Source organism: Hymenobacter sedentarius (genome assembly GCF_001507645.1).
Taxonomy (GTDB): domain Bacteria; phylum Bacteroidota; class Bacteroidia; order Cytophagales; family Hymenobacteraceae; genus Hymenobacter; species Hymenobacter sedentarius.
Genome location: NZ_CP013909.1, coordinates 4,419,873 through 4,650,558, shown reverse-complemented (window position 1 = coordinate 4,650,558; position 230,686 = coordinate 4,419,873). Strand labels below are relative to the sequence as shown.

184 protein-coding genes, 2 tRNA genes, 1 pseudogene and 1 riboswitch (1 of these 188 running past the window's edge) are annotated in these 230,686 nt (G+C 62.7%); of the genes and pseudogenes, 112 read left to right on the top strand and 75 right to left on the bottom strand.

The genetic code is table 11. The annotated features are described in order from the left end of the window. Positions 1 to 29: 29 nt before the first annotated feature. Complete coding sequence (locus tag AUC43_RS18960) at positions 30 to 932, bottom strand: histone deacetylase family protein (RefSeq protein ID WP_068198992.1); 903 nt, start codon at positions 930 to 932, stop codon at positions 30 to 32. A gap of 647 nt (positions 933 to 1,579) precedes the next feature. Here AUC43_RS18960 and AUC43_RS18955 point away from each other — a divergent pair. After that, on the top strand, positions 1,580 to 2,980 hold the full coding sequence (locus AUC43_RS18955; protein ID WP_068197446.1) for an RtcB family protein: 1,401 nt from the start codon (positions 1,580 to 1,582) through the stop codon (positions 2,978 to 2,980). Positions 2,981 to 3,265: 285 nt separating this feature from the next. On the opposite strand, the gene AUC43_RS18950 is transcribed toward AUC43_RS18955, so the two are convergent. The 3 genes from AUC43_RS18950 to AUC43_RS18940 form a co-directional block, all read right to left on the bottom strand. After that, positions 3,266 to 8,035, bottom strand: a complete 4,770-nt coding sequence (locus tag AUC43_RS18950; RefSeq protein ID WP_082685219.1) for a DUF4394 domain-containing protein — start codon at positions 8,033 to 8,035, stop codon at positions 3,266 to 3,268. A gap of 189 nt (positions 8,036 to 8,224) precedes the next feature. Next, complete coding sequence (locus AUC43_RS18945) at positions 8,225 to 8,740, bottom strand: MOSC domain-containing protein (RefSeq protein WP_068197440.1); 516 nt, start codon at positions 8,738 to 8,740, stop codon at positions 8,225 to 8,227. 28 nt (positions 8,741 to 8,768) lie between these two features. Beyond that, the gene (locus AUC43_RS18940) at positions 8,769 to 9,233 is read right to left on the bottom strand and encodes a hypothetical protein (RefSeq protein WP_068197437.1); all 465 of its coding nucleotides are present in this window, start codon (positions 9,231 to 9,233) and stop codon (positions 8,769 to 8,771) included. A gap of 373 nt (positions 9,234 to 9,606) precedes the next feature. Between AUC43_RS18940 and AUC43_RS18935 the strand changes: the two genes are divergently transcribed. The 4 genes from AUC43_RS18935 (at position 9,607) to AUC43_RS18920 (ending at position 13,203) form a co-directional block, all read left to right on the top strand. Further along, positions 9,607 to 10,560, top strand: a complete 954-nt coding sequence (locus AUC43_RS18935; protein WP_068197434.1) for a M48 family metalloprotease — start codon at positions 9,607 to 9,609, stop codon at positions 10,558 to 10,560. Between the two features lie 119 nt (positions 10,561 to 10,679). Then, positions 10,680 to 11,594 (top strand): PhzF family phenazine biosynthesis protein, encoded by a 915-nt coding sequence (locus AUC43_RS18930; protein ID WP_068197432.1) that lies wholly within the window; start codon positions 10,680 to 10,682, stop codon positions 11,592 to 11,594. 252 nt (positions 11,595 to 11,846) lie between these two features. Beyond that, complete coding sequence (locus AUC43_RS18925; RefSeq protein WP_068197430.1) at positions 11,847 to 12,680, top strand: Fpg/Nei family DNA glycosylase; 834 nt, start codon at positions 11,847 to 11,849, stop codon at positions 12,678 to 12,680. A gap of 295 nt (positions 12,681 to 12,975) precedes the next feature. Next, positions 12,976 to 13,203, top strand: a complete 228-nt coding sequence (locus tag AUC43_RS18920) for a hypothetical protein (protein ID WP_068197427.1) — start codon at positions 12,976 to 12,978, stop codon at positions 13,201 to 13,203. 87 nt (positions 13,204 to 13,290) lie between these two features. Here the strand turns inward: AUC43_RS18920 and AUC43_RS18915 are convergent, their stop codons facing one another. Beyond that, on the bottom strand, positions 13,291 to 14,334 hold the full coding sequence (locus AUC43_RS18915) for an SDR family NAD(P)-dependent oxidoreductase (protein ID WP_068197424.1): 1,044 nt from the start codon (positions 14,332 to 14,334) through the stop codon (positions 13,291 to 13,293). 189 nt (positions 14,335 to 14,523) lie between these two features. Here AUC43_RS18915 and AUC43_RS18910 point away from each other — a divergent pair, with 189 nt between their 5' ends. Together AUC43_RS18910 and AUC43_RS18905 are read left to right on the top strand one after the other, a co-directional pair. Further along, positions 14,524 to 15,033, top strand: coding sequence for a hypothetical protein (locus AUC43_RS18910; protein ID WP_068197420.1), 510 nt, complete (start codon positions 14,524 to 14,526; stop codon positions 15,031 to 15,033). 146 nt (positions 15,034 to 15,179) lie between these two features. Next, complete coding sequence (locus tag AUC43_RS18905; RefSeq protein WP_068197417.1) at positions 15,180 to 16,223, top strand: bile acid:sodium symporter family protein; 1,044 nt, start codon at positions 15,180 to 15,182, stop codon at positions 16,221 to 16,223. A 186-nt stretch (positions 16,224 to 16,409) separates the two neighbouring features. Here AUC43_RS18905 and AUC43_RS18900 read toward each other — a convergent pair whose 3' ends face one another. Then, positions 16,410 to 17,123, bottom strand: coding sequence for a dienelactone hydrolase family protein (locus AUC43_RS18900; RefSeq protein ID WP_068197414.1), 714 nt, complete (start codon positions 17,121 to 17,123; stop codon positions 16,410 to 16,412). Positions 17,124 to 17,266: 143 nt separating this feature from the next. Between AUC43_RS18900 and AUC43_RS18895 the strand changes: the two genes are divergently transcribed. The 5 genes from AUC43_RS18895 (at position 17,267) to AUC43_RS18875 (ending at position 24,706) form a co-directional block, all read left to right on the top strand. After that, positions 17,267 to 18,325: an LLM class flavin-dependent oxidoreductase gene (locus AUC43_RS18895; RefSeq protein ID WP_068197411.1), complete on the top strand. Its 1,059-nt coding sequence runs from the start codon at positions 17,267 to 17,269 to the stop codon at positions 18,323 to 18,325. Positions 18,326 to 18,492: 167 nt separating this feature from the next. Then, entirely contained in the window at positions 18,493 to 19,662 is a 1,170-nt protein-coding gene (locus AUC43_RS18890) for a DUF4856 domain-containing protein (RefSeq protein WP_071885976.1), read from the top strand. A 139-nt stretch (positions 19,663 to 19,801) separates the two neighbouring features. Continuing rightward, complete coding sequence (locus AUC43_RS18885) at positions 19,802 to 20,923, top strand: imelysin family protein (RefSeq protein WP_068197406.1); 1,122 nt, start codon at positions 19,802 to 19,804, stop codon at positions 20,921 to 20,923. Continuing rightward, a complete protein-coding gene (locus AUC43_RS18880; RefSeq protein ID WP_068197404.1) occupies positions 20,923 to 22,278 on the top strand; it encodes an HTTM domain-containing protein in 1,356 nt (451 codons plus the stop codon). Before AUC43_RS18885 ends, AUC43_RS18880 begins: the two co-directional genes overlap by 1 nt. Further along, entirely contained in the window at positions 22,259 to 24,706 is a 2,448-nt protein-coding gene (locus AUC43_RS18875) for a TonB-dependent receptor (RefSeq protein ID WP_068197400.1), read from the top strand. Before AUC43_RS18880 ends, AUC43_RS18875 begins: the two co-directional genes overlap by 20 nt. Before the next feature lie 204 nt (positions 24,707 to 24,910). Here AUC43_RS18875 and AUC43_RS18870 read toward each other — a convergent pair whose 3' ends face one another. Both AUC43_RS18870 and dnaB read right to left on the bottom strand, forming a co-directional pair. Beyond that, positions 24,911 to 25,681, bottom strand: a complete 771-nt coding sequence (locus tag AUC43_RS18870; protein ID WP_068197397.1) for a sulfite exporter TauE/SafE family protein — start codon at positions 25,679 to 25,681, stop codon at positions 24,911 to 24,913. 93 nt (positions 25,682 to 25,774) lie between these two features. After that, positions 25,775 to 27,385: a replicative DNA helicase gene (gene dnaB, locus AUC43_RS18865; protein WP_199243481.1), complete on the bottom strand. Its 1,611-nt coding sequence runs from the start codon at positions 27,383 to 27,385 to the stop codon at positions 25,775 to 25,777. Between the two features lie 275 nt (positions 27,386 to 27,660). Between dnaB and AUC43_RS18860 the strand changes: the two genes are divergently transcribed. Further along, on the top strand, positions 27,661 to 29,052 hold the full coding sequence (locus AUC43_RS18860) for a UDP-N-acetylmuramate--L-alanine ligase (RefSeq protein WP_071885975.1): 1,392 nt from the start codon (positions 27,661 to 27,663) through the stop codon (positions 29,050 to 29,052). A gap of 191 nt (positions 29,053 to 29,243) precedes the next feature. On the opposite strand, the gene AUC43_RS18855 is transcribed toward AUC43_RS18860, so the two are convergent. Together AUC43_RS18855 and AUC43_RS18850 are read right to left on the bottom strand one after the other, a co-directional pair. Beyond that, a complete protein-coding gene (locus AUC43_RS18855) occupies positions 29,244 to 29,801 on the bottom strand; it encodes a hypothetical protein (RefSeq protein ID WP_157781179.1) in 558 nt (185 codons plus the stop codon). A 44-nt stretch (positions 29,802 to 29,845) separates the two neighbouring features. Then, positions 29,846 to 30,640, bottom strand: coding sequence for a M48 family metallopeptidase (locus AUC43_RS18850; protein ID WP_068197390.1), 795 nt, complete (start codon positions 30,638 to 30,640; stop codon positions 29,846 to 29,848). Positions 30,641 to 30,857: 217 nt separating this feature from the next. Between AUC43_RS18850 and AUC43_RS18845 the strand changes: the two genes are divergently transcribed. From AUC43_RS18845 to AUC43_RS18810, 8 genes are all read left to right on the top strand, one after another. Further along, entirely contained in the window at positions 30,858 to 31,472 is a 615-nt protein-coding gene (locus tag AUC43_RS18845; protein ID WP_068197387.1) for a fumarylacetoacetate hydrolase family protein, read from the top strand. A gap of 84 nt (positions 31,473 to 31,556) precedes the next feature. Then, positions 31,557 to 33,548 (top strand): M23 family metallopeptidase, encoded by a 1,992-nt coding sequence (locus AUC43_RS18840; protein ID WP_157781178.1) that lies wholly within the window; start codon positions 31,557 to 31,559, stop codon positions 33,546 to 33,548. 244 nt (positions 33,549 to 33,792) lie between these two features. Next, the gene (gene bcp / locus AUC43_RS18835; protein ID WP_068197381.1) at positions 33,793 to 34,239 is read left to right on the top strand and encodes a thioredoxin-dependent thiol peroxidase; all 447 of its coding nucleotides are present in this window, start codon (positions 33,793 to 33,795) and stop codon (positions 34,237 to 34,239) included. A gap of 240 nt (positions 34,240 to 34,479) precedes the next feature. Then, positions 34,480 to 35,343: a transketolase gene (locus AUC43_RS18830; protein ID WP_068197378.1), complete on the top strand. Its 864-nt coding sequence runs from the start codon at positions 34,480 to 34,482 to the stop codon at positions 35,341 to 35,343. A 222-nt stretch (positions 35,344 to 35,565) separates the two neighbouring features. Further along, positions 35,566 to 36,855, top strand: a complete 1,290-nt coding sequence (locus tag AUC43_RS18825) for a vWA domain-containing protein (protein ID WP_233254057.1) — start codon at positions 35,566 to 35,568, stop codon at positions 36,853 to 36,855. Between the two features lie 104 nt (positions 36,856 to 36,959). Further along, entirely contained in the window at positions 36,960 to 37,325 is a 366-nt protein-coding gene (locus AUC43_RS20245) for an endonuclease domain-containing protein (RefSeq protein ID WP_071885974.1), read from the top strand. 111 nt (positions 37,326 to 37,436) lie between these two features. Continuing rightward, entirely contained in the window at positions 37,437 to 38,393 is a 957-nt protein-coding gene (locus tag AUC43_RS18815; RefSeq protein ID WP_068197370.1) for a transketolase family protein, read from the top strand. Between the two features lie 143 nt (positions 38,394 to 38,536). Next, on the top strand, positions 38,537 to 38,974 hold the full coding sequence (locus AUC43_RS18810) for an ASCH domain-containing protein (RefSeq protein ID WP_068197367.1): 438 nt from the start codon (positions 38,537 to 38,539) through the stop codon (positions 38,972 to 38,974). Positions 38,975 to 39,037: 63 nt separating this feature from the next. Here the strand turns inward: AUC43_RS18810 and AUC43_RS18805 are convergent, their stop codons facing one another. After that, on the bottom strand, positions 39,038 to 40,756 hold the full coding sequence (locus tag AUC43_RS18805) for a tetratricopeptide repeat protein (protein ID WP_068198984.1): 1,719 nt from the start codon (positions 40,754 to 40,756) through the stop codon (positions 39,038 to 39,040). A 171-nt stretch (positions 40,757 to 40,927) separates the two neighbouring features. On the opposite strand from AUC43_RS18805, the gene AUC43_RS18800 reads away from it, so the two are divergent. From AUC43_RS18800 to AUC43_RS18785, 4 genes are all read left to right on the top strand, one after another. After that, positions 40,928 to 41,476 carry an RNA polymerase sigma factor gene (locus AUC43_RS18800; RefSeq protein WP_068197364.1) on the top strand — a complete coding sequence of 183 codons (549 nt, stop codon included), beginning with the start codon at positions 40,928 to 40,930 and terminating at the stop codon, positions 41,474 to 41,476. Positions 41,477 to 41,539: 63 nt separating this feature from the next. Further along, a complete protein-coding gene (locus tag AUC43_RS18795) occupies positions 41,540 to 42,007 on the top strand; it encodes a hypothetical protein (RefSeq protein WP_068197361.1) in 468 nt (155 codons plus the stop codon). Between the two features lie 14 nt (positions 42,008 to 42,021). Beyond that, positions 42,022 to 42,501: a hypothetical protein gene (locus AUC43_RS18790; RefSeq protein ID WP_071885973.1), complete on the top strand. Its 480-nt coding sequence runs from the start codon at positions 42,022 to 42,024 to the stop codon at positions 42,499 to 42,501. Positions 42,502 to 42,825: 324 nt separating this feature from the next. Continuing rightward, the gene (locus AUC43_RS18785; protein WP_068198975.1) at positions 42,826 to 44,037 is read left to right on the top strand and encodes an aspartate aminotransferase family protein; all 1,212 of its coding nucleotides are present in this window, start codon (positions 42,826 to 42,828) and stop codon (positions 44,035 to 44,037) included. A gap of 76 nt (positions 44,038 to 44,113) precedes the next feature. Here the strand turns inward: AUC43_RS18785 and AUC43_RS18780 are convergent, their stop codons facing one another. After that, a complete protein-coding gene (locus AUC43_RS18780; protein WP_068197355.1) occupies positions 44,114 to 44,572 on the bottom strand; it encodes a tellurite resistance TerB family protein in 459 nt (152 codons plus the stop codon). 233 nt (positions 44,573 to 44,805) lie between these two features. On the opposite strand from AUC43_RS18780, the gene pfkA reads away from it, so the two are divergent. Next, complete coding sequence (pfkA, locus tag AUC43_RS18775; protein ID WP_068197353.1) at positions 44,806 to 45,777, top strand: 6-phosphofructokinase; 972 nt, start codon at positions 44,806 to 44,808, stop codon at positions 45,775 to 45,777. Between the two features lie 203 nt (positions 45,778 to 45,980). Here pfkA and miaA read toward each other — a convergent pair whose 3' ends face one another. The 3 genes from miaA to AUC43_RS18760 all read right to left on the bottom strand — a co-directional run bounded on the left by miaA (position 45,981) and on the right by AUC43_RS18760 (position 50,025). Then, complete coding sequence (gene miaA, locus AUC43_RS18770) at positions 45,981 to 46,895, bottom strand: tRNA (adenosine(37)-N6)-dimethylallyltransferase MiaA (RefSeq protein WP_233254056.1); 915 nt, start codon at positions 46,893 to 46,895, stop codon at positions 45,981 to 45,983. A 273-nt stretch (positions 46,896 to 47,168) separates the two neighbouring features. Further along, complete coding sequence (locus AUC43_RS18765) at positions 47,169 to 48,845, bottom strand: amidase (protein ID WP_068197350.1); 1,677 nt, start codon at positions 48,843 to 48,845, stop codon at positions 47,169 to 47,171. 31 nt (positions 48,846 to 48,876) lie between these two features. Next, on the bottom strand, positions 48,877 to 50,025 hold the full coding sequence (locus tag AUC43_RS18760) for a glycosyltransferase (protein ID WP_068197347.1): 1,149 nt from the start codon (positions 50,023 to 50,025) through the stop codon (positions 48,877 to 48,879). Positions 50,026 to 50,158: 133 nt separating this feature from the next. Between AUC43_RS18760 and AUC43_RS18755 the strand changes: the two genes are divergently transcribed. The 5 genes from AUC43_RS18755 to AUC43_RS18735 all read left to right on the top strand — a co-directional run bounded on the left by AUC43_RS18755 (position 50,159) and on the right by AUC43_RS18735 (position 57,226). Next, positions 50,159 to 53,875, top strand: coding sequence for a PAS domain S-box protein (locus AUC43_RS18755; protein ID WP_071885972.1), 3,717 nt, complete (start codon positions 50,159 to 50,161; stop codon positions 53,873 to 53,875). Between the two features lie 58 nt (positions 53,876 to 53,933). Then, the gene (locus AUC43_RS18750; protein WP_068197341.1) at positions 53,934 to 54,320 is read left to right on the top strand and encodes a response regulator; all 387 of its coding nucleotides are present in this window, start codon (positions 53,934 to 53,936) and stop codon (positions 54,318 to 54,320) included. 121 nt (positions 54,321 to 54,441) lie between these two features. Next, the gene (locus tag AUC43_RS18745; protein ID WP_068197339.1) at positions 54,442 to 55,212 is read left to right on the top strand and encodes an MBL fold metallo-hydrolase; all 771 of its coding nucleotides are present in this window, start codon (positions 54,442 to 54,444) and stop codon (positions 55,210 to 55,212) included. Positions 55,213 to 55,294: 82 nt separating this feature from the next. Then, positions 55,295 to 55,654: a cupin domain-containing protein gene (locus AUC43_RS18740; protein WP_068197336.1), complete on the top strand. Its 360-nt coding sequence runs from the start codon at positions 55,295 to 55,297 to the stop codon at positions 55,652 to 55,654. Positions 55,655 to 55,663: 9 nt separating this feature from the next. Next, a complete protein-coding gene (locus AUC43_RS18735) occupies positions 55,664 to 57,226 on the top strand; it encodes an NFACT RNA binding domain-containing protein (RefSeq protein WP_068197333.1) in 1,563 nt (520 codons plus the stop codon). Between the two features lie 233 nt (positions 57,227 to 57,459). Here AUC43_RS18735 and AUC43_RS18730 read toward each other — a convergent pair. Then, positions 57,460 to 57,541 (bottom strand) — tRNA-Leu (locus AUC43_RS18730). A 198-nt stretch (positions 57,542 to 57,739) separates the two neighbouring features. Here AUC43_RS18730 and AUC43_RS18725 point away from each other — a divergent pair. Then, positions 57,740 to 58,204 (top strand): low affinity iron permease family protein, encoded by a 465-nt coding sequence (locus tag AUC43_RS18725; RefSeq protein ID WP_068197330.1) that lies wholly within the window; start codon positions 57,740 to 57,742, stop codon positions 58,202 to 58,204. 115 nt (positions 58,205 to 58,319) lie between these two features. Here the strand turns inward: AUC43_RS18725 and AUC43_RS18720 are convergent, their stop codons facing one another. Then, on the bottom strand, positions 58,320 to 59,036 hold the full coding sequence (locus AUC43_RS18720; RefSeq protein WP_099092910.1) for a Dps family protein: 717 nt from the start codon (positions 59,034 to 59,036) through the stop codon (positions 58,320 to 58,322). A gap of 116 nt (positions 59,037 to 59,152) precedes the next feature. On the opposite strand from AUC43_RS18720, the gene AUC43_RS18715 reads away from it, so the two are divergent. Beyond that, positions 59,153 to 59,875, top strand: a complete 723-nt coding sequence (locus tag AUC43_RS18715) for a VIT1/CCC1 transporter family protein (protein ID WP_068197327.1) — start codon at positions 59,153 to 59,155, stop codon at positions 59,873 to 59,875. Positions 59,876 to 59,930: 55 nt separating this feature from the next. Then, positions 59,931 to 60,761, top strand: coding sequence for a polyphosphate kinase 2 family protein (locus tag AUC43_RS18710; protein ID WP_068197324.1), 831 nt, complete (start codon positions 59,931 to 59,933; stop codon positions 60,759 to 60,761). Between the two features lie 193 nt (positions 60,762 to 60,954). Here AUC43_RS18710 and AUC43_RS18705 read toward each other — a convergent pair whose 3' ends face one another. The 3 genes from AUC43_RS18705 to AUC43_RS20715 all read right to left on the bottom strand — a co-directional run bounded on the left by AUC43_RS18705 (position 60,955) and on the right by AUC43_RS20715 (position 63,654). Next, entirely contained in the window at positions 60,955 to 62,739 is a 1,785-nt protein-coding gene (locus AUC43_RS18705; RefSeq protein ID WP_068197321.1) for an ABC transporter ATP-binding protein, read from the bottom strand. 130 nt (positions 62,740 to 62,869) lie between these two features. Beyond that, entirely contained in the window at positions 62,870 to 63,238 is a 369-nt protein-coding gene (locus AUC43_RS18700; protein WP_068197319.1) for a DoxX family protein, read from the bottom strand. Between the two features lie 242 nt (positions 63,239 to 63,480). Continuing rightward, entirely contained in the window at positions 63,481 to 63,654 is a 174-nt protein-coding gene (locus tag AUC43_RS20715) for a KGG domain-containing protein (protein ID WP_099092909.1), read from the bottom strand. 397 nt (positions 63,655 to 64,051) lie between these two features. On the opposite strand from AUC43_RS20715, the gene AUC43_RS18695 reads away from it, so the two are divergent. Continuing rightward, entirely contained in the window at positions 64,052 to 64,405 is a 354-nt protein-coding gene (locus AUC43_RS18695; protein ID WP_157781177.1) for a hypothetical protein, read from the top strand. A 59-nt stretch (positions 64,406 to 64,464) separates the two neighbouring features. After that, positions 64,465 to 64,731 (top strand): antitoxin VbhA family protein, encoded by a 267-nt coding sequence (locus tag AUC43_RS18690; protein WP_068197313.1) that lies wholly within the window; start codon positions 64,465 to 64,467, stop codon positions 64,729 to 64,731. A gap of 230 nt (positions 64,732 to 64,961) precedes the next feature. On the opposite strand, the gene AUC43_RS18685 is transcribed toward AUC43_RS18690, so the two are convergent. Next, the gene (locus AUC43_RS18685; RefSeq protein ID WP_071885971.1) at positions 64,962 to 66,002 is read right to left on the bottom strand and encodes a chemotaxis protein CheB; all 1,041 of its coding nucleotides are present in this window, start codon (positions 66,000 to 66,002) and stop codon (positions 64,962 to 64,964) included. Between the two features lie 296 nt (positions 66,003 to 66,298). On the opposite strand from AUC43_RS18685, the gene AUC43_RS18680 reads away from it, so the two are divergent. The 6 genes from AUC43_RS18680 to AUC43_RS18655 all read left to right on the top strand — a co-directional run bounded on the left by AUC43_RS18680 (position 66,299) and on the right by AUC43_RS18655 (position 75,367). Beyond that, positions 66,299 to 69,337, top strand: a complete 3,039-nt coding sequence (locus AUC43_RS18680) for a CheR family methyltransferase (protein ID WP_068197306.1) — start codon at positions 66,299 to 66,301, stop codon at positions 69,335 to 69,337. A 479-nt stretch (positions 69,338 to 69,816) separates the two neighbouring features. Next, a complete protein-coding gene (locus tag AUC43_RS18675; protein WP_068197303.1) occupies positions 69,817 to 72,507 on the top strand; it encodes a PAS domain-containing sensor histidine kinase in 2,691 nt (896 codons plus the stop codon). A gap of 188 nt (positions 72,508 to 72,695) precedes the next feature. Next, positions 72,696 to 73,472, top strand: coding sequence for an MbnP family protein (locus AUC43_RS18670; RefSeq protein ID WP_068197300.1), 777 nt, complete (start codon positions 72,696 to 72,698; stop codon positions 73,470 to 73,472). Between the two features lie 18 nt (positions 73,473 to 73,490). Further along, entirely contained in the window at positions 73,491 to 74,588 is a 1,098-nt protein-coding gene (locus tag AUC43_RS18665) for a cytochrome-c peroxidase (protein ID WP_068197298.1), read from the top strand. Positions 74,589 to 74,751: 163 nt separating this feature from the next. Continuing rightward, positions 74,752 to 74,988, top strand: coding sequence for a heavy metal-binding domain-containing protein (locus AUC43_RS18660; protein ID WP_157781175.1), 237 nt, complete (start codon positions 74,752 to 74,754; stop codon positions 74,986 to 74,988). 163 nt (positions 74,989 to 75,151) lie between these two features. Then, complete coding sequence (locus tag AUC43_RS18655) at positions 75,152 to 75,367, top strand: heavy-metal-associated domain-containing protein (protein ID WP_068197293.1); 216 nt, start codon at positions 75,152 to 75,154, stop codon at positions 75,365 to 75,367. An 84-nt stretch (positions 75,368 to 75,451) separates the two neighbouring features. On the opposite strand, the gene AUC43_RS18650 is transcribed toward AUC43_RS18655, so the two are convergent. Further along, a complete protein-coding gene (locus AUC43_RS18650) occupies positions 75,452 to 77,839 on the bottom strand; it encodes a glycoside hydrolase family 2 protein (RefSeq protein ID WP_233254054.1) in 2,388 nt (795 codons plus the stop codon). A gap of 138 nt (positions 77,840 to 77,977) precedes the next feature. Continuing rightward, on the bottom strand, positions 77,978 to 80,515 hold the full coding sequence (locus tag AUC43_RS18645) for a cellulase family glycosylhydrolase (protein WP_157781174.1): 2,538 nt from the start codon (positions 80,513 to 80,515) through the stop codon (positions 77,978 to 77,980). Between the two features lie 400 nt (positions 80,516 to 80,915). Between AUC43_RS18645 and galK the strand changes: the two genes are divergently transcribed. The 6 genes from galK (at position 80,916) to AUC43_RS18615 (ending at position 90,212) form a co-directional block, all read left to right on the top strand. Then, entirely contained in the window at positions 80,916 to 82,091 is a 1,176-nt protein-coding gene (gene galK, locus AUC43_RS18640) for a galactokinase (protein ID WP_068197284.1), read from the top strand. A 253-nt stretch (positions 82,092 to 82,344) separates the two neighbouring features. After that, positions 82,345 to 83,388, top strand: a complete 1,044-nt coding sequence (locus AUC43_RS18635; protein WP_068197280.1) for a UDP-glucose--hexose-1-phosphate uridylyltransferase — start codon at positions 82,345 to 82,347, stop codon at positions 83,386 to 83,388. A 277-nt stretch (positions 83,389 to 83,665) separates the two neighbouring features. Next, positions 83,666 to 84,391: a 3'-5' exonuclease gene (locus AUC43_RS18630; RefSeq protein WP_068197277.1), complete on the top strand. Its 726-nt coding sequence runs from the start codon at positions 83,666 to 83,668 to the stop codon at positions 84,389 to 84,391. A 229-nt stretch (positions 84,392 to 84,620) separates the two neighbouring features. Beyond that, complete coding sequence (locus tag AUC43_RS18625) at positions 84,621 to 86,528, top strand: DUF294 nucleotidyltransferase-like domain-containing protein (RefSeq protein WP_068197274.1); 1,908 nt, start codon at positions 84,621 to 84,623, stop codon at positions 86,526 to 86,528. 171 nt (positions 86,529 to 86,699) lie between these two features. Then, a complete protein-coding gene (locus AUC43_RS18620) occupies positions 86,700 to 87,557 on the top strand; it encodes a hypothetical protein (RefSeq protein ID WP_068197270.1) in 858 nt (285 codons plus the stop codon). 444 nt (positions 87,558 to 88,001) lie between these two features. Continuing rightward, complete coding sequence (locus AUC43_RS18615; RefSeq protein ID WP_068197267.1) at positions 88,002 to 90,212, top strand: bifunctional alpha,alpha-trehalose-phosphate synthase (UDP-forming)/trehalose-phosphatase; 2,211 nt, start codon at positions 88,002 to 88,004, stop codon at positions 90,210 to 90,212. 195 nt (positions 90,213 to 90,407) lie between these two features. Here AUC43_RS18615 and AUC43_RS18610 read toward each other — a convergent pair whose 3' ends face one another. The 4 genes from AUC43_RS18610 to AUC43_RS18595 all read right to left on the bottom strand — a co-directional run bounded on the left by AUC43_RS18610 (position 90,408) and on the right by AUC43_RS18595 (position 96,233). Further along, positions 90,408 to 90,665 (bottom strand): hypothetical protein, encoded by a 258-nt coding sequence (locus AUC43_RS18610; RefSeq protein WP_068197263.1) that lies wholly within the window; start codon positions 90,663 to 90,665, stop codon positions 90,408 to 90,410. 88 nt (positions 90,666 to 90,753) lie between these two features. After that, on the bottom strand, positions 90,754 to 93,318 hold the full coding sequence (locus AUC43_RS20625; protein ID WP_068197258.1) for a PAS domain-containing sensor histidine kinase: 2,565 nt from the start codon (positions 93,316 to 93,318) through the stop codon (positions 90,754 to 90,756). A gap of 300 nt (positions 93,319 to 93,618) precedes the next feature. Further along, on the bottom strand, positions 93,619 to 94,932 hold the full coding sequence (locus AUC43_RS18600; RefSeq protein WP_335340904.1) for a voltage-gated chloride channel family protein: 1,314 nt from the start codon (positions 94,930 to 94,932) through the stop codon (positions 93,619 to 93,621). A 53-nt stretch (positions 94,933 to 94,985) separates the two neighbouring features. Continuing rightward, positions 94,986 to 95,061, bottom strand: a riboswitch (Fluoride riboswitch). A 161-nt stretch (positions 95,062 to 95,222) separates the two neighbouring features. Beyond that, positions 95,223 to 96,233 (bottom strand): YihY/virulence factor BrkB family protein, encoded by a 1,011-nt coding sequence (locus tag AUC43_RS18595; RefSeq protein ID WP_068197254.1) that lies wholly within the window; start codon positions 96,231 to 96,233, stop codon positions 95,223 to 95,225. Between the two features lie 160 nt (positions 96,234 to 96,393). Here AUC43_RS18595 and AUC43_RS18590 point away from each other — a divergent pair, with 160 nt between their 5' ends. The 4 genes from AUC43_RS18590 (at position 96,394) to AUC43_RS20620 (ending at position 103,007) form a co-directional block, all read left to right on the top strand. Continuing rightward, positions 96,394 to 97,689: a metal-dependent hydrolase family protein gene (locus AUC43_RS18590; protein ID WP_068197251.1), complete on the top strand. Its 1,296-nt coding sequence runs from the start codon at positions 96,394 to 96,396 to the stop codon at positions 97,687 to 97,689. Positions 97,690 to 97,809: 120 nt separating this feature from the next. Further along, the gene (locus AUC43_RS18585; protein ID WP_068197249.1) at positions 97,810 to 99,879 is read left to right on the top strand and encodes a S9 family peptidase; all 2,070 of its coding nucleotides are present in this window, start codon (positions 97,810 to 97,812) and stop codon (positions 99,877 to 99,879) included. Positions 99,880 to 100,216: 337 nt separating this feature from the next. After that, the gene (locus tag AUC43_RS18580; protein ID WP_068197246.1) at positions 100,217 to 102,520 is read left to right on the top strand and encodes a molybdopterin oxidoreductase family protein; all 2,304 of its coding nucleotides are present in this window, start codon (positions 100,217 to 100,219) and stop codon (positions 102,518 to 102,520) included. A gap of 31 nt (positions 102,521 to 102,551) precedes the next feature. Beyond that, the gene (locus tag AUC43_RS20620) at positions 102,552 to 103,007 is read left to right on the top strand and encodes a molybdopterin oxidoreductase (protein ID WP_068197244.1); all 456 of its coding nucleotides are present in this window, start codon (positions 102,552 to 102,554) and stop codon (positions 103,005 to 103,007) included. A 20-nt stretch (positions 103,008 to 103,027) separates the two neighbouring features. Here the strand turns inward: AUC43_RS20620 and AUC43_RS18570 are convergent, their stop codons facing one another. Then, positions 103,028 to 104,059, bottom strand: coding sequence for a tellurite resistance/C4-dicarboxylate transporter family protein (locus tag AUC43_RS18570; protein WP_068197239.1), 1,032 nt, complete (start codon positions 104,057 to 104,059; stop codon positions 103,028 to 103,030). Positions 104,060 to 104,708: 649 nt separating this feature from the next. Between AUC43_RS18570 and AUC43_RS18565 the strand changes: the two genes are divergently transcribed. Further along, positions 104,709 to 105,125: a hypothetical protein gene (locus AUC43_RS18565; protein ID WP_068197237.1), complete on the top strand. Its 417-nt coding sequence runs from the start codon at positions 104,709 to 104,711 to the stop codon at positions 105,123 to 105,125. A 142-nt stretch (positions 105,126 to 105,267) separates the two neighbouring features. On the opposite strand, the gene AUC43_RS18560 is transcribed toward AUC43_RS18565, so the two are convergent. Then, positions 105,268 to 105,696, bottom strand: a complete 429-nt coding sequence (locus AUC43_RS18560) for a hypothetical protein (RefSeq protein WP_068197233.1) — start codon at positions 105,694 to 105,696, stop codon at positions 105,268 to 105,270. Between the two features lie 463 nt (positions 105,697 to 106,159). Between AUC43_RS18560 and AUC43_RS18555 the strand changes: the two genes are divergently transcribed. From AUC43_RS18555 to AUC43_RS18535, 5 genes are all read left to right on the top strand, one after another. Beyond that, positions 106,160 to 107,344 carry a PAS domain-containing sensor histidine kinase gene (locus AUC43_RS18555; RefSeq protein ID WP_068197230.1) on the top strand — a complete coding sequence of 395 codons (1,185 nt, stop codon included), beginning with the start codon at positions 106,160 to 106,162 and terminating at the stop codon, positions 107,342 to 107,344. Between the two features lie 90 nt (positions 107,345 to 107,434). After that, positions 107,435 to 107,857, top strand: a complete 423-nt coding sequence (locus tag AUC43_RS18550; protein WP_068197227.1) for a response regulator — start codon at positions 107,435 to 107,437, stop codon at positions 107,855 to 107,857. 257 nt (positions 107,858 to 108,114) lie between these two features. Further along, positions 108,115 to 111,021: a PAS domain-containing protein gene (locus AUC43_RS18545; protein ID WP_068197224.1), complete on the top strand. Its 2,907-nt coding sequence runs from the start codon at positions 108,115 to 108,117 to the stop codon at positions 111,019 to 111,021. A gap of 22 nt (positions 111,022 to 111,043) precedes the next feature. Continuing rightward, positions 111,044 to 111,469 carry a response regulator gene (locus tag AUC43_RS18540; RefSeq protein WP_068197222.1) on the top strand — a complete coding sequence of 142 codons (426 nt, stop codon included), beginning with the start codon at positions 111,044 to 111,046 and terminating at the stop codon, positions 111,467 to 111,469. 85 nt (positions 111,470 to 111,554) lie between these two features. After that, on the top strand, positions 111,555 to 111,995 hold the full coding sequence (locus AUC43_RS18535; protein WP_068197218.1) for a hypothetical protein: 441 nt from the start codon (positions 111,555 to 111,557) through the stop codon (positions 111,993 to 111,995). A 55-nt stretch (positions 111,996 to 112,050) separates the two neighbouring features. On the opposite strand, the gene AUC43_RS18530 is transcribed toward AUC43_RS18535, so the two are convergent. Next, positions 112,051 to 112,614 (bottom strand): GAF domain-containing protein, encoded by a 564-nt coding sequence (locus tag AUC43_RS18530; RefSeq protein WP_233254053.1) that lies wholly within the window; start codon positions 112,612 to 112,614, stop codon positions 112,051 to 112,053. Between the two features lie 386 nt (positions 112,615 to 113,000). Here AUC43_RS18530 and AUC43_RS18525 point away from each other — a divergent pair, with 386 nt between their 5' ends. Then, positions 113,001 to 113,729, top strand: a complete 729-nt coding sequence (locus AUC43_RS18525) for a GAF domain-containing protein (protein WP_068197213.1) — start codon at positions 113,001 to 113,003, stop codon at positions 113,727 to 113,729. Positions 113,730 to 113,900: 171 nt separating this feature from the next. Here AUC43_RS18525 and AUC43_RS18520 read toward each other — a convergent pair whose 3' ends face one another. From AUC43_RS18520 to AUC43_RS18500, 5 genes are all read right to left on the bottom strand, one after another. Further along, positions 113,901 to 115,685, bottom strand: a complete 1,785-nt coding sequence (locus tag AUC43_RS18520; RefSeq protein WP_068197210.1) for a peptidoglycan D,D-transpeptidase FtsI family protein — start codon at positions 115,683 to 115,685, stop codon at positions 113,901 to 113,903. Between the two features lie 318 nt (positions 115,686 to 116,003). Continuing rightward, positions 116,004 to 116,375 carry a CZB domain-containing protein gene (locus AUC43_RS18515; RefSeq protein WP_068197207.1) on the bottom strand — a complete coding sequence of 124 codons (372 nt, stop codon included), beginning with the start codon at positions 116,373 to 116,375 and terminating at the stop codon, positions 116,004 to 116,006. 41 nt (positions 116,376 to 116,416) lie between these two features. Then, positions 116,417 to 117,730 (bottom strand): PAS domain-containing protein, encoded by a 1,314-nt coding sequence (locus AUC43_RS18510; protein ID WP_082685208.1) that lies wholly within the window; start codon positions 117,728 to 117,730, stop codon positions 116,417 to 116,419. Between the two features lie 36 nt (positions 117,731 to 117,766). Then, positions 117,767 to 118,165: a hypothetical protein gene (locus AUC43_RS18505; protein WP_157781173.1), complete on the bottom strand. Its 399-nt coding sequence runs from the start codon at positions 118,163 to 118,165 to the stop codon at positions 117,767 to 117,769. 468 nt (positions 118,166 to 118,633) lie between these two features. Then, positions 118,634 to 119,368 (bottom strand): S24 family peptidase, encoded by a 735-nt coding sequence (locus AUC43_RS18500; protein WP_233254052.1) that lies wholly within the window; start codon positions 119,366 to 119,368, stop codon positions 118,634 to 118,636. Positions 119,369 to 119,575: 207 nt separating this feature from the next. Between AUC43_RS18500 and AUC43_RS21145 the strand changes: the two genes are divergently transcribed. The 8 genes from AUC43_RS21145 (at position 119,576) to AUC43_RS21750 (ending at position 124,337) form a co-directional block, all read left to right on the top strand. Next, the gene (locus tag AUC43_RS21145) at positions 119,576 to 119,836 is read left to right on the top strand and encodes a hypothetical protein (RefSeq protein ID WP_157781172.1); all 261 of its coding nucleotides are present in this window, start codon (positions 119,576 to 119,578) and stop codon (positions 119,834 to 119,836) included. 2 nt (positions 119,837 to 119,838) lie between these two features. Then, positions 119,839 to 120,132, top strand: a complete 294-nt coding sequence (locus AUC43_RS18495) for a hypothetical protein (RefSeq protein WP_068197194.1) — start codon at positions 119,839 to 119,841, stop codon at positions 120,130 to 120,132. An 11-nt stretch (positions 120,133 to 120,143) separates the two neighbouring features. Further along, positions 120,144 to 121,160 (top strand): hypothetical protein, encoded by a 1,017-nt coding sequence (locus AUC43_RS18490; RefSeq protein ID WP_068197190.1) that lies wholly within the window; start codon positions 120,144 to 120,146, stop codon positions 121,158 to 121,160. Next, a complete protein-coding gene (locus AUC43_RS21790; protein ID WP_261340397.1) occupies positions 121,096 to 121,896 on the top strand; it encodes a hypothetical protein in 801 nt (266 codons plus the stop codon). Before AUC43_RS18490 ends, AUC43_RS21790 begins: the two co-directional genes overlap by 65 nt. A gap of 6 nt (positions 121,897 to 121,902) precedes the next feature. Continuing rightward, positions 121,903 to 122,292 (top strand): VRR-NUC domain-containing protein, encoded by a 390-nt coding sequence (locus AUC43_RS18480; protein ID WP_068197183.1) that lies wholly within the window; start codon positions 121,903 to 121,905, stop codon positions 122,290 to 122,292. 35 nt (positions 122,293 to 122,327) lie between these two features. Then, a complete protein-coding gene (locus tag AUC43_RS18475; protein ID WP_068197181.1) occupies positions 122,328 to 123,608 on the top strand; it encodes a sodium/calcium exchanger protein in 1,281 nt (426 codons plus the stop codon). Positions 123,609 to 123,920: 312 nt separating this feature from the next. Beyond that, positions 123,921 to 124,160 carry a hypothetical protein gene (locus AUC43_RS18470; RefSeq protein ID WP_068197179.1) on the top strand — a complete coding sequence of 80 codons (240 nt, stop codon included), beginning with the start codon at positions 123,921 to 123,923 and terminating at the stop codon, positions 124,158 to 124,160. A 48-nt stretch (positions 124,161 to 124,208) separates the two neighbouring features. Next, positions 124,209 to 124,337, top strand: coding sequence for a hypothetical protein (locus AUC43_RS21750; RefSeq protein WP_257721712.1), 129 nt, complete (start codon positions 124,209 to 124,211; stop codon positions 124,335 to 124,337). A gap of 10 nt (positions 124,338 to 124,347) precedes the next feature. Here AUC43_RS21750 and AUC43_RS18465 read toward each other — a convergent pair whose 3' ends face one another. The 4 genes from AUC43_RS18465 to AUC43_RS18450 all read right to left on the bottom strand — a co-directional run bounded on the left by AUC43_RS18465 (position 124,348) and on the right by AUC43_RS18450 (position 131,743). Then, complete coding sequence (locus AUC43_RS18465; protein WP_068197175.1) at positions 124,348 to 127,695, bottom strand: class I SAM-dependent DNA methyltransferase; 3,348 nt, start codon at positions 127,693 to 127,695, stop codon at positions 124,348 to 124,350. Between the two features lie 355 nt (positions 127,696 to 128,050). After that, entirely contained in the window at positions 128,051 to 128,611 is a 561-nt protein-coding gene (locus AUC43_RS18460) for an RNA polymerase sigma factor (RefSeq protein WP_068197172.1), read from the bottom strand. Between the two features lie 303 nt (positions 128,612 to 128,914). Next, positions 128,915 to 130,525 (bottom strand): hypothetical protein, encoded by a 1,611-nt coding sequence (locus AUC43_RS18455; RefSeq protein WP_233254051.1) that lies wholly within the window; start codon positions 130,523 to 130,525, stop codon positions 128,915 to 128,917. A gap of 285 nt (positions 130,526 to 130,810) precedes the next feature. Then, positions 130,811 to 131,743, bottom strand: a complete 933-nt coding sequence (locus tag AUC43_RS18450) for an alpha/beta fold hydrolase (protein WP_068197170.1) — start codon at positions 131,741 to 131,743, stop codon at positions 130,811 to 130,813. 242 nt (positions 131,744 to 131,985) lie between these two features. Here AUC43_RS18450 and AUC43_RS18445 point away from each other — a divergent pair, with 242 nt between their 5' ends. From AUC43_RS18445 to AUC43_RS18415, 6 genes are all read left to right on the top strand, one after another. After that, entirely contained in the window at positions 131,986 to 135,252 is a 3,267-nt protein-coding gene (locus tag AUC43_RS18445) for a PAS domain-containing protein (RefSeq protein ID WP_068197166.1), read from the top strand. 21 nt (positions 135,253 to 135,273) lie between these two features. Then, entirely contained in the window at positions 135,274 to 135,705 is a 432-nt protein-coding gene (locus AUC43_RS18440) for a response regulator (protein ID WP_068197161.1), read from the top strand. Between the two features lie 148 nt (positions 135,706 to 135,853). Continuing rightward, the gene (locus AUC43_RS18435) at positions 135,854 to 136,306 is read left to right on the top strand and encodes a BLUF domain-containing protein (RefSeq protein WP_068197156.1); all 453 of its coding nucleotides are present in this window, start codon (positions 135,854 to 135,856) and stop codon (positions 136,304 to 136,306) included. Continuing rightward, on the top strand, positions 136,299 to 138,164 hold the full coding sequence (locus AUC43_RS18430; RefSeq protein WP_068197154.1) for a PAS domain-containing sensor histidine kinase: 1,866 nt from the start codon (positions 136,299 to 136,301) through the stop codon (positions 138,162 to 138,164). The genes AUC43_RS18435 and AUC43_RS18430 overlap by 8 nt, the downstream gene beginning before the upstream one ends. A gap of 7 nt (positions 138,165 to 138,171) precedes the next feature. Further along, positions 138,172 to 138,885: a GAF domain-containing protein gene (locus AUC43_RS18425; RefSeq protein WP_082685206.1), complete on the top strand. Its 714-nt coding sequence runs from the start codon at positions 138,172 to 138,174 to the stop codon at positions 138,883 to 138,885. A gap of 987 nt (positions 138,886 to 139,872) precedes the next feature. After that, positions 139,873 to 140,133, top strand: coding sequence for a hypothetical protein (locus AUC43_RS18415; protein WP_068197148.1), 261 nt, complete (start codon positions 139,873 to 139,875; stop codon positions 140,131 to 140,133). Positions 140,134 to 140,321: 188 nt separating this feature from the next. Here the strand turns inward: AUC43_RS18415 and AUC43_RS18410 are convergent, their stop codons facing one another. From AUC43_RS18410 to AUC43_RS18395, 4 genes are all read right to left on the bottom strand, one after another. Next, complete coding sequence (locus AUC43_RS18410; RefSeq protein ID WP_068197145.1) at positions 140,322 to 140,645, bottom strand: PKD domain-containing protein; 324 nt, start codon at positions 140,643 to 140,645, stop codon at positions 140,322 to 140,324. Between the two features lie 274 nt (positions 140,646 to 140,919). Further along, complete coding sequence (locus AUC43_RS21670; protein ID WP_233254050.1) at positions 140,920 to 141,204, bottom strand: M15 family metallopeptidase; 285 nt, start codon at positions 141,202 to 141,204, stop codon at positions 140,920 to 140,922. Between the two features lie 175 nt (positions 141,205 to 141,379). Next, positions 141,380 to 141,682: a hypothetical protein gene (locus AUC43_RS18400; protein ID WP_068197140.1), complete on the bottom strand. Its 303-nt coding sequence runs from the start codon at positions 141,680 to 141,682 to the stop codon at positions 141,380 to 141,382. Between the two features lie 1,109 nt (positions 141,683 to 142,791). Continuing rightward, complete coding sequence (locus tag AUC43_RS18395) at positions 142,792 to 143,199, bottom strand: SLOG family protein (protein ID WP_068197137.1); 408 nt, start codon at positions 143,197 to 143,199, stop codon at positions 142,792 to 142,794. A 193-nt stretch (positions 143,200 to 143,392) separates the two neighbouring features. Here AUC43_RS18395 and AUC43_RS18390 point away from each other — a divergent pair, with 193 nt between their 5' ends. The 7 genes from AUC43_RS18390 to AUC43_RS18360 all read left to right on the top strand — a co-directional run bounded on the left by AUC43_RS18390 (position 143,393) and on the right by AUC43_RS18360 (position 146,652). Then, the gene (locus AUC43_RS18390) at positions 143,393 to 143,851 is read left to right on the top strand and encodes a hypothetical protein (RefSeq protein ID WP_068197135.1); all 459 of its coding nucleotides are present in this window, start codon (positions 143,393 to 143,395) and stop codon (positions 143,849 to 143,851) included. Next, positions 143,844 to 144,164: a hypothetical protein gene (locus tag AUC43_RS18385; RefSeq protein ID WP_157781171.1), complete on the top strand. Its 321-nt coding sequence runs from the start codon at positions 143,844 to 143,846 to the stop codon at positions 144,162 to 144,164. The genes AUC43_RS18390 and AUC43_RS18385 overlap by 8 nt, the downstream gene beginning before the upstream one ends. A 43-nt stretch (positions 144,165 to 144,207) precedes the next feature. After that, positions 144,208 to 144,465, top strand: a complete 258-nt coding sequence (locus AUC43_RS18380) for a hypothetical protein (RefSeq protein ID WP_068197128.1) — start codon at positions 144,208 to 144,210, stop codon at positions 144,463 to 144,465. A gap of 32 nt (positions 144,466 to 144,497) precedes the next feature. Then, positions 144,498 to 144,812, top strand: a complete 315-nt coding sequence (locus AUC43_RS18375) for a DUF3846 domain-containing protein (protein ID WP_082685204.1) — start codon at positions 144,498 to 144,500, stop codon at positions 144,810 to 144,812. Between the two features lie 68 nt (positions 144,813 to 144,880). Next, entirely contained in the window at positions 144,881 to 145,576 is a 696-nt protein-coding gene (locus AUC43_RS18370; protein ID WP_068197117.1) for a hypothetical protein, read from the top strand. A 124-nt stretch (positions 145,577 to 145,700) separates the two neighbouring features. Further along, positions 145,701 to 145,949: a hypothetical protein gene (locus AUC43_RS18365; RefSeq protein ID WP_068197114.1), complete on the top strand. Its 249-nt coding sequence runs from the start codon at positions 145,701 to 145,703 to the stop codon at positions 145,947 to 145,949. Positions 145,950 to 145,989: 40 nt separating this feature from the next. After that, entirely contained in the window at positions 145,990 to 146,652 is a 663-nt protein-coding gene (locus AUC43_RS18360) for a PD-(D/E)XK nuclease-like domain-containing protein (protein ID WP_068197111.1), read from the top strand. Positions 146,653 to 146,776: 124 nt separating this feature from the next. Here the strand turns inward: AUC43_RS18360 and AUC43_RS20230 are convergent, their stop codons facing one another. From AUC43_RS20230 to AUC43_RS18320, 8 genes are all read right to left on the bottom strand, one after another. Then, positions 146,777 to 147,289, bottom strand: coding sequence for a toll/interleukin-1 receptor domain-containing protein (locus tag AUC43_RS20230; RefSeq protein WP_233254049.1), 513 nt, complete (start codon positions 147,287 to 147,289; stop codon positions 146,777 to 146,779). 564 nt (positions 147,290 to 147,853) lie between these two features. Further along, positions 147,854 to 148,126 (bottom strand): hypothetical protein, encoded by a 273-nt coding sequence (locus AUC43_RS18350; protein WP_068197108.1) that lies wholly within the window; start codon positions 148,124 to 148,126, stop codon positions 147,854 to 147,856. A 53-nt stretch (positions 148,127 to 148,179) separates the two neighbouring features. Continuing rightward, complete coding sequence (locus tag AUC43_RS18345; protein WP_068197103.1) at positions 148,180 to 149,508, bottom strand: Y-family DNA polymerase; 1,329 nt, start codon at positions 149,506 to 149,508, stop codon at positions 148,180 to 148,182. Between the two features lie 2 nt (positions 149,509 to 149,510). Next, a complete protein-coding gene (locus AUC43_RS18340; RefSeq protein ID WP_068197100.1) occupies positions 149,511 to 149,978 on the bottom strand; it encodes a LexA family protein in 468 nt (155 codons plus the stop codon). A 553-nt stretch (positions 149,979 to 150,531) separates the two neighbouring features. Further along, positions 150,532 to 151,218, bottom strand: a complete 687-nt coding sequence (locus AUC43_RS21140) for a hypothetical protein (RefSeq protein ID WP_157781170.1) — start codon at positions 151,216 to 151,218, stop codon at positions 150,532 to 150,534. Between the two features lie 265 nt (positions 151,219 to 151,483). Further along, positions 151,484 to 152,221 (bottom strand): hypothetical protein, encoded by a 738-nt coding sequence (locus AUC43_RS21345; protein WP_068197094.1) that lies wholly within the window; start codon positions 152,219 to 152,221, stop codon positions 151,484 to 151,486. 102 nt (positions 152,222 to 152,323) lie between these two features. Further along, positions 152,324 to 153,070, bottom strand: coding sequence for a hypothetical protein (locus tag AUC43_RS18325; protein ID WP_068197091.1), 747 nt, complete (start codon positions 153,068 to 153,070; stop codon positions 152,324 to 152,326). Between the two features lie 58 nt (positions 153,071 to 153,128). Then, on the bottom strand, positions 153,129 to 153,734 hold the full coding sequence (locus AUC43_RS18320) for a thermonuclease family protein (RefSeq protein ID WP_082685203.1): 606 nt from the start codon (positions 153,732 to 153,734) through the stop codon (positions 153,129 to 153,131). A 70-nt stretch (positions 153,735 to 153,804) separates the two neighbouring features. Here AUC43_RS18320 and AUC43_RS18315 point away from each other — a divergent pair, with 70 nt between their 5' ends. Then, on the top strand, positions 153,805 to 153,999 hold the full coding sequence (locus AUC43_RS18315; protein ID WP_068197083.1) for a hypothetical protein: 195 nt from the start codon (positions 153,805 to 153,807) through the stop codon (positions 153,997 to 153,999). A gap of 63 nt (positions 154,000 to 154,062) precedes the next feature. Here the strand turns inward: AUC43_RS18315 and AUC43_RS18310 are convergent, their stop codons facing one another. Next, positions 154,063 to 155,376, bottom strand: coding sequence for a tyrosine-type recombinase/integrase (locus tag AUC43_RS18310; RefSeq protein ID WP_068197080.1), 1,314 nt, complete (start codon positions 155,374 to 155,376; stop codon positions 154,063 to 154,065). A gap of 149 nt (positions 155,377 to 155,525) precedes the next feature. After that, positions 155,526 to 155,597, bottom strand: a tRNA-Glu gene (locus AUC43_RS18305). Between the two features lie 314 nt (positions 155,598 to 155,911). On the opposite strand from AUC43_RS18305, the gene gap reads away from it, so the two are divergent. From gap to AUC43_RS18285, 4 genes are all read left to right on the top strand, one after another. Beyond that, positions 155,912 to 156,919: a type I glyceraldehyde-3-phosphate dehydrogenase gene (gene gap / locus AUC43_RS18300; protein ID WP_068197077.1), complete on the top strand. Its 1,008-nt coding sequence runs from the start codon at positions 155,912 to 155,914 to the stop codon at positions 156,917 to 156,919. Positions 156,920 to 157,057: 138 nt separating this feature from the next. Continuing rightward, positions 157,058 to 157,927 carry a diacylglycerol/lipid kinase family protein gene (locus AUC43_RS18295; protein ID WP_068197074.1) on the top strand — a complete coding sequence of 290 codons (870 nt, stop codon included), beginning with the start codon at positions 157,058 to 157,060 and terminating at the stop codon, positions 157,925 to 157,927. Positions 157,928 to 157,964: 37 nt separating this feature from the next. After that, positions 157,965 to 158,309 (top strand): translation initiation factor, encoded by a 345-nt coding sequence (locus tag AUC43_RS18290; RefSeq protein WP_068197071.1) that lies wholly within the window; start codon positions 157,965 to 157,967, stop codon positions 158,307 to 158,309. Positions 158,310 to 158,388: 79 nt separating this feature from the next. Beyond that, entirely contained in the window at positions 158,389 to 158,817 is a 429-nt protein-coding gene (locus AUC43_RS18285; protein ID WP_071885968.1) for a DUF1622 domain-containing protein, read from the top strand. On the opposite strand, the gene kdsB is transcribed toward AUC43_RS18285, so the two are convergent. Continuing rightward, positions 158,814 to 159,566 (bottom strand): 3-deoxy-manno-octulosonate cytidylyltransferase, encoded by a 753-nt coding sequence (gene kdsB, locus AUC43_RS18280; RefSeq protein WP_068197068.1) that lies wholly within the window; start codon positions 159,564 to 159,566, stop codon positions 158,814 to 158,816. The genes AUC43_RS18285 and kdsB overlap by 4 nt on opposite strands. 354 nt (positions 159,567 to 159,920) lie before the next feature. Between kdsB and AUC43_RS18275 the strand changes: the two genes are divergently transcribed. The 5 genes from AUC43_RS18275 (at position 159,921) to AUC43_RS21135 (ending at position 165,410) form a co-directional block, all read left to right on the top strand. After that, on the top strand, positions 159,921 to 160,916 hold the full coding sequence (locus AUC43_RS18275; RefSeq protein WP_082685202.1) for a DPBB and LysM peptidoglycan-binding domain-containing protein: 996 nt from the start codon (positions 159,921 to 159,923) through the stop codon (positions 160,914 to 160,916). Positions 160,917 to 161,031: 115 nt separating this feature from the next. Next, positions 161,032 to 161,856 (top strand): TIGR02757 family protein, encoded by an 825-nt coding sequence (locus tag AUC43_RS18270; RefSeq protein ID WP_082685201.1) that lies wholly within the window; start codon positions 161,032 to 161,034, stop codon positions 161,854 to 161,856. Between the two features lie 5 nt (positions 161,857 to 161,861). Continuing rightward, positions 161,862 to 162,536 (top strand): hypothetical protein, encoded by a 675-nt coding sequence (locus AUC43_RS18265; RefSeq protein ID WP_157781169.1) that lies wholly within the window; start codon positions 161,862 to 161,864, stop codon positions 162,534 to 162,536. A gap of 126 nt (positions 162,537 to 162,662) precedes the next feature. After that, positions 162,663 to 165,104: an endonuclease MutS2 gene (locus AUC43_RS18260; RefSeq protein ID WP_068197058.1), complete on the top strand. Its 2,442-nt coding sequence runs from the start codon at positions 162,663 to 162,665 to the stop codon at positions 165,102 to 165,104. Between the two features lie 3 nt (positions 165,105 to 165,107). Continuing rightward, positions 165,108 to 165,410 (top strand): hypothetical protein, encoded by a 303-nt coding sequence (locus AUC43_RS21135; RefSeq protein ID WP_157781168.1) that lies wholly within the window; start codon positions 165,108 to 165,110, stop codon positions 165,408 to 165,410. Between the two features lie 135 nt (positions 165,411 to 165,545). On the opposite strand, the gene AUC43_RS18255 is transcribed toward AUC43_RS21135, so the two are convergent. Both AUC43_RS18255 and murB read right to left on the bottom strand, forming a co-directional pair. Beyond that, the gene (locus AUC43_RS18255; protein WP_068197055.1) at positions 165,546 to 167,903 is read right to left on the bottom strand and encodes a phospholipase D-like domain-containing protein; all 2,358 of its coding nucleotides are present in this window, start codon (positions 167,901 to 167,903) and stop codon (positions 165,546 to 165,548) included. A 440-nt stretch (positions 167,904 to 168,343) separates the two neighbouring features. Further along, positions 168,344 to 169,399 (bottom strand): UDP-N-acetylmuramate dehydrogenase, encoded by a 1,056-nt coding sequence (gene murB, locus AUC43_RS18250; protein ID WP_335340903.1) that lies wholly within the window; start codon positions 169,397 to 169,399, stop codon positions 168,344 to 168,346. A gap of 71 nt (positions 169,400 to 169,470) precedes the next feature. Here murB and AUC43_RS18245 point away from each other — a divergent pair, with 71 nt between their 5' ends. Beyond that, positions 169,471 to 170,016, top strand: a complete 546-nt coding sequence (locus AUC43_RS18245) for an RNA 2'-phosphotransferase (RefSeq protein WP_068197052.1) — start codon at positions 169,471 to 169,473, stop codon at positions 170,014 to 170,016. 255 nt (positions 170,017 to 170,271) lie between these two features. Here AUC43_RS18245 and AUC43_RS18240 read toward each other — a convergent pair whose 3' ends face one another. After that, positions 170,272 to 171,690: a sugar MFS transporter gene (locus AUC43_RS18240; protein WP_068197049.1), complete on the bottom strand. Its 1,419-nt coding sequence runs from the start codon at positions 171,688 to 171,690 to the stop codon at positions 170,272 to 170,274. A 71-nt stretch (positions 171,691 to 171,761) separates the two neighbouring features. On the opposite strand from AUC43_RS18240, the gene AUC43_RS18235 reads away from it, so the two are divergent. The 4 genes from AUC43_RS18235 to AUC43_RS18220 all read left to right on the top strand — a co-directional run bounded on the left by AUC43_RS18235 (position 171,762) and on the right by AUC43_RS18220 (position 177,723). Beyond that, positions 171,762 to 172,922: a THUMP domain-containing class I SAM-dependent RNA methyltransferase gene (locus tag AUC43_RS18235; RefSeq protein ID WP_068197046.1), complete on the top strand. Its 1,161-nt coding sequence runs from the start codon at positions 171,762 to 171,764 to the stop codon at positions 172,920 to 172,922. A 144-nt stretch (positions 172,923 to 173,066) separates the two neighbouring features. Beyond that, complete coding sequence (gene recQ, locus AUC43_RS18230; protein WP_082685200.1) at positions 173,067 to 175,796, top strand: DNA helicase RecQ; 2,730 nt, start codon at positions 173,067 to 173,069, stop codon at positions 175,794 to 175,796. A gap of 247 nt (positions 175,797 to 176,043) precedes the next feature. Then, entirely contained in the window at positions 176,044 to 176,874 is an 831-nt protein-coding gene (locus AUC43_RS18225) for a LexA family transcriptional regulator (protein ID WP_068197045.1), read from the top strand. 126 nt (positions 176,875 to 177,000) lie between these two features. Further along, positions 177,001 to 177,723 (top strand): pirin family protein, encoded by a 723-nt coding sequence (locus AUC43_RS18220; RefSeq protein ID WP_068198881.1) that lies wholly within the window; start codon positions 177,001 to 177,003, stop codon positions 177,721 to 177,723. Positions 177,724 to 177,793: 70 nt separating this feature from the next. Here AUC43_RS18220 and AUC43_RS18215 read toward each other — a convergent pair whose 3' ends face one another. Next, positions 177,794 to 178,699, bottom strand: a complete 906-nt coding sequence (locus AUC43_RS18215; RefSeq protein WP_071885967.1) for a hypothetical protein — start codon at positions 178,697 to 178,699, stop codon at positions 177,794 to 177,796. Positions 178,700 to 178,946: 247 nt separating this feature from the next. On the opposite strand from AUC43_RS18215, the gene AUC43_RS18210 reads away from it, so the two are divergent. Beyond that, entirely contained in the window at positions 178,947 to 179,906 is a 960-nt protein-coding gene (locus AUC43_RS18210; protein WP_233254048.1) for a fasciclin domain-containing protein, read from the top strand. A gap of 83 nt (positions 179,907 to 179,989) precedes the next feature. Further along, complete coding sequence (locus AUC43_RS18205) at positions 179,990 to 181,228, top strand: alpha/beta hydrolase (protein WP_068197037.1); 1,239 nt, start codon at positions 179,990 to 179,992, stop codon at positions 181,226 to 181,228. A gap of 235 nt (positions 181,229 to 181,463) precedes the next feature. Here AUC43_RS18205 and AUC43_RS18200 read toward each other — a convergent pair whose 3' ends face one another. Further along, complete coding sequence (locus AUC43_RS18200; protein ID WP_068197034.1) at positions 181,464 to 183,311, bottom strand: M2 family metallopeptidase; 1,848 nt, start codon at positions 183,309 to 183,311, stop codon at positions 181,464 to 181,466. Between the two features lie 166 nt (positions 183,312 to 183,477). Between AUC43_RS18200 and AUC43_RS21130 the strand changes: the two genes are divergently transcribed. Continuing rightward, a complete protein-coding gene (locus tag AUC43_RS21130) occupies positions 183,478 to 183,792 on the top strand; it encodes a hypothetical protein (RefSeq protein WP_157781167.1) in 315 nt (104 codons plus the stop codon). 77 nt (positions 183,793 to 183,869) lie between these two features. Here AUC43_RS21130 and AUC43_RS18190 read toward each other — a convergent pair whose 3' ends face one another. Beyond that, on the bottom strand, positions 183,870 to 184,817 hold the full coding sequence (locus AUC43_RS18190; protein WP_233254047.1) for a M90 family metallopeptidase: 948 nt from the start codon (positions 184,815 to 184,817) through the stop codon (positions 183,870 to 183,872). 66 nt (positions 184,818 to 184,883) lie between these two features. Here AUC43_RS18190 and AUC43_RS20220 point away from each other — a divergent pair. Beyond that, positions 184,884 to 185,672: pseudogene (locus AUC43_RS20220) on the top strand (IS5 family transposase); the annotation flags it as partial. Between the two features lie 9 nt (positions 185,673 to 185,681). On the opposite strand, the gene AUC43_RS18175 reads toward AUC43_RS20220, so the two are convergent. The 3 genes from AUC43_RS18175 to AUC43_RS18165 all read right to left on the bottom strand — a co-directional run bounded on the left by AUC43_RS18175 (position 185,682) and on the right by AUC43_RS18165 (position 189,691). After that, positions 185,682 to 186,968, bottom strand: a complete 1,287-nt coding sequence (locus AUC43_RS18175) for a hypothetical protein (RefSeq protein ID WP_157781166.1) — start codon at positions 186,966 to 186,968, stop codon at positions 185,682 to 185,684. A gap of 160 nt (positions 186,969 to 187,128) precedes the next feature. Next, on the bottom strand, positions 187,129 to 188,580 hold the full coding sequence (locus AUC43_RS18170; RefSeq protein WP_068197025.1) for a DEAD/DEAH box helicase: 1,452 nt from the start codon (positions 188,578 to 188,580) through the stop codon (positions 187,129 to 187,131). A 160-nt stretch (positions 188,581 to 188,740) separates the two neighbouring features. Beyond that, complete coding sequence (locus AUC43_RS18165; protein WP_157781165.1) at positions 188,741 to 189,691, bottom strand: YihY/virulence factor BrkB family protein; 951 nt, start codon at positions 189,689 to 189,691, stop codon at positions 188,741 to 188,743. A gap of 103 nt (positions 189,692 to 189,794) precedes the next feature. Here AUC43_RS18165 and AUC43_RS20605 point away from each other — a divergent pair, with 103 nt between their 5' ends. Next, positions 189,795 to 190,340 carry a DUF2062 domain-containing protein gene (locus AUC43_RS20605; RefSeq protein WP_068197018.1) on the top strand — a complete coding sequence of 182 codons (546 nt, stop codon included), beginning with the start codon at positions 189,795 to 189,797 and terminating at the stop codon, positions 190,338 to 190,340. Here the strand turns inward: AUC43_RS20605 and AUC43_RS18155 are convergent. Both AUC43_RS18155 and AUC43_RS18150 read right to left on the bottom strand, forming a co-directional pair. Beyond that, on the bottom strand, positions 190,337 to 190,864 hold the full coding sequence (locus tag AUC43_RS18155; RefSeq protein WP_068197015.1) for an NADPH-dependent FMN reductase: 528 nt from the start codon (positions 190,862 to 190,864) through the stop codon (positions 190,337 to 190,339). The two genes, AUC43_RS20605 and AUC43_RS18155, sit on opposite strands and share 4 nt — an antisense overlap. A gap of 75 nt (positions 190,865 to 190,939) precedes the next feature. Continuing rightward, positions 190,940 to 192,172 (bottom strand): MFS transporter, encoded by a 1,233-nt coding sequence (locus AUC43_RS18150; protein ID WP_068197011.1) that lies wholly within the window; start codon positions 192,170 to 192,172, stop codon positions 190,940 to 190,942. Positions 192,173 to 192,400: 228 nt separating this feature from the next. On the opposite strand from AUC43_RS18150, the gene AUC43_RS18145 reads away from it, so the two are divergent. Next, complete coding sequence (locus AUC43_RS18145) at positions 192,401 to 193,558, top strand: MFS transporter (RefSeq protein ID WP_068198862.1); 1,158 nt, start codon at positions 192,401 to 192,403, stop codon at positions 193,556 to 193,558. Positions 193,559 to 193,934: 376 nt separating this feature from the next. Here the strand turns inward: AUC43_RS18145 and AUC43_RS18140 are convergent, their stop codons facing one another. The 3 genes from AUC43_RS18140 to AUC43_RS18130 all read right to left on the bottom strand — a co-directional run bounded on the left by AUC43_RS18140 (position 193,935) and on the right by AUC43_RS18130 (position 197,636). After that, positions 193,935 to 194,690 (bottom strand): succinate dehydrogenase/fumarate reductase iron-sulfur subunit, encoded by a 756-nt coding sequence (locus AUC43_RS18140; protein ID WP_068198857.1) that lies wholly within the window; start codon positions 194,688 to 194,690, stop codon positions 193,935 to 193,937. A 156-nt stretch (positions 194,691 to 194,846) separates the two neighbouring features. After that, positions 194,847 to 196,781 (bottom strand): fumarate reductase/succinate dehydrogenase flavoprotein subunit, encoded by a 1,935-nt coding sequence (locus AUC43_RS18135; RefSeq protein ID WP_068197007.1) that lies wholly within the window; start codon positions 196,779 to 196,781, stop codon positions 194,847 to 194,849. Positions 196,782 to 196,883: 102 nt separating this feature from the next. Then, positions 196,884 to 197,636: a succinate dehydrogenase cytochrome b subunit gene (locus AUC43_RS18130; RefSeq protein ID WP_071885966.1), complete on the bottom strand. Its 753-nt coding sequence runs from the start codon at positions 197,634 to 197,636 to the stop codon at positions 196,884 to 196,886. Positions 197,637 to 197,952: 316 nt separating this feature from the next. On the opposite strand from AUC43_RS18130, the gene AUC43_RS18125 reads away from it, so the two are divergent. From AUC43_RS18125 to AUC43_RS18110, 4 genes are all read left to right on the top strand, one after another. After that, entirely contained in the window at positions 197,953 to 200,919 is a 2,967-nt protein-coding gene (locus AUC43_RS18125; RefSeq protein ID WP_099092908.1) for a T9SS type B sorting domain-containing protein, read from the top strand. Between the two features lie 260 nt (positions 200,920 to 201,179). Beyond that, complete coding sequence (locus AUC43_RS18120; protein ID WP_082685198.1) at positions 201,180 to 204,128, top strand: T9SS type B sorting domain-containing protein; 2,949 nt, start codon at positions 201,180 to 201,182, stop codon at positions 204,126 to 204,128. Positions 204,129 to 204,328: 200 nt separating this feature from the next. Further along, positions 204,329 to 205,207 (top strand): ACP S-malonyltransferase, encoded by an 879-nt coding sequence (fabD, locus tag AUC43_RS18115; RefSeq protein ID WP_071886131.1) that lies wholly within the window; start codon positions 204,329 to 204,331, stop codon positions 205,205 to 205,207. A 2-nt stretch (positions 205,208 to 205,209) separates the two neighbouring features. Beyond that, positions 205,210 to 206,454 (top strand): hypothetical protein, encoded by a 1,245-nt coding sequence (locus AUC43_RS18110; protein ID WP_157781164.1) that lies wholly within the window; start codon positions 205,210 to 205,212, stop codon positions 206,452 to 206,454. A 21-nt stretch (positions 206,455 to 206,475) separates the two neighbouring features. Here AUC43_RS18110 and AUC43_RS18105 read toward each other — a convergent pair whose 3' ends face one another. From AUC43_RS18105 to AUC43_RS18090, 4 genes are all read right to left on the bottom strand, one after another. Then, positions 206,476 to 207,447 carry a PorP/SprF family type IX secretion system membrane protein gene (locus tag AUC43_RS18105; protein WP_071885965.1) on the bottom strand — a complete coding sequence of 324 codons (972 nt, stop codon included), beginning with the start codon at positions 207,445 to 207,447 and terminating at the stop codon, positions 206,476 to 206,478. A 275-nt stretch (positions 207,448 to 207,722) separates the two neighbouring features. Then, positions 207,723 to 212,612, bottom strand: a complete 4,890-nt coding sequence (locus AUC43_RS18100) for a T9SS type B sorting domain-containing protein (protein WP_068196991.1) — start codon at positions 212,610 to 212,612, stop codon at positions 207,723 to 207,725. Between the two features lie 288 nt (positions 212,613 to 212,900). Further along, a complete protein-coding gene (gene folK / locus AUC43_RS18095) occupies positions 212,901 to 213,401 on the bottom strand; it encodes a 2-amino-4-hydroxy-6-hydroxymethyldihydropteridine diphosphokinase (protein ID WP_068196988.1) in 501 nt (166 codons plus the stop codon). Beyond that, positions 213,398 to 214,258 (bottom strand): alpha/beta hydrolase family protein, encoded by an 861-nt coding sequence (locus AUC43_RS18090; protein WP_068196984.1) that lies wholly within the window; start codon positions 214,256 to 214,258, stop codon positions 213,398 to 213,400. Before AUC43_RS18090 ends, folK begins: the two co-directional genes overlap by 4 nt. A gap of 126 nt (positions 214,259 to 214,384) precedes the next feature. On the opposite strand from AUC43_RS18090, the gene AUC43_RS18085 reads away from it, so the two are divergent. Then, positions 214,385 to 215,392, top strand: coding sequence for a polyprenyl synthetase family protein (locus tag AUC43_RS18085; protein WP_068196981.1), 1,008 nt, complete (start codon positions 214,385 to 214,387; stop codon positions 215,390 to 215,392). A 189-nt stretch (positions 215,393 to 215,581) separates the two neighbouring features. Here the strand turns inward: AUC43_RS18085 and AUC43_RS18080 are convergent, their stop codons facing one another. Beyond that, positions 215,582 to 215,878 (bottom strand): hypothetical protein, encoded by a 297-nt coding sequence (locus AUC43_RS18080; RefSeq protein WP_157781163.1) that lies wholly within the window; start codon positions 215,876 to 215,878, stop codon positions 215,582 to 215,584. Positions 215,879 to 216,022: 144 nt separating this feature from the next. Between AUC43_RS18080 and AUC43_RS18075 the strand changes: the two genes are divergently transcribed. Then, complete coding sequence (locus AUC43_RS18075) at positions 216,023 to 217,432, top strand: cytochrome P450 (protein WP_068196975.1); 1,410 nt, start codon at positions 216,023 to 216,025, stop codon at positions 217,430 to 217,432. Between the two features lie 39 nt (positions 217,433 to 217,471). Here AUC43_RS18075 and AUC43_RS18070 read toward each other — a convergent pair whose 3' ends face one another. Both AUC43_RS18070 and AUC43_RS18065 read right to left on the bottom strand, forming a co-directional pair. Further along, positions 217,472 to 218,329, bottom strand: coding sequence for a universal stress protein (locus AUC43_RS18070; protein WP_068196972.1), 858 nt, complete (start codon positions 218,327 to 218,329; stop codon positions 217,472 to 217,474). 136 nt (positions 218,330 to 218,465) lie between these two features. Further along, a complete protein-coding gene (locus tag AUC43_RS18065) occupies positions 218,466 to 219,767 on the bottom strand; it encodes a TlpA disulfide reductase family protein (protein ID WP_071885964.1) in 1,302 nt (433 codons plus the stop codon). Between the two features lie 262 nt (positions 219,768 to 220,029). On the opposite strand from AUC43_RS18065, the gene AUC43_RS18060 reads away from it, so the two are divergent. The 5 genes from AUC43_RS18060 to AUC43_RS18040 form a co-directional block, all read left to right on the top strand. Then, a complete protein-coding gene (locus AUC43_RS18060) occupies positions 220,030 to 222,321 on the top strand; it encodes an aconitate hydratase (RefSeq protein WP_068196969.1) in 2,292 nt (763 codons plus the stop codon). A 329-nt stretch (positions 222,322 to 222,650) separates the two neighbouring features. After that, positions 222,651 to 225,734, top strand: coding sequence for a SusC/RagA family TonB-linked outer membrane protein (locus AUC43_RS18055; protein ID WP_068196966.1), 3,084 nt, complete (start codon positions 222,651 to 222,653; stop codon positions 225,732 to 225,734). 20 nt (positions 225,735 to 225,754) lie between these two features. Beyond that, positions 225,755 to 227,392, top strand: coding sequence for a RagB/SusD family nutrient uptake outer membrane protein (locus AUC43_RS18050; RefSeq protein WP_068198849.1), 1,638 nt, complete (start codon positions 225,755 to 225,757; stop codon positions 227,390 to 227,392). 194 nt (positions 227,393 to 227,586) lie between these two features. Further along, on the top strand, positions 227,587 to 228,768 hold the full coding sequence (locus AUC43_RS18045; protein WP_199243479.1) for a YdcF family protein: 1,182 nt from the start codon (positions 227,587 to 227,589) through the stop codon (positions 228,766 to 228,768). A gap of 288 nt (positions 228,769 to 229,056) precedes the next feature. Continuing rightward, positions 229,057 to 230,686 carry the 5' portion of a glycoside hydrolase domain-containing protein gene (locus AUC43_RS18040; RefSeq protein ID WP_068198846.1) on the top strand. 437 nt of this gene lie beyond the right edge of the window, so 1,630 of the gene's 2,067 nt are visible here — the first part of the coding sequence; the start codon lies at positions 229,057 to 229,059; the stop codon falls past the right edge of the window.

Below are 230,686 nucleotides of genomic sequence, written 5' to 3'. Positions count from 1 at the left end.
TCGACGGTAGAACGCGCCAAGGCACGTTCCTACGGCCATAGTTCAAAGGCCACCCGAAACGTATTGCAGTGGGCATCCACAATGTCGGCCAGCCGCTCAGAATAGCCCCCGCCCATGCTCACCGCCACCGGCAGCTGATGGGTGCGGCACAGGCCCAGCACAAATTCATCGCGCTGCCGGCAGCCAGCGGGCGTGAGGGCCAGCTTGCCGAGCTTGTCGGTGGCCAGCACGTCGACGCCGGCTTGGTAAAAGATGAAATCCGGCTGCACCTGGGCCAGCAGCGCGGGCAGGGTTTCCTGCAGCTGCCGCAAGTAGACCTCATCGCCGGTGCCCAGTTCCAGTGCCACGTCCAGGTCCGAGTGTTCTTTGCGCAGCGGGTAATTGGCGCCGGCATGCATCGAAAACGTGAACACGCGCGACTCCTGCCCGAAAATGCTGGCCGTGCCATCGCCCTGGTGCACGTCCAAATCCACGATTAACACCTGCTTGGTCAGCCCGTGGGCCAGCAAATGCGCCGCCGCAATGGCCTGGTCGTTGAGCACGCAGAAGCCTTCGCCGCGGTCGGCAAAGGCGTGGTGGGTGCCGCCGGCCAAATTCAGCCCTACGCCATCCTGCAGGGCGTGCAAGGCCGATTGCAGCGTGCCGGCGCTGCTGCTCAACGACCGCCGCACCAGCTGCGGGCTTTGGGGCAGGCCCAGGCGCCGCACTTCCGCGGGGCTGAGGGCCAGGTCGCGCACTTTGTGCCAGTACTCGGCGGTGTGCACGCGCAGCACGTCGGCTTCGGCGCACAGCCCGGGCTCGTAGAAGTCGGCCGCGGCGGCGATGCCTTGCCAGAGCAGCTGCTCCCGTATCAAGGCGTATTTGGCAATGGGGAAGCGATGACCTTCGGGTAAATCGAGGGTGTAATGGTCGGAAGTAGCAAGGCGGGGCATGGGCTGGGTGTACTGCGAAGTCTGGGCGCCGGTTGGCAAGCGGGCAGCTGGGCAACCGGCGCGATGGGTTTTAGCTCATAATTGGGTGAGTCCGCGGCAGCGTTCACGTACCGCATGGGTTAATTGGGCTGGTCAAATCTTCTCGCGAAAAGCTCGTTTCTTGGATTGCCGGGCCATTATAATTGCTTGGCTCAATAATTTTTTTAGGCCCCGCTGGCCCTAAACTATTACGGCTTCTTTCGTTTTGAAATCGAGTGTATTTGCTCACAACATAAGCTACCTCGTCAGGGCCAATGCCGACGGCCAGTGCTGTGGTTGTTAATGGTTTATTGTTAGCAATTAAACTAAAAGTGATAGAAAAGCCGTTAAAAGGTACACTCGAAGTGTACTTCGAAAGATGAGGAGAACGGCTGTCCACCCAGGGCAGTCGTCGGCCGGGGCGGCACCACTCGGCGTGCCGTCCCAAACCGGCCGAAGCCTCCGGGCCGATAAACTGAACTGTAGGCAGGGCATCACTCTTGGATGTTCCTGGTTAACAAACCTAAAAGCCTCTACTGCTACAGTAGAGGCTTTTCTGTGGCCTTCGCTTGCGAAAACATCACACGGGGCGGCTCGTACACCAATTCCTTCACTATCTAAACTCCGCTATGGCCAACCAGCTCCGGGGCAACGACCTCCGCAAAATCGGCTTTCCCGAAGGCCCCGCCATTGGCCGCGCCCTCGACGTGCTTGCCCAAAAGGACTTTCGCAAAATGGACAAAGGCAGCGCCCTGGCCTTGCTCAAGCAAATCAAGGACGACCCGTTTAAGTATGTGCGCGACGAAAACTGGCGGCCCGTGGCCGAGCTGCTGGTGCCCCAGCCCTCGCGCAATGTGGCCCTGAATCCCGAAATAAAAGACTATCGCCGCTACGGCAACGACTTCATCGAAGATGGCGCCCGCCGGCAAATGGACGTGGCCATGCAGCTGCCCATCACCCTCGACGGTGCCCTCATGCCCGACGCCCACCAGGGCTACGGCCTGCCCATTGGCGGCGTGCTGGCCACCGACAACGCCGTGATTCCCTACGGCGTGGGCATGGACATTGGCTGCCGCATGGCCCTATCGGTGTTTGAGCTGCCGCCCGCCTACCTCGAGCAGCGCCGCCAGGAGCTGCGCAAGCTGCTGCTGCACAACACCAAGTTTGGAAACAAAGAGGTGTTCAGCAAGGTGAACACCGACGACCCCATCTTCGAGCGGCCCGAGTTCCGGGAGATTGCCGTGGCCCGCCAGAAGCTGGATTCGGCGGTGAAGCAGCTGGGTTCGTCGGGCTCCGGCAACCACTTCGTGGAGTTCGGGATGGTCGACATCACCGACCCCACCAACGACCTGCACCTGCCCGTGGGCCAGTACCTGGGCGTGCTCTCGCACAGCGGCTCGCGGGGGCTGGGGGCGGCCATTGCGCAGCACTACACCAAAGTGGCCATGGACAAATGCCCCCTGCCGCCCGAAGCCCGCCACCTGGCCTGGCTCTCGCTCGACTCGCAGGAGGGGCAGGAGTACTGGGCGGCCATGAACCTGGCCGGCGACTACGCCTCGGCCTGCCACCACGACATTCACAAGCGCATCAGCAAAGCCCTGGGCGAAAAGCCCCTGGCCCAGGTCGAGAACCACCACAACTTCGCCTGGAAGGAGGTGCTGGCCGACGGGCGCACCGCCATTGTGCACCGCAAAGGGGCCACGCCCGCGGGCCAGGGCGTGCTCGGCATCATTCCCGGCTCCATGACGGCCCCCGGCTTCATCGTGCGGGGCCGCGGCGAGCGGGATTCACTCAGCTCGGCCTCGCACGGCGCGGGCCGGCGCCTCTCGCGCACGCAGGCCAAGGCCAAGATTACCGAAGGCGAACTGCGCCGCGAACTGCGCGACCACGGGGTTGAGCTGATGGGCGGCGGCCTCGACGAAGCCCCCGCCGCCTACAAAGACATCCGCCAGGTAATGGCCCACCAGCGCGACCTGGTGGACGTGTTGGGCTCGTTTACTCCGAAAATAGTGCGCATGGACGGCGCTTAATGCCGTGGCTGGCTGCAGTGCGGCGGGCTCTCCAGCAGCAGCGAGGTCGGTACCTATGGCGAAGCCACACAAATCGTCGCCGTCGGCAATCCGATAGCTGAGCAGCCCGCGTAGGTCCGGCTATGTCCAATAGGACAGTTGTTTTCATAGCTCAGAAAGCCTCTCGCCCTTGGCGAGGGGTTTTTTATTGCCCGCACCGGAAGCAGCCACTCAAAAAGAAAGCCCCGCCTGATGCAGGCGGGGCTTTCTCAATACCAGTCAGGAATGCTTTCCTGGTTGCAGCTTTTACTGCACTACCAAGCGTTTGGCTACGAGGCCAGCGGCGGTACGGGCCAGCACGGAATACACGCCGGGGGCCAGGCCCGTTACGGGCAGCTCCAGCGTTTCGCCAGCGCCGGCAGCCAGTGTGCGGGTCAGCATCACGCGGCCTACATTGTCCACCACCGCTACCACCGTGGCCTGATTGCCGCGGAGCGACAAGGGCAGGAGCAGGGTAGCCGCGCTGTGAGCCGGGTTGGGGTAAACATTGGCCAGTTGAGCCAAGGCAGCCGGAGCCGTGGCCAGCACGCGGGCCTGCGTGGTGAAGAGCACGGCGTAGCGACCGCCGGCGGCACCATTCGCCGTCAGATTTAGGCTCAACGAATTGGCGGTGGCCAGGTCGGTGAAGGTGCCGGTCAGGGCGTCGCGCAGATAGGCGTGGTAGTTGCCGGGCAGGTTGGCTAGGTTGTCAACCGTCAGCGTGTAGGTGCCGGCCGTGAGGGCGGCCACGCGCAGGGGCAGCAGCACGTCGGCGTTGGTGAGGGCGGGCAGGCCGTTGATGGCGAGTGGCTCTGCGGCAGCGGTCTCGGTGGCAAGGGTCAGGCCATTGGGCGCGGGCAGGGCAACGGCATCAAACGCGCCGTCGAAGCTGGCGGTGGCGCCTTGCTCAAAGTACATGGTCGCCTGGGTGCGGGCCGTGGCGTTGCCCAAGGCCAGCGTAAGCTGGGGCCGGGTGTCAGCGGTGCCGCGCTGGAAGGGCGTATTGTCGAACGTGGTCAGGCGCTCGGCGTTGGTGAAGGCAATGCTGCCGACTAATCCCGGGCTGGTGCGAACAAAGAAGCCCTGCGCCACGGGCAGCACGTTGGAGCCCCCGTTGTTGCGCACGCCGTTGATGTAACTGGCATAAGAACCGGTGTACTGGCCGCTGCTCTTGAACACGTACAGCGCCTGTTCCATATTGACGAGGCGGTTGTTGCTAATCATCTTGTTCCAGTCGAGGGGCGCGGGGTAGGGGTTGCCGCGCAGGTGCCAGCCGCTCTGGGTTTGGGGGCCGCGGGTCAGGCCGATGGTGGGGTTCAGGTCGTCGCTGGCAGTGCTCAGCGGGCCGTTGTTGAGGGTGCCCACAAAATCTACCACGGCCTGGGCCGAGATGTTCACCGTGTAGCCACGGGTCACCCGCAGAGGGTCAGCAGTCGAGTTCGGCGAGAAAAAGCCTTTGTCAAAGTCGATGGAGCCGGCACTGCCACTCGTGGTCACGCGGGCTTCGTTGTAGCCGTACACGTTGGGGAAAGGCGTGACAGTATTGCCATCAGTATTGTAAGCCGGATTCACAACCGGCGTGAAAACACCTGGTACCGCCAGGTCGGCCACCGTGCTGTTGGCCACCGGCGAGCTGTAGTGGCGGTAGCCCAGGCCGGTGTTGCGGCTGGGGTCGATGTAGCGCTGCACCGTGGCAGTACCAATCACAAGGCCGCCGGTGTTATCTACCAGCGCCGTGCCGCCGATGGAAGACAGCAGGGTAAACGCATGGTTACTGGTAATCAGGTTGCCGAGTTGCAGCCGTACCACCTGCATGACGCCCACTGGCTGGCTCAACGTAACGCCCGCTACATTAAGCACGGCCAGGTTAAGCACCTGGCTGGGCAGGCCCGAACCCGTTACTTGAGCTAAAGTGCCGTTGTAGAGGTAGCTGGCGGCGGGGCTAAAGAAGCGGGAGCCGCTTACCTGCACCGCCCCCACCGCACCGGTGGTGGCAATACCGGCCGGGTCGCAGATGGCGAGGGCTGCGCTGGCTTCCAGCACAAAGTTGCCGGGTCCGGTTATCGGCTGGCAGTTTTGCAGCAGCGAACCGCCTGATTGCACGGTGAGGGTACCCGCTACGTTGAGCTGGCCCACTAGCGTGGCCACGCCGGTTTTGGTGATGGTTACGTTGTTGTAGCTGCCCGAAATGTTGCGGGTGTTGTCCACTACGAGGTCGGTCAAAGCCGGCGCCGTACCCTGGCCGCTCAGGTTGATAACGTAGGGGTTGTTGGTCTGGCTGTTGTTGGGAATGCTCAGCGTCCCCGAGTTCGTACCAGTTGAAGCAGGGGTAAACGTGAGGCTGAACGTAGCGGAGCTGTTGGGCGCCACGCTCGTAGGCGGGGTTCCGCTGAGGGCAAATGGGCCGGTCAGGGCGAAGGTGCCGAGGGTGAGGTTATCGGTGGCGCTGCCGTTCGTAATCGTGAAAGTCACCGGGGCCGAGGAGCTGCCCTGCGTGGTGCTGGCAAAGCCGCTGAAGCTGCCGCCGTTGCCAATCGCATTGCCGCCCTGGCTTACGGCAATTAGGGGATTGGGAGTAGCCACCTGGCCATTACCGCTGAGGTTAACTGTATATACAGCGGCGTTGGAAGCGTTGGAATTAATCACCAACGTCCCGGTGCGCGCGCCCGATGCAGTAGGCGTAAACGTCACACTCACCGTCGCTGAACTGCCGGCAGCCACCGTGGTGGGAGCGGTGCCACTCACGGCAAAGTTGCCGGTGGTAGTGATGCTGCTAATCGTGAGCGGGTCGGCGCTGGTGTTGGTAAGCGTGAAAGCCACCGGCGCGCTGGTCGTGCCCACCAGTTGGTTGCCAAAGTTATAGGCAGTGCCATTGTTGGGGTAGCTGGTGCTGCCCTGCGTAACGGCCAGCGTAGGCGCTGGCACCGGCATGGCATTTACCGTGAACGTAGCCGCGGCCGACGTGCCCCCGCCGGGAGCAGGATTGGTAACGGTAACCGGGTAAGCGCCGGGCGTAGCCTGGTCGGCAGCCGATAGTGCAATAGTGAGCTGGGTAGCCGAAACGAACGTGGTAGTGCGCGCCGTGCTGCTGAAGTTGACCACCGAAGAGGCCAGGAAGTTGGTGCCATTCACCGTCAGCGTTTGTGCGGCGGTGCCGGCCGTCACCGTCGAGGGGGAAAGGCTGGTAATGGTCGGGGCAGGGTTATTCACCACCGGTGCATTTACCGTGAATGTGGCCGGTGCCGACGTGCCACCGCCGGGAGCAGCATTGGTAACCGTCACACCATAAGTGCCAGCGGTCGCAATATCAGAAGCCAGAATGGCGGCCGTTACTTGAGTGGCCGATACAAAAGTGGTGGTACGAGCTACGCCGTTGAAGCTCACCGTCGAGCCGCTGATGAAGCCGGTGCCATTGACCGTGAGGGTAAATCCAGGGTCACCAGCCGTAGCCGAGTTGGGCGATAGGCTGGTAATAGTCGGGGCTGGGTTGGGAGTAGCAGCCGTGGTAAAACTGGTAGTAGCGGCCGCCGAGGTAGCTCCGCCCGCGCAGTTGCTCACAATGCTCACGGCGTAAGTCGTGTTGGGCGTGAGGCCCGTCAGGTTTACGGGCGAGGCACTAACGGTTTGGGTGCTGGCCGTACCGCCCGCTGGCGTTAGGGTAAAAGTGTAATCCGTGGCCGTAGCGCTGGCCGTGAAGCTCACGGTGGCCGAATTGCTGGTCACGTTGCTGGCCGCCGCGTTGGTAGGTGCGTCGCACGGCGTAGGCGTGGTTCCCGTAGTGCTAAAAGTGGTGCTAACGGCGCTGGAGGTGAGAACTCCATTGAAGCAGTTGCTCACGATGCTCACCGTATAGCTAGTGCCTGGCGTCAGGCCCGTCAAGGCTACCGGCGAAGAAGTTGCCGTTTGGGTAGTGGCGGTGCCGCCGGCGGGCGTCACGCTCACGGTGTAGTTGGTGGCCGAGGTACTGGCCGTGAAGCTCACCGAGGCCGAGGTATTGGTAATGCTGCCCGCAACGGGGTTGGTCGGGGCATTGCACACGGGCGGAGTGAGGGGGACGGCTAGGTCAAAGACATTAAAACCCGACGAAGAACCAGCTGGTATGAGGGTCCTTTTGTTAGTGACTACTCCTGATTGAAGGTCTACGTCGAATAAGTTAGTGGCCGAAAGGCCGGTGGATGGGGTTCGGGGGAATTCTACCTGAATCAGGTACCCCATGGTAGAGTTGTTGGCGATGTCCAACCCATAAGCCAAAGAAGAGCTAAGGTTATCGATGCCAGCTAACAAAAGCTGAGGCTGATTTCTGGTGAGCGTCCCGGCATCGGGCGGGGACTGAATTGTTAGAATGCTGCCGTTAAGCTTGTCAATGTCGTAGAGCGTGGTGCTGGTGCTGCCAATAGTGGAGTTGGAGTACGCGGCCGTGGCTACGCCAGGGGTGGCAGGAGTGCCGGCTGAATAAGTAAGGTCGCCGCCTCTGAGAATCACTGACCCGTCGTTCGGGTTGAGGCTGTAGTTAGCGCGATTGCTGCTGACTACTTGGATGAGGTCAGTTACCGGGTTGAAATCAAACCCGATATTGTCGACCGTAGGGCCTAGCAAAAGGTCAATGGCCGAGCCCACTCGCGTAACCGCTCCACTGGTGGTATTCACCGTGTACAACTGGGCGTTAGCCGTCGTTTTGGAAGGGTCATAGCCCAATCCATATACTAAACCGTTCAAAGGGCGCGAATCAATTCCCACAAGCTTCTGCCTGGCAGTTACCCCCGAAATCTTTACAGGAAAGGCGGACGGATTCGCGCCGCCCTGGCCGTTAGGTGCAGTGAAGAAAAAGACAAGGCCCTGGTCGCCAATAGATGCACCGGGCGGAAAAAACAGGTTTCCTGGATCTACTTTCTGGGTAGCCGTACCCAAACCATAAATGAATGACACCGTGGCTGGGGCTTGTGCCTGTGTTGCTGCGCTAATCAGCAGTAGGGCCGCGGCGAGCACATAACGAAAGCGCCTACGCAGGGCCGACAGCGGAAGTAGGTGTGTTAACATAGAATGAAGTAAGGGTTAAGTAGAAAATTAAGCAGAACTAGCCATAGCCGCATATAGCGACGCCTGTGGCGTCAGGTACGTTAGTTATTAGAATTACGGATGAGTATTGTTTAAAAAAGTCATAAGCGCACGATACAGCTTGCCTTCGGTGCACGCAAGCCGGTGTCTAACATACGGAAAACAAACTGCTTATTCAATGACTCGTATGGTGTCTCCCACCCGAATGACGCCGCCCTGGGTGATGTGCGCCGTGAGGCCGCCGTAGCCCCGCATGGCGTTGTAGCCGCCGGGGCCCAGCTCTTCCTCCATGCGCGAGCAGGGGTGGCACTCGCCGGTGATGTCCAGAATTACCTCGTCGCCGATTCGGATTTGGCGGTTTTTCAAAGCCAGCAGGTTCAGGCCGCTTACGGCCAGATTCCGGCGCAGGCGGCCGGGCTCAATCGGCGCATCCAGCCCAAGGAATTGGGCTACCGATGCCAGGGATTCGTGCTGAATAAGTGTGATTTGGCGCTTGCCGCCGGGCTTGGGCCGGGCGTGGTCGCCGAGCATGTGCGAATCGGTTTTCAGCTCAACTTCCTGCACCGACACTAGGGGCTCGCGCCGCAGGGGCCGCTGGCCTATCCATTCCAGCCGGCCGGTTTGGGGCAGGGTGGCCAGCAGCTTCGCCACCACCGATTTATCGTCGCCAAAGAAAGGGAATGCCATAGGAGCGTTTAGGTAGAAGGGGTAAGGGTTAGAGTTCGTCGGGGGTGCCGAAACCTTCGCGAATTTCGGTGTGCCGGATTAGTCCGCCAAGGTTGCCGGCCCGGGCCAGCAGCCCGAAGCTGAGCCCCGTGGCCAGCAGCGCCAGCAGGGCCAGCAGCCGGGCCCGCGGCGAGGCATTTTTCAGCAGGAGTAGGGCAAACAGCGCCAGTGCCCCCGCGCCTTCCAGCACCCAAAATCCCTGCTCAGCCGCCGCGGCGTGGGCCTGAATGAGGGCCCGGCTGACGCGGGGCATATCCTGCACAATTTTGGCGGCCCCCTCGCCGGTAAGCTGCGCCGGCAGGCAGAGCAGGCCAGCCGCCAGCACTGCCACCAGCCCAGCCCGCGTCAGGCTGGTGTTATTTTGCCCCAAGCCGGCCGCCAGTAGCACAAATGCGAACAGGCTGCCCACTATCGGCACGTGGTTAAAAATGAGGTGAATATGGGCTTGGCTCATGCGGGAAGTTAGAAAATAAGCCGAGCGGTAGTAGTCGGGCGGGCAAAGCTACCTCGGTGCCGCTTGGGCCGGAGCGCAACGCAACCGTTGACGGCTCGCCGCGACTCTTGTTTAATGAACTGCTACCAACCACAAATCGTTATTCACCTACTTCCGAATGTCTCCAGGCAAGCTGCTTCGCCGGGCTACTGCGCAATGAAAACCCAGCGGGGTCGTTGCTTGCTTGAGCCATCGTTTTGTTGAGCCAATTCCTTGTAGCACTGCTGAGTTCCCTGGTTCAATTAGGGGCTTAGCGGCTGGGCCTCACGAGGGATATCTGGCACTTCGCTTGCCATAGTCTGGTCAATAGTCATTCACTTTCTGCCTTCTTGCTATGACTTCCCTCCCTCGTTTTATTAGCCGCCTTGCCGCCCCGCTGCTCCTGGCCCTCCCGTTGGCTTTTGCGGCGCCCGCTGCGGCCCAAACCGCTCCGGCGCCGACCGACGTAATCCGCGAAATCACCGATGCTGTGGGCCTCAAGGCGCGCTTTGAGCTGCGCGCCACCCGCGACATCGACAACGCCGCCGCCGTGGTGTACGACGGCAAACGGTACCTGCTGTACAACCCCGATTTTTTGAGTGCTGTAAACCGCGCCGGCCATACCGATTGGGCGGGCATCAGCATTCTGGCGCACGAAATGGGCCACCACCTCAACGGCCACACCCTGCGCCCCGGTGGTTCGCAGCCGGCCGATGAGCTGGAAGCGGATGAGTTTTCGGGCTTTGTGCTGCGCAAGCTAGGGGCCAGCCTGGCCCAGGCCCAGGCGGCCATGGCTACAGTGTCGGATGACGAGGGCTCGGCAACGCACCCGGGCCGCGCCCCGCGCCTTACCGCTATCAGCCAAGGGTGGCAGCGCGCCAATGGGCAGATTGTGGCCAGCACCAAGGCAGCCGCGCCCTCCGCGGCGCCGGCCGTGGTGGCCAGCATCCCCCGGCCGCGGGAAGCCCGCAGCACCGCATCTGTGCGCCCATACCCAGCCACCCGCGGCGATGACACCGATGAACTAGTCGCCATCAGCCAGACAACCGGCGATGCGGTGCGCCTGGTGGGCCAGCTCACTTTCCGCAGCGACCCCAGCCAGCGCTACTACCTCACCAATGCCCTGAAAGTAGTACGCGTAGACGATGACGACAATGCCGAAGTGGTGGGCCGCATCGTCCGCACTACCAACAGTACCTTCCCCTACGTGCTTACAGACAGCCAGCAGCGCCGCCTCTTCATCACGGCGCGCGGCGATGTGTACGACAAAGAAGGCCAGCGCGTAGCCAAGCTGCACGACCCCTCGTAAGGCCCGGAAAGTCTTCGTGAGAAAGCAGAAGCCGACTGGTTAAGTACCGGTCGGCTTTTTTGTGTTGAGCTGGCCCGTTGTTCCTTCGTGGCGGTATTCACGTTGTTTTCCTGCTGCTCATGTCCCAATTGCCGTTTCTGCTTATCGATGCCTTCACTACCCAGCCGCTGCGCGGCAACCCCTGTGCAGTGGTGCTCGATGCCGATGCCCTTTCGCCTGCTACACGCCAGGTCCTGGCCCGCGAGTTCAACCAGTCAGAAACAGCGTTTATCAACCAGTCGGCGCCGGGCAGCACCGAATTCACGGTGCGCTTTTTTACGCCCGCCGAGGAGATTCCGCTGGCTGGGCACCCCACCATTGCCACGGTAGCAGCCTTGCTGCACACGGGCCGGGTGGCCTTGCCAGCCGACGGCTCTTCGTTGGGCTTGACGCTGAACCTGCTGCACGGGCCCATTCGGGTCGATGTGCTGCCCGGTGCTGCAGGCGAGCTGCCGCTGATTTGGATGACCCAGCGCCGGCCCGTTTTTGGGGCCGTGCATGCGCCTGAAAAAGTGCTGCCGCTCTTCGGCCTCACACCCGATGACCTGCTGCCCGGCGCGCCCATCCAGACCGTGAGCACCGGCACGCCCCAGCTCATGGTGCTGCTGCGCGACCAGGCCGCCCTACGCCGCGCCCACGTGGCCGATGCCGCCGGCCTGGGCCGCTACCGCGCCGAAAGCGACTTTTTCAGCCCGCACCTGTTTTGCCTGGGCGGGGCCACGCCGGCCGGCGACACCTTCGCCCGGCACTTCGGTACGCCGCCCGATGTATCGGAAGACCCCGTCACGGGTTCCGCCACGGGTGGCATGGCAGCGTATCTGTGGCACCATGGCTACCTGAATTCGCCCAATTTCCTGGCCGAACAGGGCCACGACATGGGCCGCGCCGGCTCGGTGCAAGTCCGCGTGAGCGGCCCACCTGAGGCCATCGAAGCCGTGCAGATTGGGGGCACGGGCGTGGTGGTGCTGGAAGGAAGCCTGCGGGGTGATTTGTAGGGCCGGGCTGCAACCAGGGACGAATTCGGGTTGTTATGGTTAGCAGTTGAATGTCATGCCGAACGCTGCGCTGCATCTCGCCCGCGCCGTCTGTCATGCTGAGCCTGTGAAGCATCTTATCCCCGCTGAACGACGCAAGCGTGAGAAAATGCTTCCTTCGTCAGCATGACAGACGGTTTGCATCGAAGCGGTAGAGATGCTGCGCTCTGCATGACGCTCAACTACTAAATTTTATAACCTACCTCCTCATTCGTGCCCGAATTACCCGAAGTCGAAACCTATCGCCGCTTTATTGACGAACTGGCCGTGGGCCAAACCATTACCGCCCTGCAGGTGAACGATGCGCACGTGCTGGCCACGCCTGAGGACCAACTCCGGGCCGGCCTCGTGGGCCGTACTATTACGGGCACAAGCCGCTTGGGCAAAAACTGCTTTCTGGAGCTGGACAACGGCAAAGTGCTGGTGCTGCACTTTGGCATGACCGGCGACGTGGGCGCCTACCGCGACGAGCCCGACGCCCCGCGCTTCACCCGCGTGGCGCTGCACCTCGAAGACTCTGGCCTGCGCCTGGCTTTTATCGACCCGCGCAAATTTGGCCGCATCCGCCTAGCCGATAGTGCCGCCGCGCATCAAAAAGCTAAGAAGATAGGCCCCGATGCGCTCGACATCACCGCCATTGAGCTGCACCAGAAACTTGCCCGTCGCAAAACCCTGCTCAAGCCCCTGCTGCTCGACCAAAGCATCACGGCCGGCCTCGGCAACTGGATTGTGGACGAAGTGCTGTTCCAGGCCAAAATCCACCCCGAGCGCATTGGCGCTACGCTTACCGAAAAGGAGGGCCGGGCCCTGCACGCCGCCGTGCAGCTGGTGCTCACCACGGCCATCAACCAAGAGGCCAATTATCGGCATTTCCCGGCCTCATTTCTCATCCACGCCCGGGAGTGGGACACCAGCGCCACGCCCAGCAGCGACGATGCGCACACCTTCTGCCCGCGCCACCCCAAGGTGAAGATTGATAAGTACTACGTGGGCGGCCGGGCCACCTACACCTGCGCGAAGTGCCAGCCCAAGCCAGCGGCTGCGTGAAATTGAGCTACCGGTAGTGCCCAGGTTTTCGCCTTGCTCGGGAGCAGGGGTAGCTGTTGTGGCGGCGGTGTTTGGGGGAATTTAAGGCTAAAAGAAGGCTATTGCCTTTTCAACTTGGCACTCAATTTGAGTTGTGGGTGCAAAAGGACCGGTTCGTCGTGTTTCAGAACCAATTGGTCGAAAGCGCGGGTTGGTGGCACATTATTTAACCTGATGTATGTGTTCATTTGCCAGCGACAAAAGGCTGCCAATGGCGCTGTTGGTCATCATCCTGCCACCTTATTCACTTCCACTTATGTTGCGCTCCTTCTTTCTGTTCGCTTGCCTGCTCGGCTTATTCACCACCGCAGAAGCAGTTGCTGCACCTGCTCGCAAAATCCTGCCCGGCAACCACCGCCCAAACTATCGGCTGTATGGCCACCATGGCTTGTTCGAGAAGGGCTTGTTTGGCGGATTCCACCGCAAGGCCACGGCCCGGCCTTCCAACACGCACTTTGCCAAGAAGCACCGCGGTACCCTCTAGAGACTTGTAGATACGCCACAACGCAACGCCGCGCCAACGAGCCGCCTTCGAGCAGCTGGTTGGCGCGGTTCTGTTTTATGCCGGTTTCTAGGCCTCGTTGTTTTTGGCGGCCGCCTTGCGGCTAAGGGTGGTGAGGGGCGACTGCGAAAGCGCGCTCTCGCTGTTGTAGCCGGTGCGGCGCACGTTGGCGGCGGGGCTTTCGCCGGTGGCGGGCAGGGCGCGGTTGAGCCAGCTCAACACGTCGGTGGTGGTGCCGGGCAGCAGGCCGTGGAAGGCTGAGAGCAGCTTGGCCGGCAGCGAAAGAATGATTTCGCCGTCGCCACGGCGGCAGGCGTTCCAGATTTGGCGGGCGGCTTGCTCGGCGCTCATCGTGAGGCCGGGCATAGAGTCGGCGATGCTGAACCAGGCAAACTCTTTCTGCTGCTGGCCCTTCACTAGGGCATGGCCGGGGCTGCCGGTGCGCAGCAGGCCGGGACACACCGTGGTTACGCTGATGCCGTGCTGCCGCAGCTCGGCCCGGAAACCTTCGGACAGCCCCACCAGGGCAAACTTGCTGGCGCTGTACGGCGCCATGTGGGGCAGGGCTACCTTGCCACCGAGCGAGGAGATGTTGACAATGCGGCCCTCGCCGCGCTGGCGCATGCCCGGCAGCACGGCCTGCATGGCGTGTAGCGGAGCCCAGAAATGAATGGCCATCGAGTCTTCGTAGTCGCGCGAGTCCATGTTGTCGAGCGGGCCACCCACGATGATGCCGGCATTGTTGATGAGCACATCCACGGCGCCCAGTTGGCTTTCGACCTCGGCCACCATGGTGCGTACTTCTGCTTCGTTGGTAATGTCGCGGGCCAGGGTGAGCACGTCGGCTTCGGCGGCACCGGTCAGCAGCAGGTCCTGGCGGGCGCGGGCCAGCTCGGCTTCGTCGCGGGCGCAAATGGCCACCCGTGCCCCCTCGGCTACAGCCTGGCGGGCCAGCACCAGGCCCAGCCCGCGCGAGCCGCCCGTGATGAGCACCACGCGCCGGCTCAGGTCGTAGGAGCCACGGCGATTGCCCCAGAGGGTGGCGGCCAGGGCCGCGGCGCCGATGCCGGCGGCCAGCAGCCAGTTCTTGTTGGTGCGGTGGTCGTTTTTCATAGGGGGTTGTATGCCAAAAGGCGGGGAAAGGTTGCACGGAGGAGGTGCGCGGGCGGCTTTTTCGGCGGGCTCTGGCACGAAACGTGGACGGTACCGCGTTGGGCCCGGTAGCGGATTGGGTTTTCGCCCGATATTTACCCCACTCTTTCGACCTGCCTTTCTGTGCTTTTGATTCCTTATCCCCGTTCCATGAAACTGTTGTTGCTTTCGTCGTTGCTGGCCCTGGCGGCCGCGCCTGCCGTGCGGGCACAAGCCCCGGCCACGGCCACTGTCAAAACCAAGGTGAAGCCCGCGGGCCAGCCTAGCATCAAAACCAGAACCACGCATGCTGCCGAACCAGCGGCCGTGGTTGACGGGCCCTCTGATGCCGTGATTGATGCCAAAGCCAACGCCCTCACGGCCAACATGCAGAAAAACCTGGGCCTCTCGCCCCAGCAAACCGAAAAAATCCGCGTCATCAACCGCCGCGGCGTCGACAATGTGGAGACGGCACGCCTCCGCTACCGCACCGACCCCCGCAAACTCGCGGGCGTTATCGAAAGCATTGGCAGCTCCCGGCTTTCCGCCATCAAAGACGTGCTCACTCCGGCTCAATTTGAAAAATACCAGCGCAAGCGCGAGGAGAAAATGGGCGTGCCCAACGTGCAAGGCGTGCAGGGAACGCCGCCTCCCGGCCTGGGCGGCGGTAGCGACCAATAAGATATGCTACGCAGGCGCTGGTCAGTTATTGGCTTCCCGGCGTTGTAAATTTGTTCTGCAGCGGCGCCAGGCTCCCCAGAGTCTGGCGCTTTTGTATTATCCACTAGCCTCCTGCCGGCCCGGCTTGCCTCGGCGCCCTTTGCTTCATGATACCACAACCCCAGGCTCCCACGTCCGCGCCCAACCGAATTGCCGAACTGCTGGCCCGCGCCGGGCTCGATTGGTTTTTGCTGGCGCTCATCGGCGTGGTGGCGCTGGCTTATTTCCAGCCCAACCTGGGCAGCAAGGCCAGCCCCGTGCCGTGGAAGCTGATTACGACGGCGGGGGTGGCCCTGGTTTTCTTCTTTTATGGGCTGAAGCTGAGCTTTGAGAAGCTGCGCGCCGGCATGCGCAACTGGCGGCTGCATGCCTTGGTGCAAGCGGCCACGTTTGTGCTATTTCCCGCGCTGGCGCTGCTGGCCCGGCCCTTCTTCGGGCCCGAAAAGGGCGAAATGCTTTGGCAGAGCATCTTCTTTCTGTGTGCGCTGCCCAGCACCGTTTCCACCTCGGTGGTGATGGTGAGCATTGCGGGCGGCAACCTGCCCGCGGCTATTTTCAACGCCAGCATTTCCAGCCTGTTGGGCATCCTGCTCACGCCGCTGCTGGCCAGCCTGTTTCTGCACACCAGCGCCGATAGCAGCCAGCTCTGGGGCCTGGCCTTGCAGCTGCTGTGGCAAGTGGTGCTGCCGGTAGGAGCGGGGGTGTTGCTCAATTCCCGGTTCCACGCCTTCGCGGAGCGGCACAAGGCGGGCCTGCGCATTTTCGACCAGGTTACCATCCTGCTCATCGTTTTCACGGCTTTCTGCGATTCGTTTGCTGAAGGCATTTTCAGCCGCTACCGTCCCGCCGATGTCTTCAAGCTGGGCGCGGGCATGGTGGGGCTGTACTTGCTGGTGTTCGTCCTCATCTGGAGCCTGAGCCGGGCGCTCCATTTCTCGCGCGCCGACCAGATTGTGGCTGTGTTCTGCGGCTCCAAAAAGTCATTGGTCCACGGCAGCGTAATGGCCAGCCTACTATTCCCGGCCAGCGCCGCCACTGGGTTGATTTTACTTCCGTTGATGCTGTACCATGCCCTGCAGATTGTGCTGGCCAGCAGCATGGCGCAATGGCTGGGCCGGCAAACCGTGGTTGAGCCGGTGGCCGCGGTGTAAGGTGGAAATGGACTCGTAGCGCGGGCACCTCACCCCCGGCCCCTCTCCATAAGAGAGGGGAGCCACGGCACAAGCTTTAGCTCAATTCCTATATTAAAAGACCCGGCTCAATATTGGGCCGGGTCTTCTTTTTTGGTTTGCGTCAGGCTCCCCTCTCTTTTGGAGAGGGGCCGGGGGTGAGGTGCCCTAAGCCCCCAGCTTCTCTCCGAAGAAAGCCAGCGTAAGTGCCCAGGCTTCGGCAGCGGCTTCAGCATTGTAGCTCGGCCGCTCGTCGCAGTTGAAACCGTGGTCGGCGTAGGAGATGACGGTGTTGATATAGGGTTTGCCCGCCGCATCTACTGCGTCGGTTACCTCGGCAATGTGCTCTTTGGTGATGTGCGCATCCAGCCCGCCCCAGAAAAACAGGTGCGGCCCGTGCAGGTCGGCAGCCTGGTTTTTGATGGTGTGCGTGCCCCCGCCGTAGTACGACACGGCGGCGGCCAGCGGCAGCACGGCATTGGCCAGAAACGACACCCGGCCGCCCATGCAAAAGCCAATGCTGCCAATCTTATCGGAGTTTACCTGGTCCTGGGTTTGCAGCCATTCGTAGGAGGCTTGCAGGTCCGCGGCCAGGTCTTTGTTGTTGATGGCGTTGTAGTGAGGCATCGCGCCTTTGGCGAAGTCCGAATACGCAATTTCCAGCCCGGGCTTGGCCGTGCGGTGAAACAGCTCCGGCGCCACTACGGCATAGCCGGCCTTGGCCAGGCGGTCGGCCACGCTGCGGATGTGGTGGTTTACGCCAAAGGCTTCCTGCAGCAGAATAATGCCGGGCACCGGGCCGTTAGTGCTGGGGAAGGCCGTGTAGGCGCGCATTTTGGTGCCATCGGCTACCGTGAGGGTAACAAAATTCTGGTCGCTCATTCAGGAAGAGAGTTATATAGTTTGGGTGCGTAACAATTGAGCTGGCATTTGTTCATAGCCCCGCGCTTCGGTTGCCGGAACCCGCGGCTCGAACCGGAAGGCCCCGTTCGTGGTTCTGCACCTCTATACCCTTCCTATTGCTAATGATAACCACCCCCAAAATTCGCCTCAATGTACTCGACCAGTCGCCCATTCGCCCGGGGGCCACGGCGCGGCAGGCCGTGCTCGAAACCATGGAGCTGGCCCAACTGGCCGACCGCCTGGGCTACTCGCGCTTCTGGGTATCGGAGCACCACAACACCAACACGCTGGCCGGCTCCACGCCGGAGGTGCTCATTGCTCACTTGGGCAGCCAGACCCAGCGCATCCGCCTGGGCTCGGGCGGCGTGATGCTGCCCCACTACAGCGCCCTGAAAGTGGCCGAGAACTTCCGCATGCTCGAAACCCTGTTTCCCGGCCGCATCGACCTGGGCATGGGCCGCGCCCCGGGCGGCGACCGTCTCACGGCCCACGCCCTCAACCCCAGCAATACCTTCAGCGAGCAGGACTTTGTGGAGCAGCTGATGGACCTGCAGGCCTACCTGCGCGACGACAAAGTGCCCGATACCATCCATGAGCGGGTAATGGCCATACCAGAGGCCCCTGGCGTACCCGAGCTGTGGCTGCTGAGCTCCAGCGGCCAAAGCGGCTTGTTTGCGGCGCACCTGGGCATGGCGTTTTCGTTTGCCCAGTTTATCAATGCCAATGGCGGCCCGCAGGCCATGCGCGCCTACCGCCAGCGGTTTCGGCCCTCGGCCGAGCTGGCCGCCCCGCTGGCCAATGTGGCCGTGTTTGTGCTGTGCGCCGATACCGAGGAAAAGGCCCATGAGCTGCGCGCGGCAATGGACATTCAGCTGCTGCGCTTCGGCAAAGGCGAGTTCCGCACGTTTCCTACCAAAGAAGAGGTCCTCAGCTACCAGTTCGCGGCCCAAGACCAGGCCCACCTGGTGCAGAACCGCGGCCGGGTAGTGAGCGGCACGCCCGCGCAGGTACACGCGCAGCTCAGCCAAATTGCCGCCGAGTATGAGGTAGATGAAATAACCGCCGTTACCATCACCGCCGATTTTCAGGACCGGCTCCGTTCCTACGAGCTGCTGGCCGAGGTATTTGTACTGGCACCCAACCCGGAAGGGGTTTATAAGCAAGAGGTTGCTGTGCAATAGCTGGATATGGCGCCGGCCTGGGCAGTGGGAAAAGAAAGGAAGTTGAGCTTTTATTTGGAACGATTCTAAATAGGCCCTACTTTTGTCAAAGTTTAGAACGATTCTAAACAAGGCCGGCTCTCACCTCACCCTCGAACCGGTTGGCTGCCTATCTCTTTCTCATTTTTATGACCACCTTTAGCCGTACCGCTTCCCTTGCGTTGTTTGTTGCCGCCCTTGGCTTGGCTTCCTGCAGCAAAGACGATGTAGCAACTCCTTCGACGCCCCAGCTGCGTGCGAAAATGGATTACGCCACCCTCAGCGGCACGACTCCTTATACTACCTCGTTCAAGGACGCTGCGGGTACTTCTACCGTGGACCTGGGCGCCGCTGCGGCCCGGCTCGACATGTTCACCGAGCTAAACAGCTACATGGCGACGGTGGCCGTGGCCGCACCCGCCACTCCCGCCACGCTGGATTTGGCCAAGCTGCGCAACCTCTACGCCGGCACCAATGCTCCGTTCTCGACGGCAACCCTGAACGCCTCGGCGGCCGCCGGCGTGCAGCTGCGCGATAAAACGGCCGCCTCCTTCCCCGACGCTGCCGCCACCACCGTGCGTACCTACCTGGACACCAAGCTCGCCGAGCTGGCCACCGCCAGCCAGAGCGTCAACCAAGTGGCCACCCCCGGCAACGCCGGCCGCCTGGGCCGCTACCTGGTCGATGGCAAAGGCTTCGAAGTCAATCAGATTATCCAAAAAGCCCTGCTCGGGGCCCTGCTGCTCGACCAGATTGGCAACGTGCTGCTCACGCCCGCTTCGCTGGCCGCCACCAACAGCAAAGTGGCCGATGGCAAGCTCTACACCGAGCGCGAGCACAACTGGGACATGGCCTACGGCTACCTCACCAGCAACGCCATCATGACCACCGACTATAACCTCACGCCCCGTGAGCGGTTTTTGGCCGGCTACCTCAACGAGAAAAACGGCGCCGCTTCGCCCGGCGTGTACCTGGCCTTCCTGAAAGGACGGGCGGCCATCGTGAACAACGACGACGCCACGCTGAAAGCCCAGGCCGACCTCATCCGCACGGAGCTGGAAAAAACCCTCGCCAAGTCGGCCGTCTCCTACCTCACCAGCTGGAAGGCTGCCGCGGCTCTGGACACCAAGGCGCATGCCCTGGGCGAAGGTATCGGCTTTGTGTACGCGCTGCGCTTCTGCACCAAGTACGGCGTGGACACGGCCTGGGCTGATTCGGTACTCAATGGCATGACCTCGGGCAGCCAGGGTGCCTGGGGCCTGACCAACGCCCAGGCCGATGCAGCAATTTCCGCCATCAATGCCAAGTTCTCACTCTAGCGCATCGGGGCGCAACTTATTGCGCCTATTTCTTCTTTAGCTCGTCGGGTTGGGCTACGCGAAACACCTGCTTCGCGTAGCCTAACCCGATTACTGGTTTATCCCTTGCCCGGTCCGGCAGCCCCTTTTCCTTTGCCTTATGAAGAAGTCGATTCTGCTTTTTTCCTTGTCGGTGGTGCTGGCCGCAGGCGGTATTTCCAGCTGCAAGGACAGCAACGGCGATTCGGGTTCTCCCACCACGGGCACCGCGGAGCTCGACCGCAAAGCCCTGCTCACGCAGTGGGCCGATTCGTTGGTGAAGCCCAGCTACCAGCGCTTTGGCACCAAGCTTACGGCCCTGAAAACCCAGACCACCGCCTTCACCGCCGCGCCCACGGCCACGGGGCTGCAGTCGGTGCGCCAGTCCTGGCGCGAGGCGTACCTGGAGTGGCAGAAAGTGGAAGTGTATGAGTTTGGCCCGGCGGCCGACGTGTCGCTCGTGAACCACTTCAATATTTACCCCACCGACGCGGCCGGCATCCGCCAGAACATTGCGTCGGGCACCTACAATTTTGAGCTGGCCACGGCCATTCCGCAGCAAGGCTTTCCGGCCCTCGATTACTTGCTAAACGGCATCGCGGCCGACGACAACGCCATCGTGCAGTCGTACGTGGCCACGGCCAACCAGCGCCGCTACCTCACCGACGTGGTGGCCAAGATGGACCAGCTCTTCGGCGGCGTGCAGGCGCAGTGGAACGGCGCCTACCGCTCCACCTTCATCAACAACACCGGCACCAACGCGGGCAGCTCGCTCTCGCTGCTCGTGAACGCCTACTCGCGCTACTACGAGCACTTCCTGCGCACCGGCAAAATCGGCATTCCGGCGGGCGTGATGTCGGGCGTTGCCGCTCCGGAAAAGATTGAGGCCTACTACCACCGCGGCGCGTTGCCGCTGCAGCTGGCCCAGGCAGCCCACGCCACGGTGCAAAGCGTGTTCAACGGCCGCGCTGGCCAGCCTTCGCTGAAATCATACGTGGACGCCCTGGGCGCCAAGGACAGCCGCTCCGGCCAGCCGCTCACCAAGATTATCAACGACCAGTTTGCCGTATCGGCCCAACAGCTGGCTTCGCTGGGGCCCGATTTGTACGTCACCATGCAATCGCGCAACGCAGCGGCCGTGCAGGCTTACACCGAAATGCAAAAGGCCGTGCGCCTGATTAAGGTGGACATGACCTCGGCCATGAGCGTGAGCGTAACCTACGTCGACAACGACGGCGACTAGTGCGCGCCCGCTACTTCCAGACGTATATCTCCGCCGCGCCGCTGGCCGTATTCCGCATTGCCTTCGGCCTGCTGATACTGGCCAGCGTCGTTCGTTTTTGGGCCAAGGGATGGATTGCCGAGCTCTACCTGCAGCCCAAGTTCTTCTTCCCGTACTACGGGCTTGAGTTCATCCGGCCGCTGGGCCCGTACACCTACGCGCTGTTTGCGGTGTGCGGGGCATGCGCGCTGCTCGTGGCCCTGGGCTGGCACTACCGGCTGGCGGCGGTGGGGTTGTTCCTCAGCTTCACTTACATCGAGCTGATGGACAAAAGTACCTACCTCAACCACTACTACTTTGTGAGCCTGGCAGCGCTGCTGCTCGCGGTGCTGCCGGCCGGCGCCTACTGCTCCCTGGACGCTGCCCGCCGCCCCGACCGTTGGCACGACCAAGTGCCGCGCTGGACCCTCGACGCTCTGCGCCTGCTCGTGGGCATCGTGTACATGTACGCCGGGTTGGCCAAGCTCAACTCCGACTGGCTGCTGGCGGCCCAGCCGCTGCGCATCTGGCTGCCAGCCAAGAACGACCTGCCCGTGGTGGGCTTCCTGTTCAATTACCCGGCCACGGCCTACGCGTTCAGCTGGTTTGGGGCGGTGTACGACCTCACGGTGCCGTTCTTTTTGCTCAGCCGCGTCACCCGGCCCTATGCCTACGCGGCAGTGGTGGTATTCCACGTGCTCACGGCCATCCTGTTTCCCATCGGCATGTTTCCGTACGTGATGATAGTGGCGGCCCTGGTGTTTTTCCCGCCCGCGTTCCACCAGCGGCTGCTGGACCGAGCGCGCTGGCTGCTGCGACTGCCTGCTGCCGCGGTCCGGCCGGCCTCGCCGCTGGTATATAGGCCGCGTGTGCGGCTGGCGCTGCTTACGGGGCTGGCCCTGTTCTTTGCGGTGCAGCTGCTCGTGCCGTTGCGCTACTGGCTGTACCCGCACGAGCTGTTCTGGACCGAAGAGGGCTACCGCTTCTCCTGGCGCGTGATGCTGATGGAGAAGATGGGCCAGGTCGAGTTCAAAGTGGTGGACTCGGCCACCGGCCAGACCCGGCGCGTGAACAACTCCGACCACCTGAGCGTGCTGCAAGAGAAGATGATGGCTACCCAGGCCGACATGATTCTGCAGTTTGCCCACTACCTGCGCGACTACTACGCCCGCCAAGGCGTACACCAGCCCCAAGTTTACGCCGACACCTACGTGAGCCTCAACGGCCGCCTGGGCAAGGCTTACATAGACCCCACCGTGGACCTGGCCCGCCAAGCCGAAAGCTTTGCGCCCAAGCCCTGGATTTTGCCCTTCGAAGATGAGATTTCTGGTTTATAAACCCCTGCTGTTGGTGGCAGTACTGCTGCTGGCCTTTGATGCCCGGGCGCAGGAAACCCTGCGGGGCCGGGTAGTGGCCGCGGGCACGGGCCAGCCCGTAGCCGGTGCCGAAGTGTACGTGAAGAGCCTGGCCCGCGCCGTGCTCACCGACAGCACCGGGCGCCTGGAGGTAACCGGGCTGGCCGCCGGGCCGCAGCAGGTGCGGGTGTCGGCGTTGGGCTACCTGCCGTTCGCCCTCGAAGTCACCTTGCCAGCCGATGGCTTCACCTTTGAGCTCACCAGCCGCGACCGGACCCTGGGCGAAGTGGTGGTGGCCGCGCCCCAAACCACGTTTGGCCAGACGCGGCTGCGCGAGGTGGAAGGCACGGCCATCTTCGCGGCCAAGAAGTCGGAAGTCATCGTGCCCGAAAACCTGGTGGCCAACCTCGCCACCAACAACGCCCGCCAGGTGTACGCCCGGGTGCCCGGCCTCAACATCTGGGAGAGCGACGGCGGCGGCCTGCAGCTGAGCATCGGCGGGCGCGGCCTCGACCCCAACCGCACCAGCAACTTCAACGTGCGGCAGAACAACTACGACATCTCGGCCGACGCCCTGGGCTACCCCGAGAGTTATTACACCCCGCCCACGGAGGCCGTGAAGCGCATTCAGCTGGTGCGCGGGGCGGCCTCGCTGCAGTACGGCACCCAGTTTGGCGGCCTGCTCAACTTTGAGATGCGCGGACCCGACCCCGACCACAAGGCGGCCGTGACCTCGCGCCAGACGGTGGGCTCGTTCGGTTTTTTCAACTCCTTCAACAGCGTAGCCGGCACGGTGGGCAAGTTGAGCTACTACACCTTTGCCCAGTACAAGCGCGGCGACGGCTGGCGGCCCAATTCGCACTTCGACAGCAAAACCGCCTACGCCGACGTGCGCTACCAGTTCACCGAAAACCTGAAGGTGGGCGCCCAGGTCACGCACATGGACTACCTGGCCCAGCAGCCCGGCGGCCTCGACGACGAGCAGTTTCGGCTGAACCCGCGGCAGTCGAACCGAGAGCGCAACTGGTTTGCCGTCGACTGGAACCTGTTCAACCTAAACGCCGACTGGAAGCTCAGCGCCAAGGCCAACATCAACCTGATTGGCTTTGGGCTGGTGGCTTCGCGGAAATCGTTGGGGTATCGGCCCAATCGCGTCAGAACCCCCGATAACGACATCTACGGCCGCGACCTGATTACCGGCGACTTTCGCAACTACGGCCTGGAGGCCCGCTACCTGAACCGCTACCAGCTGGCCGGCAAAGACGGCGTGCTGCTGGTGGGCACGCGCCTGTACAAGGGCTACAACCACAGCATTCAGGGATTCGGGCCCGCGGGGCGCGGGGCCGATTTCCGCTTTGTGGCGGCCGATGCCCAGTCCCTGAATAACTTCTCGGATTACACCTTCCCGAACTTCAACGCGGCCGGCTTTGTCGAGAACATTTTTTACCTCACCGACAAGCTGTCCGTGACGCCGGGCCTGCGCTACGAATACATCCGGACCCAGGCCAACGGCTTTTATGGCGAAGTGCAGGACCGCGACCTGGCGGGCAATCCGGCCACCATCCGGCAGCGGAACGAGCAGCTCAACCGGCCCCGGGGCTTCCTGCTCGGCGGCATCGGCGTCAGCTACAAGCCGCAGGAGCAACTCGAGGTCTACGGCAATATCTCGCAGAACTACCGCTCCATTACCTTCAGCGACATTCGCATCGCCAACCCCTCGGCCGTCATTGACCCCAACCTAGTCGACGAGCGGGGCTACTCGGCTGACCTCGGCGCGCGGGGCGAAAAGACCGGCGTGCTGACTTACGACGTAAGTGCGTTTGCGCTCAACTATAATAACCGCATCGGCGAGGTGCTCACCTTTGACGCCAACGGCCGGGACGTTCGCAAACGTACCAACGTGGGCCGGGCTCTGATTTTGGGCGTGGAAGCGTACGGGGAACTGGAGCTGCTGAGCTTCTTGCCGGCTGACGCCGACCGCCGCTGGCAGTGGTCCGTCTTTGGCAACACGGCCTTCATCCGAGGCCGGTACCTGAAAAGCGCCTTGCCGAACGTGGAAGGCCGGCGTGTCGAGTTTGTGCCCGACGTAAACCTGAAGCTGGGCACCCGGGCCGGCTACGGCCCCTTCAAGGCCTCGCTGCAATACCTGTACCTGTCCAATCAGTTTTCTGACGCTACGAACGTGAACGCGAAGGAAGTAGGCCCATCGGCCGTTATCGGCCCCATACCGGCTTATCAAATTCTGGATGCTTCGCTATCGTGGGAGCACCGCTGGCTCAAGCTTGAAGGCAGCATCAACAACCTGACCGACGCCCGCTATTTCACGCGCCGCGCCACGGGATACCCCGGCCCGGGCATTCTGCCCTCGGATGGGCGCAGTTACTTCCTTACGGTAGGGGTGAAGCTGTAATTGATTACAAAAACGGTCATGCGTTGATTAAAACAACGGTCATGCTGAGCGCAGTCGAAGCATCTCGCGTGTGGTAGTAATCCTTCCGATTGAACGATTGGGTTACTACCACACGCGAGATGCTTCGACTGTGCTCAGCATGACCGTTTTTGTTGGCAGTCTATAGCAAAGCATGGTATTACTACAAGCCGAGCCTGCCTCAAGTTACGCGAACGTATCCCAGCCCAACTTGAGAATAAAGGCGCTTACCACGCCCAAAAACAGCACCCGCACGAAGCCGGTGCCGTGCCGCTGCGCCATGCGCGCGCCCAGCGTGGAGCCCAGCATGTTGCAGGCCGCCATGGGCAGGGCCACTTTGTAGAGCACCTGCCCGGTAGTAGCGAAGTAAAACAAGCTGGCCACGTTCGTCGCCACGTTCACCAGCTTGGCCGAGGCCGAGGCCGCAATAAAGTCGTAGCCGAATAAGCCCACGAAGGCAAATAGGAGCAAGCTACCGGTGCCCGGCCCAAAAAAGCCGTCGTAGAAACCAATCGAGGCACCCAGCACCACGCCAATCAGCACTTCGCGGTAGCCGCTTAGCCGGGGCGCGTGCAGGCTGCCAAAATCCTTGCGCCAGAAGGTGTAGATGGCCATTACCACTAGCATGCCCATCACCAGTGGCCGCACCGCTTCCTTGTGCAAGTGGCTCACCGCCCGCGAGCCCAGCAGCGCAAACCCGCCCGCCACCAGTGCCGTGAGGGCCACCGTGCGCCAGCGAATCTCCAGCTTTTCAGGCCCGCTCAGGTAGCGGCGCAGCGCGGCCACTGTGCCCGATAGGCTCGACACCTTGCCCGTGCCAAATACGGTGGGCACCGGCACGCCCGGCAGCAGCAGCAGCATAGCCGGCAGCTGAATCAGGCCGCCCCCGCCCACTATGGAATCAATAAACCCCGCCAGAAAAGCGAACAGGCACAGCAGCAGTAGGGTAACGGTCATCAATAATGAAGAATGAGGAATGAAAAATGAGAAATGAAGAAGTAGCCAACGACCAATTCTTCATTCCTCATTCTTCATTCCTCATTTGAAATTTTAAAACGGCGGGTCTTCGTGCTTGTTCAGGTTCCCTTTCGGGAAGGGCACCGGCGACTCGTTGATTTTCGAACCCAGGCGAATGGTGTTTGGCGCGAAGCTGCTGGGCTCGCTGTCGAAATTACTGGCGGGCAGGCCCATGGGCTGGTAGCCGCTGGTGTCGAAGCCGCCCACGCCGTCGAGGTCGGCGAACTTGGTGTACTTGCCGATGAACTTGAGCTGCACGGTTTCGAGCGAGCCGTTTCGGTGCTTGGCAATGATGACCTCGCCCACGCCCTGCGTCGAGTTGCCTTCGGCGTCCTGGTCGAGGCCGTAATATTCGGGGCGGTAAAGGAAGATTACCATGTCGGCATCCTGCTCGATGGAGCCGGATTCGCGAAGGTCACTCAGCTGGGGCTTCTTGTCGCCGCCGCGGGTTTCTACCGAGCGCGAGAGCTGCGACAGCGCCAGCACGGGCACGTTCAGCTCCTTGGCAATGCCCTTGAGGGCCCGCGAGATGCTGGCGATTTCCTGTTCACGGTTGCCGCCGCGGCCGTCGGTGTTGCCACTCATCAGCTGCAGGTAGTCGACGATAATCATCTGCACGTCCTTCTGCGAGCGCAGGCGGCGGCATTTGGTGCGCAGCTCGCGGATGCTCAGGCCCGGCGTGTCGTCGATGTAAATTGGAGCGGCCGAAAGAGCCGTGATTTTGTGGTTCAGCTGCTGCCACTCGTGGTCGGCGAGGCTGCCTTTCTTGATTTTTTCGGAGTCCAGCTCAGCCTCGGCCGAAATCAGACGATTGACCAGCTGCAGCGAGGACATTTCCAGCGAGAAAATGGCCACGGCTTTTTTGAAGTCCACGGCCGCGTTACGCATGGCCGACACCACAAAAGCCGTTTTGCCCATGCCCGGCCTGGCTGCAATAATCACAAGGTCAGATGGTTGCCAGCCGCTCGTGACGCGGTCCAGGGCGGTGAAGCCGGTGGGAACCCCCGTTAGGCCGTCGCTCTGGTTCTTCTTTTCCTCCAGCTCCTTGATGGCCTTGCCCATCAGGCTGCGCATGTCGTCGAAGTTCTTGCGGATGTTCGACTCTGATACTTCAAACAGCGCCGACTCGGTGTCGTCGAGCAGCTTGAACACGTCGGTAGTGTCCTCGAAGGCGTCCTTCTGAATCTCGCTCGAAATGCGAATCAGCTCGCGCTTGATGGCCGTTTCGGTGATGATACGGGCGTGGTATTCCACGTTGGCCGCCGAGTTCACTTTCAGCGTGAGGTTGGCCACGTAGAACGGGCCGCCGCAGGCTTCGAGCTCGCCCATTTCGCGCAGCTCGTGCACCACGGTGAGCTGGTCGATGGGCTCGGATTTGTCAAAAAGCCGGATGACGGCGCGGTAGATGCGCTGGTGCGAGTCCTTGTAGAAGCTCTCGGGCTTGAGCAGGTCGATAACCGACGTGAGGGCGTCTTTTTCCAGCATCAAGGCGCCGAGCACGGCCATTTCCAGCTCGGGCGCCTGGGGTGGCAGCTTGCCGGCGGCGCCGGTATTTATGGGGACCACTGCGCCGCCCCGGGTGCTCCAGGCCGCTTTGGCTCGGGCAGCGGATTGTTTCAGGCGGTCGTCCATCTGGTCTTGCATAGAATAACTAGTAGGTAGTAGGGCAGCAAAGAGAAATTGAGCGGGCAGCCGAATCGAAGCTGCACGCTAGCTACACAAAGCTAACCCCTGAGCCGGGGAAAAGATAGAATGTGAAGTCGATTCTTTTGGCTATGGAATGCCCCGGTAGCGTTGAGGTTGTACTTTCGCAGTCCTTTCCTCAGGGTACAAGTGTTGGGTGTCAGTTGTCGGTTGCTGCATCAATAATCAACGGGAAGCGGACAACCGACAACCACCAACTGACAATCACCCACGCATTGGCACCAGAAACGAGAAACGAGCGCCCCGAAAAGATTCACTTGATTGCGGTGGGCGGCAGCATCATGCACAATCTGGCGCTGGCCCTGCACCGGCGCGGCGCCCAGGTAACGGGTTCCGACGACGAAATATTTGAGCCCGCCAAGGGCCGCCTCGCCGCGGCCGGCCTGCTGCCCGCCCAGGAAGGCTGGGACGCCGCCAGCATTACGCCCGACCTCGACGCCGTGATTGTGGGCATGCACGCCCGCCCCGACAACCCCGAGCTGCTCCAAGCTCAGGCCTTGGGCCTGAAAATCTATTCTTTCCCCGAGTACATCTACGAGGCCAGCCGCGACAAGCAGCGCATCGTCATCGGCGGCTCGCACGGCAAAACCAGCATCACGGCCTGCATCCTGCACGTGCTGCGCTACCACGGCCGCAAGTTCGACTACGCCGTAGGGGCCCAGCTGGCCGGTTTCGATTTGATGGTGCAGCTCACCGACGACGCGCCCATCATCATCATCGAAGGCGACGAATACCTGTCCTCTCCCGTCGACCGCCGGCCCAAGTTCCACCTGTATCAGCACCACATCGGCGTGATTTCGGGCATCAGCTGGGACCACATCAACGTGTTTCCGACCGAGGAAAACTACCGCGAGCAGTTCCGCATCTTCGCCGACATGACGCCCAAGGCCGGCGTGCTCATCTACGACAAGGACGACGAGCAAACCCAGCTCATCGCCGTGCCCACTAACCCCGACGTGACCTACATCGGCTACGGCCCGCACGAAAACGTTATCCGCGACGGCCGCACGTTTCTGGTTACCAAAAAAGACGAGGAGGTGCCCATTCAGGTGTTTGGCGAGCACAACCTGCGCAATATTTCGGCGGCCAAGGAAGTGTGCAAGCAGTTGGGCATCAAAGGCAAGGACTTCTTCAAGGCTGTGGCCTCGTTCCCCGGCGCGGCGCGGCGGCTGGAGCTGGTGAAGGAAGGCGCCACCTCGGTGGTGTACAAGGACTTTGCCCACGCCCCCAGCAAGCTCAAGGCCACGGCCACGGCGCTCAAGAAGCAGTTTCCGCAGCGCCGCTTGGTGGCGTGCCTGGAGCTGCACACCTTCAGCAGCCTCAACCCGGCGTTTTTGCCGCAGTACGCGCACTGCTTCGATGCGCCCGACGTAGCCGTGGTGTACTTCAACCCCCACGTGCTGGAGCACAAGCGCCTGCCGCCGCTGGCCGCCGCCACCGTGGCCGAGGCCTTCCAGCGCCCCGACATCAAGGTGATTACCGACAGCGCCGAGCTGGCCGCGTTCCTGCGCGCGCAAAATTGGGCTAACGCCAACCTGCTGCTCATGTCCTCCGGCACGTTCGATGGCCTGGACCTTACCGCCCTCGCCTCTGAAATCACGGGCTGAAACTTTAGGGACAATGCAGCTCAAGTTGAGCTAAAACTGAACGCTCCAAGTTACTAAAAAGAAAAAGCCCGCTTATGCAGCGGGCTTTTTTGGTGTTGACGGGGTCGGCCGGCGGGGCCGGTTGGTATCGGTAGGGATTAGCAGCGCCAGGGCCGTAAGGGCGGCGCGTAAAAGCCATTTGCCGGTGGTGCTCATCTCGCTGCAAATAGGGTGTTGTTCGTTTCTACCTTGAGGTCGCAGTGGCTGCCGGCCGAGTTTTCGGAACAGGTGGTGCCCACAATGCGGCCATTCTCAAAGTTGAAAAAGCACGCGGCACAGCCCACGCTGGTGATGGTGTAGCGCTCGGCCGCGGGCCGCAGGTAATAGGTATTGTCGCCGCCGCCGGTGAGGGGCAGGGCCATGGCCCGGAACATGCCGTTGCGCAGCCCCATGCCAATGAGAAAATAACTGGCGGGAGCGTCGGCGTCGGCAGGGGCTTTGCGCACCTGCACTTTGTCGATTACGGTGCCGTCGCCAAACTGCTTGATGAAGGCGCGGGCCAGGTCGCTCCGCGACGTTTTGTACTCGGCGGTGCTGTCGGTAAAGTGCACAATCTGACGGCTGTCGGGCTTGGCAATGGCCTCGCCTTTTATGCGGTTGGGGCTGCCAAACTCGCTGCTCGCAGCCGGCTTGCTCGACTCGCACGACATCATCAAAAACACCAGCAGGCTTAACAAGCCCAAGCCAAGCAAACGTGGTAGGAAGCTCATGGCGCAGAAAAAGGAACGGAGGAAAGTGGAATTACAATATACAACTAACGCGGCTTATAATACTTACGCGCCTCGGGCAATTCGCGTTGGATGTCGGCAATGCGGGTGCCGCTGGACGGGTGAGTGGACAGGAATTCGGGCGGCGAGGCCTGGTTTTCGCGCGCTTCCATGCGCTGCCAGAACGTGATGGCGCCGTCGGGATTGTAGCCGGCCATGGCCATAAAAATCAGGCCCAGGTGGTCGGCCTCCGATTCCTGGTTGCGGCCGTACTTGAGCAAGCCGATGGACGAGCCCACGCCAAACGCCTGCAGCGCCAGCTGCTGGGTAGCCGGCGCATTGGTGGAGAGCGCGGCCGACAGCGCCTGGCCCCCGAGCTGCTGCACCAGGCCCTGGCTCATGCGCTCGGAGCCGTGCTTGGCCACGGCGTGCGCAATTTCGTGGGCCATTACCACGGCCAGGCCGTTTTCGTCCTGCGTGATGGGCAAAATGCCGGTATACACGGCCACCTTGCCGCCGGGCATGCACCAGGCATTTTGCTGCTTGTCCTCAATCACGTTGAACTCCCACTGGTAGCCCGCCAGCTGGTCAGACGCGTTTTGCTGGCGGAAATACTCTTCCACGGCGTGCTGAATGCGTTGGCCTACGCGCCGCACCATACCCACGTACTCGGGGTTGGTAGAAAGCGGGCCTTTGGCAATAACCTCGCGGTATTGGGTGGCGGCCAGGGTATTGATTTCGCTGTCGCTCACCAGGCTGAGCTGGCGGCGGCCCGTGATGGGCACCGTGGTACAGGCCGCCATAAAGGTCAGGCTGGCCAGAAGGGCTAGTTTCTTGAACATGGGGATGAAAAAGTAGAAAGAAAAACTGAGGTAACCGCGGGTGCTGTTAGCACGTTTTGGGCCAAAACCCGGGCCGAGGTTGCCGCCTATACGGCAGCCGGCCGGGTAAATGTTTAGCGGCAGCGGGCGCTAAGGCAGAAAGCCGGTGAGCGGGTTGCCGGGACCCCATGCTCGGCCGTAGTTTTGAGCTTATTCTGTTCCGCCCCCGAGTCCCTCTATGAAAATCATCTGCATCGGCCGCAACTACGCCGACCACATTGCCGAGCTGCACAACGAAGTGCCCGCGGCCCCGGTCATTTTCCTCAAGCCCGAAACGGCCCTGCTGCAGCGCGGGCAGCCCTTCTTCATCCCCGAGTTTTCGCAGGACATCCACCACGAGCTGGAGCTGGTGCTGCGCGTGAGCAAGAACGGCCGGCACATCGACGAGCAGTTTGCGCACACCTATTTCGACGCCGTTGGGCTGGGCATCGATTTCACGGCCCGCGACCTGCAAACCGAGCTCAAGAAGAAGGGCCTGCCCTGGGAGCTGGCCAAGGCCTTCGATGGCTCGGCGCCCATTTCCGCAACCTTCAAACCGGTAACGGAAATCGCCGAGCTGGGCAACATTAATTTCCACCTGGAGGTAAACGGCGAGACCCGCCAGACCGGCAACTCCGGCCTGATGCTGCACCCGTTTGCCAAAATCATCAGTTTTGTATCGAAATTCATTTCGCTGAAAATGGGGGATTTGATATTTACCGGAACCCCCGCCGGGGTTGGGCCGGTTAAAATGGGCGACCAATTGCAGGGCTTTCTGGAAAGCGAAAAATTATTGGAGCTGAGCGTGCGGTAAGGGCGCCCAGGAGCTAGGTTATCTGGATTGAAGTATAGTACTGTGCAAAAGCGAAAGTTGGACGTGGCGTTTTTTAGAAACAAAGTGAAGTGGGTGTTTGGGTTGGCGGTGGCCATGATGGCCTGCAGCCCCGAATCGGTGGGGGGGCAGGAAGCCGACTCGAGCGACCACGAGCACAGCATCGGTGAAATGCTGGGCGGAGGCAGCAAACCCACCGTGCCGGCGGGGTATTTCCAGTTTCCCATTGCCCCAGGCAAGCCGGGCTTTCTGGCCGGCAGTATGGGCGAGCTGCGCCCCAACCACTTCCACGGCGGGCTCGACATCAAGACCGGCGGCGGGGTAAACCAACCGGTGTACGCGGCGGCCGACGGCTACATTTCGCGCCTCAAGCAGTCGTCGTTTGGCTACGGCAACGTGCTCTACATCACGCACCCCAACGGCCTGACCACGGTGTACGGCCACCTCAACGAATTCCGGGGCCCCGTGGCGGCCGAGCTGCAGCGCCGCCAGTACGAGAAGCAGAGCTTCGAGCTGGAGCTCTTCTTCGAGAAAGACCGGTTTCCGGTGAAGCGCGGCGAGCTGGTGGCCCTGTCGGGCAACACCGGCGGCTCGGCGGGCCCCCACCTGCACTGGGAAGTGCGCGACGCCCAGGACCGGCAGTACAACCCCCTGCAGTGGGGCGGCTTTGCCGAAATCCAGGACCACGTGGCCCCCACGCTGCAAGCCTTTGCCCTGGAGCCGCTCAGCATAGAGGCGCGGGTGAAAAAGGTGTTTGCCAAAGCATTGTTTGCGCCCAAAGTGCAGCCGGGGCCGGGCGTGGCCACCACCTGGCCCGATACCATTAGCTGCTTTGGCACGGTGGGGCTGCTGGTGCAGGGCTTCGATCGGTTTGACAATGCCTGGAACCGCAACGGCATTCAGCGCGTGACGGTGAAGGTAAACGGCCAGCCGTTTTACCAGCACATGATTGATGCCGTGCCGTTCCCGACGGGTACCCGGCAGGTGGGCAACTTCGTTGATTTCCTGTACCAGCAAACCCAGGGCCGCACCCTGCAAAAGCTGTGGGTAGACGAAGGCAACGACCTGAGCATGTACAGCACCGGCGCCACCAAAGGCCGCCTGACCGTGGAAGCCGGCAAAGTATATAGCATCGACATCACCCTGGCCGACTCCTACAACAACCAGACGCCCGTGCACCTGGTGTTGCGCGGCGAGCAGCCGGCGTATTTCAAAACCCGCTCGGCCGCTGCCAAGCGCCCCGCCCTGCGCTATGAGGTGACGCGCAACCTGCTCAAAGCCGTGGCCACCGACCCCAGTGCCGATTCCGTGGCGGCCAACCTGGTGCTGCTGCGCGGCAACCGGCGGCTGGAAATCCGGCCCAGCTACACCCAAAATAGCGAAAACGTGTACCTGTACGACCTGCGCGCCGGCCTGCCCGATTCGCTGCAGTTTGGCAGCATCACCAAGAAATTCGACCGCCAGGTGCTGGTGCCGGCGCACAAGGAATCCACCTATTCCACCGCCAACCTCAACCTGATATTCGGGCCCGAAACGCTCTTCGACAACCTGTACCTGAACACGCTTTACCGGCCCGAGCCCACGGGCAGCGGCTTCTGGACGGTGGGCAGCCCCCTGCTGCCGCTCTACAAAACGGCCTTGCTCACCCTCAAGCCGGCCACGCCGCCCACCGACCCGCAGCGCACCGCCATCTACGCCGCCACGCTGAAAGGGGGGAAGGCTTATGTGGGCGGCAAATGGGACGCCAACGGCCAGATTACGGCCGCCATTCGGCAGTTTGGGTCCTACCGCATTCTTACCGATACCATTGCGCCCAAAGGCAGCCTCATTGGGCGGCCCGGTGGCCAGCTGCTTTTCCGGGTAGGCGACGACCTTTCGGGGCTGGCCAGCTACCGCTTGCTGGTGGGAGGCAAATTCCGCCTGCTGCGCTTCGAGCATAAAAATTCTACCCTCTTCACCGTAGCCGGCGACACGCTGGGCCCGCGGCTGCGCGGCCCCGCCGAGCTGCACCTGACCGACCAGGCCGGCAATGAACGGGTGGTGAGCTTGAATTTGTAGCCAATTAGATTACCCCACAAAAAAGCCCTTTCTTCAAACGAGAGGGCTTTTTTGTGGGGCATTGCACGGGCAATAAGTGGTGAGGGATAGAATTGAGCGGAACTGGGACTATAAAAATTTATCTATTTCCTAAGGTCAACTATTTCTTCAAGTTAATAACCACCTCACTTTTGGATATGCCGGCTTGACAAAGAGCGTATTTTGTCGTTATTGCAAGCCCATCCTCCATACCTTACCACCTACCATGACACTTGAACCCGGACAGGTTGCCCCAGATTTCACTGCTACCGACCAGGATGGCAACACCATCCGCCTTTCGGACCTGCGTGGGCAACGCGTGGCGCTTTATTTCTACCCCAAAGACGATACCCCCGGCTGTACGGCCCAAGCCTGCAACCTGCGCGACCACCAAGAGGAGCTCACGGCCCAGAACATCAAGGTAATAGGCGTGAGCACCGACAACGAAGTCGCGCACAAGAAATTTGCCCTGAAATACGACCTCCCATTTCCGCTGCTGGTGGACACCGAGAAAAAGATTGTGCAGGACTACGGCGTGTGGCAGGAGAAAAAGAACTACGGCAAAACCTACATGGGCACTGTGCGCACCACGTTTTTGATTGATGAAAACGGCCTGGTTGATAAAATTATCAAGAAGGTGGATACCAAAGAACACGCCGCCCAGCTACTGTAATCGGCGCGACACCCAAGTTGCATTGCTCACCTGCCGCCCGCCGGCTTCTGGCGCTTTTGCCTTTGCAGAAGCTCCGGAGGCCGGCGGGCTTTTGCTTGGCATTCGCATTAATTTTCTGGGACGAATGATAGCGAATAAGTATTTGTACTGTTACTTTACACAATCGATTGTGTAATGTTTGGTTACGGTACTTCCTTTACTGCGCTTACCTTTACCCAACCAACAATTTCCCTTACTGATATGCCCCAGACTGCCGAAATAGCTACTGCCGACCTCAAAGAAATTGCTGCCCAGGTGCGGCGCGACATCGTGCGCATGGTGCACGCCGTGAACTCGGGCCATCCCGGCGGCTCGTTGGGCTGCACTGATTTGCTGGTGGCGCTCTACTTCAAGGTGATGAAGCACAACCCCCAGCCCTTCAGCATGGACGGGGCAGGGGAGGACCTGTTTTTCCTGTCGAACGGGCACATTTCGGCCACGCTGTACTCGGTACTGGCCCGTTCGGGCTACTTCCCGGTGAGCGAGCTGGCCACGTTCCGCAAGCTCAACTCGCGGCTGCAGGGCCACCCCACCACCCACGAGGGTTTGCCGGGCATCCGCATTGCCTCGGGCTCGTTGGGCCAGGGCCTCAGCGTGGCCTGCGGCGCCGCCCAAGCCAAAAAGCTGAACGGTGACGACCGCCGCGTGTTCGTGCTCATGGGCGACGGCGAGCTGGAAGAGGGGCAGAACTGGGAGGCCATCATGTACGCCGCCCACCACAAAATCGACAACCTCATCGGGGTTATCGACCACAACGGCCAGCAGATTGACGGCTCCACCGCCGATATCGGCGGCCTCGGCGACTTGCGCTCGAAGTTCGAAGCTTTTGGCTGGCACGTGCTGCAGGCCGATGGCAACGACTACGCCACCCTCTTGCCGGCCCTCGAAGCTGCTCAAGCCGCCACTGGCCAGGGCAAGCCCGTCATGTTCATCATGGACACCCGCATGGGCTTCGGCGTCGACTTTATGATGGAAGGCCACAAGTGGCACGGCGTAGCACCCAACGACGCCCAACTGGCCACCGCCCTCGAGCAGCTGACCGTGGGTACCGTAGCCGACTACTAAGCGCTAATGCGGACTTGCCTCGAACCTCACCCCCCGACCCCCTCTCCAAAAAAGAGGGGGAGCCTAACGAATGCAGGCGTCTGCAGACGACTGGCTTCCCCTCTCTTTTGGAGAGGGGGGCGGGGGGTGAGGTCCTTTTGGGCGATATTTCTGCTACTGCTTTTCAGCTTCTCGGCCCAGGCCCAAAATGCTCCGGCCGAGAAACCCAAAGTCACCCGCATTTTGTTTCTGCTCGATGCTTCGGGCTCGATGCTGGCGCCCTGGGAGGGGCAGCCCCGCTGGAACGTGGCCAAGCGTATGCTCAGTAAAATGGTGGATTCGCTCAATGCCTACCCCAACCTGGAGCTGGGCCTGCGCGTGTACGGCCACCAGTTTCCCAATGCCGATAAAAACTGCCAGGACTCGCGCCTGGAAGTACCCTTTGCGCCCAAAAACGCCAAGGCCATCAAGGACAAGCTCACCACGCTCAAGGCGCAGGGCAACACGCCCATCACGTATTCGCTGCTGCAATCGGCCAACGACTTTCCCACCGATAAGTCGTCGCGCAATGTGCTGTTGCTGATTACTGACGGCCTGGAGTCGTGCAACGCCGACCCCTGCGCCGCCTCGGTAGCTTTGCAGCGCAAGCACGTGTTTTTGAAGCCATTCGTCATCGGCATTGGAGCGGAAAAGGAATTTGGGAAGCAGCTCGAATGCCTGGGCCAGTACTACAATGCGGCCGAAATCAAGACCTTTCGCACGGTGATGAACGACGTCATTGCCCAGACCCTGAGCAAAACCACCGTCGCTGTGAACCTCACCGACGCCGACGGCCGCCCCGTGGAAAGCAACGTGAACATGACGTTTGTGAACAACGTGACCGAGCAGCCCGAGTACAACTACGTGCACTACCGCGATGCCCAGGGCAAGGCCGACGTGCTCGCTATTGATGCCCTGCAGAGCTACGACTTGGTGATAAACACGGTGCCGCCCGTGCGCCAGTCCAACCTCGCCATCAAGCCCGGCAAGGCCAACGTTCTTACTTTCAAAACGCCACAGGGAGTGCTCTGGCTCCAAAATCCGCAGCTCGCGCCCAACCCCTATGGCACGGTGCAGGCCGTGGTGCGCGACCCGCAGAAGAACACCGTGGCCAGCTTCCCCTTCGGCACCAAACAAAAGCTGCTGGCCGGCAACTACGAAGTTGAGCTGCTCACGCTGCCGCGCATCACCCGCCGCGTCACCGTCAAGCAGGGGCAGGAGCTGGAAGTTACCTACCCCGCCCCCGGCACCCTCAACATCACCACCGACCTGAAAGGCTACGGCAGCATCTACAAGCTCAACAACGACGAGTCCCAAACCTGGATTTACAACTTGCCCGATGGCGGCAGCAGCAAGCTCAACCTGCCCATGCAGCCCGGCGCCTACCGCTTGGTTTTTCGCACCAAGACCAGCACCGGTAGTAAGTTTACCGACGTGCGGAATTTTAGTATTCGCAGTGGGCAAACGACTTCGGTAGCCATTTTTGGTAAATGAAATAGAACGAGAAAACTCCCCTTCTTACCAAGGAGGGGACATTTTTGCAATGCAAAAATTGGGGTGGTTGTAGGCGTTGAACTTCCCCATAGAACAACAAGCCTATGACCAGCCTGAATAACCTTCCTCACAAAAAAGATCAGCGCCGCGCCCTCCGCAATAATCTCACGCCTGCCGAAGCCAAATTGTGGAGCGTGCTAAAAAGCGGCCAGCTTGCTGGCCGTAAATTCCGCCGCCAGCACAGCATTGGTGAGTTTATTCTTGATTTTTACTGTCCGCAGGAAAAGCTTGCGGTAGAATTGGATGGTGCCAGCCATTTTACTGCTTCCGGTAATTTGCACGATGCGGCGCGTACTGTTTACCTGAATGCGGCGGGCATTCACGTAATCCGGTTCGAGAATAAGCTGATTTGGTCTGCTTTAGATAGCGTTTTGCATACAATTGAATTTGCCTTTCACGAACGCAGGTGAAGTCCACATTTCTGTTCAACGCCCACAACCACCCCCGTCCGCGCTAAAGCGCGAACATCCCCTCCTTGGTAAGGAGGGGAGTTTGATGTTCTCACTCTCCCTTACATACCCATGAAAGACTTCCCCTACACCGAATCCAAAGACACCCGCAGCGGCTTCGGCGCCGGCCTGCACGAGCTGGGCAAAACCAACCCCAACGTAGTAGCCCTCTGCGCCGACCTCACCGGCTCGCTCAAGATGGACGCCTTCAAGAAGGACTTCCCCGAGCGGTTTTTCCAGGTGGGCATCGCCGAGGCCAACATGATGGGCGTGGCCGCGGGCATGACCATTGGCGGTAAAATCCCCTTCACGGGCACGTTTGCCAACTTCAGCACCGGCCGCGTCTACGACCAGATTCGCCAGAGCATTGCCTATTCGGATAAGAACGTAAAAATCTGTGCTTCGCACGCCGGCCTCACGCTGGGCGAAGACGGCGCCACCCACCAGATTCTGGAAGACCTGGGCATGATGAAAATGCTGCCCGGCATGACCGTTATCAACCCCTGCGACTACAACCAGACCAAGGCGGCTACCATCGCCATTGCCGAGCACGAAGGCCCCGTGTACCTGCGGTTTGGCCGCCCCGTGGTGCCCAACTTCACGCCCGCCGACCAGAAGTTTGAAATCGGCAAGGCCTGGATGCTGAACGAAGGCACCGACGTGAGCATCTTCGCCACCGGCCACCTCGTGTGGAAAGCCGTGCTCGCCGGCAAGCTGCTGGCCGAGAAGGGCATCAACGCCGAAATCATCAACATCCACACCATCAAGCCGCTCGACAAGGAAGCCATCCTGGCCTCGGCCCGCAAAACGCGCTGCGTGGTGACCGCCGAAGAGCACCAGATGAACGGCGGCCTCGGCGACAGCATCGCCCAGCTGCTGGCCCGCGAAGAGCCGCTGCCCCTGGAAATGGTGGCTGTGAACGACAGCTTCGGCGAAAGCGCCACGCCCGACCAGCTGATGGAGAAATACAAGCTTAACGAAGCCGCCATCGTGGCCGCTGTGGAAGCGGTGATGAAGCGCCGAAAGTAGCTTTTGCAGCTGGATTTATAGCAAAAGTTCCCGCAACTTTAGTAGTTGCGGGAACTTTTGCATTTCAGGCAACGGATGACGCTTAATAACGCGGTGCAATGCAATTGATTCGGCTCAATCCCAGGTTTGTTAACACTCCTTATATGGCTTCTACTAACAAGACTTTCAAGGCTTTGATTTTAAATGATTACGCGGGTGCGCCGTATGCAGATTGGATAAAGAGTGGAGCAAAAACGATAGAAACCCGGCATAGGTCGTTCAATTACCGCGGTGATATCATCATTTGCTGTGGGAAGACAAACTCAGTTGGCAAAAACGCAGGGAAAGCTTTGTGCATAGTTGAGCTGTGGAAAATCAGGCCAATGAGAAAGTCAGACGAAAAGGCTTCTGGTGTCAGCTACAACCCGGAAATAAAATCCTTTCTACTTCGAAACTGGCGGCACTTTAGTCGCGACTTTGAATTCTCTCCGCAAAGGGTGTCAGGAGCATGGCAGAGTCTCTTTGATATTACCATCCCGGAGGATGTACAGATAATTCCACGGCCAGATATTAAGGCGTTTGAAGAAAAAGAGAGTCTTTAAATTTAAAGACGTGACCCATGTTTTTGCTTTTACACCGGCATGAATCATGCTTGCTAGCCAGGCCTATATTTCGTGTGATGCTACAGCTACATTAAACTTATGCGCCGTCAAAAATTGCCTAATTGTTTTTAGCTCGGTTCTGTCGGAATTTGCAGCGTTCGCGACCATGATTAATTGCTGGTAGTAGAGCGCTGCGCTATCTGGGAGCCCTGCCCGTTCAGCGGCCAACCCTGCATTGTAAAGCCCATTAAACCGATTGGGGTGTTTTCGAAGGCTTGCCGAATAAGCTGCTAACGCCTGCTTGGGCTGGTTCAATTGCAGCAGCATATCGCCAAGCAGTTCGCGGGCGGGAATAACCTCCGAAGGCGTGACCGGATGTTTTTCGGTTTGGTCTTCCAGGTCAGCGGCCTGGTTCATGAGTGCCAATGCTTCGATATTTCGGCCGGCCAGGAGGTGAATCCAAGCTTCGGCTGCACGTAACTGAATTTCTACCTGCTTGGCCTTGTAGGCATCTTTTTGCTTGACCAATAGGCTATGAATTCCTTTAAGCTGTGCAAGTTCGGCTGTGGCCGCAGCCATTTGGCCAGTATGAACCGAGCCCAGCACCCGAGCAAAATGGATAATAGCCTTTTGCCATGGAAAATCTTTCCACGGGACGACTGTGCTATCAATTGGGAAGCTGGCAGCTTCCGGCCAACGCTTATTTTCCAGCGAGTACCGGGCCGGAATTGCGGCAAAAGCATACGCAACTTTGAAATTGAGCGGGCTAACCTCTTTAATCGATTTTAAATAATCCAATTGCTGTTTGGCAAGCCCGTTTTGGCCTCTTTGCAGGTATGCGTAAACCAGATAATCCATGCCGTGCAGTTCTTCGTCCCAATGCCCTTTGATGCCGGCTTCCTTCGCATAGCATTGGGCTGAGGCCACGGAGGTTAAATTAGAATTTATGCATTCTTCCCAGAGCCCCAAGCGCGTAAAAATATGCGAAGGCATATGCAGGGCGTGCGCTGACGACGGCGCCACTGCCGCATATCTTCTAGCTGCCGGCAGGGCTAATACAGCTAGCTCTGGGTAATCATAGGTGTGAATGATATAATGGATGATGCCCGGGTGATTGGGCTCGTTGGGGTACAGTGCCTCGAGTAGTCGGCCGGCCTTCCGTTGATTTATAAACTGCTTATCGGCTGGGTCAGCCGCGGCAGTTAGTGCTAAGGCGTAAAAAATGGTAGCCTCAGAATCAGTGGGGTACTTTGAATGAACCAATTCCATTGCTTTCTCAAAGGCTATGCACCGGCTGCGATGGTCCACCCGTTCCCAGTCGTGGTAATAGGCCGCAATGGCGGCAATGTAAGCGGCCTCTCTGGGTGACTTTTTCGCAATTGATTGGGCTATAGAAATTGCTTTCACACCCTTCTTCAATTCGAGTTCCGAAGGTGGGGTCCAGAGGGGGTGAAAATTAGCCATCGCTACCCCCCAATAGGCCATTGCACACGCCGGGTTTTTATTAATAACTGTTGCAAATGCTTTTTCGGCCTCATCGTATTCAAATGAGTGCAGCAGCTGCAGAGCCAAGTTGAAGCTTTCTTGAGTTGCGACGCCGCATGAGGTATTAAATTCGACAGCGCCCAATTTTCTGTCGGTAGCGCCGCAGGTAATAATTTGACCCCGCTTGAGACTTAGCGCAGTAATTGCTGCTTGCGATGGGGTAGAACTTTCCTGCCTGCACGATAGAAGCAGCACCAATGGGGCAATAAACGCCCGGTGAAATAATGCGTGTTTCATGCCGGCGTTGCTTAAAAGCCAATGCATTATCGCCTTGAGGTTTGGGAAGTTAGTAAATGTTGTTGGCTTTGCCCCAGCAAATGGAGGTAGGGCGCCAACTTTGTTGGTGGCGCATTAAACCCGTCGCTGGGTGTAGGTTCTAAACCGTACTTTGCCGCTACTGCCTGCTGTTTGGAAGACCACGACATCCTGCTCAAGTTTCAAGACCCGGCTTCGCGCAACCTGGCGTTCAACCAGCTCGTGCGCAAGTACCAGAGCAAAGTGTACTGGCACGTGCGCAAGATGGTAATCGACCACGACGATGCCGACGACCTCACCCAGGACGTTTTTATCAAGGTGTGGAAGCACCTTGAGAACTTCCGGCAAGACGCCGCCCTGTTTACCTGGATTTACCGCATTGCCACCAACGAGTGCCTGAACTTCTTGAGCAGCAAGCGGCGCAGGTTTCTGCTGCCACTCACAGACGTAGGCGCCGAACTGGCCGCCAAAATTGAAGCCGACCCCGCCTTGGCCGGCGACGAAGTTGAGCTAAAACTGCAACAAGCCATCCTGCGGCTGCCCGACAAGCAGCGCCTCGTCTTCAACCTGCGCTACTACGACGAGATGCCGTACGAGCAGATGGCCGAAGTAACGGGCACCAGCGTGGGCGCGCTGAAGGCCAGCTACCACCACGCCGTGAAAAAAGTGGAAGAATACGTAACCCGCAACACGGCCGATTAACCCCGCAATACAAATTTTTACCGGCTGATTTAAACGCCGGCCCCGCTTCTTCATCCAACTGCCATGAAACCTTCCTTTAAGCTTGACGAGCACCCTCGGCGGCCCCGTCCGCTGCTGAGCGAGCCGCCCGTGGGCTACTTCGACCAATTGCCCATGCGGGTAATGGCCCGGCTGCCCCAGGCCGAGGCCCGCGAAGCCGCCACCGGCTGGGGCTGGCTGGCCCGGCTATCGCCGGCGTTGCGCACGGGCCTGGCCTCAGTGGCCGTATTGGGGGGCTTTGCGGCCTCTTTCTACCTGAGCGGCCCCCAGGCCGCTGGCCCGGCCGGGGTGGCTGCTACCTCGCTCGATGCCGTGCCGCGCACCGAGCTGGTGGGCTACTTGCTCACGAGCGGCGCCCGCGTCGAAAACTCCGACCTAGTGGTGCTGACGGCAGCCGACCCCAACCTCACCAATGGCTTTCTGCATGCGTCGGAAGCCGAGCTGACCGAGGCCCTCGACGCCCAGCCGTCCGAAGACCTTACTTATTTATAACCTCCTAGCGTATCATGTCTATCCTTTCAACTACGTTTCGTGTGCTGAGCCTCGCGGCGCTATTGCTGACGCTGGCGCCGGCGGCCCATGCCCAGGGCGGGCGGCGCGGTGGCCAGCGGCTGGCTCAACTCGAAAACGCTAAAATTGCCTTCATCACCAACCGCGTAGCCCTTACCCAGGACCAGGCCCAGAAGTTCTGGCCGCTCTACAACGAGTTTTCGGACCGCCGCCGCGAGCTCAACCGCAACGGCCGCCTGCTGCGCCGCGACGTGACCGATGGCATGACTGATCAACAAATTCGCGAGAACTTCAACCAGTCGTTCGCCCTGCGCCAGCAGGAGCTGAACCTGGAGAAAGAGTACTTCGAGAAGTTCCAGAAAGTCATTTCCCTGCGGCAGGTGGCGCAGCTGTTTATGGCTGAGCGCGACTTCACCCGCGAAGTCATCAAGCGCGTGGCCGGGGCGCCGGGCCAGCCCGGTTTGGATAACGACTAAGTCACGCTCCCCGCATCCAACTTTCAGCTCAATTCAACGAGGCCGCTGCCCCCGCAGCGGCCTCGTTATTTTTGTGGGGAAATCGAAACGTGACTGCAGCGGTTTAAGGAAGGTGTTGCCTTTTGAATTCCGCCTGTCATGCAGAGCGTAGCGAAGCATCTTCTCACGCCTCAACGAGTCGTTCAGCGGAGATAAGATGCTTCGCTACGCTCTGCATGACAAGAGGCGCGGAAAAGCCGAAGCCCGTCACGACACGACAGGCACGAGGCAAGGCAAGCCTAACTAAACCGCTCCAACCCGCTTAAATCCGAAAAATCTGTGGTCCTGACTTCCCGCCAATTATTCCTGCGCCACCAGGCCCAAACTTCCGATTTCCCGCTGCTGCTGGAAATTGAGCGGGCCGAGGGCGTGTACATGTACGGCCCCGATGGCCGCCGCTACCTCGACCTGATTTCGGGCATCGGCGTAAGCAACGTGGGGCATCGGCACCCGCGCGTGCTGGCCGGCATTCAGGCCCAGCTCGATAAATACCTGCACCTGATGGTGTACGGTGAGCTGGTGCAGGCCGTGCCCGCCCAGCTGGCCGAGGCCATTCACCGGACCTTGCCGGCTCACCTCGACTCGGTGTTTTTCACCAACTCCGGCGCCGAGGCCATCGAAGGCGCGCTGAAGCTTGCCAAGCGCCACACCGGTCGTACCGAGCTGATTTCCTGCTTCAATGCCTACCACGGCTCCACGCACGGGGCCTTGTCCATCACCGGCTCCGAGGATTTTAAGAACAGCTTCCGGCCCTTGCTGCCCGACGTGCGCCACATCCGGCACAACGAACTGGCCGACCTCACCCTGATAACCGAGCGCACCGCCGCCGTGGTCATCGAGACGGTGCAGGGCGAGGCCGGGGTACGCGTGCCACTGCCCGGCTACCTGCCGGCCCTGCGGGCGCGCTGCTCGGAGGTAGGGGCCCTGCTTATTCTCGATGAAATTCAGTGCGGCTACGGGCGTACGGGCAGCATGTGGGCCTTCGAGCAGTTCGGCATAAGCCCGGATATTCTGGTGTGCGCCAAAGGCATGGGCGGCGGCATGCCCATCGGCGCCTTTATTTCCTCCACGGAAATCATGAGCGGCTTCAAAACCAACCCCATACTGGGCCACTGCACCACCTTCGGGGGCCACCCGGTGAGCTGCGCAGCGGCGCTGGCCACGCTGCAGGTTATTCAGGACGAGCAGCTGGTGGCGGGCGTGGCGGCCAAGGCGGCGCGGTTTCGGGCGCAGCTGCGGCACCCGGCCATCCGGGCGGTGCGCGGCAGTGGGCTGCTGATGGCGGTGGAGTTTGAATCCTTCGCGGTGCTCAAGCCCATTATCGACCATGCGCTGGCGCACGAAGGCATTCTGACCGACTGGTTTCTGTTTTGCGACAATTCCCTTCGGCTGGCACCGCCACTCATCATCACCGATGAAGAAATTGACGAAGCCTGCGCCGCGCTGCTCCGAGCCATTGAGCACGTTACCAGTGCCGAAGCGGTCAGCTCAAGTTGAACGAAAACAAGCGGGCCCTTTGGAGCCACCCGCCCGGATGGCTCCAAAGGGCCCGTATATATCGTTTTGATTGCGGCTAAGCCACAATGTTGGGCCGGGGCAGCTCGTTATAGTTCAAAAAAGAATTGCTTTCTTCCTTAATCCGCTCGCGCGGGAGGCCGTCTTTTACGCCTTGCGAAATCTTGCGGACCAGCACGCCCACTATGGCCTTGCGGAAGCCCAGCTTCTCGGCCATCATGATGCAGAAATCCATCTCGGTTTCGTCTACCACGCCGTCGGCGAGCATCATGTCGACAAGGTCGAAAATCTGGTCGAAGCGTTCAGAATCGTTCGTGGGCAGGTCGGCGCTCGTGCCCTTGGCTCCCGATACCAGCTCCTGTACATCGTTGGAATTGAGACCGTTCTTCTTCCCGACTGCCAAAATGAAGTTCATTTCCCGCGCATCGATGTGGCCGTCGGCTTTGGCCAGGGCCGCAAGGTTTAGCAAGTGACCTTTAATTTTTTTGGCCTGCTCATTTTCGAAAAAACCGAACATAATACGTGGGAATTAGGTGAGAAGGAAGTGATTATAAGCCGGTGAGCCGAATGGAGAGGTAAGGTAAGGGCAAAAACGGTGTCTTGCTACTTCCATCTACGCCAAATACAAAAAAAAGATAACCACGCCTTTGCGGAAATAACGGTGCGGAATTAGAGGGTTTGCATTCGTTTCGCCAACTTTGCGGGGTTTGGGCGCCATTTGCGCGCCCTGTTGCATTATAGAAAGGTCAGATGAAGAGAATAGGAGTGTTTACCAGCGGTGGCGATTCGCCGGGCATGAACGCGGCAATCCGGGCAGTAGTGCGCACCGCTACGTACCACGGCATTGAGGTATACGGCATTATGCGGGGCTATAGCGGCATGATTAAGGGCGAGTTTGTGCGGTTGGACTCGGCCTCGGTTTCGAACACAGTACAGAAGGGTGGCACCATTTTGAAATCGGCCCGCAGCCAGAAATTCATGACCAAGGAAGGCCGGCAACAGGCCTTCGACCAGCTGGTGAACAACGGCATCGAGGGCCTGGTGGCCATCGGCGGCAACGGTACCTTCACGGGCGCCATGATTTTTGAGGAAGAATTCGGCATCCCCACCGTGGGCGCGCCCGGCACCATCGACAACGACCTCTACGGCACCGATTACACCATTGGCTACGACACGGCCGTGAACACGGCGCTGGACTGCATCGACAAAATCCGCGACACGGCTGACTCGCACGACCGCTGCTTCTTTGTGGAGGTGATGGGCCGCGACTCGGGCTACATCGCCATTCCGTGCGCCATCGGCGGCGGGGCTGAAATCGTGATGATTCCGGAAACCCAGATGAGCGTGGATGTGGTGATTGACACCCTGCAATCGGGCTGGCAGCGCTCCAAAACGTCTTTTATCGTCATTGTGGCCGAGGGCGACGAGGAAGGCAACGCCACCAGCGTAGCGTCGCGCGTGAAAGAAGCCATCCCGCAACTGGACACCCGCGTCACGGTCATCGGCCACATTCAGCGCGGCGGCTCCCCCACGGCGGCCGACCGCCTGTTGGGCTCCCAAATCGGCATCGCCGCCGTGGAGGGCCTCATGAACGGCATGCGGAACGTAATGGCCGGAATTGTAGACAAAAAGCTGGTTTACACGCCGTTCACCGATACTATCAATAAGAAGAAGCTTATCAACCAGAGCTTCATGCGAATGGTGGAAATCCTGAGCGTGTAGGTCCCTAATGTCATTGCGAGCGCAGCGCGGCAATCCGTCCTGTTCTCAGCGATTAGCCTTATAATGTGAAAAGCCCCGGCACTGCGCAGTGCCGGGGCTTTTTGCTTTAAAAGTGCTTGTCACAACTCGGCCTTGGTCGCACACAGAGGACGGATTGCCGCGCTGCGCTCGCAATGACAGACGTGTGCTGGCTTCTCGCGATGTTATTTCAGCTCAACCCACTGGTAGGCGGGGTCGCGGCGCAGCCAAGTAAGCTGACGCTTAGCGTAGCGGCGCGTGTTGCGCTGTAGCAGGCGCACGGCTTCTGCCCAATCGTACTCGCCGTCGTGGTAGCCGAATATTTCCTGGTAACCCACGGTTTGCAGGGCGTGGTGGTGGCGGTAGGGGAGTAGGCCGCGCACTTCGTCGAGCAGGCCGGCAGCCAGCATGTGCTCCACCCGCAGGTTGATGCGCTGGTAGAGGGCCTCGCGCTCGCGGGTGAGGGCCACTTTTACGTTGCGAAACAGCGGGTTTTCGACGGGCGGGCTCTGGGTGTGGAAGCTGGAAAAGGGCCGGCCGGTGGCCCGCGTGATTTCCAGGGCCCGCACCACGCGCTGCGGGTTTTGTTGGTCAATGCGGGCGTGCGCCACGGGGTCGGTTTCGGCCAGCTCGGCTACCAGGTAGGGCAGGCCGTGAGCCGCCAGCTCGGCGTGGAGCTGGGCGCGGATTTCGGGCGGCACGGTGGGCAGCTCGTCCAGTCCATCGGTCACGGCTTGCACATAGAGGCCCGAGCCGCCGGTGAGGATAACCAGCGGATGCTTCTGAAACAGTTCAATTAGCACGGCCTGGCAATCGGTGGCGAAGCGGCCGGCGCTGTAGTCTTCGCTGATGCTGTGGCTGTCGATGAAATGATGCGGCACGCCCTGCATCTCATCCGGCGTAGGCTTGGCCGTGCCGATGCTCAGCTCCCGAAAAAACTGGCGCGAATCGGCCGACACGATTTCGGTGTTGAAATGTTGGGCCAGCTGCACGCACAGGGCCGTTTTGCCCACGGCCGTGGGGCCGGCAATGGTGAGCAGCACCGGCCGTGGGTCGGCGGCCGTGGGCGCCAGTTGGGCTAAAATGGAGGGAGGGAGCAAGGACGCTGCGCTTAATGAAGAATGAGGAGTGAGGAATAGGCGAACAACTCCCCTCCTTAATTAAGGAGGGGATGTTCGAGCCAAGGGCGAGAACGGGGGTGGTTGAATCGTTGCACGACACCCGAACGATGCCAGCCCAACCCGTTCTGCTATCGTGCGCCCATCGTTCAACGCCCACAACCACCCCAGCTCAACTTGGCAGTTGAGCGTCCCCTCCTTAGCTAAGGAGGGGAGTTGTCCGCCCATTCCGCATTCTTCATTCCCAATTCCTCATTATAAAGTAGGGTGTTTTTCGTCGAATTCGGTGGCGTCCTGGTAGGCTTTGGCCAAGGCCAGGAGTTTACCTTCTTCGAAGAGTTGGCCCATGAAGGTGATGGTGGTGGGCAGGCCCGCGGCTGTGAAGCCGTTGGGGATGGCGATGGCGGGCTGGCCGGTGAGGTTGGTCAGCGTCAGGTTGGCGCTGAAGGAAGGGGCGATGTAGGCGTCGAGGCCCTTGAGCTGGGTGTCCATCTGCTCAATGAGCAGGCTGCGCACGCGCTGGGCCTGAATGTATTCAACAGCTGGAATGAAGCGCGACGACCGGAAGGTATTGGGCCAGGCCGAGCGGTTTTGGAGCACCATCTGGGCGTCGCGGCCCGAGCGGGTGAGGTCGTCGAAGGCGGCGGCACCTTCGGCGGTGAGCACGAAGCGCAAGGCGCCCGGTGAAATGGCGGGCAGCTCAATGGGCACCAGCTCCACGCCCAGCTTGCGCAATACCTCCAGCGAGGCCTGGTCGTTGGCTTTGGTGGGGTAGTTCTGGTCGAAAGCGGCTTTCACGTAGCCCACGCGCAGCTTCTTGATGTTGGCATCGAAGGCGTAGTGGAAGGCGTTGGGGGCCATCAGGGTGGCGGGGTCGCGGGCATCGGGGCCGGCGGCAGTGAGGGCAGCCAGCACCATGGCGCAGTCCTCGGCCGAGCGGGCAATGGGGCCGGCTTTGTCCATGCTCCAGCTCAGGGCCATGGCGCCGGCGCGGCTCACGCGGCCGTAGGTAGGGCGCAGCCCGGTTACGCCGCAGGCCGTGCTGGGGCTCACGATGGAGCCCAGTGTTTCGGTACCGATGGCAAAGGGCAGCAGGCCCGCGGCCACGGCCGATGCCGAGCCGGCCGATGAGCCACTCGAGCCCTTGGTCACGTCCCAGGGGGTGCGGGTTTTCTCGCCAAACCACACGTCGCCCTGGGCCAGCTCGCCCAGTGTCAGCTTGGCCACCAGCACGCCGCCGGCCGCGCGCAGCCGCTCCACCACGGCGGCGTCTTCGTCGAGGGTTTGCTCTTTGTAGGGCACCGAGCCCCAGGTGGTCTTGTAGCCCTTGGCGCTGAACAAGTCCTTCACGCCGAAGGGGATGCCATGCAGCGGGCCCCGGTACTTGCCGGCTTTGATTTCCTGGTCGGCCTGCCGCGCTTGCTGCAGGGCCAGGTCCTCGGTGAGGGTGATGACGCAATGCAGCTTGGGGTCGTACTTTTTGAGCCGGGCCAGGAAGAATTGGGTCAGCTCTTCCGAAGATACTTGCTTGGTGCGCAGCAGCTCGCCGAGCTGGCGCACGGTGTAAAAGGCCAGCTCGTCGCGGTAGCCGGGCAGCTTTACCTTGGGGGCCTGGGGCAGCTTGCCGGCGTCGGCTTTGGTGGCGGCCAGCATGGCCTGGCGCATGCGTAGGGGGCGCGCGTCGAACACCATGGCTGGGGCCACGCTGTTGGGCAACGATATTTTGCGCAAGGCCTCGTAGCTCTCGCGGTAGCCCGTAAGGTTGCGGCGCGTGGAGTCGAGCTGTGCGTCGTTGAAATTCAGCCCAAATACCTGCTGGGCGGCGCGCAGCATGGGCACCGTGATTTCATCGGGGGCGGTGGGCCGGGCCACGAAGGCTCCGGCTGCGAAGCAAGCACCGCCAAGCAGCAGCGCGGGTAGTATTTTTTTCATGGGGAGAAGAAACTGAAGCGACTAAGCAAAGCTACTGCGGCAATGGCCGCAATTTTACAAGGGGAACCAACTCATTGTACAAGTGCAGTAAGACTTGTTCTTCATGCTGCCAGCTTAGCTGCGGGGCAGCGCGGCGGCAGTTTTCGGCCAGGTGCTGGTAGCGCGCGGGCTCGTCGCGCAGCAGGCGGTTGAGGGCCCGGGCCAGCGTTTCGGGGCGCAGGTCCTGCACCAGCTCGGCCACGTCGAACTGCTCGTTGAGGGCGCGGTATTCGGGGAAGTCAATCAGCACCTGCGGAATGCCGGCGTGCACGTAGTCGAAGAACTTGTTGGCCAGCGAATAGTAATAGCTCAACCCAATGTTTTCTAGCAGCATAATGCCCACCGCCGCGTGGCGCGTGACCTCGCGTAGGGCTTCGGGCAGCACAAACCCGCGAAACTCTACCTTGCCGGAAGCCAGCAGGCCGAGCTTAGCGGCCCGGGCGCGCAGGGAAGCTGATAGGTCGCCTTCGCCGCAGATGACCAGCCGGCCCGCCACCTGCGGCATGGCGTCGAGCAGGCCTTCCAGGCCGCGGCCCACGTTGAGGGCGCCTTGGTAGAGGATGTAGCCGGTGGGCGGCGCGGGGTGGGGCAGGGGCTCGTCGGTGCGCAGGCGGCTCACGTTGCGCACCACGGCAAAGGGCCGGCCGTAGCGCTGCTCGAATACCCGCGCCAGGGCCGGGCCCACCGTGTAGGCCAGCCGGGCGCGCGGCACCACAAAGCCTTCTACCCAGCGCCAGAGGCGCTGCACAGTGGGCCGGGCCACCACCTCGGGCACCTCGGTGAACAGCTCGTGGGCATCGTACACGAAGGGCTGGCCGCCGAGCCGGGCGCGCAGCCACACGGGCAGGGCCGTGTCGAGGTCGGCGGCGCACCAGGCGGCGGCTCGCTGGCTCAATAAGTAAAAAAACAGCCGCAGGTTGTACTCCAGGTAAAACAGCTTGCCCCGCTGAAACCAGCCCCGCAGCCGGTGCTGCCCGTAGGGCTGGGGCGTGAGCGGGGGCGAGGCCGGCCGCTGCCAGCCCACCAGCTGTACGCGGTAGCCGGCGGCGGCTAGGCTGCCGCAGATGCGCTGCATCCGCTGGTCGAAGCACAGGTCGGTGGTGACGGCGAAAAGCAGCAGCGGCGCGGGTGGGGACGGCAAGGGGCGGGAAACGGAACGCGCCAGAAGGGGTGGGCGTTAGGGCAGGCGTTATATTTTGGCCAAATTTACACTCGGGCTTGCCGGTCTGGTGGCTATCTTAGCAGGAATTATTCGCAGGCATTAGTATCGGTTCATGACTTCATTTCCGGTTGTTTCCCCGCCTCGGCCCGATGCGCCGCCCCTGGGCGTGCTGCTCGACCAGCTGGGGCAGGTGTATGTGCTGCTCGATGTACAGGGCACCATCACGGACGTCAACGAAGCCTTTCTGGCCATGGCGGGCTACACCCGCGAGCACGTGATGGGGAAGCGTTTCTATGAAATGTTTACGCCCCCCAGCGACCGCCCAGCCCAACGCCGCGAATACCTCGACAGCATTGCCTCCCAAACCGTGGGTCCCAGCTACGAGCGCACCCTGCTCACGCGCGGCGGCCACCCCCGCCAGATACTCTGGCGCCTGGGCTTCACGCGCGATGCCACCAATTCCATAACGGGCGTGTGGATGGCCGGCACCGAGCCCGACGAGCGCCGCCTGGCCACGCCTACTCTGGCCGGCAGCAGCACCCACCTGCAGGACTTTCTCGACAACGCCCAGGACCTGGTGCAGCACCTCGGGGCCGACAATAGCTTCCTGTTTGTGAACAAGGCCTGGAAAGAGAAACTGGGCTACACCGACGCCGAGCTGGCCACCCGCACCCTGGCCGACGTGGTGCACCCGTACTACAAGGCCAAGCTGCTCTACCAGCTGCGCAACCTCTACGACGGCGAGCCCGTGAACAAGGTCGAAACCGTGTTTCTGACCAGCGTGGGCAAGCCCGTGCACCTCATTGGGAGCATGAGCGTGGTGCGCGAGGAAGGCCAGCCGGCCAGTAGCCGCGCCATCCTGCACGACATCACCGACCGCATCAAGGCCGAGCGGCTGCAGAAAGTATACTACAGCATCGCCAACCTGGCCATCTCGGCCAAGGACTTGCCCAGCCTCTACGGCGCCATCCACCGCGAGCTGAGCAAGATTATCGAGACCAGCAACCTGTTTATTGCCCTCTGCGACGATGCCCGCACGCAGCTGCAGTTTGCTTACCACGTCGACCAGCACCCCCAGCACCGGCCGCACGGGCCCATGCCGTTTGCTTCGGGCGTGTCGGAGTACATCATTGCCGGCGGGCAGCCCCGCTACCTCACCCACACCGATTACCAGCAGCTCATCCGCAACGGCACCATCACGGCCTATGGGCTGGTGCCCGAGGTGATGCTGGCCTCGCCGCTGAGCATCGGCGACCGCATCATCGGGGTGCTGGCCGTGCAGGACTACACCCGCGCCGATGCCTACACGCCCGCCGACCTCGACGTGCTGCACTTCATCTCCAACCAGGTGGCCCTGGCCATTGAGCGCAAGCGCAACGAAGAGCAGATTGGCCGGCAAACCGCCCGCCTGAATGCCATCTTCGAAAGTGGCTCGCACGTGATGTGGACCGTGGACACCCGCGCCCGCCTCATGAACTACAACCGCAACTACGCGGCCCTGTTTCTGCGGCGCAACGGCACCTACCCCGTGCGCGGCCTCGACCTGTGGGAAGCCGACCTGGCGCACATGCCCAAGGACGAGCGCGACACCTTTGTGCGGCACTACGAAGCCGCGGCCAAAGGGCAGCCGCAGCGCTTCGAGATGGGCCTGCGCGATGGCCGCGGCCACGAGGTCTGGACCGATATTTACCTCAACCCCATTTACCTGGGCGATGGCTCGTTTGAGGAAATCTCGGCCATTGCCCACGACATTACGGAGCAGAAACGCGCCCAGCTGGCCCTGGAGGCGCAGGAAGAAAAGTTCCGCTCCATCTTCGAGTCGTTCCAGGACATTTACTACCGCACCGACGAACAAGGCCTGCTCACCATCGTGAGCCCCTCGGTCCGGGAGGTGTTGGGCTACGAGCCCGAAGAGGTAATTGGCCAGCCCGTGGCGAGCTACTACGTGGAGCCCGACGACCAGCCCAGGGCCCGGGCAGAGATTGAGCGCAACGGCGGGCTGCGCAACTTCGAAACCCAGCTGTGGCACAAGGACGGCTACCCCGTGAGCGTGCTCGTGAACGCCCGCGTGGTAAACGGCGACGAATTCAGTACCGAGGGCATTGCCCGCGACGTAACCGAAATCCGGCAGATGCAGGACGACCTGCGCCAGGCCAAAGAAGCTGCCGAAGCCGCCCTGGAAGCAAAAACTCAGTTCCTGGCCAACATGAGCCACGAGCTGCGCACGCCCATGAACGGCATCATCGGCATGATTGACCTGCTCGACCAGACCGTGGAAACCGACGAGCAGCTTGACTACGTGGACACGCTGCGCAAAAGCTCCGACGCCCTGCTCACCATCCTGAACGACATTCTGGACCTATCAAAAATCCAGGCCGGCAAGCTGCAGGTGCACGAAAGCGCGCTGGAGCTGCGCGCCGTGATGGAGCGCATCCGGGCCCTGTTTATCTACCGGGCCGAGCAGAAGCACATCCGCTTCACCTACCACATCACGCCGCACACGCCGCAGTACGTGATGACGGACGAAGTGCGGCTCCTGCAAATCCTGTCCAACCTGGTGGCCAACGCCATCAAGTTTACCAACGAAGGCACGGTGGCCATCATCGTCTCGAGCGTGAGCACCGACGGCGACCAACACACGCTGCGCTTTGCGGTGCAGGACTCGGGCATCGGCATTTCGAGCGACAACGCCAGCCTGCTCTTCACCAACTTCACGCAGCTCGACACCACGCCCAGCAAAGCCTACGGCGGCACGGGCCTGGGCCTGAGCATCAGCCGGCAGCTGTCGGAGCTGCTGGGCGGAGAAATCGGCGTGCTGTCGGACGAGGGCGAGGGCAGCGTGTTCTGGTTCACCATCAGCGCCCGCGAGGCCCGCGTAGAGGACCTGCCGGTGGCCGCGCCCCTGCGCGAGGCCGTGTTCCAGCCCTTTGAGGCCACTCCGCGGGTGCTGCTGGTCGACGACAACGCCATCAACCAGAAGGTGGGCATGCGCCTGCTCACCAAGTTGGGCTGCGACGTGGACGTGGCCGGCAGCGGCCCCGAAGCCATTGCCCTGGCTACGGCCCCCAATGCCGGCTACAACATCATTTTCATGGACATCCAGATGCCGGACATGGACGGCGTGGCGGCCACGGCCGAAATCCGCCGGGTGCTGGGTTCCGCCTGCCCCCCCGTGGTGGCCATGACGGCCTATTCCATGCAGGAAGACGCCGGCCGCTTCATGCGCCAGGGCCTCGACGACTACGTGGGCAAGCCCGTGAAAAGCCGCCACCTCTACGAAGTGTTGCACCGCTGGCTGCGCCCGCGCACGGCCCGGACGGCGGCCGAGGAGGCCCTGGCCCTCTTCGGTACTGCTCCGGCTGATACTGCTAATGCTGCTGCTACCGATACTGGTGTGGCTGCTGCTCCTGCTGCTCCCGCCAATACTGCTATAAGTGCCCAGGCGGCTGCGGCCGAAGAGTCCGATGAGCCCACCCTCGACGAGGCCATTGTGCAGCAGCTGGTGGAGCTGGGCGGCCCCGACTTCACGGCCGAGCTCTACCAGGAATTTGAGCAGGAAGCCGGCGATTTGTTGCGCGAAGCGGCCCCGGTGGCCGCTGCCGCCAACTTCCCGGAGCTGCTGCCCATGCTGCACCAGCTCAAAGGCACGGCGGCTACGCTGGGCGGCGTGGCCCTGGCGGCCCAGGCCAAGCACCTTGAGCAGCAGTTCAAGGCGGGGCATACCGCCGGGGGAGCCGAGGGTTTTCAACTTCTGGAACATTACTTTGTACGGTTCGTTGCCGAATATCCCCGCGCCGTCGAACGCGCCACCAACGCATCGGCCGTCTGATTGGCCGGCTGTCCACGCTTCTCTTCTACCCTACGAAACAACTACAACCCCCAAGCCCATGTCCGTTGATTCCCCCACTAAAACCATCCTAATTGCTGAGGACAGCTCGGTAATCCTTAACCTCACCCGAAAAATCCTGGAGCTGCAGAAGTATAAAATTGTGCTGGCAAAGAACGGGGGCGAAGTCCTGAAACAGATTGAAAACACGCCCATCGACTGCGTGTTGATGGACATCAATATTCCGGTGAAAGACGGCATGCAGTGCACCCGCGAAATCCGGGCCCACGCCGACCCCAAAATCAACAAGCTGCCCATTATTGCCATCACCGGCAACGCCAACAACTATTCGATGGACCAGTTCCGCGAAGCCGGCGTGACGGATTACCTGCCCAAACCGCTCGATTTCGACGCCCTGGTGCGTGTGGTGAAGCAGTACGTGGGCTAGGTAATTATGAGTTTTGAATTATGAGTTATGAGTTAAAAGTGGGTGATGCTTTGCGTTTCGCTAAGGCTTTGCCTATGGAGCAACTCCTAATTCAAAACGCATAATTCATAATTTAAACGCAGTGCAAGTAACGTTCCTCGGCACCGGTACCTCATCCGGGGTGCCCATGATAGGCTGCACCTGCGAAGTGTGCCGCTCGCTGGACCACCGCGACCAACGCCTGCGGGTGTCGGTGCACGTGGCCATTGAGGGCCGCAGCCTGGTCATCGATTCCGGCCCGGACTTCCGGCAGCAGATGCTGCGCGCCCGCATCACGCACCTCGACGCGCTGCTCTTTACCCACGAGCACAAAGACCACACCGCCGGCCTCGACGACATTCGGGCGTTTAACTTCCGGCAGCAGCAGGACATGCCCTTGTTTGGCGAGCCGCGCGTGCTGCGCCAGCTGCAGCAGGAGTTTTCCTACATTTTTGCCGAGCACAAGTACCCCGGCGTGCCCCGCGTCAGCCTGCACCCCATCGAGCAGGACCACGCCCCGTTTGATGTGCTGGGCCTGCCGGTGCAGCCCCTGCGGGCCCTGCACCACAAGCTGCCGGTGCTGGGCTTCCGCATCGGCGGCTTCTGCTACCTCACCGACGCCAACCACATCGGCCCCGAAACCATGGCCCTGCTGCACGACGCCGACGTGATTGTGCTCAATGCCCTGCGCCGGGAGCAGCACATCTCGCACTTCACCCTGGCCCAGGCCATTGAAATACTGGAAGTGGTGAAGCCCAAGCGCGCCTACCTCACGCACATCAGCCACCAGCTGGGCCGCCACCAGGATGTGGAAGCCGAGCTGCCCCCGTGGCTCCGCTTGGCGTATGACGGCCTGAAGGTGGAAGTGGCTTAGTTATCCGTTGCCGTAAACTACCGTACTGCGTTAAGCGCAGGCCGGTGCTTGCGCAGGGTGCTCTATTAAATTCTGCTTCACCATGCCCGTTATCAATCTGGAAGAAAAATTCAGCAAGTTCACCGACCATTGGCACCCGCACGTGGTGGCCGACCTGAACGACCAGCATATCAAGCTGGCAAAGGTGGAGGGAGAATTTGTCTGGCATAGCCACGAGCTAGAGGACGAGTTATTTGTCGTGGTAAAAGGGCAGCTGCACATCGACTTCCGCGACCATACTGCCACCATCAATCCGGGCGAGATGCTGGTGGTGCCGCGCGGCGTAGAGCACCGTCCCCATGCCAATGAAGAAACCTGGATTATGCTGGTGGAGCCCCAGGCTACCCGCCATACAGGCACGGTGGAGCACACCCTTACCCGCCACGAGTTGCCCCGGATTTAACTTTCTACTTTGCATACCAACTATTATTTCCTGCGCCAGCTGGCCCCCGCGCTCACCGAACGGCTGCAGGGCTACCGCGTGGCCGCCTGCTTCTCGCAGGAGAAAGACGAGCTGGTGGTTGGCCTCACGAACGGCACGGCTGAGTTCTGGCTGAAAGCGCAGCTGGGCGCCAATTTTCCCGCCCTGGCGCTGCCCGAAACCTTCCAGCGGGCCCGCGCCAACTCCGTGGACTTGTTTTCGGAGCTGCTCGGCCAGCAGGTCGAAACCGTGGTGCCCTGGCCCCAGGACCGGGTGGTGCAAGTGAATTTCCGGAGCGGTGCTCGGCTGGTGTTTAAGCTCTACGGCCCCCGGCCGAACGCCATTTTTCGCCCGCGGCCCGAAGCACCAGCCCAACTTTTCCAGCAGCGGCTGCTGGCCGATGCGGACCTGCGCCCCCAGCCCAATGCCGCGCCGCCCGCACCCGGCAAGCTCCCACCGCCGCTGGCCGACCTGCCCGCCCGCTACCTGCGCGAGCACGGCTACGACCCGGCCCCGCCAGAAACCAAAACCCGCCTGGTAAACCAAGTGCTGGCCCAATTGGAAAAGCCAGCCCACTACTACCTCATCCAGCTCGACGGGCGCACCCGCCTGAGTCTGCTGCCGCTGGGCGAGATTATTGAGCCATTGCCCGGCGATGACCCCATCAGGGCGTTGCGCCGCTTTGTGCCCATGGCTCTGGGCCGCCGTGCCCTGGAGAATGAAACCAAGCAGCTGCGCCAGCTGCTGGAGCGCCGCGCCGACGAGGCCAGCACCGCGGCGGCCCACGCCCGCCAGCGCCTCCACGCCCTGGCCCACGAAGCCGGCTACCGCCATACCGCCGACCTGATAATGGCGAATCTGCACGACATCCCAGCTGGTGCCACGCAGGTTGAAGTCGTGGATTTCTATACCAATCAGCCCCGGCTCATCAAGCTGAAGCGCACCGAAAAGCCCCAGCTCACCGCCGAAAATCTCTACCGCAAGGGCAAAAACCAACAAATCGAAGAACGCCAGCTCACCGAGCGTATTGCCCGGCGCGAAGCCGAAGCCCTCACGGCCCTGGAGCGCCTTGAAGAACTGGACACCCAGCCCAACTTGGCCGAGCTGCGTGGCCTGCGCATCTGGCGCAAGCAGCACGGCCTCGACCCCACGCCCGCCGCGGCCAAAGCCGCCACGGAGCTGCCGTTTAAAGTGTTCGAAGACCGCGGCTTCACCATCCTGGTGGGGCGCAACGCGGCGAACAACGACCTGCTGACGCAGAAATACGCGCACAAAGACGACCTCTGGCTGCATGCCAAGGACGTGACGGGTTCCCACGTGGTCATTCGGCACCGCGCCGGCCAGCCCGTACCCGAACCCGTGGTAGAGCACGCTGCCCAGCTGGCCGGGTGGTACTCCCGCCGCCAGCACGACACGCTGTGCCCCGTGACGGTGACGCCCAAAAAATTTGTGCGCAAGCCCAAAGGGGCCCTGCCGGGGCAGGTAGTGGTAGAGCGCGAGCGGGTGGTGCTAGTGAAACCCGGTAATCCGTTCGATGGGGGTGATGCTTTGTAGAGCTAGCCGCTGCAGTGAATAAGAACGTCATGTAGAGCGCAGCGAAGCATCTCGCGCTGTGAAACCTCACCCCCGGCCCCCTCCCGCGGAGAGGGGAGCCAATTGTCATTGCGAGTGGAGCGCAGCAGAACGCGGCAATCCGTCCTATCGCTGCGACCAATTCCGCTTTGTGACAAGCCCTTCTCAAAGCAAAAAGCCCGTTCCAATTGCTTGGAACGGGCTTTGCATTTGCGTGCGCGCGGGGAGATTCGAACTCCCACACCCGAAGGCACCACCCCCTCAAGATGGCGTGTCTACCAGTTTCACCACGTGCGCAAATTAAGCAACTAAACGGGCAATTCGGCCGAAACCGGCTTCGCTGAGGCGGCGAAGCGGGTGCAAAGATAGCCGGCACATTTCGGCCACACAACACTCAAGCTGGGTTTTTCATCAAACCTCCATGGCTCAGCCATTTACTTTCCATATTCGTAAAACTTTACGGGGCTAATTGTTCACCTTAACTGGCTTCCTCCCATGAATTCTAATGCAAATCCCTCTTCAGGTTCCTTTTTTGGGCGTTTGGCCGGAAGCATTACCGCGTTTTCGGGGTCTACCATGGCGTTTATGATAGCGGCGGGCATTGTCATTGTCTGGGCTGCGACGGGACCAATTTTTCATTACTCCGAGACCTGGCAACTCGTTATCAATACCGGCACCACCATCATTACCTTTCTGATGGTTTTTCTTATCCAACGGGCTCAGAATAAGGATTCGCTGGTGCTGCACCTCAAGCTCAACGAGCTGATTGCGGCCACCAAAGGCGCCAGCAACCGCCTCATTAACGCCCAGGACTTTACGGAAGAAGAAATCCAGACCCTGCACGATTTCTATTGCGCCCTGGCCGAGCTCGCCAAAAAGGACAACGACCTGGGCAAAACCCACTCCGTGGAGGAAGCCGAGGACAACCACAACCAGAAGGTAACGGCTCACTTGGGCTAGGCCCTAAAGAAACCACACTGGCTAGTGCCTCATTGTGCCTTAGGTACTACATAGCAAAAGGGCCGCTGCAGATTCTGCAGCGGCCCTTTTGCTGGGGTAATAAAACCAGAGCCGTTTATTCGGCTTGGGTCAGGGGCGAGTCAACTACGTGCTCGGCCACGAACCACACCTGCATTTCGTTGGTGCGAACCAGCTGGCTCACGATGAGGTCGTTGGTGCCGTCGTCGCCGGCTTCGTCGGCTTTGTCGGCGTAGTCGTGGCAGTTCTTCAGGATGCGCTGGTGGCCGTCGAGCAAGCGCGACACTTGCACGGGGGCTTCTTCGCGGTCGCGGGGCACGCGCGGAATGCTGCTTAGCTCGGCCACGTCGTGGGCCATGGCCACGGCCACGCCGCCCAGAATCTGGATGCGCTCGGCAATGGCATCCACCAGCACCGCCTGCTCCTCGTAGTGCTTGTCAAACAGCAGGTGCAGCTGGTAGAAAGTGGGGCCCACCACCTGCCAGTGGTGCTTCTTGTACATGTCGCGCAGCGTGATGGTGTCGGCCAGGAGCTGGTTGAGCATGGTCACGCTGTCGCGGCGGGTGGGCTCGCTTAGGCCAATGGGCAGGCGCTGGCTCACGGTGCCGTAGCGCTGAGTGGGGGAGGGCGCGTTCTGCTGCTGGTTCAGGCGGGGCTGGATGTCGACGGCGGCGTTACTGCCGGCGCCTTTGCCGGCATTGGCGCCGGCGGTGCTTTTGCCGTTGCCGCCGGCGGTGGATTTCTTAGCAGCGGGGGCTGCCGCTTTTGGGGTGGCCGTGCTCTTGGGGGCAGCGGCTTTGGCAGAAGAAGCCATAATTTTGAAAACGAGTGAGGTGAAAGAAAGTAGCCGAAACAATTCGGGCGATAAAAATCTATTCTTTCGTACGTAAAGCACACCCCCGAGTTGATTTTTTCCGCCGATTCGCCTTTATGACCGACTACCTCGCCTCCGTCCGCGTGCACGACCCGCACCCCGAAGACCACCTCACCAGCTCGGCCATGCTGCAGGATGTGGTCATAGGCTTATCCGATGGCCTTACGGTGCCCTTTGCCCTGGCGGCGGGCCTGAGCGGGGCCGTGGCCTCGTCGGGCTTGGTGATAACGGCGGGCCTGGCCGAAATCGTGGCCGGCAGCATTGCTATGGGCCTGGGCGGCTACCTAGCCGGCCGTACCGAAGTAGAGCACTACGCCGCCGAGCTGGCCCGGGAGCACCGCGAAGTAGTGGAGGTGCCCGACCGGGAGCGCGCCGAAGTAGACGAGCTACTGGCCGAAATGGGCCTTTCTGACAGCATCCGCCGCCAAGCCGTGTCCGAGCTCACGGCCGACCCCGAGCAGTGGGTGCGCTTCATGATGAAGTACGAGCTGGGCCTGGAGGAACCCGACCCCCGGCAAGCACCCAAAAGTGCCTTCACCATCAGCGCGGCCTATGCCGTGGGCGGATTGATTCCACTCAGCGCCTATTTTTTTACCGCCACGCCCACGCAGGGGCTGGTGTGGTCGGCGGCCATTACGCTGGTGTGCCTGCTGGTGTTTGGCTTTTTTAAAAGCCGCCTGACCGGGCAGCCGGCCGTGGCCGGGGCCATCAAAATGGCCGTGGTGGGGGCATTGGCGGCCGCGGCGGCCTTTGGCGTGGCGCGGTTCGTGAGCCGCTAAGCGCCGCGGGGCTGCTTTGCGTACAAGCCGGAGCCACCCATTTAGCTCAAGCCCAATGAACTTCAAAACGCCCAAAACTCCTGCCGTCTACGTCAAGGACAAGTCCTTCCGCCTCGCGGCGGTGGACCCCGACGACATCACGCCCTTCAAGTACGGCCCCGACGACAAGCAGGAGGCCAGCCCGCGTCTGCTGGTGCTGCGCAAGCGGCTCAGCGAACTGCAGGAGCTGCTGTATGCCGAGCACACCCGCAGCCTGCTCATTGTGCTGCAGGCCATGGACACGGGCGGCAAAGACGGCGCCATCGGCAACTTGCTCACGGGCGTGAACCCCGCGGGGGTGCGGGTGGCGTCTTTCAAGGCGCCGTCGGTAACAGAGCTGAACCATGATTTTCTTTGGCGCGTGCACCCGCAAGTGCCCGAGAAGGGCCACATTGGGGTGTTCAACCGCTCACACTACGAGGACGTGGTGATTACCCGCGTGCACGGCCTCATCGACGAGAGAACCTGCAAGCAGCGCTACCGCGACATCAACAACTTTGAGGAAATGCTAACGAACAACGGCACCACCGTGCTCAAGTTCTTTCTGCACATCTCCAAAGAAGAGCAAGCCGAGCGCCTGCAGGCCCGGCTCGACGACCCCAGCAAAACCTGGAAGTTTGACCCCAACGACCTCAAGGAGCGGGCGCACTGGGCCGAGTACCAGCAGGCCTACGAAGAAGCATTTCAGCACTGCTCGTCCGGCGATGCGCCGTGGTTTGTGATACCGGCCAACCAAAAGTGGGCCCGGGATTTGGCCATCACGGAGATTGTAGTAGCCGCGCTGGAAGACATGAACCCCAAGCCCCCAAAGGTGAAGTTTGACCCGAAGAAGATTGTGATTGAGTAAAGCGCGGCAGGATATTCTCGCGAACTGTCATTGCGAGCGCAGCGAAGCAATCCGTCCTGTCAAAGCCAGATACTTTCTTAAGCGAAAAGCCCCGGTACTGCGCAGTACCGGGGCTTTTTCACAATATTGGGCTGGGCGCTGAGACCAGGACGGATTGCTTCGTCGTGCCTCCTCGCAATGACAGGCGTTTTGCTTACACTGGGACGGCGGCAGCCACCTCTTTGCGCTCGCCAATCTGCTGGCGCCACATGGCGTAGTAGAGACCTTTTTGCTGCAGCAGTTCTTCGTGGCGGCCCTGCTCGGCGATGTGGCCGCGCTCGAGCACAAAGATGCGGTCGGCGTGGAGGATGGTGCTGAGGCGGTGGGCAATGAGGATGGTCATATGCTGGCGCGAGCCCGAGAGCTCCCGCACGGTCTTGCCGATTTCCTCTTCCGTGAGCGAGTCGAGCGCCGAGGTGGCTTCGTCGAACACCATGAGGGTGGGCTTGCGGAGCAGGGCGCGGGCGATGCTCAGGCGCTGCTTTTCGCCGCCCGAAACTTTCACGCCGCCTTCGCCAATCACGGTGTCGAGGCCGAGGGGAGCGCGGGCCAGCAGGTTGTCGGCCGCGGCCTGGCGCAGGGCCAGCAGGCATTCCTCGTCGGTGGCCTGGGGCGCCACAAAGCGCAGGTTTTCGCGGATGGTGCCAGCGAAGAGCTGCGTATCCTGGGTTACGAAGCCGATTTGCTCGCGCAGCTCGTCGAGGTCAATTTCGGAGCCGGGGATGCCGTTGTAGAGAATCTGGCCGGAGAGGGGCGGGTAGAGGCCCACCAGCAGCTTCACGAGCGTGGTTTTGCCCGAGCCCGAGGGGCCCACGAAGGCAATGGTTTCGCCGAGCTTGGTGGTGAAGGTGATGCCCGAGAGCGCCGCGCCTTTGGCTGTGAGGTGCTTGAAGGTGACGTGGTCGAAGGCCAGGTTCTCGATGTGGGCCACCGACTTGGGGTGGGCCGGCTTCACGTCTTTGGGCGTGTCGAGAATCTGTTGGAAGTTGCCCAGCGAAATCTCGGTTTCGCGGTACACGCCGATGATGTTGCCCAACTCCTGCAGCGGGCCGAAGATGGAGAACGAGTAGATGAAGAACGAGAAAAACTCGCCCAGGCTGATGTGATTCTGCACCCGCAGATACAGCAACAGCAGGATAATGACGTTGCGCAGCAGGTTCACGAACGTGCCCTGCACGAAGGAGAGCGAGCGCAGGTAGCGCACCTTGCGAAGCTCCAGCTTCAGGATTTTTTCGGTGGTGGCGTTCAGGCGCTGGGTTTCCTGCTGAGCCAGGCCCAGGCTTTTTATCAGCTCAATGTTGCGCAGGCTCTCGGTGGTGGAGCCGGCCAGGGCCGTGGTTTCGGCTACGATGGTCTTCTGAATCACCTTGATGCGCTTGCTGAGCACAAAGCTCAGAATGCCCAGCAGCGGGATGGTGAGGAAGTAGCCCAACGCAATGGGCCAGTACACCGTGATGGCGTACCACATCACGAAGATAATGCCCACCAAAGCCGTAAACAGCACGTTGACAAAGCTCTGGATGAGCTTCTCCACGTCGATGCGCACCTTCTGGAGCTTGCCCAGGGTTTCGCCCGAGCGCTGGTCTTCAAACACCTGGTAGGGCAGCTCCAGCGAGTGGCGCAGGCCGTCGGAATACATTTTGGCGCCCAGCCGCTGGGTGATGACGTTGACGTAGTAATCCTGGAAGTTCTTGGCGATGCGCGACACCATGGCCACGCCCAGCATCATGCCGATGTAGGGGATGGCTTCCCGGAAAAACGGCCCGAACGGCACCAGCCGCAGCCCGCTCACGCCGCCGTTTTTGGGCACGAAATGGTCGACCAGCTTGCGAAACAGGTAAGGGTCGAGCAGCGAGAAGATTTGGTTGACGGCCGCCAGCACCAAGGCCAGCACCAATAGGGGCCAGTAGTTGCGGAGGTAACTATACAGTATTTTCATGGAACAGAATAAAGCCGGCACTGCCCGCTACACGCGCAAGCAACCCGCCCGGGCGGCAATGGTTCGGGCCCGGCAACAGGAGCGCCGGGCCCGCTTCCTTCTGGAAGACACCAAAAATACGCCGCCGAGCTTAGGCCAGCCGCCGCGTGGGCCAGCGCAGTGCCTCCACTATCAGGAGGCCCACCAGCAGGGCAATGGCAAACGCGCCCCCGCCGATGCCACCGGGAATCTTGCTGGCGTGCATAACGATGGCGCCCAGCATGATAATGATGAGCCCCGCCGCGGCCAGGCGCACGGTGCGCGGCCACAGCAGGCCCAGGCCCCCCAGCAGCTCGCCCGCGCCCACGACGTAGGCCGTCCAGCCCGGCAGGCCCAGGCCCATAAACATCTTCACGGTTTGGGGGATGTGGCTCAGCTTTTGGAAGCCGGCGTTGATGAAGGCAAGCGCAATGAGCACTTGCAGAATCCAGGCGATGATGTTGCGTACAGAAGGACTCATGGGACGGGGAAGGAATAGTTAGGTAATGGAAGAAAAGCCGCCAGCCACCTGGCGGGCCGACTAAGGCGGACGCCTTGGCAATGAATATACTTTAAAACCTCTATACTTTATAGGGAAGCTCCAGTTGGGCTGGCGCCGGTGCTGCAAACGGGCGCTTTCCGGCTGCGCGTACGGGTATGCCGCAACAAACGCAGCCCCGGCCACAGGGTGGCCGGGGCTGCGTTTGTTGCAGGGCGCCGGGGCTATTTGTGGCTGCCCTGGCTAGATTGCCCGCCTTTGCGGCCGGCTTCGCGGTTTTGTTCGTTGTTGTTGCCGCTGTTGGTATTGCTACCGCCACGGTTGGCCTGGCCGCCTTTCTTACCGGCTTCGGACTGCTGCTCCGTGCTGGTGCCGTGCTTTCTTTCCTTGTTAGCCATGATTGAAAAGTAAATAGAAAGTGAATGGATAAAACACTGGATAATAACGGGTAAAAATTTAACAGGTAGGCGGCTAGAGGGCGATAAGGCCGGTTTTTAAGACAAAATACCAGCATGTACGGATGGCAACTACGGGTTTGTTGGTAGGCCAAGCCAAAGCGTTGGTTTTTAACTTAGTAAAAGCAAAAAGGTGTAAAAAACCACGGGGAGGAGGGGATTTAATACGGAGGTGTTTTTAGGGGGTTTACTTAGACTAAATCCGTACTTCTGCCCTGGGTTAGGCCAATTAGTAGGTCGAACTTTGTAGGCCAATCTAGCAGGGAGATTTTACCTCCTTCTCCGAACCAGGAAGTGCTAGCGTCTTGAATTCAGCTGTTTGCAATAGTTATTTCTTGTTATGACGACAGTGTATCACGAATTGCTGCCCGAGAGCTACTTGCTGCTCTTAACCCCGGGGCCGCCCAAGGACCCCGAAAGCGCCCTCGATTTTTCGTTGGGCTGCGCGTACCGCAGCGGCAAACCCGCCGTGTGGGTTGATTGCGAGCTGGTCAACGCCCTCTCCACCGAATCGACCCGGGCCCTGTGGAGCTACCACCGCAAGCTGCAGGAGGAGCACAAGCAGCTGGTGGTGGTGCACGCCTCCGACGAGCTAAAGCAAAACCTGCTCCACTGGCAGACGGGCCCCAACCTCTGCTTTGCGCCCACCTTAATCGACGCTGCCTGGCACAGCGGCCTGCGCCTGGTGGCGTGAAGGCGCCGGGGCGCTTCCCATCACTGGTTAGTTAGGAACTGCTTAGATACCAACCCATCATGAATACTTCCCACTTCAACCACATGCCACAGTCTCTGAACGACAACCAGCGCCAAGACTGGTTGCGCCGCCAGCGCACGGCCGAAAATACGCTCGCCATTCAAGCCATGGGAGGAACGGAGGCCAACGAAGAAACCCTCCACCACTTCCAGCGCTACGTGACTGGCGAAATCACCCTGGCCCAGGCCATTGCGCAGGTGCGCGAGCAAATGGCCCAGGAGCACGCCGCCTTCCGGCAGTACCTCAACCGCAGCAGCCTGACCTGAGCGCCTGGCCCCACGGCCGCGCCCCGCTGGCTGCCCGCCCCGGCCGGAGCAATGCCGACTGGGCCGGAAACACTATTTCTGCAAGCAAGTACCCAACCCTTCCTTACCGAAAGCCCCCGCGGGGCCGCCCCTGTCTGACGAGGGCCGCCCGGCGGGGGCTTTTGACGTCCGGGCCGCAGGGCTGGCGGCAGTTCAGCTCAACCCGAGCTCCATTCAAAGCAAGGACAAATTCAGTCGTAATCGTCGTCTTGCTGGGCCGAATCCGCGTTGGCGTTGGCGTTCGTGACGCTGCCGTTGAGCAGGAATTCGCGCAGGCGGTTTACGTGCTTTTTCAGCTCCTCCAGCCGCTCGGTCTGCTGCCCGGCGTAGGGGCTGGGCTCGCGGGTAGAGATGGTACTGAGCAGGTTGCGCCGCTCCTCCATCATGCGCAGGGCCACCCACAGCGTTTCTTCCAGGCTGTGTTGCGACTCGCGCAGCAGCACATCGCCCGTGAAAGCGTGGCCGGTGTGGCAGCGGTAGCGCAGCACCTGGCCGTGCTCCATTTCCCAGAGGTTGCCGCCGCAGTCGGGGCAGGTGAGGGGCACCAGGTGCCCAAGTTTAGCAACGTCGTCGGTGGTTCCCACAACTCTTTCCGCAATAGCGGCCTCGTGTTTAAGGTCTTCGGGAATGCTGGGGGCGGGGTCGGGCGCCGCGCCCTGGATAATTTCTTCGAGCACCGTACCCATCTGGCTTAGGGGCACGGCGTAGTCCACGGCCACGTTGCGCAGGGCCGTTTCGGGCATGCTGGCAAATTCGGCATCGCGGGGGTCCTGCACCACGGCCCGGCCGCCGCAGCGCTTGATAAACTCCAGGCCCGCGGTGCCATCGTGCAGCATGCCCGTGAGCACCACGCCCGCCACGGCAGGCCCGTACGTGACGGCGGCCGAGCGGAACAACGCATCGATGGCGGGGCGGTAGTTGTTTTCGCGCGGGCCTTTGGTCACGAGGACATACGGTGCCTGGCGGTCTTTCACCAGCAGGTGGCGGTCGGGCGGGGCCAGGTACACGGTGCCGGCCTCAATGGGCTGGCTGCTGCTGGCCAGCCGGCACCGCAGCTCGGTGTGGCGGGCCAGCCGGTTTACCAGGTGCTGGCCGTCGGCATCGGGCGAGAAGTGCTGCACCACCAGCACGGCGGCGGGGAGCGAAGCGGGCAGCTGGGCCACTAGCTGCACCAGGGCCGGCATGCCGCCGGCCGAAGTGCCGATAACAATGAGGTGGGACGGTGGAGGCACGGAACTAGCAAAAAACGGGTTTGCTTCTAATTTACGATTTGGAACGGCAGTGGGCTGAATTTGAGTGGCACTTTTCGTTTAATTTTGGGCGTACTGCCGGGCTGTTTTCAAGGCTTTCGCGCGGGACCTGGTCCGTTTGGCTGCGGGCGGGGCCGGCCCGGGCAAGTTGCCGGTTACGTAAACTCATAAGGCCGCCGGTGGTGTTCTGGGGTGGTGGCTTCCCACTACCTACCGTCTACTTTGTGCCGGGCCGAACCCTTCGGTTGTGCTAGCCCGCTGGCTTTTAGCTTCTCCCCATGACTCCTCACCCGCCGCTCCCCGCCGATGACGAACCGACCATCGCTGAAGTTCCCCAGCAGGACTTGCCGCTGGAGGTGCCCGCCACGCCGGCCCAAATGCGCATGGCCCAGCGCCAAAACGGCTCCGACGACACGTTTCCCCTGGTGGCCCTCGGCGGCTCGGCCGGCTCTCTGAAGGCCTTCGAGCAGTTTTTCCGGCACATGCGCCCCGACAGCGGCATGGCCTTCGTGGTAATTACCCACCTCTCGCCCAACCAGGAATCGGAAATGGCGGCGGTGCTGCAGCACTTCACCAGCATGCCGGTGCAGGAAGCCACCGACGGCCTGAAGGTGCAGCCCAACCACGTGTACGTGATTCCGCCGAACCGCGACATGAGCATCCTGCACGGCACGCTGCTGCTGTTTGCGCCCACGCAGCACGAGAGCCGCCGCATGCCCATCGACTACTTTTTCCAGAGCATGGCCAAGGACGCGCGCGAGCGTGCCGTGTGCATCATCTGCTCCGGCATGGGCTCCGATGGCACCATTGGGCTGAAAATGGTGATGGAGAACTTCGGCATGGTGATGGTGCAATCGCCCGAAACGGCCGAGTACGACTCGATGCCGCGCTCGGCCATCGCCACCGAGTTTGTGGACTACGTGCTGCCCGCCGACCAGCTCCCCGACAAGCTGCTCGAGTACGTGGCCCAGCCGCTGCTGGCCCGGCCCCGCCGCGAAGTGGCCGAGTCGAACTCCAAGCCGGCCCACGCGCTGCAAAAAATCTTTAGCCTCATCCGGACCCAGACCGGGCACGACTTCTCCTTCTACAAGCGCAACACCGTGTTCCGGCGCATCGAGCGCCGCATGAATTCCCACCAGATTCGGGAGTTTACGCAGTACGTGCGCTTTTTGCAGGAAAACCCCGCCGAGGTCGATGCCCTGTTCAAGGAGCTGCTGATTGGCGTGACCAAGTTTTTTCGCGACCAGGAAGCGTTCGACAACCTCAAAGCCCGGCTGATGCCCCTGCTGCGCGACAAGCCCGTGGATAGCGTGATTCGGGTGTGGGCGCCCGGCTGCTCCACCGGCGAAGAGGCCTACTCGCTGGCCATGTGCCTGTTCGAATGCCTCGAGGCGATAGAGGAAAACCGGTACCTGAAAATTCAGATTTTCGCCACCGACATCAACAAGGAAGGCATTGACTTTGCCCGCGTCGGAATCTACCCCGATTCCATTGCCGCCGACGTGAGCCCCGAGCGCCTCAACCGCTTTTTTACTTCCCTCGACGGCCACTACCAGATAAAGAAGGAAGTGCGCGACGTGGTGATTTTTGCCCTGCACAACCTCACCAAGGACGCCCCGTTTACCAAGCTCGACCTGCTGGTGTGCCGCAACCTGCTGATTTACTTATCGGCCGAGCTGCAAAAGAGCATTCTGCCCGTCTTTCACTACGCCCTCAACCCGGGCGGCCTCCTGTTTCTGGGCCCGAGCGAAAACCTCAACGGCTTTCAGGACCTGTTTAGCCCGCTCGACGTGAAATGGAAGATTCTGCGCCGCCTCGAAGGGCCGTCCGTGCTCAGCCGCATTTTAGGCTTCCCGTTCTCCATGACCCAGCAACCGGCCACCCACGCCCCCGCCACCGATTCTATGCTTTCGAATTCCATCCGCAAAGACGGGACCTTTGCCACGCTGGTGCAGCGGGTGCTGCTGCGCCAGTACACCCCGCCGGCCGTGGTGATAAACCCCGTCGGCGAAATCCTGTACGTGAACGGCCGCACCGGCCGCTACCTCGAGCCGGCCCCGGGCCTGAGCGGCATGAACATCTTTGAGATGGCCCGCGAGGAGCTGAACTACGAGTTGAGCGCGGCGGTGCACAAGGCGGCCTCGTCGCGGCAGGACGTGGTGGCCGAAAACGTGAAGGTGAAAACCGACCTGGGGGTGCAGCTGCTGCGCGTGACGGTGAAGTGCCTGCAAGAGCCCGACCAGCTGGCCGGCCTGCTGCTGGTGGTGTTTGAGGAGCAGCCCACGCCCCGCAAGGTGCGGCTGGGCCACGCCGCGCTGGGCACCGAGCTGAGCCGCGACGCCGTGGTGGCCCAGCTCGAAAAAGAGCTGCAGTACACCAAGCACCGCCTTCAAACCACCATTGAGGAGATGGAAAGCAGCGTGGAGGAGCTGAAAAGCACCAACGAAGAGCTGCAAAGCGCCAACGAGGAGCTGCAAAGCACCAACGAGGAGGCCATGACCAACAAGGAGGAGATGCAGAGCCTGAACGAAGAGCTGATGACCCTCAACATGCAGTACCTCAGCAAAACCGAGGAGCTGAGCCTGGCGGCCAACGACATGAAAAACCTGCTCGACGCCACCGAAATTGCCACCATCTTCCTCGACAACGACATGGTAATAAAGCGCTTTACGCCCCGCGTAAACCGCATTATCTCGCTGATGCCGAGCGACGTGGGCCGGCCCATCACGCACTTTGCCAGCACGCTGCGCCACGAAAACCTGGCCCAGGACGTGAAGCGGGTGCTCGACCGCCTGGTGAGCTCGGAAACCAACATCCAGACCACCACCGGCGAGTGGTACGCCATGCGCATCCTGCCCTACCGCACCCTCGACAACTACATCAGCGGCGCTGTCATCACCTTCACCGACATCACCGGCCTCAAAAACCTGGAAGCCCAGCTCCAGGAAAGCAGCCGCCTGGCCGAGACCGTGGTGGAAACCGTGCGCGAGCCCCTGCTCGTGCTCGACTACCAGCTGCGCGTGCTGGCCATGAGCCAGTCGTTTGGCGAGATGTTTGGCCTGAACACCGCCGGGGCCAAGGGCCGCCCCCTGGCCGAGCTCGACAACGGAACCTGGCAGCAGCCCGAGCTGCGCGAGCGCCTCGAGGCCATCCTCAAAGCCCCCGGCACCTCCTTCGACGACTTGCGTTTCAGGGCCACCTTCCCCAACGCCGGCCCCCGCGAGCTGCTGATGTACGGCCGCTGCATTGGCGGCGAGCAAGCCACCAGCACCAAGCTCCTGCTCGGGCTGCGCGACGTGACTGCGGGCGTAGAGTAGTCGGGCCCGCCGCAAGGCTAAACCAACGAGCCCACCGGTGCTAAAAAAATAAGGTGTGCAACCAGCTCAAAGTGGTGCCCCCGCTTCCGATGGGAAGCGGGGGCACCACTTTGGAGTTTATAGCCTTCACGCTTTGCTAGCTCGACCTTGACCGAAAACGGCAGGCGTACCCTGGGGTTTCAATTGTGGTTAAAAGCATACTCATTGCTATTATGATAATAATTAACGTCAAATGAATAGGGCGTTTGTCTAGGTAGCGGTTCAGCTTGCATGCTTACTGTTCAGCTAATGAGCCGATTGCTGCTGTCGGGATTAACTTATTATCCCTTAAATTGCGTAGTAGGATTCCCTTTTGATGCTCCCCAAGGCTGCTAACCGCAGCTCTGCTGGAGGAGTCAAGCATGCTATTCTCTATGAGCACGGACCCAAGTAATAGTGAGCCATTGCACGAAGTTGAGCCCGATGATATACGGCTTGGTTTGGACGCCGCCCTGGGGTCGCTGCGTAGCCGCGCCGAACGGCAGCGCTACCTGGTAACGCAGGCCGTGGAAAATCAAACCCCCCAGGAAATCCAGCGGATGATTCAGGAGCTGCAGGTCCACCAGATTGAGCTGGAAATGCAGAACGAGGAGCTGCTCCGCGCGCAGGCCGAGGTCCAGACCGCCCGCGAGCAGTACGTGGACTTGTACGATTTTGCCCCGGTGGGCTATTTTACCCTCACGGCCGCGGGCCTCATCGAGCAGCTCAATCTGTGCGCCAGCCGGCTGCTGGGCAGCGTGCGCCAGCGCCTGGCGGGGCGGCGCTTCGAGGTCTTCGTAGCCCCCAGCAACCGCCTCGAATTTGGGCAATTTCTGACCCGTGTGCTGAACACCACCCGCACCCTAAGCTGCGAGATAGTGCTGCAGCGCGAAGACGGCAGCCTCTTCTACGCCCAGCTGGAGGGCCTGCGCATGGAGCACACGCTGGCCAACAGCCCCGCCCAGCAGCAGTGCCGCCTGGCCGTGCTCGACACCACGGCCCGCCGCGTGGCCACCGCCGCCCTGGCCACCAGCGAGGCCCGCTTCCGCCGGCTGTTCAACGACAGCCGCGATGCCGTGGTGCTGCTGCAGGGCCACATGTACATCGACTGCAACAACGCCGCCCTGGCCCTGCTCGGGGCCACGCGCAAGGACCAGATAGTGGGGCACAACGCCTGGGCGCATTGCCCCAGCCACCAGCCCGACGGGCGCCGCACCATAGACATGCTGCGCGAATCGGTAGACGAGGCCCTGCGCACGGGCTCCAAGCGCTGCGATGCGCGCATGAACAAGGCGACGGGCGAAGAAATCTGGGTCGAGGCCGTGCTCACGCCCATTGAGGAGGGAGCCGGCAAGCCCCCGGTGATACACATGCTCTGGCGCGACGTAACCGCCGAGCGCGCGGCCGCCGCGCAGGTGCGCGAAAGCGAATCGCGGCTCAGCCTGGCCCTGGAAGCGTCGGAAACCGGCGTCTTTACCTGGGACATTGCCAGCAACCGGCTGGAGTGGGACCAGCGGGCCCAGACCATCTTCGGCTACGAGTACAACCCGCGCCTGGTGCCGATTGAGATGCTGGGCAAGCGGTTTCATGCCGACGACTCGGGCCGGGTGTGGGAGGCCATTGAGGCCGCCATTGCGGCGCAGTCGCCGATGGCGCTCGATTTCCGGGTGGTGTGGCCCGATGGCTCGCTGCACCACGTATCGGCGGCGGGCCGGGCCGTGACCGATGAGCTGGGAAAGACCCGCGGCTTTGCCGGCGTGGTGCGCGACGTGACCTCCATCTACGCCGCCGAGGAAGAGCTGCACTACAAGAGCCTGGTGATGGCCAGCGTGCTCGACCACCTGCCCGTGGTGCTGACCCGGGTAGCGGCCGACGGCACCATCCTGGAGCGCACGGGCTCGGGGCTCGTTACGTTGGGCCTGCCTTCGGAAGCCATTGTGGGCCACAACGTGCGCAACGTGTTTCCGCACCTGCTGCCTGAGATAGAAACGGTGCTAAGCGGCCAGCGGCTCGAATTTATGACCTGGGCCAAGGGCAAGGGCCGGCAGCTGACCATCCGCAACTATGCCTTCTTCGACGAGCAGCAACAGCAGGCCATTGTGCTCGGGTTTGACGAAACGGAGGTAGAGGATAAGAAAAAGCAGCTGCAAGCCGAAAAGGAATTCACCGAAAGCCTGCTGGAAAACAGCGTGGACGGCATTGTGGCTTTCGACCGCGAAGGCACCATCACGGCCTGGAACGTGAAAGCGGCCACCTACTTCTGCCAGGAAGCGGCCGACGTGCTGGGCCAGCCCATCTTTGAGGTGTTGCCCCACCTCGACTCCGAGGAGAGCCGGCAAATTGTGGAGCGGGTGCTGGCCGGCGAGCAGGTGCTGCTGCCGGGCCAGGCCTTTGAGCACCGCGCCGGGCACTACGATGTGTACCACGTGCCCCTGCGCCAGGAAAACGAAATCACGGGCATCCTGGCCATCTTCCGGGACGTGACCGAGCGCGACCGGCTGGCCGAAGAAGCCACCCAGCTGCGCCTGCGCCAGCAGCAGGAGGTACTGTCGGCCATCCTCACCACCCAGGAAACCGAGCGCAAGCGCATTGCCGAAGCCCTGCACAACGGCCTGGGTCAGCTCCTGTACGCCGCCAAGCTCAGCCTGGAAGGCCGGGCCGGTTCACCCTCGTCGCCGCGCGCCTCGCTGAAGCTGCTGCACGAAGCCATCCGGACCACGCGCACCATTTCCTTTGAGCTCACGCCGGGCATTCTGGAAGACTTTGGCCTGCGCACCGCCCTGGAGGAGCTCAGCAAGCGCATTACACCCACCGGCCTGCCCGTGCACCTGCACCTCACCAACCTGGAGCAGCGCCTGCGCCCCACGGTGGAGATTGCGGTGTACCGCATTGTGCAGGAGCTGCTCAACAACATCATGAAGCACTCGCAGGCCACCGAAGTGGAGGTGCACGTGGCCCGCGAAAAAGGGCACGTGGCGGTGAGCGTGGAAGACAACGGCCGCGGCTTCGAGCCCGATGCGCTGACCACGCTGCCGCTGGCCGGCATGGGCCTGTCGGGGGTGCGCAACCGCGTGGCCCTGCTTGGGGGCGAGCTATCCATCAAGTCCCAGCTCGGCCGGGGCACCATCATCAGCTTTGAGCTGGACGACTAGGAGCCAGGTTGAGCTAGCCAGAACGATGTAGAGACGCACTACTTTGCGTCTCTACATCGTTCTGGCTTTAAGGAAGGCTCCCGGGCGTCTTCATGAATAAGGGCTGGAGAAGGAGTAACTTCGCAGAACGGCTATCCCTCGCTTGTCGCTGCTCAACCTCACCGGCTGTTGCCCCATACTTATTCCAGATGAAGCCTTTTTCTGTGTCTGTGCTGCTGGTGTCCCTGCCGCTGGCCACGGCGGTTTTTGCGGGTTGCGGCAGCAAGACCAGCGACCCGGCCGCGGGTACCACCGGCAGCATCGCCATTGAGATGGAGCCCGTGGTGGGCACCACTCCGCTCACGCTTAATGCCCAGTCGTACACCAAAGCCGACGGCCAGACCTTCACGGTTTCCAAGTTCAAGTTTCTAGTATCGAACCTGAAGCTGACCAAGGCCGACGGCAGCAGCTACGCCGTGCCCGACAGCTACTACCTCATCGACGCGGCCACCGCCGGCTCGTCGCACTTCGTGGTGGATAAGGTGCCCGTGGGCGACTACACCGGCATGAGCTTCGTGCTGGGCGTGGACGCCGCGCACAACAACGCCGCCTTCCAGAGCGGCCCCCTCAACCACAGCAACGACCTGTACTGGGAGTGGAGCCAGGAGTACGTGTTTCTGAAAATGGCCGGCACCTCGCCGCAGGCGTCCACTGGCCGCTCGCTCACCTTCGACATTGGCGGGGCCAACTGCGCCCGTACCATCACGCTGGCTTTCCACGGCAGCACCCTGCCCGTGAAAGACGGCCACGTGCCCGAGGTGCATATGTACGCCAACGTGCGGGCCATGTTTGAGAGCAGCACGCCGGCCAAGAACGTCAACTTTGGCACCACCTACTCGGTGGAGAGCGGCAGCACCTGGGCGCCCATCGTGGCCGATAATTACGCCGCGGGCATGTTCACCGTGGAGCACATTCACAACAACTAAGTGCCCGGCGGGCCAGGTATGAGAGCGACGTTTGTCGGACTGGGGCTGCTGCTGGGCCTGGCTAGCTGCCAGCAAACCCCCGTGGAGCCCGACGCCCCGGCGGTGACGCCGCCTACGGCCTACAACCTTGCCATTCCCAGCAACTTCCCGCCCGCCCCGGCCCAACCCGCCGACAACGCCCTCACGGTGGAAGGCGTGGCGCTGGGCCGGCAGCTGTTTTATGAAACGGCGCTGTCGGTGAGCAGTACGGTTTCGTGCGGTTCGTGTCATCGCCAGGAGCTGGCCTTCACCGATGGGCGGGCCCACGCCGTGGGTGTGAACCAGGCCGTGTCGGCGCGCAGCTCCATGTCGCTCGCCAACCTGCTCTGGGAGCCCCGGCTGACCTGGGACGGCGCCGCCAGCACCCTGGAGGCCCAGGCCCGCATCCCCATCGAGAAGCCGGTGGAGATGCACCAGTCGCTGGCCGCAGGCGTGGCGCGCCTGCAGCAGCTGCCGCTGTACCAGGACTTGTTCCGCAAGGCCTTTGGCAGCAGCACCATCACCGAAGCCAACACGCTCAAGGCCCTGGCTCAATTTGAGCGCACCCTTATTTCGAGCAACTCGCGCTTCGACCGGTTCCGGCGTGGCGACCGCACCGCCCTGAGCGCCTACGAGCAGCAGGGCCTGGTGCTGTTCAGCACGCACCCCAACGGCACGCTGCGCGGTGGCAACTGCGGCGACTGCCACAGCGGCGACCTGCAAACCAACCATACCTTCAGCAACAATGGCCTCGACGTGAGCCCCGCCGACCTGGGCCTGGGCGCCCTCACCGGCCTGCCCACCGACAACGGCAAGTTCCGGGTGCCCTCGCTGCGCAACATTGCCCTGACGGCGCCCTACATGCACGACGGCCGCTTCACGACCCTGGAGCAGGTGGTGGACCACTACAACGAGCACGTGGCCCTGAACAGCCCCAACATTGACCCGCTGCTGCTCAACACCACCAACGACCCGCGCCAGCAAAGCTTCACCCTGGACCTGACGGCCGACGAAAAGGCGAAAATCGTGGCCTTCATGCGCACCCTCACGGACTCCACCTTTATCAAGGACCCGCGCTTTTCCCGGCCCCAGCCGTAAGTGCCGGGCAACAAGACTACGCAAGAACACCCCGACAGGGCCGGCGGCGGCAGTGAGTAGCCCGCGCTTCAGCAGCCGGAACGTTGTGCCGTAAATTTGCTGTTCGACGCTTCGCCACGCAGCCCCGCTTTGGAAGCTGCCAGCCAGCCCAATTTTACTCACCATGTCGCTTACTTTTCGCTCCCTTCTTTTCCCTGCCTTATTGATGGGCGCCCTGCTGGCTAGCAGCTGCGAGCACCAGAAGCCCGCCGCCACCGCCACTCCGGCGTCTCCTGCCAAGCCCGGCGCTACGCCGGCCGTGGAGGCGCGCTACGAGTGCCCCATGGGCTGCGCCGGCAGCCAAAGCACCAAGCCCGGCAAGTGCCCTGTCTGCGAAATGGAGCTGGTGAAAAAGTCCTAAGCCACTGCCGCAGCCGGAGTGGCCGCGGCAAAATTATGCAGGTTTGCAGGGTAATTCTGTGCCAGGCCGCGGTGTTGTAGTTGGTAGCTTTACCGGGGCTATTCCGGCAGCCATTTTTTTCACCAGCTGCCGGGGTTTACCCATACTTATTAACTTCCCGATTATGTCCACGCTTCGTTTTAAAACCAACATCAATTGCGGCAGCTGCATCAAGGCCGTAACCCCCAGCCTAAACCAGGAAGTGGGCGCCAATAACTGGCAGGTAGACACTGCTAATGCCGATAAAATCCTGACCGTGAGCGGTACGGAAGCTACGCCTAATCAGGTAGTGAAGGCCGTGGAAGCCGCCGGGTTCGACATCCAGCCGCTGGCGTCCTAATCGGGCGCGTCAGCTCCAGAAAACAGCCCAACAAAAAAGAGGCGGTTCCGCAAGGGGCCGCCCCTTTTTTGTTGGGCTGTTTTTTTACCGAATGGTAAGCTTGAGCGAGGCGCTGGGCAAGCCGTCGGCGGTGGCCGTGAGTTGCACCGCGCCGCTGCCCAGGCCGGTTTTCAGCAGCACGGTAGCCATGCCGGCTTCGGCCCGCACGGGGTTGTCGCCCACCAGCTCGGCATGGCCTTGCGCGGCGAAGCGGATGGCGGCGGTGGCCTCCGGCAGCACCGTGCCGTTGACATCGACCACGGCGGCGTACACGAATACCACGTCCTGCTGGCCGGCGTCGCGGCCGCTGCGGTCGTAGCTGAGCTGCAGGTGGTGGGCCGCGCCGGGCGTGCGCCGCTCGGCGGTGGCGGCCGGCTTGCCGTTGCGGTAGGCCACGGCCCGCAGCGTGCCCGGCGCGAACGCCGGCACCTTGAACGTGAACGGCGCGCGGGCCAACCGGTCGGAGAAGGCGGTGGCGTCGGGCCGCTGGCGCGCCACGGCCTTGCCGTTGAGCTGCAGCTCCACCTCGTCGCAGTTGCTGTACACCACTACCTGCGTTGCCGAGGTGGGCTGCCAGTAGTTGGCAATGAAAGCCATGGGCTTGCCGAAGCCGTTGCGGTCGGCCACGGGCCCGTACTGGCTCTGGTAGAAGTAGTAGGCGAACTTGGGCAGCCGGAAAATGTCGCCGACGCCCGACGACTCGATATCCGGCGCGTAGCCGCGCTTGTAGTCAAACATCAGCCAGTTGGCGTCGCCCACGGCCGGGCCGCGGAAGTTGTCGTTGTGCGCTTCCTGGAAGTTGAGCGCCTGCTGGGCCAGCGCCCGCTCGCCCTGCCCGCGCAGCTGCCGCGAGGTGCGCTCCGATTCCTTCAGGCCCGAAAAGGCGGTTTGATTGAAGCCGGCGTTGTGGGCGTAGTATTCCCAGTCGCCGTACTCGCACAGAAACAGGGGCTTGTCCTTGGCGTACTTGTTAAAGTAGTCGGGCGCCTTGAGGTGCTGGCGGGCCGGAATAAAGACGTCGTAGGCGTAGTCGAGCCAGCCGCAGGTGTACACGTTTTCAGTGAAGGGCAGCTCTTCGTGCACGGCGCGGTGGGCGGCGTCCATGAAGGGCTTGGGCATGTCGGTTTCGTTCAGGGCGGCCTCCCACAGCACAATGCTGGGGTGGTTGCGGTCGCGCCGCACCATGTCGCGGATGTTCTGCATGCTGTTTTTGGCAAACTCTTCGTTGCCAAAAAACTGCCAGCCCGGCGTCGAGTCCATCACCAGCAGGCCCAGCTCGTCGCAGGCCTGCAGGAAGGCCGGGGAGGGCGGGTAGTGCGAGCAGCGCACGAAATTGAAGCCGGCGTCCTTGATTTTCCAGGCGTCGCGGTACTGGGCATTGTCCGAGATGGCGTAGCCCAGGTAGGGGTATTCCTGGTGGCGGTTGGTGCCGCGCAGGCGCAGCGGTTGGCCGTTGAGGGTGAGGGTTTTGGCCGCGAACTTGATGCTGCGCACGCCGGTGGTGGTTTGCTGGCGGTCGATGACTTTGCCGTCGCGTAGCACTTCGACCACCACGCGGTAGAGGTAGGGCTGCTCCGGCGACCACAGCTGCGGCTGGGCAATGGTGAGCTGATGCTTTACCTGCCCGAAAGCGGCAGGGGCCATGCTGATGGCCTCGCTCAGGCCCCGGGCCACTTCCTTACCCTTTTCGTTGAACAGCACCGTGCGCACCTGGGCGTTCTGATCCTCAGACGTGTTGTTTTGCACCTCGGTTTGCACATGCAGCGTGGCGCTCTCAGAACTGATGTTTTCGTAGTGCAGCAGCAGGCCGCCGCCCGCCGCGTGGCCCGCCTGCACAGCATCGGAAATGTACAGCGGGTTGCAAAGCCTCAATTTGACGGTCCGGTACAGGCCGCCGTAGAAATTGAAGTCGAGGCCCTTCAGGGGCTTGCCGGGTGGTACCACCGGGTTGTCGCGGTTGTCGAGGCGCACCACGAGGCAGTTTTCTTCGCTGTATTTCACCTGCTTTGAAATGTCGACGGTGAAGGGTAGGTAGCCGCCCATGTGCCGCTGCAGCCGCTGGCCGTTGAGGTACACATCAGCCGTATGCATGGCGGCGCCGAACTCAACGGTTACCCGCGGGTACGGCCCATCCGAGGGCACGCGGAAAAACTTGCGGTAGAAGCTCACGCCCTGCCACTGCTGCTGGTCGGTTACTACCGGCTCAATCCGCGGCGTGTGCGGCAGCGAAACCGTGGCCCACTGACCCGGCCCGCCGGTTTTGGCAAAGAGCGCAGCCGTCACGGTCGTGTCGACATCCTTAACAAACTGCCAGTCCTGGTTGAAATTGGTAATAACCGCCGGAGCCTTGGTTCTGTGCCCCGACGTGCCGGGTTGGCCGGCGCATTGGCCCAGGGCCGCCAGTAGAAAAATACCGCCACAGGAGCGTAGCACAGCAGTAGATAGCTGGGAGGGAACAGGCATACTTAATGGTGATGCTCAGAAAAACAGATGAGCGGTTGTTATTAAAAGTGCTGTAGAGACACACGTGGTTACGTCCCTTTAGCTAAATATTGAGCGGGCCGAATAAGCTTAGCGGCGTAGAAAAACCCACTCGATGTCGACGTTAACCGGGGTGCCCGTGGCAGGAGCCGCGTCCCATACTACTTGCAGTACTTCGGCATTGGCAAGCTTGAAGGGGGGCTGGCTGGCGGCCTGGAACGTGAGGGGCAGGAAGCCAGGGTAGGGGCGCGGCACCAGCAGCAGCGGGGCGGGCTGAAAGGCACTCAGCGGAATGCGCACTTCCTGCATTTCGGCGCCCAGCGGCAGCGAGGCAGAGTAAGCGTGGGCGTCTTTGGTGGCCAGAGTCACGGTGACGCGGGCGTTGGGCTGGCTGCTGCGGGCCCGCACCACCAGCTCCTTGAGGTTGGTTAGGTCGGGCTGGCGGGTAGCCATTCTATCGCCGAAGTACACGCGCAGGCTGGCGGCGGGGCCGGTGGGGGCTGGCTGCCCGGGGCGCGGCGGGCCTTGCAGCAGGCGCAGGGCTAGGGCGCCGTCGGGCATGGTCACGTAGTCAGTCCAGGTATTGGGCGCAATGCCTTGGGCCTCGATGCGGTCCTGGTCCTGGTTGGCCTGGAAGAGCGGCAGCGGCGTGCCGGGCCCCACAATGGGCACTTCGTAGTGCTCGGGGTGGGTGTAGTCCCAGTCGCGGGGCTGGCCGCTGAAACCGCCGGGGAAAGTGAGGGCCTGGGCGCCTTTTCGCAACACTATCCAGTAGCGGAGCTGGCCGGCGTAGAGCAGGTCGGCGGGCACGGTGGTTTCCACGGTGGCGTAGGCGGTGCTGGTCATGGGCAGCGTGCGGGTGCGGCCGTAGTAATGTTGAGCTACCAGAAACACGCTGTCGGTGGGAGCCAGGCCGGTGAGGGTGGCAGCGATGCGCAGCGGCTGGCCGGTCATGGCCTGGGCGGGCGCGGTGTGCCGCACCTGGGGGCCCAGCGCGCTGGGGGCCGGCGCCACAAATTCGCCTAGCTTGAGGTGGTGGAAGGCGGTTTGTGCGGTGAAGGCAGTAGTGGACTTGCCGGCGGCGGCCAGTAAGTACACGCCGGGCCGCACGGTGGTGCTGCCCGCGGTGGCCTGGGTTTGGGCGGTGTTGCCTTCGTTCAGGCCTTTCAAGGAGAAGTTTTGGCCCAGGTCACTTAGCTCAATTTGCAGTGGCTGCTCGTTCCACAGTATCTGCGTGACGGGCTTGCTGAGCGAGGCTCTCTCAAACGGGTCGCGGATGGCCACGGCGTCGGGCATCACCTCGAGGCGCCACACACCAGAGGCCAGCTTGTCGAGGAAGTAGGCGCCCGTGCCGCTGTAGCGCACAACTGCCGATGAGCCCACGCCGGCCACGTGCTGCAGCTTGGCCGCTTGCGCAGGGGCCGTGGCCGTGTTGGCGGTGTAGTAGAATTCCTCCGGCGTGTTCATCTCGCTCAGGCCCCGGCGGTAGCTCACATGGAAGCCGTTGAAGACGGAATCCTGCGGGTAGCGCCCGAAGGTCTGCCCGCGCTTCACGTTCCGGAACACTTTGCCCGCAATCAGCAAACTCAGGGCCTTGGCCGGCGTGTAGGCCAGGTTGAGGTAGTGGGTCTGGTATTCGGTGTTGGCGTAGGCAATGGCCAGGGGGTCGTAGGCAAACTGCGTGGCCCACTGAAAGCCGGCCTCGCGTAAGCTGCGCGCCATAAACGGGTACATCACCGGCTGGATAATGTCGGCCGACTCGAACTCGTACACCATCTTGGCCTTGGAGGTGAAGCGCGCATCCTGGCGGTAGGGGATGGGGTACTGGTCCACAAACGGCAGGAAGTTGCCGCGCAGCGTGTGGTTGCTCACCAGCCCCTGCGGGTACCACTGAAACGTGAGGCCGTCGACCTTGGCGTTGAGCACGGCCTCGTACACGTCGGGGTTTTCCGACACGTTGTAGAACACCGGCTTGCGGCAGCCCGTGGCCCGAATGGCCTGGGCCATGCGGTCGGCAAAGCTGGTGATTTCGGCTTCGGGCTTGTGGTACTTGGGCTCGTTGCACACCTCAAAGGCGATGATGTTCGGGTCGGCGCGGTTGAGCTGCTGGGTGTAGGGGTTGCGGTGGTTGAGAAACTGCGTGAGGTAGCGCTCCTGGGCCGCGATGGCGTGCGGGTTGGTGTAGGCCTGGCTCTTGGAATAGATGCTGGAAAAGCCCGTGCCGGTGTCCTTCTCGGGGTAGCCGTTGTTCCAGTAAGCAATGGGCGTAAGGATGATTTTTATGCCGCGCTGCTTGAGCTGATTCACCAGGAAGTCGAGCAGGCGCAGGTGCTCGTTCTCCAGCAAGTTGCCGGTGGTGTCCGTGATTTCCACGTCCCACACGTGCACCCGAAACGCATCGACGCCCAGCCGCGCCAGGTGGTACACGTCCTGCGCAATGGCCTGCTCGTGGGGCACGCCCAGCTTCTGGTGGGCCCGGTAGGAGTAGGCAAACGGCGTGGTGTAGTTAACGCCAAACAAAGCCACTTCCTGCTTGCCTTTCTGCCAGCGCAGCACGCCTTTCTTATCCACGAAGACATCGCCGCTGGGCTCCCGTTCGCCCCCTAGGACTTGGGCTACGACTGGCACAATCGTTTGATAAAGCAGCGCAAGAAAAAACAGATAACGACTGCCAGCAAGCATATACCGAAGCGGGCGAAGGGGTAGGGCGGGTATCGTCATGCGGGGGTGGCCAACGCGGGCGGCAGAAGGTGAACAATGAGCTGGTTAGGCCCGGAAAGCGGTATTGGGGCTCCGGCAGGGCCGGCCGCACCGGGCCGCCCTAGCGTACGTGGGCGAGCCAGCGCCCGTGGGCCGGGCCAGAGCCAGCGGTTCCCGTTGCCAACACAAAGGTTGGTGTATATACTGGAATTGCGCACTACTTTTCGGGTGTCGCGCGCTATTGGCCGCTTTTAAAGTCCCAAGTTGCGTACGCTTTTACGCCATTCGGCTCAATTTCCTCCTTTTGCCTTCATTCCCGCTTTCGCTTATGCCAGCACCTCTTGCCCAAGCCGTTCTCGCCGAATTCAAACAGCATTTTGGCTATGAGCCCATGCTGGTGCGGGCGCCCGGCCGCGTCAACCTCATCGGCGAGCACACCGACTACAACGGCGGCTACGTGCTGCCGGCGGCCATCGACAAGGAGGCAATTTTTGCGGTGGGCCTGAACGGAGGCACTGAAATCCGGCTCATCTCCCACGACTTGGGCGAGACCTTCACGCTGGCCAATGTGGCCGAAGTAAGCCCCAGCGAAACCCATTGGGCCAACTACCTGCTGGGCGTGGTGGCCCAGCTCCAGGAGCGCGGCGTGGTGGTGCCGGGGTTCGACTGCGTGTTTGGGGCCAACATTCCGGTGGGAGCGGGCATGTCGTCGTCGGCGGCGTTGGAGTGCGGGCTGGCCTTTGCGCTCAACCACCTGCTGCACGCCAACATTGGGCTAATGGAGCTGGCCCACGTGGCCCAGAAGGCCGAGCACACCTACGCCGGGGTGCAGTGCGGCCTCATGGACCAGTTTGCCAGCCTGTTTGGGCGCGCGGGGCAGGTGGTGCGGCTCGATTGCCGCTCGCTCGAGTACGCGTACTTTCCTTTCGATACCACGGCCAGCCGCATTGTGCTCTGCAACTCGGGCGTGAAGCACAGCTTGGCCACCTCGGCCTACAACACCCGCCGCGAGGAGTGCGAGCGCGGCGTGGCCGTACTGCAGCAATACTATCCCGCCGTGCAAAGCCTGCGCGACGCCACCGTGGCCCAGCTCGACGCCCACCGCGACGAGCTGGGCGACACCGTGTACCGCCGCTGCGCCTACGTGGTGAAGGAAAATGGCCGCGTCGAAACCGGCTGCCGCCACCTCGAAGCCGGCGACCTCGCCGCCTTTGGGCAGGACATGTACGCCTCCCACGCCGGCCTGCGCGACGACTACGAAGTGAGCTGCGTGGAGCTGGATGCGCTGGTGGAAGCGGCCCGCGGCGTGCCCGGCGTATATGGCTCCCGCATGATGGGCGGCGGTTTTGGCGGCTGCACCATCAACCTTGTCGCGCCCGAGCACGTCGACGAATTCATTGCGCACGTTAGCGCGGCGTATCAGCAACAGTTCGGCCGCGTGCCCGAAACCTACCAGACGACCATTGTGGCCGGGGTAAGTTCGCTAGCCGCGGCGGCCCAATAACCCAAGAAGGTCATGCTGAGCGGGCGTCTGCGCAGCCGAAGCATCTCTACATCAATACTAATTATAATCGCCTGTCATGCAGAGCGCAGCGAAGCATCTTATCGCCGCGGAACGACTCGTTCGAACCTGATAAGATGCTTCGCCAGCTCAGCATGACAGACGGTTGGTTTAACTGCTGCACGCGAGATGCTTCGGCTGCACGAACGCCCGATAAGCATGACCGTTGCTATTAAGACTAAAAAAACCTCAATCTATGGCTTCTTTCGATAGCACCGAACACCCGCACCGTCGCTTCAATGCCTTATCCGGCGAATGGGTGCTGGTGTCGCCGCACCGCTCCCGGCGCCCCTGGCAGGGCCAGCAGGAGGAGGCCGAAACCGAGCAGCGCCCCGCCTACGACCCCACCTGCTACCTCTGCCCCGGCAACAGCCGCGTGGGCGGCGAAATAAACCCGCCCTACGCCAGCACGTTCGTGTTCAACAATGACTTCGGCGCGCTGCAGGCCGAGGTGCCCACCGGCAGCATCAACCAGGGCGGCCTGCTGCTGGCCGAGGCCGAGTCGGGCGTGTGCCGGGTAATCTGCTTCTCGCCGCGCCACGACCTGACGCTGCCCGAAATGACGGTGCCCGCCATCCGGCAGGTGGTGGACTTATGGGTGGAGGAATTCCAGACCCTCAGCACCCGCCCCGACATCAACTACGTGCAGATTTTCGAGAACAAGGGCGCCATGATGGGCTGCTCCAACCCGCACCCGCACGGCCAGATTTGGGCCCAGCGCACCGTGCCCGGCGAGCCCGCTAAGGAAAGCGTGCAGCAGCTGGCCTACTTTCAGGAACACGGCCGCACGCTGCTGAGCGACTACCTGGCCATTGAGCTGGAAAAGAAGGAACGGATAGTGCTCGAAAACGAGCATTTTGTGGTGTTGGTGCCGTTCTGGGCCGTGTGGCCCTTCGAAACCCTGCTGGTGGCCCGCCGGCCCGTTCAGGACATCACCCAGCTCACTGCCCCCGAGCGCGACGCGCTGGCTGACGCCCTGCGCCGCCTCACCATCCGCTACGACAACCTGTTCAACATCTCCTTCCCGTACTCAGCCGGCCTGCACCAGCGCCCCACCGACGGGCAGGAGCATCCCGAGTGGCACTTGCACATGCATTTCTACCCGCCACTGCTGCGCTCGGCCACCGTGCGTAAGTTTATGGTTGGATACGAAATGCTCGGCGACCCGCAGCGCGATGTTACCCCCGAATTCAGCGCTGGGCGGCTGCGCGAGCAATCGGAAGTGCATTATAAGAGTTAAGAATGAGGAATGAAGAATGGACGGACGACTCCCCTCCTTTGATAAGGAGGGGATGTTTTCGCGCAGCGAAAACGGGGGTGGTTGGATTCGTGGCACGACACCCGAACGATTCCAGCCCAACTCGTTCGCCCATCGTGCTTTCATCGTTCAACGATTTAACCACCCCAGCTCAACTTGGCAGTTGAGCGTCCCCTCCTTACCAAGGAGGGGAGTTGTTCGTCACTCCTCACTCCTCACTCCTCATTCTTAATTCTTCATTAAGCGAAGCGTCAGCCTTGTGAGAGAATACCTCCTGTTCGTCGATACCGAAACCTCGGGCATTCCGCGCGACTGGAGCAAGCCGTATTCCAGCCGCGACAACTGGCCGCACATCGTGCAGCTGGCCTGGGTGGTGTACACCCGCGACGGCCAGGAAGTGAAGGCCGAAAACCACTACATTCAGCCCAACGACTACGACATGAGCCCGGCGTCGGGTAGCATCCACGGCCTGACGCTGGACTTTCTGCGCGCAAACGGCAAGCCCCGGCACACCGTGATGCACCGCCTGCACCGCGACCTGCTGCGCTACCACCCGCTGGTGGTAGCCCACTTCATGCAGCTCGATTACCACATGGTGAGCGTGGGATTTTACCGCGCGGGCCTGCAAAATCCGCTCGAACACCTGCCTACCTTCTGTACCATGCGCGCCACCGGCGAGCTAGTGCGCTACACCAACCGCCGCTTTCTGCGCCTCGGTGAGCTATATCAGCGCCTGTTTCAGGAGCCCATGCCCCAGCAGCACGACGCCCTGGCCGATGCCTATGCCACGGCCCGCTGCTTCTTTGAGCTGGAGCGGCAAGGCGCCGTCACCTCCGAAACCATTGCCCAGCAAGGCCCCATGGGCCTGGCCAATCCTCTAAATGCCGGCAAACCCAAGCGCCGGTTCAAAGTGGGCGTAGCCGCGTGGCTGCTGATAAGCGGGCTGGCGTTGGTAGTGCTGGCTTTTTTACTGATTGCGCGATAAAATCGAGTTTATGAGTACCACTAAACGTCATGCTGAGCTTGCCGAAGCATCTCTACCGCGCAAGTAAACTCAATCGTCTGTCATGCAGAGCGCAGCGAAACATCTTATCACGTCTCAACGACTTCGTTCAGCGGAGATAAGATGCTTCGCTGCGCTCTGCATGACAGACGGTAAAGCTGCTCCGCTCCGCATGACGTTCTAATTTTACCCGCCAAATACCCTTTCCGGCATGAGCGCACGACTCGACTTTCTTAGAACTGTAAAACCCTTCGACTTGCTGCCCGAGGAGGTGCTGGCCGAGGTGGCCGAGGCCCTGGAAGAAGTGCGCCACCCGCGCGAGGCCATCATCTACTACCAGGACGTGTCGAAGATGCGCGGGCTCGACATCATCGTGGAAGGCGAGTACGAGACGTTTTTCTACGACAGCCAGCAAAACCGGCGCGTGATAGAGTACAGCCGCCCGGGCAACTGCTACGGCGGCATCTCGGTGCTGCTCAACAAAAAACGGTCGCTGCGCACGGTGCTGGCCAAGAAAGACACCCGCGTATATTTCCTGCACCGCCGCGAGTTCCGGTCCTTGTGCCAGGCCTACGAGGAGTTCTTCCACTTCTTCACGGCGCGCTACGGCCAGCGCATGCTCAACGAGGAGTACGCCAACTTTGTGCGCCCCGCCAGCAGCGCCGGCGAAAACTACCTGGCCTCCGACCAGCTCTTTTCGCGCCGCATCGAAACGCTGGAGCTGCGCCCCGTGGCGGCCTGCCCGGCCAGCACGCCCATTCACGAAGTGGCCCGGCGCATGGCCGCGGCTCGCACCAGCTGCTACTTCATCCACAATGACGACGGGGGCGACATCAGCGGCTACGTCACTGACATTACCCTGCGCGACAAGGTAGTGGCGGGCCTGGCCGATGCCCGGCAGCCGGTGGGCGCCATCATGGATGCGCCGGTGGTGAGCATCAGCACCAAGGCCTTTGTGCACGAGGCCATTCTGCTCATGTTCCGGACCAAAACCCGCTACCTGCTGGTGGAACGGGACGGCGAGTACGTGGGCTCTTTGAGCCGCAACAAGCTCCTGACCGACGACCAGGCCCAGTCGCCGTTCATCTTCATTCAGTCGGTGAAGCAGGCCCAGGCGGTGCCCGAGCTTAAGCGCCGCTGGGAGCAGGTGCCCGAGATGGTGTTTCAGCTGCTTAACCGCGGCGTGAAGCCCGAAATTGTGAACCAGGTCATCACCACCGTATCCGATACCATTGCCCTGAAGGTGATTGAGGACACCATCGCCGAGCTAGGCCCGCCGCCGGCCAAGTTCGTGTACATGGTGCTGGGCAGCGAGGGCCGCAAAGAGCAAACCCTGCTCACCGACCAGGACAACGCCATTATCTACGAAGACAAGGCCAACGAGCAGCGCGAAACCGTGCGGGCGTACTTTCTCAAGTTTGCCGAAATCGTGTCGGACCGGCTCAACGACATTGGCTTCAGCTTCTGCGAGGGCGGGTTTATGGCCAAAAACCCCAAGTGGACCCATTCGCTCTCGCACTGGAAGCGCAACTACCTGGCGTGGATGTCCGACTCGAACCCCGAAACGGGCATGCAGTTCGCGGCGTCCTTCGACTGCCGCTACCTCTACGGCGACGCCACCATTATGCAGGAGCTGCACGAGTTTCTGGACGTGGAGCTGCAGAAGCCCATCGACCGGTTCTTCCACTACATGGCCGTGAATGCCTTGCAGTACGAGCCGCCGCTCACCTTCTTCCGCAACATCCGCACGTTTGCTGTGGGCTCGCAGCAGGTTTTCAACCTTAAGAAAACCATGTCGCCCATCGTGGATTTGGTGCGCATGTACGCCCTGAAGCACCGCATCTTCGCCACCAACACCGGCGAGCGGCTGGAGGCCCTGCGCGCGCAGGGCGTATTCACCGAGCCCGAGGTGCAGGAGCTGCTGCAGTCCTACTACTACCTCATGGGCGTGCGGCTCAAGAAGCAGGCCGTGCAGATTATGAAGGACAAAGTAGCACCCGACAACTACCTCGACCCCAAAACCCTCACCAAAGTGGAGCAGGTGACGCTAAAGGAAATATTCAAAGTCATTGCCGATTTTCAGCTCAAGATTAAGGTCGGGTTCACGAAGTCATTGTAGAAGGTAGGAGGGGCCGCCCTTCGGCCCCGGCTTTGTCCGGAATGCGTAGAGCAGTTTCGGAATCGTTGGGCAGTAGCGCGGACTTTTAGTCCGCGAGGCAGTTGGCTCTACTCACCTGCGGACTAAAAGTCCGCGCTACTGCACAGCCGTACCCTCACGCCAAACCGCTCTATGCTGTACCTACTGCGCGACATCCTATTTCCCGTGGTGGTGTTCCTGCACGCGGTGCTGATTGGGGCGCCGGCCAACCACGGGCGCGGGCCCTTCCGGCACGCGGCGTACCGCGTGCGCCGGGCCGGGCGGCTGCCCCACTCGCTGCGCGAAAGCTCGGGCCTGGCCCGGGCCGATTCGCTGCGCGGTCTGTGGACCCAGGGCGATGGCGGCACCCCGCCCGTGCTCACCCTGGTGGCGCTGCCCGACACCATCCTGCGCGCGCTCGACCTGGCCCCGCTGCCTAACCGCGACTGGGAAGACCTGGCCCAGGACCCGGCCAGCCGCCTCTACATCGGCGACTTTGGCAACAACGACAACCAGCGCCGGGACCTGGCCATCTACCGCGTCGACCCGCACCAGGCCCGCCCCGTGGTTGATACCATTGCCTTTCGCTACCCCGACCAGCGCGCGTTTCCGCCGCCCCGCGGCCGGCGTAACTTCGACTGCGAAGCCTTCTTCTGGTACCGCGACACGCTGCACCTGTTCAGCAAAGACCGCAGCCGGCGGCAGTGGACGAAGCATTACGTGGTGCCGGCCCGGCCCGGGCGCTACGTGGCCACGCTGCGCGACAGTATTCAGCTCAACCGCCCCATCACGGCCGCCGACATCAGTCCCGACGGGCGCACGGTGGCGCTGCTGGGCTACGGCGGCGTCTTTCTGTTTGGGGGCCCGCCCGGCCCGCACCTCTTCGATGGGCCCAAGCACTTCCGCGCCCTGCCCACCAGCGGCCAGGCCGAGGGCCTGGTGTTCCTCGACGATTCCACCTTTGTGGTGAGCAACGAGAAGGGCCGCCTCTACCGGGCCGCGCCGCGGTAGGCGCTTCAGTGGCCAGCCTGCGCTGCCGAGTTATGAGCAAGCGGGGGCTGGATACGTAGAGCAATTACGGGTTAGCCGAAAGCCCGATTCCGTATTTCGGGCACGCCCAGGCCTGTTTTTGCGCCGTAAATTTAAGTGAGCTATTTGTTACGGCATCTTCGGCGTAGCGATGAGCTGGGGAATACCGGTCAGTGAGATTGCACACTGCTATTGCCGCCCCAAACTACCAACACAGGCGCTCCCGCTCGTACCCAGCCGTGGGAACGTCTGTGCTGGATAGGCCACCTGCTGATTATCAGGGGTACTAGGCGGGCCCACGGCTGCGCTTGCCGTTAACTATTGGGCAAATAAAGGGACTTGAATGGGCTGTTGCCGTATAGGGAGCAGGGGATGCCCGCGTCCCAAAACCGGCTTTAGCATGGCCTTAGGCTTATATTTTACTTGATGTCCAGAACGATAATTGTTTCCAATCGCCTTCCCACCAAAGTGCAGCGCTCGGCCGAGGGCCTGACTTTCCAGCCCAGCGAAGGGGGGTTGGCCACGGGGCTGGGCTCCATTTACAAGGCCGATGGCAACGTGTGGGTGGGTTGGCCCGGCCTCTTCGTGGAAGACCCCAACGAGCAGGCGCAGGTGGCCGAGCGGCTGCAGGCCGACAGCATGGCCCCGGTGTTTCTCACCGAAGCCGAAATCCGGGATTATTACGAGGGTTTCAGCAACTCCACGCTTTGGCCTACCTTCCACTACTTCACGCAGTTTGCCACCTACGAAGACGCCCACTGGCAGGCCTACGTGGCCGCAAACGAGAAATTCTGCCAGGCCGTGCTGGCCCTGGCCGGGCCCGACGACACCATTTGGGTGCACGACTACCAGCTGCTCCTGCTGCCCGAAATGCTGCGCCGGGCCCGGCCCGAGGCCACCATTGGCTTCTTCCTGCACATTCCGTTTCCGTCCTACGAGCTGATTCGGGTGCTGCCCTGGGGCGCCGCGCTGCTCAATGGCATGCTCGGGGCCGACCTGATTGGCTTCCACACCTTTGGCTATATGCGGCACTTCCTGAGCGCGGTGTCGCACATGGTGGGCTACAGCAACCAGAACGGGATAGTGGAAACCCCCACCCGCAGCGTGCTGGTCGATGCCTTTCCCATGGGCATCGACTACCAGCGCTATGCCGAAGCCGCGGTGTCGGCAGAAGCCGAAGCCCACCAGCGCACCTACCGCGCCGCCATGCGCGGGGTGCGGGTGGTGCTGTCCATCGACCGGCTCGACTACACCAAGGGCATTGCCCAGCGGCTGCGGGCCTTCGAGCAGCTGCTGGTGCGCCACCCCGAATGGAGCGGCCAGGTGAGCCTGCTGATGGTGGTGGTGCCCTCGCGCGACCAGGTGGCGCAGTACCAGGAGCTCAAGGTCGAAATCGACGAGCTGGTGGGCCGCATCAACGCCCAGCACAGCACCATCACCTGGAACCCCATTCACTACTTCTACCGCTCCTTCCCGTTTGAGGAACTGGCGGGGCTGTACCGCCTGGCCGACGTGGCGCTGGTGACGCCCATGCGCGACGGCATGAACCTGGTGGCCAAGGAGTTTGTGGCCTGCAAAACCAACCAGCGCGGCGTGCTCATCCTCAGCGAGCGGGCTGGGGCTGCGCGGGAGCTCTCCGATGCGCTGCTCATCAACCCCACCGACCTCAACCAGCTGGTGGAGGCCATGCACGAGGCCCTGCACATGCCCGAAGACGAGCAAATCGCGCACATGGCCAGCATGCAGGCCCTGGTGCGGCAGTACGATGTGTTTGCCTGGACCAATCTGTTTATGGAGCGCCTGGCGTATAGCAAGATAAAACAGCAAACCATGTCCACCGACGTCCTCGATGCCGAGGCTACTGCCCAACTGCTGCGCGACTACCAGGCCGCCAGCCACCGCCTGCTGCTGCTCGACTACGACGGCACGCTGGTGGGCTTCCACCCCAACCCGCAGCGGGCCAACCCCGACGCGGAGCTGCTGCAGTTGCTGGGCACGCTTGCGCACGACCCGCACAACCGCGTGGTCATCATCAGCGGGCGCGACCGCACCACCCTGGAAAAGTGGTTGGGCCACCTGCCGGTCGGCTTCATTGCCGAGCACGGCGTGTGGCTGCGCCGGGTGGGCGAAGACTGGAGCCTCTTCCAGGAGCTGCGGGCCGACTGGAAGCCGGAGCTGCGGCCCGTGCTGGAGCAGTACGTGCGCCGCACCGCCGGCTCGTTTATCGAGGAGAAAGACTACTCCCTGGTGTGGCACTACCGCCGCGTAGACGCCGAGCTGGGGGCCGTGCGCGCCCGCGAGCTCATGAGCCACCTCACCTTCATCACCTCCAACACCGACCTGCAGGTGCTGGAAGGCAACAAGGTCATCGAAATCAAGACCGCCGGCATCAACAAGGGCACCGCGGCCTCCCGCTGGCTCAGCTCCGACCCGCCCGAATTTACCCTGGCCATCGGCGACGACCGCACCGACGAGGACACCTTCGGCGCCCTGCCGCCCGAAGCCTACACCGTGAAGGTGGGCGGCGCCCCCCGCTCGCTGGCCCGCTACTCCATCGCCAGCCCCGCCGACGTGCGCACCCTGCTGCGCAGCCTGCAGAAGGAGACCATTCAGATTGGGATTGGGGAGGAGCGGTAAGGCAGCTCGCTCACAGTCATCTGTAACCGGCTGTCATGCAGAGCGCAGCGAAGCATCTTATCACCGCAGAACGACTTGTTCAAACGTGATAAGATGCTTCGCTGCGCTCTGCATGACAGCCGATTTGGTTACTTATGCGGTAAAGATGCTTCGCTACGCTCTGCATGACCGGCAGCAATTCAGCCCACCCCCCACTCACCGCATGATTTTGCCGTGCAAATCCCAGTGGCTGGATTTCACCTCCATGCTGTTGGGCTGGCGCTTGATGGTGCGGGTGTAGCGCTGGCCGGCAATGAGGCCATCGGGCCGGCGCTTGCCGAAAAACAAGGTCACGGGCTCGCCGTGCTCGTTGGTGACGAAGGTGATGTCGTAGCCCTTAAACACGTCGTCGATGCTGGTGGAGGGCTCAAACGTCTTGCTCAGTTTCTTGTGGAGCTCGCGGTGCAGGGGCATGGGCCGGGGTAGAATGGTGAGTGGTTTTTTACGCCTACTCTTCCCCCGGTGGTTGGCGGTTGCGCCGTTTTTTTAGCTCAATTTCCTGCTAAGCCGACAGGGGCGCTGGCGGCAGCGGGGCACTGGGCACGCGAATACGAATTAGGGTGCCCCGCTCCGGCGACGATGCCAGGTACAGCTGGCCGTCGAGCAGCTTCACCCGGTCGTGCAGGGCGTTGAGGCCCATGCCGGCCTTGCGGGGCTGGGCGGGGTCGAAGCCGCGGCCGTTGTCGCTGACTTGCAGCTCCAGCCAGCCGTCGTGCGCGGTGAGCTGCAGGTGGGCTTCGGTGGCGTCGGCGTGCTTGGCGATGTTGTTGACCAGCTCCTGCGCCATGCGGTACACGGCCAGCGCCAGCGACGGGCTGAGCGGCGGCAAGGCCCCCGCCGTGCAGTGCAGGCGCAGCGGCGCGCTGTTGAAATCCTGGCAAATGGCCCGGATGGCCACGGCCAAGCCAAAGTCCTGCAGAATGGTGGGCAGGAGCTGGTGCGAGAGCGTACGGGTCTGGGCAATGGCCGTGGTCAGCATTTTCACGGCCTTGCGCTTGCCTTCGGCAAAAGCGCTGGCACCGGCGGTGGCCGAGAGCTGGTCGAGGTGCAGCTGGGCGGCGTAGAGCAGCTGGCCCAGGCCGTTGTGCAGGCTTTCGGCAATGCGGCGGCGCTCAACTTCCTGGGCGTCGAGCACGGCGTTGGCCAGCTGCTGCTGCTGGGCCAGCTGCAGGCGCAGCAGCTCGGCCGTGGCCCGCTTGCGGGCCGTGATGTCGTGCCAGGTCACCACCAGCCCGTCGCCGAGCGGGGCGGCCGACACGTGAAACCACACCTCGGCCCCATCGGTAACGTAATGGTGCTCAAAATCAGAAGGCTGCTGCTGCTCCACCACGTGCCGGAAGCGGGCAAACACGCCGCTGAGCTGCAAGTCGGCCTGCTGCACCAGCAGGCGCTGGCCCACCAGGTTGGTGCGCTGCAGCAGGCGGTGGGCGGCTTCGTTGGTGAGCACCCATTCGAAATCGACCAGGGCCCCGGCCGCGTCGCGCACGCTTGTCAGCACTTCGAGGCTGTCGAGGGTGGCGTTAAAAATGGCGTGGAGCAAGTCCTTGCTATCGCGCAGCGCCTGCTCCGAGGCCTTGCGGTCGGTGATGTCGAGCGAGGCAGAAATGATGCCGTCGTCGAGCCGCGTATACGAAGCGTCGAACCACATTTTGGCAAAGCCAAAGTCATGGTAGAGCTCCAGCCGCTGCGGCCGGCCCGTTTCTAATACTTCCGTTATGCGCTGCCAGATGGGGAGCTTTTGCAGGCCCGGCAGCTGCTCCGACATCAGCTGGCCACTGCCGCCGCTGGGCATGCCCAGGCGCTCCACCATGGTCTGGTTGAGGGTGTCGGAACGCAGGTCCACCAGCTGGCCCCGCTTGTTGCGCACGGCGCGGTAGTACCCCAGCTGCACCGGCACGGCCTCAAAAATGGCGTTCAGCCGCTCGTTGGCGTGGCTCAGCTGCAGCTCGGTGCTTTTGCGGGAGGTAATGTCTTTGACGGTGGCCACCACGCCGCCGCTCATCTGCACGGCCGTCCACCGGTACCAGGCGGGGGTGCCGTCGCCTTCGTAGTATTGCTCCGTGTCGAGGCGCTGGCCCGTTTCGGCGGTTTCCACCAGCTTGTCAAACATGTCCTGGACTTTGGCGTGCGGCCACAGCGCCAGCATGCGCAGGCTGCTGGCCTGGCAGCCCGCCATCTCATTGGCGGCGGCGTTGGCCAGCACAATGTCAAAGTCAACGATGCGGCCAGCGGCATCGCGCACGCTGCGCAGCGCATACAAGGCCAGCACCGAGCTGTTGAACACGGCTTCGAGCAGGTCCTTGCTCACGCGCAGCTCGTCTTCGGCCTGTTTCAGCTCCGTAATATCGCGGGCAATGACCAGCACGCGGTGCACCCGGCCGTCGACAAACTCCGGCACCAGGCGGGAGTAAAAGTGCTGTTCGCCCGCGGGCGTCGTGTATTGGTTGTAATGCGTCTGGGGCTCGCCGGTGTCGAATACGCACTGTAGCTTTTTGGTGAAGTGCTCCAAGTTAGCGCCCGGTACCTCCATCTCAGCCAGTGTTTTGCCGATGAGGGCCGCCGCCGAAAGTCCCGTGCGGGCTTGCAGCGCCGGGTTGGCGTAGCGCAGGCGCAGGTCGGCGTCCCAGCGGGTGATGACGTCGGGAATGTTGTCGGCCAGGGCCAGGTACTGGCGGTGCTGCTCTCGCTGCTGCGTGATGTCCTGCCAGTACACCAGCACCTCGGCTTCGGCGGGCTGGGTGCTCATGGCTATCCACTCCTGGCAGTCGGGCAGGAAAAACTCGCCCGTGACGGAGCCGGCCGCGCCGGGGGCTTCGAGCAGGGCTTGCCGGAGCCCGGCCGGAAAGCTGGCCGGAACGAGCGGGGCCAGCAGCCGGCCCACCAGCTCGTGGGCGGGGCGCCCCAGCAGGCGCGTGGCCTGGGGGTTTACCAGCTTTAGCTCTCCCTGCCGGTCCAGCACCAGCACGGCCCACGGCATCAGCTCCAGCACCCGGTGGGCTAGCGCGGGCGCGGGGCCGCCCGCTGCCGAAACGGAGGAAGATGGGTGGGGGAGGTGGTCGGTTATCATCCAGAAGATATTGCACCGGCCAAGGCCGGGAAGGTGCATCGCCGCCCCAGAAGGCGCCATTCATACTCCACCCGCACCACCTGCTGCGCCGATAATGAGCATGAAGTAACGCAATTGTTGAGTCAAATCAAAGCTCAGCCATTGACCAACATTCGGGGAATCAATTGATTCTATGCCTGGGGCTGCGCCGCCAGGGCCGGGCCTCATGGCCAGTAGCCCAACGGGATAGCCACCGTACTGCTGCCGGCATAGCGGGCCCATACCGGCAGGGCCTTGCTGCGGAGCCCGTTGGGAAAATGGCTAGTTTTTTTTGCGGTGCGCCGAAATCTCGCCCAACTGCCGGCCCTGCTCCCGGCCAAAGCGCAGGTGCTTGGCGTGCCCAATGACCTGGGCCGAATAAATGCCGGTGTGCCCCGAAAACAGGTAGGCCGCCGCGCAGGCCAGGGCCAGGTACACGCCGCCGTGGGCGCCAAACAGCTCAAGCCCCATCAAGGTACAGGCCAGCGGCGTGTTGGCCGCGCCCGCAAACACGGCCACAAAGCCCATGGCCGCCAGCAGCGCCACCGGCAGCGGCAGCACCACCGCCAGCGCCGAGCCCAGCGCCGCCCCAATAAAGAACAGCGGCGTAACCTCGCCGCCCTTGAAGCCGCTGCCCAAGGTGAGGGCCGTGAGCCCCAGCTTGAGCAGGAAGTCTTGGGGCGGCAGCGGGGCCTGAAACGCCGCCACGATGGTAGGAATGCCCAGCCCAATGTACTTGGTGGTGCCCAGCGCCGCCACGGCCAGCGCCACCAGCCCGCCGCCCACCACGGGCCGCAGCGGCGGGTAGCCAATGCGCCCAAACAGGCGCGTGAGCTGGTGCGTGAGCGCGGCAAAGCCGCGGGCCGTGAGCCCAAACAACACGCCGCACCCCACCGCGAGCAGCAGCCCGCCCGCCGTGATGGGCGGCACCGCCAGCTGCGGGTAGGCCGTGTGGCCCACGCCCCAGGCCTTGGTAACCAAGTCGGCGCACACGGCGGCCAGAAAGCTCGGCACGATGGCGTCGTAGCGAATGGAGCCAATCAGGAAGACTTCGAGCCCGAATACGGCCCCGGCCAGCGGCGTGCCGAACACCGACGCAAACCCCGCGCTGATGCCGGCAATGAGTAGAATCTTTCGGTCGCGCGGCCGTAGCCCCAGCAGGCGCGTGAGCTGGTCGGCCAAGGTGCCGCCCATTTGCACGGCCGTGCCCTCGCGGCCCGCCGAGCCGCCAAACAAATGCGTAGTCAGCGTGCCAAACAGCACCAGCGGCGCCATGCGCAAGGGAATCACCTGGCGCGGGTTGTGGATTTCATCGATAAGCAGGTTGCTGCCTTTCACCACGCTCTGGCCCAGGTAGTGGTAGCTGGCCCCAACGACGAAGCCGCCCGCTGGCAGCAGCCAGATAACCCAGCGGTGCGCCTCGCGCCAGGCCGTCACCCAGTCGAGTGCCACGAGAAAGAAGGCCGACGCCGAGCCCACCAGCCCGCCCACCACGGCGCAAATCAGCAGCCAGCGCAGCAGGAAAAGCAGGTGGGGCGTTTGCTCCATGGCCAGCACGGGCCGGAGCAGCGAAAAAGGGGAGGGGCGAACAGCCACAGGCAATAGGGATAAGCTGACAAAAAACCACGCTCCGCGGGCACGAGGCCGTGGTAGGCGTAGGAGTCATCAGCGCAGCGCCCCAAAGGCACTGGCGGTTCAAGGTGGTACCCCATCACCGGGTTTGGAGCCCAAAGATATGTGGTTGGGCTATCAAATAAAACCGCTTGGGCTGCCTGGCTATTCACCGGCTGTGGCCCTTGCTTTCCCTTAGGAGAGTTGATAAGTCGTAAAAGTTTAGCTCTACTGGTAATGCACGTCGAGCGAACGGTCAGGGTGCTTCCGGCCCGTTATCTGCTTCTACCCATCCTTTTCCGGTCCAGGTCGTCTTTGGTGCGCTGCAATTCTCGCTCGAGGTTTTCCCGGTTTTCTTCGTTCTCTCGCACACTCATTTCTTTGCTTTCTACTTGCACTGTTTGCACCAGCACGGCTTGCTTGTTGGGCTGGATTTCGGTGCCGTATTTAATAACGTAGCACTTGGTGAATTCGGCCCCGAAATACAGAATGATGGTGGAGTAATAAATCCACAGCAGCAAGACCACCAGCGACCCCGCCGTGCCATACGCGGTGCCCACGTTGCTGTTTTTGAGGTAGAGCGTGATGCCGAATTTGCCCAGCATGAAGAGCAGGGCCGTGAACACGGCGCCCACCGCCACGTCCTTCCAGCGAATAATGGCATCGGGCAACACCTTGTAAATGATGGCAAACAGGGCCGACGTAATCAGCAGCGTCAGGAGCAGGTTGGCCACATACACCAGGATTACCGTGGTATCCGGGAAGATTTCTTTCAGCCTGCCCATCAGCCCTTCCACTAGGCCGGTAATAATCAGCGAGACAATGAGCAGGAAGCCCAGGCTGACAATCAGCAGAAACGACGTGGCCCTCGACTGCAACACCTGGCGCCAGCCCGCATTGGGCTTAATCTTGAGCTGCCAGATGGTGTTTATCGAGTCCTGCATTTCGGTAAACAGGCCGGTGGCGGCGATGGTCAGCGTCACGAAGCCAATCAGCGCGTTCAGCTTGTTGTTGCCATCAAAGGCCGCGCTCCTGATAATGTCCTGCACCTGAAGCGCCGCTTTGGCACCCACCAGCGCCTGAATCTGCCCAAACAGCTTGCCTTCCACGGCCTGCTGCTGCCAGAGCAGCTCCGAAGTGAAGATGATGACCATGAGCATGGGCCCCAGCGAAAAGATGGCGTAGTAAGCCAGGGCGGCGCTTAGCTTAGGCACCTTATCGTGCGAAAACCCCGCGCCGGTCTGCTTGAATACCTCCCAGATGCCTTTTGCAGTAAGCTGATTCATGGGCTGGTGTTAATGAATAATGGGGCTGAAATGCCTGGGCCAAGTGCCAGAGCCAGCAGGTATGGCTGGCGGCGTATTTGGCGCAATATTGCTGCATCTCCGCTGGCGGTTTACTTCAACTGCCGTTTGCAAAGCCACCTCGTCTAACTCCTTCACCGCCATGCGCAACTTATACCTTCTTTCGTTTCTGCTTTTTGCTTTGGGGCATCCCTCGGTTTCAATTGCGCAAGTCAAAGCCCTTCACTTCGGGAAAGTGGTGGACGGCCAGGGCAAAGTCATTACGAATGCCGTCGTCCTCGTAGACGCCGACCGTATCATTAAAGTCGGTCCTGAAAAGGACGTGACCATCCCGGCCAATGCCGAAACCATTGACTTAAAGGCCTACACGGCCATTCCGGGGTTAATCGACGCCCACACCCATATGTCATTTTATTGGGACAAAACGCCCGGCACCAATCCCTGGGGCCAGCTGGGCACCTTGGGCTCCGGCGTCACCCTGTTTTTAGCCCAAGAGAATGCCCGCAAAACCCTCGAAACCGGCGTCACCACCGTCCGCGACCTGGGCTCGTTTGACAACATCGACATTTCCCTGCGCGACCTCATCAACCGGGGCGCCATGCCGGGGCCGCGCATGTTTGTGGCCGCCAACGGCTTGCACATCACCAGCACGCCGTATAAAGTTGGCTCAATTCCGGATGCGGGCCAGTGCGATGGGGTAGAGGGCGTGCAGCGCGCGGCCCGGCAGCAGCTGGCCGCCGGCGCCGACTGGATAAAAATGTACGGCTCCACCGGCAGCGACAAGGACGTAACCGGCTTCCAGACCTTTAGCTACGAGGAGATGAAGGCCGCGGCCGATGTGGCCCATTACGCCGGCAAGCGCATTGCCATTCATTCCTACGGCCCCGATGGCGCCCGCGACGCGGTGCGGGCCGGCACCAATACCGTGGAACACGCCATCGATATGGACGATGCCACCCTGGCCACCATGGCCCGCAAAGGCATTATCTACGTCCCAACGGTGGAGCACAACCGCTACTACATCGCCCACAAAGACGAGTATGGCTACGACGCCAAAGTAGTGGCCGGCCTAAACCAGTACGTTGAGAAAAACTTCGCCACCCTGAAGCGGGCCGTGAAAGCCAACGTGAAAATTGCCATGGGGTCCGACGCCGTGTTTACCGGCTTTGGCGAGAACACCCGGGAGCTGGAGTGGTTTGTGAAAGCGGGCATGACCCCTGCGCAAGCCCTGAGAACCGCCACCACCACCGGCGCCGAAATGCTGGGCATGGAAAAGGAGCTAGGCGCCATTGCGCCTGGCTATTTCGCCGACCTGGTGGCCGTGGAAGGCGACCCGCTCAAAAACATAACGGTGGTCATCAACCACGTGAAATGGGTGATGAAAGGCGGCAAAGTCGCCGTGGACCACACCCCGCAGGCCGCCGCCAAAACGCACTGAGCAAGGGGGTAGGGGCGGGGTAATAAGCTGGACATTTGGTTTTTAACTTATTGCCAATCGGCTCAATTCATGTATCTTGTGGGGAAATACCACTTCCATCACATTATTATCCCGGCTTTGATGAACAACCTACTATTCCGCTGGCGCCTCGCTTGCCTCTGGCTTTTGCTGCCGCTGGCTGGCCTGCGCGCCCAGTCCCGCCCGTTTGAGCTGGCCGACCTGGCCAAGCTCACCGGCCTTTCCGACCCGCAGTTTTCGCCCGATGGCCAGACCATTGCCATGGTCGTGTCGACGCCCGACTACGCCGAGGACCGTTTCCATACCAGCCTGGTGCTGGTGACCGCGGCCAACGGCACGCAGCGCGCCCTCGTGGAGCGGCGCGCCGGCCTGAGCCAGCCGCGCTGGTCGCCTAGCGGCCGGGAGCTGGCCTTCCTAGCCAAAACCGGCTTTGGCAAAGACTCCCTGCCCCAGCTCTATATCCAGACGCTGCCCAACGGGGAGCTCCGACAGGTGACGCGCGCCCGCAAAGGCGTGCAGCACTACGCCTGGCGCCCCGATGGCCAGGCCCTGGCCTACGTAACCGCCGATGCGGCCGACCACTCAGCCGGCCCGCCCGACAAGGGCTACGACGCCTTTGAAATCGGCAACAACGACCTGTTTTTGACGGCGGCCCCAACGCCATCGCACATCTGGCTGGTGCCCGCCGCGGGCGGGGCTCCGACGCGGCTCACCTCCGGTACCTGGAGCCTGCCGGTCACCATTCCGCCCGGGGCGCCCTCCTCGCCTTTGTCCTGGAGCCCCGATGGCAAAATGCTGGCCTTTGTGAAAGTGCCCTCGCCCCACTCCGGCAACGGCAACATGCGGGCTATCCAGCTGCTCACCGTGGCCACGGGCGCGATTCGGCCCCTCACGGGCCGGGCCTCGCTGGAGGGCTACCCGTCGTTTTCGCCCGATGGCAGCCAGGTGGCGTATTGGTATCCCCGCGAGGGCAATACCATGAACATCAATGAAGTGTGGGTGGCCCCGGCATCGGGGGGACAGGGCAAGAACCTGACGCCCACGCTCGACCGCGACGTGTTTCGCTCCATCTGGATGCCCGATGGCAAGTCGCTGCTCCTGGGCGGGCTCGACGGCAACCGCACCTCGCTGTGGCTGCAGCCGCTGAAGGGTGGCGCGGCCCGCAAGCTTTCCCTGGGCACGGTTAGCCCAAACTGGTCGTTTTGGGTGGATGTGGCTGTCAGCAACAACGGCCGCATTGCCTTCATCGGCACCGACCCCGGCCAGCCCGCTGAGCTCTTTTACATGGCTTCCGCCTCGGCCAAGCCCAAGCGCCTCACCGATTTCCACCACGACGTAAAAGCCCTGCAATTGGGCAAAGCCCAGACCCTGACCTGGAAGTCCGACGGCGTGGAGAACGACGGTGAGCTGACCTACCCGGCCAACTACACCCCGGGCAAAACCTACCCGCTGGTGCTCGTTATCCACGGGGGCCCCACGGCGGCTTCCACGGCTACTTTCTCGTCGCTGTCTCAGCTGTTTGCCGGCCGCGGCTACTTCGTGTTTGAGCCCAACTACCGGGGCAGCGACAACCTGGGCAACGCCTACAAAGCCGCCATCTTCAAGGACGCGGGCGCGGGCCCGGGCCGCGACGTGATGGCGGGCCTGGCCCAGCTCAAGCGCAGCGGCATGGTAGACACGACCCGCATCGGCGTAAGCGGCTGGTCATACGGCGGGTACATGACCGTGTGGCTGCTTGGGCACTACCCCACCACCTGGAAAGCAGCCGTGGCCGGCGCATCCGTAACCGACTGGCTGGACCAGTACAACCTGGGCGACTCCAACATTCAGCGCGCGGCCGCTATCGGCCCTTCGCCCTGGCTGAGCGAAGACAATGCCCGCTCGTACCGCGAGCAGTCGCCCATTACCCTGGCGGGCCGCATCCGCACCCCCACGCTCATTCTGGCCAATACCGGCGACCCGCGGGTGCCCATTACCCAATCATACAAGCTCTACCACGCCCTGCAGGACAATGGGGTGCCCACCAAGTTCATCGCCTGGCCCGTGGCCGCGCACAACGCCAGCGACCCCGTGCGGCAGCGCGAGCGCAACCGCTTCTGGCTGGAGTGGATGGATACCTACCTGCAGCCCGGTGCCCGCCCAGCCCTGCCGCGGACTACCGGCTCCAATTAAATGGCCGGCTGAGCCAAAGCTTCTGGAGCTGCTTTTGAGCTTACTGATTTCAGCGTAGCGAAGAAAATTGAAACGTTAAAAAAAAGGCCTTCACAATTAGGTGAAGGCCTTTTTTATGGTCCTAAGAATAATAGACTGTCGGCCCTCAGGGGTTGAGCCAAATTCCTGGCATTAAAATAAAATTAAAAATCGCCGGATTACTATCTACTTTTTGATTCGGGCTCCCGTACTATTCGCAATCGCGCTGGGGCCGGAATCTGTCTGATTCGGCTGCCCGGCTGGCCGTTGCGTGTGCTAAGCAACAAGCAGCTGCTATTCACTTTTGCTCCCTGCTACCATGAACGAAACGCGCGACAGCATCCAGGACATTTGGGGACCCCGCACGCCCCACGAGGGCTACTGGCCCCAACGCGTGGACGAGCGCACCACCGAAGAGCCCCACCACTGGGTGCAGTCGGCCTGCGTGCTCTGCTCCAACTGCTGCGGCCTGGATATCGGCGTGCGCGACGGCCGCATTGTGGGCGTGCGCGGCCGGGCCGTCGACCGCGTCAACCACGGCCGGCTGGGGCCCAAGGGCCTCCACGCCTGGGAAGCCAACCACAGCCCCGACCGCCTCACCACGCCGCTCATCCGGCGCAACGGCCAGCTGGAGCCCGCCACCTGGGACGAGGCCATGAGCCTGATTGTAAGCAAGTCCAAGGAGCTGCTGGCCGAAGGCCACAGCAGCGCCATCGGCTTCTATACCTCGGGGCAGCTCTTTATTGAGGAATACTACACGCTGGGCGTGCTGGGCAAAGCCGGCCTGGGCACGCCCCACATGGACGGCAACACCCGCCTGTGCACGGCCACGGCCGGCGCTGCGCTCAAGCTCTCCTTCGGCACCGACGGGCAGGCCGGCTCCTTCGCCGACCTCGACACCACCGAGGCCGTGCTGCTGGTGGGCCACAACATGGCCTCGCAGCAAACCGTGCTCTGGGCCCGCATCCTCGACCGGCTGGCCAGCGTGAACCCGCCCAAGCTCGTCGTGATTGACCCGCGCCTGACTTACACCGCCCAGCACGCCACCGTGCACCTGGCCCCGCGCGTGGGCACCAACGTGGCCGTGCTCAACGGCTTGCTTCACCTTATCATCGAAAACGGGCAGATCGACTACGACTTCGTGAGCGACCACACCGTGGGCTTTGAGGAGCTGGTGCGCACCGTGGGCAAGTGGACGCCCGAGCGCGTGGAAGCCCTGACGGGCGTGCCGGCCGCCAAGCTGCGCGCCGCCGCCCACATCCTGGGCACCTGCCAAACGCTGGTATCCACGGCGCTGCAGGGGGTGTACCAGTCGATGCAGGCCACGGCGGCGGCCGTGCAGGTAAACAACATCAACCTGCTGCGGGGCCTGATTGGCTCGCCCGGCAACGCCATCCTGCAGATGAACGGGCAGCCCACTTCGCAGAACACCCGCGAGTGCGGCGCCGACGGCGACCTGCCCGGCTTCCGCAACTGGGACAACCCCGCCCACATCGCCGACCTGGCCCGCATCTGGAACGTCGACTTGGACAAGATTCCGCACTGGGCGCCGCCCACGCACGCCATGCAAATCTGGCGCTACTGCGAAACCGGCTCCATCAAGCTGCTCTGGATTCAGGCCACCAACCCGGCCGTAAGCCTGCCGGACTTGGGCCGCATCCGCAAGATTTTGCAGCAGCAAGACCTGCTGGTGGTGGTAGAAGACGCGTTTATGACCGAAACCGGCCAGCTGGCCGATGTGGTGCTGCCCGCCGCCATCTGGGGCGAGAAAACCGGCACCTTCACCAACACCGACCGCACGGTGCACCTGTCCTATAAGGCCATTGAGCCGCCCGGGCAGGCGCGCTCCGATTTCGACATCCTGCTGGACTACGCCGCCCGCATGGACTTCCGCGACAAAGACGGGCAGCCGCTCATTAAGTGGCGCACGCCGGAAGAGGCGTTTGAGGCCTGGAAGGTGTGCAGCAAGGGCCGCCCCTGCGACTATTCGGGCATGAGCTACGCCCTGCTCACCGGCGGCTCGGGCATCCAGTGGCCCTGCAACGAGCAGCACCCCCACGGCGCTGCCCACCTCTACACCGACCACGTCTTCAACACCCACTTCGACTACTGCGAAACCTACGGCTACGACCTGGAAACCGGCGCCGAAAAGCAGCCCGAAGAGTACCAGGCCAACGACCCCGACGGCCGCGCCGTGCTGTTGGCCGCCGACTACGAGCCGCCCCACGAAGCGCCCGACGAGGCCTACCCGCTGTGGTTTACCTCGGGCCGGGTGGTGTACCACTTCCACACCCGCACCAAAACCGGCCGCGCCCACGCCCTCCACCACGCGGCCCCCGAGGGCTTCGTGCAGCTGTCGGAAGAAGACGCAGCCCGCTACGGCATCGCCACCGGCGACCTAGTGGAGGTAACCTCGCGGCGCGGCCACGCCACCGAGCCAGCCCGCGTGGGCGGCATCGAGCCGGGCCTGATATTTATGCCCTTCCACTACGGCTACTGGGACGAGCCCAAGGACGGCCGCCCGCGTGCCGCCAACGAGCTCACCCTCACCGAGTGGGACCCCATCAGCAAGCAGCCGCATTTCAAGTACGCCGCCGTTCGCATTCGCAAAGTCCACGCCTAGCCCGGGTTTCCGCGCTTAACTCCCGTCCGCCATGCACCTCAGCAATTACCTCGGCCTGCTCGAAAGCAGCGAAAAGCAGCTCACCGACGCGTTCGAAAAGGTTTCCCAAAAACACAAAGACGAGCCCGACATCGAGCAGATGTGCCAGAAGCTCTCGGCGTGGTCGCGCGAGCACCGGGGCCGGGTGATGGGCTTTGTTAAGAAGTATTCGGAGGAAAAAGACAGCGAGCCCAAGACCCTGAAGCGCGACCTGTTTGCGGAAAAGCGCAGCGGCAGCCTGGCCCTGGTGCGCGACCTGCACGACCTGTGGCTGCTCACCCAGGAGGTACAGCTGTGCTGGATAGTGATAAAGCAGGCCGCCCTGGCCCTGCGCGACGAGGAGCTGAAAGCCGCCTACGAATACTGCAACGCCCGCACCAAGCGCCAGACCGACTGGCTCCTGGGCCGCATCAAGCAAGCCGCCCCCCAAACCCTGATAGTAGGGTAGGAGGGCCGGGCCCCGAAACCCTAAGCTGGTTGCTTATGCGCCGCCGTGGCCAAGTGGTGGAGCATGCCCCCACAGGTGAGCACCCAGGCCAGCAGCGCCACATAAATGAAGCCGGCCGGGATGCTGCTCAGCGCGGGCAGGGGCAGCTGGCCGGCCAGGCGCGACGTGGCCGCTGTGTACATGCCCAGCGGAAAAACCATGCTCCAGTACGCCGGGCGGTAGGCGAAAGCAGGCCGCGCCCGCAGGTGGTGCCAGGCGCGCAGCACCATCACAAACGGCATCCACCACGTGCTCACCACCCAAAACAGCACGCTCCAACCTTTAATGAACCCGGCGGCATCGGCCAGCGCATGCGTTTGCTGCAGGGTACCGAGCAGCGTGGCGCCGGCCAGCACCGTGATGGCACTGCCACCCACGCTTATCCAGTACGGCGCGTCCACTTCGTCGGGCTCTACGCGCACGAAGGTGAGGCGGTAGAACAGCATCGTGCCCAGCACCAGGTAAAACAGGCTGCCCAGCAGAAACAAGCTCAGGACGACGAATGCGCCCACCTCGGCCGGCAAGGGCAGGCCGGGCACCAAGCCCGCGCCCAGCACGGCCAACGCCTGCGTGGAAACCACCAGCAGCAGCCAGCTCCCGTTCAGCCCGGTTTCGAGCGGGGGCTTGTCGCTGCGCAAGGTCACGCTCAGCAGGAACGCATACAGCAGCATCACCCAGCATACGGCCCCGAAAACCCACAGCGCCTGCCCAACTGCCTGGTTGCTGCGCAGCTGCACAAACTGGTTGCCCACCAGGCAGGTAGCGGCTACCAGGGCCAGAAAGTTGGCCCCTTTCTCGTGGGAGGCCAGCTCAATTTTAAATCCCGGAAAGGAAAACAGCACCCGCCCCAGCAGCAGTAACAGAAACAGCGGGTAGAGCATCAGATTCAGGTAGAAGAACGCTTCGGCCAGCCAGTGTAGGTGAAGCCCATGCGCCGCCAGCGAAATGATGCCTGTGGCCATGACCATGGCAAAGTAGGCGGGCTGAAACTGCTGGACTACCGGCTTCCACATAGCTATGCTGCAATTATTGCGGGGAAGTATTGTACGGCCCGAAGCGAATGGCGGCGGTGCGCCCGCGTGCACGGGCCTTGGCCACCGCGCGCTATCCCGCCAGCTACCTCAACGCCGTACGTGGGGTGGTTTAGCGCGAGTTCGGGATTTTATGAAATCCCCGTTTTTGTCTTGCTGCGGTGGTTGTGCCGAAGGTCAGCGTAGTTAAGGCTGTCTCCCGTTTCGTTTGGGCCTCATAGCACTCCCGCACAAGGAAGCCTATAGGAATAGCCGGTCATGCTGAGCGCAGCCGAAGCATCTCTCTCGCGAGAGTAATCTAATCGGCTGTCATGCAGAGCGCAGCGAAGCATCTTATCAGGTCAGCACGAACCGTTGAGCCGTGAGAAGATGCTTCCTGCGTCGGCATGACAAACGATTTGCAACGAAGCGGTAGAGATGCTTCGGCTGCGCTCAGCATGACTGCCTTTTTCCTACATGACCGGCTTTTCCTACTTGACCGCCTTTTCCCATACGCTTCCTTGTCCTTACCGAAAATGCTTTGCTTGTGCCCGCACCCTGCCCATACTAGGCTGGCGCCAGGGCCCAGGCCCTATCTTCGTCCCGGCAATCTACTTCTCGCCTTCGCCGCGGTCATCCTTCTTGTTCCTAAATGCCCACTGCCTCTCCTCGGCTCTACTTCGAAAACGGTGTGGGCCGGCTCTACGGCCACCCCGACGGCTACGCCCTTTTACGGTTCAATGCCGGCCCGCGCAAGTTTTCCGATTTGCAGGCCCTGCTCATTCAGGCGGGCCGGCTGCTGGAGCTTCACCGCTGGAACCGCTTCCTGACCGACCAACGCCTGCTTGCCCCCTACACCCCCGCAGAAGTTGCGTGGCTAGTGGAGCATTGGTGCCACGCCGCCGCCGAATATCCCGCCGGGCTCTACGGTGCCGTGGTTATGGCCACTAATGTCTTTACCCGCCTGGCCATGGGCCAGATTGTGCAGCAGGCCAACTCGGCGGGCATGCGCTTCCGCCGCTTCGAAACCGAAGCCGAAGCAACGGCCTGGCTTGGGCAGGTGGGGTAGGGTTTTTGCCCGGCCTCGCGGAAGCGCCCAGCCCGGGCACGTGGCGCAGCAGCGCCCGGCTGGCCAGCTTGTGCGGCCGCGGCGGCCATTCTGCTTGTTCAGAAGCGAGCCACAGGCGGGGTTTGGCGGCCGCCATTCCCGTTTAGCCCAGCAGTGGGCTCAGCCAGCTCATGGCCTGCCTTTCGTCGTCAAACAGCCGGATGTCAAACGGCCGGGCGGGGTCCGTGGCATAGGCCACGTGCTTTTTTTGCTCCGGGTCGGTGCGGTACGCCTCCGACAGCGCCGGCGAGCTCAGCACGGCTATGCGCAGCCGGCGGGGCGCTAGCCGGGCCACGGCCTGCGGGTAAAACTCCTGGTTTACCCACGCGCTCAGCTCTGCCGTCACCTTGTCCCGGCGGCGCACGTCCAGCAGCCAGTCGCTGAAGCCACTGGCCTCGGCCGCGGCCAGCATTTGCTCATAATCGGCCTTCACCACCTCGAAATCGGCATGCGTGTGCCAGCGCACCACCATCACGTTCAGGTCCGGGCGAAATAGTATACTGCGGGAGGGAAGGTCGATGGAGGAGTACATAGACTTAAAAGTAAGCTGCTCCAGGCGAAGTCGCCAACCGCCGGAATCCAAGCCAACGTTTCCGCACTTAGCGCGCATACCGTCCAGCTCCGGGACGTGTGGGGCGCAGCCCCACGTAGGCAACGCTTGGCGCGTGTTTGGGAACTTGATTTTGGGGGTCCTGCTGCGCTGGCCGAGGCATTTCTACTGCTTCGCTTGAGTACTCAAAGTACTCCCGCACAAGGAAGCGTATAGGAAAAGCCGGTCATGCAGGAAAAGCCGGTCATGCTGAGCGCAGCCGAAGCATCTCTACCGCGAGAGTAATCAATGCTGGCTCAACGAAGCGGTAGAGATGCTTCGGCTGCGCTCGGCATGACCCCACGGTTTCTTATCAGCATGTTCACGCTGTGTTTACTCAAGCCGCCTTACCTTACAGCCGTCCTTTCAGGGCAGCTTCCGTATACCCAGCACACTGCCTCACCACATGTCACAAGCGCCCACTCCCGCCCAGCCGGCTCCTTCTTCCGCGGCTGAAAACGCCGCGGCCCTGCGCGGGGAGCCCGCCGACCCCGGCCAGCCCCTCGACCGCTACGAGCAAAGCCAGGTGCGGTTCCGCACCGTATTCGAAAACGCCCCGCTCGGCCAGAAAATCATTACCCCCGACCTCACCATTCGGCAGGCCAACCCGGCGGTGGTCAAGATGTTGGGCTGCGCCGGCGTGGAAGACCTGGTGGGGCACAAAATCATGGAGTTTGCCCACCCCGACCACCGCGCCGACTGGCAGGAGCTGCAAGAGAGGCTATGGGAACACAAGCTGCCGTCCTTTACGCTCGAAACGTGCCTGATGCGCTGCGACGGCTCCTCGTTCTGGTGCCAGGTCCATTCGGTGCTCTTTCCCGACGAAGGCGGCGAGTTGGGCTACACCATCCTCGAGGACATCTCCGACCGCAAGAATCTGGAAGCGAAGCTCAAGCGCGTCTACGACGCCCAGGAAACCATCCTGCAGCTGGCCACCCACGACCTAAAAGGCCCCATTGCCCACATCGAGCTGCTCACCGACCTGCTGCAGCGCGAAGTGGCCAGCCGCGCCGGGCAGTCTCCGCCGCCCCCGGAAATGGTGCATTACCTCGGCCTCATCCAGTCGTCGTGTGCCCACGCGCACGCCCTGCTCCAGGACGTGCTCTACGTCGGCGACCTGGACCAGAACGGCTTGCAAAAACGCCCCACTGACCTAAATACCTACCTCACCACGCGGTTGAACCCGCACCGCCTCGCGGCCCAGGAGAAGGGCATTGCCCTGGCCCTGACGCTGCCCCCCGACGCCCTGCAGGTTAGCCTGCACCCCGAAAAATTCGGCCGCGTGCTCGACAACCTGCTCCACAACGCCCTCAAGTTTACGCCCACCGGCGGCACGGTCACCGTCGGCTTGCACGCGCACGAGGGCAAGGTGCGCTTCACGGTGCAGGACACCGGCATCGGCATCCCCGGCAAGCTGCACAACAACCTCTTCGACAAGTTCAACCCCACCCGCCGCGCCGGCCTGCAGGGCGAAATCACCACCGGCCTGGGCCTGTTCATCGCCAAGCAAATCGTCGAGCTCCACGGCGGCGACATCTGGCTCGAAAGCCGTGAGAAAGCAGGCACCACCTTTTTCATCGAGCTGAGCTAAACAAGGGGATGCACTAGTTTTGTGCGCTCGCGGATACACACCGGCTCCAGCAGTCCGCCATTCCCCGCTACTCCGGGCCCCACGCTTCCCATGATAAAACTCTCCAGCGTGCTGCTGGTCGACGACGACCCGCTCACCAACGACCTCAACGAACGCCTGCTCCAGCAGCTCGGCGTGGCCGACCGCTACCTCGCCGCCACCGACGGCGTAGATGCCCTGGCGGCCCTGGAAGACCTCGCGGCCGAGGCCCAGCCCAGCAGCCCGGTGCTGGTGCTGCTCGACGTCAAGATGCCCGGCATGGACGGCATGGCCTTTGTCGAGGCCTACCAGCGCCTGCCCGTGGCCCGGCAGCAGGCCGTGGTCATCGTCATGCACACCGCTTCCATGAATTCCGTCGACCTCGGCCGCATCGAGTCCCTGCCCATTGCCGGGCTGGTCAGCAAGCCCCTCACCAAAGAGAAGCTCGACACCATTCTTAAGCTGCATTTTCAGCGCCACTTTCCCACCGCGTAGGGGCTCCCCGGGCCATTTGCTACAATAAACCGACGCGAGCGGGCCAGATGGCCCGCTCGATGCATTTCCCACCCCTCCATCGTAACGCAGCTGGTCCCTTCAAACCACGCTGGCCCCGCTACCGGCCACCTTCCGGCGCTGCGCTCCTGCCGCTGGCGGCAACCCTAAGCCGCGCGGCCCGTTCCCCCTGCATCTGCGTTTGCCACACGTTGCGTGCCGCCCCGCGATTTGGTTGCCTCACCCCGCCGCTGTTGCCCATGCTTCCTCCCGCCGCTGCCGCCATTGCCCCCGAATCCATCTTGCTGCGGGAGCTGCTCGCCGTCTCGCTCACCGGCATCATCCTCTACACGCCCCTCTACGACCCCGCCGGCTCGGGCGACATCGTCGACTTCACCTTCGAGTACCTCAACCCGGCGGCCCAGCGCATGATGGCCATGCCGGTGGTGCCCACCCTCACCCACATGGGGCAGTGGCCGCACAGCAAAGAGCACGGCACCTTCCAGTTCCACGTCGATGCCTTTGTCTCGGGCGAGCCCCGCGAATACAACGTCAACTACCAGGCCGACGGGTACGACAACTACTACCGCCTCGCCGCCCGCCGCGCAGGCTCGGGCCTGCTCGTCAGCTTCACCGACACGGCCGACCAGCCCCGCACCCCCGTGGAAGTGGCCCTGCGCGAAGCCCAGGCCGCCGAGAAAGCCGCCCGCGACGACGCCGAAACCCAGCGCCAGCGCCTCTACCAGGTTCTGATGAACCTGCCCGCGCAGGTGGCCACCTACCACGGCCCCGACCACGTCTACACCCTCGTCAACCAGCGCTACCGGGACTACTTCCCCACCCACACGCTGTTCGGCCGCTCTGTGCGCGAGGCCGTGCCCGAAGCCGCCCAACAAGGTTTTTTTGAGCGCCTCGACCAAGTGTACGCCACCGGCGAGCCCGCCTACGGCCAGGAGCTACCCGTGCACCTCGACTTTGCGGGCGCCGGCCGGCCCCCCGAGCTGATTTACATCAACGCCTTTTACCTGCCCCTGCGCGACGCCGCCGGCCACGTGGACGGCGTACTCGACTTTTCCTACAACGTGACCGAGCAGGTGCTGGCCCGCCAGCAGGTGCAGCAGCTCAACCTGGAGCTGGAGGCCCGCGTGCACCAGCGCACCCTGGAGGCCGACGACGCCCGTGCCGTCGCCGTGGAGCAGCGCAACCGCCTGCTGCGCCTCTTCAGCCAGGCCCCGGCCGAGATTAACCTCTTCCAGGGCCCCGGCCACGTCTGGACCCTGGTGCACCCCCGCACCCAGGAGCTGCTGCACAACCGCCCCTTGCGGGGCTTGCCCCGCCGCCAGGCTCTGCCCGAGCTGCCCGAAGAAGCCCACGAGCCGTTCGACCGCGTGTTCCGCACCGGCCAGCCCGTGCACGCCCTCGAAACCACCCAGCGCCTCGACCGTTTCCACACCGGCGAGCTGCACGACCAGTACTACGACCTCACCCTCCAGCCCAAGTTCGACGCCGCCGGGCACATCGAAGGCGTGATGAGCTTCGCCGTCAACGTGACGGAGCGGGTGCGCGCCCGCCAGCAGGCCGAAGCCCTGCAGGCCGACCTGCTGGCCGTAGCCCAGCGCCAGGCGCTGGAGCGCGAGGCCTTCCACAACGTTTTCGAGCAAACCCCGGCCCTGATTGCCCTGCTGCGCGCCCCTCAGCACCGCTTCGAATACGTCAATCCCGCCTACCAGCAGCTGTTCCCCAACCGCCAGCTCGTGGGCCTCGACCTGGCCGTGGCCGTGCCCGAAACCCGGGAACAAGGGTTCGTGGCCTTGCTCGACGGCGTGTACCAAACCGGCGAGACGTTTTTTGGCGCTGAAGTGCCCTTTGCGCCCGTGCCGGCCGACGGCCAGCCGCCCCGTACCCAGTACTTCAACTTCACCTACCAGGCCTACCGCGAAGCCGGTCAGATTGCGGGCGTCACCATTTTCGCCTTCGACGTGACGGAGCAGGTGCTGGCCCGCCAGCAGCGCGAAGCCGAGCGCCAGCAGCTGCACCACCTCTTCATGGAGGCCCCGGCCCCCATCGTCATCCTCGACGGCCCTGAATTTATTTTTCAGCTCGTCAACCCGGCCTACCAGCGCGTGTTCCCCGGCCGCGCCCTGCTTGGCAAGCCCGTGCTCGAAGCCATGCCCGAGGTGGCCGGTACGCCCATCTACCACAGCCTGCAGCGCGTGTACGCCACCGGCGAAACCTTCGTCGACCAGGAGCTCCCCCTGCAACTGACCCGCCACGACGGCGGCCCCCTGGAAGAGCTGTACTTTACCTTCACCTACCAGGTCCGGCGCACCACCCGGGGCGCAATCGATGGGGTGCTGGTTTTCGCCCACGAAGTCACCGACCAGGTGCAGGCCCGACGCGTGGTAGAGGAAGGCGGCGCCCAGGCCCGTGCCCTGGCCGAGCAGCTCCACGCCACCAACGAGCAGCTCACCCGCACCAACATCGACCTCGACAACTTCATCTACACCGCCTCGCACGACCTCAAAGTCCCCATCGCCAACATCGAAGGCCTGCTGCTGGCCCTGCGGCACGAGCTGCCCCCCGCCGGCCGGGTCGGCGACGTGCCCGAAATGCTCCAGCTTATGCAGCAGGCCACCGAACGCTTCCGGCGCACCATCGAGCAGCTCACCGAAGTGAGCAAGCTCCAGCACGCGCACGACCAGCCCGTCACGCTCGTGCCGCTGGCCGCCGTGGTGCAGGAAGTGCAACTCGACCTGCAGCCGCTCGTGCAGCAAACCCGGGCCAGCCTGACGGTCGACGTACCCGCGGATGTCCGCCTGCCGTTTTCCGAGAAGAACCTGCGCTCGGTGGTCTACAACCTGCTCAGCAACGCCCTGAAGTACCACCACCCCGACCGCGCCCCGGACGTGGACCTGACGTATTACCGGCACGACGACTACCACGTGCTGCGCGTGCAGGACAACGGCCTCGGCTTCGACGTCGCCCTGGCCGCGGGCAAGCTCTTCGGCATGTTCCAGCGCCTGCACGCCCACGTCGAGGGCTCGGGCATCGGCCTCTACATGGTCAAGAAAATGGTCGAAAACAGCGGCGGCCGCATCGAAGTGGCCAGTCAGCCCGGCCAGGGCACCACCTTCACCGTCTTTTTCCCCGTACACCCGGCGTCCTGATGCCTTTTCCCAGGCCGCCCGCATGCCCGCCCTGCCCAGCCCCATCCTCCTCGTCGACGACGACTACACCAACAACTTTCTCAACGCCAAGCTGCTGCAGCGCTTCGACGCAACCGCCCAGGTGCTCACGGCCCTGAATGGCCAGGAGGCCCTCGACGTGCTGCGCACCCACTGCCAGTCCCCCTCGCGCCGCTGCCCCGTCCTCGTCTTCCTCGACATCAACATGCCGGTCATGGACGGCATTGCGTTTCTCCAGTCTTTCCAGCACCTGCCGCCGGCCCAGCAGCAGGACGTCGTGGTCATCATGCTCACTACCTCCCTCAACCCCCGCGACTTGGCGCGCGTCCAGGCCTTGCCCGTCGCCGGGTTCCTCTCCAAGCCCCTCACCGAGGATAAAGTCACCCAGGTGCTGGCCGACTACTTTCCGCCCAGCCCGGCAGTTCACTAGTCCGCGCTAAGAAAACCAACCAGTTCGGCTATTCTGCGTTCTCAGGCTTTCGGGCCCTACTTTTGCGGCCCCACCATCCGGCCCTTTGCGCCACCGCCTTCGCTACATGCAGCCCACCGCTACCCCCAAGCTTTACTTCGAAAACAGCGTCGGCCGCCTGCTCGAGCACCCCGAGGGGTTTGTTATTTTCCAATACCGTCCCGGCAAGCGCCAGCTCTCCGACTTGCAGGCCCTGCTCACGCACACCCGCAACCTCCTCGTTCGGAATGATTGGCACCGCATGCTCGGCGACCAGCGCCAGATGGCCCCTTTCACCGAAGAGGAAAGCGCCTGGATTGTGGACTACTGGCTCGACGCCTCCCGCCAGCGCCCCGGCGGCCTCCGCGGCGCCATTCTCCTGGCCGACGACGCCTTTGCCCGGCTCTCGATGGACCAGGTGATGCACGAAGCCAAAGCGTCCGTGCTCTCGTACCGTTTCTTCGATGCGGAAGACAAGGCCGTGGCCTGGCTGCGGGAAGTAGCCTAGCCCGCCATCTTCGGGGCCCGGCCCGGGGCCGGGCGCCCGGCCCCGGGCTTCCTGGTCAGGCTTGCTTCCGGGCCTGCTCCAGTTCCTGTTCCAGCTCGGCTACCCGGCGCGTGCTGGCCGCCACGGCCGAGCGAGCCGCCAGGCGCAGTTCAATCTCGTCCATGGCAATGCCCGCCAGGTCCTGCAGCATCAGCTGCTGGGCCTGGTTCAGGTAGCGGGGCTTTTGGTCGATAAGGCAGAACGTGCCCAGGTTGTGGCCGTCGTGCGTGGTCAGGGGCGAAGCGGCGTAAAAGCGCAGGCCCATTTCCCCCACCACCAGCGGGTTGGTCAGCGTGCGCGGGTCCTGGCGCGCATCCTCCACAATGTACACGTCTTCCGACAGGATGGCCGAGTCGCACAGTCCCCCGCCCCGGTCAATCTGCTCCGCGTCCAATCCATGAAGCGACTTAAACCAAATCCGGTCTTCGTCCACCATGCTGATAATGGCAATGGGCATGTTGAACATTTTGGCCGCCAGCGCGGTGAGCCGGTTCAGGCTGCCGTCCTGCGGCGAATCCAAGATGTCGTAGCGCTTCAGCGCCGCCAGCCGGGCTGCTTCGTGTGGGGTATCAGTCATCATAGCAAAACTGATTAAAGAGTAGAGATAGAGAGGCCGTAAAGGTATGGCTTGGGGCCTAAGGGTTGGCCATTCACTGCGCGGTAGCTTTCCGGCCCAGGCCAAATAGGCGGCGTTTGGTGGGGCAAATGCAGCTCAATGCTCAATTAAAACCAAGTTGAGCCAGCTCCCGCCGGCCTCGGCCATCCGAATTCGACCGCCTGCACACTGCCCGCAAGCAGCGCCAAGCCACGGCTAGCCCGGTACAAGGGCAGGGGCAAGGCGCTGGCTGGCAGGCCGACTGCCTTCGGGGTGGGTGGTAGGAAAAAACAAAGTGACGTCGCCCGGCTTGTGGTATTCCGGCCGGCTCCGGGTCGCTCGCTACCTTCGCCTTCTTTTTTCTGCGCTTCATGGCCACTCCTCATCACCTGCTTGCTTCCAACGAAGCCCAGCGCCTGGCGGCCCTGCAAGCCTACCGCGTCGCCGGCGACGCCCCCTTCTTCGACGAGTTTGTGCGCCTCACCGGCAAGCTGTTTCAGGTGCCCATCGCGCTGGTTTCGCTGGTCGAGGCCGACACCGTCTGGTTTCGCGGCAACTCCGGCCTTCCCGAAGCCCCGGAGCGGGTTCCCCGCGGCGAGAGCCTCTGCTCCGTGGCCATTCTGAGCGAGGAAGCCACCGTGTTTGACAACCTGGCCGACCGGCCCTGCACCCTCATAGACCCCACCGCCGTCGGCGACCTGGGCCTGCGCTTCTACGCCGGCTCCCCCCTGCACACCGCCACCGGCGAGGCCGTGGGCACTCTGTGCGTCATCGACCGCAAGCCCCGCCTGCTGGCCCCCGAGGAAGCGGTGCTGCTGCGCGAGCTGGCCGACGTGGCCTTGCGGCTGTTCGACCTGCAAGTGGCCCTGGCCGCGGCCTCGGCGCCCGCGCCGGCGTTGTGGGCCGACGTATATACCGCCATCGGCACCTCCATCAGCCGCCTCGACACCCTGGCCGAGCTCATGCAGTGGGAAGACGCCCCCGATACGCCCGCGGCCCTATCTTACCAGGCCTCCCGCCGGGAAGAAGCGGCGGTGGTCGCCAAAATCCTGCAGCAACAGATTAACACGGCCATCCAGCAGCTGGAGCGCCAGCCGTAGCGCGCTCCTTATAGCTGCCGGCCTTCCTCCCATAGCAACCGAGCGGGCCATCTGGCCCGCTCGCGTCGGGTGCAATAACCCGGCCCGAGGCCGGTGTCGGGGCCATGGCGGGCAACTCCCAGCCAGGTGCGGCGCTTTTTATGCCCCGCCGCCCCACGGCTCCACGCGGGGTCAATACCCGTGTCGGGCCCGGTGCTGGATGCGGGCCTCCCATTTTTTTCGGCGGGGGGCTATGCGGCCGCGCAGGTACTGCTCCATTACCAGGGCGGCGCAGGGCGCCGCGGCCGTGGCCCCAAAGCCCGCGTTTTCCAGGTACACGGCCACGGCTATTTGGGGTGCCTCGGCCGGCGCGAAGCCCACAAAGGCGGCGTGGTCGTCGCCCTCGTCGTTTTCCACGGTCCCGGTCTTGCCCGCCACCGTAATGCCCACATCGGCTAGGCTGGAGGCGTCGGCGGTGCCGCCGCGCTGCAACACGGCCACCATGCCCGGCACCAGCGCGGCGATGTGGGCGCTGTCGACGAGGGTGTGGTGCTTTTCCCTAAAGCGCGCCAGTGGCCCGGTGTCTCCCACGCTGCGCACGAGGTGGGGCGGGTAGTACCAGCCCCGGTTGGCAATGATGGCGGCCAGGTTGGCCATTTGCAGGCCCGTGAGGTTGATTTCGCCCTGCCCGATGCTGAGCGAATAAATCGAGCGGTAGGTCCAGCGCGTCGTGCGTCGGGCCGTGTCGTAGTACGCCGGCGTGGGCAGGAAGCCCGGCGCTTCGCGCGGCAGGTCCACGCCCAGCACCGAATCCAGCCCAAACGAGCGGGCATAGCGGCGCCACTGCGCCAGGTTGGCGTGGCGGGCCGCGGCCGAGTCCTGGGTCAGGCTGTCGGGCACCCGGCCGATGAGCCGGCGAAACACCTGATAGAAGTAGGGGTTGCAGCTGTACATCAGCCCCAGGGTCAGGTTCTTGCCCGGCGGGTGGCGGTGCACGCAGCTCACCAGCGACTGGTCGCACCGGAAGGCCGTGGCCGGGGTGATGGCGCCCAGCTGCAGGGCAATGGCGGCGTTCACCAGCTTAAACACCGAGCCCGGCGGGCGGGCTTGGGTTGCGGGCCGGTTCAGCAGCGGCATGTCTTCGTGCTCGAGCAGCTTGGCCCGGACGCCCGCCTGGTCGGGGGCCGTCAGGGCGGCGGGCTTGTAAGTCGGCCCCGACACGTAGGCCAGGATTTCCCCGGTGCGCGGGTCCAGCGCCACCAGGTAGCCCTTGCGGCGGCCCAGCAGCTGTTCGGCGTAGGCCTGCAGCTTCACATCGAGGGTCAGGTGCAGGTCCTGGCCTTGCTGGAAGGCCGTATCCGGCGCCCACGTGCCGCGCTCCTGGCCCGTGGAGTCCACCAGCGGGTGCCGGTACCCGCGGTGGCCGCCGAGCAGGCCGTTGTAGTAGGTCTCGACGCCGCCGTTGCGCAGCCGGTAGAAGCGGCCGCGGCGGTAGCGTTGGGCCTGCCGGAAAAACGGTTGCGCTTCGCTGCCCAGGTAGCCCAGCACCGCGGCCCCCGCGGCCGTGGTATAAGCCCGCCGGCGCTGCTCGGTCAGCGCGAGCTGGGGCCACTCGCGGCGCTGCCGGCGCACCCGCTCGGCCTCTTTGGCCGTTAGGCGCAATTGCACCGGATAGCCGGCCGGGGCTTCTTCATAGGGCAGGGCCTCGGCAATGCGCCGCCGGATGGTCGCCGGCCCCCAGCCCAGCAGCTGGCCCAGCGCGAGCGTGTCCAGCGGCGGGCGGCGCGGCAGCTGCAGCAGGTACTGCGGGCGGGTGGCCACCAGCACGGAGTCGTGCCGGTCCAGCACGCGGCCCCGCTCGGGCACGTTTGGCAATACAATGCGGCGACGGGCATACGGCAGCGTGGTGTCTGGCGCCGGTGCCGGCAGGCCGGGTTGCTGCGGCGGGCCCGAGCAGCCCGCAACCACCAGAAGCATTCCCAACAGCGTAATTATTCCCATATATAATTCAGGTACACGGGAAAACCAGGGGATGGCCAGTGGCTCAACCTGTCCTAATTGTTCCCTGAGGCGTGGCCCCATTTTACGCAGGGCCGGGGCTCTTGTTGGCGGGCCGCCATTCGGCAGCGCAGCGGGCACCCCCGGCGCTTCCCTACCACCGCTAGCGCACCGCCCAGCCCGCTCCGTACGAGGGTAGTGGCTCACACCTCCAAATGCGGCCAGCTCCTGGCCAGTGGCCGCTTCGCCGCACCGGGGCAGCGGCCGCCGTCAGCAGCCGCGCAAACTTGCCCGGCACTAGGCCGCCGCGCCGAAACGACCCGCTTCCTGCCCCAGCTTATGCAGCACGCTCACCAGCTGCTCGCCAATCCGGTCAATGCGCGTGAGCCCCCGGCGGGCTTCGTCTATCTGGCCGCGGCGGTACTGCGCGGCCAGCTCCCGCCCCGTGCCGAGCATGTCGTGGAGCAGCCGCTCGGCTTCCCGCACCTCCGGCCGCAGCGGAAACTTGGGCTTGATGACGCTGCTCAGCCACTGGCCCAGCGCGTTGCCCTGCGGCGCAAACAACGCCTCGTCGGCCTCCCGCACGCCGTAAAGCACCGAGCGCAGCTGCGACTTAAACAGAATCTGTTTAATCCGGGCCTGCTGAAAATCAAGGGTGTTTACATCCATCCGTAAGGGCGTTGAAATTGGTACATGCGCACTTACTGACATCAGGAAGCCGAGGGAGATTGGGGCGAGGCCGCAAAAGCCCGTAGTTGCTGCCGGGCTTCCACGAGTTCGGTCACGTCAAACGCAAAGCTGAAAATGCCCACAATCGCGCCGTTTTCGCGGAATGCTTGGTACACGAAGTCGAAGTACCGCGATTCAATCTGGCCGGAGGCGCGGCGGTGCAGCTGCAGCCGCATCTCCTTGCCGTAGAATGGCTCGCCCGTCTGGTACACGTGGTCGAGTAGGGCAATGAAGCCTTGTTCGGCTGCTTCGGGCACGATGTCGAGCACCGCGTGCCCGGTGATGTCATCGGTGGCGAACAGCTCGTGGTAGCGCGGGTTGGCAAACTCAAACACGTACTGCGGGCCCCGCACAATGGCCACCAGCGCCGGGGCCTGCTGGAACAGGTTGTAAAACGTTTCGCGCTGGCTTTGGGCCAGCTGAAATGCCTGATACGCCTGGTCCGAGAGGGCGGCTTGCTCCTCGTTGGCCTGCAGCAGCTCCACCACCAGCGCCTTCTGGTCGTGAATGTCGACCGAGCAGCCCACCCACATGCTCACTTGGCCCTGCGCGTCGCGCCGCGGGATGCCGCGGGCCAGCACCCAGCGGTAGTCGCCGTCGGCGCAGCGCAGGCGGTACTCGGTCTGGTACGCTTCGCCCGATTCGTAGGCCAGGCGCCACGCCGTGTTGGCCGCGTCGCGGTCGTCGGGGTGCACGCCCTCCAGCCAGCCAAATTCCACTTCCTGCGCCATGGTTCTGCCCGTGAAGGTGAGCCAGCGCTGGTTGAAGTAGTCGGACGAGCCATCGGGCCGGGTGGTCCAGACCATCACCGGCAGCGCCTCCAGAATAAACTTCGACCGCTCCTGGCTTTCCAGCAGGTCGCGCTGCATGGCCTGGGCCTGCTGTTCCACCAGGTGCTGCTCCGTCACATCCGTGGTCTTCAGCAAGATGGCCTGCACGTTTCCCTGCGCATCCAGCTGCGGGTAGTTGGTGGTTTCCCAGTACCGCTCCTCCAGGCCGCCGCCCTGCTCGGCGGTGCGCTGCATGTCGTACCGGATGCGGGGCATGGTGTGGGGCGTGCCGTGCTGGCGCACGTGCTCCAGCGAATCGCTAAATACCTTCCAGTCGTTCTGGTCGGCCCGCGGGAACACGTCGAAGACGTTGCGGCCCACAATGACGTCGCGCTGCTTAAAGGTGACGGCCAGGTACGGGTCGCTGGCGTCCAGAATGGTGTAGTCCGGCGCCATGAGCAAATAATGCTCCGGCAGTTGCCACAGCGCATAAAAGGTACCAGGAGCAGAAAGCAAAGGAGTCATAGCAAGTACTAATTCAAAGAAAATGCGCTGCCGCGCTTACATGCGCTGCAGCCACTCGGTGGCCGTATCCAGGCTCTGAAAAGTCATGATGGTAATGCCGGCCGTGGTGTGCTGCACGGCCAGCTGCGCCGACAACTGGCTGTAGCGCTCGGGCGAGTACACCCACGAAAAGTAGCGGCACCCCGCCTCGTACAGCATCGGAAAAAACACGTCGCTGCCCCATTTGGCCGCATCGGCCCACAAGCCCGTGATGCGCGTGTTATCGTTGAGCACCTTGCTGCAGTTTTGCTGCTTCAGCAGCTCCAGCAGCTTGAGGGCGCCCGTCATTACCGACTCGTCATCCAGGGCGCCGTGCCAGTCCAAGTAGAGCCAGTCGTTGGCATAGTCGTACGAAATGGTGAGCGTGGGCGCGTCGTAAAGGGTGTGCAGGGCCATGGGCATGAGTAAGCTGCATACAGTACGTAAAGAGGAGGTGTAAGTTCAAAATCACCTCCAGCCCTCATCAAGGCCGCGTGCAACGCCGGCCGGGCCTACGTCCCGGCAGCTGATTTGTGCCAGTACACCCACCTTCCCAAGGAAGAGGTTTCCCATGCCCTTAACAACAGCAGGGCTGGGGCCTGGCTCGGGTCCAGCTAAAGCCACCTTCTGTCCATCTTGGGGCGTTCTGCCCGACGCTTGGTAAAGCGGCCAAGACAGCCAGGGCCCAACCCGCAAAAAAGCCTGCTAACCGCCCCAGTCTTTCAATACTGTCCGGTTACAGTTCCAATAGAAAAGCAAAAAGCCCATTTCCGAGCTGGAAATGGGCTTTCTTGTAGTCCGTAGGGTGATACAACCACAGTTCCGAAAGGCACGGTAAACACTCTATTATCAGCCGCTTATCCTATCGGTCGCGGCCTCCTTATTTCACTGGGGGGCGTCAGAGGGGGCGTTTTCAATTAAATGCCGCCGCACCTCGCCCCGGTCAAAGCCCAGCTGCTCGATGACTTCCCACAGCCGTTCCACCGTGATGTCGGGCGCGCTCGGGATGTAGCTCGAGACGTACCCACGCACCCGCCATAGTTCCTGAACGTCGCGGGTCTCCATCCCGAAGGGCAGTCGGTGCGGGTTGTCTGAATACAGCATCACTTCTTGGTCGTTGGCCCGCAGCCGATTCTTGATGCGCTTGAGCATTACCGATTCAGGTGTTACGACCACATACACTTCGCCCGGCTCCAACAAGCGCAGTTCTTCGACCCGCGTAGCCACCACCACGTCCCGGTGATTTATCGTCGGGGCCATGCTGTCGCCGGCTACCTCGAACGCCCGGAACTCGCCCCGCTCGAAACCCGGGATTTTGTAGGTGCCGAATTGCTGCATGTACACAGCCTCATTGTGCGCCAGCGAGTACCCAGCCTGCGCGGGGATGGGCACCAGCACCGTGTTTTCAATGCCCTTGTCGTCCACGGTCACCACGACCACCTTATCACCGCGCACCACCTGCTGCAGGGCTAAGGAACGGTTGGGCGCATCAGTCGCCTCACCGCGCGTCATCGGCCCATTTCCAAGTAGCAGCCAGTCCGGCGACAAGTCAGGCCACACCTTCAGGAACTCCACCAATGTTTCAAAGCCAGGACTGGTGCCTTGTAAAATTTTATACATTTTACTCGAATTCGCATATCCCAGCTTCTGGGATGCGGAATTGGCATTCAGGCCCTTATGGTTGAGCCAGGCCTCTATACGGCTGCTGGCAGCGTTGGCTTGTTCCATGTGTATTGTAAAAAAGCGCAACTGTTACGCTTTAGTGGGTGTATTTTTGTCCAACCGAGGCAATGATTTCCACTACAAATATACACAATTACAAACAACATGGAACATAATACAAGCGCCCCTCCCACCTTGCGCGACATTTATGACCGACTGGGCCCGCGTAATCAATCAGTTAAAGACGTGCTTAAGCTTCTGACTGATAGGGGAATTAAAGCCAGCCGGGCCGGCATCTACCAGACCATCCACGGCCGTAGCCAGCGCCGGGAAGTGGTAGAGGCTTTTCTGGAAGTAGCCGAGGCCGAATTCACCCGCCGGCGTCAGGCCGAGGAACGCACCCGCCAACTCGCAGCCTCCGAATAGCCATGCAGCCCGCCGTTATTCTATCCGCGGCCGACTGGCAGGAGCTCACTGAACGGCTGGCCCGCCTCGAAGCCGCCGAGCAGGCCCGCGCCCTGGCCACCACCGCCAAGCCCGACGAGGTGCTGAGCACCAAAGCTGCCGCCGAGTACATCGGACTCTGCGCGGAGGCCCTGCTACGCGCCCGCCGCGCCGGCCGCATCGCCGGCGTCCGGCTGAATGAGAAAGATTGGGGGTTCCGCCGCTCTGTCCTCGACGCCTACCCCCGTCGCTACCACCGTGCCGCCCAGGCGGCCTAGTCACCGAGCCGGTGAATTACATCCAGCACACCCGCGCCGCCCACTACCAGCTGACCCAGCAGCCGGCCGCCACGCCACACCACGTCAGCCTGTATTGGGCCCTGTTCTTCGCGTGGAACGCCGGCTTCTTTGAACAGGGCCTCGACCTCGACCACGCCGCCGCCATGCAGGCCGCGCACATCGGCAACGAGCGCACGTACCGCGCCACCCTGCGCGACCTCGAAGCGTGGGCCTTGCTCACCTACCAACCCAGCCACTCCCGCCACCAGCCCAGCCGCTGCTACCTCACAGACTTATCGGGGGCAAAAGTGCCCGAAGTAAAAACCGCTACCAGGGGCAAAAGTGCCCCCGGTAAAAGCGCGCTACAAGGGGCAGAAGTGCCCGAACCGCTTGGGGCAGAAGTGCCCCCGGTAGGCAGTTTATCGGGGGCAGAAGTGCCCGAACACTCCTTATATGATAAAACAAGAAGTACTAAAACAGTGCATCAAAACAGTGCCGCCGCTGCGCAAAAAAAAATAGGGGAGAGGTTCTCGGGCGAAGGGCTTTCAGGGGCGGAAGTTTTCGACCAGCACCTACCAGCCGACCGCCCAGGCGCAGCCCCAAAAGACTCCGCGAATCAAGCGGACCGAGGTGCGCTAAAAAGAAAAGGGGTACAGGCCGAGACCATTCGCGCAGCGGCCGCTGGCCCCAACCAGCCCCGCCGGCGCGGCCCGCTCCCCGAACTGCCCTTCAGCCAATCGGCAATCGCCACGCCCGAGGCCTTCGCCGCCGCCTTCGAAGGCACCGACTACGCCCTGGCCGACCTGCGCCACTACCACCAGCTCGTCGCCACCTGGCGCGACAAGAAAACCGGCCTCCCGCCCACCCGCAAGGACTGGATAGCCACCGCCCAACGCTTCATGCTCAACGATGCCGCCGACAATCGCCTCAAACTCGCTCCCCACGTCCACCGCCCCGGCGCCGATGGCACCGGCCAATCAAACTCCGGAATCCCATCTACTGGCTACCGCAGCAGCCGCTACGACTAGCGCCCTGGCCGCCGAGTCCACCGCCGAAACCCGCGCCATGCTGGCCGATATCGGCCTCGGCCTCACCAGGGCCCAGGCCCTGGCTGCCCCCAAAATCTTCCAGCTCAACCACCGCATCGGCCAGCGCGAAGTGGTGAAGCTGCTCGTCCTCATCCTCCGCGCCTTCGTCGACTCGCTCCGCGTCAAGGAAAAGCCCGACGCGGCCGACCTCATTACCCTGGCCGACGACCTGGCCCGCACCTACACCCACGACAGCGTCAAGGACATCATCCTGGCCCTGAAAGAAGCCCGCACCGGCGGCCACAACTTCTACCAAGCTCTCGACGTGAGCACCCTCTACAAGCTGATTGCGGACTACTTCGAGCAGAAGGCCTGCTTCCTAGAAAACCGCCACCTCGACCAGAAAGCCAACGGGGCCAGCACCCAGGCCGCGGATGTGAAGTTGTTGGGCGATGCCGCGCCCCGGATGCTCGAGCACGTGGCCCAGCAGATTCCCGCCGACCACCCCAACGCCGAAGGCCTGCGCCAGAAGCTCACCATCACCAACCAGAAAGCCCGCCGCGGACTCATCACCCCCGAGCAGGCCGCCCAGCAGCGCGCCGAGGCCCGCGCCGCCACCCAGCGCAAAGCCCGCCCCGACTGGAAAGCCAGCCCCGAGGCCCAGCAGCAAATCGACAAGCGCCACCGCCAAGAGAACCGCAAAATCATGGAGCGCTACCGTTCCCCCAACCTGTAAAACACCATGGCCCTCGCCAAAAAGCACGACCAGCTGCCCCTCGACCTCGGCCAACTCTACGCCGCCGACATCACCGGCGCCATCCTGGCCTTCCTCACCCACTACGGCTACACCGTCTGGCGCCAGAATACCACCGGCATCTACGACGCCGCCAAAGCCCGCTGGCGCGTCAATCCCCAAAGCCGCCGCGGCGTACCCGACATCATCGGCTTCCGCAACCGCGACGGCCTCTTTATCGGCGTCGAAGTCAAAGCCGGCCGCGACCAGCTCCGCGACGACCAGCGCACCTTCCTTAATGAGTTGAGAGCGGCCGGCGGACTGGCCTTCGTCGCCCACGATTTCGCCCAGTTTCAGCAGTCGTTCGAGCTACGCGGCCTGCACTGCCAGGTAGTTTAGCGCTGAATTCCCTAGCAGCCCGTATACCTCCCCCGATGAAAAAATTTGCCCTCTACGTGGCTCTGGCCATTGCTGCCACACTCCCCGGCTTCTACCTGCGTCTCACCGGCACCCACGTGGCGCCCGTGCTCGAAGCCGCCATTTTCTTCGTGGCCATCCTCGGCGCCGGCTTCCTGCTGTCGTGGGGCGCCGAAGCGGCCGAGGAGCACGTCTCGCAGGGCCTGGTCATCGGGGTGCTGGCCCTGGTCACGGTGCTGCCCGAGTACGCCGTCGACCTCTACTACACTTACCAGGCCGGCCTGCACCCGGGCTCGGCCTACGCCGGCTTTGCCGCCGCCAACATGACCGGGGCCAACCGCCTGCTCATCGGCGCGGGCTGGCCCCTCATTGTGTTTCTTTACTGGTGGCACAGCGGCAAGCGCGCCGTGGCCCTGAGTTGGGACAACGCCGCCGAAATTGCCTACCTGGCCCTGGCCAGCCTGTATTCCTTCGTCATCGTCTGGAAAGGCAGCATCGGGGTCATCGACTTTGTGGTGCTGGTCGGCATCTTCGCCGCCTACCTCTGGCGCCTGAGCAAGCTGCCCAAAGCCGACCACGACGAAGCCGAAGAAGCCGAGGACGATGACGACGAAGTCGGCCCCGCCGCCGTGCTGGCCACCCTGCCCGTGCGCCAGCAGTGGCTGATGATGGGCGTGCTCACCGTGGTGGCCGTGGCCGTCATCGTCATGGCCGCCGAGCCCTTCGCCGAATCCCTGCTGGCTGCCGGCCGCGACCTCGGCGTCAACCAGTTCCTCTTGGTGCAGTGGGTGGCGCCCTTTGCCAGCGAGGTGCCCGAAGTAGTGCTCGTGGTGCTCTTCGTGCTCAACAACCGCCCCACGGCCGCCCTCGGCGCCTTGGTCAGCGACAAAATCAACCAGTGGACCCTGCTCGTAGGAATGATTCCGGTAGTCTACGCTCTCGGCGCGGGCCACCTCACCGGCTTCCCGCTCGATGCCCGCCAGCACGAAGAGTTTTTCCTCACCGCCGCCCAGTCCCTGTTTGCCGTGGCCCTACTCTTGCGCCTGCGCCTGAGCTTGGGCAGCGCCGCCATCCTGTTGGGCCTGTTCAGCGTGCAGTTTGCCCTGGCGTGGGTATTCGAACACGACGAAGCCGGCAGCGTGCGGCTGCTCACCGACATGGCCTGGCTCTACCTCGTGCTGGCCCTCGGCCTCTTCTGGTGGAACCGTGCCGGGCTGGTGCAGTACGTCCGGGTAGGGCTGTTGGCCCGCGCCGAGCCAAGCCCGGTTACCGACCCGGCCGTCGCTACAAACCCGTAGTTACTTCGCCGTCCCGTTGCCCGCACCGGCCTCCACTGCACCGGCGGGCAACTGCGCGCCGCCGTCGCCAAAACCGCTGCAATGGCCAATGCCGTAGAGCGGGAGCTGCATATGCGGGCGGCCTGGTTTTCGTTAAGCGACAATCTTCCTTTCCACACCTTAAACAATGCCCTTCCCACGCCGGCAGGGCTTTTCTTTTGTCCTGAGCCCTGCCGCAGCAAGGCCCCAAAAACAAAGGCGCTATGCTGGACTATCTTCGACCCGGCAATCCATCGCGCCTTCGCCGCCGATGCCGTCACTTCCAACTCCTTAATGCCCCTTGCACCTCCCCAACTCTACTTCGAAAACGCCGTGGGCCGCCTTTACGGGCATCCCGACGGCTACGCCATAATCCAGTTTAATGCGGGGCAGCGCAAGTTTTCCGAGTTGCAGCGCCTCTATACCCAGCTGCGCTGGCTGCTGGAGCTCCACCGCTGGCATCGCTTCCTGAACGACCAGCGCCTGCTCGACCCCTATAATCCCGAGGAAGCCGCCTGGATAGTGAATCATTGACGCGACACCGCCGCCGAGCATCCCGAAGGGCTCTACGGGGCCGTCGTCATGTCCCACAACGTGTTCACCCGCATTGTGATGGGCCAGGTTGTGCAGGAAGCCAACTCCGCTACCATGCACTTCCGCCGCTTCGTAACCGAACCCGAGGCCACGGCCTGGCTCGAACAGGTCCGGTAGCTTTTCCTGGCTACGTCGCATACGCATCCAGCTCCGGCACGTGCCGCAGCAGCGCCAGGCTCACCAGCGTGTCGAGCAGGGGCTGCACCTTCGCGGCCTTGGTGCCCCGGAAGCGCGCCGCCGCCTGCTTAGCTGTCAGCGGCACCGCCGCGCCCTGCACCACGGCCCGCAACGCCTGCATCTGCTGCGCCAGCTCGGCCGGCCATGGTTGGGCCTCTGCCGTCGCCACGTCGCTCACTGCAGCCACCGTAGTCGCCAATGCCATGGTGCCCTGCTGCTGACCGGGGGCCTGGTATTCGGGCCGCAGGTAGCGCACGGTGCCGGCCGCCTCTTCGGCCGCCCGCTGCTGGTTTAGCTGCACCAGGCGCGTCAGTATCTCGGCGTCGGGCAGCGTGGCGGGCCAGCCGTAGGCCTCGGCCACGGCCGCATCGAGCTGCTGGTGCAGGCTGAGCACCACGGCAGCCAAACCCTGCTCGTGGGTCGTCTGCTCTTTGGCGGTGAGGGGCTGGCCGGCCCGCAGCTTTTCCACCACGTTGTAGAGGTCGGTGAGGGCGAGGCCGGGATGTTGGGCCTGCTGGCGCTTGCGGTGGGCGTCCAAGTCTTCCGCTGGTTCACGTATGCGGGCTTGCTGCGATTCAGTTGCGATGGGGAACGGAAAGGTCTGAAAACATCGGCTGCTGGTATATACAGAGTCGTTTCCTACTCCTAGCCAACTCCCACTCGCCATTGCCCAAGAAGTATGAATTCTGCTTGATAAGATTCCTAAGTTGTAGGCGTCTCCTGAAGCTATATTAACCAATTTATGGTCAGGCGCTATCCCTGATTCTAGAAACTGAAAAATGCGGTGTTTTGCCGTTTCGGGTGTGGCTATGTAGCGCGGCAGCCCTTTTAGAGCCAGGCGCAAACCCTTGCGCGTCTCCCCAAACTGCCACCAGATTTCCTTGAGCTTTTTGCGGTTGTTGTTGTCGCGCTCCGGCTTCACGTGGGTGTACAAATGCTGATACACGGCCGGATACTCGCGAATGGCTTCGGCTTCGGTCAGGCCGAACAAATCCACCAGGTACACCCCGCGAGGGCGTGCCGTTAGGTCTTTGCCGTTGCGGTACGGCCGTATTCGGGTTTCAAGCCCCGCCACGGTGCCCAGTCCTAACGCATGGGCTTGAGCCTCTGTGACGATAAAGCCCGAACCCGCCAGCATCATCCCGTTGCTGGAGATGCCCTCGTTGGCTTTCAGCGCCTGCGCCCCTGCCACGTCCGCCCCCGTGGTAAAATCCGAGTTAATTACCCCATCCGCCTCCACCAATTCTACAGTGGGCGCATCGTCGTCCCCTGCGGCCGTTTCTCGCACCACCGTCGCCACCTTTCCCGAGTATGTGCCAGCACGCCCCACGCCCATCGCAATGCGCACGGCCGCTCCGTCGGTACTGTCAACCCAGGGATGGTCGGGTATCGCGAAGGTGAGCGACAGGGGCGGTTCGGCCGCCAAATGCCGCTGAATAAGACGCCGGTTGAATGTCTGCGTGATGGAGTTGGTGGTGATAAAGCCAAATGCTTCCGCATGGCCTTGCCGCGTTATTTCGGCAGCCCGCTCCCACCAGTACATGACCAGGTCAGCCGACTCATCTACTTTGCCTTTGTAGGTTTTGCGCAGCGCGTCCACGTACCCATCGCCCAAGGCCCGCCGCATGGCCTTATCCCCCACAAACGGCGGGTTGCCCACAATAAAATCCGCCGCTGGCCACTCCGCCGGCCACGTCTGGCTGTAGTCCTCGTTGTGCCCCAGTACCGCGTCCTGCTGCCGGATGTTCTGGTAGTCATCCAGCAGCGGCTCGCGCAGCTCCGTCAGGCCATGGGTGCGCAGGTGCCACTGCAAGTAGCCGATGCGCAGCACCACGTCGGCAATGGCCGCCGCCCGCGGGTTCAGCTCCAGTCCCAGCAGTTGCCGCGGGCTCACCGTGGTGCCGTCGCCCAGCTCCAGCCGCCCCGAGCCGCCCAGCTTCGCCAGGCTGGTCAGCACTTCGCCTTCCAGGCGCTTTAGGTGCTCCAGCGTCACGTACAGGAAGTTGCCCGAGCCGCAGGCCGGGTCCAGCACCTTCACTGCCGTCAGCCGCCGCAGAAACTTCAGCAGTTCCTCGCGGGCATCGGTCACCGCCTTCTTGCCCTTGCCTTCGTCCAGGCGGGTGGCGCTGGCCGCCTGCGCGGCCGCCCACTCCCGCCGCAGCGGCTCAATTACCGTGGGCAGCACCAGCCGCTCCACGTAGCGCCGGGGCGTGTAGTGCGCCCCCAGGCTGTGCCGCTCGGTGGGGTCCAGCGCCCGTTCCAGCAAGGTGCCGAAGATGGCCGGCTCCACTTCCGTCCAGTTGGCCGCGGCCGCCCGCTGCAGCAGCGTAATCTGGTCGGCGTTCAGCGGCAGCGCCGTGGCCCCGTGAAACAGCTGCCCGTTGAAGCGCCGCAGTCGCGTGCGCAGCTCCGGCGAAAACCCGCCCTTGTCCATCACCGCCCACAGGCCTTGCAGCGCCTCGGGCAGGTAGCCCCGTGCTTCTTCCGTGCCGGCATACGCCGTCAGCAGCCCCGAAAACGACTCCTTCGGTATCAGCTCCACGTCCTCGGCAAACATCGTGAACAGGCAGCGCATCAGGAACTGCGCCACCACCTCCGACGCATGCCCCGCCTTTTCCAGCTGGCTGCTCAGCCCCGCCAGGTGCCCCGCGAGCTGGCGCGTTACCTGCGCCGCCCGGCGGCCCGGGTCCAGGCTTTGCGGGTCGGTAAAGAGCTGCTGCAGCTGCGCCCGCAGCTCCGGCTTGGCCAGCACCGGCAGGTAAAAGCGGTAGGTGCCCGAGTCCGGAAACGGCACGTAGCTGTCGCCCACCCCGGCAAAGTTCGAGTACACGTCAAAGCAGTGCCCCACGTCCACCACCACCACAAACGGCGGCCGCGGCTCACTTGCTGGCAGGGCCCGCACGTAGCGCAGCGCCTGCTCTTGCGCGGCCCGCATCATCTGCTCCCACTTGGCCGTGCCGCGCACCGCGTGGCCCTTGCGTCGCTTCTCCGCCGGCAGGCCCAGCTGCGCTTTCTCGGCCGCCGCCTGCTCATCCGGCGAGGTGGTGCCCTGCTTGGTTTCCAGCACAAAGCACCCCCGCTTGTACAGGTCGATGCGCCCCGTGGTCTGCTTGCCGCCCCCGTCGTCAAACGTCACGGCCCGCTCCAGCACGTAGGCGTCCTGCGCGGGGTTGTCGGTGGTCGGGTCCGGGCGCGGCACGCCCAGCAAGTCGCAGAAGTCTTGCAGAAACAGGCCATAGTTGGCCCGCTCCGCGCCGCCGGATTTCAGCCAGCGGGTTTCAAAGTCAGTGTAGAGCACGGTGCGCGTTAAATCCTTGCGGAGTAGCCCGGCCTCCTATAAAAGGCCAGGCAGTAGGTAGAGCCGCGAAGGTAGCTTTCGTTGCGACGGATTGGTAACCGCTGCCACAATTTGCAGCAGTTTCAGAACGCGTCGTGCAAAGCGCAAAAAAGAACGTCATGCAGTGTGCAGCCGAACCGAAGGGCGCCGCAGGCAAGCATCTCGCGTGGGGTAGTAATTACAATCGTCTGTCATGCTGACCAAGGAAGCCCCTTCTCAGGCCAGAACGAGTCGTTCAGCGGCGATAAGTTGCTTCCTTGGTCAGCATGACAATCACAGTAGGAGAGACGCTTCTTGTAACTCCCCAAAGCCCTCCTCATATCACCCGCGCCACCCGCGCCAGTGCAACCAGCGCCGCCCGGGCCCGCGTTTTCACCGTGGCCAGCGGAACGCCCAGCTGCTCGGCCGCTTCCACCTGCGTGCACCCCCCGAAGCAAAGCAGTTCCACCACCTCGCGCTGCTTGGGCTTCAGCTCCAGCGTCAATTCCCGCACCCCAATGTGTTCCGGGTTGAAGCTGGCCGGGGAGCTGGCCTGTTGCGCGGCACTCACCTCCAGCGACTTATTGCCCTGATGGAACCGCTGCCGCGGACTCCGCAGCACGTCAATGGCGTGGTTGCAGCACACCCGCACCATCCAGGTAAAGAAACGTCCGCGCTCGGGGTCGTAGCTGGCAATGCTCAGCCAGATTTTCAGCAGCCCCTCCTGCAGCACGTCCTGCGCCAGCACCTCATCGCGCACCAGTCGCTGAATCGCCAGCTGCAAGCTACGCGCGTACCGTTCCTGCACCAGCCGCAGGGCCTGCTCGTCGCGGGCCAGCAGGCGCTGCACCAGCGCCGCTTCGTCGGCTGCCGTGGGCAGTACCGGAGTAGCATTCATGGGAGGGAAGGGGCGTAGCGAATCGGTGTCTTGGGACTGTCCGGGCGGAAAGGGTCTGACCGAAAGATACGAACCAGCCTAATTCCAGGCGGAAGATAGCGGAACTACGGTAGCGCTTTATTAGCCCGCCGGCAGGACCTGTTCATCACCGAGAAGGACAAGCTCAACCGCGGCCTCATTGACTTCGTCACTGGCACGGGCGTGCGCGCCGGTCAGACCAGTCTTGTCTAACGAGGCATAAAAAAAGCCGGACCGCCTACTAGGCAGTCCGGCTTCGTTACTGGTGGGTAACTCGCGGTTGAGCTACCGGCGCATGGCCACGCCTTTGTCAGGCCCCGTGTCCAAACTTTTCAGGTACGCGACCAGCGCCGTCCGCTCCTGGGCGCTGACCGCGTAAAACGGGTGGGGAGCGCCTTTGCCGCGGTTGGGATTGAGGAGCGCCTCCAGGCTGGGCACGGAATTGTCGTGCAGGAACACGGGCTTGCGGGCCAGGTCGAGTAACAGCGGCAGGGCGTTGCCGCGAATGCCGCCGCCGGGGCTGGCGTCCACCACAATCATCTTGTCGTCGAACGTGCCGGGCGCATTCTGAATGGGGCTCAGCGGCGCTTGGCGCTGGGCCAGGACCTTGGGCTTGTAGTCCGGGTAAATCTGATTCATCGGAATCAGTTTGGTCATGACCGGCTTGCTCTGGTCCGTGTTATGGCAATTGGTGCAGTTATTCGAGGCAAACAACGCCCGGCCCTGGCTCACGAGCGCGGCATCCGTTACCACCCCTTTCGGGGCCGCCAGGGCCGACACGTAGGCGTTCAAATCGCGCAGCTTCTGCTCGTCGACGCGCTTGCCGGTGGGCGTGGGCGCATCGCCGGGCTTGCCGGCCGTGGAGGCGGTCACATAGGGAAAGCCCGTGACCCCGGTAGCCGCCAGCACCTTCGCGTAATCGGCCAGCATGGCGTCCCCGCCGGCCCCGCCCAGCACGTGGATAAATTGCTTGCCGCCGGGCGAGAGCAGGTTGCTTTGGTCGAACAGGGCCGTATAGACCGTGTTGTTGAAATCGTCCAGCTTGTCGTTTTGCCCCGAACTGCCAAAGGGAGCGGCCAAATCCTGGCGGAAGAAGGGCGCGATGTGCACGGGGTTGCCGTTGCCATCGGGCGAGTCGTCAAAGGTCCCGATGGGGTAGAATTTGGGGTTGCTCAGGTAAGCGTCGACCTCTGCCTCGGTGGAGGTGGCGGTGAGGCCCTTCGGGGCCCGGCCAATGGTGCTGCCGTCCGGCTGCCGCAGCTGCAGCGTGGTGAACAGGGCCCGCGAGTTGGCGGCGGTGGCCAGCAGCTTGCCCACATTGAGCTGGTGAGGGGTGGGCCCGTCAATCCGCTTGCCGATGCTGCCCTTGCCGCCCAGGTCAAACATCGACTTGTCGGTCACGGCGTGGCACAGGGCGCAGCTCACGCCCACCAGGGCCCCCTTCGGTACCATGCCGATGACGGCGTTGGCTTTCACCAGCGCGTCCATCGTGGCCGGGTCGTTGAGCTTCGGGGCTTTGGCCGGCGAATGGTCGGTTTTCAGCTCGCTGGCGAAGGCGGCTTTCACATCGGCGGGCATGGCGTCCACGTCGAAGCTGACGCCGGCTTTCAGCGCGTCCATCACCGTGAGCTTGGCCGCTTTCATGCCTTGGGGCATGCGCACGGCGTTGGTCCAGAAGCCCTCGGTGCCGAAAGTTTCGTTGCGAAACACGTCCCGGCCTGCTTCGGCATTGCCGGTTGAACCCGCTACCGCAGGCGCCGTCCCCGTCGAATCGGCGGGCGTCTGCGCGGTGCCCTCCGTGGTCTTGGTGGAATTGCTCTGGCACATAGCCAGCGTCAATACGGTAAGTGCGGACAGGCCCAGGGTGGGCAGCCGCCAACGCGTAAAAGAAACCATAGCGGGTTGGAGTGAAGCGTGAAAACAAAAGTTATTCGGCTAACGAATCCCTTATCGGCTAGGTTGCTGTGAGGTGGTCCAGGTTAACCGGTCAGAAGCCCTCGTCCGGCAGGTGGTAACGGTTGATGGCCCGCGCTTGCTCCCAGCCCGTGCCCTGGGAGCAAGTCGCCGACCGCACCAGCGTCCTCACGATGGTCCTCACCCTGAAAGACGTCGGCACCCAGGTAATTAGCAGTACCCGATTTCTTAGCGGGGTTTTCTGTTCCTATTCTCGTGCGCCCCCTGCTACCGCCCCCGTTTCCGCCGCGACGAGAGCAGCCAGATGCCGCCGGCTAGCAGCGCCAGCGCGGCTCCTACCACGGCCGCCTTAGGCAAAGCCGGGGCGGCCTCTTCTGATTTTGACAAAGCAATGGATTCGTCGGTGAAGGGCTGGCGGCTGGTCACGGCCAGAATCAGGCGCGTGGCTTCGGCGGGCTGGTCCCACTGCGGGAAGTGGCCGCAGTGCTCAAACCAATACAGGCGCGCATCAGGGAATTTCTCCAGCGCCAGTTTCGACTGGCTCGGCAAACACACCCGGTCCTGCCGGCCCCAGCCAATGATCAGGGGCCCGGGAATGCTGCCCTGGGGTGCGGGCTTTTGCACTTCGCCGTGCGCCAGCTGGTCGAGCAACTCGTCGAAAGCGGGCGAGTGGGCGAAGGTGTACATCTCGTCGATGGCCTGCTGCGCATCCACGGCCCAGGGGCGGGCTGAAAACTGGGGCAAGAGCACCGTGCGGCCCACCGCCGAGCCGGCCAGGGCGGGCATCACCGGCTGCAGGGCCTTCACCAGCTTGACCGACACGTCCACCGAATGGTAGAAGAACGGAATCTGCCAGCCCTGCCAGAACCCGCCCGGGTCCAGCGACACCACCGCACCGAGTACGCCGCCGCGCCGGGCCAGCTCCAGTACCAGGCGGGCGCCCATGGAGCTGCCCACGGCATCAATGCCGAGCAGGTCGTGTTGGGTGAGAAAGCCCGTCACCGCGTCGGCCAAGGTGGCGATAGAGTTTTCGCCTTCCAGCTGGGGGGTTTCGCCGTGGCCGGGCAAATCGACGGCAATGACGTCGCGCTCAGCGGCCAGCGCGTCGATGATGGTATTCCAGGACCGCCAGCTTCCGCCGATGCCGTGAACCAATAACAGGGGGCGGCCGGTGCCGCGGCGAACAAAATGCAAATCCATAAAAAGAAGAATTAAACCGCGTGAAAAAGTAAGTACCGCCCTGTAACAGCCGGCCCGTCGAAACGGCTGAACAAGGCATCCCCAAAAATGAAATACTGCCTCGCCGAGCCGCCGCTTGGTTTGCCCACCCGCAGTAAAAGCAGCGTGAACCCGGCCCCGTCATACCTATTTGCGGCCCCGCCGTATTAACTAGCACCTACGTTGCCCGTCACCCGTTCGGCCGGCCCTGTTTCTGTTTGCCCATGTCCCCGGCCCCGCTCGACCTGCTGCCCGTCTTCAACGCCCAGCCCGGCGCCACCCTGCTGCTGTCCCCGCAATGGATAATTGTAGGCGCCAGCGACGACTACCTGGTCGCCACCCTCACCGAGCGGGCCACCCTCGTCGGGCAGTACCTCTTCGACGCCTTTCCCGACAACCCCAACACGCCCGAGGCCAACGGCGTGGCCAACGTGCGCGCCTCACTGCTGCAGGTGCTGGCCACCTGCCAGCCGCACGAGATGGCCCCGCAGCACTACGACGTGCCCGACCCCGCGCGGCCCGGCCGGTTCGTGGAGCGCCACTGGCTGCCGCGCCACACGCCCGTGCTCGATGCCGCCGGGCAGGTGCAATTCATCCTTCAGTCCGTCCAGGACGTCACCGCCAGCCGCCGCGCCGAGCAGCAGCTGCACGAGAGCCAGGCCGCCGAACAGGCGGCCCGCGCCGAGGCCGAGGCCCAGCGCCAGCGCTTCCACGAGGTGCTCATGCAGCTGCCGGCTTACGTAGCCGTCTACCACGGCCCCGACCACCATTACCAGTTCGTCAACCCGCCCTACCAGGGCCTGTTCCCGGGCCGCTCCTTCGCCGGCCGGCCGTTTCGCGAAGGCATGCCGGAGGCCATCGGGCTCGGGGTGGTGGCCCTCTTCGACCGGGTGTACCAGACCGGTGAGCCCTACTTCGCCCGCGAGATGGAAGGCTGGTTCGACTTCCAGGGCAACGGCCAGCCCGAGCAGGTGTTCCTCAACCTCTACCTGCACCCCCTGCGCAACCCGCAGGGCGCCATCGACGGCGTGCTCGACTTCTCCTACGGCGTGACCGAGCAGGTGCGGGCCCGCCAGCAGCTCGAGCTGCTCAACCAGGAGCTGGAAACCCGGGTTGCCGCGCGCACCCAGGAAGCCGAGGCCGCCCGCGCCGAAGCCGAGGAGCAGCGCAACCGCCTGCTGCGCCTGTTCAACCAGGCCCCGGCCTTTATCAACATCTTCACCGGCCCCGAGCACGTGCTCACGCTCGTGCACCCCAGCACCTACGAGCTGCTGCAGAACCGCCCCCTGCTCGGCCTGCCCCGCCGCCAGGCCCTCCCCGAGCTGCCCGAGGAACAGCACGCGCCCTTCGACGAGGTGTACCGCACCGGCCAGCCGCGCTACGTACACGAGCGCCTCAGCCGCCTCGACCTGCGCAACGACGGCGTGCTCCACGATGTGTACTTTGACCTCACCTTTCAACCCCTGTTCGACGCCGCCGGGCACATCGAAGGTGTGATGAGCTTTGCCGTCAACGTCACCGAGCGGGTGCGCATCCGCCAGCAGGCCGAAGCCCTGCAGGAACAAGTGCTGGCCGCCGCCGAGGCCCAGGCCCGGCAGCGCGAAACCTTTTACCAGATTCTGGCCGACACCCCCGCCGCCGTGGGCATCCTGCGCGGGCCCGAGCACCGCTACGAGTACGTGAACACGGCCCTCCAGCAGCTCTTCCCCGACCGCCAGCTCACCGGCCGGCCCGTGGCCGAGGCCCAGCCCGAAACCGTGGCCACGGGCTTCCTGACCTTGCTCGACGGGGTGTACCGCACCGGCGACACCTACCACGGCCAGGAAATGCTGCTGCCCGTCGAGCAGCCCGACGGCCAGCCCGCCCGCGACGTGTACTTCACCTTCACCTACCAGGCCTACCGCGAAGACGGCCGCATTGCCGGCGTTTCCATCTTCGCCAACGACGTGACTGCGCAGGTGCGCGCCCGCCGCGAACGCGAAGCCCAGCGCCAGCGGCTTCACGACCTGTTCATGCAGGCCCCGGCCGCCATCAGCATCCTGGCCGGGCCCGAGCTGGTGTTCGAGCTGGTCAACCCCGGGTTTCACGCCATGTTCGGCGGCCGCGACCTGCTCGGCAAACCCCTGCTGGCGGCCCTGCCCGAGCTGGCCCCGCACCAGGCCTACCGCACCATCCGCCGCGTGCTCGACACGGGCGAAACCAACGAAGAGCTGGGCATCCTCGTGCCCGTGGCCCGGCCCGAGGATGGGGTGCTCGAAGACCGGTACTTCAACTACATCCAGCAGGCCCGGCGCGACGAGCACGGCCGCGTCGACGGCGTGCTGGTGTTCGCCTTCGAAGTGACCGAGCAGGTGCAGGCCCGCCAGGCCAGCGAGGCCAGCGCCCGCCAGCTGCAGCTGCTCACCGACGCGCTGCCCGTGCTCATCAGCTACATCGACCGCCACCAGACCTACCGCTTCGCCAACCAGGCCTACCACGGCTGGTTTGGCCTCACCCCGGCCGAGGTGGTGGGCCGGCACCCGCGCGAGGTGGCGGGCGCGGCGGCCTACGAGCAGGTACGACCCAACATCGAGCGGGCGCTGGCCGGCGAGCGGGTCGAGTACGAAGCCCGCATGGCCTACCGCCCCGATTTCATCCGGCACGTGCACGCCATCTTCATCCCCGACGGGCCGGCCGGCGCAGTGGCGGGCTTCTACACCCTCGTGTCCGACATCACCGAGCAGGTGGAGGCCCGCCAGGCCGTGGAGCGCAGCGCCCGCCAGGCCCAGGCCGCGGCCCAGGAGCTGGCCGCCGCCAACCAGCAGCTCACCCGCACCAACGTCGACCTCGACAACTTTATTTACACGGCCTCGCACGACCTCAAGGCCCCCATCACCAACATCGAGGGCCTGCTCGACACCCTCCGCCACGAGCTGCCCGAACCCGCGCCCACCGGCGAAGTGGCCCACATCCTGAACCTGATGCAAGGGGCCGTCGACCGTTTCAAGCGCACCATCGACCACCTCACCGAGGTGTCCAAGCTGCAAAAGGAGCACGACCCCCCCACCGCGCAGGTGGCCCTGGCCCCGGTTCTCGACGACGTGCGCCTCGACCTGGCCCCGCTGCTGCGTCAAACCGGCGGCCAACTCCAAGTCGACGTGCAGCACTGCCCCCCGCTGCGGTTCTCGGAAAAAAACCTGCGCTCGGTGGTGTTCAACCTGCTCAGCAACGCCCTCAAGTACCGCCACCCCGAGCGTGCGCCCCTGGTGCAGGTCCGCACCCGCCTGGAAGAGGCGTTCGTGGTGCTCGAAGTCGAAGACAATGGCTTGGGCCTCGACCTGGCCCGCGAGGAGCAGGTCTTCGCCATGTTTCAGCGCCTGCACACCCACGTCGAGGGCTCCGGCCTCGGGCTGTACATGGTCAAGCGCATGGTGGAAAACGCGGGCGGCCAAATCACAGTACACAGCCGGGTCGGGGAGGGCACCGCCTTCGCTGTCTGGTTTCCCCGCTAATCCGTAACGGCTGCCCGCTGTATGTCCCCAACGCCCATCCGCTGCACCCTGCTCGTCGACGACGACCCCGCCACCAACTACCTCAACCGCAAGCTGCTCCAGCGCCTGGCCGTCACCGGCCAGGTGCGCGAGGCCCTCAACGGCCAGGAAGCCTTGCACGTGCTGGCCACTTCCTGCACCGACCCCGTGGCGCCCGCCTGCCCGGACCTGATTTTCCTCGACGTCAACATGCCCGTCCTCAACGGCTTCGACTTTCTTGCCGCCTACCAGCAGCTGCCGCTGGCCCGGCAGCAGGCCATCGTCATCATCATGCTCACCACCTCGCTGCACCCCGCCGACGTGGCGCGCGCCGACGCGCTGCCCGTGGCCGGCTTCCTCACCAAGCCCCTCACCGCCGAGAAAATCGCCCAGGTGGTGCAGGAGCACTTCGGCCGCGCCAACCAGGAGCGCTAGCCGCGCCAACCGGCCAACTTTATTCCACGCGGCCCACCCGTTGCCGCCGGGCCGTCAGCAGTGGCCCGCATCCCCGCGCCTCGGCCCTATATGGGGCGTTCCTTTTAAATTTGTTCCGTTACCGCCCGGCCTCATACCGCCCCGCCGCATGATTCACCTTGTTTACCTGAGCCGGGCCGTACACCCGCTCTCCGACGCCGACCTGCAGCACCTGCTCGACCAGTGCCACCGCAACAACGCCCGCCTCGGCATCACCGGCATCCTCTTCTACAGCCACGGCCACATCGCCCAGCTCATCGAAGGCGAAGCCGAGGTGGTGGAGGCCCTCTACGCTCGCATTGCCCAGGACGGCCGCCACTCCGACGTGCACAAGCTCGTGCACAAGCCCATTGCGGCCCGCAGCTTCCCGGCGTGGTCCATGGCTTTCCACCCGCTCCAGCCCGCCAGCTTCGACCAGCTGGCCGGGTTCCTGGAGCCCACCCGCGTGCCCGCCCTGCCGCCCACGCTGGCCATCGCCGACGCGCTGCTCCTCGACCTGGTGCGCGTGGCCGTGTTCGGCCCCGACGCCCTCCCCGCCGAAGTGGAAACGCTGCATGCTTGAGCCCACCCACCTGCCCCACGTGCTGCGGCGCCTGCCCGCCGGCGTGGCCACCCTGCTCGGCCCCGAGCTGCGCGTGGGCTTCGCCAACGGGGCCCTGGAAACCCTGCTCGGTGCCCCCGTGGCCCCCAACCAGCCCCTGCTGGCCCAGCCGGGCCCCGTGCCGCCCGACCTGGTGGAGGTGATGCAGCAGGTGTACCGCTCCGGCCGCCCCTTCGTGGCCCGGGCCTACGGCCTGCCCTCGTCCACCGCCGACGCGGGCACGGTGCTGCGCTACTACGACCTGACCCTTGAGCCCGTGAGCGAGGACGACCAGACCGCCAGCGGCCTGCTGCTCTTCGCCGTCGACGTCACCGAGCAGGAGCAGGCCCGCCAGCGGGCCCACGAGCTGGCCATCGAAACCCGCCGCCTCGACACCCGCCTGCGGGTGCTCACCGAAACCGTGCCTCAAATCACCTTCACCGTGGACGCGGCCGGCCACTTCGAATACGTGAGCCCGCAGTGGTACTACTTCACCGGCCAGCCCGTCACGGCCGACCTCAACGCCATCTGGCCCCTGCTCATTCACCCCGACGACCGCCTGCGGGTGCTCTACCAGTCCGAAACGGCCCGCACCGCCGGCACCGGCTGGAGCTACGAGTACCGCCTGCGCCGGCACGACGGGCAGTACCGCTGGGTGCTGAGCCGCGGCCTGCCCGAGCTGCACGCCCCCGGCCAGCCCGTGTTCTGGCACGGCGCCCTTACGGAAATTCACGACCAGCGCGAACTCACCGAGGCCCTGCGCCGCGGCGAGGCCGAGCTGCGCTTTCTGGCCGACAGCATCCCCGAGCTCATCTGGACGGCCACGGCCCAGGGCCTCATCGACTACTACAACCAGCACACCGCCGACTACACCGGCCTGAGCGCCGAGGAACTCGGCCCCACGGGGTGGGTGGCCCTCATCCACCCCGACGAGCAAGTGGGCGCTGCCCGGGGGTGGGTGCACAGCGTGGCCACCGGCCAGCCCTACGAAGGCCTCTACCGCCTGCGCCGCCACGACGGCCGCTACCGCTGGCACCTGCTGCGCGCCCGCCAGCGGGCCGACGAGCGCGGCCCCCGCTGGTTCGGGGCCTGCACCGACATGGACGACCAGCACCGCCTGCGCGACGCGCTGCAAACCCAGTACGACGAGCTGGCCCGCACCAACCGCGACCTCGACACCTTCGTGTACACCGCCTCGCACGACCTCAAGCAGCCCCTGCTCAACCTGCGCGGCTTGTTCGACGAGCTGCGCCGCACGGCTTCCTTCGCCGACCCCGACGAGGCCCCCATCCTGACCATGGTGGAGGATGCCCTGGGCCAGCTCGACGACACCCTGCAGGAGCTGGCCGCCACCGTGCAGGAGCAGCGCGGCCTCTCGGCCCCCGCCGAGCCGCTCGACCTGCGCACCGTAGCCGAGGAAGTGCTGCTCGGCCTGCGCACGCAGGTGCAGGAAAGCGGGGCCACCTTCGAGTTGGACTTCGCCGCTGCCCCCGAGCTCACCTACGGCCGGGCCAACCTGCGCTCCATCCTGCACAACCTGCTCAGCAACGCCCTCAAGTTCGCCCACCCCGACCGGCCGCCGCACATCCTCGTGCGCAGCACCCTGCCGGCCCCCGGCCGCCCCACGCTGGTCGTGCAGGACAACGGCCTCGGCATGGTGTTGCCCGACCGCGCCGGTCCCCTGTTCCAGCCCTTCGAGCGCCAGCACCCCGCCATTGCCGGGGCCGGCGTGGGCATGTACCTGGTGCAGCGCGTGGTGGCCAGCCGCGGCGGCCACCTGGAGGTCGCCAGCACAGTGGGCGAAGGCACCACGTTCACCATTCACTGGTTCGATACCTGAACACGCCATGTCCGCGACCCCTGCTTCCCTGTTGCCCGACGACGAGCCCGAGCGCCTGCGCAGCTTGCGCGCCCACCACGTCTTGCCCACCCTCATCGAGCCCGTGTTCGACGAGTTCGTGGCCCTCACCGCCCAGGTGTTCAGCCTGCCCATCTCGCTCATTAGCGTGGTCGAGGAAGACGAGGTGCTTTACCCCGTCAACTACGGCATGCCCGGCAACGCCCGGCAGCCCCGCGTGGAAGCCCTCTGCGCCACCGCCATCGAGAAAGCCCGCGCCGTGGTCTACCACGACCTGGCCCTCGAAACCAGCGCCTCCGTGCCCCTGGAGGCCCTGCACGCCGCCGAAGGCAACGAGCTGCGCTTCTACGCCGGGGCCCTGCTGCGCCTGCCCGACCAGCGCCCCTTGGGCACGCTCTGCATCATCGACCGCCGGCCCCGCACCTTCACCGCCGACGAACAGCGGGTGCTCGACCTGCTGGCCGCCCTCGTCAGCCAGGCCATTGCCCTGCGCCTGGCCTGCCTGGCCCAGCCCCTGGACGGGGCCGCGCAATGGGAAAACACCCGCGCCCAGCTCCAGGAAGAGCTGCGCGAGCTCACCGCCCTGGTGCGCTACCTCTTCACCCGCCACGGCGTCCAAATCCCCGTGCCCGCCGACCTGCTAACCCAGGTCGAGCGCCGCCTGTCCGACCTGCAGCGCTTGCTCAGCGAGCACCAATGCTGAGGGCAAAACCAATCCTTTTTCCCAACCCACCACGAGCGAACCAAGTGGTTCGCTCGTTTCATCTCTTGTTTAAGCTTCAACCCGCTGCCCGTCCTTACCCCTCCAGCTTGTGCACCCGCGCATTGGCTCCTGGTAACCAAACCGTAACCCATCAACCGCAACATTTAGGAAGCTACGCGGGTAAATGGCCTCGTCTGTGACCCCAGGCCCTTTCCACGAACTGCGTTACCATGATGTACGGTGTGCTATTTGCGTTACTCGGCCTGTGCCTAGCTTGCTTTCGGGAAGGCGTGTGGACGAAATTCACCGCTGAGGATGTGGCCCGCTGGCAGGCCGAAGCCGCCCAACCCGTACCCGCAACATTGCCTATGCACCTGCCACGCACGTCGCCTCTTACCCAACCGGCTCCCAAAACAGTACGTCCCGCGCCCGAGCCCAAGGTTGAAGCGTACGAGGTAGTTGCGTAGCCACCTAACGCCGGCGAGGGGCACCGCCCCCATGCTCTGTGGGGTGGGCAAGTTCGTAGGTGCGCAAGGCTTCGCGCAGGGCCACAAGTTCGGCCAAGTTGCCGCCGGTAGCGGCTGCTTTGTTTTCGCCCCTCCCCACATGCCGCACTTTTTCCCTAAGCTCGTTCTGGCCAGCGCCCTGTTCCTCACTGGCCCCGCCGCGTGAGCCCGGTCCAAGCCCCACGACCAGGCCAGCGGCACCCAGGACTTCGCACAAGTCAGCGACGCCCAGCAAATCCAGCGCGGCAACAAAAAGCCCAAAACCAAAATCGGCACCCCCACGACTACCAGCACCGACGCCACTCGCTTCACCCTGCTCAGCTACGGTCTGCGCCTGCCCGTCGCCTATACCCTCGGCAAGGTCTCGGCCGAAGTGGCCTACCGCTACCTGCAGCCCGTCAACGTACTACCCAAAGACGATTCCGCCGGCCGCTCCTACTTCACCCTCACCGTCACCCTTTAGCCTTCATTAACCGCTCGTATGAATACTTATTCTAAATTCCTCGGCACGGCCCTGGTCGGCGCTTTTGCCCTGCTTGCGGCGCCGTCCGCCCAGGCCCAGATAAACATCAACATCGGCCAGCCCGCCTACCAGCCCCAGGTGGTGGTGGTCGAGCACGCGCCCAAGTACAAGCCGTACAAGCCCAAAAAGCTGAAAAAAGGCCAGGCCGTGTACCTGGTGCCCACGGGCCCGGCGTATTATGAAGTGCGCGGCAAGGGCCACGGCAAAGGCAAGCACTAACCCGTTTCCACCCCGCCGCTGGGCCGCTGTGCCACTGAACCCAGGGCCGACGTAGCCCGCCGCTGCTGGTAGCGCAAGGCCCTGCCGGCCGCTCCTGCTTCACCGCACCCGCTAGCCGCCACTGACACCATACAGTAAAAAGGCCTGCCTTTCCAGGCGGGCCTTTTTACGTTCGCTACGTCCCGCCGTTAGGGCACAATGGTTACCTGCTTGCTCGTCGTCGATTCCTTGCTGCTGTTCTTCGCCGTGAGCTTCACCGTGAACTGTCCCACCGCGTTGTACTTGTGCTTGGCCTTGGCTCCGGTCGTGCTGGCACCGTCGCCAAAGTCCCACACGTAGTCGTCGGCGTCGGTGCTGCAGGCCGCATTGACTTCCACCTCGTCGTTTAGCTTCGAGCTCGGTTGGCCTTTCTCAATAGTGAAGCAGGCATCCGGTTTTTTCGAGCAACTGGCCAGGGCCAGACCCGCCAGCAGGAGCACCACTGAAGCGTTGCGAGGGAATAACTTTTTCATAAGTAGCATTTGGGAATGAGATTTGGAATGGACAATTTACCGCCTCCGTAGCAACTATCCGGTCATGTGATTTTCAGACCATAGAACTTTAGCAAGTTGCCACAATTGCCCAGGCTGATTTTGTTCTACCAGCACCCGCCACTAATCATTCAAAACAACATGTTCCGCTAGCCAGCACCAGCATCATGTGTTTTTTAGCTACTGGTATTATTCCCACACCGCCGTTCGAAGCAAAAATGAGCAGCCCATGTGGGCTGCTCATTTCGTTTATCGCTCATACCTCAAAATGCGGCCGGTCCTTAAACCCGGGCCAGTCGCCGCCCCAATGCACCCGCGCATCGGCCGCCTTCATCAGCCGCGCAAACTTGCTCAGCAGCAGCCCCGACCACGACATTTCCCCATTCGGCAGCAGAAACGCCACGTCCAGAGCAGGGCAGGGCAACCAGTTGTGCTTCGACTCGCCCCCGCGCTTGTACGTCACAATGGCCCCGGGCTTGGTCCGCCCCTGCGCGTACAGCTCCTCTTGGCGCGCCACCGACCGGTAGCATTCCGTAATCATGGGCAAGCCCAGCAGCCGCAGTACCGGGTCCGCTTCCCACCGGGCAAGCGCATGGGCATACGCCGCTCCCAGGCTCGGCATTGCCTGAACCAGCCGCGCTGCCTGAATCTTCCGTTCAATTGGCCCCAGCGCCGGCGCCACCCGTTGCCGCTTAGGGGCACCTCCAGCGGCTGGCTTAGTGGGCGCCATGAGCAACATCGGTAATAGAGGTTTCGGAGGAAACAGCAGCCGGTGACGCCGACGGAGCCACAACCGCCCCCACGGCCGGTAGCTGAACCACCGTTTCGGGCTTCTGGAACATCTTGCGCACGGTCGCATAAATCGTCACGACACCCACTACTACCTGAATGACGACGTGGACGAAGGTTTCAATCTCATTCGCGGTAGGAGGGGTGAAGGCCGAAGTACCGATTTCCCAGACCGCGCCGGTACTGATTATCTGGCCAATGTGGCCAAGTTTTGAGCTACTGAACAGCATGGCTTACAAAATGCTAAATGGTGAGTTGCGCTTCTGTATAAACTTACGCTAAAGTGCATATTCGGTCTGACATTTCAGCTAGATTCTGTTTATAGGATTATTCAGGGCGCATCCCCTCCGCTCCCGATGGTCGCTCCGGGGGCGGGCTGTCCAGGGGTCCGCTTCGCTTCCGTGCTGCGCACCGCTCCCGTTGGTCGCGCCCTTCCCATCCCTTGCGCATTTCAGCAGCTACTCAGCGACGCGCCAGCAACAAACCGGCAGCGGGTCAGGCAGCACCTGAAAAAGGCGCCACCAGCCCCTACCAATGCCCACCGCCCGCGCCGGCCGCGGCTTCGCTTCTGGGCTACGGAGCCCGCCGTTCGCTCCCTCTCTCCCGTTGGTCGTTCCATTGCTCACTATGGGCCCTACGCCCCGCCGCTGCGCCCCGTCCCGCGCTCTGCCCGCGCGCCTACTCCCGACACAGTGAAGCTGCAGTACCCCCGCCAACGGGGCGTCCCGCTTCCCGAGGGTCAGCCAGCCGCCCCTACCGCAAATCCACACCCCGGCCCACCTCACTCCGCGTCCAGCGGCCGGACTGCGCTTCGTGCCTTCGCTTGCCAGCAGCCCGTCGCTCCATTCGGCCGGCCTCTCGCAGCCCTAGCCAGACGCCAGCCCACCGCGCCGGCCCAGGTTGCCAATGCGCAAGGTCGCCGCTTCCCTAAGGTCAGCATCTCCCATGCGCGGCCCCCTAGCCGTGCCCCACGCACTACCCAAAAGCCTACCAGAGTAACGTCAGATTCGGCAGAAGCAAAGCCAGGGCGCGGCCGAATGCTGCGCAGGCTCCCACAGCGGCAGCAGCGGCCCCTGGCTGAATTAGGAGCCCTCCGGGCGCGTGTCCAGCGGGGAGTCCCCCGCACCCCCGAAATATGCTCCGTTTCACTCTGCATTGCCTCGGGCTCCGCAGCCGTTCTCGGCTGCTACTCCCTCATAAGGTGCCCTCCGGGCGTATGGTGCGGCTACGCGCGCCGGGGGCCTCACGGCCGGCCCCCTAGCCCCCTGGCCAAGGGCATTTAGTGGTGTTGTCTGGTCGGGGCCCCGCTAGCGGCCACCACCGCCGGCCCTGGCGGGCCTCACAGGCCCAGCCCACCCGGCACCGGGGCCGCGCTCGGTGCAGGCGCGCCCAGCCATTCCACGCGCTTGCCCAGCCTGGCGGCTTTGCGTGCAGCGTCCAGGGTGCCCCGGCTTTGCCCGTCCCACACCACCAGCACCAGGTCAGCCGCTTCCACTATCGCCCCGTTGCGCACCAGCGGCGCGGCCGGGCCGTGGGCGCGGTAGTCGGGCAGCATTTCCAGCAGCCCCACACCAGCGCCCGCCGCCCACCGGGCCGCCATGCGGTCCACGCCCGCCGCGCCCCCGCTCACCACCTGGTGCAGCTCACCGGCAGCCTGCAGCGCATCAAGCCGGACCAGCAGCGCCGGGCAGCTCACCACGCTCCGGCTGCCCACCACCGCTACCGCCATTTTTTGCACATTTTCCATACCCAAAGATACTACTTTGGCCTGTATTTTCTTCTACATTTCTTTATTATTTGTTGTAAAATAGCGTATATATTCCACCTTATTACGTATATTTGTATAGTAGCGCAAGAGAGGCTTGCGCGCCATGCGCCAGCGGCGCGAGTTGGGCCCGGCCCGCACCGCTAGTGCTTTTCACACCTAACTCTTACAGGTCATGTTTACCCATTTTCAATTCGCAGAGCTGGCCGCCGCCGCCTGGTGTGGGCCCGCACTTCATGCCGCCGGCGTTCACGTCAGCATCACCGGCAGCGCTGCCCGTCCTCAGTACGGGGTTCATTATTTCGTCGCCCAGGCCGGCACCGAGCACGGTTGGGCTTCCTACTTTGCTTGTGGGCTTTCGTGCCCCTTTGCCGCTATTACTGCCGCCGTGGCCCACTATGCGCAGGCCGCCAAGGAGCAGGCCGCCGGGCTGGCCATGCTGGCCGAGGCTGCCCAGGGCCATGCCGCCCGCGTGTTGTCGGCGGCCGAGCAGTCGTTCAGCGGCGCGCCGCTGGCCCTCCCGCAGGAGCAGGCCCCCGAGATAGTTTGCACGGTCTGCCAGGAGGGGCGCGACGCGCTGGGGCAGTGTGGCTGCTGCTATGTTCCCGCGCCCCACCTGCAGGCTTGTGCTTAGCCTGTGCGCTCCCGCCGTAGCCGCCCCCGTCGTGGGGGCGGCACTACGGGCCCCGGCGCCGCTCACGCCCTACGAGGTGCTGGCCCGCGCACAGTCGGCCAAGTACCACGCCGACCGGGCCGTGTGGGAAGTGCGGGATAATGACCACGGCCCCGGCCGCTTCCGCCGCTTGCTGGCCGCCGCCCGCCGCCGTCAGGCCGCCCGCGCTGCTTATGCCGCTGCCGCCGCTGCCTACCACGCCACGCCCAGAGCCGCCGCCGAACGGGCCGCCCGCGCCAAGTACGCCGCCAAGTACGGCACCCCCATTCAGTAGCCACCGGCCCGCGCCCCGTCGCGCGGGCCATACTGCCCCCGCCATGCCCGCTTGCCTCTCTTCCAGCTTTGAGCAGGTTGCCGCCGCCTGCTTTCCCTTGCCCGGCTGCTCGGTGAGCGGCTACGCCTTCGCCCAGGGCACCCGCTACAACATCATCATTTACACCCCGCCCGGCGCGGGCTGCCCCGACCAGTACCGCGGCACCGGCCGCAGCTGCTACGAAGCCCTGGCCGCCGCCGTGCAGCTTTTCCTCGCCAGCGCCCACGCCTACCCCGGCACCGTGGCCTACGCTCCCCAATAGCCGGCTTTTCAACCCTCAAAACCGCATTCCAGATGCCCCGCACCGCTACTACTTATCAGCCCCATTTGCTCGACCCGCACAGCGCCACGCCGCAGCCGGTCAGCCCCGCCAACGGCCGCAGCTTCAAGCTGGCCGAATTGTACCAGCTGCTCGACTGCCAGACCGTCGACGTGGTACGCCTCAGCCCCGAGCTCATTCTCATCATCGACGACGAGGGCAAGTTCCGCCACCCGGCCTACCTCAACCTGCTGGCCACCTACCTCTGGTACCAGCACCAGCCCGAGGCGCGAGGCGTCGACAGCATCGTGGGCCGCGCCATCATCTGCCACGACAAGCAATTCCGCTAGCCACAACCCACAAACGGCGCAGGGGCCGGCCGACAACTGGCCCCGCTTTTTTCTTCCATTACCGCCCCATGGCAACCCTAAAAACCACCGCCGCAGGTGCCGCCGAAGCCGCGCCCGCCGCACCCCTGACCACCACCCCGCAGCCCACCCGCGCCTACCTCACGGTCGCCGTGGACGAGGACAGTGGCGAAGTAACTGAAACCAGCCGCTTCCGCTACCTGGCCGGCCACCCCCGCCAGATTCGCTTCGACGCCAAAGCCGGCCAGTTCAACATCGGCGGCACTACGCCGCTCGGCAGCTCGCTCAGCTTCGTGCCGCTGGCTTGGCGCATCTTCCAGGACGACATTCTGAACATGGGCCGCAAGACGTGGGCCGAATTGTTCTTTGTCGACGAGAAGGGCGCCGTGTGCGCCGTGCTGTTCCACGGCTATAGCGTCGAGAACCTGTACCGCCTGATTGAGCCGCTGTTCTACGACGACCTGACCCTGGCCGACGTGAAGGTGAAGGTGCAGGCCGAGAAGAAGGAGACGACCAAAGACGGCAAAAAGGCCACCTACTACATCGCCCAGTTCAGCTACGAAGCCGCCGACCCGGCCGAAGTCGCCGCCCTGCGCGACTACGCCGCCGACTTCCCCATCTGGCGGGCCGAAACCTACACCGGACTGGCTGACATCAAAACCAGCGCCGGCTACACCGTGCCCCAGGCCGAAGACCAGCCCGCGCAGCTCGAAGCCGGCGACCCCGCGCCGGCCATCGCGGCCTAGCCACCGGACGGGGCCAGCACCGCCACCGCTGGCCCCGTCCAAATCGGCACCCGTCGACGACACCACTAACACAAACGGGCCGCCTGCGCCCGGCTCCATTCCTCACTGCTTCACTTCCAATCCCATGTTGCAACTCCCTGAGCTCCGCCAGGAGCTAACCCCGAACTCTCCCGACGAGGCCGCCCGCCTGACTGAGCTGGCCCAACTGGTCACCGCCACCGCCCCGCTGGCCGACGTGCGCGACCTGGCCCCCAAAGTGCGCAAGCTGTTTCCCGAACCGGCATACCTGGTCGGCTGCGGCGGTTCCCACATCTGGCTGCACCGCGCCAACGAGGCCGGCCGCCTGGCCTGCATCCTCGACCGCTACCAGTAGCCCGGCTGCCAATTGCTCACTGTTAACTGCTAACTGCCCCATGTTCACCAACCATCACCACCACGTCGGCCTGAGCCAGGAAGCCCACCGCGCCCTGCCCTTCATTTCCAACACCGACCTGACCGAAGCCAAAAACCGCGCCCTCGGCCTCACCCGCCAGCCCAACCCGCAGGCCCTGGCCTTCGGCAGCCACTTCCATACCGCCGTGCTGGAGCCCGACCAGTACCAGCGCACCACCCAGCGCGTGCCCTGGCAACAGATTGAGGACCTGGCCGCCGCCGTACGCCGCCAACGCTTCTGCCGCGACCTGCTCTACCGCGGCCAGGCCGAGCAGACCCACACCGCTACTCACGAATCCACTGGCCTAAACGTGAAAGTGCGCCCCGACCTGATGATTACCAGTCCCAAAACGGGGCGGCGCGTGCTGGTCGATTTCAAAACCACCAGCGCCCCCGACTACGCCCACTTCGTCGCCACCATCGAGCAGTACGACTACGACCGCCAAGCCGCCTTATACTCCGACCTGCTAGGCGCGGCCCGCTTCATCATTATTGGTGTCCAGAAGAAAAGCCCGTTCGAGGTATGGCAGTTCGAGGTAACGCCGGCCCCCGGCCTCATTGAACAGGGCCGCAAAAAGTACGAGCGACTGATGAAAGTATATGTGCAGCAGGCGCGGGCTAGCTTGCCAACCAAACCAGCTTGAGCAGCCGTGGGTAATGGCCTGCAATTAGATGCATATTTAGTCAGTTAAACACTTGAAACGCAAAAGCCCCAACCGACTGGTTGAGGCTTTCGACTGAGGTAGAAGTGCTGGCTGCGAGTATTTACTACGCGTGGTCAACAGACTCGGGGGGAGCGGCTAACTCGGCTAGCCTGGCTGCTATATCTGACATCGAATCTTCTGCTGTGTTTAAACCAGCTCGCGAGGCGAGCAAAGGGCTGACTTTGTAAAGTTCTTCGAAGGTCGTCTCGTGCAGAACAGGAACAAGTTTACCCTGAGACAGAAGTGCTGAAAGCTCTTTGTCAGCAACACCCATTTTCAACAGGGTTTGAAGAAATGCAGGGGTTACTAGCACAATTCCGGTTCTCGATTTCGCCAGTCCTTTGTCTATTTCTCGCATCAACGTTGAGCCTAGGAGAACATCTTTCTCGCTAAACCATACGGATGAACCATGCGAAACAAGCATGTCATACAGCTCTTTTGCAACCTCCTTTCTGTCATTCCATGCGTGGCATAGAAAATAGTCCCGGGTGTCTGGCACGGGTAAGTGTTGCTCGACCAATTGCTTTTCAGCGGCGAATTGTTTCTCGATATTCTCACGCACTGGTGTAAGCTCCAATACTTGGGCAGGCGTGTAGAAAATGACCGCACCACCTCCAGACCCCGAACCACCTCGCGAACCTGAGCTACTTCGCGACCCCGAACCACCTCGCGACCAGCGCGGCCTTTGGGTTCTACTCCCTCCACTTATGCTGGACCCGCCCCCGCTGCTCCCGCTACCCCCCGACGAGGGTTTGGGTGTGGCGCTAGGTATGGATACGGGTACAGGTACAGGGACAGGTGTGGGAACGGGGACAGGGTAAGAGGGTGCGGAGTATGACGGGTACGAATTGTAACCGCTATAGCGGCTGCCATAGCGGCTACCACATGCTGGGCAGTCTGCTTCCCCACTTGCTGTGCGATGTCCTCTTGATGGTGCTGTACATCTTGCCATATCTTTTAGCTTATTATTTGTAAAACTGCCCGAACTATTTCGAGTCAATATATTAAGTACAAACTTCTATATATAAGTTTCAAGTGCCATCATTTTTAGCGAGGCATTACTAATTTTTTATTAACTCGCTGGATGCGTGTTGTACAATAAGGGCCACTAAGGGAAAAAACAGAGCTTCCCTCAGGCCGCCTATTGGCCACCATCTTTCGACAGCAAAAACGAAAACCGGCTAAGGTGATTGTCGCGCAGGTTGGCCATCCACCGCGCCGCCGCTTCCGGGCTGTCCATTTCCGATGCCGGCAGCGGAAACATCGGCAACACTTCACTATTGGCTCCAAGCTCCATTCGCAGCCCATAGCCGCCCATTTGGGGCGATAATACTACTTCAAACTTGCACCCGCGCTGCTCATAGGCGCCGCAATACTCGGTGATGGATTCTGCATCCGGGATAAAATGGGGCATGACAATTAAGGAAAAAAGGTAGAAGAAATGGGCCAGTATCCGGCCCGTAAAAGTTATTTAACGACCATCAGGTCCTCCAGCCGAGTAGTGTAGGCCGGCGTGCGCCAGGCCGCCTGACCCTTCCAGGGTACCGGCCCGCCACCTTTCGGCCCCAGCGCCGCCGCCAGCTGCACGGTCCCGCGCCCGAAACGCGCATTAAGCCCATCCAGCGCCGCCATCATCTGCGCGCTCCTGCCTTCCACCGCGGCCCCTGCTGCCAACGGCGCAGCCTCCCCAAAAAGCCCCAACTGCTGGCCGCCCGGCGCTTCCAGCCCGGCCATTACCACGCCCGCCTTCACATACACCGCTCCCGGCTCCCACAGCCGGCCCAGTAGCTGTGCCGCCCGTGCGGTCAGCTCCCGCGTGTCGTTGGTGGGCACCGGCAGCGTCAGCACCGCCGAGCGCGAATGCCCGCCCGCATCCGGCCCAAACCGGCTTTTGCTGATAAACACCGTGAGAACGTGCGCCAGGTCGCCCTGCCGCCGCAGCTTTTCCGCCGCCCGCGCCACGAACGCCGACAGCGCCCCCAGCACCGACGCCCGCTCCCGCAACGGCCGCCCGAATGTTCGCGAGCAGCTGATGCTTTGCCGGCGCAGCGTCCCGTCCTCGCTCGGGGCCAGGCCGGAGCAGGGGTAGCCCTGCAGCTCGCGCACCAACCGCGCCCCCACAACCCCGCCCAGGAACTTCCGCGCCCAGGCCTCCGACACCCGCGACAGGTCCGCCGCCGAGTCGATGCCCGCCGCCGTCAGCTTGTGCGCGTACTGCCGCCCCACGCCCCACACGTCGCCCACCGGCACCTGCCCCAGCGCCCACGTCCGCCGCTGCGCTGAGTCCAGGTACAGCACCCCGTCCAGGCCCGCATCTTTCTTGGCCAGCCGGTTCGCCAGCTTGGCCAGCGTCTTGGTCGGGGCCACGCCCACGCACACCGGAATGCCCGTGCGTGCTTTCACGCCCACCCGCAGCCGTTGCGCCAGGTCGGTCAGGTTGCCCAGGTACGGCGTCAAATGCTGTTCCAGGCCGCCCAAATCCAGAAAGGCCTCATCAATGGAATAGATTTCCACCCCCGGCACCGTCGCCCCCAGGTAGTGCATCACGCGCCGCGACATATCCCCGTAGAGCGTGTAGTTCGAGCTGAACACTTGCACCTGCTCGCGCTGCAGCTGCTCCTTTACCTGAAAATACGGCTCGCCCATTTTCAGGCCCAACGCTTTTGCCTCCGCCGACCTTGAAATAATACAACCGTCGTTGTTGCTCAAAACCACCACCGGCCGCCCTTCCAACCGGGGCTGAAACACCCGCTCACAACTCACATAGAAGTTGTTGCAATCTACCAGGCCGAACATCCCTAGTCGCGGCTGTGCAGCAGCGCCGTTAGCTTGCCCGGCAGCAGCTCATGCACGACGTGCGTTACCACTCCCCAAATGTGCAGTTCTTCCCCCGTCCGAATCTGGTAGGGCTGGAACGCCGGATTCGCCGGCACCAGCCACCACGATTCCCCCCGGCGCTCCAATCGTTTCACCGTGCAGTCGCCTTCCACCACCGCTACCACGATGTGCCCATGGTCGGCTTCCAGGTGTTTGTCCACCGCCAGCAGGTCGCCCGCGTGAATCTCCGCGCCGCTCATCGACTCCCCAGCTACCCGCACCAAATACGTAGCGTCCGGGTGCCGGAACAGCAGGCTATTGAGGTCGAAAAGTCCTTCCAACTCATCGGTGGCCGGCGAGGGAAAGCCCGCCGGCACCCGGTAGCTGAACACCGGCAAGTAGGCCGTCATCGGTGCTTCAGGCACCGGAATTAGCAGTACGTCGTGCATAAGGAGATTAGGATAGTTGGAACCCCCAAATAAACGCCTACTAATTTCATTAGTTTATATCATCACTAATAATATTGGTAAGGTGTGCTGATGCTCAGGACCAAAACTTTTCTCCAAAGTGTGTAATGTATTGATAACATAGGTGTATTACGGTTGAATAAGTGTGTAGTAAATAGGGCGGCTAAGGTTGTTTGGTTGCCATGTGCTAGCTAGATTGGCAGACTTTATACCTGCTACTGCTTTGCTTATTCTTATGAAAGTATCTAAAAACGCCATCTGTAGCGCGACCTAAGACCCAGAGTCCGCACGAGCTGGACGATGCCCTCAATGAAGGAAGTCGGAAAGCTTTCAGCCGCCGCAGCCTTCTGTCCAGTAGAAAGCCTGGCCCAGTTTGCCAACCACACTGGGCCTGCTTCAGCCGCCACGAACATCGGCCTACAGTCGGATGTAGATGTAGGCCAATAATCACGGTTTTGGTGTTGTTTCATCAGGCTCTTTGTAATTGTATTTTTATCCGCTAATCCCTTGCTTAAATAACTGCACGCGCACTTTTTCATGGGCGCAGGTCGGCGGCTAAGGTAATCGTGTCGGCCTGTTGCTGCAGGACTAGTTTGGTAGCGGACTGTTGTAGGACTCGAAAAGAAAGCCTTGTTCCAGCGTGGTAAGCGGGCCCTAGGGTAGCGGCGAGTTGCACGTTATACGCGGTGGAAGTAAGCGGCCACGGCTGGTCCACCTGCCGGAAGCCCATGCCCGTAATCGTAAAGTGGTGCGGATACTGCGTACGGGCTAGGCATACCTGTGCCTGGCCTGTTGGGTCGCTCGAGGCACCGGCGAGCATTCGACCCGTTTTATCATAAACCAACACGGACAGGCCAGCAGCAGCCTCTTTTCCAAATCGCAGGTTCACGCTCACGCACCTCAAATCTGAATTCGGTGGAGCAGGTAAAGGATGCGCCTGAACGGAAGAACGCTGTGCCAAGGACTGGCCATTGAAGACCAACTGGAGTTGTTGCCCCCGCCAAGTATACCTGCCCCGGCCTTGCGAACCGACGCCAACCATATCGGTCCACTGTATAAACTCAAAATGGCGGTTGGGATAGAGGCGCAGTTCCTTGGAAGAAAATAAGGCCGCCTCCGGGCCACGGGTTTCTAAATAAACACCGGACGGCAGCTCACCACTGGTCGCACAGCTCGTTAGGCCAAGGACACATAAGCACAGCCAAGAGGAATAGATTTTCATAAGTGGAGCGCGACAACGTGCTGGTGGTAGTACCCGCTCTGGGTTGATGCGGCTATTGCCTGAATTCCACACGCGGTGGGTCAAAGATTGCCGCTCTACAAGTACAAAAGGATGAAGTAGGTCTTTTACGACTTGTAAACGACGGTTCATAGGATGTAAAAGAGCTGCGACCATATTTAAATCACCATGAAAATTAAATCACCATGAAAAAGGCCAGCCCCCAAACGGGAGCTGGCCTTTTTCATTCTATCGTTAGGTACCGCGGCTACACGTCAATGCCATACGAGCCTTCGGTGAAGAGGCCCGTGGCCGTGCGGCCATCGGCCAAGTGCACAGTGAAGGGCTGGCCGGCGTACCGGTCGGCAAACGTCACCTTCGCGGTCATCGGGTCCTCCACGTACACGAACAGGTACATGTCCACCGGCGTCGAGCTGCCGCTGTAGAGCGGAGCAAAGTCCAGGCTCACGCCCGGCGCCGATTCAATGGTGATGCCCGCCAGCGTCCCGTTCGGGCCGGCCAGCGTCACCTGCCCCGTCACTGCCCCGTCAATCACGGGGGCGGGCCCCTCCGGCGGAGCGGGAGACTGCTCAATTACCACGGGCGGGGCCACCACGACCGGGGGCGCGTCAGCCACCGGCGCCGCGGGGTCCACCAGTTCCCCGAACAGCGGCTCCGAAGCCAGCACCGCGCCGCCGTTGCCATCCACGATGGCGTTAAAGAGCTGCACTTCCTCGCCCGGCGTGCTGGCGGCCATGCTCGTGCTGAGCGTGCCGGGCAGGCCCGCCGTGCGCAGGTCGTGCACCAGCAGCGTTTCCGTCGAGACGTCCACGCCGTAGAGCAAATTAATCCGGTCCACGCGCGCTTTGGCGTCGGCCGCGCCCGCCAGGGCCGCGCCGAGGGCCGTGGCGTATTTGCGCACCCGGCCGTCGTAGCGGGCGCGCAGCTTGAGCGCCGTTTTCAGGCGCTTGTCCGCTTGTTTTTGATAGGCGGTTTTGGAAGCCATCAGAAATAAAGAATTAGAAGTAAAACCAAGAGAAACCGGGGCCCAGCCCCACCCAAACGGCCGGCGCTGGTCGGCGCCGGCCGCATATTCACGCCGTCTGGCTCAAGCCACGTAGGCAATGGCCAGCGGGTTGGTGGCGTTGTTGTTGAGCGGGTAGAGCTTCCCGTTCAGCGACTGGTAGAAGTTGACGCCCAGCACGGCCATCACCACGTCATCCGCGGTCGGGGCCGTGGGCAGCGCGGCCACCAGCGCCTGGTCGGCCATGGGGGCCGCGCTCAGCGCCTGCGTGCCAAAGGGGGCCGCCACCGTGCCGGCCTCGTAGGTGCCGGTTTCGAAGTTCATCGTTGCCACCCCGTAGAGCAGCTCGAAGTGCGTGGCGCCCTGCGGGGCCACCAGGTCGGTGGCCGGGTTCAGGCGGGGCACCGTCAGGGTCACGTCCGCGCCGGCCACGGCCACCGCGAACGGGAAAAATAGGCTCTGGCCCAGGCCGGCGCCGCTGTTGAAGTCGAAGCCCAGCAGGCCGCCGACGTTGTCCTTGTCCACCACCCGCTCGCCGCGGTCGTTGGCTTCGTCCAGGCCCACGATTTGGCGCACCCGCTGCGTCAGGCGGCTCACCATGCGCGCGTCCGAGGCCGTGGCGATGAGGGAGCGGAAGGCCGAGCGGATGAGCTTGCCGCCGGTGGCCGCGCGGCCGAATTCCGATGCGTTTTCACGCGTGCGGGCCAGCGAGGCCGCCGAGGAGAAGGCGGCTTTGTTGGAGGCAGGCTTCTGTCGAACCGTGCCGTTTTTGGCGAACACAAGGCCGCCCACCGTGCCTTGCAACCCCAGGATGCCATTTTGAGAGGCCATGAGAATAGGGAATAAAAGTTGGAGATAAAACCCGGCTGCTTTCACTTGCGCGGCTTGGTTACCAGGTGCAGCCAACCCGGTAGCGCCGCTTGTTTTGAGCATTAAAAGACCGCCACAGCTTCGGCGGCACGGCCTGGGGCACGCCGCATTTCCACAAGCCGCGCCCGGCTCGCTGCGCGGCCACCTGCTGTTGTGCCCGTCCGGCTACTTTGTGGTCCGGGTCAAAGGCCCAGGCCCAGCCCCGCACCACCATCAGCGAATCCAAAGGCACGGGGCGGCCCGCCGCGGCCACGGTTGCCGTTGGCAGCAGCACGGTGCCCAGCGTCCGGCCGTAGAGGTCCATGCCAGCCCGGGCCACCAGCACCACCCGTCCCGGCTTCAGCAGCCGCGCCATCGAGTCGGCGGCCTGCGGCCCAAACGGCTGGTCCCGCTCCGGCGCGTCCACGCCCAGCAGCCGGAACCGGTAGGTCGAGGAGCCCGCCAGCAGGATGTAGGTATCGGCGTCGACGACGCGCACCACCCGGGCCGCCTCCGCGGCCGCCGCGGCGCGGGCCGTGAACGACAGCGGCTCGCCCGTCTCACTCTGGCTCGACAGACAGCCCGCGACCAGCACCGCCAGCAGCGCCAGTTCACCTACCCGTAAAACAGTCCGTTGGGCCTCCATGCTCCGAACCTACGGACGGGTTTTAGCCGTTGTATATTCGTCTGCCACTTTCACCCCAATTGGTCCAATTATGCCCCAGGTGTGCATCTGCCCCAAGGAAGCAGCCCAGCTTACCGGCACCAAATACAGCACCGCCAAGGTGCTGCTGCAGCGCATTCGCAAGCACTTCGACAAGCCCGCCCGCGCCTACGTGTCCGTCGCCGAGTTCTGCCAGTTCACCCACCTCCCCGAGGCCGAAGTTTCCCGCGCCCTGAACGGGAAATAGGCCCACCTTCGAGTATAGCTGGAGTATAGCAAAAGCCACCCTCGCCCGACTCCGCGCCGATGCTCAGGCAGCCAAAGGCTCTACCGCGCAAATCTGGCTGTCCCGGGCCTCCGTGCTTTCGGTAACGGCTCCCTGACCCTCCCAGATGCGGCGCATGGTGTTGTGCTGCAGGTCCTCCACCACTTTCGCGTATAGCAGGGTGGTTTGAATGTTGGCGTGCCCCATCACTTTCTGCAGCACTTCCACCGGCATCCCGCGCAGCAGGCTTTGCGTGGCGAAGGTGTGACGGGCCGTGTGCGAGGTCAGCAGCTCGTATTTCGGCACCGACTTTTTCACGACCTCACCCGCAATTAGCTCCGTTACCACCACGTCGCCTGTTAGACAGGCGTACTGGCCCACCTTTTTCAGATAGCGGTTCATCACCTGGTTGGCCAGCACCGGCAGCAGCCGTTTCCGCTCGCCATCCACCGCGTACCGGTCAATGATAGCGCCCGCCGCCTCCGTCAGGTAAACGCTCACTCCCGTGCGTGTTTTGGTTTGTATCAGCCGCAGCACCCGCGACCCGTTCCACTCGTGCAGGTGGCCAGGCTGCAACGCGAACACGTCCGAGTACCGCAAGCCCGTGTAGCAGCAAAACAGCAGCACGTCGCGCACCCTCACCAAGTGAGCCGGCAGTACCGCGTTAGACAAAGCGTCCAGGTCGGCGGCGCTGAGCCACATTTTTACTCCGTTCTGGTGCTTGCTCTGCAGCTTGCGCAGTTCCACCGGCACGGGTAGCCCCAACTCATCCCGGCACCACTTTAAAAATACCTTCAGCCCGCGCACGAAGCTGGCAATGGTATTGGGCGCCAACTTCCGGTCAAAGCGCAAATAGCTCAGCACCCTGTCATGCGTGGCTAGGTTGTACGTCGTGGGGTCAAGCAATTCGCCCCTGCTGCTTTCGAATCCCAGGAGCCAGCTGCACAACATTTTTCGCTGCCTCAGGGTGTGGCCTGCGTAGCCCCGGGCCCGCAGCGCCTGGCGGTGCTGCTCAAACAACGTCGGCAAGGAGTGCCGTTGCACTACCTCAGGCTCGGGTGCCGGCGCGGGCCGCAACACCGCCCGAAGGCCCGCCAGGGTAGGGGCCTCACCGGCCGCCCGCAGCTTGCGCCACCATGCCAGCACGTTGCCCGCCATCAGTTTTAGCAGGTCATTCGCTTCCTCAGCCAGCGGATACGAGGCCCGGAACTTTTGCTTGTCGGCGTTCCAGTCGGCCGGCTTGCACTTTTCGCCAGTGGCACATTTGAGGCGGGCACCATCAAAGTACACCACCAGATGCACCGGGCAGCGCCCGGTAGAATCTTTCTTGTCGCTTCGCAACACAAATTGGGTAACCATACGGGGGGGCGTAAAGGGGGGCGTCCCTCGGATAGGGAACCCCCGGTTTCGCGTCGTGAACCACCGTGCGGGCCAAACGCAAAAAACCCGGAAAACTGCTTTCACGACGTGAGGAGCAATTTTCCGGGCCTTCCGGTTGAGTTGTATTGTAGTCCGTAGGGGAATCGAACCCCTGTTGGTAGAATGAAAATCTACTGTCCTAACCCCTAGACGAACGGACCGTGTTTGTTTTGGTGGTGCAAAGATACGGCGCGCTCCTTTCCGTGCAAGTCAGGAGGTAAAAAAAAGTGCTGAGCCGAGTAAAGTGCGTTGTTTTTCAGGCTCAAAAATATTTCAATTCGTTTTCTGAGATGCTGCGGTAGGGCTGGCTTTGGCAAAATGTGGTCATCGATAAGCTCATGAGGAGCGTAAGAGAAGTAAACAGGGCACTGCCGGTTCCTGATGTTAGCGAACCCGCTTTGGTCCTGCTATCTTCGCCCCGCGTTTCAACCGGCTGCCAGCGTGGCAGCCAGACACCTATTTTTCCAGTTTTCCAATGGCAAAAATCAAAGTCGCCATCAACGGCTTCGGCCGCATCGGCCGCCTCACCTTCAAGTCGCTGCTTGGCCGCGACAACGTAGAAATTGTCGCCATCAACGACTTGACCGACAACAAGACGTTGGCCCACCTGCTGAAATACGACTCCGTACACGGCCGCTTCGACGGCACCGTGAGCTACGACGAGGAAAGCCTGACCGTAAATGGCCAGCGCATTGCGGCGCTGGCCGAGCGCGACCCCAAACTGCTGCCCTGGGGCAAAATGGGTGTTGACGTGGTGCTGGAGTCCACGGGCCGCTTCGTAGATGAAGCCGGCGCGGGCCAGCACATCACGGCTGGTGCTAAGAAGGTGGTGATTTCAGCCCCCGCTACCGGCAACATCCCCACCGTGGTGTTGGGCGTGAACGAGGACATCCTCACCGGCAACGAAACCATTCTGAGCAACGCCAGCTGCACCACCAACTGCCTGGCCCCGATGGCCAAGGTGCTCGACGATGCCTTTGGTATCGAGAAAGGCTACATCACCACGGTGCACGCGTACACTTCGGACCAGAACCTGCAGGATGCGCCCCACAAGGACCTGCGCCGCGCCCGCGCGGCGGCTTACAGCATCATCCCCACCAGCACCGGCGCCGCCAAAGCCGTGGGCCTGGTGCTGCCCAAGCTGAAAGGTAAGCTGGATGGCCTTGCCATGCGCGTGCCCGTTCCGGATGGCTCGATGACCGACCTGACCGTTATCCTGAAGCGGGAAGTGACCAAAGAGGAAATCAACCAAGCCCTGAAAACGGCCGCTGAAGGCCCCATGAAAGGCATCATCGAATTCGCTACCGACCCGCTGGTGAGCATCGACATCGTGGGCAACCCCCACAGCTGCATCTTCGACTCGGAGCTGACTTCGGCCAACGGCACGCTGGCCAAGGTTATCGGCTGGTACGACAACGAAACCGGCTACTCGACCCGCACGGCTGATTTGATTCAGAAGCTCGGCGAGCAGATGAACGGTTAATTGCTGCGCTCGTAAAAAACGCCGCTCGCTTTGCCACTCGTGGCGGGGCGGGCGGCGTTTTTTCATGCCGCCCGGTCGTAGCCGGCCTAGCCAACTTTTTTCTTTCCTCATCCGCCAAGCACGCGCTGGGCGTTGCCCATGCCCAAAACCTGTTTTATTCTGAACCCCATTGCTGGACCCAGCCGTCGCTACGACATGCCGGCGCTGATAGCGCAGCATTTTGGCGCGCTGGAAGGCAACTATGAAATTCGCCTCACCCAAGCGGCCGGCCACGCCGTGGAGCTGGCCCGGGCGGCCTCGGCTGAAGGCTTCGAGGTAGTGGCCGCCGTGGGCGGCGATGGCACCATCAACGAAGTAGGGCGGGGGCTGCTGGGCACGGCGGCGGCCCTGGGCATAGTGCCGCAGGGCTCCGGCAATGGCCTGGCCCGCCACTTAAAGGTACCGCTGGGCTTGCCGGCGGCCCTGCGGCGGCTGGCCACCCCCGATTTCAGCCGCATGGACGTGGGCACGATGAACGGCCACCCGTTTTTTTGCACGGCCGGGCTGGGGTTTGATGCGCACGTGAGCCAGCACTTTGCCCTGGCCGGCTCGCGCGGCCTGAGCACCTACCTGCGCGTAACGCTGCGCGAGTACCGCCGCTACCTGCCGGTGCCGGTGCGGGTTGAGCTGGACGGGCAGGTGGAAGAAACCAATTGCTACGTGCTGGCCTTTGCCAATGCCTCGCAGTACGGCAACAACGCCTACATTGCGCCCTTGGCCGACCTGCGCGACGGCCTGCTCGACGTGTGCCTGATTGACGCCCTGCCCGTAATTCGGGCCATGAAGGTGAGCCTGGGCATGGCCCTCGGCAACCTGCCCCAATCCAATGCCGCCGAGTACTTTCGGGTGGCGCGCGGCCGGGTCACGGCCCAGGCGCCCATCGGCTTCCACGTCGACGGCGACTACCTGGGGCACGATATCGAGTTTGTAATTGACCTGCTGCCCATGGCATTGGCGGTAGCAGTATAAGGAAGCCAGATACCAGATGTGCTAAAGTATTGCTGTTATGAAAGCTGATAAAAACCAAAGGCAGGGCGTGGTGTACTCCACCAACCCCGATTTTACTTACCAAACCGATGAGGCGGCCGCCGCTATTACGCTGCCGCCCCAGCAGCAACAGCTGCGCGTGCAGCTCGACAAAAAGCAGCGCGGCGGCAAGCAAGTGACGCTAGTTACGGGCTTTGTGGGCACCGATGCCGATATGCAGGCCCTAGGCAAGCTGCTCAAAACCAAGTGCGGCGTGGGCGGCAATGCCAAGGACGGCGAAATCCTGGTGCAGGGCGACTTCCGCGACAAGGTGCTGGATGTGCTGCTGAAAGAGGGGTATAAGGCCAAAAAGGCCGGCGGCTAAGTGCCATTGGCTCAACTCAGGACCGCATCGTATTCGCCCCGCTCTTTTCAGCTCCACTGCTTTTCACTCACCTGCTGCTATGCCCCAATTTCCCAACCTGCCCGAAGCCCCTCATGATATAACGTCGCTGCACGGCCAGGCCGAGAGCGCCGTCATCAATGCCGTGCTGTGGCTGAAACTGGGCGTGGAAACGGTGGGCGCCACCATCATTGCGCTGGGCATTCTCACCGCGGGCTGGCTGCTGGTGAAGGCCCTGGTCAAGCGCCAAACGGCGGATTTTACCGCCATTCGATTGGCCTTGGCGCGGTACCTGGCGTTGGCGTTAGAGTTTCAGCTGGGCGCCGATATCCTCTCCACGGCCATTGCGCCAAGCTGGGAGCAGATTGGGAAGCTCGGCGCCATTGCCGTAATCCGGACGGCCTTAAACTACTTCCTGTCGCGGGAAATGCGCGAGGAACGCCACGAGGCCAGCCCCGAAGAAGAAGTGGTGAGCCGCGTGGAAGGCTAAAGCGCGGCCAGCCGGGCGCGGGCCTTTTCCACGTCCTCGGGCGTGTCAATCCCGAACGCATCCAGCTCCGTTTTTGCGCAGGCTATCTGGAAGCCCGCCTCCAGCCAGCGCAGCTGCTCGAGGCTCTCGGCGGCTTCGAGGGGCGATACGGGCAACTGCGTGAGCTGCTCCAGCACACTTGGCTTGTAGGCGTACAGGCCCAGGTGGCGCAGGTAGCGGTGGTGGGCCAGCCACTCGGTGGTGCCGCGCTGGCGCTGATAGGGCAGGGGGTGGCGGCTGAAATACAGGGCGTGCCCGCGCTGGTTGAGCACCACCTTGGGCAGGTGCGGGCTGAACAGCTCTTCTTCCGAAACCACGGGCTTGACCAGCGTGGCAATGTCCGGCGCAGTGGCCTCGTCGGCGAATAAGTCGGCCAAGGCGTTGATTTGGGCGGGATGAACAAATGGCTCATCGCCTTGAATGTTGACGATGCAATGCACCTCGGGCGGGCTGCCCAATTGCTGGAAAGCCTCCCACAGCCGGTCGGTGCCGCTGGGGTGGTCGGGCTGCGTGAGCACCGCCTCGCCCCCAAAGCTGCGCACGTGCTCCAGGATGCGCGCATCATCGGTGGCTACTACCACGCGGGCCAGGTTGGCTTGCTTGGCCTGCGCCACCACCCGCTGAATCATGCTGAGGCCGCCCAGGTCGACGAGGGGCTTGCCGGGCAGGCGGGTAGAAGCAAAACGGGCGGGAATGAGGCCAAGAACCATGCGAAAGGAAGGTGGGGTAAAGGAGACACTCACAAAAAGCTGGTTCAAAGAACGGGCCTGGAGCGCTTTGTAGCACCTGCGGCTGCGGGACTGGCGCCGGGGCTCCTGGCTCAATTTCCAGCAGTTTCTAGTTTCAACCTTTTTTCAAGGAGGCTGGCGAAGTTGGGCTGGCTGTCTGGATAAGCTCCCGCGGCGCCTGTTTCGTGGCGGCGGTTTTAGTCCTACCTAGGCTTGAGCTTCAATTTAAAATAAGCTGGCGTCAATTGACCGGTAGTTTTTGCGTTATTTTGTCTTTACTGGCCGGTCAATAGGTTCTATGGGCAGGGGTGGTATGGATTTCGCAAGGTTGATTTTATGACTATAGTTCTTTCACTGTTAACGTTATTGGCGCTGGGCGGGCCGGGTCCCGCAAAAGCCGGCCACTCGAAAAGCGCGCCTACTGACTCCATTGGCGTGGAGTTTCGCGGGGGCCAGCGCTTTGTGAAGCACCGCATCACGGCCGGGGAAACGCTGTCGGCCCTCTCGCGCCGCTACCACGTGTCGCTCGACCAGCTCAACGCCGCCAACCCACAGATTAAAAACGGCCTGGGCATTGGCCAGATAGTGTACGTGCCCCGTCCGGCGGCTGGCAAAGCCGCTGCGCCGGCCACCGCCAAAGCCCCGGCTGCCGCACCGGCGTCGGCCGCTCCGGCCGGGGGCGCGGCGCCAGCCCGCTACACCGTGGCCAAGGGCGAAACGCTGTTTGGCATTGCCCGGCGCTTCCAGCTCTCGCCCGACGACCTGATTAAGCTGAACAAGCTGCCCGCCAGCGGCAAGGTGCGCGTGGGCCAGCAATTGGTTCTCACGGCCCCGGAGGCCAGCACGGCAGCCGCTGCCGCTCCGGCCCCGGCTCCCAAGCCGGCTCCGGTTCGCCCCGCCGAGTTGGAAGCCATTCCTGCAACGCCAGTGACCAAAACGCCCGCGCCGGCGCCCGACAAGCCGGCCCAGGTTGCGACCGTGACGCCTGCGGCCCCCGCCGAAAAGGAGAAGGAGGAAACCCAGAAAGAAGAGCGCACCCCCAATCGCGCCAGCGAAGTACTGGCCCGCGTGGTAGAAAACGGCCTGGGCGCGCCCATCGACAAAAGCCTGACCGACAAGTACCTGGCCTTGCACAAAACGGCCCCGGTGGGCACCATCATGCAAGTGAAAAACAGCATGAACGGCCTCTCGGTGTACGTGCGCGTGATTGGCAAGCTGCCCGATACCGGCGAGAACAACAACATTCTGGTGCGCCTCTCGCCCCGGGCCATGCAAAAGCTGGGCACGGCCGACTCGCGCTTCCGGGTAGAAACCAACTACATCCCGCAGTAGAGCGGCGGTTGAGTAGTTAGAGAAGTAGAACGTCATGCTTAGCGGAGCCGAAGCATCTCTACCGCGAGAGTAATTCATTTACTACTGCGGTAGAGATGCTTCGGCTTCGCTCAGCATGACGTTCTCTATTTGTTGTCTTTTTAACCAGTCCCTTCGCGCTTTCCTTTTGAAAATAGCCCAACTTCGCGAGCAGCTCGATGCGCAATACGAGCGGTACAACCGCCCGGAGTTCATCGCCAACGACCCCATCCAGATTCCGCACCGCTTCACGCAGCGGCAGGATGTGGAAATCAGCGCGCTGTTTGCGGCGCTGCTGGCCTGGGGGCAGCGGCCCACCATCATCAACAAGTGCAACGAACTGCTGCGCCGCATGGACGACGCCCCGTACCAGTTCATCACCCAGCACCAGGACGAGGACCTGAAGCGCCTGCTGGGCTTCTGCCACCGCACTTTCTGCGATACCGACCTGTTGTACTTCGTGCACTGGCTGCGCTGGTGGTACGGGGCCAACGACACGCTGGAAACGGCATTTCTGCAAGGTACTACGCAGCGGGAGCGGCTGGAAGGCTTTCACACCCTGTTTTTCAGTCTGCCCGATGCGCCCGGCCGCACCCGCAAGCACGTGGCCACGCCGGCCCGCGGCTCGGCCTGCAAGCGCGTGAATATGTACCTGCGCTGGCTGGTGCGCCGCGATAGCCACGGCGTCGACTTCGGCCTCTGGGCCCGGCTATCCATGGCCGACCTCATCATGCCCATCGACTTGCATGTGGAGCGCCAGGCCCGCCCGCTGGGCTTGCTCACCCGCAAGCTGGTAGACTGGCAAGCCGCTGAGGAGCTCACGGCTAATCTGCGATTACTGGACCCCATGGACCCGGTGAAGTATGACTTTGCGCTGTTTGGCGAAGGAGTGAGTGAACGCTGGCCCGTTAAGCAGCCTTAAAAAATATGAGAAGAGAATTTGAATTTGTCGTGCCCAACACCAGCCGGATATGTTTGATATGGTTGGGCGGCATAGCGGCGGCAATTGCCCTTGCCATAGGTAGCGTACAGGTAACCAGACTAGACAAGGATACAGCATTTATCGCACTGATGCTCTTGCTGCTGGGCGGGGCCTATGGCTTGTTTAAGCTAACCAAAAAGTATGGAGGTCGCCCAACGCTTGTGACGTTAGCTGATGATAATATTACCGTGTTGGACCAGCACTCGGAGGAACTGCGGCACATCGTTTTTGCTGACATCAGCTCTTACCGTTTTTCCGCATTTAATGGTGCTGAGGAATTGCGAATGAAGCTGAAAGACGGCACCAAGCAAAAAATTGGTATCAATACTAACCTTTACGGTGAACAGAGCCTAGATGAACTAGTGCGGGAGTTCGAGGCTGCCCTAGCGCTCCATCAGCCCACGGCCGGGCAGGAAGATGCTATAATGCGTGAAAAAACTTTTTTTGAAAAGAAGATTTCCACGGTCGTCTTTGTATTGTTTGGGGCTTTGATAGCGTGGGTCGTTTGGATGATAACAATGTCGGAGAAGCCCATTCACGGGAACATGCTCACAGGTTTTGCCAGTTTTATTGCATATGCTGTGGCTTGGCACCGGGCCAGGGAACGGCGCCGGGCTTGAGGTGGGCGCTAGCGAAGCATGGCGTCATTCAAAGAATGGTAACTAACCTGTGATCTAAGCGAATCTTCCCGCCTTCTTAGCTGTTTACCTTCGCATCCTATCCTGATATACCGAAAGACTACTTTCTTGCTGCTACCCCAAAACTTCGAACAAAAAATAGGCTTCACCACGCTGCGCGAGCAGCTCGAAGCCAATTGCCTTTCCGCCCTGGGCCGGCAGTACGTGGCCCGCATGGAGTTCCAAACCAAGCACGAGCCCCTGCTGAAGCTGCTGCAGCAGGCCGATGAGTTTGCCTACCTGTTGCGCTCCGGCGCCGATTTTCCCGCCTCGCACTACTACGACCCCCAGGCCCACCTCAAGCGCGCGGCCCTGCCCGGCGCTTACCTCGACGTAGCGGCCTTCTTTGAGGTGAAAATGAGTTTGCGGACCATCCGCCAGGCGCTCACGTTTTTCACCCAGGCCGATGCCGGCCTATACCCCACGCTGCGCCTGCTGGGCATAGGCGTGCAAGTAGACCGCAACTTGCTGGCCGCTATGGACAAAGTGGTGGACGACGAGGGCCAAGTGCGCGACGACGCCTCGCCGCTGCTGCGCCAGATCCAGCAGGAGCTGATTGCGCGCCAGGGCCAGCTGCGCAAGCAGATTGCCGGCATCCTGCGCCACGCCAAGAGCGAGGGCTGGATTCCGGGCGACGCCGAGCCCACCATTCGCGGTGGGCGCCTGGTGCTGCCGGTTATTGCCGAGCACAAGCGCCGGGTGAAGGGCTTGATTCACGACGAGTCGGCCTCCGGCCAAACGGTGTACATCGAGCCGGCCGAGGTATTCGAGCTCAACAACGACATCAAGGACCTCGACAACGCCTACCACCGCGAGCTGATTCGCATCCTCACGGCCCTGACTGACCAGCTGCGGCCCCACATTCCGGACCTGCGCAAGGCCTATTCATACCTGGGCCTGATTGACTTTATCCGGGCCAAAGCCCGGCTGGCCGTGGCCCTGAATTGCCGCCTGCCGGTGATGCACAGCAAGCCACTGCTGAAGTGGCACGGCGTGCGCCACCCGCTGCTGCAGCTGGCCTTTGCCCAGCACAAGCGCGAAAACGGCGACCCCCGCGAAGTAGTGCCGCTGGACCTGGAGCTGAACCACGAGCAGCGCATCCTGATTATCTCGGGCCCGAACGCCGGTGGTAAATCCGTGGCGCTGAAAACGGTGGGGTTGGTGCAGTTCATGCTGCAGATGGGCCTGCTGATTCCGTGCGCCGATAATTCCGAAGCCGGGGTGTTCGAGGATATTTTCCTGGACATCGGCGACGAGCAGAGTCTGGAAAATGACTTGAGTACCTACTCGTCGCACTTGCTGGCCATGAAGCAGTTTTTGCTGCTGGCCGGCAAGAAAAGCTTGGTGCTGATTGACGAATTCGGTACCGGCACCGAGCCCAGCCTGGGCGGCGCCATTGCCGAAGCCGTGCTCGACCAGCTCAACCAGGCCCGGGTGTACGGCGTCATCACCACGCACTACACCAACCTGAAGAACTTCGCCGAGCGCACCCCGCACCTCGTGAACGGCGCCATGCGCTACGACCCCGAGAAGCTGCAGCCGCTCTACCGCCTCGAGGTGGGCAAGCCGGGCTCCTCGTTTGCCATCGAAATTGCCCGAAAAATTGGGCTGCCCAAGAGCGTGGTAGAGCGCGCGTCGCAGCTGGTGGGCAAAGACAAAATCCGCTACGACCGCCTGCTCGAAGGCCTCGAAAAAGAGAAAACCGAACTGGAAGCCCGCACCGCCGAAGCCACCAAGCAGGAAAAGCGCCTCAAGCGCGCCGCTCAGGAATACACCGACCTCAAGCAGCACCTCGAAGACACGCGCCTCGAAACCCTGCGCAACGCCAAGCAACAAGCCAAAGCGCTGCTGCAGAATACCAACCAGCAGATAGAGGCCACTATTGGCGAAATCCGGCGCGGCCAGGCCGATAAGGAAATCAACAAAAAGGCCCGCGAGAAGCTGGATACGTTCGTGCGGACTGAGCTGCAGATTGAGCCGCCCAAGCCCAAAGCCAGCCGCGAGCGCGCCGAAGCCGGCGACCTCCAGCCCGGCGACAAAGTGGCCCTGTTCGGCCAGGAAGGGCACGGCGAACTGGTCAGTGTGAAAGGCAAAACCGCCGAAGTCCTCTTCGGTGGGCTGAAAACGCTGGTGAAAATCAGCCAGCTTGAGAAGCTGGGCCGCGCCGAAATCCGCGAGCGGGAGCAAGCGGCCAAAGCCAAGAAATCGAAGCTCAGCGGCGGTGGCTCCGGCGGCAACGGCGTGAACATCACCGACCGCATGGCCGGATTCAGCCCAACGCTGGACCTGCGCGGCGAGCGCGCCGAAGACGCCCTCACCAAAACCATGAGCTTCGTGGACGACGCCGTGATGCTTGGTATGCCCGAAATCAAGTTCCTGCACGGCCGCGGCAACGGTGTGCTCCGGCAAGTGGTGCGCGACTACCTGCGCTCGCAGCGCGCCGTAGCCAGCGTGGGCGACGAGCACGCCGACAGGGGCGGGGATGGCGTGACCATAGCGGTGCTGAAGTAACCTATGAAAACAGACGCGATAAAGGAAATTGGAATTGATGCTGATGGACGATTAATTATTAAACCCGCGACGGTCCGGTTTCTGCATATCTGGCGCTCAGGAGCAGAGGTTCAGTGGGACGATAAGCAACAAGCTCTGTTTTCTCCTAAACCACGCGAATGGTCTTATCTCGACTGGTATCGCCATATAATCGAGGTAGCAAAAGATGGAGACGGAGGTGGGGTAGTTCTTCAAATCACGCCTAGCACAGAATGGAATAATGTGTCGGATGAGTTAAAACAGCAAATTCTAATGCTGACGTATTAAGTAATCGTGCAAAATCAAGCGCCAAAACGGCGGCTACATTCAGCAAAACGTTTCAGATATTTTCCTGAATAGCCACGAAAAAGGCTGCCCCTGATTCAGGAGCAGCCTTTTTCGTAAGCAACAATTGCGGTAGGATTACTCCACTACCACGCGGCTGGTTTGCACCGACTCCGGCGTCGTTACCTGCACCATGTACAGGCCCGACTTCAGAAACGTTGCGTCGATGGTCAGGTCGGCGCCGGTGTAGGACTGGGTGCGCTCGAGCACCACGCGTCCGGTTACATCGCGCAACACAATGCTGGCGGTGCGAGCCGTGGTGCTGGCCAGGCGCAGGTCAAAGCTGCCGCGCGTGGGGTTGGGGTAGGCCTGCATGGTGCTGGCCTGCACAGTGCCGGCGCGGGTGGCCAGCACGAGGCGGCACGCCGTGATGCCCTGGTTTTGGTTGGCAATGCGGGCGGCATACTCCTGGTAGTACTGGTTGGTGATGCGGGCGTCGTGGATGACGAGCGTGTTTTCGTCGTTCTCCGTGTCGGCCGAGGCCGTCCAGTTGTGCGAGCCCACGAACACCGTGGGGTCCGACTGCGAAGCGCCGGCATCCACAATCAGGGTTTTGTGGTGCATGATGCCGGTGAGGTGGTCGTAGAGGTAGCGGTTGCCCAGGCCGCCGCCCCGGATGGTGCGGAACACGAAGCCGGCCACGCCGCTGGTGTCATTGGTGAGACCGTCGGAGCATTGAGCAATGTTGCGCAGCGTGACCTGGTCGGCGATGGCGCGGCCAATGTCGGTGCGGGTAACGAGCATCGACAGCACGTGCAGGTCGTAGTCGGCGGTGCGAATAGTCTCGATGAGGCGGGCATTCACGTTGTCGGTGGGCGAGAACCACGACTCCACTTTCTTACTGCCAATGACGAGGTAGTGGGGCGTGTTGTCGGTTTTGCGCGAGCCAAACAGGGCGGTGCCGGCCGTGGCCGTGGTGCTGCCCCACATTTCCTCAAACTCCATGGTGTACACCCGGGCCAGGCTCTGGTCCTGAATGGTGACCACGTTGTTGCGGTCGGTGCTGAGCTGGGCCGGGGTCCAGTTGGTGGAGCCGGTCCAGACCATGGGGCGGTTGACGTTGGTGCTATTGGCGTCTATCACCACAAACTTATTGTGCATGATGGCGCTGCCCGTGCTGCCGGCCTGGGCCGGGCGGAAGATGCGCGGAATGGCGGGCGTGAGCTGGGCGATGCTAAAGTTGGAGTTGTCGTCTTCGTAGATAACCCGCACCTGCACGCCGCGGGCGTAGGCGGCGTTTACGGCCGTGAGAATCACGGGACTGTTCCAGTTGTAGATGGTGATGTCGAGCGTCTGCTGGGCCCGGTCGATGTAGGCGGCCAGGGTGTCGGCCACGTGGCCGCTGGGCAGGTACACGGCGTTGTTGTTGGGCAAGGCCAGGGTGTTGTCCACCGTGTTGGTGAAGTAGGTTTTCATGCGGCCCGACGAGAGCGACGCCGTAATCATGGGCGTCACGCGCGACTCGGAGCGGCCGGTGGCGTTTACCGAAACGGCTTGCACGTAATACACCGTGGCGGGCAGCAGGCCGCTGATGGCCACCGAATGCTGGGTGCCCTGCTGGCCGGCGGCCGTGACGGTGGTAGCCGGCGAGAGCGTGGGCGAAGTGGAATACAGCACCTGGGTATCGCCGCTGTTCTGGGTGTTGAAGCTCACCGTGAAGCCCGTGGTCGTGATGTCGGACGGCACGGGGCTGCTGGTCAGGTTGGGCGTGTTGCCCTGGATAAAGTCGGCGTAGGTGCGGTTGAGCAGCTGGTAGCCGCCCGTGGTGCTGGCAGAAGTAGAGGCGTACTGGCTCAGCACGCCCACCGCGTCGAACGTGCCTGTGGGGCTGGGCTTGCCCACCAGGCCGTTGGGGCCAGTAGAGTTGGCGTTGACGTAGGTCACCAGCGTGGAGTTGTTGTTCAGGCGGTAGGTGGTGTTGGCGGTGAAGGCCGTAACCAGGGCGCCCCCGGTGGTATTCACCGACGTTAGCCCGTTCAGACGCACCAGCATGCCTTCGTACTTCTCGGCATAGGCATCGGTGAAATTAGCGGCCGTGAACACCACCGGCGCAGGCACTTTGCGGTTGCCGGCCAGCACCGTAACGGAACTCACCGGGTCGATTTCCAGCAAGCCGCGGAACATTTTCAAGCCCCCCGTTACCAGGATGCTGTCGCCGGGCACTAGGCTGCCAATCAGGGCGCCGGTGGTGCCGCTGGTGGAGGTGTACACGCCAATGCCCGCGGTGCCGTCCTGAATGTAACGGATGGTGCTCACGGTGGAGCCCAGTTCGTTGCCGTTGGTCACGATGCCGGTCACGGTCACGGTGGGCCCAGCGGTGGTGTTGGTGGTAGGGGCCTGGGCCCGCGCCGCCGCGATGGTAATGGGGGTTTGGGCTTTGACGGCGTGCCACGAAGTAGCGCACGCCAGCAAGGCCAGCAGAGTAAATTTCTTCATGAAGGCGAAAAAGTGGGAGTGGGAAAAGCGAAGGATTGAGCCGAACTACAAAGATGCTGAATTACAGCAATACGGCCGGGCTTGGCCGGGATGGCTGGGGCCGTGGGCTAGGCTGATTTTTAGCGCCCACGCGGGGCCGCATGCCGCTGCCCGTGATGAACGCAACGAAGACCATGGCTTCGGTGCCGGCGGCATTGCGCGAGCTTGCTGCCACGGAGCAAGTAGTGCCCGGCAGTGGGGCGGTCAGGGCGAAGCCCCATTATTTGCATGGTAGCGAGGCTTCGACCGGTCTAACAGGACCGCCTTATTCTATACGCTTATTTGTGCACGAGTACTTAAGCAGCCCAACCAAAGAAGTGTTATTGCAACGTTTGCAGCAAACAGCAGATTGTTAGATATTTATCGCCAATAATATTGAGCTTTGCCCAAGTGCTGCCAAATCACAAAATGTTAACTTCAGGGTGCAGCTCCACGCCGAATTGCTGACGCACGGAGGCGATTATCTCCTCGGCCAGCTGGCGCAGCTCGTTGCCGGTGGCGCCGCCGTGGTGCACCAGCACCAGGGCCTGACGGTCGTGCACGCCGTGGGTGCCTTCGCCGGGGCCGCGGCGCAGGCCCTTCCAGCCGGCCCGCTCGATGAGCCAAGCGGCGGGCACCTTCATGCCGCCGGGTACGGGGTAGCCGGGCAGTTCGGGGTACTCGCTTTTGAGGTGGTCGAACTTGGCCTGGGAAATCTCCGGGTTCTTAAAGAAGGAGCCCGCGTTGCCGACCTGCGCCGGGTCGGGCAGCTTGGAGCGGCGGATGTGCACCACGGCCCGGCTCACGTCCTGCGGCGTGGGCTCGCCTTCGATGCCCAGCTCGGCCAGCGTTTCGGTGATGGCGCCGTAGCGCACGTTGGGTGCATACCCGGCGGGCTTGGCCTGGCGGTGCAGGCGCAGCACCACGGCCGTCACCACGTACTGGTTTTTGAGGGTGTTCTTGAACACGCTTTCGCGGTAGCCGAAGCCGCACTCGCCGGCCGTGAAGATGCGCAGCTCGCCGGTGGCCAGCTCAACGGCTTCGAGGTGGTCGAAGGTGTCGCGCAGCTCGGCGCCGTAAGCGCCGATGTTCTGGAGCGGGGCCGCGCCCACCGTGCCCGGAATGAGCGAGAGGTTTTCGATGCCGCTCAGGTCCTGGTCGAGGGAGTATTCGACCAGGCCGTGCCAGCTTTCGCCGGCGCCGGCCCGTACCAGCGCGGTATTGGTGTCGGGGTCTTCACTCATGATTTCCAGCCCACGGATTTCATTTTTCAGCACCACGCCATCGAAGTCCTGGGTAAACAGCAGGTTGGAGCCGCCGCCGAGGATGAGCTTGTCCGAGGCCTGCACTTCGGGCAGCTGCAGGAGTTGGCGCAGCTCGTCGGCCGAGGTGAAGCGGGCAAAATAGCGGGCCTGCACGTCGAGGCCGAAGGTGTTGTAGGGGCGTAGGGAAACGTGTTGTTCGAGGGCAGGCATCATGCCGTAAAGGTAGGGGCGGGCTTTCAAGCCTCGGGCGTAAGGCCCCCGCTTCTGTACCCAACCGTGCCATTATGGACCCCAAGCAAACCATTCGCCTCAGCAAGTTTCTGAGCCGCCACCTGCGCCATGCGCCCGCGGCCATCGGCCTCACCCTGCAGGAAGGCGGCTGGGTAGGGGTAGGTGAGCTGCTGGCGGCCTGCGCCGCGCACGGCGTCTGCCTTAATCAGGAGCAGTTAGCTCAACTGGTAGCGGCCAGCGACAAACAGCGCTTTGCCTTCGATGCCAGCGGCGAGCGAATTCGGGCTCAGCAAGGCCACAGCGTGGCGGTTGATTTGCAGCTCACGCCGGTTGAGCCACCGGCTATTCTTTACCATGGCACGGCCCCGGCCGCGCTGCCCACGATTCTACGCGAGGGCCTGCACAAGATGAATCGCCACCACGTGCACCTCTCGCCCGATGTTGAAACAGCCCGCCGCGTAGGCGCCCGCCGGGGCCGCCCCGTGCTCCTGGCCATTGACGCCAAGGCGCTCCACGAAGCCGGGGGTGTGTTTTACCAGTCCGGCAACGGCGTGTGGCTAATAGACCATGTGCCGCCAGAGTACCTGAAGGAGCGGTAAGTGGGTCAAGAAGAAAGAGAAGTTGGGTGTCATTGCCGCTCAACTGGCCTGATCTGACGCGAGTTTAGGCGCAGCCGTAACTCGTGACTGATTGTGACGTTGAGGCTGTGCTTCCACTGCCGCACAGCGGCAATCCGGTACCATGCAGAAAGAATGCGATGCAGCTCGTCCTGGTGCGGGGCGCAGCCTCGCCCGAATGAAATGTCACGAGTTACGCTGCGCTAAACTCGCGCCAGCCAATGCGAGCCAGCGCTCTTACCGCACGCGGTAGCCGCTCAGGGCGTAAAAGAGCAGGTACAGGTAGCACAGCATGGGCACCACAAAGGCCACGTGCAGTCCACCGCCGTTGGTGGCGAGCCAGCCCATCAGCGGGGGGATGATGGCGCCGCCCACGATGGCCATAATCAGGTAAGACGAGCCCTGCTTGGTGAACCGGCCCAGGCCCGTGATAGCCAGCGGGAAGATGACCGGCCACATGATGGAGTTCATCAGGCCGCAGAGCACGATGAGCCATAGGGCGGTTTCGCCGTGGCTCAATAAAGAAGCGCCCACCAGCGCCGCACCGGCTGCGCACACGGCAATGAGCAGCGCGCGGTTGTGGAATTTCAGCAGCAGCGGGATGCCCACCAAGCGGCCCACCAGCGAGCCAAACCAGTACGACGAAACCAGCACCGCGCCTACCGCTTTGGTGAAGCCGGCCGAGGTATCAATGGGAGAGGGCTCCTGCCCAAACAGCACCAGCGTGTAGTTGGTGGCCACGTTTAGCCCGCGCACCAGGCTTTGGGTAAAGGCCGAAAGCTGCTGAATGCCTTGCGACTCGCCGTAGCGAATAAGGAACGAGCCCAGCCCAACCTCGACGCCGACATACACGAAAATGGCCACCACGCCCAGCACGAGGTGCGGGAAGCCGAGGGCACTTTCGCGGTGCACCACCTGTAGCTTGCCATCCTCAGTCAACTCGGCGCCTCTGACGTCGCTTTCGGGCTCCATGCTTTCAATCTCAGGCAGCTTCACCAAGAAGAAAAAAACGGCCGCCAGGACCACCAAAAACACCGCCAGCCCAACGTAAGGACCTTTTACAAGCTGCGCCTCCTCGCCCAGGCGTTGGGACATTGGCAGGGCCGCCAGCCGCGCCTTCAGCGCCACCGAGCCGCCGAACAGCACCAGTCCGCCCACCAAGGGCGAAAGGCTGCCGCCAAAGTTGTTGGCCACGCCCACGATGCTCACCCGGGCCGCGGCATTGCGCGCCGGCCCCAAAACGCTGACGTAGGGGTTGGCCGCTACTTGCAGCAGCGTGATGCCAGCGCCCAAGGTGGCCAGGGCCGTGAGAAACAGCCCGAAGGCCCGCGAGTCGGCGGCCGGCACAAACAACAGGGCGCCTCCCGCCATCACGAGCAGGCCCACCACAATGCCGCGCTGGTAACCCAATTTCTTGAGCACCCAGCCGGCGGGCAAAGACATAAGAAAATACGCCCCAAAAAAGGCCGACTGCACCGCCGACGACTGCAAATCGGTGAGCTGGCACACGTCCTTGAGGTAGGGCATGAGCACGTCGTTGAAGTTGGTGACGGCGCCGAACAGGAAGAACAGCGTCGTCATCAGCACCATGGGCCCGGCGTAGGAGCGGGTGGGTGCGGCGGTGTTAGCAGAAGTAATAAGGGGTGCGGTTGCCATGTTGGGAGTTTTTGGGTGGCTAAAGGTAGAAATAAGTGGCACTCTGTTGCCGGAGCCCGACCTTTGCACCCATGCACCTTACCGCCACCACCCAGTTCGGCCTGGAAGAATTGCTCGCCGACGAGCTGTACCACCTCGGGGCCGACATCACGCACATCGGCTCGCGCGCCGTCGAGTTTATCGGCGACCACCGCCTGCTGTACGAAGTGGCCTTGTGGAGCCGGCTGTCGATGCGCCTGCTGCGCCCCTTCGCCGCCTTCCACGCCCCCGACGAAAAAGGCCTGTACCGCGAAGTGAGCCGCATCGATTGGGCTGATTTCATTGGGCCCGGCCAAACCTTCGCCATCACGGCGGTGGTCAACCGCTCCACGTTCGAGCACTCGCTGTTCGTGGCCCAGCTCACCAAAGATGCCATCGTGGACCAGTTTCGGGAGCGCAACGGCAGCCGCCCCGACGTGGACACCCGCAACCCCGACATCCGCCTGCACCTGCGCATGTCGGAAAACGAAGTCATCCTCAGCCTCGACGCGGCCGGCGACTCGCTGCACCGTCGCGGCTACCGCCAGCACACCAACGAGGCCCCGCTGAACGAAGTGCTGGCCGCCGGCCTCGTGCTGCTCTCGGGCTGGGACGCCAAGAAGCCGCTTATCGACCCCATGTGCGGCTCGGCCACCATCCTCACCGAAGCCGGGCTGCTGGCCCAGCGCATCGCGCCCGGCCTGTTTCACCAGGGCAAGTTCGGGTTTGAAAACTGGTACGACTTCGACCCCGAGCTCTGGAACCAGGTGCGCGAAGAAGCCAAAGCCCAGCGCCTCGAAGAGCCCCAGGCCTACATCGCCGGCTCCGACCTCGACCCCAAAGTCATTGACATGGCCGCCGCCAACATCACCGCTGCCGGCCTGGAAGACTGCATCCGCCTCTCGGTGCGCGACGTGAAAGACGCCACGCCCCCCAAGAACCAAGAGCCCGGCATCGTCATCACTAACCCGCCCTACGGCGAGCGCATCGGGGAGGAGGCCGAAATGGCGGCCCTCTACAAAACCATCGGCGATGCGCTTAAGGCCAACTTCCAGGGCTACGATGCCTTCGTGTTCACCGGAAATCTGGAAGCGGCCAAGAGTATTGGGCTGAAAACGGCGCGCCGCACCCCGCTCTACAACGGCCCGATAGACTGCCGCTTGCTGAAGTACGAGCTGTACCGCGGGTCGCGGCGGGAGCCGAAAGCGGTGTAAGGGCAGCACCCAGGAACTTCACCCCCGGCCCCTCTCCAAAAGAGAGGGGAGCCGGACGACTTCGGCAAGTGCATTTCCGGTTCCCCCTCTTTTTTGGAGAGGGGGTCAGGGGGTGAGGTTCCCAGCGCCGCCTAACATCCCCATATGGAAGAGCCTACTCGCAAGCTCGGCGGCCCACAAGAGCACATCTTCACCACTACCGTTCGCACCTGGGACAAAGCCAAAGCTTACGCCCGCGAAAACCGGAAGCAGCCAACGCCTTCTGAGCAAAAGCTTTGGCAATACCTGCGAGCTGCTAAGCTGGGCGCTAAGTTCCGACGTCAACATGCCATCAACTTTTTTATCGTTGATTTCATCTGTCTCGAAGCCAAGCTAATCATTGAGTTAGACGGTGAAATACACGCTACGCCAGACCAGTCCGAATACGATGTCGGCCGTACCTTCACGCTAAAGGAATTAGGCTACCGCGAACTGCGTTTCACCAACCAGCAAGTGCTAAATCAATTGGATGAAGTGCTTGCCACCATTGCCGAAAATCTGAAAGTCAACACACTAGAATACCCGCTTGGCTCCCCCTCTTTTTTGGAGAGGGGGCCGGGGGGTGAGGTTTCCCAGAATACCATGCCCGACACCCTTACTACCGCCACGCCCGACCTGCTGCCCGCTGCCCGCCAGGCCCTGAAACGGTATTACGGCTACGACAATTTCCGCCCCATGCAGGGCGAAATCATCCAGCACATCCTGGCGGGCAAAGACACGGTGGTGCTCATGCCTACGGGCGGCGGCAAGTCGGTCTGTTTCCAGATTCCGGCCGTTGTGTCGGAGGGCACGTGCATCGTCGTCTCGCCCCTCATCGCCCTGATGAAGGACCAGGTGGAGGCACTCAAAGCCAACGGAATTGCCGCGGCGTACATCAACAGTAGCGTGGGCCAGGCCGAGGCCAACGACATTGCACGGGCCGCCGTAGGGGGCTACCTCAAGCTGCTGTATGTGTCACCAGAAAAGCTGCTGTCGGATGGCTTTCTGCAGTTTCTAAACCGGGTTAACATCAGCCTCTTTGCTATCGACGAGGCTCACTGTATTTCGAGCTGGGGCCACGATTTCCGGCCCGAGTACACCCAGCTTGGCCAGCTGCGGACGCACTTTCCCAGCACGCCCATCATCGCACTCACGGCCACGGCCGACCGCCTGACGAAGCGCGACATCATCACCCAGCTCAACCTGCACGAGCCCAAGGTGTTCTTGTCCAGCTTCGACCGGCCCAACATCAACCTGCTGGTGCGCCCCGGCCAGGACCGGGTGGGCGCGGTGCTCGACTACATTGCCCGCCACCCGCAGGACCCCGGCATCATCTACTGCCTCTCGCGCAAGACCTGCGAAACCATTTCACAGAAGCTGATTGCCAAAGGCGTGAAGGCCGCTCACTACCACGCTGGCCTCACGCCGCTGCAGCGGGGCAAGGCCCAGGAAGCCTTTTTGCAAGATGATATTCAGGTGATTGTGGCCACCATCGCCTTTGGCATGGGCATCGACAAGAGCAACGTGCGCTGGGTGATGCACTACAACCTGCCCAAGAACATCGAAGGCTACTACCAGGAAATCGGCCGTGCCGGCCGCGACGGCGCCCCCAGTACCGCCATCCTGTTCTACAGCTTCGCCGACGTGATGCAGATGCGGGAGATGGTGACCAAGGACGTGCCCGCGCGCCAGGCTCAGCTCAACACGGCCAAGCTCGAGCGCATGCAGCAGTTTGCCGAAGCCGCCTCCTGCCGCCGCAAAATCCTGCTCAACTACTTCTCCGAAACGCTGGGCGAAGACTGCGGCAACTGCGACATCTGCCGCAACCCGCCCACCACGTTCGACGGGACGCTTATTGCCCAAAAGGCGCTGTCGGCGGTGTTCCGCAGCCGCGAGCGGGTGGCCATCAATTTGCTCATCGACATCCTGCGCGGCATGCGCAACCAGGCCGTGCTGCAAGGCGGCTATGACCAAATCAAGACCTACGGCGCAGGCCGCGATCTGCCGTACCTGGACTGGTACAGCTACATCCACCAGATGCTGAACGACGGCCTGTTCTACATCGCCTACGAGGAAGGCTACGCCCTGAAAATCACCGAGCGCGGCCACCAGGTGCTGAAAGGCCAGCTCACCTTGCCGCTCCGCAAGTTCCAGCCCTCGGAGAAAGCTGAGAAGCCGACCCGCGCCGGCAAGAAGGCGGCCGTTACGGCCACAATTGGTACGCCCGAAGCGCAGCTGTTCGATAAGCTCCGCAAGCTGCGGAAGGCCATTGCCGACGAGCAGGGCGTGCCGCCTTACGTGGTGTTCTCCGATGCTACGCTGCAGGAAATGGCGGCCGAGCGGCCGGTGAGCCGCGTGGGCATGCTCGGGATTTCGGGCGTGGGCATGAAGAAGTTCGAAACCTACGGCGAGTCCTTCATCAAGCTCATTTTGGAGCACGCCGGCGGTCAATACGTGCCCTCCGATTCCGACAACATGTTCAGCGAGCCGCCGCGCCCCCGGGTGGCGGCGGGCGCCCGCGCCGCCGTGGCAGCGGCCGACAAGCCCGTGAGCGACTCCGAGGACGCCACCATCCAGTTTCACCAGATGGGCCTCACGCCCGAGGACATTTCCGAGCGCCGCGGCCTCGCGCTGAGCACCGTGAAAACGCACCTTTACAATGCCTACGCCAAAGGCCGCGAGCTGCGCATCCACGATTTTGTGAGCGATGCTGAATTAGCTCAGATTTTTACGGCCCGGGCCCAGCTCGGTGGCGAGCCCACGTTACGCGACTTGTTTGACCACCTGCGTGAGAAGTATGACTACTTCCAGTTGCGCATGGCGGCCCTGTACCACAAGCGGTTGCGTGGGCAATAACCACCATTAAAGCCTGGGCTGGCCGGTTGCTGCTTGCCTCGGCAGTGCTCCTGTCAGAGCTAGCGTGGGCTGCCGTATTTGGTTGAAAAAGCCCCTGTGCCGAAAATAGTAAGCAAGTAGCTCAACGCTAAAGTGGTGGGCAGAAAATTATTAGCTAAGTGAATTAGTAACTTCGCGGCTGCGTTGCTAACTTCACCAGCCGAATCTGCGTTGAGACCAACGACATTCCCGGCTGCTGCCCTTCCCGATGATTAATACCAACCTCAAGTTTTGCCGGCGTGAATTGGCCCTCACGCAGGCCCAGATGGCCGACAAGCTCGGCATCAAACGTTCCCTGGTGGGCGCGTACGAAGAAGGACGCGCCGAGCCCCGGCTCGCCACGCTCGTCAACATGGCGCGCCTGTTTGGCATCACGCTCGACCAGCTGGTGACCACCGACTTTAGCAAACGCAAGAACGCCAAGGCCATTGGGGCCATGCGCGCCCAGGAGCCCGCCGCGGCCGGCACGGCGGAAGACGACACCGACCCGCCCACCTCGCCGGCCGGGGGCAAGCTGCGCGTGCTGGCCCTGACCGTGGACAAGGACCAGAACGAAAACATTGAGCTGGTGCCCCAGAAGGCCGCCGCCGGCTACCTCAACGGCTACGCCGACCCCGAGTACCTCGAGGTATTGCCCAAGTTCCGGCTGCCTATGCTCTCGCAGTCGGGCACGTACCGGGCCTTCGAAATTGCCGGCGACTCCATGCTGCCCATTACCAGCGGCACCGTGATTGTGGGCCGCTACGTGGAGGATTGGACTACCATCAAGGACGGCACGCCGTGCGTGGTGGTGAGCAGCAAGGATGGCATCGTGTTCAAGCGGGTTTTCAATAAGCTGCGCTCGAACGCCATGTTTGTGCTGCACTCCGACAACCCCAACTTCTCGCCCTACGACATCAACGTGGACGACGTGCTCGAAATCTGGGAAGCCAAGAGCTACATCAGTAGCACGTTCCCCATCGCCGAGCTCTCGCTCGAGCGCGTGGCCAGCCTTGTGCTCGACTTGCAGCAGCAAGTTGCCTTGCTCAAAAAGGCGTAAACAGAACGTTCATATTGCTATTTTGCAAGCCCTTCCGTAGCCGCGGAAGGGCTTTGCTTTTGGCGGGTGCTAACTATGCAGCGCGCCGGCGCGTATGCGCTTCACGCCAACCTTCGTTTTCGCCCTATGCTCAAGTACATTTCCGCCGCCGACCGCCACCATGCTGCCCCTGCTGCCTGGCTCAGCAGCTATTTCCTGTTTTCGTTCGCCGATTATTTCGACCGCGACAACATGCATTTTGGCCCGCTGCGGGTATTCAACGACGACAGCGTGGCGCCGCAGTCCGGTTTCCCGCAGCACCCGCACTCGGAAATGGAAATTGTGACGCTGGTGCTGGACGGCGAAATCACGCACCAGGACACGATGGGCAACAAAACGACCATCAAAGCCGGCGAAGTGCAGCGCATGACCGCCGGCACCGGCCTGGCCCACTCCGAGTTCAACCGCCAGGACAAGCCCCTGCACTTGTATCAGCTCTGGTTTATTCCCAGTCAGAAAGGCTTGGCTCCGAGCTACGAGCAAAAAGACCTGGATTTTACCACCAGCAACAAAAACGAACTGGTGCCGCTCGTAACGGGCCAAAAAGTGCTCGAAGACGTGGTGTACATGAATTCGAATAGCACCGTGTACTGGTCCAACCTGAGCGAAGGCAAAGAAATAGAATTCAAGACCTTCCCCATCCGCCTAACCTTCATCTACGTCAAGGAGGGCACTATTTTCGTCAATGGAACCGAACTAGGGCCTAACGACCAGGCCCGCATGACCGACGACGAAGTGGTGCAAATCCGCGCCGAGAAAGACGCTCAATTTATCTTAATTGACCTACCGGGCACCGAGGCTAATTATTAGCAAGCCCTGATTATGGCGCATAAAAAAGCCGGGCATTCCCGGCTTTTTTATGCGCTATAATCAGCTCAACTTAGAAGTTGTACGACACGCCGGCCGAGTAGCCCGTCGATTTGCCCAGGTTGCGGCCGGCTACGTAGGTGCTGGCGCCCAGCACCACGCCAAAGCCCTGGGCCAACGGCCGGTAGATGCTGGCGCCCACCCGCACAAAATTGACGCGCGTGGCCGGGAAAAACCCGTTGAAGCCTTCTTCCGAAATGTCGGTGCCGCCGTTCGATTCCTGAAAGGAGGCAAAGCCTTCCAGGTAGGTTTTGGGGCCGGCGTAGCCCAGCTTGGCTTCGCCCACCAAGGCGTTGGGCACTTGGCCGGTGCGCAGGCTGTAGCCTACCTGGCCGGTGGCAAATACCCCGGAGCTGGTTTTGAGGTGGGCCACGCCCGCGGCCGTGTACTTGGTGGCGTGGTTGCCGATGGCGATGATGTAGCCGTAGCCCGTTTTGGTTTGGTAATCGCTGATGGGGGTGCTCAGGCTGACCACACCCAGCAAGTCGAGAATGCTGCTGCCGATTTCCCGGCTGTAGGCCTTGAACTTGAGGATGCCGGTGAGGTCCTGCATGCCCCGGCGCACGTTGGTGTAGCCGGCCGTGGAGTAGAGGGCGTCCAGGTCGTTGATGACGGTGCCCGCGGCTTTGCCCTTCGACTGGATGTAGGGCAGGCTTACAATGGCGTCAATCTTGTCGCTGAGGCCGTAGGTGGCGTAGAGGTTGAGCGAGTTGACACGCACCTCGTGGAAAATGGGCACCCCGTCGATTTGCTTCGGCGCGAGGTACACGGTTTCGTAGCGCTCCGTGGTGCCCGACACCACCACCGAGCCGTGGCCTTTGCCCGCCATGAAGCCGCTCACCACGCTTTGGGCCTGCGCAGTAGAGGCCGCCGCCCCACATAAAAAGGTACTTAAAATCAATGCGGAAAAATTTCGCATAAAAGGGGATGAAGAAAAATTAAGGGACAGAAATACTTTCCCAATAGCAAGGAAAAACCAGCCCTTCTGGAGCTGGCCACGCTGCAATTTACGGGTGGGTTTAGGTGCCCGGATTTACCTTCGCGCAATCCGTGGGGCTTTTAAATGCGTTTGTATTCAGGGTATTATGATGAAACTACAGTTTAGCCCGACGAAGTAAAGTTTTTGCACGATGAAAAAAAATTACCAATTACTGCCAACTCTAGCGTTGAGCTTATTCCTGCTGGGCGGCTGCGCAAAAAATGAGGAAGTGGCCCCGTCCATCACCAACATTGCGGTCGCAAATCCCGACTTCCAGACCTTGGAAGACGCCGCCATTCGGGGCAATGTGGCCCTGCTGCTCGGCAACAAAAACCCCAACGATGGCGGCAACTACACCGTATTTGCGCCCACCAATGCGGCCTTCGCCCGCCTGGGGCTGACCTCGGCCCAGGACCTGACGGGGCTGCAGCAGCCGTTTTTGCGCAACACGCTGTTTTACCACGTGTTCAGTGGCACGCTCCCGGGCAGCGCCCTCACGCCCGGCAGCAGCTCGGCGTCGGCGTTGGCGGGGCTGCAGCGGCGCATTATCCGGCGGGCCGATAATAGCCTGTACGTGAACGGCTCCAAGATTCTGGGCACCGACGTGCGGGCCTCCAACGGCCTGATTCACCCCATTGATAAAGTGCTGCTGGCCACGGGGGCCGATGTGCTCAATTCGGCCCTTGCCCTGAACAACGGCGACGTGTTTGTGAAGCCGGAGCTGACTTTTCTGGTGGAAGCGGTGCTGTACTGCAACCTGGCCGGCGCGCTTACCGCCACGCCCGGTAGCGCCCCAATCACCGTTTTTGCCCCCACCGACCAAGCCTTCAAAGACCTGGGCGTGCTGCTGAACGTGCCCCTCAACCATCCCAAGGACATCCGGAAGCTGCCGGTATCCGTGGTAACCAGCGTGCTGCTCAACCACGTGGTGGGCGGGGCGCAAGGCAGCAAGTTCACCTCGGAGCTGCCGGAAAGCACCACCGTGCTTTCGGCGGGCGGTGCCCCCGTGGTATTGGGCGCTTTCAACAACGGCGTACTGACGGTGAAAGGCGGCGGCAATGGCACCAACGTGGCCAACATGGTGATTCCCGACGTGCAGTGCACCAACGGCGTGGTGCACGTCATCGACCGGGTGTTGCTGCCGTAGCGTACGCCGGTACTGTTTTTTTAAAGAATTAGAGAATCCTAGACTCACCCAATCGGGGCGGCCGGGCCATTGCGTAGTTTGATATGTTGACAATTATTTTCCGTTGGGTGGGCCCGTGGGCGGTGCTGGCTTGGTTGCTGCCAGCGGCGGTATTGGGCCAGAAAGCCGCTCCCACTACGGCCGGGCAGGTCAGCCCAATTACCCGGCCCACGGCCAATACCTATCACACCGAGCAGGTGTCTATTCTGAGCCAGCCCGGCAACGTGCGGCTGGCGGGCACGCTCAGCATTCCCGACGGGGCCGGGCCGTTTCCGGCCGTGGTGCTGCTCTCCGACATGGGCAGCCAGGACCGCGACGCCCGCCAAGGCGACTACCGCTTGTTTGCGGGAATAGCGGCTTCGTTGGCCCGCCAGGGCATTGCCGTGCTTCGATACGATGACCGGGGCGTGGGCCAATCCGGCGGCAGCGCCAGCCAGGCCACCACCGCCGACTTCGTGCGCGATGCCCAGGCCTGCCTCAACTACCTGCGCCTGCGCCCCAGCATCGACCCCGCCCAAACCGGCCTCATCGGGCACGGCGAGGGCGGCAATGTGGCCCTACTGGCTGCCGCCCAACCCGCGCCGCCCGCCTTCGTCGTGACGCTGGCTGCGTCGGGAGTAGAAGGGCTGGACCTGCTGGTCCACCAAGCCGAACCCATCACCAACCCTGCCGATACCGCCCGCGCCGGGGCCGCGCGGCGCCAGGCATGGGCCGACGTCCTCAGCAAAGCCGACAAGCTGCGCGCCAGCGGTTCCAACGCGGCCCAGGTAGAAACCTACATTGCCCAGCAGCGCCTCAAGGCCCGCAGCGAAGAGCGCAAGCAGGCCGAAACCACGCTTAAGTTTCGGCGCACCATGCTGGACATCGTGCGGCAAACCGCCGACGACGACCAGGCCCAGGCCATTGTGGTGAACATGCTGCGCCAGCGCTACCCCGACCAGGACCCTGCCCTTACCCGTCGGCGCGCCACGGAGCTCACCACGCCCTGGTACCGCTATTACCTGAAATTCAACCCCCAGCCCGCGCTGCCCGAAGTGCAGTGCCCCGTGCTGCTGGTCCACGGCGGCAACGACCACGACGCCCTCCCCAGCAACCTCGTGGCCCTCGAAAAAGGCCTGAAAGCCAACAAGAAAGTGACAACCCGCCTGCTGCTGGGCGTGAACCACTGGTTCCAGACGCCTGCCTCCGAACTCCTGCCCAACGCCGACGGCACCGTGGATGCTATCATCTCAGCCCAACTGATGGACACGCTGCGCGACTGGATTTTTGAAGTGATAAGGTAGTAAAGGGTTGAAGCAAACAGCTCTGTTTTGAGTTGAGTATTTCGGTATACCGTCTGAAAAAAATCGTCTCTCATGCAGAGTGCAGCGAAGCATCTTATCCCCGCTGAACAAATCGTTGAGCTGTGATAAGATGCTTCGCTGCGCTCTGCATGACAGACGGCTTGCTTATAAGCTACGCGAGAGACTTAGCTTCGTTAGGCATGAATGCCTGAAACGGCTTTTTAGACTTTAGGAATTACATCGTGTATTTCCGGCCCTTGTTCTGCTGCTTTAGGTAGGCCATCAGCGGCTGGAAGTAGTCGACCATGGCGCGGGCCGAGAGGTCTTCGCCGGTTTTCTCCTTCAGCACCACGCGCCAGTCGCGGCTGGATCCGGGGCGCATGATGTCGCGCAGAAAATTGCCTACTTCCTTGTTGCCGTAGTAGTTGGTGGCGTGCGGGTCCTGGTGCAGAATGTTCTTGGCGATGTGGTCGTGGAGCTGAAACAGGATGACGTAGCTCAGGGCGTAGTCGTAGTACTGCGCAGGGTCGTCGTTGATGTGCGTTTTGGTGGCGGGGTCGAGGTAGTTTTCGCCGCGCGTGGTGGGCGGCACCATGCCCTGGTACTGCTTGCACAGCGCCCACCACTTGGCGTTGAGCTGGTCGGCGGGCAGCTTGTCGGCATAGAAGCTATTTTCCCACTCGCTCATCACACCGGAGGCGAAGGGAATGAAAACCACGTAGCTCAGGGCTTCTTTGAGCAGCTGCTGGGTCTGGTCGGTCTTGGTGTTGGGGTCCACCAGGCCAAGGCCGGCCAGGAAGGGCTTCTGCTTGGCCGCCAGGCCCATCATCGAGCCGATGGCTTCGTGGTAGGCGCGGTTGGCACCCTGGCGGAGCAGGGGCGGCACATCGGGGTTGGAATAGCTTAAGTAGTAGAAGATGTGGCCCAGCTCGTGGTGGGCCGTTTCGTACCATTCGGTGTTGGGCTCCACGCTCATCAGGCTGCGCACGTCCTGGTTCAGGTCGATGTGCCAGGCCGAGGCGTGGTTGTTCTTTTTGTAGCCTGCGTCTTTGGGCAGGGGGTAGAGGCTGCTCTTCTCCCAGAACGAGGCCGGGAGGGCCGGGAAGCCCAGGCTCTGGTAAAACCGCTCGCCCTGCTTCACCTGCCACTCGGCACCCTTCTTGGCCAGCACGCCGTCGAGGTTCAGGCCTTTCACGTCCACCATTGAGCCCCAGTCTTGGCCCCAGCGGTTGGGCAGCCAGTGGGCGGGCAGGTAGTCGGGCACCTGCTTTACCTTGTATTTCTTGGCCAGCTCGTAGCGCGCGTAGGTGTGCAGCTCACGGTAGAGCGGGCGCAGCTCGGTGTTGATTTTGCGCACCAGGGCCATCATTTCGTCCCGGGTCAGGCCGTAGTCACTGGCTTGGTACGTGAAGTAGTCGGGGTAGCCCAGGGCCTGCACGGTCTGGTTGCGCAGGTCACGCAGGTTGAGCAGGCCTTCTTTGAGGGTGGGGCCGATGGCCTTGCTGGCTTCCCAGATTTGCTGGCGTTTCTGCGGGTTGGTTTCCTTGCGCAGCAGGTCGTCGATGTCGTTGGTAGTGACGGACTTGCCGGCGTACTTGTAGTCGAAGCCGTACAGCTTTTCGGTCTGGGCGGCTTCGGCCTGAATGCGGCGCTTCACCACCTCGGCAACGGTTTGGGGGTTGTTGGCGGCGTTGTAGAGGGCCGTTTCCAGCTGCTTGGTTTGCAGGTCGGTTAGGTCGGCTTTGTGGGCCAGCAATTCGCGGAGCTGCCGGATGTTGTCGGCGCTGCCCGTGAAGGCGGCCATGCGCTGGTTGGCGCGGGTGGTGGCGCCGGCGTTGGCGGTGTCGCCGGGCACGATGTGCGTGTTCGAGCGCCACTCCGCCTCGCTGGAGGCGGTATAGAGGCGCACGTACTCGGCGTTGTAGCCGGCCAGAAATTGCTCCGCCTGGGCGCCGTAGTCGGGCGGGGCTGGGGCAGTGGGAGCAGCGGTAGCTGCCGGGGCGGTGGCCACGGGGGCTTTTGCGGTGGGAGCGCAGGCGGACAGCGAGGCCGCCGCCAGAATGGAAAGCAAGGGCGTTTTCATGGGGCAAAGAAATGCACTGGAGCGGGCTTTCTTGGGGCGGTTGCTCGGTGGCGCCAGCTGCCCGCGCGGCACGGGCAATGGCGCCAAGCTGCTTCGGCCGACACGGCTGCACCAGCCCACTCCGACATTCGTACAATCCTCATCATTCACTGTATTAGCCTAGTATATGGGCCGTTTTCCTCGTTTTAAGATAAACAGCCTGGTAGCGTTGGTCAGTATTGGCTTTGCCGCGCACGCCCAACAGGGCGGAAAACCCGTCGAACATGGTCTGGAAACTCTCCGAAAAGAAGGAAAGGTGAGCGCCAAAATGCTGCGCGAAGACGAACGAGCCGAGCGCATCCGCACGGTCAAGGACGACGGCAGCATGACCAAAAAGCCCGAGTCCATTCGCAAGGAGGACCGGCTGGTGCACCACAGCAAGCACCCGCAGACACAGCCAGTTCCGTCCGCTCGCTCGAAGCATCACACCACCCTCGAGTAAGCTGGATAGGCAGTACCGCGCCGCTGGCGGCTTGCCCTAATGCCCGGAACGGGCACTGAGGGCTTCTTACGGTTAGCTCAGGCCGCTGTCTGCGCTTGCGCGAGGTGGCAGTCTTTGTACTTCTTCCCGCTGCCGCACGGGCAGGGGTCGTTGCGGCCAAACTTGCGGCGGCTGCGCAGCGTCTTGAGCCACTCGCGCGGGTCGGTGGCCCAGCGCAGAAAGCGCTTTTTGGGGTTCTGGCGGAAGACGCGGCCGAGCAGCTCAAACAGCTCCGGGTGGTTTTGCTGGAGCTTTTCGGGTTTCTCGAAAAAGTATTCGGCCACGACGGCGAAAAACTCGGCTTCGCTGGTGGCCGCGTAGAGGTTGATGTCCGACTTGCCGGCCGCGATGGCTTCGATTTCGCGCTGCATCAGCGCCGCCCACGGCTGCAGCAGCTCAGGGGGAAGGGCGGCCTTGGGCACGCCGTCGATGGTGCCGTCGGCCTCGTCCAGCAGGTGCGCAAACTCGTGGATACCCACGTTCTGGCGGTCGAGGCTGTCGCGGAAGCCCTGCTCGAGCGAGGCCTTCGACAGGCGCATGTAGTGCTGGTTTTGGAAGCCCTGCACCGAGCCCAGCAAGGTGCCCTCGAGCGGTTTTACCTCCTTATTGGGGTCGTCTTCAAGCTTCCAGGCATCGGGTACGATAAGTACTTCGCCCAGATTGCGATACTCCCAACCGGGAAATCCAAACACCGGAATCAGGGCGGACGCGGCCACGAGCAGGCGCGTGGTATCGTCCACTTCGGTTTGCACGCCCGTGATGCGGGTGCTAGCCAAAAACACTTGCACTTGCTTCTCGAAGCGAGTCTTTTCGTTTTTGGTGAGCGACAGGTAAAAAGCCACCCGCTCGGTCAGAATCTGCCGCCAGGCCGCTGGAAACTCCTGGGCCAGCACGGCCGAGCGCCGACGCGAATCGGCGGTGGCGTAGCGGTAAAAGGCGTAGCTAATGGCCGCCACCACGGCCAAGAAAATCAAATAAGGCATCATGGCCGGCTTAAACGGCCAGGCGCGGCAGAGGTTGAGCTAGGGCGTGTTCTCAGTTAATAGGGTAACTTGGGGAATGAACGCAGACCGGACATTACTGACGGATTCGATGTGGGCGGAGTTGTCGCCTTTGTTGCCGGGCCAGGCCAATTGCCGCGGCACGACGGCGCGCGACACGCGCGGCTTTGTGGAAGCGGTGCTCTGGCTGGGGCGCACGGGCGTGGGCTGGCGGGACCTGCCGCCGCATTTGGGGCACTGGCACCGGGTGTACGTGCGCTTTGCCCGCTGGCGCGACAGCGGCGTGTGGGAGCGGGTGGCGAACTGGCTTATCGCCCACAACCGCCGCATCCCCCACGCCCGCCAGCGCCAGGTGCAACTCGATTCGACCAGCATCCGCGTGCACCAGCACGCGGCCGGCGCCGCCAAAAAAAAGGCGCGCAGGCCATCGGCCGCAGCCGGGGCGGGCGCACCAGCAAGCTGCACCTGAGCTGCGACGGGGCCGGCAACGTGCTCAATTGGTTGCTCACCCCGGGACAGGCCGGTGATTGCCCGCAGGCGGCGTGGCTGCTGGCCCCGCACCTGGCCCCGGCTTGCGAAGTGGTGGCCGACACGGCTTACGACAGCGACGCCTTGCGCGGGCTGATTGCCGCGGCGGGCGCGCTGGCCGTTATTCCGCCTACGCCGAGGCGGCGCCACGTCCCCCATTTTGACCCCTGCGCCTACGCCAAGCGCCACCATATCGAGCAAACCGTGAACAAGCTAAAACAGCACCGGCGCTTGGCCACCCGATACGACAAATTGGACGCCTCTTTTCAGGCGTTCATCTGTGCCCGCATCATGACCCTCTATCTTAACTGAGAACACCCCCTAGTGCTTTCCGGTGGGTTGCCGTGGTGCCGCGTCGTAGTTGCGGCCCAGGCGGTAGGCCGTGCTTAGACGGACCCCAATACCTTTGCCGAAAAGGCTGCGTAGTTGGTCGTCCGTGCTTTGGTAGAGCTGGCCGTCCAGGCTGATGGTGAAGCGGCGGTTCCGCCAGCCCAGGGCCACGTTGGGCAAGAGCGTGGGAGTGGCGAAGGTGAGGTTTGCTTCGCTAGAAGAGATTACCGGCCCGGAGGTGGAGGTGAGGGTTGGGCGCCACACTCTGTTCAACTCGTAACCAATGCCTATTATCAACTGCTGCTCGTGTGGCATCAGGATAAATCGCCGAATGCCTATCCGGGCCGTAGCAAGCCAGCCTTCGTAATCGTAGTAGCTCGTTTGAAATACTCCATAGTCTACCACGCCACTGCTGCGGAAGCGGCTTCCGCTCAGCTCGCCGTAGGCTGCCGTGGTGCGGCCAGGTAAAAACAGGTCGGCGTAGAGGCCTGCAAATGGGTGCATCTGACAATCGGCACAGTCTGAGCCGGAGCCGGTTGGGCTATCGAGCATGTTGTAGCGCAGGCCGGCTAGTACCCCACCTTGCAGCGATACTTGGCGGCGCGGCCCGGATTTGGCCAGCCAGTTGCGGCCCAGCTGGTGCGTGGCGTCGCACTGCTGATTATAGGCCTGGACCACGGCGGCCAGTGCTGCGGTAGTGAAAGCAGCCGTTTCGGCAGCCTTACGCGCAGCCGGGCAAGTCAGAAAGTATAGGTTTAGCTGGCTGCGGTAGTTGTTGCCATCGGCAATGACGGTAGTGCCTTCCGTCGAGGTGGAAAGGTATTTTCGCTCGCTCAGGTCGAGCACGTCCCGGCCGGGGCAGCGCAGCAGGTAATGGACCGTGCCCAGCGTGGCCACGCGCAGCAAGGAGCAGGGGCCATCAACCAGCACCTCAGCTAAAAGTGCTTCTGACTTGACGTTGGTTGCATTGCCGCGTGGCAAGCGGCTAAGGCGGGTTTCGGCGGCCTGGTCTATCGGCAGCGTTTCGTAGCGGAAATGCCGGCCGTCCGTGAAATTGAAAGCCCGCACCTCTGCCGGCTCAAACTGCTGGGCGGGGCTGTCGGCGGTAGGCCGGAAGCGAACGAAAGTAGGCGGCTCATTCCAGAACCCATTCTCGATTTCGCCGCGTAAGGTGTCACCATTGCTGCGCACCAGCAACCCCGGCTCAAAGGTTTGAGCGGAAGTGTTTAAAGCAAAGAACAGAAAGCCTGTTAACAGGAAAAGTAGGCGTGGTAGCATAAAAGGGACAGGCTTATAGAAGAACAAACCTACTGAAATATCTTCATCAGGCTCTTCTAAAGCATGGTTTTAAGCCTAGTTGCGCCAAGCGGGTGCTAACCTCATATGGGAGTGTAGCTGAGAGCCAAATCGCTACTCAGTCCGACCCTCGGCTCAACGGCTACCGAATCAGCGCCACTTTCACTTTCTTGCCCTTCACCTTGGCGCCCTGCATCTTCTCGAGCACTTCTTCCGCCACTACTTCGGGCACGGCCACGAAGCTGTGGTGGTCGAACACCTCGATGCGGCCCACCGACTCGCGCTCGAGGCCGCCCACGCTCACGAAGGCGCCTACCAGGTCGCCCGCGCTGATTTTCTCCCGCTTGCCCGCCGAGACGTGCAGCGTGACAGTGGTAGGCCGCGGGGCTTTGGGCAGGGCGGTGGGCAGGGCGGGCGGGCGCAGACCCGCCCACTGCACGGAACTAGCCGAAGGCCAGTTTTGCAGTTTCTGCTGCTCGTAGGGCGTCACGATGAGGTGAGCGGTACCCACGGCGCCCGCGCGGGCCGTGCGGCCGGCCCGGTGCTGGAAGGTCTCGGCCTCGTGGGGCGGGTCAAACTGCACCACGGTGTCGAGCTCGTTCACGTCGAGGCCGCGGGCGGCTACGTCGGTGGCTACCAGCACGGTGGCCGAGCCGTTGCGCAGCTTCATCATGGACTTGTCGCGCTCGGGCTGCAGCATTTTGCCATGCAGTGCCTCGGCGGCCAGGCCGCGGCCTTTCAGAAAACGGGTCAATTCTTCCACCCGGTCGCGGGTGTTGGCGAATACCAAGGAGCGGCCCGCGTTGGGCTGGGTGATGATGTGGAACAGAGCCGCGGGCTTCTGGTCGGCGGCGTTTACCACGTGGCCGCGCAGCACCAGGCTTTCGGGCAGGGTGGTGGCGTTGGAGCCGCCCACGTTCATCACGCGGGGCTTGGTGAGGTACTCGCGCACCAGGGTCAGCACCTTATCCGGCATGGTGGCCGAGAACAGCAGCGTCTGGCGGCGCACCGGCAGGCGGCTGATGATGGTGGCCATTTCCTCTTGGAAGCCCAGCTCCAGGAGCTTGTCGGCTTCGTCCAGCACCAGCACCTTCAAGCGGTTGGGGATGATGGTGCGGCGCTCCAGGTGGTCGAGCATGCGGCCGGGGGTGGCCACCACCACGTGGGGCATCTGCTGCATGCCCTTCACTTCTTCGCGCATGGCGTGGCCGCCGTAGTAGCCGGCCACGCGCAGGTTGGGCATGTGCTTGCCCAAGCTCTTGAGGGCATCGCGCACCTGCAGCACCAGCTCGCGGGCGGGCACCAGCACCAGGGCCTGCACCGTGGCCGACGTGGGGTCAACCTGCTGCAGCACGGCGAGGCCGTAGGCAGCGGTTTTGCCCGAGCCCGTAGGCGCTTGGCCAGCCACGTCCTGGCCATCGAGGGCGGGCGCCAGCACCAGCTGCTGCACAGCAGTGGGCAGGGTAAAATTTAATTCGGCCACGCCAGCCAGCAGGGCAGGAGAGAGGCCGAAATCTGCGAATTGAAGGTCGGCTTTGGCCGTATGGGGGGCCTTTGGGGCGGCACCGGCCGCGGAGGTATCAGGAGTTTGCACCCTACAAAGGTAAACGGTGCGCTGTGGGCAATTAATAATGAAGAATGAGGAATGAAGAATTGGGAATTGAGCTGCAGGCCTCGAACTTCCTCATTCCTCATTCCTCATTCCTCATTCCTCATTCCTCATTCCTCATTCCTCATTAAGCGAAGCGTCAGCGTCAGTAGCCGGCTTCGCCCTCGGCCACGTTTACCAGCCGGTAGCGTACAGCCGTTTTCTTGGGCCGGATATCCAGCCCAATGCGGTGTGCATAGGCCTTGGTGAAGGCCGCCCCGAAGTAAAAAATCATGGCCGAGTAGAACACGAACAGCAGCACCAGCACCAGGCTGGAAGCTGGGCCGTACACCGGGCCCAGGTCGCGGGCCACCAGCAGCCGGCCCAATATCACTTCGCCCAGGCTGATTAGCAGGGCCGTGAGCGCCGCTCCACGCGTGACGGCCCGCCACGGCACCTTGGCCAGACTGAGCGTACGGAAGGTGGCGCCGAACCAGGTCGCTAAAATCAGCCAGCCCACGAAGGCGTTGAGGCCCCGCACCAGGAAGTAGACGAAGGTGGCGTCGAAGTCGTGGATGGCCGTAGCAAACAAGCCCAGCGCCGCATCGGCCGCGAACGCCAGCAGCGACAGCAGGGCCGTGGCCACCAAAATGCCCCCTGACCGCAACCGCTCGCGCAGGGCATTAGAAAATTGGCCCGAGCTGCGCCGGGGCCGAATTTGCCACAGCTGGTTGAGCGAATGCTGGATGATGGTGAACAGCGTCGTGGCCACAAACAGCAGGAACGCAAAGCCTACCCACGTCACCAGGCGGCTGCGCTCCGGGTCGGCCACGTTTTGCACTATCTGCGTGACGAGTCCTGCGGCCGAAGCGCCCAATAGGTCGCTGATTTTGGTGAGCAGCATCACGCGTACCAGGGAGGCGGGGTAGAGCGAGCTGAGCACCTCGATGAGGATGATAAGAATGGGCGGCAGCGCAAACGACGTGAAAAACGCCGTGGCGGCGCCCAGCCGCAGCGGGTCGTTGGCGCCCAGCTCGCGGCCGGCGCGGTGCAGCAAAATAGGCAGCTCGCGCCACCACGGTCCGGGCAGCTCGGGCGGAGAAACTAACTTTGTCATAATACCCGCAGGGCAACATGTTGGGCCGGGCCGTGAGCTCAGGCTCCCAAGCGAAGGTACGGGCTGCCGTATAGCCCGCTGCGTGGCCCCGTTACTTTTATTCATGTCGCCTTCCGAACCCCAATCCTTGCCCCTGGCCCCCGCGCCGCCGCGCTCCTGGCTGCGCCGCCGCGTGCTCGACCCGCTCTTCGATTTACTCAGGTCCGGCCTCTCGCCCGAAAAGCTGGCGCTCACCGTGGGCTTGGGGGCGGCCGTGGGCCTGGTGCCCGCGCTGGGCATCACCACTGTGCTCAGTGCGGCCATTGCCTTGCGCCTGCGCCTGAACGTGGCCGCCATGCAGCTGGCCACGCACCTGATGACGGCCTTTCAGCTGGCGCTGCTCATTCCGTTTTTGCGGGCCGGGGCCATCATCATGGGGCAGGGCAACCAGGTGGCACACCTCACCATCGACCGCCTGCGCCAGCTCATTGCGCATGAGGGCTGGGGCGCGGTGGGCCGGCTGCTGTGGCGGGCCGAAGTGGGCGCGCTCCTGCTGTGGGCCGGGGCCTCCGTGCCGCTCGTCGCCGTTGCCTACTTTGTGCTGCGCTCCGTGTTTCGGCGCGTGGCGCGGCGGCAGACCGCGGCTGCCAGCGAAAAGACCGTGGCTTAAAAAGCCAGCAGCGCCACTGCTTGCTCCCGCAGCAGCTGGCGCGAAAGGTCGTGGTTGAGCTCGTCTTCCTTGTTTAAATCTTGCCCAATAAAGGGCAGGCGCACGCGCTGGGGCAGCACGGCCGTGCCCAGGTACATGAGAATGTCGGTGAGGTGCGTCATGGCCAGCAGGCCGCCCTGGCCCCCGTTGCTGAGGCCCACCAGCGCGGCCTTTTTGCCCCAGATGCCGCCCGGATACGGCAATCCGTCAATAAAAGCCTTGAGCACGCCGGGAAATGAGCCGTTATATTCGGGGGTGATGATGACGATTTTATTGCCGGCATCCAGCATGCGGGCCAAGCGGTTGAACTCCGGGTTGGTGCCCACCTGGGCGTATAGGGCCGTGGCGATGAAATCGACGGGCAGCTCGGCCAGGTCCAGGATTTGATTGGCGGCCCCCAACTCAGTGAGCATGATGCTGTAATAGTTGGCAATGCGGCGGGCGCGGGAGTTGGGCCGGTTCGTGCCAGCGAGGAGGGTTATCAAAACGGAAGGGCGCAGTAAGAATAAGCTAGAGGACAACCGGAAACCCATGTCAGGGTTTCGGCAGGGCAAAGCGGCTCAACTTGCGGCGGCCGCCACGGGCTGCTCGCGGCGCGCCGCCAGCCACGCCACCGCTGCCAAACACAGCGCAAACCACGCCCAGGGCAAGCGCAAATCCAACACCGACAGCCCCCCAAAAACCACGGCGGTCGAGAAGCTGGCCAGTGCCTGAAACGCCTGGTTTAAGCCAAAGATTTCGCCCCGGTCGGCTTCGGTGGTGTGGCGCGCAAGCCGGCCCTCCAGCAGCCCCTGAATTAGGGAGAGGGTGAGGCAGTCGAGCGTGACCAGCACGTAGAAGGCGGCTTTGGAAGTGCCCACCAGTCCGTAGCCGAGCAGCACGGGCGTACCCAGCACCGCCAGCCACACAATGGCACGGCGCTGGTTGAGGCGGTCGGCAAAGTGGGTGTAGAAAACGTAGTTCAGCACAATGCTCAGGCCCCCGAAGTACATGAACAGGTAGGAAATGGCCCGGGCATCGAGCTGCAGCTCGCCCATGCTCACAAACGGTACGAAGTAGAAATAATAGCCCGTGCTGAGCGTGAGCGCCACCTGCGTGAGCACAATGCGCCGAATGCCGGGGTTGCTGGCGTTTTTGGCTTGCAGCCGGGCCCAGAGCGTGAGCGGGTTGATGGCCAGACCCAGTTCGGTGCGCAGCTCGGCGCCGCGCACGCCGTTGCGTTGCCGGTGGGTTTCGGGCAGCCAGAAGCTCAGCAGCACGTTCAGCGCCGCCAGCCCCACGGCCAGCCCAATGACGTAGCCCGCCTGCTGCCCCGCCGGCACCTGCAGCACCGTGAGCAGCACGCCCGCCGCCATGGGCCCCAGCACGAAGCCCAGCGAAATGATAGCGCCCTCAATGCCCAGGTTGCTAAACAGCCGCTCGGGCGGCGAAACATCGGTAATGGCCGAGCGTGCCGTGGCGTACATGCCGTTGGTGAGGCCGTCGGAAGCCCGATTCACGAAGTACAGGCCGGCGCGCACCGGCAGCAGCAGGGTGTTGGCCAGCAGCGTACCCGCGGCTGATAAGATGAAAATGGGCCGCCGCCCGAAGCCGTCGCTCAGCCGCCCCAGCAGCGGCGCCGAAAAGAGCTGCACCCCCAAGAATAAACTGGTGCCCACCGACAGCCACAGCTGCGGCTCGCGCAGCCCCCGCACAAATTCCGGCATCACCGGCCCCACCGCCGCGCCCACCACCACATCGAGCAAAATGATGGCATACAATAGTGGCAATGTGCGGGCGGGTAGGGGAGCCATAAGGCAAAATAAGGCCCTAATCAACTGGTATTGGCCATGCCCTAGCTCAACTGTAGCGGCAAGGAGGCAACCTCATAGGGCGGCGGCTCGTCTAACCGACCTTTGTTATAAAGACACCAAGGAGCTGGCTAGATGCCCCTGGGCCTTTTATCCGAGCCGAAGTTGAGCTGATCTATGCGCCTACTTTTGTGGGCGGGTAGCGGGCTTGGTCGGTGCTTGTTGTATGCTATGAGTGAAGTATTGATACTGCCGCGCACATCGCCCACGCGGGCTCGGATTGCCATTGCGCTGTTCTTTTTTGTCTCAGGTTTTGGCTTTGCCACCTGGGCCTCGCGCATCCCCATTATTCAGCATCGGCTTGGGCTGAACGAAGCCCAGCTTGGGGCCGTGCTGCTGGCCCTGCCGGCCGGCCTGATGCTGACGCTACCCGTGACGGGAAAGCTGCTGCAGCACTTCAGCAGCCGGCAGGTGATGCTGGTGGGGGCAGTGTTTTTCAACGTAGCCCTGGGCCTGCTGGGCTTTGCAGAGCACACCTGGCAGCTGGCGGTGCTGCTGTTCTGCTTCGGCTCGTCGCGCAATCTGCTCAACCTCTCCGTGAATGCGCAGTCGGTGGGCGTGCAGGCCATGTACGGTCGGTCCATCATCGCCACGTTTCACGGCATCTGGAGCGTGGCGGGCTTTGCGGCCGCCGGCCTCGGGGCGCTGCTAATCAAGAGCGACGTGCCGACTGCCTTCCACTTCGTAGCGGTTTCGGTGGTGCTCACGACTGCGGCGCTGCTGTTCTTTCCGGGCAGCTTGCCATTGCCGCCCTCGCCGCGCGCCCGGTCGCCCTTTTCCTGGCCCGAAAAAACCGTGCTTAAGTACGGCCTCATCACCTTTGCGTCCATGGCCTGCGAAGGCACTTTCTACGACTGGAGCGGCGTATACTTTGCCCAAGCCGTGCACGCGCCCAAGAACGTGGCACCCTTTGGCTTCGCTATCTATATGGTGGCCATGACCTCCGGGCGCTTCCTGGGCGACTGGCTCGTGGGCCGCTTCGGCATCAAACCCATCCTGCAAACCAGCGGCGTGCTTATGAGCACGGGCCTGCTCATGGCCGCTGCCTTTCCCACACCCCTGCTGGCAGGCCTGGGCTTCGTGCTCGGTGGCCTGGGAGTTTCATGCGTGGTACCGCTGGTGTTTAGCCTAGTCGGCAAAGCCAATCCGCTGGGCGCCGGAACCGCCATCGCCTCGGTATCTACCGTCAGCTACTTTGGCTTCCTGATGGTGCCGCCGCTGGTGGGCTTCGTCGCCAAAGCCGCCAACCTGCGGTGGTCGTTTGCGCTGGTGGCCCTGTTGGGTGGCTTGGTGGTTTGGATGGTGCCCAAGCTGCGGGATGAAGCTTGAGTTGCTTAGCGAGTGGAACCTCACCCCCAGCCCCTTTCCAATGAGCCACGGCGGCACGGTTGTCATTGCGAGGCCGTAGGCCGTGGCAATCCGTCCTGACAAGGCGACTAGCCCAATAATGTGACAAGCCTCGGTACTGCGTAGTGCCGGGGCTTTGTCGTTAAAAATGGCTTTGTCACATCTCAGGGTTAGGCGCAGTGAGATGACGGATTGCCGCGTTCCGCTGCGCTTCACTCGCAATGACAAGTAGGCTCCCCTCTCTTTTGGAGAGGGGCCGTGCCTGGCAGGGGTGCGGTTCCCCACGAGGCGAGCTTACCTACGCACAAAAAAAGCGCGACGGTTGCCCATCGCGCTTTTCTAAAACCAGACATTATGCTTACGCCAGGTTGTTCGATGTCGCCTTGGCTACGATAAACTCACGGTTCAGCATGGCAATGTTCTCGAGCGAAATGCCCACTGGGCACTCAGCGGCGCAGGAACCGATGTTGGTGCAGGCACCAAAGCCTTCTTTGTCCATCTGGGCCACCATGTTTTCCACGCGGGTCTTGCGCTCAGCATGGCCCTGGGGCAGCAGCGCAAGCTGCGATACCTTGGCCGAAACGAACAGCATGGCCGAGGCATTCTTGCAGGCAGCTACGCAGGCGCCGCAGGCAATGCAGGTAGCCGCTTCGAAGGCACGGTCGGCAATTTCCTTGGGAATGGCAATTTCGTTGCCATCGGGCACGCCGCCGGTGTTTACGCTGATGTAGCCACCGGCCTGAATGATGCGGTCGAAGGCCGAGCGGTCTACGCTCAGGTCTTTGTTGACCGGGAAAGCGTTGGCGCGCCAGGGCTCGATGGTGATGGTGTCGCCGTCCGAGAACTTGCGCATGTGGAGCTGGCAGGTGGTGGTGCCCTTCTCGGGACCGTGGCTGCGGCCGTTGATGAACAAGTCGCACGAGCCACAGATGCCTTCGCGGCAGTCGTGGTCGAATGCTACCGGGTCTTCGCCGGCGTGCAGCAGGTCCTCGTTCAGCACGTCGAGCATTTCCAGGAACGACATCTCGGGCGAAATGTCCTTCACTTTGTACTCCACAATACGTCCTTCGGTGTTGCGGTTGGGTTGCCGCCACACGTTCAGGGTCAGGTTCATCGGTTTAGCGTTGGGGTTGGAACCGGCCATTTTCTATTTTATAGTTTGTCATCCTGAGCGCAGCGAAGGACCTTATCACGTCTAGGCTCGTTGGGTTAGTAACTAAACTGGCGCGAGCGTGATAAGATGCTTCGCTGCGCTCAGCATGACAGATTATTATTTGTAGCTGCGCTGGGTCAGCTTCACGTTTTCGAAGGTCAGTTCTTCCTTGTTGAGCTTCTCGGGCTGGTTGTCGCCCTGATACTCCCAGGCGGCTACGTAGGCGAAGTTCTCGTCGTCGCGTAGGGCCTCGCCCTCGGGGGTCTGGTATTCCTCGCGGAAGTGGCCGCCGCAGCTTTCGTTGCGCGCCAGAGCGTCGTCTACCATCAGCTCGCCCAGCTCCAGGAAGTCGGCCACGCGGCCGGCTTTTTCCAGGGTCTGGTTGAGCTCTTCGCCGGTGCCCACCACACGTACGTCGCTCCAGAACTCCTTGCGGAGGCGCTGAATCTCGATTTTGGCGTGGCGAAGGCCTTCGGCGTTGCGGGCCATGCCGCAGTACTCCCACATGATGTGGCCTAGGGCCTTGTGAAACTGGTCAGGCGTGCGGGTGCCTTTGATGGCGAGGAGCTGCTCGGTACGCGCCTGCACGCCAGCCTTGGCTTCGGCGAAGGCGGGGTGCTGCGTATCCACCGGCTTGGGAGGCGTCTGGGCTAGGTAATCGCCAATGGTGTAGGGGATTACGAAGTAGCCATCGGCCAGGCCCTGCATCAGGGCCGAAGCGCCGAGGCGGTTGGCGCCGTGGTCGGAGAAGTTGCACTCGCCCGTGGCGTAGAGGCCGGGGATGGTGGTTTGCAGGTTGTAGTCAACCCACAGGCCGCCCATGGTGTAGTGCACCGCCGGGTAAATGCGCATCGGCAGCTTGTAGGGGTCTTCGCCGGTGATTTTCTCGTACATGGCAAACAGGTTGCCGTACTTCTGGCTCACAGCCTCGGCGCCCGTGCGCTGAATGATATCGGCAAAGTCGAGGTACACGGCCAGGCCGGTGCTGCCCACGCCGCGGCCTTCGTCGCACATCTGCTTGGCATTGCGCGAGGCCACGTCGCGTGGCACCAGGTTACCGAAGGCCGGGTACTTGCGCTCGAGGAAGTAGTCGCGGTCGTCCTCCTGGATGTCCTGCACCCGGATTTCGCCTTTGCGCAGGCGCTGGGCCATTTCCACGGTTTTGGGAACCCATACGCGGCCGTCGTTGCGGAGCGACTCCGACATCAGCGTGAGCTTCGACTGGTAGTCGCCGCTTACCGGGATGCAGGTGGGGTGAATCTGCGTGAAGCAGGGGTTGGCGAAGTAGGCGCCTTTCTTGTGGGCGCGCCACGCGGCCGTTACGTTGCAGAGCTTGGCGTTGGTGCTCAGGTAGAACACGTTGCCGTAGCCGCCGGTAGCCAGCACCACCGCGTGGGCGGCGTGGTTTTCAATCTCGCCGGTGAGCACGTTGCGGGTCACGATGCCGCGGGCCACGCCGTCCACCATCACCAGGTCCAGCATTTCGGAGCGGGTGTACAGCTTCACTTTGCCGTAGGCTACCTGGCGGCTCAGGGCCGAGTAGGCACCCAGCAAGAGCTGCTGCCCAGTCTGGCCGCGGGCGTAGAACGTGCGGCTTACCTGGGCACCACCGAAGGAGCGGTTGGCGAGCAGGCCGCCGTATTCGCGGGCAAAGGGCACGCCCTGGGCCACGCACTGGTCAATGATGTTGACCGATACCTGGGCCAGGCGGTACACGTTGGCTTCGCGGGCGCGGTAGTCGCCGCCCTTGATGGTGTCGTAGAACAGGCGGAACACGGAGTCGCCGTCGTTCTGGTAGTTTTTAGCGGCGTTGATGCCGCCCTGTGCGGCGATGGAGTGCGCGCGGCGGGGCGAGTCGTGGTAGGTAAAGGCCTTCACGTTGTAGCCCAACTCAGCCAGCGAGGCGGCGGCCGAAGAGCCGGCCAGGCCCGTGCCCACCACAATCACGTCGTATTTCCGCTTGTTGGCGGGGTTCACAAGCTTGACGTTGAACTTGTGTTTGTCCCATTTTTCGGCGAGGGGGCCTTCGGGAATTTTGGAATCCAACAGCATAGAATGACTGATTGAAGGAGAGACTGAGTGAACCGTGGTAAGTACAACAGCGGAACCGGGCAGGTGTTAGCCCAGGCCAGCCATTTTACGGCACATTATCAATTAGAAAGCCGAGGCCACGGTGTGAACGAAAGTCGGCGCATTCAACGCCAGTTCGCCCAGGTCATTCGTGAACAGGAAAAAGTATAACGGCATGGCGGCAAAGCCGGCCGACACCACCACAGCAAACACGTAGCCAGCATACTTAATAAGCGGCATGTACTTGCGGTGGTTCAGGCCCAAGGTCTGAAAGCCCGAGCGGAAGCCGTGCCACAGGTGATAGCCAAGGCTAATCTGGGCAGCCACGTAGAGCAGCACGTACCACCAGATGTGGAACGACGAAACCACGGCCATGTACAGGTTATCGTAGTCGCGGTACTCGGGGTTGTCGCCGCCCATTTTCTCCAGGCCGCCGAAGCGGGCACGCCAGAAGAAGTTGTAGAGGTGCACAATCAGGAAAATCAGGATGATGGAGCCCAGGATGCCCATGTTGCGGGACGTCCACTCCGAGTTTTGCTCGGCTTTCCACTGCGCGTAGCCGTGGCCGCGGGCGGCCTTGTTGCGGCGCGTGAGGGCAAAAGCCTCGTAAATGTGGAAGCCAAAACCCAGCACCAGGCCCCACTCGATGGTGCGGATAACCGGGTTGGTGCCCATGAAGTGGGAGTAGGCGTTAAACGCGGCCCCACCGTCGTGCTTGAATAACTGCAGGTTTCCTACAAGGTGGACCACCAGGAACGTGCACAGAAACAGGCCCGTGAGGGACATGATTAGCTTCCGGCCGATGCTGCTGGTTAATGTTTTTGTTATCCAACTCATATAGTAGCCAAACTGAGGAAATGAAGAGGTGTGTTTATGGTGCCAAAGGTAGGCCCCGCCCGCTAACCGAACAAAGTGCCGGGGCAATTAGCGCCGCCGGGGAACTCTTTACAAAAAACAATGCGCGGCGTGGTGAATCTATCCGCTTCATGCATCGTTTACCCGCACAGGCGCGTTATGTCTTTACTATGTCTTACTAGGACGATTTGCTGGTAGGATAACCGGCTGGGGGTGCTAAATGTTAGGATTCTACTGCGGTCTGGTGGCGGCGGTCAGGACTTGAGCTGTACTTGTTTTTACTTGTTATCAGGCTGGTATGATACACTTTACACTACCTCGGGTATGGGGGCTGGCGCGGGTAGTGCTGGTTATGCTGGCGGGGCTGGGCCTGCTGCCGCAGGCGGCGTGGGCCAGCCACCTCCGGGCGGGCGACATTCAGGCCAAGGTCGACACCACGGCCAACCCCAACCCCCGGCGCGTGTTTTTCAAGATGGTGCTGTATACCGACAACGCGTCGAGTGTGAAACAGCCCACCGCGACCATCTTTTTTGGCGACGGCACGTCGAGCTGCAAAGACGGGATACCCCGCCTGGGTGGCGAGCGGCCCATCCCGGGCAGTCCCGATACCAGCCTCAACATCTACCTGTTTGAGCACACCTTTCCTTCGGCCGGCAGCTATACCGTCAGCTTCATCGGCGAAAACCGCAACCGGGGCGTGCTCAATATGGACCAGTCCGACAACCAGTCGTTCTACATCAGCACGCGCATCACGCTGGACCCGGCCCTGGGCCTCAACCACTCGCCCGTGCTCACCGCGCCGGCCGTAGACAAAGCCGGAGTAAGCCAGGTGTATTTGCACAACCCCGCTGCGTACGATGCCGACGGCGACTCGCTGGCCTTCCACCTGCGCAGCAGCCAGTGGGTGCCGGCCGGCATTGATGGGACAGTGGGGGGGGCGCCCTGCGCAGGCTCTGGTGCCGGTACTGGCAACAACCAGCCGGCTCCCCAAACTACCGTTAACTTCCACTATCCCAACGACCCCATCATTACCGGAAGCAGCAACCCGCCGGTGCAGGTCTTCTACAACGGCGTACCGCCCGGCGTGATAGGCGCGCCAGCCATCTTTGTGCAGGACGTGAACACCGGCCAAATTACGTGGAATGCGCCGGTCAAGCCGGGGTTCTACAACGTGGCGATGGTGATAGAAGAGTGGCGACGCACGCCGCTGGGCCGGCGCCTGATTGGCGAGGTCATTCGCGACATGCAGATAATCGTGTCGGCTACGAATAACATCCGGCCAACCCTGACTATCCCGGCCGACATCTGCGTGATTGCTGGCCAGCCCGTCACGGGCCAGGTTTCGGCCATTGACGGCGAAGCGCCGGGGAGCACGGCCCCGACGCCCATCAGCTTGTTCGCGTACTCGGGCATTATTCCCCCGGCCACCTTCCGGCAAACGGCCAGCGGGCCGCCGGTGGCCCAGGGCACGTTCTCCTGGCAAACCGACTGCAGCAACGTCGCCCGCCTGCCTTACCTGGTCGTGTTTAAGGCGCAGGATACTCCTACGCCCTCACCCACCAACCCGCCGCTGATTGACGAGAAGACCTGGCGCATTACGGTCATCGGGCCTGCTCCCCAAAACCTGCGGGCCACTCCCACGGTGGGCACGGGCACCAACCCAAACAGTGTGCGGCTGGACTGGAACACCTATCAGTGCGCCAACGCCTCGCGCATCTACATCTACCGAAAAATAAACCCGTCTAGCTTCCAGCCCGGGCCCTGCGAAACCGGGATTCCACCCTCGGCAGGCTACACGCTGGTAGGCTCCGTGCCAGCCAATGCCACCACCTTCACCGACAACAACACCAGCTCCAACGGCACGGTGCTGGGCCTCGACCGGGGCCAGACGTACTGCTACCGCATCTACGCCGAGTTCCCACTGCCAGCGGGTGGAGCCAGCATAGCCTCGCAGGAGGCTTGCACTTCCTTCCCCGGCGCCGCCTCCCGGCTGGTGAAGGTGGACGTGGAGAACACCGGCGTGACCACCGGGCAAATCCAGGTGTGCTGGACCAAGCCGCGCCAGGCCCCCGGCACCACCCTCGACGGCACCCCCAGCTATGTGCTCTCGCGTGGGGAAGGGCAGGCGCCGACCACTTTTACTACGGTGGCCACCATCACGACGCTGGCCGATACGTGCTTTACCGATACCGGCATCAACACGCAGGACAAGCAGTTTACCTACAAGCTGGAGTTTGTGCGCACGTTCCCGCCGTCCGATAACCGGGCCCCCATCCGGGAGGCGGCGCCCACGGCCAGTAGCGTGCGCACCACGGCCGTGCCCGCCAACGTGGCCGCCACGGGCGTGACGGTGAGCTGGACCTACAATGTGCCCTGGGACAACACGGCGAAGCCAGCGGCTATTTACCGCCGTACCGGCAACACGGGCGGCTTCACGCGCATTAGCACCGCCCCAACCACCGCCACCGGCGGCACTTACCAAGACAACGACCCGGCTTTGCGCAAGGGCGAAACCTACTGCTACTACGTGCAGACCGAAGGCCAGTACCCAGGCGTCAGTTACCTCAGTTCGCTCCTGAACCGGAGCCAAATCCAGTGCCTGGTGCTCACCAGCCCACCGTGCAAGCCGGTGCTTTCGCTGCGGGCGACGAATTGCGACAGCCTGGCCGGATTGGCCGAGTTCCCGACCCTGACCCAGCGCTACAGTAACCGCCTGAGCTGGCGCCTGAGCGCCTTGCCGGCCGGCTGCGACGCCACCATCGCTTCGTATCGCCTCTACTACCGCCCCACGCCCACCGGCCCGTTCACCCTGCTGGCCACCACCGCGCAGACTTCGTACACGCACGCCGACCTGGAGTTTTCCGGCGGCTGCTACGCCGTGCAGGCCGTGGCCCCGGGCGGGCTGGTGAGCGACACGAGCAACGTGGCCTGCCAGGACAATTGTGTCTTCTTCAAGCTGCCCAACATCTTCACCCCCAACGGCGACAACCAGAACGCCGTGTTCCGGCCCAAGAACTACAGCCCCATCCGGCGCATCCACTTCCAGGCCTTCAACCGCTGGGGCGTCAAGGTCTTCGAGAACACGACCACGGCCGCCGACCGCGTGCTCATCAACTGGGACGGCGGCGGGCCCGTGAGCGAAGCGGGTGGGGGCACGGCGCCCATGGTATCGGACGGCATCTATTACTACCTGGCCGAAGTCGAATTTGCCGACTTTGCCAACACCAAACGAACCTACAAGGGCTGGGTGGAAGTGGTGCGCTGACGTATCAACCATTTGGTATATAAAAATAAAAGGCCGTTCCTGCAGGAACGGCCTTTTTTGGGCTTGATTTGTGCGGGTTTGCGGGTTTTGCTCAGCCTGCTGTTACAACTGCCGAGGTAGTTGGCCGGTTGTGGGCTTGCGAACACGCCATTACTGTTTACTTTCAAGCTTCCTGCTGGCTTTGCGGTCATTCGCCGGAAAGCCGGAAAGGGCATTGGGCAGTTTCGGACACACTTCTTTTCCTACTTCATTAGGTTGGTATGATACTATTTACGCTGCTTTGGGTCAGGGGTTTAATGCGGGTGGCGCTGCTGGTATTGGTGGTGCTGAGTGGGCTGAGCCTGCTGCCGCAGGCCGCTTGGGCCAGCCACATCCGGGCGGGCGACATTCAGGCCAAGGTCGATACCACGGCCAACCCCAACCCCCGGCGGGTGTTTTTCAAGATGGTGCTTTACACCAAAACGGCATCGACCACCAAGCAGCCCTCGGCCATCATCTTTTTTGGGGACGGCACCTCGACTTGCTCGCCCGGCGTACCCCGCCTGGGCGGCGAGCGGCCTGTGCCGGGAAGCTCCGATACCAGCCTCAACATTTACCTGTTTGAGCACACTTTTCCTTCGGCCGGCAGCTACACCGTCAGCTTCATCGGCGAAAACCGCATTGGCGGGGTGCTGAACATGGACAACTCCATTAACCAGTCGTTCTACATCAGCACGCGCATCACCCTGGACCCGGCTCTGGGGCTCAACCACTCGCCTGTGCTTACGGCTCCGGCCGTGGACAAAGGGGCCGTGAGCCAAGTGTTTTTGCACAACCCCGCTGCGTACGATGCCGACGGCGACTCGCTTTCTTTCCACTTGCGCACCTGTCAGAAAAATGCCTTGCTCTCAGAGGACGTGATAGCGCCGCCCTGCCCCGGCGCTACCGGCGACAACAAGCCGGTGCCGCTAACGGTCTCAAACTATCGTTACCCCAATGACCCTCTAGTGACCCCCGGCACGCCGCCGATTCAGGTTGCTTACAACGGAACCCCGCCCGGCAAGGCAGGCGACGCCGCTATCTTCGTGCAGGACGTGAACACCGGCCAAATCACGTGGAATGCGCCGGTGCAGGCGGGCATTTACAACGTGGCCATGGTGGTGGAGGAGTGGCGGCGCACACCGTTGGGCCGGCGCCTGATTGGCGAGGTGATTCGCGACATGGAAATCACCGTTTCGGCCACCAACAACCTGCGGCCGACGCTGACGATTCCAGCCGACATCTGCGTGATAGCGGGGCAGCCCGTCACGGGCCAGGTCTCGGCCATTGACGGCGAAGCGCCGGGCAGCACAGCTCCGACACCCATCAGCTTGTTTGCGTACTCGGGCATCATTCCCCCGGCTACGTTCCGGCAGACCACCCAAGGGCCGCCGGTGGCCCAGGGTACGTTCTCCTGGCAAACCGACTGCAACAACGTGGCCCGCCTGCCTTACTTGGTCGTGTTCAAGGCCCAGGACAATGCCGGCAGCGGCGGCTCGCCCACCAACCCGCCGCTGATTGACGAGAAAACCTGGCGCATCACCGTCATCGGGCCTGCTCCCCAAAACCTGAAAGCCGTACCCGATGCCAGCACCGGCATCAACCGGACTCTGCTGACCTGGAACACCTACCAATGCGCCAATGCTTCGCGCATCTACATCTACCGGCGGGAGAATTCGTCGAGCGTGGTGCCCGGCCCCTGCGAGACCGGCATTCCGGCCGCGTGGGGCTACACCCTAGTTGGTTCGGTGGCCGCTTCTGCAACTTCCTTCATCGACAATAACGTATCGGCGGGCGGGGTAAACCAAGGGCTGGACCGCGGCAAAACCTACTGCTACCGCATCTACGCCGAGTTTCCGCTGCCTGCGGGCGGCGCCAGCATTGCCTCGGCGGAGGCCTGCGCGGGCTTTAGTGGCCGCGCGGCGCTGCTGAAAAACGTTGACGTGGAAGAAACCAGCACTACCACCGGGCGCATCGCCGTGCGCTGGACGCTGCCGCGCGCCGCCGCGGGTACCGTCCAGGATGGCGCGCTCTCTTATGTATTGTCGCGCGGCGAAGGGCTGGCGCCGACTACCTATGCGCCGGTACGCACCTTCACGGCCCTCACCGACACGGCTTACATCGACACCAACCTGAACACCCAGGACCTGCAGTACACCTACAAGCTGGACTTCATCCGCACGTTCAGCGACGGCCGCCCACAGGTAAAGGAAACGTCGGGCCCAGCCAGCAGTGTGCGCGTCACGGCCTTGCCCAACAACCCGCCCACAGCCTTTACGGTGAGCTGGACCTACAATGTGCCCTGGGATAATTCGGCCAAGCCGGTCGTTATCTACCGCCGGGCCGGTACGCCGGGCAGCGCTTTTGTGCAGATTGCCACGGCCCCCACGGGTGCCACGGGCGGCACTTACGTGGATAAGAGCACGACCCTGGTGAAAGGGCAGACCTATTGCTACTACGTGCGCACGGAGGGCCAGTATAATCCTACGGGCTACCTCAGCTCCTTGCTGAACAAGAGCCAGGAACAGTGTTCCGTGCTAATCTCGCCGCCGTGCAAGCCGGTGCTTTCGCTGCGGGCAACGAACTGCGACAGCCTGGCCGGATTGGCCGAGTTCCCGACCCTGACCCAGCGCTACAGTAACCGCCTGAGCTGGCGCCTGAGCGCCTTGCCGGCCGGCTGCGACGCCACCATCGCTTCGTATCGCCTCTACTACCGCCCCACGCCCACGGGCCCGTTCACGCTGCTGGCCACCACCGCGCAGACTTCGTACACGCACGCCGACCTGGAGTTTTCCGGCGGCTGCTACGCCGTGCAGGCCGTGGCCCCGGGCGGGCTGGTGAGCGACACGAGCAACGTGGCCTGCCAGGACAATTGTGTCTTCTTCAAGCTGCCCAACATCTTCACCCCCAACGGCGACAACCAGAACGCCGTGTTCCGGCCCAAGAACTACAGCCCCATCCGGCGCATCCACTTCCAGGCCTTCAACCGCTGGGGCGTCAAGGTCTTCGAGAACACGACCACGGCCGCCGACCGCGTGCTCATCAACTGGGACGGCGGCGGGCCCGTGAGCGAAGCGGGCCGTAGCGCCAAGGTGGCCGATGGCATTTATTACTACCTGGCGGAGGTAGAGTTTGCCGACTTTGCCAATACCAAACGAACCTACAAGGGCTGGGTCGAGATAGTGCGCTAACCCAGGGTTTGAGCTTGAGCTAGAATGAAAAAGGCCGCTTCCATCGAAGCGGCCTTTTTCGTCTTGATTTGTGGGGTTGGCCGCTTTTGTGCAGCTTGCAGCCCCAACCACAACCGTAGTTGGCCGGCCGTTGGGCCGCACTATTGCCTTTCCATTTACAATCCCGCCTCCTCGTGAACCCCACCAGCGCCTCCGAATCCATTAAAACCGCCGTCATTTTTCCCGGCCAGGGCAGCCAGTTTCCGGGCATGGCCCGCGAGCTGTTCGACCAGAACCTGGACGCCCGCGCCCTGCTCACCCAAGCCAACGACATCCTGGGCTTTAGCCTGACCGACATCATGTTCACGGGCTCGGACGAGGACCTGCGCCGCACCGACGTGACCCAGCTGGCCATTTTCGTGCATTCGGTAGCTCAATTTGTGGCCCGCCCCGAGCTGCAGCCCGCCATGACGGCCGGCCACTCCCTAGGCGAGTTTTCGGCCTTGGTAGCCGCCGGCGTGCTCCGCTTCGAAGACGCCCTGCGGCTGGTGGCGCGCCGCGCCCAGGCCATGCAGGCTGCCTGCGAGGAGCAGCCGGGCACCATGGCCGCCATCCTGGGGCTCGACGACAGCACCGTGGAGCGCATTTGCCAGGAAATCACCACTGCCGGCCACGTGGTGGTGGCCGCCAACTACAATTGCCCCGGCCAGCTCGTCATCTCCGGCTCGGCCGAGGGCGTGGCCCGGGCTTGTGAAGCCTTGAAAGCCGCCGGCGCCAAGCGGGCCCTGCCGCTGCCCGTGGGCGGCGCCTTCCACTCGCCCCTGATGCAAAGCGCCGCCGCCGCCTTGGCCGAAGCCATCGAGAAAACCACCTTCGGCGAGGCCCGCTGCCCCGTGTACCAGAACGTGGATGCGCTGCCCCACTCGTCGCCGGCCGAAATCAAGGCCAACCTGCTGCGCCAACTCACCGCGCCCGTGCGCTGGACTCAGGCCGTGCAGCAAATGGCCGCCGACGGTGCCACCGAATTTGTGGAGTGCGGCCCCGGCAAGGTGCTGCAAGGGCTGGTGAAGAAAATTGTGCCCACCGCTGCCATCGGGTAGGGGTGCTTAGCGCAACGGGGCCGGCGCGCGTGCGGCGGTGGTTCGAGTGGTCGGTGGGGCTGGCGGTGCTGGCGCAGCTGGCACTCTTCGCCTGGGCTACTGCGCCGGGCCTGGCCGGCACCGCCGACTCGGGCTTTTACCTGCACGCGGCCGGTACGCTGCGCACCGCGGGCCACCTGCTCAACCCCGATGGCTCGACCTACCGCTACTGGCCGCCGCTGTACCCGGTGCTGGTGGCGCTGGGCGGGAGCCTGGGCACGTTGCGCCTGCTCCACGGCCTTGCTCTTGGGCTAAGCCTGCTGGCCTGGAGCCAGCTGGGCCGACGGCTGCTTCCGGCCGGCTGGGCGCTGGTGCTGCCCTGGGCCCTGGCCCTAAGCACGCCCTGGCTGGTGGTGAGCAAGTTTGTGTGGGGCGAAGTTGTGTTTCTGGCGTTGGTAGCGGGCTATGTGCTGGCCTTGTTTCGCTGGCTGCACACGCGGCAGCGGCAGTGGTGGGGGCTGGCCACCGCGCTGGGGTTTCTGCTGCCGTTGCACCGCACCCCTGGCTTTTTTCTGCTGGCGGGCGTGGCCCTGGGCTTGCTGCTGGAATGGAAAAGCCTGTTGCGCAAGCAGTGGCTGCCACTGGCGGGACACTTAGCGCTAAGCGTCCTCGGGGGCATTGCCTGGCACGTTTACGCCCTGCTCATCGCGGCGCCCACCGTTTACCGCCTCAATCGCGGCTGGGCGCAGTTTTTTAGCTCAACGGCCGACTATGGGTTTGTGTTGAGCCGCTGGCTGGCGCCGGTGCGGGCAGCGTGGCGGCCGGAGGTGCCCATCATCTGGGCGCTGGCGCTGGTAGGGCTGCTGGCCTGGCTGTGGCCCAAGTCGTCGGGCCCGGTGGGAGCGGAGGCTCCGGAAATGAAGGCTCCGATTGAGGCTTCTCCGTGGCCAAAGCGCTTCCCAAGAGTCTTGTGGGTGAGCAGCAGCTTCTTCATCCTGCTGCTGATTATTGCCACCACGTTCACCCGCAGCGCGTCTGGGCTCTATGATGCCGAGCGGTACGTTAGCGTGCTTTTTGGGCCGGTTATCCTGTTAGTGCTCCGCAGAATGGGGCGCTGGTTTGAAGCACCATCTTTGCGCCGACGCTGGGGTTTCGGGCTAGCAGTCGCCGTGGTGGGAGTGTGGTTGGCGTATGCCGCGGGCCGCAGCATCAGCAACGCGGCGGCCCTGCGCCAACTGCCGCCATTGGGCTGGACTTCGGCGCATTAGCCGTAGGGCGCTGGCCGCGCCCTACCAGAACCGGTTGGTGCACACTATCTGGGCTTTTTTCTTGATGCGCAGCCCCACCAGTACCTCGTGGCTGCCGCCGTGGTAACCGGCTAGTTCGGAGAGGCCCGCATCGTAGGAATAGCCCAGCGTGTACTGCTCGTAGCTGAGGCCCACCATCGCCACGGCCGAATCGAAGGCCCGCCAAGACGCGCCGAACCACAGCAGGTCCTGGTACTTGAGCTTGGCGTTGATATCGACCGAGAGCGGCGCCGGTTTCACGGCCTTGACTAGCACCGACGGCACCAGCGACCAGTCGTCGTTGATTGGCACGCGCACCCCGGCCGTGGCGAAGTAGTGCCGCTTCAGCGTGTTGCCCGTGCCGGCCTCCAGCGAGCCGGGCCCGTATGCGAAGTTGAGCCGATTGCCGAGCAGCTGCGCACCCGATACGCCCACGTAAAACCGGGAGCTGTACAGCCACGCACCAATCGACCCATCCAGCACCCGCGACGCGGCGCTGGCGGCCCGGGTTGTGGGGTCGAAGAAGTGCAGCTGCTGTCCATCCACGGCAAACTGCTGCATGCCGGCCGACATGCCCAGCGCCAGCCGGAGGTCGGGCATCAAGACTATGTTATAGGCGTAGGAAAGGTAGGCGCCCGTCCGGCTCGTGGGGCCGGTCACATCGTTGTACACGAGGCCGCCGATTGCGTGAAACGGCCGGCGCCGGTCGTGGATGGTGCGCTTGGGGGTGCTGCGCCATTTGCCCAGCGAGGAGCTGGCGCTGGCGTAGTAGGTTTTCGGCGCCCCTTCCAGGCCCGTCCACTGAGTGCGGTAGCTGAACTTGACGTCGATATAATCCTCCACCCCCGTGGTGCCCGGGTTGAGGATGTAATTATTATTCATGTACTGGCTGTACTGCGCCTGCTGCTGGGCCTGGGCCGGCGCGCTGGCCAGGAACAGGAGCGGGAGCAGCAATAGCGGTAGGACTCTTTTCATAGCAGTAATGAGCTTATTGTCTGTTCAAAAGAGTGTAGGTAGAGTCAGCAGGAATGAAGTAACTGTCATGCAGAGCGCAGCATCTTTACCGCGCCTCTTGTCATGCTGACGCAGGAAGCATCTTATCAGGTCAGCACGAGTCGTTGAGCCGTGAGAAGATGCTTCGCAGGCTCAGCATGACAGACGATTGGGTTTACTACTGCGGTAAAAATGCTTGGCTACGCCGACCTCAGGTTCGCTGCGCTCTGCATGACGTTTTTCTTTGCAGGAACTGGTTAATACAAAATCGTAATCGACCCGCTGTAGGACCTGCCCAGCGGGCCCTTCGTGACGACGACGTAGTAGTAGGTGCCCACCGGCGCGGGCTGCCCATTGATGTCGCCGCGCCACTCATTGGCCCGGCTGTAATTATTGGCCGAGAAAATCCGGTTGCCCCAGCGGTTGAACACGCTCACCGTATTGTCGGGGAATTGCTCGATGAACTCAATCTGCCAGGTGTCGTCGCGGCCATCGCCGTTGGGTGTGAAGGCATTGGGAATACGGATGGGCGGGCGCACAGTCACGGTCACCTGGTCGGAGTCGGCGCAGCCGCCGGTACCGCCCGTGATGGTGTAGGTCGTGGTCACGGTGGGCGAGGCAATGGGATGCAGCCGGTCATTGCCCGGAAAACTCAGCCCCACCGTCGGTGTCCACGTCACGGGGTAGTTGCCATCGGCGCTGCCATCTAGCACCACGGAAGTGCCGGCCAGAATCTCCTTATCGGGGCCGGCATCCACGTCAACCGGCGGAAGAATGCGCGCCGCTACGCTATTGGAAACGGCTGTGACGGGCTGCCCGCACAAATTGGCCGTGCGCAGGCGCAGCGTCACGGTCTGGCCGTCGCGCAGGGTTGTGCTGGTAAATACCGAGTTTGTGGCTCCCGCCACGTCGTTGCCATTCACCTGCCACTGATAAGTAGGAGCCGGGCCGGCTTCGGTTATACTTGTGATGCTGAACGTCAGCGGCTCGCCCGGGCAAACCGGCCCGCCCGGCTGCACGGCAATGGCGAGCGTGGGCAGCGGCGTGGGCGTACGCGTCACCGTCACGGAGGCCGCCGCCGGGCCGGTGCTGCACAGCCCCGCCGTGGGCGTCAGCTCCACGCGAACCACGTCGCCGGTGACCAGCGTGCTGCTGGTGAATGTGGGCCCGCTCGCTACGGCCACGTTGTTAACAAGCCAGCGGAACGTGGGCGCCGTGCCCGCGTTGGTAGGCACGGCCGTAAAGGTCAGGGCCGTGCCGGCGCACTGCACGGGCGGGGCCGCCAGGGTCACGCCGGTTGTCACGATGGGCTGCACCCGCACCGCCACCGCGTTGGAAACCTGCGTGGAGCAGGTGCCGGTGCCCGACGTCACCCGGCGCCGGAAATAGGTAGTAGCCGAGAGCGGGCCCGGCGCAAAAGTTGGGCTGGTCGCGCCGCTTATTGCGCTCCAGTTTGTGCTATCTGCCGATGCCTCCCACTGATACACAAACGTGCCGGTACCGCCGCCAGGCCCAGCCGTGCTGGTGAGCGGCGCCGGCGTAGCCCCAGCACAGATGTCTTGGTTGGTCGCAATGCTACCGGCGGTCAGCGCCGGCAATACCGTTATGGCCACGGAAGGCGAATACTCCGGTCCGCAAGTCCCTGACGTTACGCGGCGCCGATAATACGTAGTAGCCGTGAGCGGGCCGGGCGCGAAAGTTGAGCCAGTAGCGCCCGGAATGGCGGTCCAGGAACTGTTGTTCGGCGAAGATTCCCACTGGTAGCTGAAGCTGCCGGTGCCGCCACCGGCCGCGGCCGTGCTGCTGAGCGGGGCCGGAGTGGCGCCAATGCAAATAGCCTGGTCGGCGGCGATGGTGCCGGCCGTAAGGGCCGGGAGCACGGTAATGGCGACGACATTGGACGATAAAGGCCCGCAGGTTCCGGACGTGACTCGCCGCCGGAAGTAGGTGGTGGCTGTGAGTGGCCCCGGCGCAAAAGTTGGGCTGGTAGCGCCGCCTATGGCCGACCAGTTTGTGTTATCTGGGGAGGATTCCCACTGGTAGGCAAAAGCGCCCGTGCCGCCGCTCGCCAGGGCCGTACTGCTTAGCGGCGCCGGAGCAACCCCGGGGCACACGGTTTGGTCAGCGGCAACGCTACCGGCCGTTACCGCTGGCAATACGGTTATCTTAACCGAAGCCGAGAATTCGGGCCCGCAAGTCCCCGACGTCACCCGACGGCGGAAGTAAGTTGTGGCCGTAAGCGGGCCGGGCGCATAGTCGGCGCTAGTGGCCCCCCCGATGGCCGTGAAAGTGGTGTTATCGGGCGAAGATTCCCACTGATACACAAACGTGCCCGTACCGCCGCCGGGCGCCGTGGCGCTGGTGAGCGGCGCCGGTGGGGCCCCCGCACAGATGGTTTGGTCGGCCGCAATGCTGCCCGCGGTCAGCACCGGCAGCACCGTCAGGGTCACGGATGGTGTGTACTCGGGCCCGCAAACCCCCGACGTCACGCTGCGCCGGAAGTAAGTGGTAGCCGCGAGCGGACCAGGCGCAAAAGTTGAGCTGGTCGCGCCAGCAATGGGCGTCCAGCTCGAATTATTCGGTGAAGATTCCCACTGGTAGCTGAAGCTGCCACTGCCACCGCTGGCTCCTGCCGTGCTCGTCAACGGCGTCGGGGGAGTGCCAGGGCACAGTGTCTGGTCGGCGCCGATGGTGCCGGCCGTTAGGGTTGGGAGGACGGTGATGGCGACGACATTGGACAAGACCGGTGCGCAGCCGCTGCCCGAGCTCGAACGGCGCCGGAAGTAGGTGGTCGAATTCAGCTGGCCCGGTGCGTAGGTTGGGCCGGTGGCCCCGGCGATGGGCGCCCAGGTCACGTTATCTGCCGATGACTCCCACTGGTAGGCGATGGTGCCCGCGCCGCCGGTGGCTGGGGTTTCACTGGTGAGGGAAGCGGCGGTACCGCTGGCGCAGACGGTTTGGTTGGTCCCAATGCTACCGGCCGTCAGGGCCGGCACCACGGTAAGCGTCACTACATTGGAGGGTGGGGTGGTGCAGGCGCCGGAGCGCACCTGGCGCCGAAACAAGGTGGTAACCGTGAGCGGGCCGGGCGTGAAGGCGTCGTTGTTAGCGCCGGAAATGGCCGTCCAGGTGATGTTATCATTTGAAGCTTCCCACTGATAGGCAAACGTGCCGGTGCCGCCCGTGGCCGGCGCGGTGCTGGTGAGCGGGGCGGGCGCGGTGCCGGCGCACACGGTTTGGTCGGCGGCGATGGTGCCGGCCGTCAGAGCGGGTAAGACCGTGATGGCTACCGAAGCAGTTTGGGTAGAGGTACAGTAAGGCCCGGAACGGTCAGGCAGAAGCAGTTGCACGCTCCGCCGGAAATAAGTAGTGCCGGCCGGCAGCGTTGCCGCTGGCTGGTAAGTTGGCCCGGTAGCCCCACCGATAGGGGTGAAGGTGGCGTTATCCGTTGATGATTCCCACTGGTAGACGAGCGGGAGGCCGGCATCGCCCGAAGCATTGGTAGCACTGGTAAGCAGGGCCGGCGCTTTTCCAGCGCACAGCGTTTGGGGAGCCGCAATGCTACCCGGCTTGGGCAAGTCCGGCACTTGGATAATGCCCGAGCTTTCGCGGCAAAAGCACTCGGTCGTGATGCGTAGCGTGACAGTGTAGTTGCCGGGCGTAGCGTAAATATGAACGGGATTCTCATCGGCGGAGGTGGCACCGTCGCCAAACGTCCAGGCATAGACCTTCTTATCAAAGTCAATGGGCGGGGCCTTGAATGCGATTTGCCGGCAACCCGTTATCTGCGCACTCGGCCCCACACGCAGCAGGGAGCTTTGATTGAAGTTGACCAGGCCCAGGCCACTCAGGCGGCCGCCCAACCGCAGGCTGTCATCGGCGTAGCGAACCTTGGCCCCCAGCGAGTCGGGGTAGGGGATTACGCCCAGCGCGGGCTGGTTGTCGCGGGCCACGTAAATCTTGCCATCGGGCGCGGCCTGCAGCGAGCCCAGGTCGGCCGGGGTCTTCTGCTTGAGCGGAATATCCTTTCTGGTAACCGGCCCATTGCCGCTGATATCAAATTGCAGCAGCTTGGGCGGGTTGCGCACCGTGGCATAGAGATAGCGGCCGGGCGAAAACCCCACCCCATAGTATTTCCCTTCGCCCTTGTCCACGATGAATGGGACCTGTGGGTTGGCGCTCACCTGGCCCGTGCCGGTATCAAACCCAAACAGCTCGACGGTGCTGCTGCTGTCGCCTACCGCTTCGCTGTAGCGGGCCAGGGCTAGCCGCTGGCCATCGGGGGTTACTTTCATCTGGCCTTTGTAGCCCAGGGGCGCTATCCTTGGCGCGTGCAGGCTGCCGATGGGCGAAATAATGGGAACAGGCTGTACACCCGCCACGGTTACGCGGTAGGCCAGAAAGGCGTCGCCCCGGTTGTTATTGCCGGCCTTGGCATCGCCCCAGCCGTGCGTGATAACCCAGATATCGCAGCCGTTTTTATGAAATACGCCCGTTATCTTCTCCGCCGTGCCGCGGGCCAGGGGCGTGTTTTTGGTAGCGGCGATGACGGTACCCGGTCCACCACCGGCGGGAATATCGATTTCCGAGTAGCTCAGGCCCACGGTATCTTTCAGGGTGAAGAGCAGGTAGCGCGTCGGTTGGCCCGGCTGCGTGATGCCCGGCTTTCGGATGGGCAGGGGGCCGTCGGTGGTGAAGCGGTTGCCTGCCAGCCCCGTGCCGTTGGTCATCACGGTGCCGTCGCCGTTCCACACGGTTTCGCCGTTGCTGTAAAAGAGAATTTTGCCGTCCTTGTCCGACATCACCCCCGAGCCGGCGGGGGCATCCATCGCCCCGTTGGTAAGCACCTTCGGCAGGGAGTCGGCCGAGGCCTGGTTGAAGTCCAGCCCCGCCTTAAAGCCGAAGTACCAGGTGTTGGCAAACTTCTCATCGGCTGCGCACTCCGGGGGCGGCATGCCTTGCGCCAGCGCCGAAGTGGCCGCGCCGCTCAGCAGCAGGAGTAGCAGCGTAAGCAGCCAGCCCAACGCCGGCCGCACCCGCCCGGCCGGGCTCCGGCGAACCAGGCCAGCCGGCTGGCCGGGCTCAGATGCATGCAGGGAAGAAGCGCTGGTACTCGGGTGGGCAAGATGCAACAGCTCTGCGGGCATAGTGGGGCGAGTGAGTGGACGGGCAGGTAAGCGGGTTCTCGGAAGGAAAAGTGCCGCCCGCCGCCCTTACAAAACGGAGCCTAACGGCCAGCCTGCTACTGCTATAGCGCTGCCAGCCGGGTTCGGTAAATCTACGCACTGGCAGTCGGCTTTGTACAAGCCAATGCCCGAATAGTGATGAAGGTCAGCGCCAGTTGCTCGTTTGGGGGCAGCTGGGCCGGTTCAGCATCGTAAGTTGCTCCCTATCCTCGTTGTTTTGTCTGGTACCCAGTGGGTAAGACCTGCCGCCTACAAATTGCCCGGCCACGGCCGCACCGGCAGCGGGTCGGGGCACTGGTCCAGCAGTTGGGCTATGCTCAACCCCAGCTCAGGATGCAGCAGTTGAGCCGCTATTTCCGCCAGCGGCACCAGCGCAAAGCGCCGCTCGGCCAGCCGGGGGTGCGGCACCGCCAAGCCGGGTTGGGCTATTATTTCGGGGCCGTAGAGCAGGATGTCCACGTCGAGGGTGCGGCTGCCCCAGCGCTCGCGCCGCTCGCGGCCAGCTTGGCGCTCGGCGGCCAGGCATTGGGCCAGGAGCTGCCCGGCCGGCAGCGCCGTCTGGATGGCCAGCGCCTGGTTGAGAAAGGCCGGCTGGTCTTCGAGGCCCCAGGCCGCGGTTTCGTAGAGCGCCGATGCGGCCAGGATGTTGCCCGCCGTGGCGGCCAGTTGCTCCCGGGCCTCCTGCAGCAGGGCCGCGCGGTCGCCCAGGTTGCTGCCCAAAAGTAGATAAGCGGTGGCCGTGGTGCTCACTGCTGGCGTTTGAAAAACTCGGCCGTGCGCTCGGCTACAATGCGCGCGGGTTCGGGCAAGGTGGCTTCCGGCCAGGGGTGCGCGCCGCCAAACATGTGCATAGCGCCCGGCACTACCAGCAGCTCGGCGTCGGGCTTAAGCTGGTGCAGGGTGTGAGCAGCTTCCAGGGGCACGGTTTCGTCTTCGTCGCCGTGCACCACCAGCAGGGGCTGGCGCACGTGGCGGCGCACGTTGTGCGGAATGTCGAGCCGCGGGCGGTTGGCGAGGTAGTCTTCCAGGATTTGGTAGTTCAGCGGCAGCTGCTGGCCGGTGCGGGTGTTGGGCACGTGCAGCACGCCGGCGCGCCGCCACTCGTCGAGCACGGCCTGGGGCCAGCGCTGGTCGACGTCGGCAATGCCGGCCCAGGTGGCCAGGGCGCGCACGCGGTGGTCTTCGGCGGCTTTCAGGAGCACCAGCCCGCCGCCCCGGCTGTGGCCCACCAGGAAGAAGCGCTGCAGGTCGATCTCGGCGGCGGGTACGGGCGTGGCGCCGGGCGAAAAAAGCGCGTCGATAACCTGCCCAATGTCGTCGAGCTCTATGCTGAAATTATTGCGCCCAAAGGCCTCTAAATCCTCAAGGTCGCCGGTGCCGCCCACCACAATGCCGTTGTGCGAGAGGTTCAGCTTCACAAAGACAAAGCCCCGCTCGGCAAAGAAATCGGCCAGCAGCGGAAAGTGGCCCCAGTCTTTGAACCCCTTGAAGCCATGCACGAAAAGCACCACCGGCTTTGGGTGCCCATCGGCCCGGTAGGTGGCGTCGGCCTCGAAAGCGCGGCCGTGGCCGTGGCCGCTGAGCAGGAAAGACGAATGAGTGAGCATGGCGCGAAGGTAGGGGCGAGGGCCAGCCGATTGGTCATTATTTTGGTTACAATCGGCAACGGCCCCGAAAGGTTCGGGCCCGGCGGGCAGGGCTCTCCACGGTTCTGCCGTATCATTGTCGCCGCAATGCCCCACACCTCCACTTTCTCCCTCGACCAGATTCAGGCCCCCATCGCGGCCGAAATGGAAGAGTTTGAGCACAAGTTCCGTCAGTCGATGCGCACCAAGGTGCTGCTGCTCGACAAGATAATGGGCTACATCGTGAAGCGCAAGGGCAAGCAAATCCGGCCGATGTTCGTGTTTCTCACGGCCCGCGCCACCCGCCCCGAGCCCGCCACCGGCGACCCGCTGCCCGAAGCTTCCTTCCGCGGTGCCGCCCTCATTGAGCTACTGCACACCGCCACCCTCGTGCACGACGACGTGGTGGACGAGAGCAACTACCGCCGCGGTTTCTTTTCCATCAATGCCCTGTGGAAAAATAAAATTGCCGTGCTCGTCGGCGACTACCTGCTCTCGCGCGGCTTGCTGCTGGCGCTGGAAAACGACGACTACGACCTGCTGAAAATCGTGAGCAACGCCGTGCGCGAGTTGAGCGAAGGCGAGCTGTTACAAATCGAAAAAGCCCGCAAACTCGACATCACCGAGGACATTTATTTCGACATCATCCGGCAGAAAACCGCGTCCCTTATTGCCTCCTGCACGGCCGTGGGCGCCGCCTCCGTGGGGGCCGACAAAGAGGTGATTGAGCGGGCCCGCTTGTTTGGCGAAAAGGTGGGCATTGCCTTCCAAATCAAAGACGACTTGTTCGACTACGGCACCGCCGAAATAGGCAAGCCGGTGGGCATCGACATCAAGGAAAAGAAGATGACGCTGCCACTGATTTATGCCCTGCAGCAGGCCGGCTGGCTGGAAAAGCGCAAGGTTATCTTCAACGTAAAAAACAACGACGGCCACCGCGACCGGGTGCAGCAGGTCATTGAATTCGTGAAGAAATCCGGCGGGCTCGATTACGCCATTGCCACCATGAAACGGTACCGCGACGAGGCCCTCACCATCCTGCACACTTTCCCTGAGTCGCCCAGCCGCACCTCGCTCGAGCAGCTGATTAACTACACGATAGAGCGGGAGAAATAGACCACTGATTGCCCCGGAGGCGTTTGTCATTGCGAGCGCAGCGCGGCAATCCGTCCTCTCTCCGCGACCAGCCCAATAAAGTGAAAAGCCCCGGTACTGCTCAGGACCGGGGCTTTTCACTTAAGAAAGTGTCTGGAGTAGAACTCTCTGTCATTGCTTCGTCGTGCCTCCTCGCAATGACAGAGAGTTCTACTCCGATACCTGGTAGCTCACGTGCTTAGCGTTGCTTACTTTAAACGTCACGCCGTCGAAGGTGCTGTCGACTTCCAGGGTGTGGAGCATGCCGCAGGTGGGGCATTTTACTTCTTCAATCTCATGGTTGCTTGCGTGGGCTGGTGAGTCGGCCTGGTCGTTGGGGGAGGGCACGCCAATGAGATCGGTGAAGATTTCGGTGTGGCACTTAGAGCACTTAAACTTGAGGCCCACGGTGCGGCCTTGCAGGTCCTCGAGCGGGGCGGGCGAGTGGTCTTTTTGCTGAATCCACATAGGGTAAATGGTGTTTAGGGAACGTGATAAGATGCGGCCGGGCCAGTGCCCGGTTGGCTTTACGCGGCTGGTTTGAAAAAAGATGAGCTCACCCGTGTCGGTGGTTATTTTTGGCGGCCGCATCTGGTTGCGGCCAGCAGTATCATGGGCGAAGTAGAAACCTTAGAAAAAGCAGTGGCTCCGTTTTCGTTGCCGCGGGTGCCGCGCTGGCGCTCCCTGCTGCGCTCGTTTGCGCTGGCCAAAGACCCGCTGCCGGTGCTCGATGCCACCTTGGCCCGCTACGGCGACACGGTGGAGCTGTTCATTGGCGGAGTGGAGAAAAGCATCCTTACCCGCGACGCCGGCCTGACGCAGCACGTGCTGCAGAAAAACAGCCGCAACTACGCCAAATCGAAGTTTACCCAGGGGTTTTCGCGCTACGTGGGCCACGGCCTGCTCACCAACGAGGGGCCCGACTGGCTGCGCCAGCGTCGGCTCATCCAGCCCGGGTTTCACCGGCAGCGGGTGGCGGGCCTCACCGGGCTGATGCAGGAAATAACGGCCGAAACGCTGGCGCCACTCGCGGCCCAGGCAGCCGGTGGGGGAGGGGCGGTGGCCGTGCCCGTGCACGAGCTGATGACCCGGCTCACCTTCCGCATCATCGCCCGGTCGGTGTTCAGCACCAACTTTCCGGAAGCGGAGCTCGACCGGTTGGCCCAACTCATTACCGAGATTCAGGCGTTTTTCGTGCGCTCCATTCGGCAGCCCTACCTTAAGCCCTGGTTTCGGCTCCGGGGCCGGTTCCGGTACCACGATGCGCTCTCGGCAGAGCTGCGGGCGCTGCTGGGCCGCTACATCGCGCAGCGCCAGCAGGCCAATGCCCAGCCCAACGCCACCCCGCCCGACGACCTGCTGCAGATGCTGCTCGACGTGCGCTACGAAGACACCGGCGAGCCCATGACCCCCGACCGCGTGCTCGACGAAGCCCTCATTCTGCTCATTGCCGGCCACGAAACAAGCGCCAACGCCCTTACCTGGCTGATCTATCTGCTGGCCCACCACCCCGAGGAAGCCGCCAGCATCCGCGCCGAAACAGAGGCCGTGCTGGCCGGTCGCAGCCCAACTTTCGACGACTTGCCGCGCTTGGGCCGTGCCCTCTACGCCGTGCAGGAAGCCATGCGCCTCTACCCGCCCGCCTGGATGGTAGACCGCGTGGCCCTGGCCGACGACCACTACCAGGGCCTGCACATTCCCAAAGGCACGCTGTTTTCGCTCTACTTCTACGGCCTGCACCACGACGCGAAATATTGGGCTAACCCGCACGAGTTTCGGCCCGCGCGCTTTGCTCCGGGCCAGGCGCGCGCGCTGCAGCCCTTCGCCTACGTGCCCTTCGGCGGCGGGCCGCGCCTGTGCATCGGGATGCAGTTTGCGCTCACCGAAATGCAGCTCGTGACGCTGGCGCTGCTGCGTCAGTTCGAGGTGGAGTGGGTGGAAGGCCAGCCCGCCGTGACCATGCAGCCGCTCATTACGCTGCGCCCCAAAAACGATTTCCGGGTGCGGCTGCGCTTGCGGTAGGTGTGTAGCGCGGGCGTTGCGAGTCCGCGCTACACGGCGCTACTGGTAATGGTAGGTGAGCACCGGCGGGAAGGCGTGGGTAGCCACGGCTTCGGCAATGCTGGTGTGCAGGAGGTTGCCCAGGAGCGAGTGGGTGTGCGTGGGCATCACGACCAGGTCGGCGTGCACGTTTTGGGCGTATTCCTCAATGCCCTTGCTGGTGCGGGTGGCGCCCACCTCCACGGTTTTGCAATTGCTGAGGTGGTGCTGCCGGGCAAATTCCTGCATTTGCTGCTGTAGCCGGGCGGCTTCCTTTTCATCGCCCGTGCCCACGTGCAGCAGGTGCAGCTCGGCGTTGGGGAAGAACTCCTGCACGTGGCGCAGGCCGTCGAGGGCCCGTGCGGCTTCTTCCGAAAAGTCGGACGGAAACACAATGGTGCGGGCTTCAAACTGCGCGTGCTGGTGCTTGACTGTGAGCACCGGGCAGGGCGCCAGCCGTATCATGCGCTCGGTGTTCGAACTCCAGAACACGTGGCTCAGGTCGCCGTGCCGGCGGGCGCCCATCACCACCATATCGATGTTGTGCCGCTTAATGGCCTTGAGGATGCTGTCGCCCACGGTGCCGATTTTGATGGAGTCCAGCACTGGCACGCCCGGCACCCGCTGCCGGGCTTCGTCCCGGAGGGCCTGCATGCGGCGCTTGGTGGCCTCAATCAGTCGTATCGGGAAGGTCTGGTTGAAGCTGTTGCCGCCCACCGGTCCCCCCACGGTGCTGAACCCGCCCCCACCGTCGCCGAGGGCTTCCAGCACGTGTAGCAATATCACGGTGCCCTGCGTGTGCTTGGCCAGCTGCAGGGCTACCTCGTAGGCATAGTGCGCCTCGGGCGAGAAGTCGGTGGGAACCAGGAGGTTTTTCATGGCCAGAAAGAAGAAGGGTAAATGAATTGCCCCACCCCAGCTACTGCCTTATTTCCCTATATAGCAAGGGGAGTTTAGGCGGTAAGCTGCTGTGTAACGGTCAATTACAATTTACATCTTCTTTTTGGCTTTTGTGTTATTCTTTCAGCAGCTTGTCTACTTCGCGGTTGAAGCCGGCAATTTCTTCCTGGTAATATTTGCCCGTGCCCGGGCCGGCAAACCCGGTGTGAATCTTCCGCACGTTGCCTTTCTTATCCAGGAAAATGGTGGTGGGGAAGGCCAGCACTTTCGCCAGCTGCGGCAAGGATTTGGCCGCCGAATCCTTGTTGGACACGCCGGCTACCGCCAGCTCGTAGTTGATGTGGTACCGCTCGCGCAGGTTGCGCAGGCGGGCCGAGGCTACCTTGTAGTCGGGGCTGCGCTCGTAGCCCAGGCCGATGACCTCGATGCCGCGGCTCTTATTCTTGTCGTACCACGGTGCCAAATAAGCCGTTTCGTCCATGCAGTTGGGGCACCACGAGCCCAGCAGCTGAATCACCACCACCTTGCCGCGGTACTTGGGGGCACTGGGCTCCACCACGCCGCCCTCAAACACGCTGGGGAACTTGAAGTTGAGCTGGGATTCGCCCTTTTTCATGTACGTCAGGGTGTCGGCGTCGGGCAGCTTGGCTTTGGGGTCGAGCACGGCGGTCCAGGTTTCGTGGCCGGCTTTGCCCGAGTAGAAGTCGCCCTTGAGGGTGCCGTTGGGCAGCTTGGTGGCTTGAAACAAAAAGCCGTGGTTGCCGTCGAAGGTGGAGAGGCCCAGGCCGCTGGGCAGCACCGCCCCCGAGAGGTAGCGGTAGTCGCCGGTGGTGGTGAGGAACGTGCCCGTGATGGCCGCGCCGTCCTGCTTAAAAATGCCCACGGCCGGGTAGGTGTTGCCATCGGCTTCGGTGAACGTGGCCCGCCAGGTGCCGGTGTAGTTTGGCGTATTGGGCTGGGCCACGGGCAGGGGCCGCTCGCCGTGCAGGGCCACTACCGGCACGCGGTACGGGGTTTTGGCGTCGTACTTTACCCAGGTGCCCGCGAGCTTGTCGGCGCCGTCGGGGCGCATCACCAGCGCGGCATCAAACACGTGCAAGCGGATGGTGGTCGAGTCGCCGGCCGAGGTGATTTCGTCGCAGCGCAGGCGCTCGGCCCCGCCCAGGCCTTTGTTGATGAGGTACACCACCGGCTTGCCGTTTTCCACGGCCACCTCAAACTCGAAGTGGATGGCCTTGTTCTGGGCCCGCACCCAGCCATCCCAGTGGCCGGGCGCGAGGCCGGCGGGTGCGGCCGCGCTGGCATCGGCCGCGCGGGTATCGGCGGTTTCTTTTTTGGAGGAAGATGAATCGCAGCTGGCCAGCAGGCTCAGGCCGGTGGTGGCCGCAGCCAGTACGCGAAGGGAGGTCGTAGTCATAAGTAATGCAAAAGTGCGAACGGAATGCCGGCGGCGCCGGCAGCGCCACACAACTATTAGCGGAGCCATTAAGTTGTTACCAATGGCATCGGCGGCTGAGCGGGCCCCGGGCAGCGCACTGCCCGCAGCCAGCCCAACGCTGCCCCGCTACCCTACGTTAAGACTACCAGCATCGGTCAATACCGGTATTAGCGTATTGCGGCTAGGTACAACTTGGCGCAGGTACTACATTTGCGCAACCACTCTTATTAATACGTATCCTATGGCTTTCGACCTGGAAATGATTCGCGCGGTATACGCCGGCATGGGTTCCCGCATCGAGGCGGCCCGCGCCGCGGTGGCGCGCCCGCTCACCCTCACCGAGAAAATCCTCTACGCCCACCTCTACGGGGGCGAAGTTAAGCACGCTTACGAGCGCGGGGTTTCTTACGTCGACTTTGCCCCCGACCGCGTAGCCATGCAGGACGCCACGGCTCAGATGGCGCTGCTCCAGTTCATGCAGGCCGGCAAGCCCACGGCCGCCGTGCCCAGCACCGTGCACTGCGACCACCTCATTCAGGCCAAAGACGGCGCCACCGCCGACCTGGCCGAAGCCAACGCCGAGAACAAGGAAGTATATGACTTCCTGGCCTCGGTTTCCAATAAATACGGCATCGGCTTCTGGAAGCCCGGCGCCGGCATCATCCACCAGGTGGTGCTCGAGAACTACGCCTTCCCCGGCGGCATGATGATTGGCACCGACTCGCACACCCCCAACGCGGGCGGCCTGGGCATGGTGGCCATCGGCGTGGGCGGTGCCGATGCCGTGGATGTAATGGCCGGCATGGCCTGGGAGCTGAAGTTCCCTAAGGTGATTGGCGTGAAGCTGACCGGCAAGCTCAGCGGGTGGACTTCGGCCAAAGACGTGATTCTGAAAGTAGCCGGCATCCTGACCGTGAAGGGCGGCACCGGGGCCATCGTGGAGTATTTTGGCGAGGGCGCCGAAAGCCTGAGCTGCACCGGCAAAGGCACCATCTGCAACATGGGCGCTGAAATCGGCGCCACCACGTCGGTGTTTGCCTACGACGAGAAAATGGGCGACTACCTGCGCGGCACCGGCCGGGCCGAAATCGCCGAGGCCGCCGCGGCCGTGGCCGCGCACCTGCGCGCCGACGACGAGGTGTACACCCAGCCCGAGCTGTACTACGACCAGCTCATCGAAATCAACCTCAGCGAGCTGGAGCCTTACGTGAACGGTCCGTTCACGCCGGACGCGGCTTGGCCCATTTCGCAGTTTGCTGCCGCCGTGAAAGAGCACGGCTGGCCCGAGAAGCTGGAGGTTGGCCTCATCGGCTCCTGCACCAACTCGAGCTACGAAGACATCACCCGCGCCGCTTCCATTGCCAAGCAGGCCGTGGCCAAGGGCCTGCACGTGAACGCCGAGTTTACGGTGACGCCCGGCTCGGAGCTGGTGCGCTACACCGTGGCCCGCGACGGCCTCCTCGACACCTTCGCCGAAATGGGCGGCGTGGTACTCGCCAACGCCTGCGGTCCGTGCATCGGCCAATGGGCCCGCCACACCGACGACCCCAAGCGCAAGAACTCCATCATCACGAGCTTCAACCGCAACTTTGCCAAGCGCAACGACGGCAACCCCAACACCCACGCCTTCGTGGCTTCGCCCGAAATCGTGACGGCCTTCGCCATTGCCGGCGACCTCACCTTCAACCCCCTCACCGACACCCTCCCCGGTACCAACGGCCCGGTGATGTTTGACGAGCCGGTGGGCGTGGAAATGCCCCCCCGCGGCTTTGCCGTAGAAGACGCCGGCTTCCAGGCCCCCGCCCTCGACGGCAGCCGCGTGCAGGTACTGGTGAGCCCCGAGTCGGACCGCCTCGAGCTGCTCGAGCCCTTCAAGCCCTGGGAAGGCACCGACCTGAAAGGGTTGCGCCTGCTCATCAAAGCGCAGGGCAAGTGCACCACCGACCACATCTCGATGGCCGGCCCGTGGCTGAAATACCGCGGCCACCTGGACAACATCTCCAACAACATGCTCATCGGGGCTACCAACGCCTTCAATGGTCGCGTGAACGAGGTGAAGGATTTCGTGACCCAGGGCGACGGCTATACCACCGTGCCGCAGGCCGCCCGCTCCTACAAGAGCATGGGCATTGGCACCGTGGTAGTGGGCGATGAAAACTACGGCGAAGGCTCCTCCCGCGAGCACGCCGCCATGGAGCCCCGCCACCTCGGCGTGCGCGCCGTCATCGTGAAGAGCTTTGCGCGCATCCACGAAACCAACCTGAAAAAGCAGGGGATGCTGGCCCTCACCTTCGCCAACAAGGCCGACTACGACTTGATTGAAGAAGCCGACCTCATCGACATCCTCGGCCTCACCACCTTCACCCCCGGCCAGCCCCTGCAGGCCCGCCTGCACCACGCCGACGGCGACACCGACCTCATTACCCTCAACCACACCTACAACGAGGGTCAAATTGAGTGGTTCAAAGCCGGCTCGGCCCTGAACCTGATTCGCTTGAAGGAAAGCAGCGGCAGCATGCTGTCGCAGAAGTAATTCTTGCGGCACTCGCTTCGGTAGTAACCAAAACGGCCGCCCCAGATTCTGGGGCGGCCGTTTTTTTTTCATGAAATTTATAATTAGTGACCTTCTCCGATCTTAATTCGGAAGCTGGAGTATACCATCTTAAAAAGGTACCTTGCCGTATCGTTTACCTCGAACTGACTGTTTTGCCTGCTCCATTTTTAACTGCATTTTCCGACATGAAGCAAACTGTACCTAATCGCCGAAACCAGCCCCGCACCTGCGGCCGATTGCTGGGGATGGCGCTAGCGATAAGTGGAGCCAGCTCCGCACTCCCCGCGCAGGCGGAGGCTTTAAGCCTGATGCCTGGTAACGCTCCGTGGCCCGAGAGCCGGCTAAAAGCCGCCGAGCGCACAGTGAATGGCACCGTGAAGGACCAGGCCGGGCAGCCGCTGCCAGGCGTCTCCATTTCCTTGAAAGGTACTTCGAAAGGAACTGTGACGGATGCCTCCGGTGGCTTCCAGCTTGCCATTCCAGACGATGCGGCCACCCTGGTCTTTTCTTACATTGGCTACGTGAGCCAGGAAATCCGGGTCGGTGAGCAGAGCACCATCTCCGTGACGATGGCCGAAAGCACGACGGCCCTCGACCAGGTGGTGGTGGTGGGCTACACTACCCAGGAAGCTAAGGACGTGACCGGCGCCATCGGCATTTTGTCGGTCGACCGGGTGAAGAACTTCCCCGTGGCCAGCGTCGATAAGCTGCTGCAGGGCCAGGTGGCGGGCGTGCAGGTGAGCAACGACGGTGCCCCCGGCGGCAACAGCGTGGTGCGGGTGCGCGGCCTGGGCACGCTGGGCGACAACGACCCCCTCTACATCATCGACGGGGTGCCCACCAAGTCGGGCCTGAACCAGCTCAGCCCGAACGACATTGAGTCGATGCAGGTGTTGAAGGATGCTTCTTCCACGGCCATTTACGGGGCGCGGGCGTCCAGCGGCGTCGTGGTAATTACCACCAAGCAGGGCAAGGCCGGTAAAAACCAGCTCAGTTTTGATTCGTACTACGGCGTGCAGTCGGTGTACAACCTGCCCACCATGGTGACGCCGCAGCAGCTGGCGCAGGTCGAGTTCGACGCGCAGCGCAACAGCGGCCAGACCCCCAGCCACCCCCAGTACGGGAACGGTGCACAGCCCGTGCTGCCGGAGTTTCTGCAGCGCAACCCCGACGTGCGCGCCAATCAGGCGGGCACCAACTGGTTTAAGACCATTTTCCGCGTCGCGCCGATTCAGAACTACTCCCTGGGTGCATCGGGCGGCAACGAAACCAGCCGACACGCCATCAACATGACGTACTTTAACCAAGACGGCATCCTAAATTACACGGGGTTCAAGCGCATTTCCCTGCGCGTCAACACCGAATACACCGTGCTGAAGCGCTTGAAAGTAGGGGAGAACTTTACGGCTAGCTACGGCAACTCCACCCAAGCCTCGACCAATGCCGTGAACGGCGGCGTGGTGTTCGATGCCTACCGCCTGCCTTCCATCATTCCGGTGCGCGACGAAGCCGGCAATTTTGCCGGCCCGGCCGCCGGCCTCGGCGACGCGGGCAACCCGCTGCGGGCGCTGTACAATGCCCGAAACAACGCCACCAAAACCCTGCGGGGCTTGGGCAATGCCTATGCCGAACTGGAGCTGGTGGACCATTTGTTCGTCCGCTCCTCCATCGGCATCGACTACTTATCCAGCAACTTCCGGGGCTTCTCGCCTAGCTACGTGGAGGGCATTGTGAATAACCCCACCTCTAACCTCACCACCAACAACGCCTACAGCATCAACGGGACCTGGACCAACACCGCTCGCTACAGCCGCGACTTTGGGCAGCACAACTTGGCGGCCGTGGTTGGTACGGAAGCCATTCAGAACACCGAGGAAGGCTTCAACGCCTACCGCGAAAACTTCCTTATCAACGACCTCAACTTCCGCTACCTCGATGCCGGGCAGGGCGTGCAGAACAACGGCGGCACCGGGTCGGCGTGGTCGCTGTTTTCGATGTTCGGGCGCCTCGACTACAACTACGCCAGCAAGTACCTGTTCTCGGCCTCGGTGCGCCGCGACGGCTCCAGCCGCTTCCCGAGCAACAACCGCTATGCCGTGTTTCCGGCCTTCTCGGCCGGCTGGCGCCTGTCGGAGGAGTCCTATTTCAAGGAGATTGCCTGGTTGAGCAACCTTAAGCTGCGGGCCTCGTGGGGCCAAAGCGGCAACCAAGAAATCGGCAACTACCCGTCCTTCGACATCTACGGCCTCAGTCCCACCAACACCAACTACCCCATTACGGGCAGCAACGGCACCGTGCAAACGGGCTACACGGCCCGCGCCATTGGCAACCCCAACCTGAAGTGGGAAACCTCCACCCAGACCGACCTCGGTTTGGACTTCGGCATGCTACGCAACCGGCTCAATTTCAGTGTGGATGTTTTTGAAAAAACGACCAGCGACGTGCTGGTGCGGGTGCCCCGCCCCGCACTGGCGGGCGAGGTGCTGGTGCCGTACGAAAACGCCGGGCGCATCCGCAACCGCGGCCTGGAGTTTCAGGCCGGCTACCAGAGCGATGCCGACAAGGCCTTCCACTGGGGCATTTCGGCCAACGGCTCGGTGGTGCGCAACGTTGTGCTGTCGTTGGGCGAGGGCAACCTCTCCATCCCCGGCTACGTGAGCAACAACCTCACCCGGGGCCTCTCGCTCTCGCGCACCGAAGTGGGCAAGCCCGTGGCCTACTTCTACGGCTACGTGGTGGACGGCATCTTTCAGAACCAGCCCGAAGTGGACGCCGCCGCCGCCCAGAAAGGCAAGGCCATCGGCCGCTGGCGCTACAAGGACCTGAACGGCGACGGCGTGGTGAACGAGAAAGACCAGCAGCAGATTGGCAAGCCCGAACCCGATTTCACCTACGGCATTAACCTCAATGCGGCCTACAAAGGCTTCGACCTGAGCGCGTTCGTGCAGGGCGTGCAGGGCATCAGCATCTACAACTTCAGCAAGTATCACACGGATTTTGCGTTCGACCCCTTCAACAAAAGCACGCGCATCCTGGACTCCTGGACTCCCCAGAACACCGGTGCCACGCTGCCCCAGCTGAGCAAAACCAACGTGAACGACGAGCTGCGGCCCTCCACCTACTTCGTGGAAAACGGCTCCTACGCCCGCCTGAAGAACCTGCAGCTGGGCTACACCCTACCCACCGCCTGGACGGCCGGCATCAGGGCCACCAGCCTGCGCGTGTACGTGCAGGCCCAGAACCTGTTCACCATCACCAAATACCAGGGGATGGACCCCGAAGTGAACCTGCAGAACTACGGTTCGTCGGACCGCAACCTCGACCAGAACGTGGACCGCGGCTACTATCCGCAGCCGCGGGGTGTGTTGTTTGGCGTCAACGCCCGGTTCTAACCTTCTTGTTCTTTCGCATCATGAAAAATAAATATATTCTGCTGGCGCTGGCGGTTTCGCTCGTCGGCTGCAAAAAAGATTTTCTCGACGAGCAGCCCAAAGCCAGCCTCTCGTCGACGGACCTGAACAACCTGGCCGCGGTAGAAGCCCTGGTGGTGGCCGCTTACGCGCCGCTGGGCGGGCAAATCGACGACGCCAACAACGCCTTCAACTCGCCCGGCACCAACTGGACGTTCGGCGACGTGGTGTCGGACGACGCCTACAAAGGCGGCGGTGGGGTGGGCGACCAGAACGGCATGCACCTGATGGAGATTTTCCTCACGAATGCCAACATCATCGACGTGGAGCGCAAGTGGCGCGCCTGCTACGAGGGCATTGCCCGCACCAACCGCGCCATTCAGGCCGTCAACGGCTTTGCCGGCATGAGCACGGCCCAGCGCACCGTGCGCCTGGGCGAGCTGCACCTGCTGCGCGGCCACTATTACTTCGACCTGAAGAAGATTTACAACCGCATTCCGTGGGTCGACGAAACGCCGCGCGCCATCACCGAGTACGACATCCCCAACAATCTGACGGATGCCCAGCTCTGGAAAAACATTGAAACCGACTTCCTTTTTGCCCAGGCCAGCCTGCCGGCTAAGCAGGCCGACCTGGGGCGCGTAACCAAAGGCGCCGCCACAGCCTACCTGGCTAAGCTCTACCTCTACACCAAGGACTATCCGAAGACCATTGCGGCGGTCGACGCGGTGTTGGCGGCAGGCATTTATAGCCTCAATGCCAACTACCACGATAATTTTGACCCTACTAAAGAGCATAGCTCGGAAAGTCTGTTTGCCATTGAGCGCGCCATCCGCGATGGCACGCCCAACAACTACCGCGGCAGCCTCGACGAACGCCTGCTCAACCCCGGCGGCCCGTACTACCCGCTCTACGGCTTCGATATGCCCAGCCAGGATTTGGTGAATGCCTTCAAAACCACCGCCACCGGCCTGCCCCAGACCGATAAGTCGGACGTGGCCGCCACCGATTTTGTGGACCCCCGCCTCGACCACGCCGTGGGCCGGCCGGGCATTCAGTTTCTGGACCTGGCCCCGTACGCCGCTACCTGGGCCCGCGACCCCGGCACCTACGGCGTGTTTGCCTTTAAGAAGCGCATGGTGAGCTCCCGCTCCACCTTCTACCTGAACCAGTTTCCCTGGGTTAGTGCGCTGAACTACGACATCATTCGCCTGGCCGACGTGCTGCTGTTCAAAGCCGAGGCACTGGTGGAAACCGGCAACCTGGAGGGCGCCCGCGCCATCGTCAACCAGATTCGCCGTCGGGCCAACACCGACCAGGTGCTTAACGCCAACGGCACTCCGGCGGGCAATTACAAGGTGGCCGAGTACACCGCCCCCTGGACTGACCCCGCTACCGCTCGCGAAGCTGTGCGCACCGAGCGCCGCCTCGAAATGGCCCTGGAAGGCCACCGCTTCTTCGACCTGGTGCGCTGGGGCATTGCCGACCAGGTGATGAACGACCACTTCGCCCGCGAGAAAAGCCGCCGGACCTACCTCTCCACGGCCCGCTTCGTGAAGGGCACCCACGAATACTTTCCCATTCCGCAGTCGCAGCTCAACTTAAGCAAAGGGCAACTGACGCAGAACCCGGGGTATTAATCGGCCGTCACCATCTGACACACGAGGCCTCTGCCGCCGTGGTAATTATTGTAATTACTATTGCGGCAGGGGCCTTTTGCGTTACCCATACTTTTCCTTCGCCTCCTTACCGCATGCACATGACCCGGCGCCTTCTTTCCAGCCTGCTTCTCCTACTCACGCTGAGCTGTCCTGGCTATGGCCAGTCCGGGCCGATGCGACCTCGCCTCACCGGGCCAGATTCCATTATTGTGGCCAAAACTTATCCGCTGCTCGCACTCTTCGAGGCGCAGCACACGCTGCCGCAGGCCCTGCAAACCGATGCCGTATTGCAGGCGGTAGCCCGGCGGCAGGCCCAGCGTAGCTACCAGGTATTAAAAAGGCGTCCTGTGAATGTGCGGCGCTACGTTGACTCGCTGGTGTGGCAGCCCAGGGAAATCCGCGCGATAGGCCAGGCCCTGAACCGGCTATACCTGGCCGACCCCGCCCTGCACGCGGCTGTGCTGCCCCTGTTGGGGACTGCGGGACGCTACCCCCGCTATGCTGCCCTGCCCGACACCGCCGTGCTGCGGCTGGCCTGGCAAGATGCTGCCCAAGGGCTCAACCGCATCGCGCGGGTGTACCTGGCGGGCATGGTACCGCGCTATCCGGTGGTCGATTCCATCAGCTTTGAGCGCCACGATGCCGCGTTGGCGCAGGCGGTCCGCAAGGCACTGCTGGCCCGCACCAAATCCAGCCGCCGCCGACCTGCCGCCTTTTATACGCTGTCGCTGCAAGCGGCCCGGATGGCACTCCGGCTCAACGGCCGCGACGAGGCCGCACGATACGAGCCGCTCGGTGCCGGGCTCAATGCGGCTCCCCGGGCGGCCGTGGCGCACACCGACTGGGCCCGCTTCCCCTACAGCCTGATTCTGGTGCCCGGGCTGGGGCCCGAGCAGGCCGGCGTATCCCTCGATTCGTTGGGCGCTTTCCGTTGCCGGCTGGCGGCGGTGCGCTACCGGGCGGGGCAGGCACCGTTTCTGGTAGTGTCGGGCGGCCACGTGCACCCAAACAAAACGCCTTATTGTGAGGCGGTAGAAATGAAGAAATACATGGTCGAGAAGCTGGGCCTGCCCGATGCGGCGGTCCTCATCGAGCCCCATGCCCGCCACACCACCACCAACCTGCGCAACACTGCCCGCATAGTGTACGCCTTCGGCTTCCCGGCCGATAAGCCCATGCTTATCGTTACGGATGCCTCGCAAAGCCGGTCGATTGTGGACATGGCCGAGCGCTGCCGCAAGGAGTTGGGCTACGTGCCCTACCGCGACCTGAAGCGACTATCGGAGCTTGAAACCAGCTGCTTTCCCGTGCCCGAGGCCCGGCAGCCCGACCCCTTCGACCCCCTCGACCCATAGGGAAGAAGCAGGCTCGCTGCCGTCAAGTTTTGTGTTCCTGAGCGCTGCCATAAACTGCTGTTCTCTCGGTAGCTCTGGCTTGGCCGGGAAGCTGCTGGGAGGGGAGGGACGGTTATTGAGCTAAGGGATTATGGAAAGACTATTTAAAACGTCATGCTGAGCTTGCCGAAGCATCTCTACCGCTGTACTAAATCTAATTAGTTGCGCGGTAGAGATGCTTCGGCAAGCTCAGCATGACACAAAACTGAAACGCCAAACACGCTATTAGATGGACTTCCAATGCCCCGCATGAAGCATTTTTTCTGGGTGCTGCTTTTTTTACTGCCGCGGCCCGCGCTGGCCCAAACGCTCTCGCCCGCTGCCCAGGTTAATGTGTTTCTGGGCTCGTCCGGCGACCACGGGCAGCTTTCGCCCGCGGCCTCTTATCCTTTCAGCATGCTCAGCCTGGGGCCGCAGACCTACCCCAACACCCACACCGGTTACGAGCACCTGGCCCGTACGTTTCTGGGTTTCACCCACAACCGGTTTGAAGGAGTGGGGTGCCTGGGGGCAGGGGGCAACCTGCTCGTGAAGCCGTTTATCACTGCCACGCCCCAGCAAACCACGCTCCTCAAAGCCACGGAGCAGGCGGAGCCGGGCTACTACGGCGTCACGTTCGCCAACGGCATCGGGGCCGAATTTACCGTGGCCCAGAAGTTTGGCTTGCACCGCTACCATTTCCCGGCCGGTGCCACCCGGGGCCTGTATTTCGACTTGAGCCACTCGCTCGTTAACCGCTTCAAGCAGGAGGAGCACGCCACGCAGGGCGCTGCCCTGAGCGGCTGGCTGGAGTCGGGCACCACCTGCAGCGTGGGCACTTACCGGCTTTATTACTACCTCGAAATATCGCAGCCCGTGCAGTGGGAACCCACGAGCGCGCACCAGCTGGTGGCCCGCCTGCCCGCCACCGGCGCCGCCGACGTGGAAGTGCGCGTGGCGTTTTCCTCCGTCAGCGTTGAGTATGCCCGCGCCGCGGTGCAGGCCGAGGCCGCCAGGTCGTTTGCCGAGGTGCGGCGGGCCAGCCGCCAGGCCTGGGACGCCCGCCTGGGCCGGGTGCAGGTGCAGGGGGAACCCGACCGCGAAAAGCTGTTTTACTCGCTCCTGTACCGCACGCTGCAGTCGCCGTACGTGGTGTCGGAGCCCGATGGGCACTACCGGGCCATCGACGGCACCCTGCAAACTGCCCGGCGGCCCATCTACAACGGCTGGGCCGTGTGGGACAACTACCACACCCAGCTGCCCCTGCTCTCGCTGGCGTACCCCACCGATTTTCAGGATATTGCCAGTTCGCTGGCCAACCTCTACCGCTACGGCAAGCAGAATTTTGCAACCCAGCACGAGCCCTCGCCCACGGTGCGCACCGAGCACACCATCGTGGTGTTGCTGGATGCCTACCGGAAAGGCTACGCAGTGGACCTGCGCGGCATTCGCGACTCGCTCATCAGCGAAAACCGCCGCCTGGACTACTCCCAGCCCGATAAAGCCCTCGAATCATCGTACGATACCTGGGCGCTGGGCGAGATTCTGGGCGAGCTGAAGGACAAGAAAGGGAGTGCGCAGTACCGCCAGAAAGCCTTGGGCTACAAAGACTACTGGCGCAAGGATTTTCTCGACCTCACCAAGCCCGACGTAGACCGGCTGCCCACCCGCGGCCTCTACCAGGGCACCATCTGGCAGTACCGCTGGGCCGTGCCCTTCGACGTGCGCGGCCTGCAGCAGATGATGGGCGGGGAGGTGGCTTTTCGCCGGCAGCTCGACGAGTTCTTTGCCGGCGACTACTACAACCACGCCAACGAAACCGACCTGCAAGCCCCCGCTCTTTACAACGCCACCCTGGAACCCTGGAAATCGCAGGCCCTGCTGCACCAGCTGGCCGTCG

Excerpts from the sequence above, each read along its gene's own strand:
- AUC43_RS18960 (WP_068198992.1), bottom strand. The coding sequence starts at position 932 with ATGCCCCGCCTTGCTACTTCCGACCATTACACCCTCGATTTACCCGAA.
- AUC43_RS18955 (WP_068197446.1), top strand. The coding sequence starts at position 1,580 with ATGGCCAACCAGCTCCGGGGCAACGACCTCCGCAAAATCGGCTTTCCC.
- AUC43_RS18950 (WP_082685219.1), bottom strand. The coding sequence starts at position 8,035 with ATGTTAACACACCTACTTCCGCTGTCGGCCCTGCGTAGGCGCTTTCGT.
- AUC43_RS18945 (WP_068197440.1), bottom strand. The coding sequence starts at position 8,740 with ATGGCATTCCCTTTCTTTGGCGACGATAAATCGGTGGTGGCGAAGCTG.
- AUC43_RS18940 (WP_068197437.1), bottom strand. The coding sequence starts at position 9,233 with ATGAGCCAAGCCCATATTCACCTCATTTTTAACCACGTGCCGATAGTG.
- AUC43_RS18935 (WP_068197434.1), top strand. The coding sequence starts at position 9,607 with ATGACTTCCCTCCCTCGTTTTATTAGCCGCCTTGCCGCCCCGCTGCTC.
- AUC43_RS18930 (WP_068197432.1), top strand. The coding sequence starts at position 10,680 with ATGTCCCAATTGCCGTTTCTGCTTATCGATGCCTTCACTACCCAGCCG.
- AUC43_RS18920 (WP_068197427.1), top strand. The coding sequence starts at position 12,976 with ATGTTGCGCTCCTTCTTTCTGTTCGCTTGCCTGCTCGGCTTATTCACC.
- AUC43_RS18915 (WP_068197424.1), bottom strand. The coding sequence starts at position 14,334 with ATGAAAAACGACCACCGCACCAACAAGAACTGGCTGCTGGCCGCCGGC.
- AUC43_RS18910 (WP_068197420.1), top strand. The coding sequence starts at position 14,524 with ATGAAACTGTTGTTGCTTTCGTCGTTGCTGGCCCTGGCGGCCGCGCCT.
- AUC43_RS18905 (WP_068197417.1), top strand. The coding sequence starts at position 15,180 with ATGATACCACAACCCCAGGCTCCCACGTCCGCGCCCAACCGAATTGCC.
- AUC43_RS18900 (WP_068197414.1), bottom strand. The coding sequence starts at position 17,123 with ATGAGCGACCAGAATTTTGTTACCCTCACGGTAGCCGATGGCACCAAA.
- AUC43_RS18895 (WP_068197411.1), top strand. The coding sequence starts at position 17,267 with ATGATAACCACCCCCAAAATTCGCCTCAATGTACTCGACCAGTCGCCC.
- AUC43_RS18890 (WP_071885976.1), top strand. The coding sequence starts at position 18,493 with ATGACCACCTTTAGCCGTACCGCTTCCCTTGCGTTGTTTGTTGCCGCC.
- AUC43_RS18885 (WP_068197406.1), top strand. The coding sequence starts at position 19,802 with ATGAAGAAGTCGATTCTGCTTTTTTCCTTGTCGGTGGTGCTGGCCGCA.
- AUC43_RS18875 (WP_068197400.1), top strand. The coding sequence starts at position 22,259 with ATGAGATTTCTGGTTTATAAACCCCTGCTGTTGGTGGCAGTACTGCTG.
- AUC43_RS18870 (WP_068197397.1), bottom strand. The coding sequence starts at position 25,681 with ATGACCGTTACCCTACTGCTGCTGTGCCTGTTCGCTTTTCTGGCGGGG.
- dnaB (WP_199243481.1), bottom strand. The coding sequence starts at position 27,385 with ATGCAAGACCAGATGGACGACCGCCTGAAACAATCCGCTGCCCGAGCC.
- AUC43_RS18855 (WP_157781179.1), bottom strand. The coding sequence starts at position 29,801 with ATGAGCTTCCTACCACGTTTGCTTGGCTTGGGCTTGTTAAGCCTGCTG.
- AUC43_RS18850 (WP_068197390.1), bottom strand. The coding sequence starts at position 30,640 with ATGTTCAAGAAACTAGCCCTTCTGGCCAGCCTGACCTTTATGGCGGCC.
- AUC43_RS18845 (WP_068197387.1), top strand. The coding sequence starts at position 30,858 with ATGAAAATCATCTGCATCGGCCGCAACTACGCCGACCACATTGCCGAG.
- bcp (WP_068197381.1), top strand. The coding sequence starts at position 33,793 with ATGACACTTGAACCCGGACAGGTTGCCCCAGATTTCACTGCTACCGAC.
- AUC43_RS18830 (WP_068197378.1), top strand. The coding sequence starts at position 34,480 with ATGCCCCAGACTGCCGAAATAGCTACTGCCGACCTCAAAGAAATTGCT.
- AUC43_RS20245 (WP_071885974.1), top strand. The coding sequence starts at position 36,960 with ATGACCAGCCTGAATAACCTTCCTCACAAAAAAGATCAGCGCCGCGCC.
- AUC43_RS18815 (WP_068197370.1), top strand. The coding sequence starts at position 37,437 with ATGAAAGACTTCCCCTACACCGAATCCAAAGACACCCGCAGCGGCTTC.
- AUC43_RS18810 (WP_068197367.1), top strand. The coding sequence starts at position 38,537 with ATGGCTTCTACTAACAAGACTTTCAAGGCTTTGATTTTAAATGATTAC.
- AUC43_RS18805 (WP_068198984.1), bottom strand. The coding sequence starts at position 40,756 with ATGAAACACGCATTATTTCACCGGGCGTTTATTGCCCCATTGGTGCTG.
- AUC43_RS18795 (WP_068197361.1), top strand. The coding sequence starts at position 41,540 with ATGAAACCTTCCTTTAAGCTTGACGAGCACCCTCGGCGGCCCCGTCCG.
- AUC43_RS18790 (WP_071885973.1), top strand. The coding sequence starts at position 42,022 with ATGTCTATCCTTTCAACTACGTTTCGTGTGCTGAGCCTCGCGGCGCTA.
- AUC43_RS18780 (WP_068197355.1), bottom strand. The coding sequence starts at position 44,572 with ATGTTCGGTTTTTTCGAAAATGAGCAGGCCAAAAAAATTAAAGGTCAC.
- pfkA (WP_068197353.1), top strand. The coding sequence starts at position 44,806 with ATGAAGAGAATAGGAGTGTTTACCAGCGGTGGCGATTCGCCGGGCATG.
- AUC43_RS18765 (WP_068197350.1), bottom strand. The coding sequence starts at position 48,845 with ATGAAAAAAATACTACCCGCGCTGCTGCTTGGCGGTGCTTGCTTCGCA.
- AUC43_RS18755 (WP_071885972.1), top strand. The coding sequence starts at position 50,159 with ATGACTTCATTTCCGGTTGTTTCCCCGCCTCGGCCCGATGCGCCGCCC.
- AUC43_RS18750 (WP_068197341.1), top strand. The coding sequence starts at position 53,934 with ATGTCCGTTGATTCCCCCACTAAAACCATCCTAATTGCTGAGGACAGC.
- AUC43_RS18740 (WP_068197336.1), top strand. The coding sequence starts at position 55,295 with ATGCCCGTTATCAATCTGGAAGAAAAATTCAGCAAGTTCACCGACCAT.
- AUC43_RS18725 (WP_068197330.1), top strand. The coding sequence starts at position 57,740 with ATGAATTCTAATGCAAATCCCTCTTCAGGTTCCTTTTTTGGGCGTTTG.
- AUC43_RS18720 (WP_099092910.1), bottom strand. The coding sequence starts at position 59,036 with ATGGCTTCTTCTGCCAAAGCCGCTGCCCCCAAGAGCACGGCCACCCCA.
- AUC43_RS18715 (WP_068197327.1), top strand. The coding sequence starts at position 59,153 with ATGACCGACTACCTCGCCTCCGTCCGCGTGCACGACCCGCACCCCGAA.
- AUC43_RS18710 (WP_068197324.1), top strand. The coding sequence starts at position 59,931 with ATGAACTTCAAAACGCCCAAAACTCCTGCCGTCTACGTCAAGGACAAG.
- AUC43_RS18705 (WP_068197321.1), bottom strand. The coding sequence starts at position 62,739 with ATGAAAATACTGTATAGTTACCTCCGCAACTACTGGCCCCTATTGGTG.
- AUC43_RS18700 (WP_068197319.1), bottom strand. The coding sequence starts at position 63,238 with ATGAGTCCTTCTGTACGCAACATCATCGCCTGGATTCTGCAAGTGCTC.
- AUC43_RS20715 (WP_099092909.1), bottom strand. The coding sequence starts at position 63,654 with ATGGCTAACAAGGAAAGAAAGCACGGCACCAGCACGGAGCAGCAGTCC.
- AUC43_RS18695 (WP_157781177.1), top strand. The coding sequence starts at position 64,052 with ATGACGACAGTGTATCACGAATTGCTGCCCGAGAGCTACTTGCTGCTC.
- AUC43_RS18690 (WP_068197313.1), top strand. The coding sequence starts at position 64,465 with ATGAATACTTCCCACTTCAACCACATGCCACAGTCTCTGAACGACAAC.
- AUC43_RS18680 (WP_068197306.1), top strand. The coding sequence starts at position 66,299 with ATGACTCCTCACCCGCCGCTCCCCGCCGATGACGAACCGACCATCGCT.
- AUC43_RS18670 (WP_068197300.1), top strand. The coding sequence starts at position 72,696 with ATGAAGCCTTTTTCTGTGTCTGTGCTGCTGGTGTCCCTGCCGCTGGCC.
- AUC43_RS18665 (WP_068197298.1), top strand. The coding sequence starts at position 73,491 with ATGAGAGCGACGTTTGTCGGACTGGGGCTGCTGCTGGGCCTGGCTAGC.
- AUC43_RS18660 (WP_157781175.1), top strand. The coding sequence starts at position 74,752 with ATGTCGCTTACTTTTCGCTCCCTTCTTTTCCCTGCCTTATTGATGGGC.
- AUC43_RS18655 (WP_068197293.1), top strand. The coding sequence starts at position 75,152 with ATGTCCACGCTTCGTTTTAAAACCAACATCAATTGCGGCAGCTGCATC.
- galK (WP_068197284.1), top strand. The coding sequence starts at position 80,916 with ATGCCAGCACCTCTTGCCCAAGCCGTTCTCGCCGAATTCAAACAGCAT.
- AUC43_RS18635 (WP_068197280.1), top strand. The coding sequence starts at position 82,345 with ATGGCTTCTTTCGATAGCACCGAACACCCGCACCGTCGCTTCAATGCC.
- AUC43_RS18625 (WP_068197274.1), top strand. The coding sequence starts at position 84,621 with ATGAGCGCACGACTCGACTTTCTTAGAACTGTAAAACCCTTCGACTTG.
- AUC43_RS18620 (WP_068197270.1), top strand. The coding sequence starts at position 86,700 with ATGCTGTACCTACTGCGCGACATCCTATTTCCCGTGGTGGTGTTCCTG.
- AUC43_RS18615 (WP_068197267.1), top strand. The coding sequence starts at position 88,002 with ATGTCCAGAACGATAATTGTTTCCAATCGCCTTCCCACCAAAGTGCAG.
- AUC43_RS18610 (WP_068197263.1), bottom strand. The coding sequence starts at position 90,665 with ATGCCCCTGCACCGCGAGCTCCACAAGAAACTGAGCAAGACGTTTGAG.
- AUC43_RS20625 (WP_068197258.1), bottom strand. The coding sequence starts at position 93,318 with ATGATAACCGACCACCTCCCCCACCCATCTTCCTCCGTTTCGGCAGCG.
- AUC43_RS18595 (WP_068197254.1), bottom strand. The coding sequence starts at position 96,233 with ATGAATCAGCTTACTGCAAAAGGCATCTGGGAGGTATTCAAGCAGACC.
- AUC43_RS18590 (WP_068197251.1), top strand. The coding sequence starts at position 96,394 with ATGCGCAACTTATACCTTCTTTCGTTTCTGCTTTTTGCTTTGGGGCAT.
- AUC43_RS18585 (WP_068197249.1), top strand. The coding sequence starts at position 97,810 with ATGAACAACCTACTATTCCGCTGGCGCCTCGCTTGCCTCTGGCTTTTG.
- AUC43_RS18580 (WP_068197246.1), top strand. The coding sequence starts at position 100,217 with ATGAACGAAACGCGCGACAGCATCCAGGACATTTGGGGACCCCGCACG.
- AUC43_RS20620 (WP_068197244.1), top strand. The coding sequence starts at position 102,552 with ATGCACCTCAGCAATTACCTCGGCCTGCTCGAAAGCAGCGAAAAGCAG.
- AUC43_RS18570 (WP_068197239.1), bottom strand. The coding sequence starts at position 104,059 with ATGTGGAAGCCGGTAGTCCAGCAGTTTCAGCCCGCCTACTTTGCCATG.
- AUC43_RS18565 (WP_068197237.1), top strand. The coding sequence starts at position 104,709 with ATGCCCACTGCCTCTCCTCGGCTCTACTTCGAAAACGGTGTGGGCCGG.
- AUC43_RS18560 (WP_068197233.1), bottom strand. The coding sequence starts at position 105,696 with ATGTACTCCTCCATCGACCTTCCCTCCCGCAGTATACTATTTCGCCCG.
- AUC43_RS18555 (WP_068197230.1), top strand. The coding sequence starts at position 106,160 with ATGTCACAAGCGCCCACTCCCGCCCAGCCGGCTCCTTCTTCCGCGGCT.
- AUC43_RS18550 (WP_068197227.1), top strand. The coding sequence starts at position 107,435 with ATGATAAAACTCTCCAGCGTGCTGCTGGTCGACGACGACCCGCTCACC.
- AUC43_RS18545 (WP_068197224.1), top strand. The coding sequence starts at position 108,115 with ATGCTTCCTCCCGCCGCTGCCGCCATTGCCCCCGAATCCATCTTGCTG.
- AUC43_RS18540 (WP_068197222.1), top strand. The coding sequence starts at position 111,044 with ATGCCCGCCCTGCCCAGCCCCATCCTCCTCGTCGACGACGACTACACC.
- AUC43_RS18530 (WP_233254053.1), bottom strand. The coding sequence starts at position 112,614 with ATGATGACTGATACCCCACACGAAGCAGCCCGGCTGGCGGCGCTGAAG.
- AUC43_RS18525 (WP_068197213.1), top strand. The coding sequence starts at position 113,001 with ATGGCCACTCCTCATCACCTGCTTGCTTCCAACGAAGCCCAGCGCCTG.
- AUC43_RS18520 (WP_068197210.1), bottom strand. The coding sequence starts at position 115,685 with ATGCTTCTGGTGGTTGCGGGCTGCTCGGGCCCGCCGCAGCAACCCGGC.
- AUC43_RS18515 (WP_068197207.1), bottom strand. The coding sequence starts at position 116,375 with ATGGATGTAAACACCCTTGATTTTCAGCAGGCCCGGATTAAACAGATT.
- AUC43_RS18510 (WP_082685208.1), bottom strand. The coding sequence starts at position 117,730 with ATGACTCCTTTGCTTTCTGCTCCTGGTACCTTTTATGCGCTGTGGCAA.
- AUC43_RS18505 (WP_157781173.1), bottom strand. The coding sequence starts at position 118,165 with ATGGCCCTGCACACCCTTTACGACGCGCCCACGCTCACCATTTCGTAC.
- AUC43_RS18500 (WP_233254052.1), bottom strand. The coding sequence starts at position 119,368 with ATGTATAAAATTTTACAAGGCACCAGTCCTGGCTTTGAAACATTGGTG.
- AUC43_RS21145 (WP_157781172.1), top strand. The coding sequence starts at position 119,576 with ATGGAACATAATACAAGCGCCCCTCCCACCTTGCGCGACATTTATGAC.
- AUC43_RS18495 (WP_068197194.1), top strand. The coding sequence starts at position 119,839 with ATGCAGCCCGCCGTTATTCTATCCGCGGCCGACTGGCAGGAGCTCACT.
- AUC43_RS21790 (WP_261340397.1), top strand. The coding sequence starts at position 121,096 with ATGGCACCGGCCAATCAAACTCCGGAATCCCATCTACTGGCTACCGCA.
- AUC43_RS18480 (WP_068197183.1), top strand. The coding sequence starts at position 121,903 with ATGGCCCTCGCCAAAAAGCACGACCAGCTGCCCCTCGACCTCGGCCAA.
- AUC43_RS18475 (WP_068197181.1), top strand. The coding sequence starts at position 122,328 with ATGAAAAAATTTGCCCTCTACGTGGCTCTGGCCATTGCTGCCACACTC.
- AUC43_RS18470 (WP_068197179.1), top strand. The coding sequence starts at position 123,921 with ATGCCCCTTGCACCTCCCCAACTCTACTTCGAAAACGCCGTGGGCCGC.
- AUC43_RS21750 (WP_257721712.1), top strand. The coding sequence starts at position 124,209 with ATGTCCCACAACGTGTTCACCCGCATTGTGATGGGCCAGGTTGTGCAG.
- AUC43_RS18460 (WP_068197172.1), bottom strand. The coding sequence starts at position 128,611 with ATGAATGCTACTCCGGTACTGCCCACGGCAGCCGACGAAGCGGCGCTG.
- AUC43_RS18455 (WP_233254051.1), bottom strand. The coding sequence starts at position 130,525 with ATGGTTTCTTTTACGCGTTGGCGGCTGCCCACCCTGGGCCTGTCCGCA.
- AUC43_RS18450 (WP_068197170.1), bottom strand. The coding sequence starts at position 131,743 with ATGGATTTGCATTTTGTTCGCCGCGGCACCGGCCGCCCCCTGTTATTG.
- AUC43_RS18445 (WP_068197166.1), top strand. The coding sequence starts at position 131,986 with ATGTCCCCGGCCCCGCTCGACCTGCTGCCCGTCTTCAACGCCCAGCCC.
- AUC43_RS18440 (WP_068197161.1), top strand. The coding sequence starts at position 135,274 with ATGTCCCCAACGCCCATCCGCTGCACCCTGCTCGTCGACGACGACCCC.
- AUC43_RS18435 (WP_068197156.1), top strand. The coding sequence starts at position 135,854 with ATGATTCACCTTGTTTACCTGAGCCGGGCCGTACACCCGCTCTCCGAC.
- AUC43_RS18430 (WP_068197154.1), top strand. The coding sequence starts at position 136,299 with ATGCTTGAGCCCACCCACCTGCCCCACGTGCTGCGGCGCCTGCCCGCC.
- AUC43_RS18425 (WP_082685206.1), top strand. The coding sequence starts at position 138,172 with ATGTCCGCGACCCCTGCTTCCCTGTTGCCCGACGACGAGCCCGAGCGC.
- AUC43_RS18415 (WP_068197148.1), top strand. The coding sequence starts at position 139,873 with ATGAATACTTATTCTAAATTCCTCGGCACGGCCCTGGTCGGCGCTTTT.
- AUC43_RS18410 (WP_068197145.1), bottom strand. The coding sequence starts at position 140,645 with ATGAAAAAGTTATTCCCTCGCAACGCTTCAGTGGTGCTCCTGCTGGCG.
- AUC43_RS21670 (WP_233254050.1), bottom strand. The coding sequence starts at position 141,204 with ATGATTACGGAATGCTACCGGTCGGTGGCGCGCCAAGAGGAGCTGTAC.
- AUC43_RS18400 (WP_068197140.1), bottom strand. The coding sequence starts at position 141,682 with ATGCTGTTCAGTAGCTCAAAACTTGGCCACATTGGCCAGATAATCAGT.
- AUC43_RS18395 (WP_068197137.1), bottom strand. The coding sequence starts at position 143,199 with ATGGAAAATGTGCAAAAAATGGCGGTAGCGGTGGTGGGCAGCCGGAGC.
- AUC43_RS18390 (WP_068197135.1), top strand. The coding sequence starts at position 143,393 with ATGTTTACCCATTTTCAATTCGCAGAGCTGGCCGCCGCCGCCTGGTGT.
- AUC43_RS18380 (WP_068197128.1), top strand. The coding sequence starts at position 144,208 with ATGCCCGCTTGCCTCTCTTCCAGCTTTGAGCAGGTTGCCGCCGCCTGC.
- AUC43_RS18375 (WP_082685204.1), top strand. The coding sequence starts at position 144,498 with ATGCCCCGCACCGCTACTACTTATCAGCCCCATTTGCTCGACCCGCAC.
- AUC43_RS18370 (WP_068197117.1), top strand. The coding sequence starts at position 144,881 with ATGGCAACCCTAAAAACCACCGCCGCAGGTGCCGCCGAAGCCGCGCCC.
- AUC43_RS18365 (WP_068197114.1), top strand. The coding sequence starts at position 145,701 with ATGTTGCAACTCCCTGAGCTCCGCCAGGAGCTAACCCCGAACTCTCCC.
- AUC43_RS18360 (WP_068197111.1), top strand. The coding sequence starts at position 145,990 with ATGTTCACCAACCATCACCACCACGTCGGCCTGAGCCAGGAAGCCCAC.
- AUC43_RS18350 (WP_068197108.1), bottom strand. The coding sequence starts at position 148,126 with ATGCCCCATTTTATCCCGGATGCAGAATCCATCACCGAGTATTGCGGC.
- AUC43_RS18345 (WP_068197103.1), bottom strand. The coding sequence starts at position 149,508 with ATGTTCGGCCTGGTAGATTGCAACAACTTCTATGTGAGTTGTGAGCGG.
- AUC43_RS18340 (WP_068197100.1), bottom strand. The coding sequence starts at position 149,978 with ATGCACGACGTACTGCTAATTCCGGTGCCTGAAGCACCGATGACGGCC.
- AUC43_RS21140 (WP_157781170.1), bottom strand. The coding sequence starts at position 151,218 with ATGAAAATCTATTCCTCTTGGCTGTGCTTATGTGTCCTTGGCCTAACG.
- AUC43_RS21345 (WP_068197094.1), bottom strand. The coding sequence starts at position 152,221 with ATGGCTTCCAAAACCGCCTATCAAAAACAAGCGGACAAGCGCCTGAAA.
- AUC43_RS18325 (WP_068197091.1), bottom strand. The coding sequence starts at position 153,070 with ATGGCCTCTCAAAATGGCATCCTGGGGTTGCAAGGCACGGTGGGCGGC.
- AUC43_RS18320 (WP_082685203.1), bottom strand. The coding sequence starts at position 153,734 with ATGGAGGCCCAACGGACTGTTTTACGGGTAGGTGAACTGGCGCTGCTG.
- AUC43_RS18315 (WP_068197083.1), top strand. The coding sequence starts at position 153,805 with ATGCCCCAGGTGTGCATCTGCCCCAAGGAAGCAGCCCAGCTTACCGGC.
- AUC43_RS18310 (WP_068197080.1), bottom strand. The coding sequence starts at position 155,376 with ATGGTTACCCAATTTGTGTTGCGAAGCGACAAGAAAGATTCTACCGGG.
- gap (WP_068197077.1), top strand. The coding sequence starts at position 155,912 with ATGGCAAAAATCAAAGTCGCCATCAACGGCTTCGGCCGCATCGGCCGC.
- AUC43_RS18295 (WP_068197074.1), top strand. The coding sequence starts at position 157,058 with ATGCCCAAAACCTGTTTTATTCTGAACCCCATTGCTGGACCCAGCCGT.
- AUC43_RS18290 (WP_068197071.1), top strand. The coding sequence starts at position 157,965 with ATGAAAGCTGATAAAAACCAAAGGCAGGGCGTGGTGTACTCCACCAAC.
- AUC43_RS18285 (WP_071885968.1), top strand. The coding sequence starts at position 158,389 with ATGCCCCAATTTCCCAACCTGCCCGAAGCCCCTCATGATATAACGTCG.
- kdsB (WP_068197068.1), bottom strand. The coding sequence starts at position 159,566 with ATGGTTCTTGGCCTCATTCCCGCCCGTTTTGCTTCTACCCGCCTGCCC.
- AUC43_RS18275 (WP_082685202.1), top strand. The coding sequence starts at position 159,921 with ATGACTATAGTTCTTTCACTGTTAACGTTATTGGCGCTGGGCGGGCCG.
- AUC43_RS18270 (WP_082685201.1), top strand. The coding sequence starts at position 161,032 with ATGACGTTCTCTATTTGTTGTCTTTTTAACCAGTCCCTTCGCGCTTTC.
- AUC43_RS18265 (WP_157781169.1), top strand. The coding sequence starts at position 161,862 with ATGAGAAGAGAATTTGAATTTGTCGTGCCCAACACCAGCCGGATATGT.
- AUC43_RS21135 (WP_157781168.1), top strand. The coding sequence starts at position 165,108 with ATGAAAACAGACGCGATAAAGGAAATTGGAATTGATGCTGATGGACGA.
- AUC43_RS18255 (WP_068197055.1), bottom strand. The coding sequence starts at position 167,903 with ATGAAGAAATTTACTCTGCTGGCCTTGCTGGCGTGCGCTACTTCGTGG.
- murB (WP_335340903.1), bottom strand. The coding sequence starts at position 169,399 with ATGATGCCTGCCCTCGAACAACACGTTTCCCTACGCCCCTACAACACC.
- AUC43_RS18245 (WP_068197052.1), top strand. The coding sequence starts at position 169,471 with ATGGACCCCAAGCAAACCATTCGCCTCAGCAAGTTTCTGAGCCGCCAC.
- AUC43_RS18240 (WP_068197049.1), bottom strand. The coding sequence starts at position 171,690 with ATGGCAACCGCACCCCTTATTACTTCTGCTAACACCGCCGCACCCACC.
- AUC43_RS18235 (WP_068197046.1), top strand. The coding sequence starts at position 171,762 with ATGCACCTTACCGCCACCACCCAGTTCGGCCTGGAAGAATTGCTCGCC.
- recQ (WP_082685200.1), top strand. The coding sequence starts at position 173,067 with ATGGAAGAGCCTACTCGCAAGCTCGGCGGCCCACAAGAGCACATCTTC.
- AUC43_RS18225 (WP_068197045.1), top strand. The coding sequence starts at position 176,044 with ATGATTAATACCAACCTCAAGTTTTGCCGGCGTGAATTGGCCCTCACG.
- AUC43_RS18220 (WP_068198881.1), top strand. The coding sequence starts at position 177,001 with ATGCTCAAGTACATTTCCGCCGCCGACCGCCACCATGCTGCCCCTGCT.
- AUC43_RS18215 (WP_071885967.1), bottom strand. The coding sequence starts at position 178,699 with ATGCGAAATTTTTCCGCATTGATTTTAAGTACCTTTTTATGTGGGGCG.
- AUC43_RS18205 (WP_068197037.1), top strand. The coding sequence starts at position 179,990 with ATGTTGACAATTATTTTCCGTTGGGTGGGCCCGTGGGCGGTGCTGGCT.
- AUC43_RS18200 (WP_068197034.1), bottom strand. The coding sequence starts at position 183,311 with ATGAAAACGCCCTTGCTTTCCATTCTGGCGGCGGCCTCGCTGTCCGCC.
- AUC43_RS21130 (WP_157781167.1), top strand. The coding sequence starts at position 183,478 with ATGGGCCGTTTTCCTCGTTTTAAGATAAACAGCCTGGTAGCGTTGGTC.
- AUC43_RS18190 (WP_233254047.1), bottom strand. The coding sequence starts at position 184,817 with ATGATGCCTTATTTGATTTTCTTGGCCGTGGTGGCGGCCATTAGCTAC.
- AUC43_RS18175 (WP_157781166.1), bottom strand. The coding sequence starts at position 186,968 with ATGCTACCACGCCTACTTTTCCTGTTAACAGGCTTTCTGTTCTTTGCT.
- AUC43_RS18165 (WP_157781165.1), bottom strand. The coding sequence starts at position 189,691 with ATGACAAAGTTAGTTTCTCCGCCCGAGCTGCCCGGACCGTGGTGGCGC.
- AUC43_RS20605 (WP_068197018.1), top strand. The coding sequence starts at position 189,795 with ATGTCGCCTTCCGAACCCCAATCCTTGCCCCTGGCCCCCGCGCCGCCG.
- AUC43_RS18150 (WP_068197011.1), bottom strand. The coding sequence starts at position 192,172 with ATGGCTCCCCTACCCGCCCGCACATTGCCACTATTGTATGCCATCATT.
- AUC43_RS18145 (WP_068198862.1), top strand. The coding sequence starts at position 192,401 with ATGAGTGAAGTATTGATACTGCCGCGCACATCGCCCACGCGGGCTCGG.
- AUC43_RS18140 (WP_068198857.1), bottom strand. The coding sequence starts at position 194,690 with ATGAACCTGACCCTGAACGTGTGGCGGCAACCCAACCGCAACACCGAA.
- AUC43_RS18135 (WP_068197007.1), bottom strand. The coding sequence starts at position 196,781 with ATGCTGTTGGATTCCAAAATTCCCGAAGGCCCCCTCGCCGAAAAATGG.
- AUC43_RS18130 (WP_071885966.1), bottom strand. The coding sequence starts at position 197,636 with ATGAGTTGGATAACAAAAACATTAACCAGCAGCATCGGCCGGAAGCTA.
- AUC43_RS18125 (WP_099092908.1), top strand. The coding sequence starts at position 197,953 with ATGATACACTTTACACTACCTCGGGTATGGGGGCTGGCGCGGGTAGTG.
- AUC43_RS18120 (WP_082685198.1), top strand. The coding sequence starts at position 201,180 with ATGATACTATTTACGCTGCTTTGGGTCAGGGGTTTAATGCGGGTGGCG.
- AUC43_RS18105 (WP_071885965.1), bottom strand. The coding sequence starts at position 207,447 with ATGAAAAGAGTCCTACCGCTATTGCTGCTCCCGCTCCTGTTCCTGGCC.
- AUC43_RS18100 (WP_068196991.1), bottom strand. The coding sequence starts at position 212,612 with ATGCCCGCAGAGCTGTTGCATCTTGCCCACCCGAGTACCAGCGCTTCT.
- AUC43_RS18090 (WP_068196984.1), bottom strand. The coding sequence starts at position 214,258 with ATGCTCACTCATTCGTCTTTCCTGCTCAGCGGCCACGGCCACGGCCGC.
- AUC43_RS18085 (WP_068196981.1), top strand. The coding sequence starts at position 214,385 with ATGCCCCACACCTCCACTTTCTCCCTCGACCAGATTCAGGCCCCCATC.
- AUC43_RS18080 (WP_157781163.1), bottom strand. The coding sequence starts at position 215,878 with ATGTGGATTCAGCAAAAAGACCACTCGCCCGCCCCGCTCGAGGACCTG.
- AUC43_RS18075 (WP_068196975.1), top strand. The coding sequence starts at position 216,023 with ATGGGCGAAGTAGAAACCTTAGAAAAAGCAGTGGCTCCGTTTTCGTTG.
- AUC43_RS18070 (WP_068196972.1), bottom strand. The coding sequence starts at position 218,329 with ATGAAAAACCTCCTGGTTCCCACCGACTTCTCGCCCGAGGCGCACTAT.
- AUC43_RS18065 (WP_071885964.1), bottom strand. The coding sequence starts at position 219,767 with ATGACTACGACCTCCCTTCGCGTACTGGCTGCGGCCACCACCGGCCTG.
- AUC43_RS18060 (WP_068196969.1), top strand. The coding sequence starts at position 220,030 with ATGGCTTTCGACCTGGAAATGATTCGCGCGGTATACGCCGGCATGGGT.
- AUC43_RS18055 (WP_068196966.1), top strand. The coding sequence starts at position 222,651 with ATGCCTGGTAACGCTCCGTGGCCCGAGAGCCGGCTAAAAGCCGCCGAG.
- AUC43_RS18050 (WP_068198849.1), top strand. The coding sequence starts at position 225,755 with ATGAAAAATAAATATATTCTGCTGGCGCTGGCGGTTTCGCTCGTCGGC.
- AUC43_RS18045 (WP_199243479.1), top strand. The coding sequence starts at position 227,587 with ATGCGACCTCGCCTCACCGGGCCAGATTCCATTATTGTGGCCAAAACT.